This is a genomic window from Nocardia sp. NPDC004573, assembly GCF_053602135.1.
This window is the reverse complement of record NZ_JBSGDA010000001.1, coordinates 170,298-398,354: the sequence shown is the minus strand read 5'-3', so window position 1 is coordinate 398,354 and position 228,057 is coordinate 170,298. Positions and strand designations below refer to the sequence as shown.

222 protein-coding genes, 1 tRNA gene and 1 riboswitch (1 of these 224 cut by a window edge) are annotated in these 228,057 nt (G+C 68.9%); of the genes, 84 read left to right on the top strand and 139 right to left on the bottom strand.

Annotated elements, in window-relative coordinates:
* Positions 1-57: 57 nt before the first annotated feature.
* The gene (locus ACWEKR_RS01920; RefSeq protein ID WP_452352842.1) at positions 58-1,161 is read left to right on the top strand and encodes a glycosyltransferase family 9 protein; all 1,104 of its coding nucleotides are present in this window, start codon (positions 58-60) and stop codon (positions 1,159-1,161) included.
* A 114-nt stretch (positions 1,162-1,275) separates the two neighbouring features.
* Here ACWEKR_RS01920 and ACWEKR_RS01915 read toward each other — a convergent pair whose 3' ends face one another.
* The 6 genes from ACWEKR_RS01915 to ACWEKR_RS01890 all read right to left on the bottom strand — a co-directional run bounded on the left by ACWEKR_RS01915 (position 1,276) and on the right by ACWEKR_RS01890 (position 4,426).
* Complete coding sequence (locus ACWEKR_RS01915; RefSeq protein ID WP_452352841.1) at positions 1,276-1,593, bottom strand: cold-shock protein; 318 nt, start codon at positions 1,591-1,593, stop codon at positions 1,276-1,278.
* A gap of 25 nt (positions 1,594-1,618) precedes the next feature.
* Entirely contained in the window at positions 1,619-1,834 is a 216-nt protein-coding gene (locus tag ACWEKR_RS01910) for a hypothetical protein (RefSeq protein ID WP_452352840.1), read from the bottom strand.
* A gap of 165 nt (positions 1,835-1,999) precedes the next feature.
* Positions 2,000-2,254, bottom strand: coding sequence for a hypothetical protein (locus tag ACWEKR_RS01905; protein WP_452352839.1), 255 nt, complete (start codon positions 2,252-2,254; stop codon positions 2,000-2,002).
* Between the two features lie 43 nt (positions 2,255-2,297).
* Positions 2,298-2,717 (bottom strand): Hsp20/alpha crystallin family protein, encoded by a 420-nt coding sequence (locus ACWEKR_RS01900; protein WP_452352838.1) that lies wholly within the window; start codon positions 2,715-2,717, stop codon positions 2,298-2,300.
* Between the two features lie 347 nt (positions 2,718-3,064).
* A tRNA-Gly gene (locus tag ACWEKR_RS01895) sits at positions 3,065-3,140 on the bottom strand.
* A gap of 71 nt (positions 3,141-3,211) precedes the next feature.
* Positions 3,212-4,426, bottom strand: a complete 1,215-nt coding sequence (locus ACWEKR_RS01890; protein ID WP_452352837.1) for an MFS transporter — start codon at positions 4,424-4,426, stop codon at positions 3,212-3,214.
* A 93-nt stretch (positions 4,427-4,519) separates the two neighbouring features.
* Between ACWEKR_RS01890 and ACWEKR_RS01885 the strand changes: the two genes are divergently transcribed.
* On the top strand, positions 4,520-4,849 hold the full coding sequence (locus ACWEKR_RS01885) for an ArsR/SmtB family transcription factor (RefSeq protein WP_195083803.1): 330 nt from the start codon (positions 4,520-4,522) through the stop codon (positions 4,847-4,849).
* 17 nt (positions 4,850-4,866) lie between these two features.
* Here the strand turns inward: ACWEKR_RS01885 and ACWEKR_RS01880 are convergent, their stop codons facing one another.
* The 4 genes from ACWEKR_RS01880 to rpsO form a co-directional block, all read right to left on the bottom strand.
* Positions 4,867-5,289, bottom strand: coding sequence for a hypothetical protein (locus ACWEKR_RS01880; RefSeq protein ID WP_452352836.1), 423 nt, complete (start codon positions 5,287-5,289; stop codon positions 4,867-4,869).
* Between the two features lie 145 nt (positions 5,290-5,434).
* The gene (locus ACWEKR_RS01875) at positions 5,435-6,733 is read right to left on the bottom strand and encodes a M16 family metallopeptidase (RefSeq protein ID WP_452353084.1); all 1,299 of its coding nucleotides are present in this window, start codon (positions 6,731-6,733) and stop codon (positions 5,435-5,437) included.
* Between the two features lie 80 nt (positions 6,734-6,813).
* The gene (locus ACWEKR_RS01870) at positions 6,814-9,102 is read right to left on the bottom strand and encodes a polyribonucleotide nucleotidyltransferase (protein ID WP_452352835.1); all 2,289 of its coding nucleotides are present in this window, start codon (positions 9,100-9,102) and stop codon (positions 6,814-6,816) included.
* 702 nt (positions 9,103-9,804) lie between these two features.
* Positions 9,805-10,074: a 30S ribosomal protein S15 gene (gene rpsO / locus ACWEKR_RS01865; RefSeq protein ID WP_159839097.1), complete on the bottom strand. Its 270-nt coding sequence runs from the start codon at positions 10,072-10,074 to the stop codon at positions 9,805-9,807.
* Positions 10,075-10,333: 259 nt separating this feature from the next.
* Between rpsO and ACWEKR_RS01860 the strand changes: the two genes are divergently transcribed.
* On the top strand, positions 10,334-11,152 hold the full coding sequence (locus tag ACWEKR_RS01860) for an alpha/beta fold hydrolase (protein ID WP_452352834.1): 819 nt from the start codon (positions 10,334-10,336) through the stop codon (positions 11,150-11,152).
* Positions 11,153-11,155: 3 nt separating this feature from the next.
* Here the strand turns inward: ACWEKR_RS01860 and ACWEKR_RS01855 are convergent, their stop codons facing one another.
* The gene (locus tag ACWEKR_RS01855) at positions 11,156-12,127 is read right to left on the bottom strand and encodes a bifunctional riboflavin kinase/FAD synthetase (RefSeq protein ID WP_159839093.1); all 972 of its coding nucleotides are present in this window, start codon (positions 12,125-12,127) and stop codon (positions 11,156-11,158) included.
* Between the two features lie 459 nt (positions 12,128-12,586).
* Between ACWEKR_RS01855 and ACWEKR_RS01850 the strand changes: the two genes are divergently transcribed.
* The 4 genes from ACWEKR_RS01850 to ACWEKR_RS01835 all read left to right on the top strand — a co-directional run bounded on the left by ACWEKR_RS01850 (position 12,587) and on the right by ACWEKR_RS01835 (position 15,702).
* A complete protein-coding gene (locus ACWEKR_RS01850; protein ID WP_195083808.1) occupies positions 12,587-13,042 on the top strand; it encodes a cupin domain-containing protein in 456 nt (151 codons plus the stop codon).
* The gene (locus ACWEKR_RS01845; RefSeq protein WP_452352833.1) at positions 13,035-14,255 is read left to right on the top strand and encodes an aminotransferase-like domain-containing protein; all 1,221 of its coding nucleotides are present in this window, start codon (positions 13,035-13,037) and stop codon (positions 14,253-14,255) included. The genes ACWEKR_RS01850 and ACWEKR_RS01845 overlap by 8 nt, the downstream gene beginning before the upstream one ends.
* A gap of 144 nt (positions 14,256-14,399) precedes the next feature.
* On the top strand, positions 14,400-14,819 hold the full coding sequence (locus ACWEKR_RS01840) for a hypothetical protein (protein ID WP_452352832.1): 420 nt from the start codon (positions 14,400-14,402) through the stop codon (positions 14,817-14,819).
* A gap of 214 nt (positions 14,820-15,033) precedes the next feature.
* On the top strand, positions 15,034-15,702 hold the full coding sequence (locus tag ACWEKR_RS01835) for a metal-dependent transcriptional regulator (RefSeq protein ID WP_452353083.1): 669 nt from the start codon (positions 15,034-15,036) through the stop codon (positions 15,700-15,702).
* A 186-nt stretch (positions 15,703-15,888) separates the two neighbouring features.
* Here ACWEKR_RS01835 and ACWEKR_RS01830 read toward each other — a convergent pair whose 3' ends face one another.
* Together ACWEKR_RS01830 and ACWEKR_RS01825 are read right to left on the bottom strand one after the other, a co-directional pair.
* Entirely contained in the window at positions 15,889-16,971 is a 1,083-nt protein-coding gene (locus ACWEKR_RS01830) for a tartrate dehydrogenase (protein WP_452352831.1), read from the bottom strand.
* A 10-nt stretch (positions 16,972-16,981) separates the two neighbouring features.
* Complete coding sequence (locus ACWEKR_RS01825) at positions 16,982-18,454, bottom strand: NAD-dependent succinate-semialdehyde dehydrogenase (protein WP_452352830.1); 1,473 nt, start codon at positions 18,452-18,454, stop codon at positions 16,982-16,984.
* A gap of 133 nt (positions 18,455-18,587) precedes the next feature.
* Here ACWEKR_RS01825 and ACWEKR_RS01820 point away from each other — a divergent pair, with 133 nt between their 5' ends.
* Positions 18,588-19,829 (top strand): aspartate aminotransferase family protein, encoded by a 1,242-nt coding sequence (locus ACWEKR_RS01820; protein ID WP_452352829.1) that lies wholly within the window; start codon positions 18,588-18,590, stop codon positions 19,827-19,829.
* A gap of 61 nt (positions 19,830-19,890) precedes the next feature.
* Complete coding sequence (locus ACWEKR_RS01815) at positions 19,891-20,385, top strand: DUF3830 family protein (RefSeq protein WP_452352828.1); 495 nt, start codon at positions 19,891-19,893, stop codon at positions 20,383-20,385.
* A gap of 343 nt (positions 20,386-20,728) precedes the next feature.
* On the opposite strand, the gene ACWEKR_RS01810 is transcribed toward ACWEKR_RS01815, so the two are convergent.
* Both ACWEKR_RS01810 and ACWEKR_RS01805 read right to left on the bottom strand, forming a co-directional pair.
* Positions 20,729-22,129 carry an amidase gene (locus ACWEKR_RS01810; protein ID WP_452352827.1) on the bottom strand — a complete coding sequence of 467 codons (1,401 nt, stop codon included), beginning with the start codon at positions 22,127-22,129 and terminating at the stop codon, positions 20,729-20,731.
* A 12-nt stretch (positions 22,130-22,141) separates the two neighbouring features.
* Positions 22,142-23,107, bottom strand: coding sequence for a D-2-hydroxyacid dehydrogenase (locus tag ACWEKR_RS01805; RefSeq protein WP_195083814.1), 966 nt, complete (start codon positions 23,105-23,107; stop codon positions 22,142-22,144).
* 86 nt (positions 23,108-23,193) lie between these two features.
* On the opposite strand from ACWEKR_RS01805, the gene ACWEKR_RS01800 reads away from it, so the two are divergent.
* The 5 genes from ACWEKR_RS01800 (at position 23,194) to ACWEKR_RS01780 (ending at position 27,124) form a co-directional block, all read left to right on the top strand.
* On the top strand, positions 23,194-23,934 hold the full coding sequence (locus ACWEKR_RS01800) for a maleate cis-trans isomerase family protein (protein ID WP_452352826.1): 741 nt from the start codon (positions 23,194-23,196) through the stop codon (positions 23,932-23,934).
* A gap of 14 nt (positions 23,935-23,948) precedes the next feature.
* The gene (locus tag ACWEKR_RS01795; RefSeq protein ID WP_452352825.1) at positions 23,949-24,683 is read left to right on the top strand and encodes a maleate cis-trans isomerase family protein; all 735 of its coding nucleotides are present in this window, start codon (positions 23,949-23,951) and stop codon (positions 24,681-24,683) included.
* Positions 24,670-25,335, top strand: coding sequence for a GntR family transcriptional regulator (locus ACWEKR_RS01790; RefSeq protein ID WP_452352824.1), 666 nt, complete (start codon positions 24,670-24,672; stop codon positions 25,333-25,335). The genes ACWEKR_RS01795 and ACWEKR_RS01790 overlap by 14 nt, the downstream gene beginning before the upstream one ends.
* Positions 25,336-25,623: 288 nt before the next feature.
* The gene (locus ACWEKR_RS01785) at positions 25,624-26,205 is read left to right on the top strand and encodes a hypothetical protein (protein WP_452352823.1); all 582 of its coding nucleotides are present in this window, start codon (positions 25,624-25,626) and stop codon (positions 26,203-26,205) included.
* Between the two features lie 58 nt (positions 26,206-26,263).
* On the top strand, positions 26,264-27,124 hold the full coding sequence (locus ACWEKR_RS01780; protein ID WP_452352822.1) for a hypothetical protein: 861 nt from the start codon (positions 26,264-26,266) through the stop codon (positions 27,122-27,124).
* 220 nt (positions 27,125-27,344) lie between these two features.
* Here ACWEKR_RS01780 and ACWEKR_RS01775 read toward each other — a convergent pair whose 3' ends face one another.
* On the bottom strand, positions 27,345-27,755 hold the full coding sequence (locus ACWEKR_RS01775) for a DUF4345 domain-containing protein (RefSeq protein WP_452352821.1): 411 nt from the start codon (positions 27,753-27,755) through the stop codon (positions 27,345-27,347).
* Between the two features lie 134 nt (positions 27,756-27,889).
* Between ACWEKR_RS01775 and ACWEKR_RS01770 the strand changes: the two genes are divergently transcribed.
* Positions 27,890-28,501, top strand: coding sequence for a TetR/AcrR family transcriptional regulator (locus ACWEKR_RS01770; protein ID WP_452352820.1), 612 nt, complete (start codon positions 27,890-27,892; stop codon positions 28,499-28,501).
* A 107-nt stretch (positions 28,502-28,608) separates the two neighbouring features.
* Here ACWEKR_RS01770 and truB read toward each other — a convergent pair whose 3' ends face one another.
* The 11 genes from truB to rimP all read right to left on the bottom strand — a co-directional run bounded on the left by truB (position 28,609) and on the right by rimP (position 40,265).
* Positions 28,609-29,508 carry a tRNA pseudouridine(55) synthase TruB gene (gene truB / locus ACWEKR_RS01765; RefSeq protein ID WP_452352819.1) on the bottom strand — a complete coding sequence of 300 codons (900 nt, stop codon included), beginning with the start codon at positions 29,506-29,508 and terminating at the stop codon, positions 28,609-28,611.
* Positions 29,508-30,176: a 4'-phosphopantetheinyl transferase Npt gene (gene npt / locus ACWEKR_RS01760; RefSeq protein ID WP_452352818.1), complete on the bottom strand. Its 669-nt coding sequence runs from the start codon at positions 30,174-30,176 to the stop codon at positions 29,508-29,510. Before npt ends, truB begins: the two co-directional genes overlap by 1 nt.
* A 136-nt stretch (positions 30,177-30,312) precedes the next feature.
* Positions 30,313-31,272 (bottom strand): metallophosphoesterase family protein, encoded by a 960-nt coding sequence (locus ACWEKR_RS01755; protein WP_159839057.1) that lies wholly within the window; start codon positions 31,270-31,272, stop codon positions 30,313-30,315.
* A 58-nt stretch (positions 31,273-31,330) separates the two neighbouring features.
* Positions 31,331-32,623, bottom strand: a complete 1,293-nt coding sequence (locus tag ACWEKR_RS01750) for an MATE family efflux transporter (protein ID WP_452353082.1) — start codon at positions 32,621-32,623, stop codon at positions 31,331-31,333.
* Between the two features lie 448 nt (positions 32,624-33,071).
* Entirely contained in the window at positions 33,072-34,073 is a 1,002-nt protein-coding gene (locus tag ACWEKR_RS01745; RefSeq protein WP_452352817.1) for a DHH family phosphoesterase, read from the bottom strand.
* A 13-nt stretch (positions 34,074-34,086) separates the two neighbouring features.
* Positions 34,087-34,530, bottom strand: a complete 444-nt coding sequence (gene rbfA, locus ACWEKR_RS01740) for a 30S ribosome-binding factor RbfA (RefSeq protein WP_452352816.1) — start codon at positions 34,528-34,530, stop codon at positions 34,087-34,089.
* Between the two features lie 88 nt (positions 34,531-34,618).
* Positions 34,619-34,909, bottom strand: a complete 291-nt coding sequence (locus ACWEKR_RS01735; protein WP_039799368.1) for a DUF503 domain-containing protein — start codon at positions 34,907-34,909, stop codon at positions 34,619-34,621.
* A gap of 75 nt (positions 34,910-34,984) precedes the next feature.
* Positions 34,985-38,008, bottom strand: a complete 3,024-nt coding sequence (gene infB, locus ACWEKR_RS01730) for a translation initiation factor IF-2 (RefSeq protein WP_452352815.1) — start codon at positions 38,006-38,008, stop codon at positions 34,985-34,987.
* Between the two features lie 108 nt (positions 38,009-38,116).
* Entirely contained in the window at positions 38,117-38,395 is a 279-nt protein-coding gene (locus ACWEKR_RS01725) for a YlxR family protein (protein ID WP_236566615.1), read from the bottom strand.
* A 176-nt stretch (positions 38,396-38,571) separates the two neighbouring features.
* Complete coding sequence (nusA, locus tag ACWEKR_RS01720; RefSeq protein ID WP_195083829.1) at positions 38,572-39,603, bottom strand: transcription termination factor NusA; 1,032 nt, start codon at positions 39,601-39,603, stop codon at positions 38,572-38,574.
* On the bottom strand, positions 39,600-40,265 hold the full coding sequence (gene rimP, locus ACWEKR_RS01715) for a ribosome maturation factor RimP (RefSeq protein ID WP_452352814.1): 666 nt from the start codon (positions 40,263-40,265) through the stop codon (positions 39,600-39,602). Before rimP ends, nusA begins: the two co-directional genes overlap by 4 nt.
* 245 nt (positions 40,266-40,510) lie before the next feature.
* Here rimP and ACWEKR_RS01710 point away from each other — a divergent pair, with 245 nt between their 5' ends.
* The gene (locus ACWEKR_RS01710) at positions 40,511-41,023 is read left to right on the top strand and encodes a hypothetical protein (RefSeq protein ID WP_452353081.1); all 513 of its coding nucleotides are present in this window, start codon (positions 40,511-40,513) and stop codon (positions 41,021-41,023) included.
* A complete protein-coding gene (locus ACWEKR_RS01705) occupies positions 41,020-41,454 on the top strand; it encodes a ferritin-like domain-containing protein (RefSeq protein ID WP_452352813.1) in 435 nt (144 codons plus the stop codon). The genes ACWEKR_RS01710 and ACWEKR_RS01705 overlap by 4 nt, the downstream gene beginning before the upstream one ends.
* A 96-nt stretch (positions 41,455-41,550) precedes the next feature.
* On the opposite strand, the gene ACWEKR_RS01700 is transcribed toward ACWEKR_RS01705, so the two are convergent.
* Both ACWEKR_RS01700 and ACWEKR_RS01695 read right to left on the bottom strand, forming a co-directional pair.
* A complete protein-coding gene (locus ACWEKR_RS01700) occupies positions 41,551-43,302 on the bottom strand; it encodes an acyl-CoA dehydrogenase family protein (RefSeq protein ID WP_452352812.1) in 1,752 nt (583 codons plus the stop codon).
* 167 nt (positions 43,303-43,469) lie between these two features.
* Positions 43,470-45,227: a proline--tRNA ligase gene (locus ACWEKR_RS01695; protein ID WP_452352811.1), complete on the bottom strand. Its 1,758-nt coding sequence runs from the start codon at positions 45,225-45,227 to the stop codon at positions 43,470-43,472.
* A gap of 58 nt (positions 45,228-45,285) precedes the next feature.
* On the opposite strand from ACWEKR_RS01695, the gene yaaA reads away from it, so the two are divergent.
* Complete coding sequence (gene yaaA, locus ACWEKR_RS01690) at positions 45,286-46,029, top strand: peroxide stress protein YaaA (RefSeq protein ID WP_452353080.1); 744 nt, start codon at positions 45,286-45,288, stop codon at positions 46,027-46,029.
* A 105-nt stretch (positions 46,030-46,134) separates the two neighbouring features.
* Here the strand turns inward: yaaA and ACWEKR_RS01685 are convergent, their stop codons facing one another.
* Complete coding sequence (locus ACWEKR_RS01685; RefSeq protein WP_452352810.1) at positions 46,135-46,320, bottom strand: hypothetical protein; 186 nt, start codon at positions 46,318-46,320, stop codon at positions 46,135-46,137.
* Between the two features lie 169 nt (positions 46,321-46,489).
* On the opposite strand from ACWEKR_RS01685, the gene ACWEKR_RS01680 reads away from it, so the two are divergent.
* On the top strand, positions 46,490-47,980 hold the full coding sequence (locus tag ACWEKR_RS01680) for a CoA-acylating methylmalonate-semialdehyde dehydrogenase (RefSeq protein ID WP_452352809.1): 1,491 nt from the start codon (positions 46,490-46,492) through the stop codon (positions 47,978-47,980).
* Positions 47,981-48,243: 263 nt separating this feature from the next.
* Positions 48,244-48,657 (top strand): PPOX class F420-dependent oxidoreductase, encoded by a 414-nt coding sequence (locus tag ACWEKR_RS01675; RefSeq protein WP_452352808.1) that lies wholly within the window; start codon positions 48,244-48,246, stop codon positions 48,655-48,657.
* Between the two features lie 25 nt (positions 48,658-48,682).
* Here ACWEKR_RS01675 and ACWEKR_RS01670 read toward each other — a convergent pair whose 3' ends face one another.
* Positions 48,683-50,143, bottom strand: coding sequence for an MFS transporter (locus ACWEKR_RS01670; RefSeq protein WP_452352807.1), 1,461 nt, complete (start codon positions 50,141-50,143; stop codon positions 48,683-48,685).
* A 343-nt stretch (positions 50,144-50,486) separates the two neighbouring features.
* The gene (gene cobA, locus ACWEKR_RS01665) at positions 50,487-51,761 is read right to left on the bottom strand and encodes a uroporphyrinogen-III C-methyltransferase (RefSeq protein ID WP_452352806.1); all 1,275 of its coding nucleotides are present in this window, start codon (positions 51,759-51,761) and stop codon (positions 50,487-50,489) included.
* A 241-nt stretch (positions 51,762-52,002) separates the two neighbouring features.
* On the opposite strand from cobA, the gene ACWEKR_RS01660 reads away from it, so the two are divergent.
* Positions 52,003-52,470, top strand: coding sequence for a nucleoside deaminase (locus tag ACWEKR_RS01660; protein WP_195083838.1), 468 nt, complete (start codon positions 52,003-52,005; stop codon positions 52,468-52,470).
* An 8-nt stretch (positions 52,471-52,478) separates the two neighbouring features.
* Here the strand turns inward: ACWEKR_RS01660 and ACWEKR_RS01655 are convergent, their stop codons facing one another.
* From ACWEKR_RS01655 to ACWEKR_RS01645, 3 genes are all read right to left on the bottom strand, one after another.
* Complete coding sequence (locus ACWEKR_RS01655; protein WP_452352805.1) at positions 52,479-53,834, bottom strand: DoxX family protein; 1,356 nt, start codon at positions 53,832-53,834, stop codon at positions 52,479-52,481.
* Between the two features lie 100 nt (positions 53,835-53,934).
* Complete coding sequence (locus ACWEKR_RS01650) at positions 53,935-55,089, bottom strand: DoxX family protein (RefSeq protein WP_452352804.1); 1,155 nt, start codon at positions 55,087-55,089, stop codon at positions 53,935-53,937.
* Positions 55,090-55,116: 27 nt separating this feature from the next.
* On the bottom strand, positions 55,117-55,296 hold the full coding sequence (locus ACWEKR_RS01645; protein ID WP_452352803.1) for a hypothetical protein: 180 nt from the start codon (positions 55,294-55,296) through the stop codon (positions 55,117-55,119).
* A gap of 238 nt (positions 55,297-55,534) precedes the next feature.
* Between ACWEKR_RS01645 and ACWEKR_RS01640 the strand changes: the two genes are divergently transcribed.
* A complete protein-coding gene (locus ACWEKR_RS01640; RefSeq protein ID WP_452352802.1) occupies positions 55,535-56,665 on the top strand; it encodes a phosphotransferase family protein in 1,131 nt (376 codons plus the stop codon).
* A 2-nt stretch (positions 56,666-56,667) separates the two neighbouring features.
* Positions 56,668-57,765, top strand: coding sequence for a hypothetical protein (locus ACWEKR_RS01635; RefSeq protein ID WP_452352801.1), 1,098 nt, complete (start codon positions 56,668-56,670; stop codon positions 57,763-57,765).
* 83 nt (positions 57,766-57,848) lie between these two features.
* Here ACWEKR_RS01635 and ACWEKR_RS01630 read toward each other — a convergent pair whose 3' ends face one another.
* The 6 genes from ACWEKR_RS01630 to mqo all read right to left on the bottom strand — a co-directional run bounded on the left by ACWEKR_RS01630 (position 57,849) and on the right by mqo (position 64,561).
* The gene (locus tag ACWEKR_RS01630) at positions 57,849-58,229 is read right to left on the bottom strand and encodes a cobalamin biosynthesis protein (RefSeq protein WP_452352800.1); all 381 of its coding nucleotides are present in this window, start codon (positions 58,227-58,229) and stop codon (positions 57,849-57,851) included.
* Positions 58,216-59,616 carry a cobyrinate a,c-diamide synthase gene (locus tag ACWEKR_RS01625; protein WP_452352799.1) on the bottom strand — a complete coding sequence of 467 codons (1,401 nt, stop codon included), beginning with the start codon at positions 59,614-59,616 and terminating at the stop codon, positions 58,216-58,218. The genes ACWEKR_RS01630 and ACWEKR_RS01625 overlap by 14 nt, the downstream gene beginning before the upstream one ends.
* Positions 59,617-59,695: 79 nt before the next feature.
* Complete coding sequence (cobO, locus tag ACWEKR_RS01620; RefSeq protein WP_195083843.1) at positions 59,696-60,310, bottom strand: cob(I)yrinic acid a,c-diamide adenosyltransferase; 615 nt, start codon at positions 60,308-60,310, stop codon at positions 59,696-59,698.
* A 22-nt stretch (positions 60,311-60,332) separates the two neighbouring features.
* Positions 60,333-62,246 (bottom strand): VWA domain-containing protein, encoded by a 1,914-nt coding sequence (locus ACWEKR_RS01615; protein ID WP_452353079.1) that lies wholly within the window; start codon positions 62,244-62,246, stop codon positions 60,333-60,335.
* 331 nt (positions 62,247-62,577) lie between these two features.
* A complete protein-coding gene (locus ACWEKR_RS01610) occupies positions 62,578-63,027 on the bottom strand; it encodes a GNAT family N-acetyltransferase (protein WP_159839016.1) in 450 nt (149 codons plus the stop codon).
* 19 nt (positions 63,028-63,046) lie between these two features.
* Positions 63,047-64,561: a malate dehydrogenase (quinone) gene (mqo, locus tag ACWEKR_RS01605; RefSeq protein ID WP_452352798.1), complete on the bottom strand. Its 1,515-nt coding sequence runs from the start codon at positions 64,559-64,561 to the stop codon at positions 63,047-63,049.
* A 299-nt stretch (positions 64,562-64,860) separates the two neighbouring features.
* On the opposite strand from mqo, the gene ACWEKR_RS01600 reads away from it, so the two are divergent.
* The gene (locus ACWEKR_RS01600) at positions 64,861-65,922 is read left to right on the top strand and encodes an alpha/beta hydrolase (protein WP_452352797.1); all 1,062 of its coding nucleotides are present in this window, start codon (positions 64,861-64,863) and stop codon (positions 65,920-65,922) included.
* Here ACWEKR_RS01600 and ACWEKR_RS01595 read toward each other — a convergent pair.
* The 5 genes from ACWEKR_RS01595 to map form a co-directional block, all read right to left on the bottom strand.
* Complete coding sequence (locus ACWEKR_RS01595) at positions 65,902-66,465, bottom strand: alpha/beta hydrolase (RefSeq protein ID WP_452352796.1); 564 nt, start codon at positions 66,463-66,465, stop codon at positions 65,902-65,904. The two genes, ACWEKR_RS01600 and ACWEKR_RS01595, sit on opposite strands and share 21 nt — an antisense overlap.
* A gap of 55 nt (positions 66,466-66,520) precedes the next feature.
* Positions 66,521-66,913 (bottom strand): PIN domain-containing protein, encoded by a 393-nt coding sequence (locus ACWEKR_RS01590; RefSeq protein WP_452352795.1) that lies wholly within the window; start codon positions 66,911-66,913, stop codon positions 66,521-66,523.
* Positions 66,913-67,194 carry an AbrB/MazE/SpoVT family DNA-binding domain-containing protein gene (locus tag ACWEKR_RS01585; RefSeq protein ID WP_452352794.1) on the bottom strand — a complete coding sequence of 94 codons (282 nt, stop codon included), beginning with the start codon at positions 67,192-67,194 and terminating at the stop codon, positions 66,913-66,915. The genes ACWEKR_RS01590 and ACWEKR_RS01585 overlap by 1 nt, the downstream gene beginning before the upstream one ends.
* An 89-nt stretch (positions 67,195-67,283) precedes the next feature.
* Positions 67,284-68,822: a cobyric acid synthase gene (locus ACWEKR_RS01580; RefSeq protein ID WP_452352793.1), complete on the bottom strand. Its 1,539-nt coding sequence runs from the start codon at positions 68,820-68,822 to the stop codon at positions 67,284-67,286.
* A gap of 64 nt (positions 68,823-68,886) precedes the next feature.
* Positions 68,887-69,750 (bottom strand): type I methionyl aminopeptidase, encoded by an 864-nt coding sequence (gene map / locus ACWEKR_RS01575; RefSeq protein ID WP_159839004.1) that lies wholly within the window; start codon positions 69,748-69,750, stop codon positions 68,887-68,889.
* 351 nt (positions 69,751-70,101) lie between these two features.
* Here map and ACWEKR_RS01570 point away from each other — a divergent pair, with 351 nt between their 5' ends.
* Both ACWEKR_RS01570 and ACWEKR_RS01565 read left to right on the top strand, forming a co-directional pair.
* Positions 70,102-70,803 carry a hypothetical protein gene (locus ACWEKR_RS01570; RefSeq protein WP_452352792.1) on the top strand — a complete coding sequence of 234 codons (702 nt, stop codon included), beginning with the start codon at positions 70,102-70,104 and terminating at the stop codon, positions 70,801-70,803.
* 98 nt (positions 70,804-70,901) lie between these two features.
* Complete coding sequence (locus tag ACWEKR_RS01565) at positions 70,902-71,510, top strand: DUF4126 domain-containing protein (protein WP_452352791.1); 609 nt, start codon at positions 70,902-70,904, stop codon at positions 71,508-71,510.
* A gap of 218 nt (positions 71,511-71,728) precedes the next feature.
* Here ACWEKR_RS01565 and ACWEKR_RS01560 read toward each other — a convergent pair whose 3' ends face one another.
* The 3 genes from ACWEKR_RS01560 to ACWEKR_RS01550 form a co-directional block, all read right to left on the bottom strand.
* Positions 71,729-72,088: a DUF4254 domain-containing protein gene (locus ACWEKR_RS01560; RefSeq protein ID WP_195084031.1), complete on the bottom strand. Its 360-nt coding sequence runs from the start codon at positions 72,086-72,088 to the stop codon at positions 71,729-71,731.
* 532 nt (positions 72,089-72,620) lie between these two features.
* Positions 72,621-73,001, bottom strand: coding sequence for a DUF1304 domain-containing protein (locus ACWEKR_RS01555; RefSeq protein ID WP_452352790.1), 381 nt, complete (start codon positions 72,999-73,001; stop codon positions 72,621-72,623).
* Between the two features lie 160 nt (positions 73,002-73,161).
* Entirely contained in the window at positions 73,162-73,977 is an 816-nt protein-coding gene (locus ACWEKR_RS01550; protein WP_452352789.1) for an amidohydrolase family protein, read from the bottom strand.
* Positions 73,978-74,228: 251 nt separating this feature from the next.
* Here ACWEKR_RS01550 and ACWEKR_RS01545 point away from each other — a divergent pair, with 251 nt between their 5' ends.
* Positions 74,229-77,651, top strand: a complete 3,423-nt coding sequence (locus tag ACWEKR_RS01545) for a protein kinase domain-containing protein (RefSeq protein ID WP_452352788.1) — start codon at positions 74,229-74,231, stop codon at positions 77,649-77,651.
* A gap of 25 nt (positions 77,652-77,676) precedes the next feature.
* Here ACWEKR_RS01545 and ACWEKR_RS01540 read toward each other — a convergent pair whose 3' ends face one another.
* From ACWEKR_RS01540 to ACWEKR_RS01530, 3 genes are all read right to left on the bottom strand, one after another.
* A complete protein-coding gene (locus tag ACWEKR_RS01540) occupies positions 77,677-78,957 on the bottom strand; it encodes a diguanylate cyclase domain-containing protein (RefSeq protein WP_324198026.1) in 1,281 nt (426 codons plus the stop codon).
* Positions 78,958-79,075: 118 nt separating this feature from the next.
* Positions 79,076-80,188, bottom strand: a complete 1,113-nt coding sequence (locus tag ACWEKR_RS01535) for a terpene synthase family protein (RefSeq protein ID WP_452352787.1) — start codon at positions 80,186-80,188, stop codon at positions 79,076-79,078.
* A 305-nt stretch (positions 80,189-80,493) separates the two neighbouring features.
* Entirely contained in the window at positions 80,494-81,165 is a 672-nt protein-coding gene (locus tag ACWEKR_RS01530) for a PAS and ANTAR domain-containing protein (protein WP_452353078.1), read from the bottom strand.
* 564 nt (positions 81,166-81,729) lie between these two features.
* Between ACWEKR_RS01530 and ACWEKR_RS01525 the strand changes: the two genes are divergently transcribed.
* From ACWEKR_RS01525 to ACWEKR_RS01515, 3 genes are all read left to right on the top strand, one after another.
* Entirely contained in the window at positions 81,730-82,599 is an 870-nt protein-coding gene (locus tag ACWEKR_RS01525) for a helix-turn-helix domain-containing protein (protein WP_452352786.1), read from the top strand.
* Positions 82,600-82,684: 85 nt separating this feature from the next.
* Positions 82,685-84,073: an APC family permease gene (locus tag ACWEKR_RS01520; protein ID WP_452352785.1), complete on the top strand. Its 1,389-nt coding sequence runs from the start codon at positions 82,685-82,687 to the stop codon at positions 84,071-84,073.
* A 92-nt stretch (positions 84,074-84,165) separates the two neighbouring features.
* Positions 84,166-84,663, top strand: coding sequence for a hypothetical protein (locus ACWEKR_RS01515; RefSeq protein WP_159838988.1), 498 nt, complete (start codon positions 84,166-84,168; stop codon positions 84,661-84,663).
* Here the strand turns inward: ACWEKR_RS01515 and ACWEKR_RS01510 are convergent, their stop codons facing one another.
* Together ACWEKR_RS01510 and ACWEKR_RS01505 are read right to left on the bottom strand one after the other, a co-directional pair.
* Positions 84,664-85,131 carry a DUF4254 domain-containing protein gene (locus ACWEKR_RS01510; RefSeq protein WP_195083856.1) on the bottom strand — a complete coding sequence of 156 codons (468 nt, stop codon included), beginning with the start codon at positions 85,129-85,131 and terminating at the stop codon, positions 84,664-84,666.
* Positions 85,132-85,752: 621 nt separating this feature from the next.
* Positions 85,753-86,511 carry an SDR family oxidoreductase gene (locus ACWEKR_RS01505; RefSeq protein ID WP_452352784.1) on the bottom strand — a complete coding sequence of 253 codons (759 nt, stop codon included), beginning with the start codon at positions 86,509-86,511 and terminating at the stop codon, positions 85,753-85,755.
* A 70-nt stretch (positions 86,512-86,581) separates the two neighbouring features.
* Between ACWEKR_RS01505 and ACWEKR_RS01500 the strand changes: the two genes are divergently transcribed.
* The 3 genes from ACWEKR_RS01500 to ACWEKR_RS01490 all read left to right on the top strand — a co-directional run bounded on the left by ACWEKR_RS01500 (position 86,582) and on the right by ACWEKR_RS01490 (position 88,697).
* Positions 86,582-86,938 carry a winged helix-turn-helix transcriptional regulator gene (locus ACWEKR_RS01500; protein WP_452352783.1) on the top strand — a complete coding sequence of 119 codons (357 nt, stop codon included), beginning with the start codon at positions 86,582-86,584 and terminating at the stop codon, positions 86,936-86,938.
* 17 nt (positions 86,939-86,955) lie between these two features.
* On the top strand, positions 86,956-88,014 hold the full coding sequence (locus ACWEKR_RS01495; protein ID WP_452352782.1) for a DNA polymerase III subunit beta family protein: 1,059 nt from the start codon (positions 86,956-86,958) through the stop codon (positions 88,012-88,014).
* Between the two features lie 182 nt (positions 88,015-88,196).
* Positions 88,197-88,697 (top strand): hypothetical protein, encoded by a 501-nt coding sequence (locus ACWEKR_RS01490; RefSeq protein WP_452352781.1) that lies wholly within the window; start codon positions 88,197-88,199, stop codon positions 88,695-88,697.
* Positions 88,698-88,745: 48 nt separating this feature from the next.
* On the opposite strand, the gene ACWEKR_RS01485 is transcribed toward ACWEKR_RS01490, so the two are convergent.
* Positions 88,746-90,101: a TIGR03118 family protein gene (locus tag ACWEKR_RS01485; RefSeq protein WP_452352780.1), complete on the bottom strand. Its 1,356-nt coding sequence runs from the start codon at positions 90,099-90,101 to the stop codon at positions 88,746-88,748.
* 116 nt (positions 90,102-90,217) lie between these two features.
* Here ACWEKR_RS01485 and ACWEKR_RS01480 point away from each other — a divergent pair, with 116 nt between their 5' ends.
* Positions 90,218-90,715 (top strand): peroxynitrite isomerase, encoded by a 498-nt coding sequence (locus tag ACWEKR_RS01480; RefSeq protein ID WP_452352779.1) that lies wholly within the window; start codon positions 90,218-90,220, stop codon positions 90,713-90,715.
* A gap of 6 nt (positions 90,716-90,721) precedes the next feature.
* Here ACWEKR_RS01480 and ACWEKR_RS01475 read toward each other — a convergent pair whose 3' ends face one another.
* Entirely contained in the window at positions 90,722-91,150 is a 429-nt protein-coding gene (locus ACWEKR_RS01475) for a DUF4254 domain-containing protein (RefSeq protein ID WP_452352778.1), read from the bottom strand.
* On the bottom strand, positions 91,147-91,608 hold the full coding sequence (locus ACWEKR_RS01470; protein ID WP_452352777.1) for a DNA-directed RNA polymerase subunit beta: 462 nt from the start codon (positions 91,606-91,608) through the stop codon (positions 91,147-91,149). Before ACWEKR_RS01470 ends, ACWEKR_RS01475 begins: the two co-directional genes overlap by 4 nt.
* A gap of 284 nt (positions 91,609-91,892) precedes the next feature.
* Between ACWEKR_RS01470 and ACWEKR_RS01465 the strand changes: the two genes are divergently transcribed.
* From ACWEKR_RS01465 to ACWEKR_RS01425, 9 genes are all read left to right on the top strand, one after another.
* Positions 91,893-92,741, top strand: coding sequence for a helix-turn-helix domain-containing protein (locus ACWEKR_RS01465; protein WP_452353077.1), 849 nt, complete (start codon positions 91,893-91,895; stop codon positions 92,739-92,741).
* Positions 92,738-92,962: a DUF397 domain-containing protein gene (locus ACWEKR_RS01460; RefSeq protein ID WP_452352776.1), complete on the top strand. Its 225-nt coding sequence runs from the start codon at positions 92,738-92,740 to the stop codon at positions 92,960-92,962. Before ACWEKR_RS01465 ends, ACWEKR_RS01460 begins: the two co-directional genes overlap by 4 nt.
* A gap of 167 nt (positions 92,963-93,129) precedes the next feature.
* On the top strand, positions 93,130-93,711 hold the full coding sequence (locus ACWEKR_RS01455) for a DUF3558 domain-containing protein (RefSeq protein WP_452352775.1): 582 nt from the start codon (positions 93,130-93,132) through the stop codon (positions 93,709-93,711).
* Positions 93,712-93,752: 41 nt separating this feature from the next.
* Positions 93,753-94,232, top strand: coding sequence for a hypothetical protein (locus ACWEKR_RS01450; RefSeq protein ID WP_452352774.1), 480 nt, complete (start codon positions 93,753-93,755; stop codon positions 94,230-94,232).
* Positions 94,229-95,389, top strand: a complete 1,161-nt coding sequence (locus ACWEKR_RS01445) for a WXG100 family type VII secretion target (RefSeq protein ID WP_452352773.1) — start codon at positions 94,229-94,231, stop codon at positions 95,387-95,389. Before ACWEKR_RS01450 ends, ACWEKR_RS01445 begins: the two co-directional genes overlap by 4 nt.
* Before the next feature lie 109 nt (positions 95,390-95,498).
* Positions 95,499-96,266, top strand: coding sequence for an ESX secretion-associated protein EspG (locus ACWEKR_RS01440; RefSeq protein WP_452352772.1), 768 nt, complete (start codon positions 95,499-95,501; stop codon positions 96,264-96,266).
* A gap of 253 nt (positions 96,267-96,519) precedes the next feature.
* Positions 96,520-97,182 (top strand): hypothetical protein, encoded by a 663-nt coding sequence (locus tag ACWEKR_RS01435; RefSeq protein WP_452352771.1) that lies wholly within the window; start codon positions 96,520-96,522, stop codon positions 97,180-97,182.
* Positions 97,182-97,502, top strand: coding sequence for a hypothetical protein (locus tag ACWEKR_RS01430; protein ID WP_452352770.1), 321 nt, complete (start codon positions 97,182-97,184; stop codon positions 97,500-97,502). The genes ACWEKR_RS01435 and ACWEKR_RS01430 overlap by 1 nt, the downstream gene beginning before the upstream one ends.
* A complete protein-coding gene (locus ACWEKR_RS01425; RefSeq protein ID WP_195083870.1) occupies positions 97,499-98,269 on the top strand; it encodes a hypothetical protein in 771 nt (256 codons plus the stop codon). The genes ACWEKR_RS01430 and ACWEKR_RS01425 overlap by 4 nt, the downstream gene beginning before the upstream one ends.
* Before the next feature lie 10 nt (positions 98,270-98,279).
* On the opposite strand, the gene ACWEKR_RS01420 is transcribed toward ACWEKR_RS01425, so the two are convergent.
* The gene (locus tag ACWEKR_RS01420; RefSeq protein WP_195083871.1) at positions 98,280-98,459 is read right to left on the bottom strand and encodes a hypothetical protein; all 180 of its coding nucleotides are present in this window, start codon (positions 98,457-98,459) and stop codon (positions 98,280-98,282) included.
* Here ACWEKR_RS01420 and ACWEKR_RS01415 point away from each other — a divergent pair.
* Positions 98,446-98,820: a hypothetical protein gene (locus tag ACWEKR_RS01415; RefSeq protein ID WP_195083872.1), complete on the top strand. Its 375-nt coding sequence runs from the start codon at positions 98,446-98,448 to the stop codon at positions 98,818-98,820. The two genes, ACWEKR_RS01420 and ACWEKR_RS01415, sit on opposite strands and share 14 nt — an antisense overlap.
* A gap of 77 nt (positions 98,821-98,897) precedes the next feature.
* On the opposite strand, the gene ACWEKR_RS01410 is transcribed toward ACWEKR_RS01415, so the two are convergent.
* Positions 98,898-99,200, bottom strand: coding sequence for a hypothetical protein (locus ACWEKR_RS01410; RefSeq protein WP_452352769.1), 303 nt, complete (start codon positions 99,198-99,200; stop codon positions 98,898-98,900).
* An 835-nt stretch (positions 99,201-100,035) separates the two neighbouring features.
* On the opposite strand from ACWEKR_RS01410, the gene ACWEKR_RS01405 reads away from it, so the two are divergent.
* The 6 genes from ACWEKR_RS01405 to ACWEKR_RS01380 all read left to right on the top strand — a co-directional run bounded on the left by ACWEKR_RS01405 (position 100,036) and on the right by ACWEKR_RS01380 (position 106,909).
* A complete protein-coding gene (locus tag ACWEKR_RS01405) occupies positions 100,036-100,773 on the top strand; it encodes an IPT/TIG domain-containing protein (RefSeq protein WP_452352768.1) in 738 nt (245 codons plus the stop codon).
* A gap of 770 nt (positions 100,774-101,543) precedes the next feature.
* The gene (locus ACWEKR_RS01400) at positions 101,544-101,765 is read left to right on the top strand and encodes a hypothetical protein (protein WP_452352767.1); all 222 of its coding nucleotides are present in this window, start codon (positions 101,544-101,546) and stop codon (positions 101,763-101,765) included.
* Entirely contained in the window at positions 101,762-102,199 is a 438-nt protein-coding gene (locus tag ACWEKR_RS01395; RefSeq protein ID WP_452352766.1) for a hypothetical protein, read from the top strand. Before ACWEKR_RS01400 ends, ACWEKR_RS01395 begins: the two co-directional genes overlap by 4 nt.
* Positions 102,196-102,501, top strand: a complete 306-nt coding sequence (locus tag ACWEKR_RS01390) for a hypothetical protein (RefSeq protein ID WP_159838936.1) — start codon at positions 102,196-102,198, stop codon at positions 102,499-102,501. Before ACWEKR_RS01395 ends, ACWEKR_RS01390 begins: the two co-directional genes overlap by 4 nt.
* Positions 102,502-102,833: 332 nt before the next feature.
* The gene (locus ACWEKR_RS01385) at positions 102,834-105,782 is read left to right on the top strand and encodes a beta strand repeat-containing protein (protein WP_452352765.1); all 2,949 of its coding nucleotides are present in this window, start codon (positions 102,834-102,836) and stop codon (positions 105,780-105,782) included.
* 122 nt (positions 105,783-105,904) lie between these two features.
* A complete protein-coding gene (locus tag ACWEKR_RS01380; RefSeq protein WP_452352764.1) occupies positions 105,905-106,909 on the top strand; it encodes a hypothetical protein in 1,005 nt (334 codons plus the stop codon).
* Positions 106,910-107,011: 102 nt separating this feature from the next.
* On the opposite strand, the gene ACWEKR_RS01375 is transcribed toward ACWEKR_RS01380, so the two are convergent.
* The 6 genes from ACWEKR_RS01375 to dxr all read right to left on the bottom strand — a co-directional run bounded on the left by ACWEKR_RS01375 (position 107,012) and on the right by dxr (position 114,713).
* Positions 107,012-108,799 (bottom strand): penicillin-binding transpeptidase domain-containing protein, encoded by a 1,788-nt coding sequence (locus tag ACWEKR_RS01375; RefSeq protein ID WP_452352763.1) that lies wholly within the window; start codon positions 108,797-108,799, stop codon positions 107,012-107,014.
* A gap of 73 nt (positions 108,800-108,872) precedes the next feature.
* Complete coding sequence (locus tag ACWEKR_RS01370; RefSeq protein ID WP_452352762.1) at positions 108,873-109,736, bottom strand: GNAT family N-acetyltransferase; 864 nt, start codon at positions 109,734-109,736, stop codon at positions 108,873-108,875.
* A 67-nt stretch (positions 109,737-109,803) separates the two neighbouring features.
* Complete coding sequence (ispG, locus tag ACWEKR_RS01365; RefSeq protein ID WP_452352761.1) at positions 109,804-110,961, bottom strand: flavodoxin-dependent (E)-4-hydroxy-3-methylbut-2-enyl-diphosphate synthase; 1,158 nt, start codon at positions 110,959-110,961, stop codon at positions 109,804-109,806.
* 356 nt (positions 110,962-111,317) lie between these two features.
* Positions 111,318-111,914, bottom strand: coding sequence for a hypothetical protein (locus ACWEKR_RS01360; RefSeq protein WP_452352760.1), 597 nt, complete (start codon positions 111,912-111,914; stop codon positions 111,318-111,320).
* 290 nt (positions 111,915-112,204) lie between these two features.
* Complete coding sequence (locus ACWEKR_RS01355) at positions 112,205-113,407, bottom strand: M50 family metallopeptidase (RefSeq protein ID WP_159838814.1); 1,203 nt, start codon at positions 113,405-113,407, stop codon at positions 112,205-112,207.
* 166 nt (positions 113,408-113,573) lie between these two features.
* On the bottom strand, positions 113,574-114,713 hold the full coding sequence (gene dxr / locus ACWEKR_RS01350) for a 1-deoxy-D-xylulose-5-phosphate reductoisomerase (protein WP_195083883.1): 1,140 nt from the start codon (positions 114,711-114,713) through the stop codon (positions 113,574-113,576).
* Between the two features lie 144 nt (positions 114,714-114,857).
* Here dxr and ACWEKR_RS01345 point away from each other — a divergent pair, with 144 nt between their 5' ends.
* Together ACWEKR_RS01345 and ACWEKR_RS01340 are read left to right on the top strand one after the other, a co-directional pair.
* Complete coding sequence (locus ACWEKR_RS01345) at positions 114,858-115,124, top strand: DUF2631 domain-containing protein (RefSeq protein WP_159838810.1); 267 nt, start codon at positions 114,858-114,860, stop codon at positions 115,122-115,124.
* Positions 115,125-115,255: 131 nt separating this feature from the next.
* Positions 115,256-115,570, top strand: a complete 315-nt coding sequence (locus tag ACWEKR_RS01340; protein WP_452352759.1) for a hypothetical protein — start codon at positions 115,256-115,258, stop codon at positions 115,568-115,570.
* A gap of 51 nt (positions 115,571-115,621) precedes the next feature.
* Here ACWEKR_RS01340 and ACWEKR_RS01335 read toward each other — a convergent pair whose 3' ends face one another.
* Positions 115,622-116,545: a LysR family transcriptional regulator gene (locus ACWEKR_RS01335; RefSeq protein ID WP_452352758.1), complete on the bottom strand. Its 924-nt coding sequence runs from the start codon at positions 116,543-116,545 to the stop codon at positions 115,622-115,624.
* Positions 116,546-116,712: 167 nt separating this feature from the next.
* Here ACWEKR_RS01335 and ACWEKR_RS01330 point away from each other — a divergent pair, with 167 nt between their 5' ends.
* A complete protein-coding gene (locus tag ACWEKR_RS01330; protein WP_452352757.1) occupies positions 116,713-117,126 on the top strand; it encodes a DUF5997 family protein in 414 nt (137 codons plus the stop codon).
* Between the two features lie 105 nt (positions 117,127-117,231).
* Here the strand turns inward: ACWEKR_RS01330 and rlmN are convergent, their stop codons facing one another.
* Entirely contained in the window at positions 117,232-118,341 is a 1,110-nt protein-coding gene (rlmN, locus tag ACWEKR_RS01325; RefSeq protein ID WP_452352756.1) for a 23S rRNA (adenine(2503)-C(2))-methyltransferase RlmN, read from the bottom strand.
* Between the two features lie 125 nt (positions 118,342-118,466).
* Between rlmN and ACWEKR_RS01320 the strand changes: the two genes are divergently transcribed.
* A complete protein-coding gene (locus tag ACWEKR_RS01320) occupies positions 118,467-118,814 on the top strand; it encodes a LapA family protein (protein ID WP_159838802.1) in 348 nt (115 codons plus the stop codon).
* Positions 118,815-118,823: 9 nt separating this feature from the next.
* On the opposite strand, the gene ACWEKR_RS01315 is transcribed toward ACWEKR_RS01320, so the two are convergent.
* The 5 genes from ACWEKR_RS01315 to rpsB all read right to left on the bottom strand — a co-directional run bounded on the left by ACWEKR_RS01315 (position 118,824) and on the right by rpsB (position 123,279).
* Positions 118,824-119,750, bottom strand: coding sequence for a phosphatidate cytidylyltransferase (locus ACWEKR_RS01315; RefSeq protein WP_452353076.1), 927 nt, complete (start codon positions 119,748-119,750; stop codon positions 118,824-118,826).
* A 195-nt stretch (positions 119,751-119,945) separates the two neighbouring features.
* Positions 119,946-120,503, bottom strand: a complete 558-nt coding sequence (gene frr / locus ACWEKR_RS01310; protein WP_159838800.1) for a ribosome recycling factor — start codon at positions 120,501-120,503, stop codon at positions 119,946-119,948.
* A gap of 50 nt (positions 120,504-120,553) precedes the next feature.
* A complete protein-coding gene (gene pyrH / locus ACWEKR_RS01305; protein ID WP_040780648.1) occupies positions 120,554-121,282 on the bottom strand; it encodes a UMP kinase in 729 nt (242 codons plus the stop codon).
* 195 nt (positions 121,283-121,477) lie between these two features.
* Positions 121,478-122,302 carry a translation elongation factor Ts gene (gene tsf, locus ACWEKR_RS01300; protein ID WP_159838798.1) on the bottom strand — a complete coding sequence of 275 codons (825 nt, stop codon included), beginning with the start codon at positions 122,300-122,302 and terminating at the stop codon, positions 121,478-121,480.
* 164 nt (positions 122,303-122,466) lie between these two features.
* Positions 122,467-123,279, bottom strand: coding sequence for a 30S ribosomal protein S2 (gene rpsB, locus ACWEKR_RS01295; protein ID WP_195083889.1), 813 nt, complete (start codon positions 123,277-123,279; stop codon positions 122,467-122,469).
* A gap of 675 nt (positions 123,280-123,954) precedes the next feature.
* Between rpsB and ACWEKR_RS01290 the strand changes: the two genes are divergently transcribed.
* From ACWEKR_RS01290 to ACWEKR_RS01280, 3 genes are all read left to right on the top strand, one after another.
* Positions 123,955-124,491: a M23 family metallopeptidase gene (locus tag ACWEKR_RS01290; protein WP_452352755.1), complete on the top strand. Its 537-nt coding sequence runs from the start codon at positions 123,955-123,957 to the stop codon at positions 124,489-124,491.
* A gap of 123 nt (positions 124,492-124,614) precedes the next feature.
* Complete coding sequence (locus tag ACWEKR_RS01285; RefSeq protein WP_452352754.1) at positions 124,615-125,127, top strand: DUF1990 family protein; 513 nt, start codon at positions 124,615-124,617, stop codon at positions 125,125-125,127.
* 79 nt (positions 125,128-125,206) lie between these two features.
* The gene (locus ACWEKR_RS01280) at positions 125,207-125,698 is read left to right on the top strand and encodes a hypothetical protein (protein ID WP_452352753.1); all 492 of its coding nucleotides are present in this window, start codon (positions 125,207-125,209) and stop codon (positions 125,696-125,698) included.
* Between the two features lie 12 nt (positions 125,699-125,710).
* Here ACWEKR_RS01280 and ACWEKR_RS01275 read toward each other — a convergent pair whose 3' ends face one another.
* The 5 genes from ACWEKR_RS01275 to ACWEKR_RS01255 form a co-directional block, all read right to left on the bottom strand.
* Positions 125,711-127,612, bottom strand: a complete 1,902-nt coding sequence (locus ACWEKR_RS01275) for an alkyl/aryl-sulfatase (RefSeq protein WP_452352752.1) — start codon at positions 127,610-127,612, stop codon at positions 125,711-125,713.
* A 48-nt stretch (positions 127,613-127,660) separates the two neighbouring features.
* Positions 127,661-127,969: a DUF202 domain-containing protein gene (locus ACWEKR_RS01270; RefSeq protein WP_452352751.1), complete on the bottom strand. Its 309-nt coding sequence runs from the start codon at positions 127,967-127,969 to the stop codon at positions 127,661-127,663.
* Positions 127,966-128,331 carry a YidH family protein gene (locus tag ACWEKR_RS01265; RefSeq protein WP_452352750.1) on the bottom strand — a complete coding sequence of 122 codons (366 nt, stop codon included), beginning with the start codon at positions 128,329-128,331 and terminating at the stop codon, positions 127,966-127,968. Before ACWEKR_RS01265 ends, ACWEKR_RS01270 begins: the two co-directional genes overlap by 4 nt.
* A gap of 553 nt (positions 128,332-128,884) precedes the next feature.
* The gene (locus ACWEKR_RS01260) at positions 128,885-129,607 is read right to left on the bottom strand and encodes an acetoacetate decarboxylase family protein (protein ID WP_452353075.1); all 723 of its coding nucleotides are present in this window, start codon (positions 129,605-129,607) and stop codon (positions 128,885-128,887) included.
* A 128-nt stretch (positions 129,608-129,735) separates the two neighbouring features.
* Positions 129,736-130,482: a TetR/AcrR family transcriptional regulator gene (locus ACWEKR_RS01255; protein ID WP_452352749.1), complete on the bottom strand. Its 747-nt coding sequence runs from the start codon at positions 130,480-130,482 to the stop codon at positions 129,736-129,738.
* Between the two features lie 54 nt (positions 130,483-130,536).
* On the opposite strand from ACWEKR_RS01255, the gene ACWEKR_RS01250 reads away from it, so the two are divergent.
* The 3 genes from ACWEKR_RS01250 (at position 130,537) to ACWEKR_RS01240 (ending at position 133,261) form a co-directional block, all read left to right on the top strand.
* Positions 130,537-132,000, top strand: coding sequence for an MFS transporter (locus tag ACWEKR_RS01250; protein WP_452352748.1), 1,464 nt, complete (start codon positions 130,537-130,539; stop codon positions 131,998-132,000).
* A gap of 108 nt (positions 132,001-132,108) precedes the next feature.
* Positions 132,109-132,423 carry a hypothetical protein gene (locus tag ACWEKR_RS01245; protein WP_452352747.1) on the top strand — a complete coding sequence of 105 codons (315 nt, stop codon included), beginning with the start codon at positions 132,109-132,111 and terminating at the stop codon, positions 132,421-132,423.
* A 172-nt stretch (positions 132,424-132,595) separates the two neighbouring features.
* Complete coding sequence (locus tag ACWEKR_RS01240; protein ID WP_452352746.1) at positions 132,596-133,261, top strand: serine protease; 666 nt, start codon at positions 132,596-132,598, stop codon at positions 133,259-133,261.
* A 35-nt stretch (positions 133,262-133,296) separates the two neighbouring features.
* Here the strand turns inward: ACWEKR_RS01240 and ACWEKR_RS01235 are convergent, their stop codons facing one another.
* Positions 133,297-133,866 carry an FHA domain-containing protein gene (locus tag ACWEKR_RS01235; protein WP_452352745.1) on the bottom strand — a complete coding sequence of 190 codons (570 nt, stop codon included), beginning with the start codon at positions 133,864-133,866 and terminating at the stop codon, positions 133,297-133,299.
* Positions 133,867-134,191: 325 nt separating this feature from the next.
* Between ACWEKR_RS01235 and ACWEKR_RS01230 the strand changes: the two genes are divergently transcribed.
* A complete protein-coding gene (locus ACWEKR_RS01230; RefSeq protein WP_452352744.1) occupies positions 134,192-134,689 on the top strand; it encodes an N-acetyltransferase family protein in 498 nt (165 codons plus the stop codon).
* 78 nt (positions 134,690-134,767) lie between these two features.
* On the opposite strand, the gene ACWEKR_RS01225 is transcribed toward ACWEKR_RS01230, so the two are convergent.
* From ACWEKR_RS01225 to ACWEKR_RS01165, 13 genes are all read right to left on the bottom strand, one after another.
* A complete protein-coding gene (locus ACWEKR_RS01225) occupies positions 134,768-135,691 on the bottom strand; it encodes a tyrosine-type recombinase/integrase (protein WP_452352743.1) in 924 nt (307 codons plus the stop codon).
* Between the two features lie 54 nt (positions 135,692-135,745).
* Complete coding sequence (dprA, locus tag ACWEKR_RS01220; RefSeq protein ID WP_452353074.1) at positions 135,746-136,927, bottom strand: DNA-processing protein DprA; 1,182 nt, start codon at positions 136,925-136,927, stop codon at positions 135,746-135,748.
* Positions 136,928-137,175: 248 nt separating this feature from the next.
* The gene (locus tag ACWEKR_RS01215; protein ID WP_452352742.1) at positions 137,176-138,684 is read right to left on the bottom strand and encodes a YifB family Mg chelatase-like AAA ATPase; all 1,509 of its coding nucleotides are present in this window, start codon (positions 138,682-138,684) and stop codon (positions 137,176-137,178) included.
* Positions 138,685-139,041 carry a YraN family protein gene (locus ACWEKR_RS01210; protein ID WP_452352741.1) on the bottom strand — a complete coding sequence of 119 codons (357 nt, stop codon included), beginning with the start codon at positions 139,039-139,041 and terminating at the stop codon, positions 138,685-138,687.
* Between the two features lie 102 nt (positions 139,042-139,143).
* Positions 139,144-139,449 (bottom strand): DUF2469 domain-containing protein, encoded by a 306-nt coding sequence (locus ACWEKR_RS01205; RefSeq protein WP_011210678.1) that lies wholly within the window; start codon positions 139,447-139,449, stop codon positions 139,144-139,146.
* A 46-nt stretch (positions 139,450-139,495) separates the two neighbouring features.
* Positions 139,496-140,302: a ribonuclease HII gene (locus ACWEKR_RS01200; RefSeq protein ID WP_452352740.1), complete on the bottom strand. Its 807-nt coding sequence runs from the start codon at positions 140,300-140,302 to the stop codon at positions 139,496-139,498.
* A 25-nt stretch (positions 140,303-140,327) separates the two neighbouring features.
* Positions 140,328-141,110 carry a signal peptidase I gene (gene lepB / locus ACWEKR_RS01195; protein WP_416382514.1) on the bottom strand — a complete coding sequence of 261 codons (783 nt, stop codon included), beginning with the start codon at positions 141,108-141,110 and terminating at the stop codon, positions 140,328-140,330.
* 77 nt (positions 141,111-141,187) lie between these two features.
* Positions 141,188-141,529 carry a 50S ribosomal protein L19 gene (rplS, locus tag ACWEKR_RS01190; protein ID WP_014352079.1) on the bottom strand — a complete coding sequence of 114 codons (342 nt, stop codon included), beginning with the start codon at positions 141,527-141,529 and terminating at the stop codon, positions 141,188-141,190.
* A 318-nt stretch (positions 141,530-141,847) separates the two neighbouring features.
* Positions 141,848-142,138, bottom strand: coding sequence for a hypothetical protein (locus ACWEKR_RS01185; RefSeq protein WP_236566591.1), 291 nt, complete (start codon positions 142,136-142,138; stop codon positions 141,848-141,850).
* A 62-nt stretch (positions 142,139-142,200) separates the two neighbouring features.
* The gene (locus ACWEKR_RS01180) at positions 142,201-143,118 is read right to left on the bottom strand and encodes a hypothetical protein (RefSeq protein WP_452352739.1); all 918 of its coding nucleotides are present in this window, start codon (positions 143,116-143,118) and stop codon (positions 142,201-142,203) included.
* A gap of 27 nt (positions 143,119-143,145) precedes the next feature.
* Positions 143,146-145,539 (bottom strand): Tex family protein, encoded by a 2,394-nt coding sequence (locus tag ACWEKR_RS01175; protein WP_452353073.1) that lies wholly within the window; start codon positions 145,537-145,539, stop codon positions 143,146-143,148.
* A gap of 105 nt (positions 145,540-145,644) precedes the next feature.
* Complete coding sequence (locus ACWEKR_RS01170; RefSeq protein ID WP_452352738.1) at positions 145,645-147,285, bottom strand: AMP-binding protein; 1,641 nt, start codon at positions 147,283-147,285, stop codon at positions 145,645-145,647.
* The gene (locus ACWEKR_RS01165) at positions 147,282-148,916 is read right to left on the bottom strand and encodes an AMP-binding protein (protein ID WP_452352737.1); all 1,635 of its coding nucleotides are present in this window, start codon (positions 148,914-148,916) and stop codon (positions 147,282-147,284) included. The genes ACWEKR_RS01170 and ACWEKR_RS01165 overlap by 4 nt, the downstream gene beginning before the upstream one ends.
* A 99-nt stretch (positions 148,917-149,015) precedes the next feature.
* On the opposite strand from ACWEKR_RS01165, the gene ACWEKR_RS01160 reads away from it, so the two are divergent.
* A complete protein-coding gene (locus ACWEKR_RS01160) occupies positions 149,016-149,867 on the top strand; it encodes a LuxR C-terminal-related transcriptional regulator (RefSeq protein ID WP_452352736.1) in 852 nt (283 codons plus the stop codon).
* A 153-nt stretch (positions 149,868-150,020) separates the two neighbouring features.
* Here ACWEKR_RS01160 and trmD read toward each other — a convergent pair whose 3' ends face one another.
* From trmD to ftsY, 13 genes are all read right to left on the bottom strand, one after another.
* A complete protein-coding gene (gene trmD, locus ACWEKR_RS01155; protein WP_452352735.1) occupies positions 150,021-150,725 on the bottom strand; it encodes a tRNA (guanosine(37)-N1)-methyltransferase TrmD in 705 nt (234 codons plus the stop codon).
* Between the two features lie 63 nt (positions 150,726-150,788).
* Positions 150,789-151,313, bottom strand: coding sequence for a ribosome maturation factor RimM (gene rimM, locus ACWEKR_RS01150; protein WP_281878509.1), 525 nt, complete (start codon positions 151,311-151,313; stop codon positions 150,789-150,791).
* Entirely contained in the window at positions 151,314-151,556 is a 243-nt protein-coding gene (locus tag ACWEKR_RS01145) for an RNA-binding protein (protein WP_011210690.1), read from the bottom strand.
* 64 nt (positions 151,557-151,620) lie between these two features.
* Entirely contained in the window at positions 151,621-152,052 is a 432-nt protein-coding gene (gene rpsP / locus ACWEKR_RS01140; RefSeq protein WP_159838917.1) for a 30S ribosomal protein S16, read from the bottom strand.
* A 229-nt stretch (positions 152,053-152,281) separates the two neighbouring features.
* The gene (locus ACWEKR_RS01135) at positions 152,282-153,019 is read right to left on the bottom strand and encodes a class I SAM-dependent methyltransferase (protein WP_452352734.1); all 738 of its coding nucleotides are present in this window, start codon (positions 153,017-153,019) and stop codon (positions 152,282-152,284) included.
* Positions 153,020-153,068: 49 nt separating this feature from the next.
* The gene (locus tag ACWEKR_RS01130) at positions 153,069-154,052 is read right to left on the bottom strand and encodes an LLM class F420-dependent oxidoreductase (protein WP_452352733.1); all 984 of its coding nucleotides are present in this window, start codon (positions 154,050-154,052) and stop codon (positions 153,069-153,071) included.
* A gap of 54 nt (positions 154,053-154,106) precedes the next feature.
* Positions 154,107-155,201: an amidohydrolase family protein gene (locus ACWEKR_RS01125; RefSeq protein WP_452353072.1), complete on the bottom strand. Its 1,095-nt coding sequence runs from the start codon at positions 155,199-155,201 to the stop codon at positions 154,107-154,109.
* A 153-nt stretch (positions 155,202-155,354) separates the two neighbouring features.
* Positions 155,355-156,908 carry a signal recognition particle protein gene (gene ffh / locus ACWEKR_RS01120; RefSeq protein ID WP_452352732.1) on the bottom strand — a complete coding sequence of 518 codons (1,554 nt, stop codon included), beginning with the start codon at positions 156,906-156,908 and terminating at the stop codon, positions 155,355-155,357.
* A gap of 104 nt (positions 156,909-157,012) precedes the next feature.
* Positions 157,013-157,327, bottom strand: coding sequence for a hypothetical protein (locus tag ACWEKR_RS01115; RefSeq protein WP_236566590.1), 315 nt, complete (start codon positions 157,325-157,327; stop codon positions 157,013-157,015).
* Between the two features lie 121 nt (positions 157,328-157,448).
* A complete protein-coding gene (locus tag ACWEKR_RS01110) occupies positions 157,449-159,863 on the bottom strand; it encodes a [protein-PII] uridylyltransferase (protein ID WP_452353071.1) in 2,415 nt (804 codons plus the stop codon).
* 144 nt (positions 159,864-160,007) lie between these two features.
* Entirely contained in the window at positions 160,008-160,346 is a 339-nt protein-coding gene (locus ACWEKR_RS01105; protein ID WP_159838907.1) for a P-II family nitrogen regulator, read from the bottom strand.
* A 5-nt stretch (positions 160,347-160,351) separates the two neighbouring features.
* Positions 160,352-161,731, bottom strand: a complete 1,380-nt coding sequence (locus tag ACWEKR_RS01100) for an ammonium transporter (protein WP_236566589.1) — start codon at positions 161,729-161,731, stop codon at positions 160,352-160,354.
* A gap of 339 nt (positions 161,732-162,070) precedes the next feature.
* Complete coding sequence (gene ftsY / locus ACWEKR_RS01095; protein WP_452352731.1) at positions 162,071-163,564, bottom strand: signal recognition particle-docking protein FtsY; 1,494 nt, start codon at positions 163,562-163,564, stop codon at positions 162,071-162,073.
* Between the two features lie 193 nt (positions 163,565-163,757).
* Here ftsY and ACWEKR_RS01090 point away from each other — a divergent pair, with 193 nt between their 5' ends.
* Positions 163,758-164,147: a DUF2237 family protein gene (locus ACWEKR_RS01090; RefSeq protein WP_019048221.1), complete on the top strand. Its 390-nt coding sequence runs from the start codon at positions 163,758-163,760 to the stop codon at positions 164,145-164,147.
* Between the two features lie 118 nt (positions 164,148-164,265).
* Here ACWEKR_RS01090 and ACWEKR_RS01085 read toward each other — a convergent pair whose 3' ends face one another.
* Positions 164,266-165,039 (bottom strand): TetR/AcrR family transcriptional regulator, encoded by a 774-nt coding sequence (locus ACWEKR_RS01085; RefSeq protein ID WP_452352730.1) that lies wholly within the window; start codon positions 165,037-165,039, stop codon positions 164,266-164,268.
* 105 nt (positions 165,040-165,144) lie between these two features.
* Here ACWEKR_RS01085 and ACWEKR_RS01080 point away from each other — a divergent pair, with 105 nt between their 5' ends.
* Together ACWEKR_RS01080 and ACWEKR_RS01075 are read left to right on the top strand one after the other, a co-directional pair.
* Positions 165,145-166,062 (top strand): NmrA family NAD(P)-binding protein, encoded by a 918-nt coding sequence (locus ACWEKR_RS01080; protein WP_452352729.1) that lies wholly within the window; start codon positions 165,145-165,147, stop codon positions 166,060-166,062.
* 260 nt (positions 166,063-166,322) lie between these two features.
* Positions 166,323-166,520, top strand: a complete 198-nt coding sequence (locus tag ACWEKR_RS01075) for a hypothetical protein (protein ID WP_452352728.1) — start codon at positions 166,323-166,325, stop codon at positions 166,518-166,520.
* Between the two features lie 12 nt (positions 166,521-166,532).
* On the opposite strand, the gene smc is transcribed toward ACWEKR_RS01075, so the two are convergent.
* The gene (gene smc, locus ACWEKR_RS01070) at positions 166,533-170,144 is read right to left on the bottom strand and encodes a chromosome segregation protein SMC (RefSeq protein ID WP_452352727.1); all 3,612 of its coding nucleotides are present in this window, start codon (positions 170,142-170,144) and stop codon (positions 166,533-166,535) included.
* Between the two features lie 432 nt (positions 170,145-170,576).
* On the opposite strand from smc, the gene ACWEKR_RS01065 reads away from it, so the two are divergent.
* Positions 170,577-172,193 carry a hypothetical protein gene (locus ACWEKR_RS01065; RefSeq protein WP_452352726.1) on the top strand — a complete coding sequence of 539 codons (1,617 nt, stop codon included), beginning with the start codon at positions 170,577-170,579 and terminating at the stop codon, positions 172,191-172,193.
* Between the two features lie 57 nt (positions 172,194-172,250).
* Here ACWEKR_RS01065 and ACWEKR_RS01060 read toward each other — a convergent pair whose 3' ends face one another.
* Positions 172,251-172,676, bottom strand: coding sequence for a DUF1707 SHOCT-like domain-containing protein (locus ACWEKR_RS01060; RefSeq protein WP_452352725.1), 426 nt, complete (start codon positions 172,674-172,676; stop codon positions 172,251-172,253).
* 224 nt (positions 172,677-172,900) lie between these two features.
* Here ACWEKR_RS01060 and ACWEKR_RS01055 point away from each other — a divergent pair, with 224 nt between their 5' ends.
* Together ACWEKR_RS01055 and ACWEKR_RS01050 are read left to right on the top strand one after the other, a co-directional pair.
* Positions 172,901-173,986 carry an S-(hydroxymethyl)mycothiol dehydrogenase gene (locus ACWEKR_RS01055; protein WP_452352724.1) on the top strand — a complete coding sequence of 362 codons (1,086 nt, stop codon included), beginning with the start codon at positions 172,901-172,903 and terminating at the stop codon, positions 173,984-173,986.
* Positions 173,980-174,609 (top strand): MBL fold metallo-hydrolase, encoded by a 630-nt coding sequence (locus ACWEKR_RS01050; protein WP_452353070.1) that lies wholly within the window; start codon positions 173,980-173,982, stop codon positions 174,607-174,609. The genes ACWEKR_RS01055 and ACWEKR_RS01050 overlap by 7 nt, the downstream gene beginning before the upstream one ends.
* A gap of 34 nt (positions 174,610-174,643) precedes the next feature.
* Here ACWEKR_RS01050 and ACWEKR_RS01045 read toward each other — a convergent pair whose 3' ends face one another.
* The 5 genes from ACWEKR_RS01045 to ACWEKR_RS01025 are packed head-to-tail and all read right to left on the bottom strand — an operon-like array spanning position 174,644 to position 179,525.
* Positions 174,644-175,513: a potassium-transporting ATPase subunit C gene (locus tag ACWEKR_RS01045; protein WP_452352723.1), complete on the bottom strand. Its 870-nt coding sequence runs from the start codon at positions 175,511-175,513 to the stop codon at positions 174,644-174,646.
* A 1-nt stretch (position 175,514) separates the two neighbouring features.
* On the bottom strand, positions 175,515-177,668 hold the full coding sequence (kdpB, locus tag ACWEKR_RS01040; RefSeq protein WP_452352722.1) for a potassium-transporting ATPase subunit KdpB: 2,154 nt from the start codon (positions 177,666-177,668) through the stop codon (positions 175,515-175,517).
* Between the two features lies 1 nt (position 177,669).
* Positions 177,670-179,340, bottom strand: coding sequence for a potassium-transporting ATPase subunit KdpA (kdpA, locus tag ACWEKR_RS01035; protein ID WP_452352721.1), 1,671 nt, complete (start codon positions 179,338-179,340; stop codon positions 177,670-177,672).
* Positions 179,341-179,427 carry a K(+)-transporting ATPase subunit F gene (kdpF, locus tag ACWEKR_RS01030; RefSeq protein WP_195084048.1) on the bottom strand — a complete coding sequence of 29 codons (87 nt, stop codon included), beginning with the start codon at positions 179,425-179,427 and terminating at the stop codon, positions 179,341-179,343.
* Positions 179,424-179,525 (bottom strand): potassium-transporting ATPase, encoded by a 102-nt coding sequence (locus ACWEKR_RS01025; RefSeq protein WP_195083923.1) that lies wholly within the window; start codon positions 179,523-179,525, stop codon positions 179,424-179,426. The genes kdpF and ACWEKR_RS01025 overlap by 4 nt, the downstream gene beginning before the upstream one ends.
* Before the next feature lie 467 nt (positions 179,526-179,992).
* Here ACWEKR_RS01025 and ACWEKR_RS01020 point away from each other — a divergent pair, with 467 nt between their 5' ends.
* The 7 genes from ACWEKR_RS01020 to ACWEKR_RS00990 all read left to right on the top strand — a co-directional run bounded on the left by ACWEKR_RS01020 (position 179,993) and on the right by ACWEKR_RS00990 (position 186,647).
* Positions 179,993-182,533, top strand: coding sequence for an ATP-binding protein (locus ACWEKR_RS01020; RefSeq protein ID WP_452352720.1), 2,541 nt, complete (start codon positions 179,993-179,995; stop codon positions 182,531-182,533).
* 52 nt (positions 182,534-182,585) lie between these two features.
* Positions 182,586-183,269 (top strand): response regulator, encoded by a 684-nt coding sequence (locus tag ACWEKR_RS01015; RefSeq protein ID WP_452353069.1) that lies wholly within the window; start codon positions 182,586-182,588, stop codon positions 183,267-183,269.
* Between the two features lie 101 nt (positions 183,270-183,370).
* Complete coding sequence (locus tag ACWEKR_RS01010; RefSeq protein WP_452352719.1) at positions 183,371-183,838, top strand: OsmC family protein; 468 nt, start codon at positions 183,371-183,373, stop codon at positions 183,836-183,838.
* The gene (locus ACWEKR_RS01005; RefSeq protein ID WP_159838716.1) at positions 183,838-184,116 is read left to right on the top strand and encodes an acylphosphatase; all 279 of its coding nucleotides are present in this window, start codon (positions 183,838-183,840) and stop codon (positions 184,114-184,116) included. Before ACWEKR_RS01010 ends, ACWEKR_RS01005 begins: the two co-directional genes overlap by 1 nt.
* 31 nt (positions 184,117-184,147) lie before the next feature.
* Positions 184,148-184,963 carry a hypothetical protein gene (locus ACWEKR_RS01000; protein WP_452352718.1) on the top strand — a complete coding sequence of 272 codons (816 nt, stop codon included), beginning with the start codon at positions 184,148-184,150 and terminating at the stop codon, positions 184,961-184,963.
* On the top strand, positions 184,964-186,127 hold the full coding sequence (locus tag ACWEKR_RS00995) for a glutathionylspermidine synthase family protein (RefSeq protein ID WP_281878478.1): 1,164 nt from the start codon (positions 184,964-184,966) through the stop codon (positions 186,125-186,127).
* 64 nt (positions 186,128-186,191) lie between these two features.
* Positions 186,192-186,647: a DUF350 domain-containing protein gene (locus ACWEKR_RS00990; protein ID WP_195083926.1), complete on the top strand. Its 456-nt coding sequence runs from the start codon at positions 186,192-186,194 to the stop codon at positions 186,645-186,647.
* Positions 186,648-186,714: 67 nt separating this feature from the next.
* Here ACWEKR_RS00990 and ACWEKR_RS00985 read toward each other — a convergent pair whose 3' ends face one another.
* The 12 genes from ACWEKR_RS00985 to ACWEKR_RS00930 form a co-directional block, all read right to left on the bottom strand.
* Positions 186,715-186,903 (bottom strand): hypothetical protein, encoded by a 189-nt coding sequence (locus ACWEKR_RS00985; RefSeq protein ID WP_195083927.1) that lies wholly within the window; start codon positions 186,901-186,903, stop codon positions 186,715-186,717.
* Positions 186,904-187,000: 97 nt separating this feature from the next.
* Positions 187,001-189,130, bottom strand: a complete 2,130-nt coding sequence (locus ACWEKR_RS00980) for an amylo-alpha-1,6-glucosidase (protein WP_416382515.1) — start codon at positions 189,128-189,130, stop codon at positions 187,001-187,003.
* Positions 189,131-189,132: 2 nt separating this feature from the next.
* Positions 189,133-190,323 (bottom strand): glycosyltransferase family 4 protein, encoded by a 1,191-nt coding sequence (locus tag ACWEKR_RS00975; protein ID WP_452353068.1) that lies wholly within the window; start codon positions 190,321-190,323, stop codon positions 189,133-189,135.
* A 365-nt stretch (positions 190,324-190,688) separates the two neighbouring features.
* Positions 190,689-191,795: a winged helix DNA-binding domain-containing protein gene (locus tag ACWEKR_RS00970; RefSeq protein WP_452352717.1), complete on the bottom strand. Its 1,107-nt coding sequence runs from the start codon at positions 191,793-191,795 to the stop codon at positions 190,689-190,691.
* 54 nt (positions 191,796-191,849) lie between these two features.
* Positions 191,850-193,376, bottom strand: a complete 1,527-nt coding sequence (locus ACWEKR_RS00965) for a PstS family phosphate ABC transporter substrate-binding protein (RefSeq protein WP_452352716.1) — start codon at positions 193,374-193,376, stop codon at positions 191,850-191,852.
* A 103-nt stretch (positions 193,377-193,479) separates the two neighbouring features.
* Complete coding sequence (locus ACWEKR_RS00960; protein WP_452352715.1) at positions 193,480-194,541, bottom strand: PHP domain-containing protein; 1,062 nt, start codon at positions 194,539-194,541, stop codon at positions 193,480-193,482.
* Positions 194,542-194,544: 3 nt separating this feature from the next.
* Complete coding sequence (locus tag ACWEKR_RS00955; protein ID WP_159838704.1) at positions 194,545-195,126, bottom strand: dihydrofolate reductase family protein; 582 nt, start codon at positions 195,124-195,126, stop codon at positions 194,545-194,547.
* A gap of 64 nt (positions 195,127-195,190) precedes the next feature.
* The gene (gene mutM / locus ACWEKR_RS00950) at positions 195,191-196,051 is read right to left on the bottom strand and encodes a bifunctional DNA-formamidopyrimidine glycosylase/DNA-(apurinic or apyrimidinic site) lyase (RefSeq protein WP_452352714.1); all 861 of its coding nucleotides are present in this window, start codon (positions 196,049-196,051) and stop codon (positions 195,191-195,193) included.
* Position 196,052: 1 nt separating this feature from the next.
* Positions 196,053-196,766, bottom strand: a complete 714-nt coding sequence (gene rnc / locus ACWEKR_RS00945; protein WP_452352713.1) for a ribonuclease III — start codon at positions 196,764-196,766, stop codon at positions 196,053-196,055.
* A 22-nt stretch (positions 196,767-196,788) separates the two neighbouring features.
* A complete protein-coding gene (gene rpmF, locus ACWEKR_RS00940; protein WP_014987105.1) occupies positions 196,789-196,971 on the bottom strand; it encodes a 50S ribosomal protein L32 in 183 nt (60 codons plus the stop codon).
* Between the two features lie 52 nt (positions 196,972-197,023).
* A complete protein-coding gene (locus ACWEKR_RS00935) occupies positions 197,024-197,653 on the bottom strand; it encodes a YceD family protein (RefSeq protein WP_452353067.1) in 630 nt (209 codons plus the stop codon).
* A 96-nt stretch (positions 197,654-197,749) separates the two neighbouring features.
* A complete protein-coding gene (locus ACWEKR_RS00930) occupies positions 197,750-198,496 on the bottom strand; it encodes a DivIVA domain-containing protein (RefSeq protein ID WP_452352712.1) in 747 nt (248 codons plus the stop codon).
* Positions 198,497-198,876: 380 nt separating this feature from the next.
* Between ACWEKR_RS00930 and ACWEKR_RS00925 the strand changes: the two genes are divergently transcribed.
* Positions 198,877-199,395 (top strand): GtrA family protein, encoded by a 519-nt coding sequence (locus ACWEKR_RS00925; RefSeq protein WP_452352711.1) that lies wholly within the window; start codon positions 198,877-198,879, stop codon positions 199,393-199,395.
* Between the two features lie 303 nt (positions 199,396-199,698).
* Here the strand turns inward: ACWEKR_RS00925 and coaD are convergent, their stop codons facing one another.
* The 3 genes from coaD to ACWEKR_RS00910 are packed head-to-tail and all read right to left on the bottom strand — an operon-like array spanning position 199,699 to position 204,201.
* Positions 199,699-200,184, bottom strand: coding sequence for a pantetheine-phosphate adenylyltransferase (gene coaD / locus ACWEKR_RS00920; protein ID WP_159838696.1), 486 nt, complete (start codon positions 200,182-200,184; stop codon positions 199,699-199,701).
* Between the two features lie 52 nt (positions 200,185-200,236).
* Positions 200,237-200,800: a 16S rRNA (guanine(966)-N(2))-methyltransferase RsmD gene (rsmD, locus tag ACWEKR_RS00915; RefSeq protein ID WP_452352710.1), complete on the bottom strand. Its 564-nt coding sequence runs from the start codon at positions 200,798-200,800 to the stop codon at positions 200,237-200,239.
* The gene (locus ACWEKR_RS00910; RefSeq protein ID WP_452352709.1) at positions 200,797-204,201 is read right to left on the bottom strand and encodes a pyruvate carboxylase; all 3,405 of its coding nucleotides are present in this window, start codon (positions 204,199-204,201) and stop codon (positions 200,797-200,799) included. Before ACWEKR_RS00910 ends, rsmD begins: the two co-directional genes overlap by 4 nt.
* A 265-nt stretch (positions 204,202-204,466) precedes the next feature.
* A riboswitch (cobalamin riboswitch) is annotated at positions 204,467-204,696 on the top strand.
* 148 nt (positions 204,697-204,844) lie between these two features.
* On the opposite strand from ACWEKR_RS00910, the gene metE reads away from it, so the two are divergent.
* Positions 204,845-207,115 carry a 5-methyltetrahydropteroyltriglutamate--homocysteine S-methyltransferase gene (metE, locus tag ACWEKR_RS00905; protein ID WP_452353066.1) on the top strand — a complete coding sequence of 757 codons (2,271 nt, stop codon included), beginning with the start codon at positions 204,845-204,847 and terminating at the stop codon, positions 207,113-207,115.
* Positions 207,116-207,444: 329 nt separating this feature from the next.
* On the opposite strand, the gene ACWEKR_RS00900 is transcribed toward metE, so the two are convergent.
* The 4 genes from ACWEKR_RS00900 to ACWEKR_RS00885 all read right to left on the bottom strand — a co-directional run bounded on the left by ACWEKR_RS00900 (position 207,445) and on the right by ACWEKR_RS00885 (position 211,674).
* A complete protein-coding gene (locus ACWEKR_RS00900; protein ID WP_452352708.1) occupies positions 207,445-207,816 on the bottom strand; it encodes a nuclear transport factor 2 family protein in 372 nt (123 codons plus the stop codon).
* A 95-nt stretch (positions 207,817-207,911) separates the two neighbouring features.
* Positions 207,912-209,036 (bottom strand): bifunctional 2-methylcitrate synthase/citrate synthase, encoded by a 1,125-nt coding sequence (locus ACWEKR_RS00895; RefSeq protein WP_452352707.1) that lies wholly within the window; start codon positions 209,034-209,036, stop codon positions 207,912-207,914.
* A gap of 6 nt (positions 209,037-209,042) precedes the next feature.
* Positions 209,043-209,951: a methylisocitrate lyase gene (gene prpB / locus ACWEKR_RS00890; RefSeq protein WP_452352706.1), complete on the bottom strand. Its 909-nt coding sequence runs from the start codon at positions 209,949-209,951 to the stop codon at positions 209,043-209,045.
* A 199-nt stretch (positions 209,952-210,150) separates the two neighbouring features.
* Positions 210,151-211,674, bottom strand: coding sequence for an MmgE/PrpD family protein (locus ACWEKR_RS00885; RefSeq protein ID WP_452352705.1), 1,524 nt, complete (start codon positions 211,672-211,674; stop codon positions 210,151-210,153).
* A 123-nt stretch (positions 211,675-211,797) separates the two neighbouring features.
* Here ACWEKR_RS00885 and ACWEKR_RS00880 point away from each other — a divergent pair, with 123 nt between their 5' ends.
* Complete coding sequence (locus tag ACWEKR_RS00880) at positions 211,798-213,243, top strand: short-chain fatty acyl-CoA regulator family protein (RefSeq protein ID WP_452352704.1); 1,446 nt, start codon at positions 211,798-211,800, stop codon at positions 213,241-213,243.
* A gap of 70 nt (positions 213,244-213,313) precedes the next feature.
* Here ACWEKR_RS00880 and recG read toward each other — a convergent pair whose 3' ends face one another.
* Together recG and ACWEKR_RS00870 are read right to left on the bottom strand one after the other, a co-directional pair.
* Positions 213,314-215,596 (bottom strand): ATP-dependent DNA helicase RecG, encoded by a 2,283-nt coding sequence (gene recG, locus ACWEKR_RS00875; RefSeq protein WP_452352703.1) that lies wholly within the window; start codon positions 215,594-215,596, stop codon positions 213,314-213,316.
* 3 nt (positions 215,597-215,599) lie between these two features.
* Positions 215,600-217,372 (bottom strand): DAK2 domain-containing protein, encoded by a 1,773-nt coding sequence (locus tag ACWEKR_RS00870; protein ID WP_452353065.1) that lies wholly within the window; start codon positions 217,370-217,372, stop codon positions 215,600-215,602.
* Positions 217,373-217,706: 334 nt separating this feature from the next.
* On the opposite strand from ACWEKR_RS00870, the gene rpmB reads away from it, so the two are divergent.
* From rpmB to ACWEKR_RS00855, 3 genes are all read left to right on the top strand, one after another.
* The gene (rpmB, locus tag ACWEKR_RS00865; protein ID WP_039799620.1) at positions 217,707-217,898 is read left to right on the top strand and encodes a 50S ribosomal protein L28; all 192 of its coding nucleotides are present in this window, start codon (positions 217,707-217,709) and stop codon (positions 217,896-217,898) included.
* Positions 217,899-218,000: 102 nt separating this feature from the next.
* Positions 218,001-218,531, top strand: coding sequence for an N-acetyltransferase family protein (locus ACWEKR_RS00860; RefSeq protein WP_452352702.1), 531 nt, complete (start codon positions 218,001-218,003; stop codon positions 218,529-218,531).
* A gap of 59 nt (positions 218,532-218,590) precedes the next feature.
* The gene (locus ACWEKR_RS00855) at positions 218,591-219,379 is read left to right on the top strand and encodes an enoyl-CoA hydratase-related protein (RefSeq protein WP_452352701.1); all 789 of its coding nucleotides are present in this window, start codon (positions 218,591-218,593) and stop codon (positions 219,377-219,379) included.
* A gap of 7 nt (positions 219,380-219,386) precedes the next feature.
* On the opposite strand, the gene ACWEKR_RS00850 is transcribed toward ACWEKR_RS00855, so the two are convergent.
* Genes ACWEKR_RS00850 through thiL form a run of 4 tightly spaced genes read right to left on the bottom strand, consistent with a single transcriptional unit; the run spans position 219,387 to position 222,483 of the window.
* Positions 219,387-220,250, bottom strand: coding sequence for an alpha/beta fold hydrolase (locus ACWEKR_RS00850; RefSeq protein ID WP_452352700.1), 864 nt, complete (start codon positions 220,248-220,250; stop codon positions 219,387-219,389).
* A 58-nt stretch (positions 220,251-220,308) separates the two neighbouring features.
* Positions 220,309-220,548: a hypothetical protein gene (locus ACWEKR_RS00845; protein ID WP_195083944.1), complete on the bottom strand. Its 240-nt coding sequence runs from the start codon at positions 220,546-220,548 to the stop codon at positions 220,309-220,311.
* A 49-nt stretch (positions 220,549-220,597) separates the two neighbouring features.
* The gene (locus ACWEKR_RS00840) at positions 220,598-221,281 is read right to left on the bottom strand and encodes a uracil-DNA glycosylase (protein WP_452352699.1); all 684 of its coding nucleotides are present in this window, start codon (positions 221,279-221,281) and stop codon (positions 220,598-220,600) included.
* Positions 221,282-221,292: 11 nt separating this feature from the next.
* A complete protein-coding gene (thiL, locus tag ACWEKR_RS00835) occupies positions 221,293-222,483 on the bottom strand; it encodes a thiamine-phosphate kinase (protein ID WP_452352698.1) in 1,191 nt (396 codons plus the stop codon).
* 165 nt (positions 222,484-222,648) lie between these two features.
* Here thiL and ACWEKR_RS00830 point away from each other — a divergent pair, with 165 nt between their 5' ends.
* The gene (locus tag ACWEKR_RS00830) at positions 222,649-223,395 is read left to right on the top strand and encodes a DUF3515 domain-containing protein (protein WP_452352697.1); all 747 of its coding nucleotides are present in this window, start codon (positions 222,649-222,651) and stop codon (positions 223,393-223,395) included.
* A gap of 100 nt (positions 223,396-223,495) precedes the next feature.
* On the opposite strand, the gene ACWEKR_RS00825 is transcribed toward ACWEKR_RS00830, so the two are convergent.
* A complete protein-coding gene (locus ACWEKR_RS00825; RefSeq protein ID WP_452352696.1) occupies positions 223,496-224,599 on the bottom strand; it encodes a D-alanine--D-alanine ligase family protein in 1,104 nt (367 codons plus the stop codon).
* 86 nt (positions 224,600-224,685) lie between these two features.
* Positions 224,686-225,681, bottom strand: a complete 996-nt coding sequence (locus ACWEKR_RS00820; protein ID WP_452352695.1) for an NAD(P)H-dependent glycerol-3-phosphate dehydrogenase — start codon at positions 225,679-225,681, stop codon at positions 224,686-224,688.
* A gap of 31 nt (positions 225,682-225,712) precedes the next feature.
* Between ACWEKR_RS00820 and cofC the strand changes: the two genes are divergently transcribed.
* Positions 225,713-226,396: a 2-phospho-L-lactate guanylyltransferase gene (cofC, locus tag ACWEKR_RS00815; protein ID WP_452352694.1), complete on the top strand. Its 684-nt coding sequence runs from the start codon at positions 225,713-225,715 to the stop codon at positions 226,394-226,396.
* Positions 226,397-226,467: 71 nt separating this feature from the next.
* On the top strand, positions 226,468-228,057 hold the 5' portion of the coding sequence (locus ACWEKR_RS00810; RefSeq protein ID WP_452352693.1) for an RNA degradosome polyphosphate kinase. 582 nt of this gene lie beyond the right edge of the window; 1,590 of the gene's 2,172 nt are visible here — the first part of the coding sequence; the start codon lies at positions 226,468-226,470; its stop codon lies off the right edge, out of view.

Below are 228,057 nucleotides of genomic sequence, written 5' to 3'. Positions count from 1 at the left end.
CGGACCCCGGGTAGAACGACGACATTCGTACGGCTCGTCGGACACGCAGGAGGTCGCATGGGACACGCCGGCGGCGCGATCACCCGCACGGGACCCATTCCATCGTGCCCGGCGCTCGGCCCGCTCGGCGAGGTCTTCCCCGAGGTGCGGCGCATCGCGGTACTGCGCGGCGGCGGTCTCGGCGATCTGCTGTTCGCCTTCCCCGCGATCCACGCGCTGGCGGCGACGTATCCCGAAGCTCGCATCGTTCTGCTCGGTACGGCCGAGCACGCCGAACTGCTCTACGACCGCGCGGGGCCCATCGACCGAGTGGTGGTCATCGATGAACAGGGCAACGTCGACAAGGACGTCTGCGACGAACTGGGGCCGATCGATCTCGGTGTGCAACTACACGGCGGTGGCGCCTGGTCGAACCCGTTCCTGGCCGATCTGCGCCCACGCTGGACGGTGGGTTCGCGTGCCGCCGGCGCGGCCGCCCTGACCCGCACACTGCCGTTCCGCTACTACCAGCACGAGACCTTGCGAGCCCTCGAGGTCGTCGGCCTGGCCGGTGCGGCGCCCGTGATGCTGGAAGCGCACCTCGAGCCGACAGCGGCGGACCGGTCCGCCGCCGACTCGGTCCTCCGCGACCTGGGCGGCCCGATCGCGGCCATCCATCCCGGCGCCAGGGACCCCCGCCGACGCTGGCCCACCGAACGCTTCGCGGACGTCGCCGTCCACTGTCTCGACCGGGGCGTCGCGGTCGTCCTGCTGGGCTCCGAGCCCGATCGTGACCTCGTCGACGGCCTCCGCTTGCGAATCGGTGCACGCGCACTGGACCACCGGATCCGTACGCTGATCGGCGCGCCGCTGCCCGCCCTGTGCGGCGTCCTCGCCCGCAGTAGCGTCTTCGTCGGGAACGACAGCGGCCCGCGTCATCTGGCCAGGGCGTTCGGTACTCCGACCGTGGGCATCTTCTGGATCGGCAACGTGATCAACGCGGGGCCGCTGGGCCGCGCCCGTGACCGGGTGCTGATGTCCTGGACCACCATTTGCCCGGTCTGCCACCGCGACTGCACCGACGAGGAACGTCCCCGCTGCCCGCACGACGTGTCGTTCGTCGCCGACGTACGGACCGATGACGTCTGCCGGGATATCGATGAGCTGCTCGAACACACTTGACCGATACGCACGCGCTCGCGCGGCCACGGTTGTTCGGTTCGTCCTCGCCCAGTCGCGATTCCGCTCCGGATACCGTGCCCTGGTTCCGCCGATGTCCCGCTCACCACCGAGAAATCAGCACCGACCGGCCGTGTAGGGGCGCGGAATGTACGGGCGCACGTTCGCCGCTTCCGGCCCCCGATCGGTGATGGTGGTGGTGAAGACGACGGTCTGGCCGGGAGCGAGTGTCTTGTATCCGCGCATGTCGATGGCGCGGAAGTCGACGAACACGGGGCTGGTGCGGTCGTCGGGTTCGAGATAGCCGAAGCCTTTCTCGGTGTTGAACCAGGCGACGGTGCCATGGCGCCATTCGGTGGCGGTGGCGGGGACGAGGGTGTCGCGACGCGGGCGGTGCGGCCGGAATCGGCTGGGGGCATGCGTGGTAGTCGTCATGACAAGGCGTAACAGCGGGGTCGGGTCAGTAGGCGAGCGGGTATTCGTCGTCGGGCAACGGTGTGACGAAGGCTTGTTCGAACCGGTCGACTTCGTCGGCGTGGTCGAAGGCGTCCCGGATGCGTTCGGCCAGCGGGCTCATGCCCGTCGTATCGATTCCGGTGTGCTCGTGCCGGTCGGCAGGCGCTTGCTGTTCGAGGTGGTCGGCGGCGCTACCGGTGGGAAATGTCGGGGTGTGCACGGTGGTCCTTCCTCCTGGCTTCGGGCCTGTCGCGGATACGGGAGCCGCGGGCCCGGACACCGGGTGCCGGGCCCGCGTCGGAAGAGAGTGACGTGACGGTTCGATCGGTCCGTGCATCACCTGCCTTTCATCTCGCCTGTCTTTCGGGTGGATCTGCCGAAACCGTCATCCGCGCGGAGGTCCGCGCTCGCGCGGATGCGGCCGGTGCGCCGGTATGCGGCCGCGTAAGGTGGCCACCGCTGCGTACGGTCGCGGCCCCGTCGCCCCGTCGGGGGCCGCCGTCAGGCACGGCAGCGCCGGTGGGCACTGCGCGACAGCCATTGCCGCACAGAGGATCTCGTCCACCTCGGCGAACAACCCGTCGAGGTCGGCGTCCAACAGCGGCAAACCGGCGACGTCGCGGCTGTCGAGGGTGCGCACAACCCTTCACCTCCTGTCGGAACGTGCTGGGTCCGGTGGGCGATCAGGCGTCGATCACCTGGTGGCCGTCGCCGCGAGCGACCTCGATCTTGCGCGGTTTCGCCCGCTCCGCGACGGGGATTCGCACTCGCAGCACCCCATCGGCGTAGTCGGCGCTGATGCGATCGCTGTCGAGCCCCTCACCGAGGAATATCTGGCGGCTGAACACGCCACGGGTCCGCTCCGCGGCCACCATCTCGCGCCCCGGTTCCAGCTCTGGGCGCTGGGCGCGCACCGTGAGCACGTTGCGTTCGAGATCCAGATCCAGCGAGCCGGTATCGATGCCGGGTAGGTCGAGCTCGACCAGGAATTCCTCGCCCTCCCGCCAGGCGTCGATCGGCATGACGGCCGGGTGCGCTGCCGTGCCGAGCACCTGGTGCGTCAACCGCTCCAGATCGTGGAACGGGTCGGTCCGCATCAACATGGTCGCCACCTCCAACTCACTCCATCTGCGGGGCTCTACCGAGATAACCTGTGTCGATTTAGACAGATTTTTTGTAGCACTATCCAGACATCTACGCAAGAGCACGAGCGACAACAATTCGGCAGACGGGCGAATGCGGGCTATGACCAGCCGCGTGCAAGCTGGCTACGTGCTAAACACCCTGGGCAGCACCGGAATTGTCGGCCTGGCACCGCTCTCATCCGGGCGAGACGAAACCGGCGAACACGTCCGACGACGTTGCGCGCTCGAACTCACCACGGACATGAACGCCAAGGGTGATATGGATGGCCGGAAGGACACTCGGCCTTGCGAGCCAGATGATTTCGTGGAGCGGATGACGGGATTCGAACCCGCGACCCTCACCTTGGCAAGGTGATGCGCTACCAGCTGCGCTACATCCGCATGCGCATCGCGGAGTCCGTGATGCGACACAGAACATTAGCGGACACGCGTGGCAAAAAGCCAATCGCCGCTCATGCCCGCCGCTCCCCCGCGCGGTCGCGACGCAGGCCGAGAGCGGCCGCGATCAGGCAGGCGAGGGCCACGACGCCGACGAACCACGGAAACACCGTGCTCAGCCCCCAGGTGGTGGCCGCCCAACCGGCCAGGATGGTCGGCAGGGCCATCGCCGAATAGGCGAGCAGGTAGTACGCCGACATCGTCTCGCCGCGCTTGTGCTGCGGAACGACCTCGGACAGGTGCCGCAGCGAACCGCCGAACCCGAGGCCGAAGGTGGCGCCGAGGGCGATGCCCGCGGCGAGCACCGCGACCCAGTTGTGCGTGGCCAGCGCGGGCACCGTCAGCAGCAGCGACAGCGCCATTCCGGTGTCGCCGAGGATCGCGGCCCATCGGGCGGGCACGCCGGTCGCGAACAACTGCGCGGTGGCGCCGGAGAGCGCGGTCGAGGCGACGACAGCGCCGCCGAAGACCAGATTGTGGATACCGGTCTGCTGCGTGGCCAGCGACGGGTACAGCGACAGCAGCACGCCCAGCACCGACCAGGCCGCCATCACGCCGATGGCCGAGAACCAGAAGTCCCCTCGAATCTCCTGCGGCACAGCTGGTTTCGCGATCCGGATGCGCCCCTGGGCCCGCGTCGTGTGCGGTTCGCGCAACGCGACCACGCCGGCGCCGATCGCCAGGCAGACGACGGTGATGACGACATAAGGCGTGCGCAGCGGATGCGGCGCGTACTGCGCCAGCAGCGCCGAGCCGAGGATCGCCACCGCCATGCCCACGTTGAACGCGACGCCGCTGAGCTGCCCCGACCGGGCACCGCGGTGCGGACGCAGATCCAGCAGCGCGGCGGCGCCCGCGACCACCGTCGAACCCACCGCGACGCCGTGCAACGCACGCGCCAGCAGCAGCATCGGCACGCTGTCGGCGAGCACGAACACCAGCAACCCGGCGACCATCGTGGCGAACGCACCGAGCAGCACCGGCTTGCGGCCGACCACGTCGGAGATCCGCCCGGACACCAGCACGGCGCCCAAGGCGGCCACCGCGTACACCGCGAACACGATCGTCGTCGTGAGCGGGGAGAGATGCCATTGCTTCTGATAGATGCCGTAGAGCGGTGCGGGAACGCCCGAAACCCCCAGGGCCACGCCGCTGGCCGACAGCACCAGGGCGTAGGCCCAGCGCTGCGTGGTCTGCTCCTCGACGGCCACCGCCATCGTCGCTGCCATCGGATCTCCGATCAGGTAAGTTTGATGATGATCGAACCGCAATCGACCATACATCCGGTACGACGATCATCAAACCTGAGAGTGAGCCAGATCATGCCCGAGGCCCGAGACGCGGAGCAACAGCCACCCCCGGTGGCCGCGCTGCCCGTAGTGCTCAGCGCGCTGCAGGACCCGGTGCGCCTGGAGATGGTGCGCAGGCTCGGCAACGCGGGAACGGCGGTGCGCTGCGGCGCGCTCTACGAGGTGATCAACAAATCGACCGCCACCCACCATTTCAAGATCCTGCGCGACGCGGGCGTGATCGAGCGGCTGGTCATCGACGGTCACACCTGTCAGCGCCTGCGCATCGACGACCTCGAGTCCGCCTTGCCGGGGCTGGTGCCGACGATCGTCGCGGCCGCCAACCGCGCCCACCAGGCGTGACCCGGCCCCGGGCGCGTTCAGCAGTTGTCGAAGCGCCACTGCCCGTCGACGAACGTCCACGTCTTCGGCTCGGCGTCGTCCTCGGCCGCGCGAGCGTCGAAATTCTTGACCGTGACCGTACCCGTCGACCCGGACGTGGTCACCGTGATCTCGGCCGGCTTGGATTCGAGGTCCCGGCCGTCATAGAGCTGCGCCATGGACGCGACGTAGTCGTCTTCGTTGAGGGTCAGCCGACACCGCGCGGAGCGGAATCGGTACGCGGCGGCGTAGTCGTGGCTCGCCAGTGCCTCGGTCATCTCGGTGGCTTCGGCGCGCAGCGCGGCCGCGGTCGGCTCCCCCGGCTTGCCCGCAGCCGCGTCCGTGCCGCCACACCCGGCCAGCACGAGGACGGGCATCGACACCGCGCCCAGCACGCGCAGGGCACGACTCGTTCGGTTCATCTCGACTCCTTGCCAGAGATCGCCGGATCCGACACCCGGACAATCGAGTTCAGCGCCCTCCGGCGGGGAATCGACGGCCGGGCGGCCGAACAGTATCGCGGCAGTGGATACTCCGCCAAGCCGCGGTCCCTCGCCCACGCGAAGCTCAGCTCGGCACCAGCCGCCGGACGGCGGCGGGCAGATCCCGGGTGCGCTTGTACGGTCCTGCGACCGACGCGGCGAACGGCCGCGCCAGCAGCGTGCGTGCGACGGCGGACACTTCCTCGGTGGTGACGGCGTCGATGCGCGCCAAGGTCTCCGACACGCTGCGGTGGTTGCCGTAGCTGAGCTCGCTGCGCCCCAGACGGTTCATGCGCGAGGCGGAGTCCTCCAGACCGAGCACCAGCCCCCCGCGCAACGAGCCCTTGGCGCGTGCACACTCGGCATCGGTGATGCCGTCGGCGGCCACCTCCTCCAAGACGCCGCGCGCCAGCGCCGCCACCTGGCCGAGGTTCTCCGGCTGACATCCGATGTAGACCGAGAACGCCCCGGTGTCGGCGAAGGTGTCGACACTGGAGTACACCGAGTACGCCAGCCCCCGCTCTTCTCGGATGCGCTGGAACAGACGTGAACTCAGTCCGCCGCCGACCACGGTGTTCAGTACCGACAGCGGCCAGCGCCGCTCTCCTTCATGCCGCCCGAAGGCGCGCACACCGAAGACCAGGTGCGCCTGCTCGCTGTCGCGATGGCTCCAGTGCAGCTGCGGAGTGCCGTGTGGCCGGAACCGGCCCTCGCGCCTGCGCGCGGGCGTCGCCGCTGGATCCAGCCGGTTCTCGAACGCCCGATGCACCAATTCCACGGTGTGGTCGTGCTCCACGTTGCCCGCGACCGCCACCACCATCCGGTCCGGCCGATACCGCCGCAGATGGAACGATCGCAGCTGCGCGGCCCGCATGCCCTCGATGGATTCCACGGATCCGATCACCGGGCGCCCGATGGGATGATCGCCGAACAGCGCGGTCAGGAAGGAGTCACCGACCAGGTCCTCGGGGTCGTCGTCGCGCATGGCGATCTCCTCGAGCACCACCTGTCGCTCCACGTCCACGTCCGAAGCCCGGCACAGGCCGTTGAGCACGACGTCGGAGACCATGTCGACGGCCAGGGGCAGGTCGTCGTCCAGCACGTGCGCGTAGTAGCAGGTCTGCTCCTTCGCGGTGAACGCGTTGAGTTCGCCGCCGACCGCGTCCATCGCCTCGGCGATGTCCAGGGCCGAGCGCGTCGGCGTGGCCTTGAACAGCAGGTGCTCCAGGAAGTGCGCGGCGCCCGCGACAGTCGGGCCTTCGTCACGCGATCCGACCCCGACCCAGACGCCGATGGACGCCGAGCGCACCCCGGGCAGATGCTCGGTGACCACGCGTAATCCGCCGGGTAGCACGGTGCGGCGCACTCCGCTGTCCGCGTCCATCCGCAGCTCGAGTGACGAACCCCCCTGCCCGGTGCTGAGCAGAGGGGTTGTCGTCTTCTTCTTCGTCACAGGGACAAGTACTACTCGGTCCCGGGCGCGCCCGCATCGGCCGTGTCGTCGCCGGGCTCGTCGGCGTTCTCCTCGACCGGCACGAGCGAGATCTTGCCGCGGTTGTCGATGTCGGCGATCTCCACCCGGAGCTTGTCGCCGACGTTCACCACGTCCTCGACCTTGGCCACGCGCTTGCCGTTGCCCAGCTTGGAGATGTGCACCAGACCGTCGCGGCCCGGCAGCAGCGAGACGAACGCGCCGAAGGCGGTGGTCTTGACGACCGTGCCCAGGAAGCGCTCGCCGACCTTCGGCAGCTGCGGGTTGGCGATGGCGTTGATCGCATCGATCGCGGCCTGCGCCGACGGACCGTCGGTCGCGCCGACGAACACGGTGCCGTCGTCCTCGATGGAGATGTTGGCGCCGGTGTCCTCGGTGATCTGGTTGATCACCTTGCCCTTCGGGCCGATCACCTCGCCGATCTTGTCGACCGGGATCTTGATCGCGGTGACGCGCGGCGCGTACGGGCTCATCTCGTCCGGGGTGGCGATGGCCTCGGCCATCACGTCCAGGATCGTGGTGCGCGCGTCGTGGGCCTGGCTCAGCGCGCCGGCCAGCACCTGCGACGGGATGCCGTCCAGCTTGGTGTCCAGCTGCAACGCGGTGACGAACTCGCGGGTGCCCGCGACCTTGAAGTCCATGTCGCCGAAGGCGTCCTCGGCGCCGAGGATGTCGGTCAGCGCGACGTAGCGGACTTCGTCCTCACCCTGGTCGTTGGTGATGGTGTCCGACACGAGGCCCATCGCGATACCGGCGACCGGCGCCTTCAGCGGCACACCCGCGTTCAGCAGCGACAGGGTCGAGGCGCACACCGAACCCATCGAGGTGGAGCCGTTGGAACCCAGCGCCTCCGAGACCTGACGGATGGCGTAAGGGAATTCCTCCTGGCTGGGCAGCACGGGGATCAGCGCCCGCTCGGCCAGCGCGCCGTGACCGATCTCGCGGCGCTTGGGCGAGCCGACGCGGCCGGTCTCGCCGGTGGAGAACGGCGGGAAGTTGTAGTGGTGCATGTAGCGCTTGCTGGTCTCCGGGCCGAGCGAGTCGACCTGCTGGGCCATCTTCACCATGTCCAAGGTGGTGACGCCGAGGATCTGGGTCTCGCCGCGCTCGAACAGCGCCGAGCCGTGCGCCCGGGGCACCACGGCGACCTCCGCGGACAGCGCGCGGATGTCGGCCAGGCCGCGGCCGTCGATGCGGAAGCCGTCGGACAGGATGCGCTGACGCACCAGTTTCTTGGTCACCGAGCGGAACGCCGCGCCCAGTTCCTTCTCACGCCCGGTGAAGTCATCGGCCAAGCGCTCCAGGACGGCGAGCTTGATCTCGTCGATCTTCTCCTCGCGCTCCTGCTTGCCGGAGATGCTCAGCGCCTCGCCCAGTTCCCGCTTGGCGGTGCCCTCGACGGCCTCGTACACGTCCTGGCCGTAGGGCGGGAAGAGCGGGAACTCCTCGGTGGGCTTGGCGGCCAGCTCGGCCAGGTCCTGCTGCGCGCGGCACAGGCGGGCGATGAACGGCTTGGCGGCCTCGAGCCCCTCGGCGACGACCGCCTCGGTCGGCGCCTGGGCGCCACCGTCGACCAGGCTGATGACGTTCTCCGTGGCCTCCGCCTCGACCATCATGATCGCGACATCACCGGAGTCGACCACGCGGCCCGCGACGACCATGTCGAAGACGGCGCCCTCGAGCTGCTCGGTGGTCGGGAAGGCGACCCATTGGGACGCCGCCCCGTCGTGGATCAGCGCGACGCGCACGCCGCCGACCGGGCCGGAGAACGGCAGGCCCGCGATCTGGGTGGACGCGGACGCGGCGTTGATCGCCACCACGTCGTAGAGGTCCTTCGGGTCCAGGCTCAGTACGGTGACCACGACCTGGATCTCGTTGCGCAGGCCGTCGACGAACGACGGGCGCAGCGGCCGGTCGATCAGGCGGCAGGTCAGGATCGCGTCGGTGGAGGGACGGCCCTCCCGGCGGAAGAACGATCCGGGGATGCGGCCCGCGGCGTACATCCGCTCCTCGACGTCGACCGTCAGCGGGAAGAAGTCGAACTGGTCCTTGGGCTGCTTGCCCGCGGTGGTGGCCGACAGCAGCATGGTCTCGTCGTCCAGGTAGGCGACGATCGAACCGGCGGCCTGTCGGGCGAGGCGTCCGGTCTCGAACCGGATGGTGCGGGTGCCGTAGCTGCCGTTGTCGATCAGCGCGACGGATTCGAACACGCCCGGCTCGACCTCGACGGCCGTGCTCTTGCGTTCAGTTGTCTCGGTCATTCTTCTCTCTCAACCTCTCGTCTTCGCCGGCTCGAGCGCTCGCTGGCGCGATCCGGCTGTCGTCAGCCGTACCGGGTACGGACGCGCGGCAACCCTCCTGGCTGCGGCGCGCACACCCGGCCGAATCCCCTTGGACGCGGCGACGCGGAGGCGGTCATCGATCGAAGCCCGACGGCGCCAACTCGCTGCCGATAGGCCACTACCGAAGACCGACGCCACGCGGGCGGGTGCATACGGCTGTGCAATGTTGTCGTGCGACGGGGCCGCGATCCACCCCTCTACACATATGCCAACGGTGCGATTGTACGTCGCACACTCAGTTGAACCAGCGACCGCCTCGAACACCCCCGTGTCGGACCGCCGCCCCTCACTCCCACCGCACCGCGGCGGATCTGCGAATATACGCACCGACGTCGGAACAAGCCCCAGCCCGCCGCGCATCGAGTCTGCTGCGGCGAGGTCCCCACAAGATCATTTTGCGAGTGTCGACGACGGGTAGAACGGAAAAATATGTGTCCGCGCCTCGCGGATCCAGCGAACCCGCGGCTCCCCCGGATGGCATGCGTCAGACCACGCGGTCACATCCCGACGGACCGATTCAAGCGAGCGAGACCGAGCGGCGCCGGTGGCGGGTGCGGCTCGCGTCCGTGCGATCGCTCGGACGCGAGCCATCGATGGCCGCGAACACGCGGCCTCGAAAAATTACCGCCGCAGCCCGAGCCGCTCGATCAGGGCACGGTAGCGGTTGATGTCGTTGTCCTGCAGGTACTTCGACAGCCGCTTGCGACGACCGATCAGCGCCATCAGGCCGTGGCGGGTGTGGTGGTCGTGCTTGTGCTTCTTCAGGTGCTCGGTGATGTCGGCGATCCGCTTGGACAGCAGCGCGATCTGCGCCTCCGGCGAACCGGTGTCCTTCTCGTGCAGGCCGTACTCGGCGAGAATCGCCGACTTCTGCTCGGTGGTCAGCGCCATGGGGCATCCACTCCTGTTTCTCAGTTCCGCGCTCGTATGTCCGGTTACCCGGCTGCGGGCGCCACCGCGGACCGCAGCAAACCCGATCGACCACCCTACCGGACCGGGAGCTTCCCGCCGAAATCGCGGGCCCGCCGACCTGGGACAAGACTGCGGTCGCACCGCGCAGTGCGGCAGGGCCATTACCTTCCGGGTAATCGACTCGCCTCGTTCCGGCTGCGAATCTTCTTCTCGTACCGCCGAATACGAGGAGACGACGATGCCCTACTTGGAGACGACCGACGGCACCCGCCTGGCCTACGAGGACTACGGAACCGGCACACCGATCGTGTTCCTGGCCGGGTGGGCGCTGAACGCGGAGATGTGGGAGTACCAAGTTCCGTTCTTCGTCGAGCGGGGTTACCGCTGCGTGTTGCTGGACCGGCGCGGGCACGGCCGCTCGGACCGGCCGTCGACCGGATACGACTTGGATACCCGCGCCGACGACGTGGCCGAGCTGATCGAACAGCTGGATCTGCGCGAGCTCACCCTGGTCGCCCACTCCGCGGGCGGCGCGGAGGTCGCCCGCTATCTGGGCAGGCACGGCACCACACGGGTGGCGCGCATCGCGCTGTTCGCCACGACGCTGCCTTTCCTGCGGCAGACCGAGGACAACCCCGAGGGCCTCCCGGAAGAATTGAGCCTGGCGTCGATCGCGCAATGGCGCGCCGACCGGCCGAAGTGGTTCGCCGACCGTGCGCAGGGATACTTCGCCACGCATCTGGGCAACGACGTCTCCCCCGCGCTGATCGAACACGAGACGCGCCGTTGCCTGTCCGCATCGCCGTGGGCCACCATCGCGGTCTGGGAGTCCACCTTCCCCTCCGACCACCGCGAGATTCTGCGGAATCTGCCCATTCCCGCCTTGGTCGTGCACGGCGTGCCGGACCAGTCCATTCCGATCGACGCCAGCAGCAGGCGCACGGCGAAACTCGTTCCGGACTGCGTCTACAAGGAGTACCCGACCGCCGGGCACGGCTTGTACGTCACGCATGCCGAGCAGCTCAACAACGACCTGCTCGAGTTCATGAAGTCCTGAAACTCACCCGGCGTCGACGGCGGTGAGGATCTTGCGGGCGGTCTCCACGTCGCGGCCCATGGACTCGACGAGCTCGTCCACCGACTCGAATTTGCGCTGGCCCCGGATGTGCTCGACGAAGTCCACCGCGACGTGCTGACCGTAGAGATCGGCCTCGCCGTCGAGCACGTACGCCTCGACGGTGCGGGCGCGGCCGGAGAAGGTGGGATTGGTGCCCACCGAGATGGCGGCCATGGCCCGCTCGCCCGGGGTGACGGTGCCGATGGTGGGACCGGGGCCGAGCACGGTGAACCAACCGGCGTACACGCCGTCGGCCGGAATCGCGGCGTGCATCGGCGGCGCGACGTTCGCGGTCGGGAACCCGAGTTGCTTGCCGCGCCCGTCACCGTGCACGACGACGCCTTCCACCCGGTGCGGGCGCCCGAGCGCCTCGGCCGCGGCCGCCATGTCCCCGGCGTCGACGCACGAGCGGATATAGGTCGAGGAGAAGGTCACGGCGTGCTCGCCGAGCAACGTCACGCCGTCGACCTCGAAGCCGAAGCGCTTGCCGAGTTCGCGCATCGTCTCCACCGTGCCCGTGGCCTTCTTGCCGAAAGTGAAGTTGTCGCCGACCACCACCTCGACCACGTGCAACCGCTCCACCAGCAGGTCGTGGACATAGCTCGCGGGAGTCAGCTTCATGAACTCGTGGGTGAACGGCATCACGCAGAACACGTCCACGCCCAGTTCCTCGGCCAGTTCGGCGCGGCGGGTGAGGGTGGTCAACTGGGCTGGGTGGGAGCCGGGGCGGACCACCTCCATCGGGTGCGGATCGAATGTCATCAGCACCGCGGGCACGCCGCGCGCGGCGGCGGACTTCACGGCCCGGCTGATCAGCTGCGCGTGGCCGCGGTGCACACCGTCGAACACACCGATCGTGAGAACACAGCGCCCCCAGTCCGCGGGCACCTCGTCGAGACTTCGCCATCTCTGCACAGTGCGCAGCCTACGCAAATCAGGTAGCGAACAGTATTCGGGCGTGCTGATCTCACACAACACTTCCGGTGCCGCGCACCGGTGCCAAGACTCGACCCGCTGGGGCCGGTAGGCCACACGCCACCAGGCCGGATACGACGCGGACGCCGTCAGACTGCTCGAGCCGCACGCAGCGACCGAGCATGATCCGCGCGCCGGAGCCGCATGCCGCTCTGCTGGCGGTGCCCCCGGCATAGCCGGGAGGTGGCCCGGCTCGCCGCACGCTTGTGCGCCACCTTGCCGGGACGTCGGGTTCGGCGACACCTCCCGGGAAACTTCGCCCGCCGGAAACGAAACGGACGATTTCGCGAAAGAGCCGGTACATCCGCGGTTTTTCGGGGCCTTCCGAGCTCGTCTCACCATCAGCGGGAATGGTCTAGCGTCCAATTCGTCGGCGACAGAAGTGCCCCGGAGTAGCCCATGAAAAGTGCAGTCAAGCACGTGCGCGTGATCAAGCCGTCCGATGCGGCCGAAACAATCGGGCGGCAACGACAACGCCTCATCCCCTGCGTCACCACCGAAACGTGTGGCGCTACCGGCATCTCGGCGGGCATGGTCAACATGACCCCCGGCGCCATGTCCAAAGCGCATTATCACGCGCACAGCGAGATCGTCGTCGTCTGCCTGCGCGGGCGGGCGGCGACCTTGATCGGCCCGGAACTGACTCCGTATTTCCACGGTCCGGGCGAGTTCATCTACATCCCGGACGGCGTCGTGCACGTGGCGGTGAACCTGGACGAAACCGAGGACCTGGTCGCGGTGGAAATGCGGACCGATCCTCTGTTCAACGACGACGTGGTGCTGACGCCGGAATACGACGCCCTGGTGCCCGAAGTCGTCGCGCGCCTCCGGCGCCGCGATCCGATCGGTGCCTGACGTGGTGCGCCTCCAGCACAGCCGCCGCGCGGCCGGAGTCGGCAGCGGACCCATCGATGACATGTTCGCGACGCTGGCACGCCGCCCCGACGTCGTCTCGTTCGCCGTCGGAGCGCCCGACCCCGCCCTGCTCCCGGGCGAACTCGTCGCGACGCTCTCGCAGAGCGTCATCGACAGGTACGGCAGCGCCGTCCTTCAATACGGGATGACCCAGGGATTCGCGCCACTTCTGGACGAAGCGCGAAACCTGCTGCGCGACCGCCATATTCGATGCACACACGATCGCCTGCATATCTCCACCGGCGGATCCGGCGCTTTGCACAATGTGTGTTTGGCGGTGCTCGATCCGCATGACGTGGTGCTCGTCGAAACACCGACCTACGGCCCGGCCGTCAAAGAATTCCGTAGCCACGGAGCGACTGTCGTCGCGGTGCCGTCCGACGAATTCGGCATCGTGCCGGAAGCACTCGAGGAGGCTCTGGCCGGATACGACGTGACATTCGTCTACCTACTGCCCACGTTCCAGAATCCGACCGGGCGGACGATGCCCGCCGGGCGGCGGGAACGAATCGCGGAGATCGCCGTCCGCCACGGCACGCTGATCGTCGAGGACGACGTCTACACCGACCTGCGCTATCGCGGCGTGGCACCGCCCGCGCTGTGGTCTTTCGCGCCGGACAACTCGGTCTACATCACGTCCCTGTCGAAAACTCTCGCCCCGGCGATTCGTGTCGGAATCACCGTCATGCCCCCGGATCTGCTGAAAACCGTGCTCGCATTGAAGCAGGGCATCGATATGCAGACATCGACGTACTGTCAGGCGATTGCCGCCGAATTCCTGGGCAGTTCGGCAGGCGCCGCGCACCTGGCCTACGTCGTCGAGGCCTACTCGGCCAAGTTGGACGCCTTGACCACCGCGGCCGAGCGGCATCTCCCGGCCGGGTTCCGGTGGACCGAACCCGACGGTGGGATGTTCCTGTGGATCGAGGGCCCGGCGGGTTTCGATGCCGACGCGGCACTGACCGAAGCGCTGCGACAGGGGGTCGCGTTCCTGCCCGGAAGCGCCTTCTACGCCGACGACGTCACCGGCCACCGCAACGCGATGCGGCTGAGCTTCGCGAACGTGCCGCACGACGACATCGACCGGGGCATCGCGCTGCTGGGCGCCGTCTTGCGGGAGGACCCCACGCACGCGACGGCAGGCACCGCATGAGTGGTCAGGCCCGGAGGCGGCAGCGCAGCGTCACCACGCAGGGCCCCACTCATGCCGAAATGGACACCGCATGAGTGGTCAGGCCCGGAGGCGGCAGCGCAGCGTCACCACGCAGGGCCCCACTCATGCCGAAATGGACACCGCATGAATGATCGGCATCCGGTGCTGGGCACATGGGAGGTGGTCGCGGACGGCGCTCCGTTCGGCTACCACGTGATGCAGTTCCACCCGGGCGGCACGATGCTGCAGTCGAACCCCGATCACGGCAATCGCGCCACCAGCGACAGCAACGGCATGGGCAGCTGGCGAGCCGACGGTTCCCGGGTCACCGGCGCGTTCCTGGAGTTCACCGTGGATCGTGCCGACCCCTCCGTCGTGCGCAAGGGGATCGTCGCCTTCGAATTCGACGTGGCCGGTGACCGGTTCTCCGGATCCGCCTCGGCGACGTTCTACGACCTCTCCGGCGCACCGGTCGGCGCACCGGCCACCGCACGGCTCACCGGTGCGCGATTCGACGGCGTGGCCGCGCATCGCGATGCGCTGGACCTTTCGAGAACCGTGTGACTCGCCCGCCGCGGACGACGCTCTCGGCGAGCGCACCCGGGAATGAACGGCGAATCGCGTTTCGTTCGCGATCGGGCGACGACGGGGTCGACGATGTGTGGATCGGCACGCCAGTGCCTAAGCTCGGGGTGTGCCAGGTAAACGAGATATCGCCACGCGACGCGAGTTGGCCGACGCCCCGGCGCCGGGCGACGCGCAGGGCGGTACCGCGACGATCGCGCCGGTGCTCTCGTCGGTCGCCCAGGACTACCTCAAGGTCATCTGGACCGCGCAGGAGTGGTCGCAGGAGAAAGTGACCACCAAGTTGCTCGCCGAGCGGATCGGCGTGTCGGCCTCCACCGTGTCCGAAGCGGTCCGCAAACTCGCCGACCAGGGACTGGTCGAGCACGCCCGCTACGGTGCGATAGCCCTCACCCACGAGGGGCGCCGCGCCGCCGTCGCTATGGTGCGCAGGCACCGGCTCCTCGAGACATTCCTGGTCAACGAGCTCGGTTACGGCTGGGACGAGGTGCACGATGAGGCCGAGGTGCTCGAGCACGCGGTCTCCGAGCTGCTGATGGCCCGGATCGACGCCAAACTCGGATATCCCGATCGCGATCCGCACGGCGATCCGATCCCCTCGGTGGACGGCGCGGTTCCCACTCCGCCCGCGCGCCAGCTCAGCGACTTCCATGCGGGCGAATCCGGCCGGGTCGCGCGCATCTCCGACGCCGATCCGGACATGCTGCGCTATTTCGACTCCGTCGGCATCGCCCTGGACACCACCATCGCGGTCGTGGAACGCCGCGACTTCGCGGGCACCATCGCCATCCGCATCGGCGCCACCGAGTCCGCCACCGACCTCGGGCGCCCCGCGGCCGAGGCCATCTGGCTCACCGCCTGACCGGTCACTTCCGCCGCGAGCCTCCGAGTTCACCAGCCGAGCGGGTCGAAAGGCGGCGCCCCGCCTGCGCGCACAGCCGGTCGAGGATGTTGACGCCGAAACCGGCGAGTGGCGCCGATGATCACTTCCGGCACGACCGCAGGTGAGTGCTCGGTGAAGGCCGAAGCCGATGGCGAGTGAAACGGGTCAGCCGAGGTCGGCCGTGGTGGCGTGACGAGCCAGCTCGGCCGCGCGGATCGCGACGGCGTCGGCGAGGTCGGTGGTGGTCGCGGTGCCGCCGAGATCCGGGGTGCGGATTTCCCCGGTGGCGAGGACGTCGCAGACCGCTCGATCGATCGCGGCGGCCGCGGTGGACTCGCCGAGATGCTCGAGCAACATCGCCCCCGCGAGAATCTGCGCCACCGGGTTCGCGATGCCCTGGCCCGCGATGTCGGGGGCGCTGCCGTGCACGGCCTCGAACATGGAGGGGCCGGTGCGCTCGGGATTGATGTTGCCCGACGGCGCCAGGCCGAGACCGCCGGTCACGGCGGCGGCCAGATCGGAGAGGATATCGCCGAAGAGGTTCGAACCCACGATCACGTCCAGCCGGTCCGGGTGGAGCACTAGTTCGGCGGCCAGCGCGTCGACGTGCATCTGCCGCGTCCGCACCTGAGGGTATTCGGTCGCGATACGTTCGAAGACGCTGTCCCAGTAAGGCATCGAATGGATGATCCCGTTCGACTTCGTCGCCGAGCACAACCGCCCGGACCGTTCGGCTGCCCGCTCGAACGCGTAGCGGATGATCCGCTCGCAGCCGGTGCGGGTGAACACCGACTCCTGCAGCACGAATTCGTCGGAACGGCCCTCGTTGTGGATGCCGCCGATCCGCGAGTACTCGCCTTCGGAGTTCTCCCGCACGATGAGGATGTCCAGGTCGGCGGCGTTCCGGTCACGCAGCGCCGACTCCGTGCCGGGCAGCAGGCGCACCGGGCGCAGGTTGACATACTGACCGAAGGCGCGGCGCAGCGGGATCAGCAGTCCCCACAGCGAGACGTGGTCGGGGACACCGGGAAAGCCGACGGCGCCGAGCAGGATGGCGTCGAAGCCGGCCAGCCGCTGCGGGCCGTCGGGAGGCATCATCGCCCCCGTACGCAGAAAGTTCTCACACGACCAGTCGAATTCGGTCCATTCCAGTCCCGGCAGCACGGCATCGAGCACGCGCACCGCCGCCGCGGTGACGTCGACTCCGATTCCGTCACCCGGGATGGTGGCGATGCGATACCCGCTCACTGACGCTCCTTCACAGTCGCACTCCGATGTACTTGGTCTCCAGGAACTCATCGATCCCGGTCAGCCCGCCCTCGCGGCCGAGCCCGGACTCCTTCACACCGCCGAACGGCGCGGCCGGATTCGACACCACGCCCTGGTTGAGACCCACCATGCCGGTCTCCAGCGCCTCGCACACGCGCAGGCCGCGCCGGAGGTTCTCGGTGAACACGTAACTCACCAGCCCGTAGGGGGTGTCGTTGGCCCTGGTCACCGCTTCGTCCTCGGTGTCGAAGACGCCGATCGCGGCGACCGGGCCGAAGATCTCGGTGTGGCACAGCTCGGCGTCGTCGGGGACATCGATCAGGACGGTCGCGGGATAGAAGGTGCCCGGTCCGGGCAGCGCTGTCCCGCCGGTGAGCACCGTGGCACCGCGAGCCCGAGCGTCGTCCACCAAGCGCTGCACCTTGTCGACGGCCTCGGCGTCGATCAGCGGGCCCACCACGACGTCCGGGTCGGTGCCCCGCCCGCTCGGCAGAGCCGCCATCCGGTCGGCGAGTCGGCGTGCGAAGACGTCGGCGATGCCGCGCTGCACGAGGATGCGATTGGCGGCGGTGCACGCCTGACCGATATTGCGCATCTTCGCCGCGAGCGCGCCCTCGACCGCCTCGTCCAGGTCGGCGTCGTCGAACACCAGCAGCGGGGCGTTGCCGCCGAGTTCCATCGACGTGCGCATCACCGTCCGCGCGCACTGCGCGAGCAGCTGCTTGCCGACCGCCGTCGAGCCGGTGAACGACAACTTGCGCGAGCGGGCGTCGAGGATCAGCGGCGTCATCACCGCGGCCGGGTCGGCCGTCGTCACCACGTTCACCACCCCGGCGGGCAGCCCGGCCTCGGCCAGCACCTCGGCCAGCGCGAGCATCGAAAGAGGCGTCTGCTCAGCGGGTTTCACCACACACGTGCAGCCCGCGGCGAGCGCGGGCGCGATCTTGCGGGCGCCCATGGCCACCGGGAAGTTCCACGGCGTGATGAGCAGGCTGGGCCCGACCGGCTGCCGGGCCACGAGAAAACGCGAACCGCCGGTCGGCGCGGGCAGGTACCCGCCGTCCAGCCGTACGGCCTCCTCGGCGAACCACCGGAAGAACTCGGCGGCGTAGGCGATCTCGCCGCGCGCCTCGGCCAGCGGTTTGCCCATCTCCAGCGTCGCGATCAGCCCGAGCCGGTCGGTCTCGGTCAGCAACGCGCGATGCACGCGCATCAGCAGATCGCTGCGCTCGCGCGGTGGCGTGGCCGCCCAGTCCCGCTGCGCCGCGCACGCCGCGTCCAGCGCGGCGAGACCGTCGGCCGGATCCGCGTCGGCCACCGCGCACAGCACCTCACCGGTCGCCGGATCGAAGACGGGCAGCGTCCTGGCCGTCGCCCGCCACCGCCCCTGGATGAACAAGCCGCGTGGCACCGTGTCGATCGCCGCCCGTTCGGCTGCGCTCAGTGCGCTTTCGGTGAGCATGGTCGGTGGCTCCTTCCGGCACCGCGCAGCATCCGGCCATTGCTGCGACCCGTGCGGCCATGTTATGCATATTGTCGACAATCCGACAATAGACAAGCTTTTCCCTTCCACCCGCTCCGGGAGGCGAATCACCATGACCGAGCTCTCGCCCATCCTGAAACAGGCCACTCCGGTGACCGTCGACCACGGCGCGGGGTGCTATCTGTACGGCACCGACGGACGCCGCTACCTGGACTTCACCGCCGGCATCGGCGTGACGAGCACGGGCCACTGCCACCCGAAGGTGGTCGCCGCCGCACAGGCACAGGTGGCTTCGCTGATCCACGGCCAGTACACGACCGTGCTGCATCGTCCGCTGCTGGAGCTGACCGAGCGGCTCGGCGCGGTGCTGCCCGAAGGGTTGGACGCGCTGTTCTTCGCCAACTCCGGCAGCGAGGCGGTCGAGGCCGCGCTGCGACTGGTGCGCCAGGCCACCGGACGGCCGAACGTCGTCGTCTTCCACGGCGGCTTCCACGGCCGTACCGTGGCCGCCGCCACCATGACGACCTCCGGCACCCGTTTCTCGGCCGGATTCAGCCCGCTCATGCCAGGGGTGCACGTCGCGCCGTTCCCCACCGCCTATCGCTACGGCTGGAGCGAGCGGGAAGCCACCGCCTTCGCGCTGCGGGAACTGGACTATCTGTTCGCCACGCTCACCTCGCCGGCCGAGACCGCCGCGTTCCTCGTGGAGCCGGTGCTCGGTGAAGGCGGGTATGTCCCGGGCAACACCGAGTTCTTCCGTGGGCTGCGCGAACGCGCCGACCGGCACGGCATCCTGCTGGTCTTCGACGAGATCCAGACCGGCTTCGGCCGCACCGGTAAGTTCTTCGGCCATCAGCACTTCGACGTCCGGCCCGACGTGATCACCATCGCGAAGGGCCTGGCGAGCGGCTTCCCGCTGTCCGGGATCGCGGCCCCACGCGAGCTGATGGCGCGGGCGTGGCCGGGCTCGCAGGGCGGCACCTACGGCGGCAACGCGGTGGCGTGCGCGGCGGCGATCGCCACGCTCGATGTCATCGAATCCGAAGGGCTGGTGGCCAACGCGGCCGCGCGGGGGGCACAACTGCTGGGCGGTCTGCGCGACAGCGCCACCAAGGCGATCGGTGACGTGCGCGGCCTCGGGCTGCTCGCGGGCGCCGAGTTCACCACGGCCACCGGCGAACCGGACACCGCCACCGCCGCGGCTGCCCAGCGTGCCGCGGTGGACAAGGGTCTGCTGCTGCTGACCTGCGGCGCGCACATGAACGTGGTGCGGATGATCCCGCCGCTGATCGTGACCGAATCGCAGATCGAGGACGCCCTGGCGGTCTGGTCCGAGGTGCTCGCCGAGCTGTAGTTCGCGACCAGCACCGTCCGCTGTGCCCGCCCGGCGGGCACCGATCAGGAAGCAGCACCGCATGACCCGCTACATCACCATCACACTCACCAAAGCCGCGGTCACCTGCCGCGCTCGTCTGCTGGACGAGGAAGCGCCGCAGACTTGCGCCGCGGTGTGGAACGCCCTGCCACTGGAAGGCGACGCCTTCCACGCCAAGTACGCCCGCAACGAGGTGTACACCTTGCTCCCGCGGATCGGCGCGGCCCCGCATCGGGAGAATCCGACGGTCACGCCGATCCCCGGCGACGTGTGCCTGTTCGACTTCGAGCCGTGGGAGATCGGCAATCCGGCGTACGGCTACGAGCCCGGCTCCGCGGCCGAGCACGAGCGCGGCGCCACCGATCTCGCGCTGTTCTACGGCCGCAACAATCTGCTGATCAACGGCGATCTCGGCTGGGTGCCGGGCAATGTTTTCGCCACCATCGAGGAAGGGCTCGCCGAGATCGCCGCGGCGTGCAACACGCTGTGGTTGCACGGCGTCCAAGGCGAAACGCTCGCCTTCGCCCGCGCTTGAAGCTCGAGGGCCTGAGCGCGGTGTGATACCGGAACTCAGGCCCTCGCCGCGCGATCTCCTACCCGGCCGGTCCGTTCGGATACGCCACGCTTCCGACGTCATTCGGCGAGGTCGGACCGGCCTGCGGGAACAGCACAGGCGCGGCGATGGTCAAGGCGACCGCGACCACACCTGCGGACCGGCTTCGCACGCCGCCTCCCGCCCACGGCTGCTTCGGAATCCACTGTGCGCAGCTGCGATCCTGCACCCCGGCGCGACACCGGCCCGGACCCATGCCACGCGGACCGCTCCCTGCCCCGACGTCGTGGGGCCCGGTGGCAGCACGTCACCGGGCCGCGCACAGTCAGGAAGCCAGCACGAATTCGGCGTAGCGGGCCACCGCGAGCACCAGATCGTCCGAGTGGCGGGGACCGACGATCTGCAGCCCGACCGGCAGACCCGCGCTCGTGGTACCCGCCGGGATGCTGATCGCGGGCTGCTGGGTGAGATTGAACGGGTAGGTGAAGGGCGTCCATTCGGGCCAGCTGCGCAGGCCGCTGCCCGGTGGCACATCGTGTCCCGCTTCGAACGCGGGGATCGGCACCGTCGGGGTGATCAGCACGTCGTAGTCGGTGTGGAACCGCCCCATCGTGATGCCGATCTGCGCCGCCACGTTGCGCGCGGCGAGATAGTCGACAGCGGTGACGGTTTCACCGCGCTCCCAGACCTCGCGCAGCCCGGGGTCCATCCGGTCGCGCGTGCCTTCCGGGAAGCCGGACAACATGGTGGCCGCGCCGGCGGCCCAGAGCAGTTCGAATGCCTCGCGCGGATCCTCGAAGCCGGGATCGGCGGCGGTGACCCGCAGTTCGGCGTCGGCCAGGCGGGCCACCGCCGCGTCCACGATGGTGGCGACCTCGGCGTCGAGCGTGGCGTAGCCGAGCGTCGGCGAGTACGCCACGCGCAATCCCCGCACGTCGCGCTGCATTTCGGCGCGAAACACGGTGAGCGTGGGAGCCAGCGCCGTGGGATCGCGCGGATCGGGGAGCGACAAGATGTCCATCAGCAGCGCCGCGTCCTCGACGGTGCGCGTCATCGGGCCCGCGTGCGCCAGCGGACCGAACGGGCTGGCCGGGAACAACGGAATCCGGCCGTAGGTGGGCTTGAATCCGACGATGCCGCAGAAGGCCGCCGGGATGCGCACGCTGCCACCGCCGTCGGTGCCCACCGACACCGGGCCGAGGCCCGCCGCGACGGCCGCGGCGCTTCCGCCGGAGGAGCCGCCCGCGGTGGTGGACGGGTCCGCCGGATTGCGGGTGACACCGGCCAGCGGGCTGTCGGTGACCGCCTTCCATGCGATCTCCGGGGTGGTGGTCTTGCCGAGGAAGACCATGCCGTCCTCGCGCAGCCGCGCCGCCACCGGGCTGTCCACCGGCCACGGCCCGGCCGGGTCGATCGACGTGGACCCGCGCCGGGTGGGCCAGCCCTCGGTCAGGAAGACGTCCTTGATCGAGACGGGCACGCCGTCCAGCAGCCCCCTGGCATGGCCGGACTGCCAGCGCGCCTCGGAGTCCTTAGCCTGCACCAAGGCGCGATCGTGGTCGACGAGACAGAAGGCGTTGAGCGCGGGGTCGCGGTCGGCGATCGCGCGCAGGATCGCCTCGGTCGCCTCGACGGGCGACAACGCGCCCGCCGCGTAGGCCGAGACCAGCTCGACCGCGGTCATGGCGGTCGGGTCGGTGGGATGGTTCTTGTCGGGGTAGCTCATGGATGGGCTCCTTCAGCCGGGCACGTACCCCAGCCTTTTGTCGACCACGTTGTCCAGCGGACGTCCGGCGATCCAGTTGTCGAAGTTCTCGGTGAACGCGTCGACGATCTCGGTGCGCCATCCGATGAAGTCACCGGAGTTGTGCGGGGTGATCCGGACGTTCGGCAGTTCCCACAGGGGGTGATCGGCGGGGAGCGGCTCGGGGTCCACCACATCGAGCGCCGCCGCGGCGATCGATCCGGTGCGCAGCGCGGCGACGAGATCGTCGGTCACAACGAGTTCCCCGCGGCCGACGTTGACAAACCTGGCGTGCGGTTTCATCGCGGCGAAGGCGGCGGCGTCGAACATGTTCCTGGTCTGCTCGGTGAGGGGCGCGATCGCGACGACGTAGTCGGCACGGGCCAGTTCGGCGTGCAGGTCGGTGGCGACCTCACCGAAATCCGGATCCGACGCGCGTGCTCGACGGCCCACGGCGCGCACGGACATCCCGACCGCGCGCAGCAACCGGGCGATGTGGCGCCCGATCGAGCCGGTGCCGACGATCAGCGCCGTCGCTCCCGCGACCCGTTCGGATTCCCGGTGCCGCCACTCGTGCCGCTGCTGCAGCAGAAGCGAGCCGGACAGGTCCTTGGCGAAGCCGAGAATCTGTCCGAGCACGTATTCGGCGATCGCCGCGTCGAAGACGCCTCGGGTGTTGGTCACCACCACGTCACTGGCTCGCAGCTCGGGAAACATCGCCGGGTCGACGCCGGTCGACCCCATGTGCACCCAGCGCAGACACTCGGCGGCATGCCAGGCGCCGGGCAGCGCCCGCGTCCGGAAATCGTAGACGAACAAGACCTCCGCTCCGGGCAGGGCGTCGGCCAATCCGGGTGCCTCGGTGTACCGGAGGGTGGCGCGGCCTGCTACTCGGTCCATTCGTTCGGCGTCGGGCACACTGTCACTGTGCAGGACGACGACAATAGGGCCCTGTTCCACATTGACACACTAAGAGGACATCGTATGATTGTCAACAATCCGATCGTGTTCGGAGGTCGTCCCGGCTGAGCGCGAGAGGGGCCGTAGTGGATCTGAGCTTTCCCGACCTCGAGGGGCCCGTTGCACAACGGGGTATCGGGATCATCGCACCGTTCGATCTCGCCCTCGAACGAGAGCTCTGGCGCTGGGCGCCGCTGGAGGTGAGCCTGCACCTGGCCCGTACCCCCTACGAACCGGTCCCGGTGTCGCTGGAGATGGCCGAATTGGTGTCCGACGCGGCGCATCTCACCGCGGCCACCCGGAACGTCATGCACGTGGAGCCCGAAGTCGTCGCCTATCTGTGCACGTCGGGCAGCTTCATCAAGGGCCTCGCCTATGAGAAGTCGTTGCGCGACACCATCTGCCGGGCCGGGGCGCAGGACGCGGTCACGACCTCCGGCGCATTGCTGGAAGCGATTCGCCATCTGGACCTCACCCGGATCTCGGTGCTCACCCCCTACGACGAGATCCTGACCCACCGGCTGCACGAATTCCTCGCCGAAGCCGGATGCTCGGTGGTGCGCTCCGATCACCTCGGGCTCGGCGGCGGCATCTGGAAGGTCAGCTACCGCACGATCGCCGAACGCATCGTCGGCGCCGACGATGCCGCCGCGCAGGCCGTCTTCGTCAGCTGTACCAACCTGCCGACCTACGACGTGATCGAGCCGCTGGAGCAGGCCCTCGGCAAGCCCGTGCTCACCGCCAACCAGCTGACCATGTGGGCATGCCTCGGCCGGATGAAGCTCCCGATGATGGGCCCCGGCAAGTGGCTGCTCAACGTTTTCTGAAGGAAGAACATCGCATGCACGCACCCCCCACCGTCGGTTTCATCTACCCCGACCACGCGGCCGAGGACGACTACCCGCTCGCGGCGGCGGCGCTGGGCGCGCACCTCCCCGTAGCCCACATCTACGGCACCGATCTGCACGCCATCCCCGAACTACTGGAACTGGGCAGTCCGGAGAAATTGCGCCTCGGCGCCGCGCTGCTCGACCGGCACCGCCCGGACGCGATCGTCTGGGCCTGCACGTCCGGCAGCTTCGTCTACGGTCCCGCGGGCGCCCGCGACCAGGCGCGCGCGCTGGCCGAGGTCGCGGGCGTACCCGCGACCAGCACCAGCATCGCGTTCGCCGACGCCGCGCACGCGCTCGGACTGCGCACCGTCGCCGTCGCCGCCAGCTATCCCGACGAGGTCGCCCGGCTGTTCGTGGAGTTCCTCGCCGACGCGGACATCGACGTCGTCTCGATGTCCAGCGCCGGGATCGACACCGCGGCCGAAGTCGGCACCCTCACCCCGGCCCAGGTCCTGCGGCTGGCAGTGGACAACGACCACCCCGGCGCGGAGGCGCTGCTCATCCCGGACACCGCGATGCACACCCTCGCGGTGCTGCCGGACCTGGAGGCTACGCTGGGCAAACCGGTGCTGACGGCTAATCAGGTCACGATCTGGGCGGGTCTGCGGCTGGCCGGCGCCGAGCCGGTCGTCGCCGGACTCGGCACCTTGTTCGCGGAAAGGCAGATCGATGTCCGTCGTTGATTTCGAGCCGGTGAACCGGCAGTCGACCGCGGAGATGATCGCCGATCGGCTCCGCGAGGCGATCATGCGCGGCAGTCTCGCGCCCGGGTCGCAGCTCGGGGAAGCCGACCTCGCCGCGCGATTCGCGGTCTCGCGGGGGCCGGTGCGCGAGGCGATGCAGCGCTTGGTGTCCGAGGGCCTGCTGCGCAGCATCCGGCACCGCGGCATCTTCGTCATCGAACTGAGCCTCGACGACGTCGTGGACATCTACCGCGCCAGAACCGCGTTGGAAGGCGGCGCGCTGGAACTGATCCTGAACGGTCGCCGCCCGATCGCCTACGAGGCGCTCGGCCCCAGCGTCGAGGAGATGGTCGCGTGCGCCGAACGCGGTGACGCGGTGGGAGTGTCGGAGGCCGACCAGGCCTTCCACGAGGCGCTGGTGGAGAGCGCGGCCAGCCCGCGGCTGGTGCGCGCGGCCCGCACCCTGCTGATCGAGACGCGGATGTGCCTGGGCGCGTTGCAGACCACCTACCCGGACCTGCGGGACCAGGCCCAGGAGCACGTCGGTCTGCGCGAAGCGATCGCCACCGCCGAGCCCGCCCGCGCCCGCGCGCTGCTCGTCGAGCACATGGACGACGCCGTGCAACGTCTGCGTCACCAGATCGGCGGCTGAGCCCGAACTCCCGCCTTCACTCGGTCCGGCGCGGGCCGGCGCGACGGCCTGAGCCCGGCCGCGCCGTTCGCCGTTTCCGACCGGCTACGGCACAACTCCTGCCGCCCACGAGCTTCCACGCCGCGGCCGCCCATTCACTCGACCGACAGTCTCCGCATTGAGCTGCGTGAGCGGCTCCGGCGTTGGACAATGGGCCGGTACGCCGGCCTGGCCGGATATCGCACCAGTGGATCGGCACATCTCATGGGCGTCGAACGGGAAAAACGCGTCGCAACACGGATATTCGTGATGCTCATGGCGATCGCCGCCGTCCTCGCCGGCTGCGGTGACGGTGACGGTGACACGCCACCTGGCGAGGGAAAGCCGGGCATCCCCGGGGCCGCGGCGACGGAGGGCGCCTCCGGCAACCCCGGCGGCTCCGACAACGGCGGTCGTGGCGCGAAGGGCATCCCGGTCGACCTCGCCCAATTCAATTTCAGCCAAGGCGATCCGGCCGACGCGGTCGTGACCGACATACGGGCCCAAATGGCCAGGAACTGCGACGAGAAGAAATTGCCTGTCGACTGCGTGACCGTCACGAAGAAGGCGAAGAATTCGGCACCGACGCCGACCTGCTCACTGACAGAGGACGGGACGCCGGTGGCCAAAGGTTACGAGTCCTTCGTGGGAGTCGACCCGCCATTGCCCTCGGCTGGAATACCACCCGACGCCACCATCGACTCCGGCGGAGTGATCACCGTCTACACGAAGACCTGCGTGCCGGAGGACACCTCGGGAAGCGGTACCGGACAACCGACCACGACGACCACCACGACGAAGCCCGCGGCCACCACTGCGCCACCGACGACTTCGACGCGCAATGGCGGCTGACCCGCCGCCCCCTGACCGGCCTCGCGAAGGTTCGTCCACCTTCGCCGACCTCTCCCAGATGGCGCAGGTTCTCGGCCAGTTCGTCGCTCCGGCTACGCTGCTGGCGGGTTTGCTGTTCTACTGGGGGTTCTTCCACGCTCGCGGATTCTGCGGATATTTCGGAATCGACTCTCAAGTGCTGGGATTCAGCACGACCGATTACGTCATGCGCAGCGCCGATGGGTTGTTCATCCCGTTGGCGGTGTGCGCGGTCGTCACACTGGCCTGCACGTGGGGCAGGGTGGCGATCGCGCCCATGGTTCCGCACGGAGCCCTGCCCAAATGGGTCTTGATCGCCGGGGTGATCGCCGGCGCGCTGCTGTTGCTCAACGGACTATCGCAACTCTGGTTCGACAACCCGCTGAACTGGACGATCGGAGTGGCGCCGTCCTGCTCGATCATCGGCTTGCTGCTGCTGTGGGGCGTCGTGCGCACCCGTCGCCGCCAACTCGCCGCCGGATCGATGACGGCACCGTCGACGACCACACCGCTGGAATGGGGACTGGTCTTCCTGCTCGTGGCGGGCAGCTTCTTCTGGGGCGCGACCGACTACTCCCTGGCCGTGGGGATAGGCCGCGCGCAGCGATTCGAAACGGAGACTTTGCGCACAGCTCCCGGACTGACCATCTACGCCGAGAAAGCTCTGGATCTGCGCGCTCCCGGCGTCACGGCGACGGCCTGCACCACTCCCGATTCCGTCTACCGCTACCGCTACGACGGATTGGTCCTGGTGATGATGGCCGGGGACAATCTCGTCACGGTCCCCCGGACCTGGTCCCGCGCACAAGGCTCCGCGATGGTGCTGTCGCGCGGTGCATCGGGTGCCATGCGACTGGAGTTCACCAGGCCGGCCACCGCGAAACCGCCGGCGACGTGCTGAGCAGCGCACCCGTCGTCCCGCGGCACGGTGGCGCACAGGACCGAACTCCTCACATCTTCGCCGGGCGCACCACCAGCACCGATGCCGCCCGTTTACCGCTCTCCTTTCCGGCGGAACGTCCCCCTCCGAGCGCGCCACGGTTCACCCCGGAGGGGGACGAATCGCGTTGCCGCCGTGGCTGCCACCGGCCGCGGCCGGTGAAATCACGGGCAGTGCGGGCTCAATCCGCGGCGAGCACGCGAGGCGCCGAGCCGAGCCGCTTCTCGTCGGCGTCGGCGAGCCAGAAGTAGACCGGGGGAAGCACGAGTTCGATGACGGTCAGAACGATCTGGAACCAGTGTGGCCAGCCGTACACGGCGACCGACACTAAGCGGGCCACCCCGCCGAGCAGGAAGATCCCGGCCAGCAGGCGCACCGCCGCCGCCGGTATCGGCGACTGCCACGCGGCCCAGATCCACGCGAGGCCGTACCCGGCGAAGATAGCGCCGAAGAACCGGCTCTGGCTGTCGGCGGTCACTCCGGCCGAACCCATGTCGGGCACCGAGTCGACACCGAGTGCTATGTGCAGGATTCCGATCGCCACGCAGGCGACGCCCATCATCATGGACAGCCATTTGAGTGCGCTGGACATACATGCCTCCCGGATGCACGCGAAGTGTTCGGCATGCGGGGCGAACAGCGCCCTTTGCCGACCACCGCTAAGTAGACGTTCGTCTACTAAGATCCTACGGCTTGTAGTAGACACGCGTCAACTAAGCTCACGAGGTGACCCGCCGCCGACTGTCCCCCGACGAACGCCGCCGCGTGCTCGTCGACGCAGGCGCGAAGCTGTTCGCGGACCGGCCCTACGACGCGGTGCTCATGGAGGATGTCGCCGCCGAGGCCGGCGTGTCCCGCGCCTTGCTCTACCGCCACTTCCCCGGCAAGCGAGACCTGTTCGCGGCCGTCTACCAGCTCGCCTCCGAGCAACTGCTGGTCGCGACCACATTCGACGCCGAAGCACCCTTGGCCGACCAGCTCGCCGCCGGCCTGGACACCCACTTCGACTACTTCGAGGCCAACGCCAACAGCGTGCTCGCGGCCAATCGCGTGCTGGCCGCGGATCCCACCGTCCAGGCGATCATCGCGGGCGAACTCGGCGAACTGCGCGAGCGCGTGCTCGACGCACTGCGATTGGCGGGGCCGCCGCGCGCCACCGTCTCGGCGATCCTGACGAGCTGGCTGACCTTCGTGCGGGTGCTCACCGTCGACTGGCTGGAGCACGGCACACCGACCCGAGCCCAGATGCGGGAGATCTCACTCGGCGCGTTGCTCGGCGCTTTGCGGCCGGTCATCGACATCACCGGCGCCGACACCTCGGGACAACCTTCGGGCTGATCGGCCGGCGACGCGACGGCACTGGCGCGGCGACGGGATTGCTCCCGTTCCCGAACCGATCTCGCCGTGTTGCGTCTGCCGAGACGGGATCGAACCGCCGAGATGCCTCAGAGGTTGGACGGGCGCACCACCATGACCGACGCGGCTCGCTTGCCGCTTTCCCGCAGCAGCGCGATCGCACGGCCTTCCGGGTCGATGGCGGCGTAGACACCGGCTATCCCGACGGGATCCAGCCAGCGGCCGTTGCGCAGGTCGTCGGCCTGCTTTTCGTCGATGTCCCGGAGCGGGAACGCGGTTCGGACCGCCGCGTCCATGTCGAGACTCAGCGGCGGCACGCCCGACTCCGCGGCGGCGGCCAACTCCTCCAGGGTGCGGGCGTGCTCCAGCGTGAAAGGACCGACCCTGGTACGGCGCAACGCGGTCAAGTGGCCGCCGACGCCGAGCGCGGCGCCGAGGTCCCTGGCCAGTGCCCGCACATAGGTGCCCGAGGAGCACTCGACCACCACGTCCAGGTCGACGAAATCGCCGACGTCGCGCCGGGCGAGCACGTCGAACCGCGACACCGTGACCGGCCGGGGGGCCAACTGCACGTCTTCGCCCGCACGGTGGCGGGCGTACGCGCGCTCGCCGTCGACCTTGATCGCGCTCACGGTGGCAGGCACTTGGTCGATGTCGCCGGTCGATTCCGCGATACGCGCGGCGATGTCGTCGTCGGCGAGGTGACCGGACGGGATCGTCGTGAGCACCTCGCCCTCGGCGTCGTCGGTGTTGGTGGCCTGGCCGAGCCGGATGGTCGCGGTGTACGCCTTGGTCGTCAATGTGAGCAGGCCGAGCAGTTTGGTCGCGCGCTCCACGCCGAGCACCAGCACGCCGGTCGCCATCGGGTCGAGGGTGCCCGCATGGCCGATCTTCTTGGTGTGCAGCAGCTTGCGGCATTTCGCGACGACGTCGTGGCTGGTCCAGCCGCCGGACTTGTCGATGACGAGCAGCCCGCCGAGTCCGTCCATCAGACGTGCGCGATCGCGGTCAGGATGTATCCGTCGGTGATCAGCCAACGGCCCTCGAACGACAGCAGCGGCGTCCCGCCGTCCGTGGTCTGCCCGGGCACCAGCAGTTCGGTATGGAAGCTGCCGCGCCCGGAATCGGCGGTGCTGTCCTCGATCTCGAACGTGATCTGCGCGTCCTCGAAGCCCAGCCAGCGCACCGTGAGCGGAAACCACGCCTTGTAGGTGGCCTCTTTCGCGCAGAACAGCAACCGGTCGAGATGCAGCTGGGAATCGGTGGTCTTCAGCCACTCCCGCTCCGGCGGCAGGCTGACCGAGTCCAGCACGCCGTCGGGCAGTGTGGCGTGCGGCTCGGCATCGATGCCGATGGAACGGAACCGCAGCTTGTGTCCCAGCGCGGCGGCCTGATAGCCGTCGCAGTGGGTCAGGCTGCCGACGACCCCGCGCGGCCATACCGGAGCGCCGCGCTCACCCTTGCCGATGGCCACCGGCGGCTCGCCGAGCTGGGCCAGCGCCAGCCGGGCGCAATGCCGCGCGCCGATGAAGTCGCGGCGCCGCTTCTCCACCGACTTGGCGATGAGATGCTCCTCGGCGGGATGCGGCCGCAGATCCTCGGGGTACGCCAGCAGCTCGGCCGAGGCCACACCCGCGGGCAGAATGTTCTCGATCATCACCGACGAGCGTAGTCGAGCCGCACCAGATGGGATCGCAGCGCCATCGGCCGCCCGAGGTCACGGCCGCACCTGCGACCTAGCCATGGACGCGTGCGATGGAGCGCCGGTGTCGACTGCACTCTCCGTGAGCGGACTATGCCAGCCCGCGCCGCTGCTGCGCTTTACTGCGCATCTCCGCGGCGGCGGCTTCCATCTCCGGCGTTACCTGGAAGTGCCCGCCCCACTTGTTCAGGGTGCCCGGCGGGTACTGCGGGGTCGGCAGAATCTGACGCAGCAGTCGGTCGGGAAGGCCACGGCGCTGCCACTCGCGCGGGTAGCCGAGCGAGACCTCTTCGAACCGGACGCCGTCGTAATGCGAGGTGCGCGGGATGTGCAGGTGACCGTAGACCGAGCAGACCACGTTGTAGCGGGTGTGCCAGTCGGCGGTCAGCTCGGTGCCGCACCACAGCGCGAACTCCGGGTAGAACAACACGTCGGTCGGCTGCCGCACCAGCGGGAAGTGGTTGATCAGCACCAGCGGGGTGCCGGGCGCGAGCGCGTCGAGCTTGCGCTTGGTCACCTGCACCCGCGCGTGGCACCACGCGTCCCTGGTCAGGTACGGCTCCGGCGAGAGCAGGAACTCGTCGGTGGCCACCACGTTGCGCTCACGCGCGATCGCCAGGCCCTCCGCCTTGGTGGTGGCTCCCTCCGGCAGGAACGAGTAGTCGTACAGCAGGAACATCGGCGCCAGCGTCACCGCTCCGCCGTGCTCCTCTGCACCCGCGCCCTGCCACACCGGAAAGGGGTCCTCCGGTGTCAGCACGTCCAGGTCACGGCAGATCGACACCAGGTAGTCGTAGCGCGCCACCCCGGCCATCTGCACCGGGTCCTTCGCCGTCGTCCACAACTCGTGGTTGCCCGGCACCCAGATCACCTTGGCGAACCGGCCGCGCAGCAGCTCCAGCGCCCACCGGATGTCCTCGGTCTTCTCCCCCACGTCGCCCGCCACGATGAGCCAGTCCTCCGGCGAGTCCGCCGTGATCTGCTCGACGACCGGCCGATTCCCCTGGTGCCCGACGTGAATGTCGCTCACCGCCATCAACTTGGGTATCACCACACCTACCTTGGCACATCCGTCCGGATTCGCACGCACCGGCCGAGCCGGGTGTCGGTCACCTCGGCATCTCGACGCCGACCAGGGCCCAGCGGCCCGACAGCGCCCGCCACGCGACCGCGATCAGCCGCAACAGCATGAACGCGGCGAGGCCGGACCAGATTCCGGCCACGCCCCAGTCGAAGGCCAGCGACAACCAGATGGCGGGCAGGAACCCGAGCAACGCGGCGCCGAGCGTGGTGGTGCGCAGATACGCCGCGTCGCCCGCGCCGAGCAGCACGCCGTCGAGGGCGAAGACGATGCCGGCTACCGGAATGAGCGCGACGAAGAACCACCACACCACGTGCGCGCGCTCGAGCACATCGGGATCGTCGGTGAACAGCGCCGGGATCGCCACCGCCCCCGCCGCGAAGCAGGCGGCGAGCCCGAGGCTGAAGATCTCCGACCAGCGGGTCACGCGCCGCGCGATCCCGCGGGCGCCGGTGGGGTCGCCCGCGCCCAGAGCGGCGCCGGTGAGCGTCTGGGCTGCGATGGCCAGCGCGTCCAAGGCCAGCGCCAGGAAGTTCCACAGTTGCAGCACCAGCTGGTGGGCCGCCACCGAGGCGGCGCCGAACCGCGCGGCGACCGCCGCTGCCGAGACGAAGCACGCCTGGAAGGCGAAGCTGCGGACGATCAGGTCGCGACCGAGCACGAGCTGCGCCCGCACGACCGACCAGTGCGGTGCCAGGGGAACGCCCTCGCGAATCAGCGCGTTCAGGAACAGGACCGCGGTGACTATCTGACCCGCCACGTTCGCCACCGCCGAACCGGGCAGGCCGAGGTGCGGCGCACCGAGGAGTCCGTGCACCAGCACCGGGCACAGCAGGCCCGATACCGCCAGGCCCGCGACCACGTAGACCAGCGGTCTGCGCGTCTGCTGAATGCCGCGCATCCACCCGTTACCCGCCATGGAGATCAGGATCAGCGGCACGCCGAACAGCGCGATCCGCACCCAGCCCAGCGCTTCCGCGGCGATCTCGCCGCCGCCGGCGATGGCGCTGGTCACCGGAACCGCGAGCGCTTGAACGAGCAGCAGGATCGCGGCGCCGACGACGATCGCGATCCAGGTGGCCTGCACGCCTTCGGCGACGGCCCCCGGGTGGTCGCCCGCGCCGTGGCGACGCGCGGAGCGCGCGGTGGTGCCATAGGACAGGAAGGTCAGCTGCGAACTCGTCTGCGCCAGAATCAATCCGCCGACGGCCAGCCCGGCCAGCGCGAGCGCGCCGAGCCTGCCGACCACGGCCAGGTCGAACAGCAGGTAGATCGGTTCGGCGACCAGCACGCCGAGGGTCGGCAACGCGAGCCCCAGGATGCGCTTGGGCCCCGCTGCGGCGGCTCGGTCGACGCCGACCGGGCGCGCGACCGGACCGCTGACCTCCTCGCCACTGGGACTCTCGGCCTTCACCAGCACCTCCGCTGCTCGGGCCGAGCCGAGCCCGCCGTCGTCCCGCGTTCGCACGACTCACCGACGAACTGTGCCGCGTAGGCCCGAGCCCTACCATCACCGGCCGCGCCGACTTCGCAGCGACATCTCCCGAACAGCGCGCGGCGGCCGAAGCATCCGGGCGCGGCGAGCGGACCGCCGGTGCGGGCAGGTCGGCAGGCCTCGGCGCTGATCACCCCACCGGCCCGGCGGTCGAGCGCGACGGCACAGCCATGCCCGAATGCCACCGAAGCCGAGCTGTCCGTGGACCGCCCCGGCCACGGAACGATCCGGCGATGGGAACATGCTCCGGCCATGCGGAATTCGAGACCCACGGTCACCCGAGCGCGGCCAGCAGCGCACCGACCAGATCGTCGGGCGAGCCATAAGCGGTGTATCCGGCGGCGAAACGGTGGCCGCCGCCGCCCAATCCCGTCGCCACCTCCGCGACGTCGACTCCGTCACCCGCGCACGATCCGCTGTCGCGCGAGCGCAGCGAAACCGTCCACCGATCCGGCACGACCCGAGATTGCTTGAATACCGCCGCGATTCCGGCCTCGGCGGTCGTGCGCACGATATCGATCACGCTTTCGATCTCCTCCGACCGCACGTCATCGATGTCGTCGCGACGCACGAACGCGTACACCAACCCCACACCGCCGCGGACCTCGGGAACGAGTTGGGCCGTCCCGAGCACCCGAGACAGCATGGGCAGCCACCCGAACGGGTGGGTGTCCATCAGTGTGCGCGCGATCTCCGCGCCATCGATCCCGGTGGCCAGCAGCCGCTCCGCCAATTCGTGGGTACCCGGCCGCACCCACCGGAAGGAACCGGTGTCGGTGACCAGACCGGCATACAGGCAGTGCGCCACCTCCGCATCGATCGGCTCGCCCCACGCGTCGAGCAACCGCGCGATGACGCTCGTGGTGGATTCCGCGCCGGGGTCGACGAGGTTGATCGCTCCGAAACGTGTGTTCGAGCGATGGTGATCGATCACCATTGTGGTTGCGGCGCCGGGCAATCGGTCGGCCAGCGCACCGAGCCTGCCCGCGCTGCCGCAGTCGACCGCGACCAGCAGGTCGACCTCGGCATGCACGTCGGCCGGCGCCGCCAGATGCCGGACGCCGGGCAGCGACCGCATCGATACGGGCAACTCCGCCGGCTCGGCGAACGACACCTGCACCGGGATCCCGCGCCGATGCAGGACCAACGCCAGCGCGAGACCACTTCCAATGGTGTCCGCATCGGGCTGCACATGGCAGACGATGGTCACCGAGCCCGCGGCATCCAGCGCCGCGACGGCCGCATCCAAACCGGCCGTTTCCCGCATCGTCGTCATCGACTACCGCATGTCACTCGTCGGCGTCGCGTTCGACCTTGTAGGGGTCGGCGTCGCCCGCGTGCCTGGCGTTGGCGGCCACCTTGGCGACCGCGTCGTCCGCGGCCCGCGCCCTGGCGAGCAGTTCCTCCATCTGCCGTGCCGCGTCGGGCACGGTGTCCAGTACGAATGCCAGCGTCGGGGTGAACTTCACCCCGGTTCCCGCGCCCACCTTGGAACGCAGGACACCCTTGGCCTTCTCCAGTCCGGCCGCCGCGCCGTCGTAATCCGGTTCGGCGTCGAGGGTTTCGCCCATCACGGTGTAGTACACCGTCGCCTCCCGGAGATCGCCGGTGACCTTGGCGTCGGTGACTGTCACGAAACGCAGCCGCGGGTCCTTCACCTCGTATTCGATCGCGGTCGCGACGATCGAGGAGATCCGCTTGGCGAGTCGGCGTGCCCTGGCTTGGTCCACCATGGCCGTTTCCTCCTCACTGTCAACTCTGTTCGGTGGCGGTCGTCGCGTGGCTCGGTGCCGCCACCCGAGCTCCGTCGCTGCGCCGCGGTCAGTCCTCGGGACCGAAGATTCGGCGGCGCACCGCCAGCAACTGTAACTCCGGACGAGCCGCGACGTGCCGTTCACATCTGTCCAGCACCTCGGTCAGGTGGTCCATGCCCGCGCTGACCATGGCCACGCCCAGCAGCGAACGACGGTATAGATCGTGTTCCCCACCTTCGGCGGCACTCACACCGAAACGCTGCAATTCGGCCAGAATCGGCCGGATCACCGAGCGCTTCTGTTTCAGCGAATGCACGTCGCCGAGCAGCAGGTCGAACTCCAGCGCACCCAGGTACACCCTTACCCTCCCCAGTTCAGGAAGACCGGCCGGACGCCGCGCTCTTCGCGCGGCGTCCGGTCTCGTCTCGGTCTATCAGTCGCGCGGCTTCTCGCGCAGCTCGTAGGCCTCGATGATGTCGCCTTCCTTGATGTCGGAGTAGGTGACCGTCATACCGCACTCGAAGCCCTCGCGGACCTCGGTGACGTCGTCCTTCTCCCGGCGCAGCGACGAGATCGTCATCGTCTCGGCGATCACCACGTTATCCCGGAGCAGGCGCGCCTTGGCGTTGCGCTTGACCGATCCCGACGTGACCATGCAACCGGCGATGTTGCCGATCTTCGATGAACGGAAGATCGCCCTGATCTCGGCGCGACCCAGCTCGACCTCTTCGTAGATCGGCTTGAGCATGCCCTTGAGGGCCTTCTCGATCTCGTCGATGGCCTGGTAGATCACCGAGTAGTACCGGATGTCGACGCCCTCGCGGTTGGCCAGCTCGGTGGCCTTGCCCTCGGCGCGGACGTTGAATCCGATGATGATCGCGTTCGACGCCGAAGCCAGGTTGACGTTGGTCTCGGTGACGCCACCGACGCCGCGGTCGATCACCCGCAGCCGCACCTCGTCGCCCACCTGGATGCCGAGCAGCGCCTCTTCGAGGGCCTCGACCGTACCGGAGTTGTCGCCCTTGAGGATCAGGTTCAGCTCGCTGGTTTCCTTCAGCGCGGCATCCAGATCTTCCAGGCTGATCCGCTTGCGGCTGCGTGCGGCCAGCGCGTTGCGCTTGCGCGCGTTGCGCCGGTCGGCGATCTGCCGCGCGATCCGGTCTTCGTCGACCACAAGCAGGTTGTCACCGGCACCCGGCACCGACGTGAAGCCGATGACCTGGACCGGCCGCGACGGCAATGCCGCCTCGACGTCCTCGCCGTGCTCGTCCACCATCCGGCGCACGCGGCCGTAGGCGTCTCCCGCCACGATCGAGTCGCCGACCCGCAGGGTGCCGCGCTGGATGAGCACGGTGGCCACCGGGCCGCGGCCGCGGTCGAGGTGCGCCTCGATGGCCACACCCTGCGCGTCCATGTCCGGGTTGGCCCGCAGGTCCAGCGCCGCGTCCGCGGTCAGCAGGACCGCCTCGAGCAGCGCGTCGATGTTGAGGTTCTGCCTGGCGGAGATGTCGACGAACATGGTCTCGCCGCCGTATTCCTCGGCGACCAGGCCGTACTCGGTGAGCTGCTGACGAACCTTCTGCGGGTTCGCGCCTTCCTTGTCGATCTTGTTGACCGCCACGACGATCGGCACGTCGGCCGCCTGCGCATGGTTGATCGCCTCCACCGTCTGCGGCATGACGCCGTCGTCGGCGGCGACCACCAGGATCGCGATGTCGGTGGCCTTCGCACCGCGGGCACGCATGGCGGTGAACGCCTCGTGACCGGGGGTGTCGATGAAGGTGATCAGCCGGTCCTCGTCGCCGAGGTGGGTGAGCACCTGGTAGGCGCCGATGTGCTGGGTGATGCCGCCTGCCTCGCCCTCGCGGACGTTGGCCTTGCGGATGGTGTCCAGCAGTCGGGTCTTACCGTGGTCGACGTGGCCCATCACGGTGACCACCGGCGGCCGCTGTTCGAGGTCCTCCTCGCCGCCCTCGTCCTCGCCGTAGGTGAGGTCGAACGACTCCAGCAGCTCGCGGTCCTCGTCCTCGGGGCTGACCACGTGGACGACGTAGTTCATCTCGCTGCCGAGCAGCTCGAGGGTCTCGTCGTTCACCGACTGGGTCGCGGTGACCATCTCACCGAGGTTGAACAGGGCCTGCACCAGCGCGGCCGGGTTCGCGTCGATCTTCTCCGCGAAGTCCGACAGCGACGCGCCGCGGGCGAGCCGGATGATCTCGCCGTTGCCGCGCGGCAGCCGCACGCCGCCGACGGCGGGCGCCTGCATCGAGTCGTACTCTTGCCGCTTCTGCCGCTTCGACTTGCGACCACGCCGGGGCGCGCCACCGGGACGGCCGAACGCGCCGGCCGCACCACCGCGGCCACCGGGACCACCCGGACGACCGCCGCCACCGCCGCCGCCACCGGGACGACCGCGGAAACCGCCGGCCGCGCCACCACCGGCACCGGGCGCACCGGCACCCGCGCCGGGGGCACCGCCACCACCGCGGTAGCCACCGCCGCCGCCACCACCGGGACGGCCCGCGCCGGCGCCACCGGGGCGGCCGGGACGACCGGCGCCGGGGCCTCCGGCGCCACCGGGACGCGCCGCGCGCGACGGCATCGCGCCGGGATTAGGACGGGGCGGCATCGAGCCGGGGCTCGGCCGCGGGCCGCCGGGACGCGGACCACCCGGACCGGGCGTCGGCCGCGGGCCACCCTGAGCCGGACCCGGACGCGGGCCACCCTGAGCGGGACCCGGACGGGGACCGCCCTGAGCCGGACCGGGACGCGGGCCACCTTGAGCCGGACCCGGACGCGGGCCACCCTGACCGGGGGCTGGACGCGGCGCGGGACGTTCGGGAGCGGACGAGTAGGGGTTGTTACCGACGCGCGGAGTCTTCGGCCCCGGGCGCGGGCCGGAACCCGCACCGCCGGGGCGTTGGCCGCCGGGGGCGGGGGCGCCGGGTCGCTGCTGCTGGCCAGGGCGCGCGCCACCCGGCGTCGGCCGCGGACCGGCCGGCGCGGGCGCGGAGCTCGCGGTCGCGCCCGAAGCCGCGGCGGCCTGCGGGGTGATCGATTCCCGGACGGCGGGCTTGGGCGCCGGGGCCGGTCCCGGACGCGCGGCGGGGCCCGGCTTCACGGCCGGGGATTCGCCGGTGCGCGCGGCGGGGGCGGCGGTCTCCTGCGCGGCGGGCGCCGGAGTGGGCGCCGACGGACGGGGACCGGGACGCGGGCCACCGCCCGCGGGTTTGGGGGCCGGACGGCCGGACGGTCCGGGGCGTGCACCCGACTTGTTGCCGTTGGACGGGGCGGATTTCGCCGCGAACGACTCACGCAGCCGACGCGCGACGGGAGCTTCCACCGTCGAGGACGCCGACTTCACGAACTCGCCCTGCTCCTTGAGCGTTGCGAGTAGTTCCTTGCTCGTGACACCGAGTTCTTTGGCCAACTCGTGCACGCGGGCCTTGCCTGCCACTGCTCTCCTCACTGAGAGGTCGAGCAGCCCCACCGTTCTGGGGACGGCGGCCCGCACGACCTCGGGTTATCTCCGATGGACGTTCATCGTTGGTACTTCACGGTGTGCTCATGAGTGCTCGTGCCTGTTCTCGAGGTAATGCTCCAGGGCTGAGATATCCAGATGTCCGGACACTCGTAGTGCTCTGCCGATCGCTCGGCGCCGCTCTGCCGCGAGCAGACAAGCCGAAAGGGGGTGCAACCAGGCACCCCGTCCGGGAAGTCTGCGCCGCGGATCGGGAACGATTTCGAGGACGTGGGAGCCGTCTCCGGTCTCACGGTCCCGAGCCACGATCCGCAACAGATCGACGGCCAGCTCGCGCTTCCGGCATCCGATACACGTCCGCACGGGAGCGGCTCGGCGCTGGTGCGCCGGGTGCTGCTCGGTGGTGCGATCGGGCGTCGAAGCCGAAGGCTCGGACTGAACCTTGGACCACTCTACCGCTGCCACGCTCGGAACGCCGAACCCCTCCCCCGCGGAAGTTACGAACCTGTCATCCCGAGCACTCCGCGGGCGGGCTCCGGTCAACTCCGATGCGCCTCCGTCCGCACGGATCCGCCCATGTCACCGGGAGCGGCGTCGCTGCGGATATCGATGCGCCAGCCGGTCAGCCGGGCGGCCAGACGAGCGTTCTGCCCCTCCTTGCCGATGGCCAGCGAGAGCTGGAAATCGGGCACCACGACGCGGGCCGCCCTGGCCTCGGCGTCGACGATGGTGACCGATACCACTTTCGACGGCGAGAGCGCATTACCGACGAAGGTCGCCGGATCCTCGGCGTAATCGATGATGTCGATCTTCTCGCCGGCCAGTTCGCTCATCACGTTGCGCACGCGCTGCCCCATGGGCCCGATACAGGCGCCCTTGGCGTTGACACCGGGCACCGTGCTGCGCACCGCGATCTTGGATCGGTGTCCCGCCTCCCTGGCCACGGCGACGATCTCCACCGACCCGTCGGCGATCTCCGGCACCTCCAGCGCGAACAGCCGCCGCACCAGGTTCGGGTGGGTGCGCGAGAGCGTGATCTGCGGGCCGCGCGGACCACGGGAGACGCCGACGACGTAACACTTGATCCGGTCGCCGTGCTCGTAGGTCTCGCCGGGCACCTGTTCGGCGGGCGGGATCAATCCCTCCGTGCCGTGCAGCTCGCTGCCGATGCGGACCACGACGGTGCCGCGGGCGTTGGCGCGCGCGTCACGCTGCACGACGCCGCCGACGATGTCCCCCTCGTGCGTGGAGAACTCGCCGAAGGACTTCTCGTTCTCCGCGTCGCGCAACCGCTGCAGCACGACCTGCCTGGCGGTGGTCGCCGCGATCCGGCCGAATCCCTCCGGGGTGTCGTCCCATTCGGAGATCACGTTGCCGTCGGCGTCCACCTCGCGCGCCATCACCCGGACCACGCCGGTCTTCTGGTTGATGTCGATGCGCGCGTTCGGCTGGTGGCCCTCGGTGTGGCGGTACGCGGTGAGCAGCGCCGACTCGATCGCGGAGATCACGGTCTCGATCGAGATCCCCTTGTCGGCGACGATCGCGCGCAGGGCTTCGATTTCGATGTTCATTCCACGATCCCTTCGGTCGGCGAATCGGACGCTGTTACGGATTCGGATGGTGCATTCGGTGTTCCTCGAAGCTGCGCGGCGTCGTCGACCGCCACCGCGTCTTCCTGACCCGGAGCGGGCCGCCCCGGAACGACTCCGCCCGCGAGTTCGAGTTCCCGCGCGCCCGGTGGCGAGAACTCGACTTGGACGACGGCCGTGGCGATGTCGGCCAGCGGAACGGTCACCCGGTGCGGGTTCCGTTTGCCGCCGAGCACCAGCGCCACGGAATCTCCGGTCAGCGCGCCGACCCTGGCCTCGAAGGTCTCCGACCCTTCCGGCGGCTGCGCGCCTGCACGCAGCCGGACGCGGACCTTCCGCCCTCGCGCCCGCCGCCAGTGCCGGGCGGCGGTCAACGGGCGGTCGATCCCGGGGGTCGTGACCTCCAGCAGGTAGGGCGTCTCACCGAACTCCCCCGCGTCGTCCAGCAGCGCCGACAACTCGGTGCTCAGATTCGCCAGGGAGTCCAGATCGGAGGTGTCGCGGTCCACGGTCACCTGCACCCGAGCCTGCGCGTCCACGCGCGCACCCGCCGTCGAGATCTCGACGCCCTCGAGGTCGAATCCTCGGCGCTCGACGAGACCAGCTACGAGCTGGCTCACCCTTTCCTCGGTCGGCTTCGGCATGTGGGGCGGCTCCTGGTTCAGTTGTGACGCGGCGGGAGAATTCTCTACCGAAGGTCTAGCGTAACGCGCCACGAGAGTGTAAAGGACCAGTGGTCGAGGACTGCGCACGCCACGACCGACGCTGGTCCGGCGCAGCCTCGCGAGTCTGGCACGATAGTGCCGTGCCCATCCGCCTTCCCGCCCCGCCGCGTGCCGGGCGCACCACCGGCATGCCATCCGACCGGCACGAGCCCCACCGCACCGCCATGGGTCGCCGCACCGCGTTGCGTCTCGCGGGCGGCGGAACGGCCGGGGTGCTCGCCCTCGGCGCGCTGGCCGGTTGCACCGGTGACGACGTGGTTCACGAGCCGGATCCGCTTGCCGCACAGGAGATCGCCGCGCGCGCCGACGCCGCGGCAGCGACCGCGGCCATCGCCATCGCACCCGACCGGCACGCCGCGTTGTCGGCGATCGCGGCCGAGCGCACCGCCCACGCCGACGCCTTGCGCACCGAGATCGACCGCGCGATCGGCGTCTACGCCGACGGCACCAAACCGGCGCACCGCACGCGCGCCGGTGCGTCCGGCCCGTCGGCCGTGGCTTCGGGCAGCGCCGTGCCGCCCACCACGCCGCCGAGCGTGGATTCGCTGCGTACGCAGCTCACCGCCGCCCAGAAATCGTCGGCCGAGCTCGCTCGCGCTCTGACCGGCTACCGAGCCGGTCTGCTCGCGTCGATCAGCGCGGCCTGCGCGGTGCAGGCGGGGGTGTTGCTGGCATGACCGAGGACGAACGCCGAGCGCTCATCGACGCGCTGAACGCCGAATACGGCGCGGTGTACGCCTACGGGGTGATCGCCGCCTACGCCTCGCCCGAGCGCACCAGAGTGGTCGCCGAGCACACCGCCGCTCACCGGGCTCGCCGCGACGCCACCGTGGACACCCTCGCACTGGGTGGCGCGACGGTGCCACCGCCGGACGCGGCCTACACGGCGCCGTTCGCCGTGACCGATCCGATCTCGGCCGCCCGGCTGGCCGTGACGGTCGAGTCCGACACCGCGGTCGCCTGGCGGTCGGTGGTCGAGCGCGCCGACTCCATGGCCATCCGGCGCACCGGTGTCGAAGCGCTCACCGAGGCCGCCGTCCGGCTGGCCGCGTGGCAGTCGATCCTCGGCGCGAATCCGCCCACGGTCGCGTTTCCCGGCAAGGTCTGACCCGGCGGCCGGGCACGAGATCTGCTACGCGGCAAAGGAACGACGCGAACGGCGGCCGCGGACAGCTCGGGCCGCCGTTCGCTCGGCACGCGACTGTTACGGCCGCATCTCGTAGGCGCCGTCGTAGGACGCCACCTCGGCCCACACCCGGTCGAAGCGCGGACGGTCCGCAACCGGCGGCCGCAGCGCGGACGCGGCCCAGCCCTGCTGGTCGGGGGTGGCGGACGGCTTGCCGTACAGGGCGGTGGCGTAGGCGTTGAAATCGCGGATCTGGAAGTCGAAGATCTGGTCGATCAGGTCCCGATCCAGGCCGGTGATCGCGGCCTGCTCCAGGATCAACTGGCCGTAGACCACCAGGGAGAACAGGTGGCCGATGGTCAGCATGAAGTCCAGGTCCTTCTGCTGGTCCGCGTCCGGCGCCGCCGTGGTCAGCAGCGTGCGCAGCGCCTGCGCCTGCTGGTAGAACCGGCCCACGTTGGGGATGTCGGCGTGCTTGTCGTAGATGGGGGTCCAGTCGGCGAAGCGCACCTTGCCTGCCCCACGCGCGGGACCCTGGCGCCAGAAGAACGCGTCGTCGGCCGCGTCCTGACGGGTCCCGATCTCCGGGTAGTCCTGCGGGTCGAACAGGTAGTTGGGCATGAACTTCAGGATCTGCCCGACGTTCACGTGTACCGTGCCCTCCAGCCGGGGCAGCGTGCTGATCAGCCGTTGGACCTCGGCGAAGTAGGTGTTCTTCTCGAATCCCTTGGCGGCCAGCACATCCAGCAGCAACGTCATGACGGTCTCGCCCTCGGAGGTCACCTTGGACTTCGTCATCGGGTTGAACAGCAGGTACCGGCGGTCCTCCAGGCTCGCGCTGCGGAAGTAGTCGATCGCGCGGTCGCTGAACAGCTTCATCGCAACGATGCGCGCGTAGGCGTCGACGAAATTCGACCGCACGTGCGGGAAGTCGGTGACCGGATTGCCGTAGAGGATCCGGTTGTTCGCGTGGGTGATCGCCTCGTAGAAGGAGTGCTCGACCATACCGATGCCGCCGTGGCAGAGGTTGAACTTGCCCACGTTCACGGTGTTCAGCGCCGCGGAGAAGGCTTCGGGCCCGGTGTGCAGGATGTCCTCGGCGCGCACCGGGTAGTTCTCCAGCCGGAAGGTGCTCACGTACATCTGCTGATGCACGACGTTGCCGAGCAGACGGTAGTTCTCGTGGCGGGAGTCGGCGGCGAACCAGACATAGGCGTCGGCGCCCTCGAGGTCGGCGCGGCGGGAAAACACCGATACCATGCTGGCCACGTTGCCGTTGCCGATGTAGTACTTCTCCCCGTTGGCGCGAAACAGGATGCCCGCCTCGGCGTCCGCGCTACCCGGCTCGCTCGGGGTCAGCACCAGGTCGGTGTTGTAGATGTCCGCGCCGTGGGTCTGCTCGGACAGACCGAACGCCATCACCTCGCCGTCGGCCAGATCGGCGGCCGCGCGCTTCTTGGCCGCCTCGTTGTCGCTCTGCCAGATCGGGCCGAGACCGAGGATGGTCACCTGCTCGGCGTACCAGTACGCCAGACCGTAGAAGCCGAAGATCTCCGACAGCGCGGCGTTGCGCGCGGCGTCCCAGCGACGGTCGGGATCGCCGTCGGCGTAGGCGGCGGGCGTCAGGAAGGTGGCGAACAGCTTCTCCTTCTTCACGAAGTCGAGGAAGTCGGCCGTCCACACCGCGTTCGCGTCGTCGGCGAGCAGACGCTGTTTGCCCCGGCCCTCGAACCACTCGATCGTGGCGCGCAACAGGCGCCGCGTCTCGGCGTCGAACTGCTGCGGGTCATAGGTGGCGGGGTTGAACAACCGCGCGTCGGTGTTTGTCATGCCGGTTAACTTACCAGCGCGTAACAGCAGCGTGGACGAGGTCCGCGGATCTATGACCAGCGAATACAGGCTACGGTGGCGTAGGTAGCCGCGCGGCGCTCCAGCGGTTCGGCGCGAAAGCGAACGGCCCCCGGCACGGTCACGCCGAGGGCCGTTTCGACATCGGATCAGCCCCGCACTCTGGCCACGACCGCGTCCACCGCGGACGCGGCGGGGAGTTCCTCGGTCTCGCCGGTGAAACGGTCGCGCAGCTCCACCTTGCCCTCGGCCCAGCCGCGGCCGATCACCAGCACCAGCGGCATGCCGAGCAGTTCGGCGTCCTTGAACTTCACCCCCGGCGAGGCGGTGCGGTCGTCGAAGAGCACGTCCAGGCCCTGGGCATGCAGGCCGGACACCACCTCTTCCGCGCCGGCGCGAGCTGCGTCGTCCTTGTTCGCGATGACGACGTGCACGTCGTACGGCGCGACCGCCGCCGGCCAGCGCAATCCCTTGTCGTCGTGCTGTTGCTCGGCGATCACCGCGACCATGCGCGACACACCGATGCCGTAGGAGCCCATGGTCAGTCGCACCGGCTTGCCGTTCTCGCCGAGCACGTCCACCTCGAACGCGTCGGTGTACTTGTTGCCGAGCTGGAAGATGTGGCCGATCTCGATGCCGCGCGCCGCCACCAGCGTGCCCCGGCCGTCCGGCGAGGGATCGCCGTCGCGGACCTCGGCGGCCTCGATGGTCCCGTCCGGAGTGAAGTCGCGGCCGGCGACCAGGCCGACGACGTGCTTGCCCGGTTCGTCGGCGCCGGTGATCCAGCTGGTTCCGGCGCCGACGCGGGGATCGACCAGGTAGCGAACACCGTTGGCCTGTAGCGCCTTCGGACCGATGTACCCCTTGACCAGGAACGGGTTCTCGGCGAAATCCGCTTCGCTGAGCAGTTCCACCTCGGCCGGTTCGACCGACGCGCCGAGGCGCTTGTCGTCGACCTCGCGGTCACCGGGGATGCCGATGCCGACGATCTCGCTCTTCCCGTCCGGGTGGCGCAGCTTGACCATGACGTTCTTCAAGGTGTCGGCCGCGGTGACCGGGCGGCCGTAGCGCTCGGCGATACCGGCGCCGTTGGCCCAGTCCACCAGCGTCGCGATGGTGGGGGTGTCCGGGGTGTCGTGCACCACGGCCTCGGGCTGCCCTTCGATCGGCAGCGGTTCGGGCGCGGGCGTGACCACCGCCTCCACATTGGCCGCGTAGCCGGATTCCGGGCAGCGCACATAGGTGTCCTCGCCGACCGGGCTGTCGGCGAGGAATTCCTCCGACGCGCTGCCGCCCATCGCGCCCGAGGTGGCGGCGACGATGACGTACTTGACCCGCAGCCGGTCGAAGATGCGCTGGTAGGCCTGGCGATGCGCGTGGTAACTCGCCTTTAGGCCGTCCTCGTCCAGGTCGAAGGAATAGGAGTCCTTCATGACGAACTCGCGCCCGCGCAGGATGCCCGCGCGGGGGCGCTCCTCGTCGCGGTACTTGGTCTGGATCTGGTACAGCGTGACCGGCAGGTCCTTGTAGGAGCTGTACTCGCCCTTCACGGTGAGCGCGAAGAGCTCCTCGTGGGTGGGGCCGAGCAGGTAGTCCGCGCCCTTGCGGTCGCGCAGCCGGAACAGGCCGTCGCCGTACTCGGTCCACCGGTTGGTGGTCTCGTACGGTTCGCGCGGCAGCAGCGCGGGTAGGGAGATCTCCTGGGCGCCGATCGCGTCCATCTCCGCGCGCACCACGTCCTCCACCTTGCGCAGCACGCGCAGGCCCAGCGGCAGCCACGAGTAGACACCCGGGGCGATGCGGCGCACGTAGCCGGCACGGACCAAGAGTTTGTGGCTGGGCACCTCGGCGTCGGCAGGATCGTCGCGGAGGGTTCGCAGGAACAGGCGGGAGAGGCGGGTGATCACGGAAGCACAGGGTAGTCGCTGGCCGGACGCCGGTCCCAGCGCATTACCGTATTCGTTCGTGCTGGTGCTGCTGCCTCCTTCCGAAACCAAGTCCGATGGCGGCGCGGGGGCGCCACTGGCGCTGGACTCACTGGCGATGCCGCAGCTCACGGCGGTGCGCGCCCGGCTGGTCGAGGAAGTGGTGCGGTTGGCGGCCGACCCGGAAGGCTCCCGGGCCGCGCTCGGTCTCGGCAAGGGAGCCGACAGCGAGATCGCGCGCAACGCGGCACTGCGCACCTCGCCGACCCGTCCCGCGCTGGAGCGCTACACCGGCGTCCTCTACGACGCGCTGGACGCGCGCTCGTTCACCAAGGTGCAGCGAGCCAAGGCGTACGCGCGGCTCGGCATCGGCTCCGCCCTCTTCGGCGCGGTCCGCGCCGGTGACCCGATTCCCGCCTATCGCCTGTCCGGCGGCTCGAAACTGCCCGGGCTGCCGACCCTTTCGGCGGTGTGGCGCGATGAGCTGAGCGCCGCCCTGCTCGCCGAGGCCTGCGGTGAACTCGTGGTCGACCTGCGCTCGGGCACCTATCAGCAGCTGGGGCGGGTGCCCGGCGCGGTCACCGCCAACGTGCTCACCGAGCATCCGGACGGCTCACGCACGGTGGTGAGTCATTTCAACAAGCACCACAAGGGCCTGCTGGCGCGGGCCCTCGTGCTCACCAGAGCGGAACCAGCCGACGTGCGGGCTGTCGCGCGGGTGGCGGCGAAGGCGGGGCTACGGACCGAGATCGCCTCTCCCACCGAGCTTTTGATCATCACCTGAGTGCGTCCGGCGGTCGCCGGTGAGCGCGGCGAGTTCGGCTTCGAGGTTGGCACGTGCCTGCGATTCGTACCGGCGGCGCGCGATGGGTGTCCGGAACAGGTACGGCTACTCGGCCAGTTCCCGCAGCACCGCCGCGCGGCCCGCGCGGAACACATCGTCCGGGACGTGCCGGTACTCCGCCCGCACGGCTCGCGTGTAGGCGGCGTAGCCGGTCGGGCCATTTCGCCCACGTGCACCCTGCGCACCGGCTGGAGCGGCCATCACGACCGATGACTCCGGCACATCGGCCACGCAGAGCAGCGTCGACCGAAATCGAGAGTCATCGCTGATCTCGCACCGATCGCCGGCACATCGGGAAGGGTGTATGCCGGACAGTGGTAGTGGGCCGCGCCTCGAGGACCGGGCGGGAGCGGCGCGAACCCGCGGCACCGCCGATGCTCACCGAGCGAATCGAGGAGACATGCAGACCATCGCGCACTGGCTCGACGGCAAGGCCTACGCAGGCACCGGCGAGACGACCGCCCAGGTGACCAATCCGGCGACCGGCGTGGTGACCGGGGAGGTCGCGCTGGCGACCGTCGCCGACACCCGCGCGGCGATCGATTCCGCCGCGAAGGCCTTCCCGGCGTGGCGGGACACCTCGCTGACCCGGCGCACGCAGATCCTGTTCCGTTTCCGTGAGCTGCTGAACGAGCGCAAGGAGGAGCTGGCCCGGCTGATCACCGCCGAACACGGCAAGGTGCTCGCGGACGCGATCGGCGAGGTGAGCCGCGGCCTGGAAGTCGTCGAGTTCGCTTGCGGTATACCGCATCTGCTCCAGGGCGGCTACACCGAGAACGCCTCGACCAAGGTCGACATCTTCGCCATCCGCCAGCCGCTCGGCCCGGTCGCGATCATCTCGCCGTTCAACTTCCCCGCGATGGTGCCGATGTGGTTCTTCCCGATCGCCATCGCCGCGGGCAACACGGTGGTGCTCAAACCGAGCGAGAAGGACCCGTCCCCGTCGCTGTGGCTCGCGCGGCTGTGGGCCGAAGCGGAATTGCCCGCGGGCGTGTTCACGGTGGTGCAGGGCGACAAGGTCGCGGTCGACGAACTACTGGACAACCCGGGCGTCAAGGCCGTCTCGTTCGTCGGCTCGACGCCGATCGCCCGGTACGTCTATCAGCGCGGCACCGCCGCGGGCAAGCGGGTGCAGGCGCTCGGCGGCGCGAAGAACCACATGGTGGTGCTACCGGACGCGGACCTGGACCTGGCCGCCGACGCCGCGGTGAACGCCGGATTCGGCTCGGCGGGCGAGCGCTGCATGGCGATCAGCGTGGTGGTCGCCGTAGGCGGGACGGCCGACGAACTGGTCGGCAAGATCGCCGAACGGGCTGCGACCATCAAGACCGGCGACGGCACCCGCGGCGCGGACATGGGGCCGCTGGTCACCCGCGCGCACCGCGACCGCGTCGCGGAGTACATCGCGGCGGGCGAGTCCGCCGGAGCGACCGTCGTTCTCGACGGGCGGGGCGTTCGAGCCGACGGCGCGACCGACGGGTTCTGGCTCGGGCCGACGATTCTCGACAACGTCGGCACGGACATGAGCGTCTACACCGACGAGATCTTCGGCCCCGTGCTGTCGGTGGTGCGCGTCGATACCTACGACGACGCGCTGGCCCTGGTCAACACCAATCCCTACGGCAACGGCACCGCGCTCTTCACCAACGACGGCGGCGCCGCTCGCCGCTTCCACAACGAGGTCGAAGTCGGGATGGTCGGCATCAACGTGCCGATCCCGGTTCCGATGTCCTATTACAGCTTCGGCGGCTGGAAGAACTCGCTGTTCGGTGACGCGCACGCGCACGGCTCCGACGGCGTGCGGTTCTTCACCCGCACCAAAGCGGTCACCACCCGCTGGCTCGATCCCAGCCACGGCGGACTCAACCTCGGCTTCCCGCAGAACCGATAGCAACCGAGAGCGCTCCGGGTCGAGGACGTCAGGACCGCCGACGGCTGGGCGAGCGAGATTGACCGCATCGACCCCAGTGCCCAGGCGGCCTTCCACCGGGTTCGCGAGCGCCTGCGATACGGTGGCCCCGGCGATGATGGCGGCGGCGACCCTTCGACTACACGTCGGCGAATCGGCACCTCGTTCGGCCCACCGTGTTTTCGGCGGCCGTGTACGCCGAGTCGACGGGAATTCCCTGCGGCGCGCCGCTGTTCGCTCAGAACGTGACCAGCACCGCAGAACTCTCCGACGGCCTCAAGAAGTACCTGGACGAAGAGAAGGTCTTCGCCACCGCGGCCACGATCGGACCCAACGGGCAACCGCATCTGACCGTGATCTGGCTGAAGCGCGACGGCGACGACCTGCTCTTCTCCACCACCACCGATCGTCAGCAAGGCAAGAACCTCGCGCGTGACCCGCGCATCACCGTGCTGATCAACCCGCCGGACAACCCGTATGTCTACGCGGAGATCCGGGGCAACGCGACCGTCACGCCCGACCCGGAGAAGACCCTGCCCAACGAATTGTCGGTGAAGTACACCGGACAGAAGTACGCGGACTTCAACCCCGCCTCCGTCGACGACGGCCCGCGCATCATCGTGCGCGTCACACCCCGCCGTGTCGCGGGGCGGTTCTGATCTCCAGCGGATCCGATTCAGCCACTCACGCTTGCTGTGCTTCTTCCTGCGCGTGCTGGGCCATGGCCAGTTGTTGCGGGGTGAAGCGCAGTGTCAAGGCGACCAGTCCGGCCGCGAACGCGATGAGGGCGCAGACGAACAGCACCAGGGTGTAGCCGTCGCCCAGTGCGGCGATCTCCGCGGATGTCATCCCGGCCACCTTCTCGGTGCGGCCACCGAGCGACAGGGTGCGGGAGGCGGCGATCGGGGTGAGCAGGCCGATGGCCACCGGGGTGGCCAGGTTCATGAACATCTGCCCGACCGCCGCCAGCGGGCCGATATTGGCCGGCGGCACACCGACCAGCACACACAGCGGCGCGAGCACCATCGCGATGCCGACGCCGAAACCGATCACCACCAGCAGCGGCAGCAGCGTCGCGAAGTACAGCACCTCGCCGTCGAGGGTCGAACCCAACAGCAGTCCCACGCCGAGCACCACGGCCGCGCCCGCGAGCAGCCAGCGCGGCGCGACGTACAGCGCGGCCTTGGACGCCACCGCGCCGCCGACGCCGATGCCGACGGTGAACGGGATCGCCGCGACGCCCGCCTTCAGCGGACCGTATCCGATGACGTTCTGCATGAACTGGGCGACGAAGAAGGTCATCGCGCCGAGCACTCCGCCGGCCAGGAAGATCAGCAGGAACGTGGCGACACGGTCGCGGCTGTCGAACAGCGACCACGGCAGCAGCGGGTCGTCCACCCGCCTTTCCAACGCCACGAAGACGATCAGCAGCACAACGCCGGCGATCAGCGAGCCGATGATCGCCGGATGTCCCCACCCGAGCTCCGGGCCCTCGGTGGCGCCGAACACGATCGACGCGCAGGCGATGGTGCCGAGCACCGCGCCCGGGATGTCGAGGGCCGAGCGGTGGTGTTCGGTGTCGGCGAGCTTGTAGGCCGCGCCGAGGATGATCAGCGCGCCGATCGGGACGTTGATCAGGAAGATCCATCGCCACGACAGCTGGGTCAGCGCGCCGCCGACCACGAGTCCGCCGACGGAGCCGATGCCGACCATCGAGCCGACGATCGCGATCGCCTGATTGCGCGCCTTGCCCGGCGCGAAGGTCGTCGCCACCAGCGCGAACGCGGTGGGCGCCGCGACCGCCGCGCCCGCGCCCTGGAGGGCCCGCGCCGCCAGCAGCATGGCTTGGTTCTGCGCGAGCCCGCACAACAGCGAGGCCAGCGTGAACAAAGCGACGCCGACGACCAGCATGCGCTTGCGGCCGAAAGCGTCGCCGAGCCGACCGCCGAGCAGCATCAGGCCCGCGAAGGTCAGCCCGTAGGAGGTCACCGTCCACGCGCTGCCCGCGCTGGACAACCCCATCTCCTCTTGCAGCCGCGGCAGCGCGAAGATCACGACCGTGCCGTCGAGCACGACCATGAGCTGCAATCCGCTCAGCACTAGGATCGCGAGCCCGAAGGCCCGCTGCGTCACTGGATACTGCATCGTCGCAGCGGGGTTCCGAAGCACAGTGAGTCACTGTAATTGATGCCGCTGCCGTCTTTGTCCACCCACCGATCCGGCCGGACGCGCGATGGGGAGCGATCCCGCCGATCCGGCCGGTCGCGGTCGGCGCGGACCATCGGCTGGTCCGGCTCGACGCGATCAGGCATAGTCCCTGGTCCTTCCGGCTGACGACGAGCAGTCCAGCGAACCGGCCGGTCGACATCCCGGCCGAATCACCCGTGCCCCTTCCCCTGTATCGGCCCCCACCGCGGTGGCCGTGCCGAGAGAGGGGCGGCGGTCGATGCGAAGAGGTCTCTTCTGATCCCCGTTACGACTGCGAACGCTAGCCCGCCGCGGAGTCGGCGTGCGGGACGATCGCGTCGGCGGAGAAACCGGCGGTCGGGCCGATCACCACGATCGCGGGCGGGCGGATGCCTTCGGCGCGCACCCGGGCGGCCACCGTGCCGAGATCGGCGCGCAGCACGCGCTGGGTGCGCAACGTGCCTTCCTGGATGACGGTGGCGGGTGTGCCCGCCGGACGGCCGCCCTCCAGCAGCGCGGTGGCGAACTGCTCGATCCGCTCCACCGCCATCATCAGCACCAGGGTGCCGCGCAGGCGGGCCAGCGCGGGCCAGTCCACCAGCGAATCCGGATGATCCGGCGCGACGTGCCCGCTCACCACCACGAACTCGTGGGTGACGCCGCGGTGGGTCACCGGGATGCCGGCGGCGGCGGGCACCGAGATCGGACTGGTGACGCCGGGCACCACCGTGACCGGGACCCCGGCGGCCGCACAGGCCTCGAGTTCCTCGTAACCGCGCCCGAATACGTACGGGTCACCGCCCTTGAGCCGGACCACGAACTTGCCCGCCTTCGCGCCTTCGATCAGCGCGTTGTTGATCGCCTCCTGCGCCATCGCCCGCCCGTACGGGATCTTGGCGGCGTCGACCACCTCGACCTCCGGTCCGAGTTCGGCCAGCAGTTCCGGCGGCGCGAGCCGGTCGGCGACCACCAGGTCCGCCCTGGCCAGCAGCCGCCGCCCGCGCACGGTGATCAGGTCGGGATCGCCCGGACCACCGCCGACCAGGGCGACGCCGGGCGCGATCGGCGTCGAGTCGTCGCTCACCACACCGGATTGCAGAGCTTCCAGCAACGCGTTGCGCACGGCCGCCGAGCGCCGGTGCTGCCCGCTCGCCAGCACGCCGAGCGTCAGCCCGTCGTAGCGGGCGGTGGCCGGGGTGACCGCGGTGCCCAGCCGCGCCGTGTCGGCACGCACGCAGAAGATCCGCCGCCGGGTCGCCTCGGCGACCACCGCCGCGTTGGTCTCGGGCTCGTCGGTGCACGCGATCGCGTACCAGGCGCCGTCGAGGTCGCCGTCGGCGTAAGCGCGCAGCGTGACGGTGATCTGTCCGGAGGTCGCCATCCCCTCGACCGCGGGCGTGACCGCACGGCTCACCACGTGGACGTCCGCGCCGGAGGCGATCAGCAGTCCCAGTCGGCGCTGCGCGACCGACCCACCGCCGACCACGACGACACGCCGTCCGCGCAGATCGAGCCCGACCAGGTAGTTCGGGTCGCCGGTCGGCTGGTCTTGCGTTGCGTCTGACGTGTTCGGCACAAGTTTCGAGCCTACGGCGTAGCCGTCCGGCACCGGCAATCGACCGGCACGCCTCTCATCTCGAGCAGCGGCGACGAGCGAAGTCGCGGGTAGTCGAAGCCGGTTCGCAGCATGAGAGGGCGCGGCCGCAGACGGCCGAGGCGTCGACCACCGCTCCGTCCGACAACTGTGACCAGCGGTAACGAGCGATCCGGCGGTCTGCGGCGGTAGGTTGCGGTGGAGTCGCTGGGAAAGGCGGACGATGAAGCAGCTCACACCGGAACGACTACTCGACGTGGCCTACGACGAGGCGCTGCGCGGACTCGCCGAAGGCGGGATCCCGATCGGCGCCGCCCTCTTCGACGCGGATGGCACGCTGCTCGGGCGCGGGCACAACCGCCGGGTCCAGTCGGGCGACCCCAGCATGCACGCCGAGACCGACGCGTTCCGCGCGGCGGGACGGCGGCGCGACTACCGCGGCACCGTCATGGTCACCACCCTTTCGCCGTGCTGGTATTGCAGCGGCCTGGTCCGCCAGTTCGGCATCGGCGCGGTGGTGGTCGGAGAGTCGCAGACCTTCTCCGGCGGGCACAAGTGGCTCGCCGGGCACGGCGTCGCGGTCACCGTCCTGGAGGACCGGCGCTGCATCGATCTGATGAGCCGGTTCATCGCCGAACATCCCGCGCTGTGGCACGAGGACATCGGGTCCGCCGACGATCTCGAGGCCTGAGCAGCCGCTCAGCGGAAATACGGATATTCCTGCACCCAGTGGAATCCGCGGCTGCGCAGCGGGAAGTCGTCGAGGGCCACCGAGGTCAGCGCCATCGAGACCGGCTGTCCGGCCAGGGTGCCCGTCAGAGTCAGCCGCTGGGGGCCGGGCCGGTCGAATCCGAAACTCGCCAAGGGTTGTGGTCGGTCGCCGACGGCTGCCGGTGGCGCGACCATGACCAGCGTGCGCGCGCCGGTATCCACCAGGGCGAGCACCGGAACCAACTGCCCGTCCATCCGCTGCACGGAAGCCCCGTCGCGGTCGAAGACGACGCGCTGCCAACGCAATTGGTCGGTGGTCAGCGGTGGGAGCGGTTTTCCGTCCACGCTGAACTCGGTGACCGCCCAGATGCCGTACAACGGCGGTTCCGGTCGCCCGGCCCCCTGTTCGGTCCACCTTTCCCAGCCGGTGTACGCGTTCGAGCACACCAACCACACCCCGAGTGCGATCTGCACCGCGGCCGCGATCCGATTCGCCCGCGGCGTGCGCAGCAGAGGCGGCGTGGTGGACGGTCCGGTCGGCCGATCCAGCACGAGCACGTTCACCAGACGCCCGGCCTCCGGCGCCAGCAGCACCAGGCACAACAGCATCAGGTGGAACGACAGGATCTTCGCGGGCACGTCGTAGGTCATGTCGAGCACGAACACCTGTGTCGTGCAGACCAGGCTCAGCATCGCGCCCACCAGCGCGGTGCGCGGCACGAACAACAGCACGCCGCCGAGCAATTCCGCGCAGCCGAGCAGGATTTCGTACTGCGGCGACGCTCCGATGTGATTCCACAGCACCGCCATCGGACTGAAATTCCCGTAGGGCTCGAGCAGCCGGCTCAGCGGCGTCGGCGGCATCTGAGTGGGAACGGCCTTCGCCATGCCGTAGGCGATCAGCTGCCCGGCCAGGCACATCCGCACGAACAGCAGGAACCACGGCTGCACGGCCCGGTAGTGCCGCCGGTCCCGATCCAGCGCGCTCCAGACCAGCGTTGCGAGCACCGCGACGACGAGCAGGACGAACACCAGCACCCAGAAGTAGGCCTGGTCGCCGCTGATCGACGCCGTGTTCGCCGCGACGGATGTGCCGAACACCTGGGTACCGGTCCACTCGACCAGTGGGCGCAGCGCGCGGGCGACGCCGGAGTTCACCCAGTCCGGCAGCCATTCGCGCGCCAATCCGAGGAACTCCGGAGCGATCGACGGGTACACCAGGCAGAACAGCCCGAAGTACAGGAAACCGAAGCGGAACGCCACCCGGGTCGTCGCGCGCCAGGGACGGATACCGGAACGCTCCGCGTCCGCGGCTTCCGTCCGGTCGAGGATCGCTTCGGTCACGGCGGTCCCTCCAGTCCGAGTCGGTGCAGACCGAAGGTATCGAAAAGTGCGGTGGCCGTAGCGCGTTTCGGCGGGATCGTGAGCCGCCGCCGGACTCCGCTCAGCGGAAGTACGGGTATTCCTGCACGAAATGGAAGCCCCGGCTGCGCAGCGGGAACGAGTTCAGGTCCATCCGGTCGAGCGACAGCGTCACCGGGGTGCCGTTCAGCTCACCGGTCAGGCGCACTGTGTCGGTGGCGGGCTGGGTGAAGGTGAAGGCGCCCAGACGCGTGGGCTGGGCGTCGGGCGACCGCGGCGCCTCCGACAGCACGAGGGTGTGCGCGACTTCGTCGACGACGGCCACGACGGGCAGGAACGAGTCGTCCATCTTCTGCACCGTCGTGTGCTCGCGGTCGAAGATCAACCGGCGCCAGCGGCCGTCGTCGGTGATCAGCGGCGGCGTGGGATGTCCGTCCCTGGTGAACTCGCCGACGGTCCAGATGCCGTACAGCGCAGGCTTCGGCGCGCCGTCGCCCGACTCGCGCCAGGCTTGCCAGCCGATGTGCGCACCACCGATCAGAACCCACAGCCCCAGCGCCACCTGCACCGCCGCGGCGATCCGGTTCGCACGGCGGGAACCGAACAGCGGGGGCTGGGTGGCCGGTTCGGACGGGCGTTCCAGCACGAGCAGATTCGCCAACCGCCCGGCTTGCGGCGCCAGCACGACCAGGGCGAGCAGCAGCAGGTGGAACGAGAGGATCTTCACCGGCACGTCGTAGGTCATGTTCAGCACGAAGACCTGCGCCATGCTCACCAGGCTGAGCAACGCGCCCGCCGTCGCGGTGCGGGGCAGGAACAGCAGCAGACCGCCGAGCACTTCGGCGGTGCCGAGCAGGATTTCGTACGCGGGCGCGGCGCCGACCTGGTTCCACAGCACCGACGCCGGGCTCATCGTCCCGTACGGTTGCAGGAGCGCGGTGAGCGACGGCGCGGGCATCTGCGTCGGAATCGCCTTGGCCAGACCGTAGAAGAGCATCTGGCCGCCCAAGCACAGCCGCACGAACGCCAGGAACCAGTTGCGCAGTGTCGCGTACTCCCGGCGGCGTCGATCGAGGATCGACCAGACCAGCGTGATCAGCACCGCCGCGACGAATTCGCAGAAGATCAGCAGCCAGATGGCGGCTTGGTCGCCGCTGCCGGAGTCCTCGTGCAAGACGGCATCGACGCCGAAGACGTGGTCGCCGATCCAGCCCACCAGCGGGCTCGTCGCGCGCATCTGCCACAGGATCGCGCTCTCCGGCAGTCACCTGCTCAGGATGCCGGTGAACACGAAGAGGATCTGCGCGAACAGCACACAGAACAGGCCGAAGTAGGCGAAGACGAAGCGGAACGCGATTCGGGCGGGTAGGCTCCATGGCCGCTCGGCACCGGTCGCGGTCTCGCCGATATCGGGCGCCACCGCCTCCGTCTCGACGGTACGCACATCGCCCTCCTCGTCGACCGACACTTTCGCGAGCCGAAGGTATCCGACCAGGTCATGGGATGACCTCCGGGAAAACCCTGGATTTCCGGGTCCTTCTTTCGGCCTACGTGCCAGCCCCACCGTGCCGGCCGGAATTCGTTCGCGGTTCCCGCCCACCGGGAACTAGAACGCGTTACAGTCGCGTATCCCGGCGCACCCCGCGCGGCGCACCCCGGGCAGCACGTGTCAGGAGGACAAGATGGCCGACGATCCGGACCCGGCACAGCGGCAACAGCTGACCGTCAGCGAACGCGACCTGGAGACGCTCGCCGGGGACCTGGCGCGCTGGCTACGGACGAAAGTCGAGTCGGACGACCTGCCGCGGATCTCCGATCTGTCCCGTCCACAGTCCGGGGGCATGTCCAGCACGTCGATCCTGTTCGATGCCGAGTGGAGCGCCGGGGGGCACACCGAACGCGGGTCGTTCGTCGCGCGGATGGCGCCCGAAGCCGGGTCGTTCCCGGTCTTCGAGACCTACGACCTGGCCACCCAGTACCACGTGATGGCGGGCGTGGCCGCGGCGACCGACGTGCCCGTGCCGGGCTTGTGCTGGCTGGAGAACGACGAGAAGCCGCTGGGCGCGCCGTTCTTCGTGATGCGCCGGGTCGAGGGACGGATACCGACCGACAACCCGCCGTACGTGTTCGTGGGCTGGCTGTTCGACGCCGATCCCGCCGAACGTCTGCGGCTCACGCACAACACCGTCGAGGTGATCGCCGAGATCCACGGCATCCCCGACCCCGCGGCCCGGTTCCCGATGCTGAACGGACCCGGCGAATCGCTGCGCAGGCACGTCGAGGCGCAACGCTCGTGGTACCGCTGGGCGCTCGCCGACGACGGCTTCGAGATCCCGCTGATCGAGCGGAGTTTCGCGTGGCTGGACGAGCACTGGCCCGCCGATCCGGGTCCGGACGTGCTGAGCTGGGGCGACGCCCGCCCGGGCAACATCATCTACCGCGACTTCGACCCGGTGGCGGTGCTGGACTGGGAGATGGCCGCGCTCGCGCCGCGTGAACTCGATCTCGGCTGGGTGATCTTCATCCACCGGTTCTTCCAGGACCTGGCCACCCGATTCGGTCAGCCCGGGCTCCCGGACTTCCTGCGCCGCGACGACGTGGTGTCGAAATACGAAGCGCTGACCGGTCATACGGTGCGCGATCTAGACTTCTACATCGTCTACGCCGCGTTGCGGCACGCGATCGTGATGGCACGGATCAAGCGCAGGATGATCCACTTCGGCGAGGACACCGACACGCCGGATCGCGACGACTACGTCATGCACCGGGCAAGCCTGGAAGCGCTGCTCGACGGAACCTACGAATGGGACTGACCATGCCTGTGCCTTTGGACGAGTACCCCATCCATCAGACCCCGCTTTCGCTGGCCCGTGTGGCGTCCAGTGACCGCAACTTCTACGACCGCAGCTACTTCAACGCCCACGACCGTGACGGCGGCACCTTCCTCATCACCGGCCTCGGCGTGTACCCCAACCTCGGGGTGACCGACGCCTACGCCGCCGTGCGCCGCGGCGACACGGTGCGCGCGGTGCGCTTCTCCGACGCGCTCGGCGACCGGAGCCTCGACCAGCGCGTCGGCGGCTACCGGGTCGAGGTGCTGGAGCCGCTGCGGCGCATCCGGGTGGTCTGCGACCACGACGACCTCGGCTTCGACCTCACCTGGACCGGCGCCTTCCCCGCCGTACAGGAGCAACCGCATCTCATCCTCGCGGGCAACCGGCCGATCATCGATGCTTCCCGGTTCGCGCAGGTCGGCTCGTGGGCGGGCACGCTGCACGTCGACGGCGACGACATCGCGGTCGACCCGGCGGTGTGGACCGGGACCAGGGACCGCTCGTGGGGCATCCGCCCGGTCGGCGAGACCGAGCCGCCCGGCCGCGCGGCCGCCGAGCCCTCGGGCGGATTCTGGTGGCTGTACGTGCCGCTGCGTTTCGAGGAATTCGCCGTCGTCGTCATCGTGCAGGAGGAGCCGGACGGCAGGCGCACACTCAACGACGCGACCCGGATCTGGCCCGACGGACGCACCGAGCAACTCGGCTGGCCTCGGATCTCGATCGACTACCGGTCCGGCACACGGCTGCCGATCGGTGCGCGCCTGGAGCTGACCACGCCGGACGGCAAGCCCTTGGAGATCGAGATCACGCCGGGCATCGGCGTCCCGCTGCACGTCGGCTGCGGCTATGGCGGCGATCCCGACTGGCAGCACGGCCAGTGGAAGGGCCGCGACTGGTCGTCCTCCGGCCGCTACGACCTCACCGACCCGGCCATCGTCGCCCGCACCCCATACGGCGTGATCGACCATGTCGCCCGGGCCCGCTGCGGCGACGCCGAGGGCTGGGGCCTGTTCGAACACGCCAGCATCGGCCGCCACGATCCCACCGGATTCGCCGACTGGGGATCAGTCGCACCCTGACACAACCTCGCCATCGACGATCGAGTGCGCGGCCGTTTCGGCCCCTCCCGCGCGTTGGTTCGTAGATGGCAGGTGATCGCCCCTCACGCGAACGGGTGCGGCCCGGACAGCGCGGCCGCGAGCACCACGCCGTGCACGACGCGCTTGGGCAGCGCCAGCGGCCCGCCTCCGGTGGCAAGCAGCGCCGCGGCCTCCGCGACGCTCGCCGTGCCGACGGCCGCCCGTGTCCGGTCTCCCGGGTTGGGCACCGCGACGGCCGACAGTTCGTCGGCGGAATAGGACCGCAGCGGGACCTGAAGGTCCGCGGCGACAGCGAGCAGCCCGGGTTCGGCCCGGCGCTGCGCGATGGTGGCCAGGCCCGCGATCCGGTGATCTGCGACGGCCTCGCGCAGTGCGGCGCGGATCGTGCCGGCCGACGTGCCCCGTCGCAGGCCGATGCCGACGACGACCTCAGCCGAGGGCACGAGAGCTCGCGAACCGCGCTGCCGCCGTGACGAATCGCAGCACCGCCTCGGGATTCCCGGCCGGGTGGGTGTGCAGGTACGAGGCGTGCACGTTGCCGCTCAGCGCGCCCTCGCGCACGCGCTCTCCCGCGCTGCCGAGCCAGCCCCACGCCGGACCTCGTGGCGGCGCGGACACCAGGCACGTGCGATGGAATTCGTGACCGCGGACTCGTTCCCCGGCCCGCCACAACGGCGAGTCGGCCAGCGCGACGGCGTCCCGGTAACCGAGCGTCAGGCGCGGTCCGAACGCGGCGTCGGCCTCCACCACCCCGGCCATCGGATGCCCGTCCAGCGAGCGGGTCAGATACAACAGCCCGGCGCATTCGGCGTGCACCGGCATCCCGTGCCGTGCGGCTTCGGCCACTGCCCGCAACAAGCCGGAATTGGCGGCCAACTCCGCGGCATGTTCCTCGGGAAAGCCACCCGGTAGCACCAAGCCCGCTGCCCCGGTAGGCAATTCGTCGTGCAGCGGATCGAACACGACCACACGTGCCCCCGCCGCCACCAAAAGCTCCCGATGCTCGGCATAGCCGAACGTGAACGCGGGGCCACCGGCGACGGCGATCAACGGCTCCTCCCTGGTGGATATCTCCCCGGCACCTTCGAGACCACGCACGGCTTCGGCCGGATCCCACGCCGGTCCGGTGACCGACGAGCGCGCGAGTGCCGCGATGGCGGGCAGGTCCACGTGCGCGGCGACGAGATCGGTCATCGCCGCCACCGCCGCCGTCGCGGCCGCACCGTGTTCCACGGCGGGGATCAGGCCGAGATGCCGGGACGGCACCTCGAGGTCGGCCATCCGCGGCAACGATCCGAGCACCGGCAGGCCGACGCGATCGCAGGCGGCGCGCAATACCTGGTCGTGCCGTTCGCTGCCGACCCGGTTGAGGATCACACCCCCGAGCCGGACGCCGCTGTCGAAGGTGGCGAATCCGTGCAGCAGCGCCGCCAGGCTCTGGCTGTGGCCCCGCGCGTCCACCACCAGCACGACCGGCGCCCCCAGCAGGGCCGCCACCTGCGCCGTCGATCCCTCCGCCACCGGACCGGAGTGGTCTTGGGAGATCCGGCCGTCGAACAGCCCCATCACGCCCTCGACCACAGCGAGGTCGCACCCTTGCGCACCGTGCCGGTACAACGGCACCACCCGCTGCGCCCCCACCAGCACCGGATCCAGATTTCTCCCCGGCCGCCCCGCCGCCAGCCCGTGATACCCCGGATCGATGTAATCGGGCCCCACCTTGAACGGCGCCACCCGATACCCGACCCGCCGCAACGCCCCCACCAACCCCGTGGCCACCGTCGTCTTCCCACTCCCCGACGCCGGCGCCGCCACCACCACGGCCCTCATCCCCGCCCCCGCGGCGCGAGCGGCACACCATCGTGTGGGCCTCTCGCGATTCGCCGCAAGGATGTGCCACTCACGGGAGTCACCATTCGATGCCTCGTTGGCCTTTGCGGCCCGCGTCCATGGGGTGCTTGAGTTTCGTCATTTCGGTGACGAGGTCGGCGGCGTCCAGGAGGGCTGCAGGCGCGTCGCGGCCGGTGATGACGACGTGCTGGTTGCCGGGGCGGTCGCGGAGCGTGTCGACGACCTCCGCCACGTCCACCCAGCCCCATTTGAGGGGGTAGGTGAATTCGTCGAGGACGTAGAAGCGGTGCTGTTCGGCCCGCAGGCGGCGGGCGATCTCCTGCCAGCCGGCCAGTGCGGCCGCGGCGTGGTCCTGCTCGGTGCCCTGCTTGCGGGTCCACGACCAGCCCTCGCCCATTTTGTGCCATTCGACCGGGCCGCCCGCGCCGGTCTGCTCGTGCAGCGCGCCGAGGGCGCGGAACGCGGCTTCCTCCCCGACCTTCCACTTGGCGCTCTTCACGAATTGGAACACCGCCACGTCGAAACCTTGGTTCCAGGCCCGCAGCGCCATCCCGAACGCGGCCGTCGACTTGCCCTTGCCCGGCCCGGTGTGCACGGCTAGCACCGGCTGATTGCGCCGCTGCCGCGTGGTCAACCCGTCGTCGGGAACAGTTTCCGGAACGCCCTTGGGCATCGAATCTCCTTACCCTGGAAAGTCAGGCCGCCCGCACCGACGCGCCGCCCGGGCCTCCCGAACTCGCGCGAACGACGTCGGCCACCGAATCGCCGGTCAACTCGGCCAATCGCAGGTATCCCCCGCGCAGTTCACGCGCCAGATCCGCGGCCAGCCCGAGCCGGATCATGCCGCGTTCGCAGTCGACCACGATCGCGGTCACGGCGTCTCGGGCGAGCAGACGGGCAGCGGCACGGGCGCGGGGAACCGGGTCGATGCCGCCTGTCGCGCGACCGTCGGTGAGCAGCACCAGCATCGGCCTGCGGCGCGGATCGCGCACGCGCTCCCGCAGCACCACCTCGCGCGCCTTCAGCAGGCCCGCGGCCAGCGGCGTCTTCCCGCCCGTGCGCATTCCGGACAGTCGGCGCACCGCGATGTCGACCGACGAGGTGGGCGGTAGCGCCAGTTCGGCGTCCGCGCCCCGCACGGTGACCACGGCGACCTTGTCCCGGCGCTGATAGGCGTCGCGCAGCAGCGCGACCACCGCTCCGGTGACGGCGGACAACCGGTCGCGGGCGGCCATCGATCCGGACGCGTCGACAACGAAGACGATCAGATTGCCCTCCCGCCCTTCGCGATACGCGCCACGAAGGTCGTCGGCGGACAGCAGCAACGGCCCGTCGCCGCGTCCGCGGTAACGCTGATGCGGCGCGGCCGCGAACACGGTGCCGAGCAGGTGCAGCCCCGAGGAGGTGTCCGTGCTGGAACGCACCACGCGACCGTGCCGTGATTCCGCGCGGGAGCGGCGTCCCGGAGCGCCTTCACCGACGCCGGGCACCTCCCAGCGCGGTGTCCGCGCACCAGCGGAAACCGGTGCGCCACTGCGTCCTTCCCGCGAATGCCCGCCACCCGGACCGTCGGGCGGCGACGGGTCGTCGGGGCCGTCCGGGTCGTCGCCGGAAGCACCGTCGGGTTCCCCGGCGTCCTGGGACGCGCCGTCCGGCTCGGACGTACCGCTCGGCGTGGACGTCTCCTCGCGTCGTGCCTGGTCGGCGGCATCGCGCATGGCGTCGTCGAGCTGTTCTTCGCTGATGCCGGGTTCGTCGAACGGATCCCGCCTGCGCCGGTGCGGCAGCGCCAGCTCGGCGGCCACCCGCACGTCGGCCTCGGTCACCGCGTCGCGACCGCGCCAGGCGGCATGGGCGGTCGCGGTGCGCGCCACGACCAGGTCCGCGCGCATCCCGTCGACGTCGAACGAGGCGCACAGCGCCGCGATCCGGCGCAATTCCACGTCGTCGAGCAGCACCCGGCCCAGCCGGTCGCGGGCGGCGAGGATTTGCTCGGCCACAGCGTGGTCCGCCGCGGCGTACCGCGCGGCGAACCCGGCCGGGTCGGCCTCGTAGTCCAGCCTGCGGCGCACCACCGCCATGCGGACGTCCACGTCCCGCGAGGCGGCCACGTCCACGGTCAGCCCGAACCGGTCCAGCAGCTGCGGACGCAACTCGCCCTCTTCCGGATTCATCGTGCCCACCAGCACGAAGCGCGCCGGGTGCGAGTGCGACACACCATCGCGCTCGATGTGCACCCGGCCCATCGCCGCGGCGTCCAGCAGCACGTCCACCAGATGGTCGTGCAACAGGTTGACCTCGTCGACGTACAGCACGCCGTGATGCGCGGCGGCCAGCAAGCCCGGACGGAACGCCTGCTCCCCGTCCCGCAGCACACGCTCCAGGTCCAGCGAGCCGACCACACGATCCTCGGTGGCGCCGACCGGCAGCTCCACCAAGCGGGCGGGCCGCGCGCCGGTCTCGTCGACCACCGGTGGCAGTAGTTGCGCCAGCGCGCGCACCACGGTCGACTTCGCGGTGCCCTTCTCACCGCGCACCAGCACGCCGCCGATGCCGGGATGCACCGCGCAGAGGATCAGCGCCAGCTGCAGCCGTTCTTGCCCGACCACCGCCGAGAAGGGGAATCCCGCCTCACCGTCCGCACCGGAAAGCGTTCGGCTGTGCTGGTCGGACGTCGGCGCTGTTTCGGCATGGGACACGGACACGCCCCAACTCTAAGCGCGCGGCCGCATCGGCCCGACAGTGCCCTTCGATTCAGAACCGATGCGTACGCACGCGAACCGGCACGGCAGCCGGGGTTGCGCCGGTCCGGTCACGGATTCGGTGCACCGTTCGAAGCGGTGCATTCACGGACCCGACGTGCCCGGCTCACCTCGCTCGTGTCTTTCGAGCGAAGCGAGACCGAGCATCCGCCGTTCCCAGCGCCGCAGGCGCTGCGAATCAACCCCGGCGCATCGGCACGTGTGCGATGCCGTCCTCGTCGAATTCTTCGCCGTCGACCTTGAAGCCGTGCTTGGTGTACAGGTCGATCAGGTAGCTCTGGGCGCTCAGCCGCACCGTCGCCGAGCCGACCTCGGCCAGCGCCGCCTGCAGCAGTCGCGTGGTGTAGCCGTGCCCGCGGGCGGGCACCGCGGTGCAGAGCCTGCCGATGCGGAAGCTCTTCACACCGTCCTGGTGCTCCTCGCACAGCCGCAACGTGGCGATGACCTCGCCCTCGTCATCGAGCCAGAAGTGCCGCGTCTCGGGAAGCAGGTCCTTCCCGTCCAGCTCGGGATACGCGCACTTCTGCTCGACGACGAAGACTTCGACGCGAAGTTTCAACAGCTGGTAGAGCGTCGCGGTATCGAGATCCTGCGCCCATGAACGTTTGAGAACAACCGTTGACATCATCGCGCCTTGCTATCACACCCTAGGCGTTCGCCGCGACCCCGGCGTGTTTCGGCGTGTTGTCGCCGCCGTCGACCAGGTTCAGCGCCTTGGAGGTCCAGTCCCACACTTCGTGGAACAGCGCCGGGTCTTCGGAGAGCTTCACGCCCAGCGAGGGCACCATCTCCTTGAGCTTCGGCGTCCACTCGGCGTACTCCTGCGGGAAGCACCGCTGCAGCACGTCCAGCATGGCGGTCACGCAGGTGGACGCGCCCGGGGAGGCGCCGAGCAGACCGGCGATCGTGCCGTCCTGAGCGGCGATCACGGCGGTGCCGAACTCGAGCACGCCGCCCACGCCCTTGCGCCGGATGACCTGCACGCGCTGGCCCGCGGTGATCAGCTCCCAATCCCTGGCCTCGGCGCGCGGAATGAACTCCGACAGCGTGACGACCTTGCCCGCCTCGGACTTCAGCAGCTCGCTGACCAGGTACTTGGTCAGACCGAGTTCGGTGACGCCGACGCCGAGCAGCGAGAAGATGTTGTTCGGCCGCACCGACTTGAACAGGTCGGTGTTCTTGCCGTCCTTGAGGAACTTCGGCGTCCAGCCCGCGTACGGGCCGAACAGCAGACCCGGCTTGCCCTTGATCACGCGGGTGTCCAGGTGCGGAACCGACATCGGCGGGGCGCCGACCGCGGCCTTGCCGTACACCTTGGCCTCGTGCTGCTGGATCAGCGCCGGGTTGACGCAGCGGAAGAACTGACCGCTGACCGGGAACCCGCCGAATCCCCTCGCCTCCTTGATGCCGGCCTTCTGCAGCAGCGGCAGCGCGCCGCCGCCCGCGCCGACGAAGACGAACTTGCTGATCAGCCTGCGCGTCTCGCGAGTGCGCACGTTGCGCACGGTGACCAGCCACGAGCCGTCGGACTGCTTGGACAGATCGCGCACCTCGTGCCCGAAGGCCAAGTCCGCGCCGGAGGCGCCGAGGTAGGCCAGCAGCTCCTGGGTGAGGGAGCCGAAATCGATATCGGTGCCGCCGTCGGTCCAGTTCAGCGCGATCGGGTCGGCGAAGTCACGCCCGCGCGCCATCAGCGGCAACCTCCGGGTGAACTCCTCGGGGCTGTCGATGAACTGCATGCCCTCGAACAGCGGGTGCGGCGCCAGCGCCTCATACCGCTTGCGCAGGTACTCCACGTCGTCGGCGCCGTGCACGAAGCTGACGTGCGGGATCGGGTTGATGAAGGCGGACGGATCGCGGAGGATGCCGTTCTCCACGCCGTAGGACCAGAACTGACGGGAGACCTGGAACCGCTCGTTGATGTCGACGGCCTTGGTGATGTCCACCGAGCCGTCCGGTAGCTGCGGGCTGTAGTTCAGCTCGCAGAGCGCGGAATGCCCGGTGCCCGCGTTGTTCCACGGATCGCTGCTCTCCGCGGCAGCGGCGTCGAGCCGCTCGAACAGGGAGATCGACCACTCCGGCTGCAGCTGCCGCAGCAGCGCGCCGAGAGTGGCACTCATGATGCCGGCACCGATGAGTACTACATCGGTCTTTTCAGTCATGGCAGCGTTCGGCACGGGTAGATCGACTTCCTTGTCCTTCTGCGCGGGCCCACCGGGCGGGTGGACCTGCCTGGGCACGGTGTGGTTGTGGCTCGGTTCCGGCGTCCGCCGATCCCGAACGGCATGGCGGGATTTAGGTTACCCGCCGTTCACCTAAGCCCAATTGTGCACCTCACCACGCCGCCACCCCGCAACGAACCTGCTGAATGTGCGGAATGCGACAGAGATCGTCGTCACTTCGGCGGCGAGCGCACGGCTGTGGTCTGTTGGTGGTTGACACTGTCCAATACATTGGTCGCGTGACGAACGAACAGTCGCTTGCCGAACCGGTCAGCACTTCGCCGGATGGCGAAGGCTGGCGCCCCGACGTCCTCGGTCCGCAGTACCAGCAGCGCACGCTGCCCCTCGGTCCCGATCCCGATGGCGAAGGCGAGGTGGTCGCGACGCTGGTGCGCTACGTCCCCTCCGGCGCCGTCGAGCAGACCGCGGGCGCGGTGCTCTACGTCCACGGATTCACCGACTATTTCTTCCAGGAGCACCTCGCCGAGCACTTCGCCGCGCGCGGGTTCCAATTCTATGCGCTCGACCTGCGCAAATGCGGCCGGTCGCTGCGCGACGGGCAGACCCCGCACTATGTGACGGATCTCGCTTTCTACGACCGGGAGCTGGCGGAGGCGCTGCGGATCGCGCGGGCCGAGACCGGCGCCGCGGTGGTGCTGAACGCTCACTCCACCGGCGGTCTGGTCGTGTCGCTGTGGCTGGATCGGCTCAACCGAGCCGAGGGCACGGCCGCGGCGGGCATCACCGGCGTGGTGCTCAACAGCCCGTGGTTCGACCTGCAGGGTCCGGCGTACTACCGCAGCATCGGGACGCCGATCATCAAGGCGGTGGGGCGGTTCCGCAAGATGGTGCAGCTGCCCGGTGGCAAGATCAGCACCTACGGCGACAGCCTGCACCACTCGGTGTCCGGCGAATGGAACTACAACCTGGACTGGAAACCTCTGCACGGCTTCCCGGTCCGGCTCGGCTGGCTGCGGGCGATCCGCAACGGCCACGCGCGGCTGCACCAGGGCCTCGACATCGGCGTCCCCTCGCTGATCCTGCGTTCCCGGATGACGAAGTTCGCCAAGGAATACGGTCCCGCCGTGGACGTCGCCGACGCGGTGCTCGACGTCAGGCAGATCCAGCGCTGGTCGGGCTGCCTGGGCGATCGCACGAACATGGTGCCGATCGACGGCGCCAAGCACGACGTGTTCCTCTCCGCCCCCGAACCGCTGGCCCAGGCGTTCCGCGAACTCGACAGCTGGCTCGACTGGCTGGCCGGCTACCAGCCCGCGAACTCACCAGAGGCTGGTGCGTAGCACGATCTCGGTGGCCAGCTCGTGGTCGGCTTCGGTGGCCACATCGGTCACGTCGACCTCCACCACCCGGAACTCGCCGTAGACGAACCGTCCAGAGGTGTCGGCCACCGAGCGCGGCAGATTCTTCGTGACCAGCAGTGTGGTCGGCACCTCCACCGGGCCGGTCGACGCGTCCGCCACCGCTCCATCGGCGCCGGGCGTGGCCGGATGACCGCGATCGGCCACGACCAGGCTCTGGAAACGGCCGAATCCGCGCGCGCACGCCTGCCAGGCCAGCACGGCGCCCGCGCCGCACCCGGCCACGTTCACCCACGGCAGCCCCAGGGCGTCGAGGATCGCGGTGACGGCGGCCGGGTCGAGACCTTCGATCGACTCCACCACGAAGGTGCGCAGATCCGAATTGTGCAGCCGGGCGCACACCTGGTCGAAGACATCCACCGGATCGCCCGCGTCGGGCAGCAGCAGCACGCTGTGCCGGGATTCCGGCCCGTCGATCCGCACGGTCCACGCCCGGTCACCCACCGTGATCTGCCGAGATTCCATGCCGAATCACGCTACACGGATCACGGCACCGCGGCGGTGGGTCGGGGGGCCGGATTCACGTGAGCAGGCGCATCCCGGCTCGCTCACCTGCGTTGTGGTCGAAGGTGACGGTCAGCTCACAGCCGGCCTCCTGACCGAGCTGCTGGATCAGCGCGTCGGCGAAGTCCGCGCCGTCGGCGGCCCGGCGCAACGCCTGACGCACGGTGTCGGCGCGCTCGACCACGATCTCGCTCGAATCGAGCAGTCCCAGCAGCACGTCGGTGACGGCCTCGGGGTCCTGTTTGTAGCCGCGACGCAGCACCCAGTGGATCTCCGCGAGCACGATCATCGTGACGTAACCCGGTGTGCTCTCGGTGAGCCCGTCGATCACCTGATTGGCGCGCGCGGACTGCTCCGGGTCGTCCTGGGTGAGGTAGCGGATCAGCACGTTCGCGTCCAGACCGATCATCACCGCTTACCTTCCACGACGTTGCCCGCGATCGCCTCGTTCATCTCGGCGAGGCCGATCGGAGATCCGGACCAGCCCACGATGCCTTTCAGCGCCTTGATCGTGCGCGTTTCGGGCACCAGTTCGTAGGTGCCCGTCGGCGTGGGCACGAAGGCGACGCGCACGCCGGTGCGCAAGCCCATCGCCACCCGCACATCGATCGGGATCGTGATCTGCCCCTTGCTCGTGACCGTCGCCGACACCACATTCGCCCCTCGGCTGCTGGGCCTCTTCTCCGCCACCATCATCCTCACCCGATCGTGCCGATCGGCCCCGAGCCTTACCTGGAGCCGAATTCCTTACTGCAAGGTAAGGCGCTGGGTGGTCCGCGTCAACCGATGCGGCCGTTCGGAAGCACCATGGCGGTGGCCAGAGAGGGCAGGTCGGCGGGCGCGCCGTCGGTCAGCAGGCGCTCGAACGCGGCGAGGTCGAGATGGTCTTCGATCAGATCGGCCAGCAGATCGAGCTGGGCGGCACGCACCGTCGAGACCGAGACGTCGCCGGCCGCGACGAAACCCGCCCGCCCCGCCGCCTCCGCCACCGTGCGGAGCCACCCGCGCCGGAACTCGTCGGACTCCAGCAAACCGTGCAGGTGGGTACCCCACACCGCGCCGCGGACGCTGCCCTCCGGCTCGCCGGCGACGGTCAGCCACCCCGGATCCCCACGGTGCGTGACGCGGCCGTGATGAATCTCGTAGCCGTGCACGCGGACCCCCGCGGCGTGTCCCGCGCTGCGGCGCAACACCTTCGGCTCGGCGAACTCGACGGTGAGGTCGAGCAGTCCGAGACCGTCGACCTCGCCCGCACCGGACTCGACGCGATCCAGGATGCGGGTGCCGAGCATCTGGTACCCGCCGCAGACGCCCAGGATCGGCCTGCCCGCGGCGGCTCGGGCCCGCAAGGCGTCGGCGATGCCGGTGCGCCGCAACCACCACAGGTCCGAGACGGTCGCCTTGCTCCCGGGCAGCACCACCAGATCGGCGTCCGCCAACCGAGACGGTTCGGCCACCCAGCGCACCGCGACACCGGGTTCGCAAGCCAAGGCCTCGACGTCGGTGGAATTGGAGATGCGCGGCAGCCGGATCGCGGCGACGCTCAGCCATTCGGCGCCCAGCGGTGGGCGCGGACGGCCGACCGGCGCGTCGGCGAGGGTGCTCAGCGAGTCCTCCGCATCGATCCACAGGTCCTCGGCATACGGCAGCACGCCGAGGGTGGGGCGACCGGTGAGTTCGGTGAGACGCTCCAGCCCGGGCCGCAGCAGCTCGACCGCGCCGCGGAACTTGTTGACGATGAACCCGCAGATCAATCGCTGGTCTTCGGGCTCGAGAATGGCGACGGTGCCGAACAGATGGGCGAGCACGCCACCGCGATCGATGTCCCCGACCAGCAGCACCGGCAGCCCCGCGGCACGCGCCAGACCCATGTTCGCCAGATCCGTCGCACGCAAGTTGATCTCGGCGGGCGACCCGGCGCCCTCGCAGACGACCACGTCGAATTCGTTGCGCAAGGCGGCGAGTTCGGCGGCCACCACCTCGCGCAGATCCCGGCGATGCCGGAAGTAGTCCTCCGCGCCGACGGTGCCGATCGCCTTGCCCCGCACCACCAGCTGGGAGCGGCGATCACTGCCCGGCTTGAGCAGGACGGGATTGAACCGCACGCTCGGCTCCAGTCCGCAGGCGTGGGCCTGCAATGCCTGCGCCCGGCCGATTTCCCCGCCGTCGAGGGTGACCACGGAGTTGTTGGACATGTTCTGGGCTTTGAACGGGGCCACGCGCACGCCGCGCCGCGCCAGCATCCGGCAGATCCCGGCCACGACGACGCTCTTGCCCGCGTCCGAGGTGGTGCCCGCGACCAGCAGCGCGCCCTTCATCGCGGTCCGGTCGCGCGGGGCGCGGTCATCCGAGCCGCCGGACCGCGACCGGTCAGGCCGCCGGTCACGGGAGGGTCAGGATCTCGGCCCCCGACTCGGTGACGACCAAGGTGTGCTCGAACTGCGCGGTCCACTTGCGATCCTTGGTCACGACGGTCCAGCCGTCGTCCCAGATCTCGTAGTCGATGCCGCCGAGGTTGATCATCGGCTCGATGGTGAACGTCATGCCCGGTTCGATGATGGTCTCCACCGCCGGCTGGTCGTAGTGCAGCACGACCAGCCCGCTGTGGAAGGTCGGGCCGACGCCGTGGCCGGTGAAGTCGCGCACCACGCCGTAGCCGAACCGGTTGGCGTAGGACTCGATGACGCGGCCGATCACGTTCAGCGCCCGGCCGGGCCGGACCGCTTTGATCGCCCGCATGGTGGCCTCTTCGGTCCGCTCGACCAGCAGGCGCACCTCCTCGTCGACGTCACCGGCCAAAAACGTCTTGTTGGTGTCACCGTGCACGCCGTCGATGTAGGCGGTGACATCGATGTTGACGATGTCACCGTCCTCGATCACGGTCGAGTCCGGGATGCCGTGGCAGATGACCTCGTTCAACGAGGTGCAGCACGACTTCGGGAAGCCCTTGTAGCCAAGGGTGGACGGGTAGGCGCCGTGGTCGCACATGTACTCGTGCGCGATGCGGTCCAGTTCGTCGGTGGTCACGCCGGGTGCGACCGCCTTGCCCGCCTCCTCCAGCGCCTGGGCGGCGATCTTGCCCGCGATCCGCATCTTCTCGATCGTCTCGGCGGTCTGCACCCAGGGCTCACGCCCCTCGTCGGCGGTCTTCTTCCACGCGTATTCCGGGCGCTCGATGGTGCGCGGCACTTCACGGGTCGGCGACAGCGTTCCGGGGACGAGGGGCTTGCGAGTGCGGACAGACATAGCGAACAGCGTAATCGGACGACCGCGCCGATGCCGAGGGCCAGCCGGAACAGCCTCGGACCACGGTCCGGTTCTGCCGGAGGCGGGCGGGCCGGGCCATCTCCGGTCACGGCATCGACAGGACGGTCCGCAGGCCATCCGAGAACGCATCACATCGCGGTCGAGACAGTACGCACGGCATCCAATCCGCTCAGCATCGACCGACGGGCCCGGACGGTCGCGGTCCGGCCCGAACCGAATCCTCTGAATAGTCGGCGTAGGCGACACCGGATCGGTCAATTCTGCCGACGACGTCCGCGCGCACATAAAATGATCCGTCGACCGGAAGCCCTTCGTCGGGTGGGAGTGGAAATGGCTACTGATGCAGCAGCTCAACCGCACGGAGACAAAAGCGAAACGGCTTCGCCGCTCGAAAACTCCGCCGATGGAGACGAGGAAGACGCCCCGGCCGAGTCGGCGGCAGACGACGAGCACCCGCGCGCGGCGGACGCGACCACCCGAAGTGGGCGCTACGCGCTCATAGCAGCCCTGTGCGCCGCGCTGATCTCCAGCATCGTGTCGGCGTCGGCCGCCGTGTACGTCACGGTAAACAAGGCCGATCGCGACGAGCGACTGGCATTGGTCCAGGCGACGTCGAAGAATCGGAAAGAGGCTTACCACGACTTCCTCGCCAGTGCGTACGACTTCGTGACGCAGGCGGGACTCATGGCCGGATACCTCCGCGCGACAAACCTCGACGGCTTCCGTACCGGAATGGGGAATTTCGCCGATCGCTTGATCGCCTTCATGGCCGCCGCCGATCTGGCGGGCATGACTTCCAGCGAGGACATGTACACCTTGCTTCGAGAATTCCCAGAGATGACCAAAGAATTCATCGATCGGCGTTACGAGCCATTCATCATGAAGCACATGGCAACCACCGGAAGCGCTTCCGACGATGATGAACGCAAGCGTGACAGCGCAGCTCTCGACACCGCGCTCATCGACCTTGGAAACAGAATCAGCGAGGTACTGGGCCGATTCATAGAGCAGGGCCGCAAAGAGCTCACATAGCCGTCCTGCCGCCGGATTCGGGAACACCGCTCCCGACGCGGCTCAGGCAGCAGGGCCACGCGCCGACGCCTGTCGCCCGGTCGCCCTACCATGGGCTCGTGTCCGCTCTACCGTTGATCTTCACCGCAGGCTGGGCCAGCGGCGTGAACGCCTACGCCGTGGTCCTGCTGCTCGGCCTCTTCGGCCGGTTCGGCTTCGCCGATTCGGTACCGGAAACCTTGCAGCGCACCGACGTCCTGATCGCGGCGGCAGTATTGTTCGTGGTCGAGGCCGTGGCCGACAAGATCCCGTATCTCGACTCGTTCTGGGACGCGGTGCACACCGTGGTGCGGCCGATCGCGGGCGCGGTGGTCGCGGCCCTGCTGGCCGGACAGGACGGCTCGTTGCCGGAACTCGCCGCGGGCGCGGTCGGCGGAACGGCCGCCCTGGTCAGCCATCTGGTGAAGGCCGGGACACGGATGGCGGTCAACACCTCCCCCGAACCCGCCAGCAACATCGTGGTGAGCACCGCCGAGGACGTGACCGTGGCCGGTGTGGTCACCCTCGCCGTATTCCATCCACTGGCCGCGGCGGTGATCGCGGCGGTTCTGCTCGTCGTCGGTGTCGCCCTGGTGTACTTCTGCGCGAGCCGGATCCGTCGCTATCTCCGGCGCCGACGCGCCCGTCGGGCCGAGCGCACAGGCGACCGCGCATTGGTTGCGAAATGATTGCCAGGCAGTGGAACCCGTCACGGGCGTGCCGCGCCAGTCGACCACGCGGCACGCCGGGCGGGGCGCCCCATTGCGCCCGCCGTCACTGTGCCGGCGACAGAACCACCCGGATCAAGCCACTGGTCGGGTAGCTCGGCGCCGGGACGTCGCCATTCGGACGAGTGACGCTGCGGGGCAGTGTCACTACCGCGGACGAGACCACCGTCGCGACGAACTCATTGCTCGGGCAAACGGCGGCGGCCACCGGCCACGTCGGTTACCAGATCAGTGTACCCGTCGACGAGTTCGGCCAGTTGGTACCAATGCTTATGGGTATTGTCGCTGCGCGCGCCCTCGGTGTGGATGACCTGATTGGCGTCCACCCAGCTACGTGCCATGCGGTCCACCACGGCACCCAGGCTCTCGGTGTGCAGCGAGGACCCGTTGCGGTGCTGCGGGATCTCCTGCGCGACCCAGTCGTTGATCTCGTCGACGAGCTCGCGGCGGCGGCAGTCTATTTCGGCGATGAGTGCGGCGTCCACCGCGCGCACGCGGTGCTGGTGCAGCTCGGCGAGTGCGTGTGCGGACCGCAGCAGCTCCCGGTCTTGGAAACGCCGCCCTTGGAAAGCACACAACAATTGCGGTGCGGTCGGTAAGACGCCGACTGTCGGCGCGCTCACCGTCGTACTCCGAGTTCGCCCGACACCAACGCTCTTTGTACCAACATAATTGGCTCTCGATTCGGTTATCCCGGCCATCGGATCGGTTGTCACAACTAGGCTAGCTGGATCATGCACGTACAGATGCAAGAACGCAAGATTGCGTCTGCATTTCTGCGGTCAAGACCTCCTGACGGCGCCTCAGCGCCGAGAGCACACTCGCCGCAACCCTTTTCATCCCACGGGGCCGAACGATCCGCGTCCGGTCGCCGATCCTGGAGACGTCCTTCGTTCCCGACTTCCGGTCGCTGTTCAGGGCCATGCGCCCGTCCACGAGTACGAATGCGACCAGCGCTGTGGACCTTTAGTTGCCACCAGTGCGCTGAAGGCGTTCGCCTGACCCGGTGACCGGAACCAATTCCGAAGCGCCACACCGGTCTTCAGCGGCTTGCCGACCGCCTGGACACGTTCAGAGCTGAGTAGCGGCGGCGAGCAGCGTCAGCGCGGGCAGCACGCCCTGCACCACCGCGCCTCTGGCGAACCGGCGGTCGTGCGCCACCAGGACCACCGCCGCGGCCAGCATCGACCCGCATCCGGCGAGCAGCAGCGCCCATCCCGCCTCCGGCGCCGACCGCAGGATCGCCACGCCCACGAGTGTCACCACCGCCAGAAACAGGTTGTAGAAGCCCTGATTGAACGCCCATGGCCGCGCCGCGGTCAGTTCCGCTTCGGAAAGCCGGAAGACCCCCCGGTACACCTTGGGGTCGCCGAACCGCACGGACTCCATGACGAAGATGCCGACATGGAGCACAGCGGCCGCGGCGGCGAACACCTGTACCACCCAGAGCATTCGACCTCCTCACGATGCGCGCCGATCGGGGGTGCCGGCATCCGACCCTCCGGCGATCCGCGCGACGGCCCGGCCGACTCCGGCGCGCCGAGGCATCCTATGACCGAAGCGGGGGCAAGCGCGGGCAACGGCCTGCCGACACGCCGCCGCGCCGAATCGGTCAACCGGCCAGTCCGAAAACGCGCCGGGCGTTGCCGTCCAGGTACAGCCGGCGGGTCTCGTCGTCCAGTCCGAGGGCCGCGAAGCCGTCGAGCGCGTGCTGCGGGAAGATCATCGGATAGTTCGTGCCGAACAGCACCTTCCTGCGCCCGCTCCGGGATTTCAGATAGGAGACCAGTTCCGCGGGAAGGCGTTCGGTCGTGTACGCGGAGGTATCGATCACGACGTTCTCGTGCTTGCGCGCGACCGCGATCATCTCTTCGGTCCACGGGTAACCGATGTGCCCGCAGACGATCGTCAACTCCGGGAAGTCGAGGGCGACCTGGTCGATGTAGGGAATGGGACGACCGGTCTCCGACGGCCGCAACGGACCCGTGTGCCCCACCTGCGTGCAGAACGGGATGCCCAGATCGACGCAGGCCGCGAACAGCGGATAGAAGCGCCGATCGGTCGGCGGTAGCTCCCATAGCCACGGGAGCACGCGCAACCCTTTGAATCCCGCATCGACGCGGCGGCGCAACTCCCGTACCGCCTCCATCGGACTGCGCAGGTCCACCGACGCGATGGGGAGCAGGCGCTCGGGCGCCTCGGCCACCCAGGCCGCGACCTCGTCGTTGGAGATGAGGACGCCTTCCGGCCCGTGCCACGCCGAGATGAGCGCTCGGTCGACGCCCGCGGCGTCCATCGCGTCGAGGGTGACCGACAGGGGAATCTCGTCGGTCGGTATCACCGCTCCGGTCCACCGCCGTAGTGAGGCGAACATGTCGTGGGCGAGGAAGCGCCGGGTCGGGTGTTGCGCCCAGACGTCGATGGTCATGCGCGGATTCTGACACAGGTCACAGCGGCCGGCGCCGCTGCGACGACATCCGCTGGAGCGTCCTGCTCGGTAGCACGCGCCTCTTGTTTGCCGAGGTCCGGCAGCGGCCGCGCGATGACGACGGCACAACGCCACCAGGCCCACCCGTACCTCGCTTTCTCTCTCGAACGTAATCACCGAGCGTCGGGTTCGCTGGGCATAAACTGGGTATCTACCCGCAGGACCACCCACATCCGACGCAGAGCAGGGCCATGGCCGGTTCGGACCCGTTCGCCACACAGCATGATCGGCCTCCAGGGATCGAGCGGGAACTGGAGGGCGCGGGTCTCGACGACCCCGAAGTGATCGGCAAGGGTGGGTTCGGCGTCGTCTATCGCTGCAGGCAGCGGGCGTTGAATCGCAACGTCGCGGTCAAGGTGCTCACCGCGCGACCGGATCTCGAACCGGAGAACGTCGAACGATTCCTGCGTGAACAGCAGGCCATGGGCGCGCTGTCCGGGCATCCGAACATCGTGCCGATCCTGCAAGTGGGAACCACCCGCAGCGGACGGCCCTACCTGGTGATGCCGTATCACGCGCGCGGTTCGCTGGAAGACCGCATACGCCGGGAGGGTCTGCTGCCGTTGCCGGAGGCGATCGGGATCACCGTGAAGCTGGCCGGCGCCTTGGAGACCGCGCACCGCGCCGGCATTCTGCATCGCGACATCAAGCCGGGAAATGTCCTGCTCACCGACTACGGCGAGCCGCAGCTCACGGATTTCGGGATCGCCCGTATGGAAGGCGGTTTCGAGACCACCACGGGCGTGGTGACCGGGTCGCCCGCGTTCACCGCGCCGGAGGTGCTGCGCTCCGGCGTTCCGTCGGTCGCCTCGGACGTCTACGGGCTCGGCGCGACACTGTTCGCCATGATCACCGGTCATGCGGCGTACGAGCGTCGTTCCGGCGAGCAGGTCGTCGCGCAGTTCCTGCGCATCGCCGCCGACCCGCTGCCGGATCTGCGGCTCGACGGCATCCCCGACGAGGTGGCCGCCGCCATCGAGGCCAGCATGGCGCACAATCCCGCGGACCGTCCGCCCTCGGCCGCCGCGTTCGGCGAGCGGCTGCGCGATATCCAGCGCGGTAACGACATGCAGGTCGAGCACATGACCCTGCCCGCGGGCGCTCGGCCCGAGCCCGAAGACCTCAGCACGCGGCCTTTGACGGCCACCGCGCGGTTCCCCACCCCGCACCCGAAGACTCCGCCGACGCCGGAGACCAAGTTCCGCCCGGCGTTGCCCACTCGGCCGCTGGTCCAGCGGGAGCGCCTGATCGACGCGTTGCAGACCGTGCCGCCGCCGCGCCTGGCGGTTATCCATGCCCCGGCCGGGTTCGGCAAGAGCACCTTGGCGGCCCAGTGGGCCAAGCGTCTCGCCGAGACCGAGAAGGTGGCGGTGGCCTGGTTGAACGTCGACCGGGACGACAACAACGTCGTGTGGTTGCTGACGCATCTGATCGAGGCCTTCAACCGCGTCAGCCCGGCGTTGGCGCCCGACCTGACGCCGGTGCTCGAGGAGGGCGACGCCGCCGCCGCGCGCTACGTGCTCACCACGCTGATCGATGCCATCCACGCGCGCGACGAGCGGTTCGCCCTGGTGATCGACGACTGGGATCGCATCACCGATCCCACCGCCGTCGAGGCACTGCACTACCTGATCGAGGAAGGCCCGCAGCACCTGCAGCTCATCTTGACCAGCCGGTCGCTGGAAGGTCTGCCGCTCGGCACCATGCGCGTGCACCACCAGCTCGTCGAAATCGACGCCGCCGCGTTGCGTTTCGACCCCGACGAGGCGCGTACGTTCCTCGCCGAACAGACCGGACTCACGCTGGCCGACGCCGAGAACGCCGAACTGCACGACTACACCGAAGGCTGGGCGGCGGCCTTGCAACTGGCCTCGCTGTCGCTGCGCGAGCACCCAGACCCGGCCTCGCTGATCGCCCACCTGTCCGGTCGCAACCATGCCATCGCCGAGTACCTGGCCGAGAACGTGCTCGACACCGTCGAGCCCGAGCTGCTCGACGTCCTGCTCAAAACCGCACTGCCGGACCGGGTTTCCGGCAGTTTGGCCACGGCGCTGACCGGAAGGCCGCACGGGCAGGACCTGCTGGAGAATCTCGAACGCCGCAATCTGTTCCTGCGCCGGGTCGACGACAGCGGCGACTGGTTCCGCTACCACCATCTGTTCGCGAAATTCCTGCGCAGGCGACTCGAACGTGATTTCCCCGACGAGGTCGCCGTACTCCACCGCACGGCGGCGAAATGGTTCGGCGACCACGGCATGCTCAGCGACGCCATCGACCACGCGCTGGCCGGCGACGGCGGCGAAATGGCGGTCGACATCGTCGAGGCCAAAGCCCGCGATCTGGTCCAAGACGCGCAGCTGGCGACATTCCTCGGCCTGGTCGCCAAACTTCCGCCCGCGGCGGCCGCCGCGCGCCCGCGGCTGCAGATCGCGATCGCCTGGACCCACGTGGTGCTGCGGCAGCCCACGGAGCTGCACGCCGCGTTACGGCTGGTGCGCGCGTCGCTGGAGAAGGCAGCGGTCGACGACCCGGATCTGGCGATCGAAGCCGACCTCATCGAATGCGTGGAACGCGCGTTCGGCGACCATCCCGAAGGCGTGGACGACGTGGTCGCGAAATGCCTGGGCCGGGCCGACACGCTGGGTCCGTGGGTGCTGTGTGAGGCGGCGAACCTCGCCGCGTTCTCCGCGTTCAGCCGATTCGACTACGACCGGGCGCGCGAATGGCACGACTGGGCCACCCCCTTCTACCGGCAGACCCGCAGCACGTTCATCCTGATGTACAGCCACAGCCTGGTCGGCGTCGCGGCCCGCGAGCAGCTCGATATGGCCACGGCCGAGCACAGCTTCCGCACCGCGCTCGAGATCGCCACCAACTCCGCGGGCCCGCGGTCCTACGCCGCCCGTCTGGCGGGCGCCCTGCTCGGCGAGTTGCTCTACGAACGCGACCAGCTCGCCGCGGCCGAGCGCCTGCTGGACGAAGCGGGCCGGCTCGGCACAGAGGGCGGCCCGGTGGACTTCCTGATGGCGAACTACGCCACCGGCGCCCGGATCAAGGCCCTCCGGGGTGACCTGGCCTCCGCCGCGCGACGGCTGGACGAAGGCGCCGAGGTGGCGCAGGCCCTCAAACTGCCACGACTGGCCACCCGCATCGCCAATGAGCAGGTCCGGCTCGGCCTGACGGCCACCTATGTCACCGAACCGCCGACCGGGGAAAGCGGCATAGCCACGATGGCCGCGGAGATGCGCGAGGATTCCGCGATCCGCATGCTGCTGCGTTCCGGAGCCGCCAAGAGGGTCGCCGCCGCATCCGCGCGCGCCCGCCAGCTACGGGATTCCATCGACGCCGAGCGACGCCCCCGAGCCGCGGCACAGGCGTCACTGCTGCTCGCTTCCTGCCTCGCGGCGGCGGGCCGGACCGAAGCGGCGAAGGACGAGTTGGTCCCGGTGGTCATCCGGTACGCCGAGGCCGGGCTCATCCGGCCGTTGCTCGACGAGGGGCACCTGGTCATGTCGCTGTTGCACAGCTTGGACTACGACCTGCGCGAGGGACGTTGGCCCGAGGAACGGCCGATGGTCTCGCCGAGGTTCCTGCACAGGTTGCTCGCCCGCTGAACCGTCGCGCGGACGACTCCGCCGCTCACAACACCGGTTGCGGACCGCGTGCGGCGTCGGTGTCCAGAATGTGCAGTACCCACCGGCCTTTGCCGTCGGCTTTCGCCCGGTAGAGGCCGGTATCGGCCGCATCGAGCAACGATTCGGCGTCCGCGCCCGCCACCGCCGTGACGACCGCGCCTATGCTGATCGACATGCGTAGTCGCCGGTCGCCGGCGGTGATCGGGTCGACCAGCGCCTCGAGCAGGCTGTTGGCCACGGTGGCGACCCGGTGGTCATTGGCAGGCGGTGGGACCAGCGCGACGAACTCGTCGCCGCCGATGCGGGCGACCAGGCATCCCGATCCGCGCACACTGTCCTGCAGGCGCTCCGCGACCGCAGTCAAGATCTGGTCGCCGGTGCCGTGGCCGTAGCGATCGTTGATGTGTTTGAAGCGATCGATGTCGACGAAACACAAGCCCGCGCGGTCCCCGTTGCGGGCGTCGGCGATCATAGCGTCGATCCGTTCGATGAGATGCCGCCGGTTCGGTAGTCCGGTGAGCGGGTCGTGCCGGGCCTGCCGATGTAGCTCCTCGCGCATCCGGTGCTGCTCGGTGACGTCCTCGCCGACCGCGAGCAGATAGTCGCTCTGACCGTCCACGCCCTTGACGAAGGTGATGGCGAACGACGCCCATCCGTAGCTGTCGTCGGCGCGACGGATCCGCTGCTCCAGTTTCACCGTGCCCGCCCCCGCCGGCACGAGCTTCTCGTACACCAGCGTGCGGATGCCCTCGCGATCGTTGGGGTGCGCGAAGTCGTACACCGATACCCCGCGCAGCGTCTCCGCCGGGACTCCGATCATCTCGGCCAAGCCCCGGTTGACGTCCAGCAGCGTGCCGTCGGTGTCACCGATGGCGATCGCGATCGCCGCGTTGTCGAACACCACGCGGAACCGTTCGTCGTACAAGCGGCGCGCGTGGCTGGCGGCGTCCCGCGACTGCGCTTCGTAGCCCTGACCGACGGCCGCGAGCAGCGCCGCGAGCCGCCGACCGGAATCCGGCGCCGTCTCGTGTTCGGCCAGCCCGTACAGGACCTGGGCGGACGTACTCGGCACCGCCGGGCCGACCAGGCCGACGGAGGCCAGCCCCGCGCCGACGCGGAGCCCGACGCTCGCGTCGAAAGGTTCGGCTTCGAGGCCGGAAACCAGTTCCTCGACCATCCCGAGCAGCACAGCTTCAGGGTCCGGTACGGACACCGACCCATCGGCGACGGCCTGCAGAGCGCGCCACCACACGTTCGCCATCCTGGCGAGTTCGATCTGTTCCACCGCAACCCCCTCACCATTCAGGCCGGAGATAGCCCCCGACGCATCGTATCCACACTTGTTCGAGACCGTCGAGTACTGCCGCCCGGAAGCATTCCCAGGCATGGCGAGCCGGGCCGGACTACGGCAACCCGTTCTCCCGGAAAATCGACGCACCTTTGTACCGCAGCGTCTCGACCTGCCAGACCCAGGTCGCCTGCACGCACGCGACCAGGTCGGCGACGTGGGTCGAGACCGTGGCCGCCAGCTCGGCGTCCGCCGCGGCCAGGCGGTCGCATCGCTCGGCGACCACCGCGCCCACCTCCCGGAACTCGGCCAGCCGTGCCCGCACGATCTCGGTGGCGCCCTGCACGGCGTCCTCCAGCGACCATCCGGGGTGGTTCAGCAGTACCGCCGGGATCAGGTTGAAGTCCGCGAGATCGACGATGCACTCCTTCTCGAAGGAGAACACATCGTTCATCAGCGCGCCGATCTCCACGGTCAGCACCCGCAGGCGGTGCAGATCGCCGGCCAGCCCGCTGTGGTGGATCCGTTCCCACGGCAGATAGTCGTCCCGGCCGAACTCGCACAGCGCGATCGCCGGATACATGCCCGACACCTGGGAGCGCAGGTCGATGTACTCCTCGACACCGAGTAACCCACCACGCGCGCGGGCGTTCTGGTCCTGGATCGCGGGCCGCAGGTGCTCGATGGTCGATTCGATGAACCGGTCGAGCCAGGCCGGGTCGGCGAGGGCGGACAGCATTGTGAGAAACGCCGTGGCCGACGTCTCCAACGCAGTGGCGTTCTCCGGCGCCGAGCGTGTGCGCAAGAGCACGCACAGCCGGTCGATCGCCACCCGCGCCTCGCGCTGTTCATCGTCCCCGAGGTGCCCGAACTTCTCCCGGCCGACGGTGTCGTTGAGCCAGAACAGGATGGCGTTGTACAAGCCGATGATCGTCATCCGCTCCGCGCTGACGGCGCCCGGATGCAGGTAGGGCGTCATGCTGTTGTAGTGCGGGCCCGCGGGCTCGAGCCAGATGCCGTGCTCGCGGCAGAAACGCTCCACCTCCGCGCACGCGCGGTCACCGAACCGGTTGGGCCGGAAGTCGCGGCAGTAATCGACGATGTCCCAGTCGGATGTACCGAACATCGCGCGCAACGACCACTGCCGCCCGGTCCGCAGCAACGCCTCGTGTTGCTCGCGCATGGTGACGATTTCCCGCTCGAGTGCCGATGTGTACTCACTGACCACAACGACTTCCTCCCACTATGGTGACTTCTGATGAATTGTCTCCGACTTATCGGTAGTGGGGTCGGTCGAAGGGCGAAGATCACGCAACCCCCGTGTCCTCGATGACGTTGGCGCGCTGCTGATTCGACGGTGACACAGCGGCAAACGGCGAGTTCGCCGCACCGGGCGGCGTCGCGGCGCGCGGGTCGCCATGGCCCAACTAGGCAAGCGACCGATTCGGGACGCGGCAGGCGAATGCGGCGCCGCTGTCGCCGCGCGCCCTACTCGAAAGTGGTGCGCCGCGGTCTCCGGCCCCGGCGCGGCGCCTACTTCGACGCCGGCAGATCGTGCATCGTCAGCAGCAGGTGATCGAAGCGGGCCCGTTGCGCGGCTGGACCGCCACCCATCGCGGGAACCTCGCCGACCAGTAGCCGCGCGAGCGTCCGCAGCTTGATGTTGGTCTCCTGAGAGCGCCACTGCAACACCCGGAACGCCTGTTCGGCGTTGATGCCGTAGACGACCATGAGCACGCCCTTGGCCTGCTCGATCACCGAGCGTGACTCGACCAGTTCGGGCAGAGTGTCGTCGAGGATTTCCTGCCGGTTCTCCTCGAGGATGTCGGAGACGTCGATGAAATAGCCCGCGGTGCCGACCACGGCGCCCCGGTCGTCGCGCATCCGATCGGCGACCACGATGATGTGCCGGGTGCGCCCCGCGGCATCGATGACGCGGTGGCGGCCGCAGAACGGCTCACCGCCGCGCACCGCGATGGCGATGGACTGGGCGGCGGGCGCCCGATCGTCCGGGTGCTTGTGCGCCAGCAGCAGCTCCGTGCTGGGTCGCGCGCTTCCCGCGGCGTAGCCGTATATCGCGGCCGCCTCGTCCGACCATTCCCATCGCTGATCCTCGAACCAGAAGCGGAAGGTTCCCACGCTCTGCGGCGTGCCCGCGATGACGCTCTCTACCGCGGAGGCGCTTCTCAGCGCGAGGTGATCCATCCTCGTCACGCGGCCATTATCCATCGGCGCTCACGACGCGAGGCCGAGAACACGAGATGAAATCAAATTGTGGCAAACTCTCCGCATCCATCAAGAACCACGGTTCATCTGGCCGTATTAGTTATTTTGGATGGATATGAATTTTATAGCAATCGAGCCGCAATACGCGCGGTCACGCAGTCGGCGCGCCCATCGCGACGGCGATGGCCGCCGCCGGCGAGCATGCGAAGGCGCCGCCGGCTACGCCCAGCCGGACCATGGGCACAGGGTGACGTCCCGCGGTCGCATTCCGGCGGCGCGGCGTGCCGGTCGTCCGCGCGACGAGGGCGGGGCGGTCGGCGAGTATCCGGACGCCGCCCAGACCGAGCGCTCGGTCGGGTTTGCCCCGCAGAGTCGGCCGCCGAACGCAGACTCCCACGAAAACACCGACCATAACGTGCATCACGGGAGGTAGTCTCTGTTGCTGTGCCCACACTCGGCACAGATCCGCTGCACGCAGGGCGCATCCGAGGGCGCACGTGATAACGCGTTCCACCAAGTGCGCAGACCGAAGGGGTAGTACTGATGGCAGGCAAGCGCACCGTCCTGACCGTCCGGTTGCGGCGGCTGGCGGCGATGCTGCACGAGATGCGCGAGAACGCCCAGCTCAGTAAGGAAGAGGTGAGCGCGAAGACCGGCATCAACGTCACCACGCTGTACCGGATCGAAACCGCGCAGGCGCGTCCGCAGCGTCGCACCCTCATGGCGATGCTCGATCTCTACCGCATCGGCGAGGAACAGCGCGAAGACGCCTTGGAGCTGCTGTCCGACGCGCTGAAGCCGGGCATGTCACGCGCGTACGAGGGCAGCGTGTCGGAGGTCTACGCCGCCTACATCAACTTCGAGTCCGAGGCGTTGTCCGCCCGGCACTACCAAACCTCCTTCATACCAGGGCTTTTGCAGACCTACGAATACGCGACGGCGGTGATCGACACCTCGATGCCGAAACTCGAGGCGTCGGTCATGGAGAGCAGGGCGAAGGCGAGGATGGACCGCGCGGTCAACCTGACCAAGGAGGACCCGCTCGAGCTGTGGGTGGTCCTGGACGAGGCCGCCATCCGTCGCACCGTGGGCGGGCCCGCGGTGATGCGGGGGCAACTCGACCGGCTGCTACAGGAGATCAAGCGAAAGAACGTGATCCTGCAGATCCTGCCGTTCGACGCGGGCGCGCATCCCGGCATGGCGGGCTCGTTCACTTTGCTCGATTTCCCCGATCCCGCCGACCCCGAATTGGTCTACGTCGAGGGCATGGCGGGCGACGAGCTGATCGAGGGCCACTCCGAGATCCGCCGATTCGGCGTCATCTTCGATCAGCTGCGCGCCATGGCGCTGAGCCCGCGCGACTCCGCGGCCATGATCGTGGAGGCCACGCGCCGAATGGACCGGGAGGACTAGACGGCGCCACTGGCATCCGGCGCGGGTGAACGACTATTCCGCGCCGGAATGGGTACCCTCGCGCTTACTGCCGAGGGGAGGACCTATGTCCGAAGTCACCGAGAATCCACCAGCCGAATCCGGGCCCGAACTCAAACGGGTGATGGGGCCGGGACTGCTTCTGCTGTTCGTCGTCGGCGACATCCTCGGTACCGGCATCTACGCGCTCACCGGCAAGGTGGCCAACGAGGTCGGGGGCGCGGTGTGGGTGCCGTTCCTCGTGGCTTTCCTGGTCGCGCTGATCACCGGCTTCAGCTACCTGGAACTGGTCACCAAGTACCCGCACGCCGCGGGCGCCGCGCTCTACACGCACAAGGCGTTCGGCATCCACTTCCTCACGTTCATGGTCGCCTTCGCGGTGATGAGTTCCGGCATCACCTCCGCCTCCACGGCGTCGCGGGCCTTCGCGGCCAACTTCGCCGAAGCCTTCGGCCTGGATCTCGGCGGCGGCACCGCGGTGACGGCGATCGCGCTGGTGTTCATGGCGGTGGTCGCGGCGGTCAACCTGCGCGGCGTGAGCGAGGGCGTGAAGCTGAACGTGGTGCTCACCTGCGTGGAGCTGACCGGCCTGCTGATCGTGATCGGGATCGGCTGGTGGGCGCTGGGCTTCGGCGACGGCGACTTCTCGCGCATCGTCGAATTCGACACCGGCGAGCGCAACGCGGTCGGCGGCGTCATCGTGGCCACCACGCTCGCGTTCTACGCGATGGTCGGTTTCGAGGACTCGGTGAACATGGCCGAGGAGTGCAAGGAGCCCACCCGCATCTTCCCGAAGGTGCTGCTCGCCGGGTTGATCATCACCGGCCTGATCTACGTGCTGGTGTCGATCAGCGCGGTCGCGCTCGTCCCCGCCGACCAACTCGGCCAAGGCGACACCCCCCTGCTGAAGGTCGTCGAGGCAGGCGCGCCGAGCTTCCCGACGCACATCTTCGCCTACATCACCATGTTCGCCGTCGCCAATTCGGCGTTGATCAACATGTTGATGGCCAGTCGCCTGATCTACGGTATGGCTCGGCAAGGGGTGTTGCCCCGGCCGTTCGGCCGCGTTCACGAACGGCGCCACACGCCCTACAACGCGATCATCTTCACCACGCTGCTCGCACTCGGGCTGATCCTGTTCGTCGGCGAAGTGCCCGAACTCGGCGGCACCACAGCGCTGCTGCTGCTCGCGGTGTTCACCGTGGTCAACGTCGCCGTGCTGGTGCTGCGCCGAGACCCGGTGCCGCACAATCACTTCACGACGCCGACGCCACTGCCCGTACTGGGCGCGCTCACCTGCGGCTTTCTCGTCACGCCGCTCACCGATCGCAATCCGGCGCAATATGCCATCGCCGGCGTGCTGCTGGCCATCGGAATCGCGCTGTGGGGCCTGAACTACCTGGCCATCCGCGCCATCCGGGCCCAGCCGTTGGACAGCAAGCCGCCCGCCGAGTGACCGATCAGCTTGTCGCCCTGCGGATCACCGTCACCGGCATGCCCGGATTCCGCAGATGACTAGTCGCCGACCGGTAGGTAAGGTGGGCGCCGATGACCAGCATGGAAGCCCGTTTCGGGGATGCCACCCGGACCGTGCCCCTCCCCAATCCGTGGAACCTGACCGCTTACCTGGCCGCCGTGGCCGCCCATCGCGGACGCTCGATCAGCCTGCACCCGGTGCCCAAGGCGATGTTGGCCGACACGGGCTGTGGCGGGGGCGGCCTGTGGGTGGCACGTAAGCACGACGACATCATCGTGTACGACGCCGCGGCGACCGGCCGCAACGCCGATCACGTCATCCTGCACGAGGTCGGCCACATGCTGCTGGGTCACCACAAGGACCAGGAGCGCGGCGATCCCTTGCCGCCCGCCTTGTCCGTCATCCTGCCCTCGATCTCCCCGCAGTCGATCGAACACGTGCTCGGCCGTGCGGAGTTCGGCGCCGATCGCGAGCGGGAAGCGGAGGTCTTCGCGGACATGACCATGGTGTACGCGACGCTGCCGCGCCGTCGCAGGCGCTCGTTCCGGCTGTTCGGGCGGGGCAGGTAGCTACCAGCGGTCGTAACCGCCCTCGGGTAGTCGTCGCGCGCCGGTGCGCAGGTCGTCGACGAGATCCTGGTAGCCGTCGGCCAATTCGTCGATCCTGATCCACGCGTCGTAGAAGACCGAATCGGGCGCGTGGGTCAGCGTCGCGAACGCCTGGGCGGCCAGCATGGCCAGCCGGTCCACCATCCGGCCGACGGTCTCGGCGTGCTCGGGCGCGGCGGGCGGCGGAATCGGCGTCGCGAGCGTGACCCAGCGGTCGATGCCGCGCACCAGTTGCGCTCGGCGCCGATCGAGTTTGTCGCACCGGCTCGCCGGGGTGCGCTCGCGCGTCTGATGCAATTGCGCCAGTTCTCCCGCCGCCTCCAGCATCGGATGATCCATGTGCGGCAAGCCTCGGAAGGCGGCCAGCAGGAGTTCTTTGCCAGGGATCACCCGGGCCTCGGATATCTGATCCACTTCACGGACCCCCATTCCGACCAGGGTGGACGCGTTTCGTGAGCGTCCTCGATGCCTTGCCTCGCCGGTGTTCCGGCACTGCCCGAACATCCACATGTGCCCAGCGTGACCGAGAACGGCGGCGGCCGCGCCGGATTCGGTCACTTCCGCCTCCGCGACACGCCCACCGGCCTGATTCTCGGCGCCGCCCCGATGCCACCCCAATGGCAAACATCCAGTGATCGCAGGTTTTTCGACGATAGAGCCGTCTCCGCTGCGATTATTGCCAACCCGTGCGACACGCCAGCCAATCCCTGGAGAGCCGAGCAAACGCCGACTGATGATCGCGCAAATACGGCGAACGCGGCGGTCCGGGCTTCCGGCAGGCCGCGGCCCGATATCCGGCCGGCGCGCACACGAAGGCATCGATGGCCGCGGGGTCGATGTCACGGGTCACCGGGTGGGCGGCGATCGGATCCGCCACACCGGCGGTCGCGATGGACGGAGCTGAGGAGACGGCTTCGCGCATACCCGAACTACCAGCGCCCACAGACCCGGCCATGCCTGGGGAAGTCACATGATCGATCGGCACTCGAAAGTCCCTCTGGCGGGCCGCGACTCTCAACCGTCGCAGACCGACCGCCCGCGACCGGGCGTTCAGGAAACCGTTTCGCGCGCGTCCAGGTAGTCCCGACCGCCGATGTAGGTGGTGTGGCCCGGGTCGGCGGGGGCGGTGGTGGCCGCGGCGACGGCGGTGGCGAAGTCCGTGACGGTGGGCAAGTCGCCCTGCGTGCGGCGCGCGGCGACGGCGTCGGGGTTCCGGCGCTCCAGCAGCTGGACGATGATCGTGCCGTCGATCATGTCGCCGGAGACGACGTGCAGCGCGATGCCTCCGGCGGCGAGTTCGGGGATCATGGCGCGGAGCGCGTCCTCGCCCGCACGCTTGCTGGCCGCGATGGGTTCGTAGTCCGCGGGGACCGGCTTGCGGCCGTGGAAATGCGCCTGATGACTGGTCACGAACACGATCCGCGCGCCGGACGGCATGTGCGGCACGGCGAGCCGCACCAGCCGTTCCTGCGCGTCACGGTTGAGGGCCATCGCGTATCCTGGCGCGGCGTTGCGCTCCAGCCCACCGGAAGCGTTGAGCACCAGCACGTCCAGCCGTCCGAACTCCTCGACGACCGCGGCGATCAGCGCACGGGCCGAGTCCGCGTCGGCGATGTCGGCGCCCACGGTGGAGGCGCTGCCGCCCGCCTGCCGGATCGACTCGGCCAGCGCATCGGCCCGCTTGGCTTTCTCCCGGTAGTTGATCACCACGTGGTCGCCCCGCGCTGCCAGCACCCGAGCGGTCTCCGCGCCGATACCGCGGGAGGCGCCCGTGATCAGAACGATTCGCCGTCCGGTCGTGTCGTCCACCGTCACCCTCTCGGTCCACCCGGCGACCCGGGCCGATGCTTCTGATTCAGAACTACTATGCTGCTTCTAAATGAGAAGCGCAAACGAACCGAAGCCGCCGCGCGGCCGGGAGGACCCGGCGAACGCGCCGCTGCTGGCCACGATGGATCTGCTCGGCCAACGCTGGATCCTGCGCATCCTGTGGGAACTGGAACCCGACCGCCTGGGCTTCCTCGAACTGCGCAGGCGCATGGGCAACTGCTCTTCCAGCATGCTGTCGGTGCGCTTGCAGCACTTGCAGTCCGCGGGCTTGATCGCGAAGAACCCGGACAAGTCCTACGAACTGACCACCGCGGGCGTCGAACTCGGCACGGCACTCGAATCGGTCTGGGACTGGTCGCGCCGCTGGCGCGTGACCACCCCCGCGTTTGACCTTCGAGTTGGTTGAGACTCCATGATGGCCCCGTGGTGAGTACGGAGTCGACAGGGTTGATCACGATCGGTGTGCTCGCACGGGCCAGCGGGCTCACGGCAAGCGCGCTGCGGTTCTACGACGACTGCGGCCTGCTCGTTCCCGCCCGGGTCGACCCACTGACCGGATACCGCTACTACACCGAGGCGCAGCGGGAGCGGGCGACGCTCATCCGGCAGCTGCGCGCAATGGATCTGCCGCTGGAGGCGATCGCGGAGATTCTCACCGGCGACGCCGAGCACGCAGGGTTGCTGCTCGACCGTCACGTGGCGGCACTGGCACGGCGAGCGCACGAGGCCGCTCGCGTCGCCGCCGTGGTCAAGCGGTCACTCGGCGCGCACGTGGCAATGGACGCGGCGGTGCTGGCCGAGGCGCTCGAGCAGGTCCGCGCCGCCGCGGCTCGTACCCGCGAGATTCCCGTACTGGCGGGCGTTCTCCTGGAAGCGAGCGCGAACGCCGTGACTCTCACGGCCACCGACCGATACCGCCTGTCCACCCGCACCGTGGTGGCGAACCGGCAGCACGGCGGCAATTGGTCCGTGGTGCTCGATCCGGACGGGCTCGAGTCGATCGCCGAGACGCTGCGCGGCATGGACGAGGTCGTCGCCGCACCGGCCGACGGCGGACTGATTCTCGCCGGAGACGGCGGAGAACACCGCTCGGCCGTCATCGACGGCGAATTCCCCGACCATCGCGCCCTACTGGCTGGGCTGGGACCGGTCCGCACGAGGGTGCTCGTCACCCGGCACCTGATGCTGAACGTTCTCGAAAAGATCGCTGTGACAGTTCGATTCGATATCCGGGCATCCGAGGTCGTGGCCCTCGAACCCGGCGCGGCGCATCACATGCCCGCTCAGGTCACCGGCTCCGCCGTCGCGCTGTCGTTCGATCCCGCGACGCTGCTGCCCGCCGTCCACACCGCGCTCGGCCCCGATCTCATGCTCGACATCATCGCCGCCGATCAACCGGTGATCCTGCGTTCGGCCACCGACGGAGATCTCACCACCCTGGCCATGCCGGTCCGACCGCTCGACGAGAACGCTTCGGCATAGTCACCCCGTCGCCCACGGCCGGTATCGGTGCCTTCGCTGCGCCGCCCGTTCGTCGTGCCCGTCGGCGGCGCGACCCGATCGCGCGTCCCGCCTGCCTCCGGAGACATCCGATGTCGGCCCGCCACCGGACACTCGAACTCGCCTACGACACGCGACCTCATCCCACACCGAAGGAGACCCGGATGAACCCGACCCACGACCCCACCATGGACGCCATCACCAGCGCTGTCGCCCTCGGTCATGACGGCCGACCGAACGACGCGCGCGACGCTCTGCTCGCCGTATGGGCCTCACTCGGGCCGCAGGGCGACCCGCTGCACCGTTGCACGCTCGCCCACTATCTGGCCGACCTGTACGACGACGCCGCCGAAGCGCTCACCTGGAACATCCGGGCACTGGACGCCGCCGACAGCCTCTCAGACACCCGCGCACAGGACTATGACCGATCGCTGCGAGTGGCCGCGTTCTACCCGTCACTGCATCTCAACCTCGCCGACGACTACCGCAGGCTCGGTTCGTTCGACGCCGCACAACGCGAAATCGACGCCGCTCGCACACGACTGCACACCCTCGCCGACGACGGCTACGGGGCGATGATCCGGACGGCGATCGAAGAAGTCGAATCGGCCGTCCGCGAACGGCGCACCGAACCCCGGGCCTCGGCGCCGAAGGGTGGACGATAAGCCCGAGCGGCCCGCACCGGATCGGTGCGGGCCGCTCGGGAAATGGTCCTACTTCAACCGAAGCTTGCCGAACAGACCGTCTTTCTCGTCGTCGGGTCCGGCCGTGAAGTAGAGCGAGTCGGCGTCACCGAGGCTCTCGCCGTTGCCGAACATCAGCGCCCACAGCCCTTCGATCGCGACCGGCTTGCCGTCGGCATCGCGCAGGTAGTCGGCGAACTTGCCGGTGGTGTCGTCGTAGGCCAGCACGTGCCCGGCGCCGCCGAAGTTGCCGACCAGCAGTTTGCCGCTGAGCGGACCGAACCCGTCCGGCGCGATCGTCACCGCCCAGGGCGCGTTCAGGCGCTTGCCGTCATCGATGATGCGCACCAGCTTGCCGCCTGCGTCGAACTCGGCCAATTTGCCCTTGTCCGGTTTGCCGCCCGCTTCCCGCTCTTCGTCCTTGTCGAGTGAATCCTCCTCGCCGGCGTCGAACGTGGTCGCGTCCTTCTCGTCCGGCTGCGTGGTGGCGTAGGCGACGAACACCCGGTTGCCGATGGTCGAGACGTTGAACGGCGCGGGATCGCCGGGCTTGGCCTTCTTACCCTTCTCCGGCGCGGCCGGGTCGATCGCGTCGCCGGTGGCGAACGGGTTGGCGAAGCCGATGGTCGGTATCGGCTGCCAGTTCTTGTCGAAGGTCCGCACCTGTGGGTCGGCGCCGAAGTCGGCGGCCAGCAGCTTGTCGCCGGAGGGGGCGAGCGCGATCCCGAAGAACTGCATCCCCTGCGCCTGGCCGTCGAAGACCAGGTTGGCGGGCCCGTCGTGGCGCACGATCCGGCCCTCGAAGCCCAGTTCGGTCCAGGCGGAGATCTTGCCGGAGTCGGTGGCGAAGATGAACCGCGCCGAACCGTTGAGCGGCCCGCCTTCCGCCTCGACCGGCTGGTCGCGTACGACGAACAGGTCGGAGGTGATCGGCGCCGGGTTGAACACCACGCCGGTGGTCTTGCCCGCGCTCTTGTCCGAGGTGTCGGCGTCGGCGCCGGGGATGGTGACGATCTTCAGATCGTCCTGGAAGAGCTTGTGCAGCTTCTCGTCCGAGGACTTGGTCACGTCACCGACGAATTGGAACGACTTACCGCCCGCGCCGACCCAGAAGTGCCCGCCCGCACCCTTGGGGCGGTTGGCCAGCCCCCAGGCGTTCACCAGGTCGGGGAAAACGAACTGCGCCTTGTACTCCGCGTTGTTGGCCGCGAGATTGGTCTGGACGTATTTGTTGCCGTCGAGCGCGGGCACCTCGTCCGACTTCGAGTCCGAGCAGCCCGCCGCGACGATCAGCGCGACACCAAGCGCCGACGCGCGCAGCAGACCACTTCGGGTCCGCGACCGAGGCGTACCGCCACGACGCGACTCATTCCAGCGTCCGTTCAACTTACTGTTTCCTTTCCGACCACACCACATTGGTGATAAGGCGAAGCTAACCTTAGCGTGCGGCAAATTCGGGAGTACCCGAACGGTTGGCCGGGCACGGGTTTAGGCTGTTCGCCGTGGTCGAACCCCAGCCTGCTATTGCCCTGCACCCCGATATCGCTCCGCTCGCTCCACTGCTCGGCACGTGGCGCGGCAATGGGCAGGGTGAATACCCGACCATTCAGCCGTTCGGCTATGTCGAGGAAATCCGGTTCGGCCATCTCGGCCGACCGTTCCTCACCTACCGGCAGAAGACCCGCGCCACCGACGACGGCCGGCCGCTGCACGCCGAGACCGGCTATCTGCGTCGCCCGCGCCCCGACCGCGTCGAATTGATCCTCGCCCATCCCACCGGCATCACCGAAATCTGTGAGGGCTCGCTCACGATCGAGGACGGCACGCTGCGCATGGAATTGGACTCCACCGCCATCGGGCGCAGCAGCACCGCGAAACTCGTCACCGCTCTCGGCCGGTCGCTGCACGTGTCCGGCGACACCATCGACTACACGCTCCGGATGGCGGCGGTCGGCGAACCGCTGCAGCATCATCTCGCCGCCACCCTGCGGCGGAACTGATCCACGCTAGAAAGCGCTCGGCAACCGGCGGCGCCCGATGCTCAGCTCGCCGACCAGATCCTCGTAGGCGACCGCCGATTCGGCCAGCCGCTCCCACGCGAACCACAGATCCCACTCCTGATCGTCGGCCATGGCCGCGTACGCGCATGCGCTGAGCCGCGCCAAGCGGTCGACCACCGAGCCGAACGATTCGGTGTGCAGATAGGCTCCGCCGCGCGCCCTGGGCAGACGAACTTCGATCCAACGGTCGATGTCCCTGATCAACCGGTCCCGCTGCCCATCGGCGCCGCAGCGACATCCCCGATCCGTGCTGATGCGGTGGAAATGCAGGTCGGCCAGGGTACGCGCCCGCAGTAGCACCGGATGTCCCGGTGGCGGCACGCCCTCCCGGCAGGCGTGCAGCAGTTGACTTCGCGTCGGCAGTCCGTCACTCATACCGCGCCTTTCCTACCCGCGCGCGCCAGCACGCAGTCCACGATCACCATCCCGGACGGACGGAACGTATCCCGCGGCGGCACCACCCATCGACGAAATCCTCCGTTCGCGTCTGCGGGTGACGGCAACCCGATTTCGCTGCCGAAAGGCACGATCGAAACGTCGATCCGGAACAACGCGGCGAACAGGCGCACGTCGTCGGGTACATCCGGCCGGCACAGGAAAGTCCATCGGCGAGAACGAATATGCGCGACCACCGGGCCGACCGCCTGTCCACGGAACAGCATGTCGTCGCGCACGCACTGCCCCAGCCCGTCGGGCATCGTGATCCCGCCCACCACACCCGCCTTTACGACGATGCGGCCGATCTCCGGATGTATCCCGGCGGGCAGCCCACAGGTGCGGCGGTAAAACGCACAGCGAGACGCGGGTGTGTCCGCGAATGCCGCATGATTCATGCACCAGCCTCGATTCACATAGTTCGGTACGCGAGAAATCCCGGACGCTGGACCTGGAACCGTTGGCGCGGTTAAGGTTTCAGCACTTCTTCGATTGGGTCCGGGCGCGTTCAGTGAAGCACCGGATATCGCTGGGCGGGAATGTTCTCAGTGGTGGAATCGGGCGGAAATCGCCCAGGTTCCAAGGTCCCCCGCCATTCGGTTCCAGTTAGGTACCCGGCCAATACTTAGGCTACGAAAGGGAATTCGTCGTGAGTTCAACCGGTTCCACACTCCCCCGCCGGATGCTGGGGCGGCAGCTGCGTGAGCTGCGGATCAGCTCGGGCGTGAGCGCGGAGTACGCACGGGATGCGATCGGCGTCGGGAAACAGACCCTGTGGCGGATGGAGACCGGGCAACCGGTCCGGCTGAACCCGTTGTTCGTCGAACGGCTGTGCAAGGTGTACGGAGCGTCGGACGAGCTGACCAGCGTGTTGCTCGGGCTCACCGCAGAAGCGAGCCGGAGCGGGTGGTGGCACGCGTACGGAGACACTATTCCAGCGCATTTCGACCTGTTCGTCGGCCTGGAGGCGGCGGCCAACCGAATATTCTCCTATCAAACGACGCTTCTGCCAGGGCTGTTGCAGACTGCTGAGTATCGGCGTGCTATGACCTGGGTAGGAGCGCCCTCGATGCCCACAGCAGAAGTCGAACGGAGAATCGAAGTGTTCCTGCTCCGGCAGGCGCGTCTGACTGCGACCGAGAACCCGCTTCGCTTCGATGCCGTCATCGACGAGGCCATGCTGCACCGAGCCATAGGTGGCGCAGCGGTAATGGCCGATCAACTCGGGCACCTCGCCGAGGTCGGCCAGCTGCCGAACATCTCGGTGCGCGTCGTTCCGCTCGGTGCCGAAGCGTATTTCGGGCTGGCCGTCGGCGCATTCGTCTTGCTCGACTTCCCTCGTCATCCGACTGCACATCTGACGGAACCATCGGTTGTCTACGTACAGGGCCACACCGGTGCCCTGTACCTTGAGAAGTCCGACGAGGTACGGCAGTACGAACGGGCCCGAGCCGACCTGCAACGGTCAGCGCTGGATGAGTCCCGTAGCCGCGACCTCATCCGCGAGATCGCGAAGGAGTACGCGACATGAGCGCAGAGCTGGCGGCGGCTACTTGGTTCAAGAGCACCCGCAGCAGTCCCAGTCAAGACTGTGTCGAGGTCGCGTTCCTCAGCGGCGGGTCCGTCGGCGTACGCGACTCGAAGAACCCCGACGGACCGACCCTCGTGTTCACACCGAACGTGTGGGATTCGTTCACCGGCCTCATGGCCAGATGTGATCTCGACGCGGCACAGGCCCTGACCGACCTCTGACAGCACCCCGAACTCTCCTCTCGGAGGTTCGGGGCACTCACCCGATTCGACGAGTTCTGGACCGTTGAGGCCGCTTGCACCCAGGCAAAGCCCCCGGTAGCGTCGACATTCGCTGCGGGGGGCGGAGAAGCCGGTCCGGCCTCGATGAGCCAGGGACACTAACCGGTGTGCAAGGGGAAGCAATGACATCAGGGCGGAATGCGCGGCGACTGACCATCCTCGCCCTCGGCACCGTACTTGTTCTGGCCGGTTGCGACTCCTCGGCCGACACCGCCACGCCGACCGGAGGTGTCTCAGCCAGCCCGAGTATCGCCCCTGACGTGCCCACCGGCTATGACCCGTGCACCGACATTCCACAGAGTGTGCTCGATTCGGAGAGCCTGCGCCACAAGACCAACGAAGACCACAACGCATCGGGGGGAGTCAAATGGCGTGGTTGCGGTTGGGTTCAGCCCGACGGGTACGCACCCGCCATCACCAGGACAAATATCACCGTGGAGATGGTGCGGGACAAGAAGTTCGCAGATACCCACGAATACACCATCAATGGTCGCCGCGCCATCTCCACACGGCAGGTCGAAGAACACCCCGACGCGGTGTGCACGATCAATGTGGAGATGAAGGGCGGAAGCCTCGAATTCTTCTTGAGCAATCCGCCGTCGAATCGTAAGACGGGCCAGCTCGACACGTGCGCGCTCGCGAAGACGCTTGCGGAGAAGGTAGTGCCGACCATGCCTGCCTCAGTCTGAAGTACGCGGAGGCGACCGAACTCACCGGGAGGGAGCAGCACATGGGTGACGACAGCACACAGCCGCTTCGGCCTATGGCCAACGTCTTGAACGCGGCGCGGGAGGGACAGCTGGGTATCCAAATGTCCGCAGAGGATTTTATCTATATAGACCGAGACTGCGAGTACTTCAAGATCGCCATTCGATCGATCCAGCGGTCCATGGATTTTGTTTCACGGCAGCCTCACTGGGGCCTGGGCGAGGGCAACGGTGACCTGATCTCGGCAGGAACGCTGGTCGATAGATTCAAGGAGAAGGCTCGCGGTGCCAAAGACCTCAACAGCGTCCACCAGATCATGGAAGACCACTATCGCATCGTCGAGGACATCCAAGAAGTGCACCGGCTCGCCCGGGATCGAATCATGCAGGCAGACAGCGACTTCGCCGCAGAGTTCAACAGACTGAACGCCACCCTGCCCGAGCGCCCTCCGGTCGGAGTCCAATTCTCACCGCCCAAGCTTCCGACGGGGACAGACAAATGAGCGGCTACGAGAACAAGCGCATCCCGAACGGTGGCGAGCACGCCGACAGCTGGGAACACTCGCGGATCAACGACACGTTCAAGCCGCTCAACCCCACGGATGCGTTCACTCAAGCCGACACATACTGGCAGGCTCGCAACGAGTGGGAGCGAGGTGTCGAAACCTTCGCGCGCTCGATCCAGACTTCCATCGCTCAAGCCTGGTCCGGCCCCGCCGCGGAGCAGTCCAAGAGCGCCATCGCGAAGTACACCAGCGAAGCGCAGAATCTGACGACGTCCCTCGAGGAGCTGTACTACCGGGTCCGCGACGCCGCCACCGCGATCGCCGATACGAAAAAGGCGCTCCCCGATCTCATCGATTTCACTTTCGGTGAGCGCATCTTCCACCCGACGCGCTGGAGCCTCAACGGCGAACGATCCGAGGCCGAGCAGTCGGCGCGGGTCGCGATGAAGGAGTTCTACGTACAGCCGTTCAGCGAAATGGACGGCAAGATCCCGGTGCTCCCCACGCCGGTCGGCCCCACCGCATCGGTGGACATCCCAGCGCCTCCGCCGGGCGGCTACAAGAACGACGACAGTAGCGGACCCACTTCGAACGACGCAGGCAACGGTCCCACGACCGATTCCGGCACTCCCGGCGACAAAGATGGCAACGGCAAGCCCGACGAGACGAGCACCGAAGAGCAGCAGTCCACTGACGAGTCGAATCAAAACGAGCAATCCGCCGAAACGACAACGGACGACACTTCGACTACACCCGCAGGTGTGAACCCCACGTCCACCACTCCCGCCTCCACCACGGACCCGACCAAGACTGCGCCGGCGGGCACCCCGACTCCGCACAGCCCCGGCACACCGGGTACCCCTGGCACGCCCAGCACGACGAACCAGCCGCAACAGCCACGCAGCGTCCCCGGCACACCCGGAACGCCGAGCACGTCGGTACATCCTGCGGCTGCGGCGAGGGCCACCTCCGGACTGCGCGGTGCGAGCGGCATGCCGGGCATGATGGCGCCCGGCGCTCGCGGCGGCGGCAAGGACGACGAGTCCGAGCACAAGACGCCGGACTACCTGATCACCCAGGAGAACACCGACGAACTGCTCGGTGAACCTCCGCGAACGCTGCCCGGCGGCGTCATCGGCGGCACGCCCGACTGATCGGGCCGCACAACTTCTCGACTCCACGCACGCCCGCCTGCCGTATCGGTGAGCGGGCGTGCGCGCGTGAACAGTGGCCGCTTCGACGCGGCCGGATTGGACCTCTCACATGGCTGAATGGACCTGGGAACCGGACGACTTCGCCGCTCTCTGGTACGGCGACGCACACGATCGCATCCCCAGCCCCTTGCGCTACACCAGCCGTTTCGCCTTCCGCGACGACTTCGCCGCCCACCGCGCCGCCGTGTGGGACCGCTACTCCGCGGACGAACTCGACGAGATCGGCGCGGCCTTCCGCACCTTGGGCGACTCCCATCTCCGGATCGAGATCCTCGGCGGCACCTGCAAGCACAAGAACAGCACCGGCCCCCACGACATCCGCGAGTACCGAATCCTCGGCGCACGCGACAGCTACCGCGCCGTCGTCCTCAGCCAAGCGGGCAATCAACACGAACACGGCCCGATCCGCGCGCGCCTGTTCCCCGCCGAACAACTCCCGGCACGCCTCGTCAACGCCATCCCCGCCTGCACGCCCGGAACGGAGAAACCCGCCACCTTCCACCCCGACGACCTGGCCCCCCGCCGCGACACCTACCTCCAGGACAACGCCCGCAACACCCCCCGCGAGCAATACCAACGCCTCCTCGGCCGCCCCGTCGACGGCGGCGGCACCGCAGTCCTCATCACCGCCCCCCTGCACACCCACACCAAACCCACCAAAGTCCTCCAATGGCACGACATCTCCACCGACGGCCGCTACACCGAACACCGCACCGACCACATCACCATCCGCCCCACCACCCCCACCGACCTGACCACCCACTTCACCACCTGGATCACCCAAGCCCTCGAAGCCGCCCGCCCCGAAAGTTGGTAGGCGCGTAACCAACTCATTGCGCAGCCGCTTGCCGATGGCCCGTACCGCCGGTAGTGTCGGGAACCCAATGGGGAGTTGATCGGCCTGCTCGAATTGTCGACAGGTCGCCGAGAGGGGAGGTTTCGCCAGTATGAGTATCCCACCCGCAGAGTGCGGTAAACGGCGGCTTGCCGGGCATCGGGCGCTGTCGAGTTCGAAAGCGGACAAGTGACGGCACACACGCCACCTCCATGGGACGACCGGGATTATTGGGATGACCCACCCCGATGACGGGGGCCGACGGCACACTAATTCGGCGGATGCCGAGCAAGATAGCGTCGCGACCGGTATCGACAGCGACACATTCGCGCTGCCACAGAAATCCGCGCTGATATCGGTGAGAGTAGGTGAAGACTGCCTGCCCACCGAAGTGAAACTCAGTCGCAGCTGGAAGGACAGCTGGGAGCCGTCGCAATATGCGGAGAGCATCATGACCGCATACAAATACGCCCTCTATGAACGGCAGATTCGCTATGCCGAGTCCGGGTCGATTCCGAAATCGACGATGCCATCCTTGCACGATGTCGCCCCTGCGCTTCTGCAAACGCGAGACACTCACGAATACCAGGAGACCTTCGCACGCCTGATAGGTCCCGTCACGTACGAGGCACACGGCCCCGGATTGACCGAATCCGACGAGCCTGCGCTCACCGTGACGGCGAATGAAAGAAGGATCACAGCCATCCGACTCGATCCGCGATGGGCGCAGGCTGCCGAACCTTTCACGATCGCCCACGACATCGTGGCATGCGCCGATCAAATTCGCGCAATGAAGCCGGTTTTAGCCAGAGATCCTTATCTCGATCGAGAATCAGAGGCCGAGGTCTCCAAGCGCCTTGCCGAGCACATTCGAAAACTGACCGAAAACGAGATCTGATGGCCGACAATCTATCCGTAGAACTGGACCTTCTCGAACAAGCTTCGAAAGCTTGGACCGACACCGTGGATCAGGCGCTCTATAATGCCGCGGATCAAATAGAGCCGCTGAAGTTCTCCAGGATTCAATTCGGAATCTTCCAGATAACCTGGGTTCAGTACACCCAGACCGCCGCCTATATCCAGGATCGCCTCCGAGAAGGCGGCACCGAGGCCACCGAAATGGGTGTCGCATTGCACCGAGCGGCGGCCACTTACAGAAGTCAGGACGAGGCGATCGAAGGCGACCTCAACAAATTAGATGTGGACTTCAGCATATGACCGAAACGCTCAAAAAGGAAGACCTGGACAAATCAATCGGCGACTTCAAGAAGGCGTGGGATGATTGGAACAATCTTCCGAGCAAGCTGAACGACGCAGTAGACGGCTTGAAGTGGAAGGCGCCGCCGCTCTATGCGCTGGTGACTTCTAAGCGCGACGACGCACAGGTAGAACTCAAGAAGGTGATGGACAAGTTCGTCGAGATCGGCGAGGGAATTGCCGCGCCCTACCTGTTTATCCAGTACGCGGCCGACTGGCAAGCGGTAGCCTCAACGGTACGTGGCGCAGAGAACGCACAATCGAATCCTGTCATCAGCCTGGACGGGCATTGGACAGGAGCCGCGAAGGATCGTTACAGCGCGTCCCGGACGAGCCAACAGCAGGCGATGGCCACCACCGCAGATTTATGTGACAAGGTACACGATCAGTTGATTTCCTTGGCCAGAAGCGGACATGCGCTCTACACCGAGATCGTCAAAGGCATCGTTGGATATTACGCCAAGATTGTCGAGTTGATCGTCGATATCGCCGAGATAGTCGGGGCGTTGGAGGCTGCCGGCGTTGTCGGACAACTAGCTGGCCAGGCACTCACCACGATGGCGGATCTGTTCACCGCAGCACTCGGGAATCTGCAAGAGCAGGGAATCGCGGCGAACGAACTCAAGAATCTCAGGAACAACCCGCGCGGGCTGCCGAACAACACGTGGCCGAGTTCGGTCTCCAACACGTTCGAGGACCCGAAGCTATGGGAGCTGGTAGTCAAATGATCTCGCCACATCACACCGCCCGGCGATTGATTCGGTGTACTTCGACCATTGCGGCGATAGCCATCGCCTGCACCCCGCTCGGCTGCGGGTCGACACCGGACACCGACATCAGTCCGATCACGACAAGTACGGTGGCAGCGTCAACTACACCCAGGAAAATCGACAGTTGCCTGCCGATGCTGAAGATCAAAGACCCAGAGCTGGCGAAATTCGCGGATGCACTGCGGCTCCCGCCCGAGGTCAACCTCTTCGATGTGAACTTCGGAATTGCCGCCGACAAACATGGTAGCGCTATAGTCTTGGTTCATCTCTGTGTACCAGCGTCGAAGAATCCCGATGGACTTCGGCCGATAGCAACCACTGTTGCCCACGCTTTGAAGAAGAGTGAATTGGGGGCTCGCACAGGAACCCTGTACGTCACCGACACCGGCTCCGCGAAAGTAAAGTACCGAGCATATCTGGTGGACCACGACTTCCAAGCGCATCCATGGGACGGCACTCCATCTCCGGAGGCAGAACTCGCGAGGTGGGAGATCTACGACGTGCCGTGACACCACGCGGACCATGCGCGTCACCCAGCTGCGATGCGTTTGAGGGATCGCTGCTCAAAACATCCGGCTGCTGTTCGCTATTGACGCCGGAGCATCGCGTGATGGATGTAGTACTTGTCCACCTGGCGGGTGAAGACGCTCACCAGTTCCCAGCCGAAGTGGATGTCCAGCCATTCGACGCAGGAGGTCAGCGTCGACAAACTCGCCTGGTGGTTGGCTTTCAGCAGGCCCGCATCCCAGGCGAGACCTCGCCGGGGTTGCGCGCAGACGACCAGATACTTGCGCCGGTAGGTGCGCATGTCGACGATTCCGTTCAGCACTGCCCTGGCGTCGAGCACCGGACCTGGGCCCGCCGGAAGCGATGGCGGCTGACCGTTCACGCTTGCTCTCCTACCCGCGCGGGTCGACTGGTCCGACCGAGCCGTGCATCCGTGGCAGTTCAACGGAGGCCGACCAGCCCCGCACATCGAATTCCGCACCGATTGTCGCGGTCAATGAATCCCCCTCGGACGCAACGTGCTCCGACAGCACGACTGGGCCCACTTTACCGCCCCCAGCAGGTGCCGACGGATTTCGCGGGACCGTCGCCCTCCCCTTTGGCCGGACTGCCGCCGCCGCGTCGCCTCCCGCTGCGGCACTGGCGGTACGGACCGCGGCTGTCGGGAAGAGCGCCGGGCGCGGAGTATCCCTCCGTCTGGACGAGATCATCGCCGCGACATCTGCTCGCGGCCGGGGGTGGCCTACGGCTCCATGCTGGTGCGCATAGCGACCAGCATCGACCCTCGCGCCCTCACCCGTGCCAGCACTGGTGATCGCCGACCGCATCACCCCGGCGCACCGTTCGCGCCTGCTCGCTGAGCTCTCCCGAATCGCGGCCAGCGCCTCGGCGCCTCGGCGACGGGACGGCCCGGCCGCGGCCGCCAACTCCCACGGTTGGTGGAGTTGATGGAACTCGAGACGGGACATTGCGGACCGCTCGAAGCGCCGGACGAGGTGGCGGCGTTGCTGCGGTGCATCCTTCCGGCGGCCGAGGCAGTATGAGCCCAGCGATGATTCACAAGGGCACCGCTGGAGAAAACGGACAAAAACGGAGTGGGTGGATTATTGCCGAGGTAGCGGCGCGGGGCCCTAATGGAAAGTGCCGGGTCACTGAGTGAGTCGGGGCGCCCTCCCCGGTGCAGAGGAACAATCTCTACGGAACCAGGAGGCATCGCCGTGCCCACCATCACTTCTCTCACCCCGACCTCGGGCCCGACCACGGGAGGCACCAGCGTCACGATCACCGGTACCGGATTCACCGGCCCGCTGACCGTGCGTTTCGGGTCCACGGCAACGACTTTCACCATCGATTCCGCGATTCAGCTCACGGCCATCGCTCCGGCGGGGTCGGCGGGCCCGGTGCAGGTGACGGTCTCGGACTCGAGCGGGACCAGCAACGGAGCCACCTACACCTATCTCGCCGTTCCGTCCTTGAGTTCCATCGCGCCCGGCCAGGGGTCCACCGCCGGCGGGACCACGGTCACGCTCACCGGGTCGGGGCTGACGGGCGCCACCGCGGTCACTTTCGGCACCACACCGGCGACGTCGTTCACCGTCGACTCGGACACGCAGATCACGGCTGTCGCTCCGGCGGGCACGGGCATCGTCTCGGTCACCGTCACCGCTCCGGGTGGCACGAGCAATGGGGTCACCTACACCTACGTCGTGGTGCCCACCATCTCGGCGCTCACGCCGACTTCGGGGCCCACGTCGGGCGGAAACAACGTCACGATCTCCGGCACCGGGTTCACCGGTCCGCTCACCGTGCGGTTCGGCAGCACCGCGACGACTTTCACCGTCGACTCCGCTCTCCAGATCACCGCCGTCGCGCCGGCCCACGCGGCGGGCGATGTGCAGGTGACCGTCACCGGGTCCGGCGGTACCAGTAACGGCGTCACGTACTCCTACGTCTGATCGAGACAGCGATCGGGCCGCTGCCGGAGCTTCCGGCGGCGGCCTGATCGCGTCGTGTGCGAGGTTACTGCGCAAGGCCCGTCGCCCGAAGGTGCCGACTAAACCGCGCATAGGTGGCAGCCGGCGGACTCGGGCACCGAAACCGGCTGCCCGTACTCGAACCGGCACGATCTCGACAGACTTTGCGCACGTGTGGTTTCCGTACCGAAGGCCAACTCCGAGACGGAGCGGATGAATTCGGCTCGCCGCACCGGCGAGAACCACACTGCGGCAGGGCCGGACGATGCGGCCGGACCGGATCTCACCTCCGCCTGGTCAATACGTGGCAACAATCTGGAAAACGGACAAAAACGGATCATCCGTCGCGTTGCCGACCCGCTGATCCTGGGGCATAACGGAGTTAACCGGTTCGCCACCAGCGTCGCGCACCCCGGTACAGAGGAACCAGCAAACAGAGAGGCAGTGTCATGCCTACCTTCCTCTACCCCTCGGCGGGACACCACTCGCGGACTCGACGCGTCACGGCGGCAATCGACATTCCGGTAATCGGCGCCGCTCCGGCGCAGGCCGCGGCAACGCGCCACGAAGCTTCCACGGACGCATACGGGTTCGCCTAGATTCCACGGCCCGGGAGGCACTTCAACGACACGACACCGTCCGAACACCAGGCCGGATCGTGTTCTAAACAAACCCAACGGTGGGTTTTCAGACGGCGGGCTCCGGCATCGGCCGACAGCACCGTCGATACCGAAGAAGAAAGGGAAGAACCGATGAACAAGGTGATCACCATCCTGCACAGCGAGCCCGTTCGCGCATTGCTGTACCCACTGCTGGTAGCGCTGATCGGCTACGGCGTCACCAAGGGCGTCGTCTCCGCCGACCTCTCGGGGTTCGTCCTCGCGATCGTCGCGGCGGCACTGGGCTTGCCCGCAGTCGAATCGGCGCGCCGCCGGGTGAGCCCGGCGCCACCGGATAGCGGTGAACCCGCATGAGGGCCCAGAAGAACAAAACACGCCACGATCCCTTCGAGGTGGTGCTGTGCGCCGTATTCGGTGTCTCGATGCTTTTGCACTGCGTCTACGGCCCACCGCCGGCTTCGGCGACCGCGGCCATGCCCGCGGGATTTCGCACGCTGTGGCTCGTTCTGATGCTCATCGGCTGCCTGGCGACGCTGGTCGGCCTGTTAGCCCGGCGTGTCTGGGGTTATCTGGTCGAGCAAGTCGGCTTAGGAGCGCTCGGCTGGTCCCTGGTGGCCTTCGGCGCGCAACTGCTGCTGCTGCAGATCCAGCACCGAACCCTCGGTCCGGCCACGGTTCTCGGCGGTCCGCTGCCGATCGCCCTGGGTGTCGCGTTCCTCTGGAAGCGCCGACAGGTGCTGCAGGACGTCCGGACGCTGCACGCGGTGAAGATTCGGGAGGCGTCATGAACCTCATCCAGCAGTCACCGGTCTTCGCGGCGCTGGTGCTCATCGCCAGTTCGTCGGTGCTGTCGGCGGCCGTGACGGCGTGGTTCAAGCGCGGCGACGTCGACGCCCATATGACGAAGACGAAGGCCGACGCCGCGAAAGTATTGAGCGACTTGGCCATTTCGCAGACACAGCAGATGTCCGAGCAGATGGGCGAGTTCCGCATGGCGCTGCGGGTGCATCGGGAGTGGGATCGGAAAATGGTGACGCGCGCACGACAGGCGGGCATCGAATTCGACGACCCGCCCGAACTGTTCTTGTGAACCGAACCGGACGTCTGCCGAGCGGGACAGCAGGGCGTTCCCCGATGGTCGCCGAACATTCGCGGCCAACCGCGCCTTCGGTGACCCTCTTCGGACCGCAAATCTTCGGCGGCGCCTCGACGCCGCCGAAAAGGCTGCTGGCGCAACGGCTGCCAGGGCGTTTTCCGGGCAAGTGCCCACACCGCCACCGGTCCGAAAACGGACCAAAACGGATTGCGAGACACATTGCCAGGCCCCCGATCGCGGGGTGTGATGGAAACAGCCGGGCCACTGGAAGATCGGGCGCCCCCCGGTACAGAGGAACAATAACCACGGCAAAAGGAGGCAGCGTCATGCCTACCATCACCTCTCTGTCCCCGACTTCGGGACCGAGCACCGGGGGAACGAGTGTCACGATCACGGGCACCGGATTCGGCGGTCCCACGACCGTACGGTTCGGCGGCACCGCGACCACTTTCACTCTCGACTCCGCCACCCAGATCACGGCCATCGCTCCCGCCGGTTCGGTCGGTACCGTGCAGGTCACCGTCAGCGACTCCAGCGGGACCAGCAACGGAGTCGCCTACACCTATCTCGCTGTTCCCGCGTTGAACAGCATCACTCCGAACCAGGGGTCCACCGCGGGCGGAACTTCCGTCACGCTCACCGGATCCGGCTTCACCGGCGCCACCGCGGTCACGTTCGGCAGTACACCGGCGACTTCGTTCACGGTGGTCTCCGACACGCAGATCACGGCCGTCACCCCGGCCGGAACCGGAATCGTGCCGGTCACCGTCACCGGTCCGGGCGGCACCAGCGGCGCCGTGCCCTACATCTACGTCGTGGTCCCCACGATCACGTCCATCTCGCCGACCTCGGGTCCGACCGCGGGCGGGAACAGCGTCACCATCACCGGCACCGGATTCACCGGCCCGCTGACCGTGCGATTCGGCAGCACCGCGACGATTTTCACGATCAACTCGCCGACCCAGATCACGGCCATCGCGCCACCCGGGACAGGCACCGTGCAGGTCACCGTCACCGGCTCGGGCGGCACCAGCAACGGCGTCGCCTACACCTATGCGGCGGTCCCCGCACTGACCAGCATCGCTCCCAGCTCGGGACCGGTGACCGGCGGGACGACGGTGATCCTGACCGGAACGAACCTGACCGGCGCCACGGCGGTCACTTTCGGTGGCACACCGGCGACCTCGTTCACCGTCAACTCCGCCACCCAGATCACCGCGGTCGCACCCGCCGGAACAGGGACCGTGCAGGTCACGGTCACCACTCCCGGTGGTACCAGCAACGGCGTCGCCTACACCTACGTCGCGGTTCCCACGCTCACCACGGTGGTTCCGAGTTCGGGGCCGGCTGCGGGCGGGACGACGGTGATCCTGACCGGAACGAACCTGACCGGCGCCACAGCGGTCACTTTCGGTGGCACACCGGCGACCTCGTTCACCGTCAACTCCGCCACCCAGATCACCGCCGTCGCACCCGCCGGAACCGGCACCGTGCAAGTCACGGTCACGACCGCGGGCGGAACCAGCAACGGCGTCGCCTACACCTACATCCCGGTTCCGACCGTCACCGCGGTGGTTCCGAACGTAGGCCCGGTATCGGGCGGCACAACCGTCGTGATCACGGGAACCGGATTGACCGGAGCCACAGCGGTCACTTTCGGTGGCACACCGGCGACCTCGTTCACGGTCAACTCCGCCACCCAGATCACCGCGGTCGCACCCGCCGGAACCGGCACCGTTCAGGTCACCGTGGCCACTCCCGGTGGTACCAGCAACGGCGTCGCCTACACGTATGTCGCGGTCCCCGCGATCACCGCGGTGGTCCCGAACGTGGGCCCGGTGTCGGGCGGCACAACGGTCGTGATCACCGGCACGAATCTGACCGGAGCCACAGCGGTCGATTTCGGTGGCACACCGGCGACCTCGTTCACGGTCAACTCCGCCACCCAGATCACCGCCGTCGCACCCGCCGGAACCGGCACCGTGCAAGTCACGGTCACGACCGCGGGCGGAACCAGCAACGGCATCGCCTACACCTACATCGCGGTCCCCGCGATCACCGCGGTGGTCCCGAACGTCGGATTGGCGGCCGGTGGGACGACCGTCGTCATCACCGGCACGGGCCTGTCCACCGCCACGGCAGTGAATTTCGGCGGCACACCGGCGACCTCGTTCACGGTGAATTCCGATACCCAGATCACCGCCGTCGCACCCGCAGGAACCGGCACGGTGCAACTCACCGTGACCACCGCGGGCGGAACCAGCAACGGTGTGGCTTACACCTACATCCCGGTTCCCGCCCTCACCACGGTGCTTCCGAATGTCGGACCGGCGTCGGGTGGTACGACAGTGATCCTCACCGGGACCGGGCTGACCGGAGCCACAGCGATCGATTTCGGCGGCACGCCGGCGACCTCGTTCACGGTGAACTCGGATACGCAGATCACCGCCGTCGCACCCGCAGGGACAGGTACAGTGCAGGTCACCGCCACCACCTCCGGCGGAACCAGCAACGGCCTCGCTTACACCTACATCGCGGTTCCCACGCTGACGGCGGCGGTGCCGAATGTGGGCTTGGCATCGGGCGGCACGATCGTCGTCCTCACCGGGACGGGGCTGACCGGAGCCACAGCGGTCGATTTCGGTGGCACACCGGCGACCTCGTTCACCGTCGACTCCGCCACCCAGATCACCGCCGTCGCACCCGCCGGAACCGGCACGGTGCAACTCACCGTGACCACCGCGGGCGGAACCAGCAACGGCGTGGCCTACACCTACATTCCGGTTCCCACTCTCACCACGGTGCTTCCGAATGTGGGATTGGAAGCCGGCGGGACGATCGTCGTCCTCACCGGGACGGGGCTGTCCACCGCCACCGCGGTCGATTTCGGCGGCACACCGGCGACCTCGTTCACCGTGAACTCCGATACACAGATCACCGCCGTCGCACCCGCCGGTACCGGCACCGTCCAAGTCACCGCGACTACGGCAGGAGGAACCAGTAACGGCGTCGCCTTCACCTATCTGGGCGTTCCCACACTCGTCACGGCGCTGCCGAATGTGGGGCCTGCCGCAGGCGGGACAACGGTCGTCATCGCGGGCACGAACCTGCTCGGAGCCACCTCGGTCGATTTCGGCGGTACACCGGCGGCGTCGTTCACCGTCGACTCCGCGCTCCAGATCACGGCGGTCACACCCGCCGGGACGGGAACCGTACAACTCACCGTCACCACTTCGGGAGGCACCAGTAATGGTCTTGCTTTCACCTACATCTGACGGCTGAAGCGGCCGGGCCGTCGGCAGGCATTTCGCCGACGGCCCGGTTTCGTCGCGGTTGAGCGAATACGACATGAGTCTCCGTCACCGTGGACGGAGGCTGCAGGGGTAAGGGGGTTTCGTTGGCGACCGTACTGAAGATGCTGCTGGCGGAGCGGCATCTCAAGAGTCATCACGATTTTCTGGCCGCGTACGACAGGTGCGCGGCGCGCCTGGATCCGCCCATCCCGCCCGGGCATGGGCCTGCGAAGGCGCAGTACTACCAGTGGTTGTCCGGACGCATGATCGGACTTCCGCGCGACTATCACTGCCGGGTGCTGGAACGCATGTTTCCGGGCTGGACCGTGGAGGGATTGTTTCAGATGGCCAACTCCACACCCGCCGAGCTCCGTTCGCACGAGACGGTTTTCTCCGGCGCCGATGCCTCGCTCGAGGCGTTCCTCGGCGCCGAGATGACCACCAACGGAACGACGCTGGTGTATCCGGTGTTCGAGCTGGCACGGCCTTCGGTGGAAGCGCTTCGGGCGGCCGGCATCGGCGGGCACCGGGTGTTCGACAAGCAGGGCAGCGTGTTCCCGGCGCGATACGACGTTCCATCCGTAGTGGGTGAGAACGAGCTTCGTGGATTGCTGTACGTGCTGTCGTTCCTGCAACGCCACACCAGCATCCCGGTCGACGTCCGCAGCGACCGCGATCACGTCGTCCACCGCGACCGCCCGTACATCAGCTTCGGGCTCAGCGGCAACGACTGCCTTCGCCGGTACCTGGACACCGCCGAGCGTCCGCTGTTCACCCTGTGGGACAGCACTGCGGAAGACCGTGCCCATACCGTGTACCTGCGGCTGGCCGACGGAAGTAGCTACAACTCCGGCGATGACCGCAACATCGGCATAGTCGCCCGGGTACGCCCCGACGCCGATCGGCATCCCGGCCGATATCGGATGTACTGCGGCGGTCTGGGTGCACGCGGCACCGCCGGAGCCGGTTGGTATCTCGCCAACTCATGGGGGTCGCTGCAGCAACGGGCCGGTGATCGGGATTTCGTCGCGGTCATCGGTGTCGACGAGTACGCCGACCACACGATCAGCTTGGAGCATCTGCTGATCGAGTCGGCCGCCGGTGAATGACCGGCCGCTCCGCCGGACTCGGATCGGTGTGCGTGCACCGTTCCGAGTTCGGTCCCGCGACGTTCCGTACCAGGGCACGCGCTGTTCCGAGTCGGCAGCGCATCAGTATCCGGGAGGCAGTGCCGCCAGCATGTCGCGTGTCACCGCGACGGCATTGTCCGAGCTGCCACCTTCGACGAGCAGCGTGGCGAACGCGAGATCGCCACGGAAGCCGACGAACCAGGAGTGCGACCCGCCGTCCACTTCGGCTTCACCGGTCTTGCCGTAGACCGGGCCTTGATCGGCGATCCGCTCGGCCGTGCCGCCGACGACCACCTGGCGCATCATCGTGCGCAGCCCTTCGATGACATCGGGAGCCAGCGCCGGGCGGTCACCCTCGATCTGCGTGGGCCGCCCCGCGATCAGGTACGGCACCGGGGCCGAGCCGTGCGCGATGGTCGCCGCCATCAGCGCCATGCCGAACGGGCTGACCACCACTCTGCCCTGACCGATGCCGTCCTCGGTGCGCTGGATCAGGTCGTCGGCGGACGGCACCGCGCCGGAGGTCGTCGGCAGCCCCACCACCGAATAGGTGGGTCCGACACCGAGCTTCGCCGCGGTGTCGTGCAACGCGGGACCAGGCAGCTCGCTGGCGAGTTTGGCGAAGGAAGTGTTGCAGGATCGCTCGTAGGCCGTGGACATCGGCACGTTCCCGACGGTGAACAAGTTGTAGTTGGGAATGGTCCGCTCGCCGATGACGATGCGGCTCGGGCACGGCAGCACCGTATCGGGTGTCGCGAGGCCATTCGCCATGGCCGCGGCCGCGGTGACCGTCTTGAACACCGAGCCGGGCGGGTACTGGCCGATCGTCGCGAGCGGACCGTCCCGGTCGGCGGCCTTGTTCTGGGCCACCGCCAGAATCGCGCCGGTGGACGGGCGCAGCACCACCATCATGGTCTGCTCGGTCCGAGGTTGCACGGCGCGCTGGGCGGCGTTCTGCACGTTGCGGTCGACGCTGAGCGAGAACGACGGCGCGGGTTGCGAGGGCACGTCCAGCAGCACGTCGGTGTCGGCGCCGTTGGCGTTCACGGTGACCACGCTCCACCCCGCCTTGCCGTCCACCTCCGCGATCACCGTTTTGCGCACCTGGGTCAGCAGATCGGGCGCGAAATCCCGATCGGTGGCGACCAGGTCCCACTGCTGGGTCACCGTGACGCCGGGCAGCCCGATGAGATCGGTGGTCACCTGGCCGGATTCGACCTCGTTGAGCAGCGCGACCGTATAGGCGCCCCGGGCCGCCTTCGCCTCATCGAGAATCGACTCCGGCGTCAGCGACTTGTCGAAACGGTGTAGTGCCGCGGCCAACGCCGTGGCCACGCTTCCCGGATCGGCGGCGTCGGCCGCGACGAACGCGACCCGCGACACCTTGCCTGGCACCATGACGTCGCTGCCGGACTGCTCGTTGACTCGCGCGCGCGGCGGCGGATTGGAGCGCAACACCATGGTCTGGGTGTCGCCGAGTTTGGGGTGGATATCGGACGAGGTCCAGCGGACCATCCAGCGTCCGTTGCTGCGCCCCATCTGCAACTGGCCCGAATACTTCCACGTCCGGTTCTTCGGCAGCCGCCATTCGTAGGTGTAGTCGACGGTCGCGGTGTCACCGGTGACGCGGGCCGCGCCGGTGCGCGCGGTGAGCTGTTCGGCTTGCAGCTGGTCCCATGCGGAACGCAATGCGGCGCTTGCCTTCTCCGGCAGATTGGTGAGCCCGGCGGCGGCGCTCACGCGGTGCTCGGCGAACGCTTTGACGAATGCGTCCGCGGCGGGAACAGGCCCTTGCGGCTCGCTCGCACAACCGGCGGCGGCCACCGTGAAGGCCGCGACGGCGAGCGAGAGAAGCATCCGAGTCCACATCGGGACCGATCGTAATAGTGACTGCCGGGCAAACGCCTGCGGCACTCCGGGATTCGCCGTGCCCTGGGCGCGCTCAGTCGACCAGTACGGTGGCGAACGTCGCGATCTGCCGGAACCCGACGCGGCTGTAGGCGCGGCGGGCGATCGCGTTGTAGTCGTTCACGTACAAGCTCGCGGTGCGACCCGAAGCGACCACGGCGTTCGCGACCGCCGCGGTGCCCGAGGTGCCGCACCCCTTTCCCCGGTAATCCGGATGCACCCAGACCCCTTGGATCTGACCCGTGCGCCGGGACAGCGAGCCGACCTCCGCTTTGTAGACCACTTCCCCGTCCTCGAAACGGGCCCACGCGCGGCCGGATTCGATCAAGCTCTGGATGCGGCGGCGATAGCCGCGGCCACCGTCACCCGCGCGCGGATCGACGCCGACCTCCTCGATGAACATGGCGATCGCGGCCGAGAGATAGCGGTCGAGCTCGTCGCGGCGCACCCGGCGGACCTCCGGGTCGGGCGTGGCCATCGGCGGCTGAGCCAGCGCCAGCAGCGGCTGTTCGCCGCGTAGCTCCCGCTCCGGACCCCAGTGATCGGCCAGCATCTCCCACAGCGGCAACGCCAGTTCCCGGCGCCCCACCACCGAGGAACAAATGCGGGGCCAGCGGATCGCCCGGTCGGCGAAGGCACGCAAGGCGTCCCGATTCCCGAGCAATGGCACCAGGTTCGCACCCGAGAAGCACAGCGACTCCGCGGGGCCACCCCTGCTCCAGAGCTCGCCCTGGCCGCACCGGTTGTCCAGGCCGAACTCCTGCAAGCGGGCGGCGACCATACACGAGGCCACCGGATCGGCATCGAGCACACGCAACACCTGAGCAAGATCCCGATTAGCGAGCTGCCGCGCAGGGGCGTATTTGGCCCGTCGCGCCGGCTCCAGCAGACTCCGCACGGTGACAGCCTGCCACGAACCGGCGCGATGCGGTATGGCTATGTCGAAAGCGCTGGTGAGCGGCGGCTCAGCTGACGGTGACGACCGGTTCGCCGGTGCCCGCGTCCTCGCCCATCTCCTCGGCGATGCGCATCGCCTCTTCGATGAGCGTCTCGACGATCTGCGCCTCCGGGACGGTCTTGATGACCTCACCCTTGACGAAGATCTGGCCCTTGCCGTTGCCGGAGGCCACCCCCAGGTCGGCTTCGCGCGCCTCGCCGGGACCGTTCACGACGCAGCCCATCACGGCCACCCGCAGCGGCACCGCCATGCCCTCCAGGCCCGCGGTCACCTCGTTGGCCAGGGTGTACACGTCGACCTGAGCGCGCCCGCACGAGGGACACGACACGATCTCCAGCTTGCGCGGGCGCAGGTTCAGCGACTGCAGGATCTGCCCGCCGACCTTGACCTCCTCGGCAGGCGGCGCGGACAGCGAAACACGGATCGTGTCGCCGATGCCGTCGGCCAATAGCGCGCCGAAGGCGACCGCCGACTTGATCGTGCCCTGGAACGCCGGGCCCGCCTCGGTGACGCCGAGATGCAGCGGGTAGTCGCACTGTGCGGCCAGCTGCCGGTAGGCCTCCACCATGACCACCGGGTCGTTGTGCTTGACCGAGATCTTGATGTCGCCGAACCCGTGCTCTTCGAACAGGCTCGCCTCCCACAGCGCCGACTCCACCAGCGCCTCCGGCGTGGCCTTGCCGTACTTCTCCAGCATCCGCTTGTCCAGCGAACCCGCGTTCACGCCGATGCGGATCGGGATGCCCGCCGCGCCCGCGGCCTTGGCGACCTCCTTGACGCGGCCGTCGAACTCCTTGATGTTGCCGGGGTTGACCCGCACCGCGGCGCATCCGGCGTCGATCGCGGCGAAGATGTAGCGCGGCTGGAAGTGGATGTCGGCGATCACCGGAATCTGGGATTTCGTCGCGATCGTGGCCAGCGCGTCCGCGTCTTCCTGACGCGGGCAGGCCACCCGCACGATGTCACACCCCGACGCGGTCAACTCCGCGATCTGCTGCAGGGTGGCGTTCACGTCGTGCGTCTTGGTCGTGGTCATGGACTGCACCGAGATCGGGTGGTCGCTGCCCACCCCGACATTGCCCACCATCAACTGGCGGGTCCTACGCCGTGGAGCGAGCACTGCCGCGGGAGCGGTCGGCATCCCCAATCCGATTGTGCTGGTCACCTTCGGCTGCCTACTTTCGTTCGTCGCTGCGACCTGTACGCCCACCGAGCTTAGTCGCGCCCGAGACCGGCCGCCCGTGACGCTCCTGACAACGCCGGGGCCCCTGCGCTGTCGATGCCGGGCCACAACAGTATCGCAGGTGAGCGACGGTCCTCATATCGGCGTCGAAGCGCCAAGGGTTACTCGGACGCGGCCGGAAACGAGCGCCGATGCGGAACCACTCTTGTACGAGAAAGAGGGCGCTCGCTGTTCCGGCGGATATGAAAAGGAAGCAATCAGGCAGTGCGAAACCGATGGAAAGCCCGTGCGGTCACGTGACCGCACGGGCGGGAACGACGGGCTCCAACGGAGGAGAATCAGGCGGCCAGCAACGGCTCGCATTTCTTGACGGCGTCACGGGATATACCGAAGCCGAGCGCGCACCCGACGGCGGTCCCCGTGGGCATGAGCGTGCCGTTGAAGCACTTCTGCAAAACTTTCTTGGCGATCTTCCCGTCGACACCCTGCTTCTCGAGGCAGGCCACGAAATAGTCGTCGGTCGCGGCTTCGAAGACTGCCACAGGAGACCCGTTCTTCCAGGTCGACACGAGCAGTGCGGACGAATCACCGATCGGACTGACGCGCTTTTCGGAATAACCAAGGATCGCGGCGTCGTCGCCGACCGCCACCTTCACCACCGACCTACTTTGTCCTGCGCCCGAGGATGGGATGGTCACGAGGTGGAATCCCGACTCGGATGCCACATTCATCTCTCGCAGATCGAGGGCGCCGACATCGCCGTGCAGCGCGAGAGAACCGGATGCGATCGCGTGCGTGACCGCCAGCTTCGCGTCCGACACGCGTGCCGCAGATTCGACAGAGCCTGCGTACGCGGCCCCCGCGCCGACCGATCCGAAGCAGACGACCAACGCGGCGAATCCACTCACCGCTGTACAAAACTTCCGGAGCAGCACTTCGAACCCCTTCACTCGAAGGGGGGCAGATTTCGATCGGAAGCGACGCAAGATGGAAATTGTCGCCGACACGGAATCGACGAGACACATCCCTGATCACTAGTCCGAGTTCGGAAGAATCCCCCGCCCCCACCAATTTTCAAGATCATCATAGAGGACCGCTGCCAAATCGTCAATCACGGCAGTAATACCGATCGCGAACCTTCGAGGCGAAAACCTCTGTCACACAGTCGCCCATCTCCGCTGCTGAGCCCCGCTATTCCGACCTGGCTGAAGCAGCGGGCGCGCACTTACGGGAAGAGTTTGATCGGGTTCACGATATCGGCCGCCAATGTCAGCAGCATGTACGCACCGCCCATCACCACGAACACATATGTGATCGGCAGCAACTTCAGGTAATCGACCGGAGCTCCTGGTGGAAGCCTGCGGGCGCCCCGCACGGCATTGCGGATCCGTTCGTAGAGCACCACCGCGATGTGGCCGCCGTCGAGCGGCAGCAGCGGCAACACGTTGAAAGCGCCGAGGAAGAAGTTCAGGCTGGCCAGCATCATCACGAACACTTGCCACAGACCCGCGCGGGCGCTCTCGCCGCCGATACGGCTGGCTCCATAGACACTGACCGGAGTATTCGGGTCACGGTCCCCCCCGGTGACCGCCTCCCACAGGTCCGCAACCTTCGCCGGCATCTGGATCAGGGATCTGAAGACCTCTACCCCGAGATCTCCGGTGAACGCGGCAGAGGCGGGTATCGCCGACAGAAGGTTGTACTTCACGGGCCCATAAGAATCCTGGCCCACCCCGATCGCGCTGACTTCGCGTCCAGGACCACCATCGTCCGGGTAACGCATCACGCGTTGCGGCGTCACCGGAATCACCAGCGTGCGGCCACCGCGTTCGACGGTGTACGTGATGGTACCCACCGCCTTCTGCGTCTCGACCACGAACTGCTGCCACGTCTTGACCGGAACATCATTGACTTTGGTGACCACGTCGCCGCGCTGCAGACCGGCTTGCTGCGCCGGGCCCGAGCCGGCGCAGTCCTGCTCGATTCCACCGGGAAGCTCGCTCTGAACGCAGTCCATGGCGCCCAGCGCGGTAGGCGCCGGCTGTTCGAGACTCGGCAAGCCCCAACCGACGGCGAGCACTACGACCAGGACGAAGCCGAGCACGAAATTCATCGCGATGCCACCGGACATGACGAGCAGACGCTTCCAGGTGGCCTGGCGGTACATGGCGCGGTCGAGCTCCTCCGGACGCAGATCATCGAGCGCCGTCATACCCGCGATGTCGCAGAAGCCGCCGAGTGGAAGCGCCTTGAGCCCGTACTCCGTCTCGCCTCGGCGAAATGAGAAGACCTTCGGTCCGAAGCCGATGAAGTACCGGCGCACTTTCATTCCGGTCGCCTGGGCGGCCCACATGTGTCCACATTCGTGCAGCGCCACCGACAGTGTGATGCCGAGAGCGAACAGCACAAATCCCAACGCGAACACCATCTGCTCTACGACCCTCCTGCGTTGACGCAGCTCGAATATCCCGCACGCACGCGTCCGCTCCTGGCCGCGAGCACTCTGTTCACCCTAACCGGACAAAGTCCTGTCCTGTGTGTTCAGTGTGCCAGCACGCCGTCGATGCGCGCGTCCGATCCGGCGCCGAAGGGTTTCAGCCGCGAATACGGGCGGCCGCGAACTCCCGCGCCCAGGTGTCCGCGGCGAGGACCTCGTCGAGCGTCTCCGGCTCCGCGCGCCACTGCTGCGCCGCCTCCACCGCGGCGGCCACCGTGCCGACGATCTGCGGGAAACGGAGGGCGCCGTCCAGGAAAGCCTGCACCGCGACCTCGTTGGCGGCGTTGTAGACGGCGGTGACGCTGCCACCGGCCTGGCCCGCCGCGCGCGCCAGCTCTACCGCGGGGAAGACATCGTTGTCGACCGGCTCGAACGTCCAAGTGGACGCGGTGCCGAAATCGCAGGCCGCGGCCGCGCCAGGCACCCGGTCCGGCCAGCCGAGCGCCAGCGCGATGGGCAGCTTCATATCCGGCGGGCTGGCCTGCGCGAGCGTGGACCCGTCGGTGAAGGTGACCATCGAGTGCACGATCGATTGGGGGTGCACGGTGACGTCGATGCGGTCGTAGGGAATCCCGAACAGCAGGTGCGTCTCGATCAGCTCGAGCCCCTTGTTCACCAGCGAGGCCGAGTTCAGGGTGTTCATCAAGCCCATCGACCAGGTGGGATGCGCCTTGGCCTCAGCGGGCTCGACCGAATCGAGCATCTCGGTGGTCCAACCGCGGAACGGCCCGCCGGAAGCGGTCAGCACCAGCCGGTCCACCTCGTCGGCACGACCTCCGCGTAGGCACTGCGCCAGCGCGGAGTGCTCCGAGTCGACCGGGACGATTTGGCCGGGAGCGGCGGCGCTGGTCACCAGCGAACCGCCCGCGACCAGCGATTCCTTGTTGGCCAGGGCGAGTCGGGTGCCCGACTGGAGGGTGGCCAGGGTCGGCTCCAGTCCGAGCGAACCGACCAGCGCGTTCAGCACGACGTCCGCCTCGGTACGGCGCACCAGCTCGGTCACGGCGCCCGGGCCGCCCAGCGGCAGGTCCAGCCGCTGGGCCGCGGCCGGATCGGCGACGGCCACATTGCGTGTGCCCGTGGCGGCCATCTGGGCGGCGAGCAACTCGGTGTTGCCGCCGCGCGCGGCGAGTCCGACCACCTCGAAGCGGTCGGGATTGGCGGCGATCACCTCGAGCGCCTGAGTGCCAATGGATCCGGTGCTGCCCAGCAGCAGGACTCTCACGATGTCGGACACGACTTCATTGTGTCCTACCGCCGCAGCGCGTTCGACCGGCGCGGGCCGACTTACAACGACGCACCGTCGTATGTCACGATATGCGGCAGTAGCTCATCGAATGCGTACCGGAATCACGGTGCGAGTAACAGCTAAGGAGCGATCGTGGCCGCCACGGAACTCGAACACGTCGACACCGAGCGCGTCGTCACTCGCGTGGATCCAGCCGAAGTTCCCTCCGCTGCCTGGGGCTGGAGCGGCGAGTCGCGTCGCACTTTCCGGATCGCGGGCTGGATCGTCGCGCTGATCCTGCTGGCCATGCTGGTCGGCAACCACAGCGGCAAGATCGAGGACATCTTCCTGGTGGGCTTCGCCGTCCTGATCGCGGGCATCCTGATCCGCGACTCGCTGCTGCAGCGCAAGCCGCGCTGACCGAAACGCTTTCTCGCACAATTCCATTCGTCCTGTACCGCAGGCCACGGCCCGGTACCGTGTGCGTCCGAGGTCCGCGTCCCAGCCGGGTCGCGGACCTCGGTTCCTGTCCGCACGACTATTAGGACGCAATGATCAAGACCTTCTCGGCTGCCCTGCTCGCCGCGAGCGCGTTCGGCTCGCTGCTGTTGTTGCCCGCCGCGCCCGCGCACGCCCAGTCACCGGCGTGCGGCGCGGCCATCGACGCGATCAACGCCGCTATCGACGAGTCGGGCGGGAATCTGGACCCGACCGTGCAGCAGTCCCTCGCCGCCAAGCTCTCGGCCATCCAGGCCGACGGCCCGGAGAAGGACGCCATCGCCGCCTATGCCCACGCCCTCACCGACGAGAAGGTGACGAGCATGGACGCCGCGACCGACGAACTGAACCGAGTTTGCAAGAACTGATCGACGGGCGGCGCGGACCCGGCCGGGTACGCGCCGCCGCCGGATGGACGGCTAGCGTCCGCGACGCCGGGAGGGCTTCTTCTTGACCGGAGCCGGTCGACCACCCTTCTTCTCGGCCGGAGACTTCTTCCGCGACTCGTCCTTGCCGGTTCGGACCGGGCTGCGGGAGCTGCGCTCGGAACGGCCACGGACGACGCCGATGAACTCCTCGACCAGATCGGTGGTGCGGCCGGCGGGCCAGGCCAGCGCGATTTCCGTATCGGCGACGCCGAGCATCGGACGGTAGACGAGGTCGCGGCGATGATGCAGGCGAGCCAGCGAGTGCGGCACGATCGCCGCGCCACCGGCCGCGGCGACGAGTTCCAGTGCGCCGCCGACCGCGTCGACGTCCGAGGTGTCCTGGAGGCGCTCGTCGGCCAGGTCGGTCATGCGCACCTCGTCGAATACCGACAGCGGGTGTTCCTTCTGCACCACCACGACCGGCACCTCCCGGTACAGCGGGATCGCGCTCATTCCTTCGCGGTCGATCGGGAGCCGGACGAAGCACATGTCCACGCTCCCCCCGCGCACAGCCGCTTCCTGCTCCGCCTGCGCCAGCGCGCTCACCTCGAGCGGGATGTCCGGGAACCGCTCCCCCCAGATCCGCGTCCATTTGGACACCGTGACGCCCGGCACGAAACCTACCCGCAGGACGGCCGCAGCATCCGGTTCGGGCCGCTGCGCAGCCGACTCGGCCCGCGCGATGATCTCGCGCGCCTGCTCCAGTACCTGCCGCCCGTCGTCGGTGAGCTGGGTCGGTTGCGCACCGGGCACGAAGAGCTTCGTCCCGAGTTCGTTTTCCAAATCGATGACGGTATGGCTCAGCTTCTGCCGCGAGATGTGCAGTGATTTCGCCGCGCGCGCGAAGTGCAACTCCTGCGCGACCGCGACGAACCAGCGCAGGCGCACCACATCGATCGACTCCAACCGGCTCATTCGTGGAAGCGTATGCCACCAGCAGAAGTGAGCCCTTCGCGCCGCCGGATAGATGGCTGCCCAGCTCGTGTCCCGCGCACACGGCGAACGCCCGTCGAGCGGTCGCCGCGTGGTCCGAGGCGGGGCTGCGGACGGGTCCCTCCTGCCGTGCCCGCTAGGCTGTGCCGGTGAGCCCGGACAAGAAACCGCAGACGATGAAGCCGCTGACCGCGGCCGACAAACTCGGCATCTATCTTCCGGCCGCGCCCGAGGAGTTCCGCAACGCGCCGATCTCTCGCGCTCAGCTGGACGCGCTGCGCAACGATCCCCCCGACTGGCTCACCGAATTGCGCCGCACCGGCCCCTTCCCCCGCGACGTGGTGGCCCGCAAACTCGGCGTCTCCAACACCGGCTTGACCCGGGCCGGGGTCTCCGACCACCTCACCGCCGAGGAGATCGACGCCCTGCTCGCCGACCCGCCGGAGTGGCTCGTACACGAGCGCGAGAACTACGCGGCGGTCCGGGCGGAGAACGCGCGCATCAAGGCGAAAGAAGCCGAACGCCGCGCCGCCACCAACCGCCCGGCGAAGAACCGCGGCTAGCGCGCCGGCCGTCGGGGGAAGTTCCCGTCCGGACAACGCGGGATTCGCAGCGGATTCCGCGACACGACATCCGGGACGGTCATTTGCCCGGCGGATCGGGGTGTCTCAGTTCTCCGCCGCCAATTGCCCGCACGCCGCGGCGATCTCCTGGCCGCGGGTATCGCGGACCGTGCAGGGCACGCCCTGTGCGTTGACGCGGCGGACGAACTCCTGCTCGACCGGCTTCGGGCTGGCGTCCCACTTGCTGCCCGGTGTCGGGTTGAGCGGAATGACGTTGACGTGCACGCGGGACCCGAGCGCCTTGTGCAGTTTCTCGCCAAGCAGGTCCGCACGCCACGGGTGATCGTTGATATCGCGGATGAGCGCGTATTCGACCGAGACCCGGCGGCCCGTCTTGTCGGCGTAGTAGCGGGCTGCCTCGAGCACCTCGGCGACCGGCCAGCGATTGTTGACCGGTACCAGAGTGTCGCGCAGTTCGTCGTCGGGCGTGTGCAGGGAGACCGCGAGCGTGACCGACAATCCCTCGTCGGCCAATTTGCGAATGGCCGGAGCCAATCCCACAGTCGACACCACGACGTTGCGCTGGGAGATACCCAGACCGTCCGGTGCGGGCGAGGTGATCCGGCGCACCGCGGCGACCACCCGCTTGTAGTTGGCCAGCGGCTCCCCCATGCCCATGAAGACGATGTTGGACAGCCTGCCCGGCCCGCCCGCCACCTCTCCGTCCCGCAGCGCCGCGGCGGCGGCACGCACCTGGTCGACGATTTCGGCGGTCGACAGATTGCGGTTCAGCCCGCCCTGACCGGTCGCGCAGAACGGGCACGCCATGCCGCAACCGGCTTGGCTGGAGATGCACAGGGTCGCGCGGTCGGGATAGCGCATCAAGACGCTCTCCAGCAGTGTGCCGTCGCCCGCGCGCCACAAGGTCTTGCGGGTCTCCCCGTCGTCGCACGCGACGTGCTTGACCACACTCAGCAGCGGCGGGAACAGCGCCTCGCCGATCTTCTCCCGGACCGCGGCGGGCAGATCGGTCATCTGTGCCGGATCGGCCTGCAAACGCGCGTAGTACTGGCGGGCGATCTGATCGGCGCGGAACTTCGGCAGGCCCAGTTCCTCGACGGCCGCGCGCCTGGCCTCGGCATCGAGGTCGGCGAGATGGCGCGGTGGCATGCCACGGCGCGGTGCGTCGAAAACCAAGGGCAAGGAGACGGTCATAGTTGGTCCATTCTCCCATCCGCCGGAAATTCCTTGGCACCCGACCACACGCGGGCGGCCCGACATGCCCGGTTCGTCGCTTGGAAATACCTGCGGCCGTCATAGCCGTCGGCCATGATCGAGAGATGTCCACGCATCCCCCCGAACACCCGCCGGAGCCGGACCCGGACCTGTCGCAGCGCAAGCGCACAACGCCCCCTAGCGCCCCACCCCTCCTACCGGCCAAGAAGTCGCTGGCCTCGCGTACCGGTTACGCCTGGACCGGGCTCGTCGCCGGTGTCTTGATCCTGGTCCTGTTGCTGATCTTCATCGTGCAGAACCTCGAACAGGTCCAAGTGCATTTCTTCTTCTGGGACTTCTCGCTGCCGCTCGGCGTCACGGTGCTGCTGTCGGTGATCGGCGGCGCGCTCGTCATGGCCTCGGTGGGCGGCGTGCGCATCCTGCAGCTGCGTCGCGCGGCCAAGAAGGGCTGACGCGCCGGATCACAGCAGCGTGGACAGCACCAACCAGGAGACGAACGCCGAGGGAAGCATGGAGTCGAGACGGTCCATGATGCCCCCGTGACCCGGCAGCAGCGTACCCATGTCCTTGATGCCGAGTTCGCGCTTGATCTGCGATTCGATCAGATCGCCGCAGGTGGCCACCAGCACCAGGCCGACGCCGAGCACGACGCCGATCATCGAGTTGGCCTCCAGCAGCAGCGTCACCGTGAGCAGGCCGCCGATCACGCTGAACACCAGCGAGCCTGCGAAACCCTCCCACGACTTCTTCGGGCTGATCGAGGGCACCATCGGATGCTTGCCGAACAGCACACCTGCCACGTATCCGCCGACGTCGGAGCAGACGACCAGGATCATGAAGGTCAGCACCCGCAGGTTGCCGTCCGGCTCCAGCAGCAGCAGCGTCGCGAACGAGGCGAGCAGGGGAATCCAGGCCAGCACGAACACTGTGATGGCGGTGTCGCGCAGGAAGTTTCGCGGCGCGGTCTGTAAACCGTGGTCGAACAGCCGCCACACCATGCAGATCAGCGTGGTGGCGGCGAACGCGCCCGCGACGCCGCTGGCGCCGTACGGCCAGCCGAGCCAGAACACCGCTTGGCCGCCCGCGATCAGCGGAACGCGCGGGACCAGCACGTCGGCTTCGCGCAGCCGCTTGGCGACTTCCCAGGTGGCCACGCCGACCCCGGCCGCCGCGACGCCGATGAACACCTTCGGCACGAACAGCAGGATCGCGATCAGCGAAAGGCCCAGACCGAAGCCGACGGTGAGCGCGGCGGGCAGGTTGCGACCCGCGCGCGAACCGCTCGACGCGGGCGCGGTGTGGCCCGCCGCGGGATCGGGAGCCGACGCCGCGGGGGCGCCTAACGGTTCATGACCGGACCCAGGAGCATCGTGCGCGCGCTGCTGCATCGCATCGGCTGTCCCGTTCACCGGCGGCTCCTCTGCCGCACCGGTCGCGGCGGCGTTCTCGGCCACGATTGTCCCGTCGCTCAACTCGTCGTTCCGTTCGTCCCCCGCCCGGGCGGGCCTTGCGCTGACTCGGCGGCACTCACGGTGACGCGGGGCCTCCTCCGTGCCCCCGCCACGCCTACCGGCCGATCCGCGTCAGACCTCGAGCAGTTCGGCTTCCTTGTGCTTGACCAGTTCATCGATCTGGCCGACATACTTGGCGGTGGTCTTGTCGAGCTCCTTCTCGGCGCGCCCGACCTCGTCCTCGCCCGCCTCGCCATCTTTCTGGATGCGCGACAGTTCGTCCATCGCCTTGCGACGGACATTGCGGATGGCGACCTTGGCGTCCTCGCCTTTGCCCCGCGCCTGCTTGGCGAGTTCGCGGCGGCGCTCCTCGGTCAGCTGCGGCACGCTGATCCGGATGATGTCGCCGTTGTTCGTGGGATTGACACCGAGATCCGAGTTACGGATCGCGGTCTCGATCGCCCCGAGCTGGCCTGCCTCGTAGGGCTTGATCACGACCATGCGCGGCTCCGGCACCGTGATGCTGGACATCTGGGTGATCGGGGTCGGCGACCCGTAATAGTCGACTACGACCCGGGAGAACATGCCCGGGTTCGCGCGACCGGTACGAATGGTTCCGAGATCGTCCTTCGCTACCGAGACGGCCTTCTCCATCTTCTCCTCGGCGTCGAAGAGCGCTTCTTCTATCACGACCGTTTCCTCCACAGCGTCGTCATGTCATGATCCGCGGTCCGCGGGTATCAGGACCGAACCAGTGTGCCGATCTTCTCACCGGCGACCGCGCGGGCGATATTGCCCTTGGTCAACAAATTGAACACCAGAATCGGCATCTGGTTGTCCATGCACAAGCTGAAGGCGGTCGCGTCCGCGACCTTGAGGTCGCGCTCGATGACCTCTTTGTGCGTGATCTCGGAGTACATGGTCGCGGTCTCGTCGACGCGCGGGTCGGCGGTGAAGACCCCGTCGACCGCCTTGGCCATCAACACCACGTCCGCGCCGATCTCCAGCGCGCGCTGGGCGGCGGTGGTGTCGGTGGAGAAGTACGGCATGCCCATGCCCGCTCCGAAGATGACCACACGGCCCTTCTCCAGGTGCCGCTTGGCACGCAGCGGCAGGTAGGGCTCGGCGACCTGGCCCATGGTGATCGCGGTCTGCACCCGGGTGTCGACACCCTGCTGCTGCAGGAAGTCTTGCAGCGCAAGGCTGTTCATGACGGTGCCGAGCATGCCCATGTAGTCCGAACGGGCGCGTTCCATGCCGCGCTCCTCGAGTTCGGCGCCGCGGAAGAAATTCCCGCCGCCGATCACCACGGCCACCTGGACGCCGGTGGCGACCACCTCGGCGATCTGCTCGGCCACCGTCTGCACCACGTCCGGGTCCAACCCGACCTTCCCGCCGCCGAACATCTCCCCGCCGAGTTTCAGCAGTACCCGGCGATATCCTGGGCGATCGGTCCCCGGGTCCGTCATGGGTCTCCAGTCTCCTTCGGCGAGGGATTGTCGTTCTTCCGGCGATTCGTTGCTCATGGCGAGCGCCTGTGACGTAGAGCAAGGCAGAGCGAGATCCATCCTGCCTTATTCGGTTGGAGCGGCAGCAGAAGGCCCCCCGTCAACCGGTGTTCGTTCGGTCGGCGGGGGGCCTACACGCTGGGGGTGCGGCGAGACTCAGTTCGCGCCGACCTCGAAGCGGGCGAAGCGGGTGACGGTGACACCGGCCTCGTCCAGCAGCGCCTTGACGGTCTTCTTCGAATCGGTGACCGACGGCTGCTCGAGCAGCACGACGTCCTTGAAGAAGCCGTTGACCCGGCCCTCGGTGATCTTCGGCAGCGCGGCTTCGGGCTTGCCCTCCTCGCGAGCGGTCTGCTCGGCGATGCGGCGCTCGTTCTCCACGATGTCGGCCGGAACCTCGTCGCGGGTGACATACTTCGCCTTGAGCGCGGCGACCTGCATGGCGGCGGCGCGAGCGGCCTCGGCCGCGGCGTCGCCCTCACCGGTGTACTCGACCAGCACGCCGACGGCGGGCGGCAGGTCCGAAGCACGCTTGTGCAGGTAGGTGGCGACCGGGCCGTTCAGCGAGATGACGCGGCGCAGCTCGAGCTTCTCGCCGATCTTCGCGGCGAGCGCCTGCACCGCCTCGTCGACGGTCTTGCCGCCCAGGTCCAGTGCCTTCAGCGTCTCCAGGTCGCCCGGCTTCGCGGCCGCCGCCGCGGCGACGACCTGCTCGGCCAGCTGCTGGAACTCCGCGTTCTTCGCGACGAAGTCGGTCTCGGAGTTGATCTCGACCATGACGCCGTCCTTGGCGGCGACCAGGCCTTCGGCGGTGGTCCGCTCGGCACGCTTGCCGACGTCCTTGGCGCCCTTGATGCGCAGCAGTTCGACGGCCTTGTCGAAGTCACCGTCGGTCTCGGCCAGCGCGTTCTTGCAGTCCATCATCCCGGAGCCGGTCAGCTCCCGGAGCCGCTTCACATCGGCAGCGGTGTAGTTCGCCATTCTCGGCGAGCCTCCTTCGGAGAAGTGTGGGTGTTGGCAGCGGCGCTCACGATGGCACTCGGCCGTGAACGCCGGCGAAACTGTGCCCATCCGCGGCGTTCGCGGGCCCCCTACGCGGGCTGGTGCCTCCGGGAGCGTCGCTCACGCCGCGGTGGTGGCGGGTCTCAGGCCTCGGCCGAGGTCTCGGCAGTCTCGGCGCCGGGGGCGGCCTGCGCGAGCAGCTCCTGCTCCCACTCGGCCAGCGGCTCGCCCGCGCCCGCCTCCGGCTTCTCGTCGCCCGAGGCCACGCCCGCGCGCGCCTGCACACCCTCGGCCACCGCGGAGGCGACGACCTTGGTCAGCAGGGCGGCGGAGCGGATCGCGTCGTCGTTGCCCGGGATCGGGTAGTCGACCAGGTCGGGGTCGCAGTTGGTGTCCAGGATCGCGATGACCGGGATGTTCAACTTGCGCGCCTCGCCGACGGCGATGTGCTCCTTGTTGGTGTCGACGACCCAGATGGCCGAAGGCACCTTCTGCATGTCGCGGATACCGCCGAGGGTGCGCTCCAGCTTGTTCATCTCACGCGTCAGCATGAGGATTTCCTTCTTGGTGCGACCCTCGAAGCCACCGGTCTGCTCCATGGCCTCGAGCTCCTTGAGGCGCTGCAGACGCTTGTGCACGGTGGAGAAGTTGGTGAGCATGCCACCCAGCCAGCGCTGGTTGACGTAGGGCATCCCGACGCGAGTCGCCTCGGCCGCGATCGATTCCTGGGCCTGCTTCTTGGTACCGACGAAGAGGACGGTGCCACCGTGGGCGACGGTCTCCTTGACGAACTCGTAGGCCTTGTCGATGTAGGTCAGCGTCTGCTGCAGGTCGATGATGTAGATGCCGTTGCGGTCGGTGAAGATGAACCGCTTCATCTTCGGGTTCCAGCGCCGGGTCTGGTGTCCGAAGTGCGCGCCGCTGTCGAGCAGCTGCTTCATGGTTACGACAGCCATAGCTCCCGTATCTCTCTTTCGTTTGCCGGTTGACGCAGCGAATCGGTGATCCGCTGCCCTGGCGCCGCCGAATCGTCGGACCCGACCACGAAGGTGGGGACCAGCCGGCGATTCCCTGTTCCGAACACGCTGCCGCGAACCCAGATGTATCGAGTTCGATTCGAACAGCGCCGCTATGAACAAGCACGGGTGGCGCGCGAAGTCGGTCCATGCAGGCACGGACCGCTCGATCAGTTTACGGCCTTCCGGCACGCAGATCTAAATCGGTCCGAGCCGAAAGCTGTGACCAGGGAAAACAGCGGCTTTTCACAGGCGCGGGAGTTATCCCCATTCCGTAAATGGAGCCCTCGGCGACGCCGGAACCCCGGAAGGCTGGAGCCATGAAACCGATCTCCACCGCAACCACTTTCCTGGTACCGCTCTTCTTCGTGCTCGGCGTCGTGACCGCACCGCCGAGCGGAGCCCGTACGCCTGCCGAGCGACCCGTGCCGGGGGCGTGCACGGGATCGGTCTGCCTGCCGTCTCTGTCCGGCTTGCTGCGCCGCACGCCGCTTCCGTTCCGGCAATCCGGCCTGGATACGGGCGGCGAGCGGAGGTCTTCCGCCTCCACTGATGACCTGTGCGCACCGCCCGCCCCTCTCTGTGGGTCGTAATCGGCCTGCCGACGAGGCCCGAATGGCCAGTCCGAACGCCATGCGACGTGGTCGGCGTCTTTCCTCGGCGCTGGCTCTGGGTATCACCGCGATCGTCGCGACGACACCGGCCGCGACAGCCGGATCCGACGGTCGGTTCGGCTGGCCGCTGCAGCCGCGCCCGGCGGTACTACGGCACTTCGACAAACCAGCGCAGAACTGGCTGCCGGGACATCGCGGGGTCGATCTGGCCGGAGCGGAGGGGCAGACGGTCCTCGCGGCCGGGGACGGGATCATCGTGTACGCCGGAACGGTGGCCGACAAGCCGGTCGTGTCCATCGAGCACCCGGGCGGGCTGCGTACGACCTATGAGCCCGTACGCGCCGAGATTCCCGTGGGAAGGCGGGTCGAACGCGGCACCCGGATCGGCACGCTGGAGTCCGGGCACCCGGGATGCGCGACGACATGTCTGCACTGGGGTGCCCGCGTAGACGGCGGTCGCCGCCGCAACCGTGAGTATCTGGACCCGCTCGGGCTGCTGCGCCTCACTCCCCTGCGGCTCAAACCGGTGCGCTCCTGAATGTGGCGATCCGCGGCTTCGTCGCGGGTCGGCTCAGGTCTTCGGAGCAGCCGGGACAGTAAGGACCGGCGTGTCGGCGATCCACGGTGGCGGGACCGGGCTCGGTGGGGTGAAGATCAGGGCATGGCGGATGGGTTGTCGTCGTTCACGTATTCCGAGGTCGGTGCGACCCGGGATGGACTGCCGGAGGGCTACCACGGGTTGCGGGTGCGGCGGCGTCTCGGCCGGGGACGCGCGCTGTTCGAGCGCGCGGGTGCGGAGATCCTGAGTTACCGCGTGCAAAAGGGCACCGGAATCTTCCGGTCCGCCGATACCCCGACGGCCGAACCCGGCACCGCGATCACCGTGCGGCTCGGATTCGGTCCGTTCGGGATCACCGCCCCGTGTCGCGTGGTGTACGTGCTCGATGAAGCCGACCGGCGGGGTTTCGCCTACGGAACCTTGCCCGGCCACCCGGCGTCCGGCGAGGAATTGTTCGCCGTGGAGTACGACCGCGCCGACGACACGGTGTACGGGCTGATCGTCGCGTTCTCCCGCCCCGCCACCTGGTACACCCGGCTCGGCGGACCTGCGGTGCGGCTGATCCAGCGGTTCGTCGCGGGCCGATACCTCGCGACGTTGCCGACGTCCGATTGAGCACAGCGCCGACGAATCGGTTCACAGCCGAAACTTCTGACCACCGGCAGTGGGCCGGGACGCGGGCGATACTGTTACCGTGACCGGCGAACCCGAGATGGCCGAAAGTCTCCCGGATCTTCCTGTGGAAAGTGACCCGCCCTCGCCCATTTACAGCGAGGCGCTCGACAACCGCGCCGAAATCGAGGAGATCATCGATTCTTCCCGACTGATGGGCGTCGAAGCCCTGTCATTCGATCAAATGATGGCCTACATCACGGCGAAACGCGAATACCAGGCATCAGCCTATGCCGACACAGAAGCCGTCGATCGGGCGCGGCGGGACCACGAGCTACAGGCGGAGTCGCGACGCACCGAGCTGATCAAGGAAGAAGCGGAGGCGAAGAACAAGATCCTGGAGGCTCGCTACCGCGCAGGACTCGCCGCCGCGCTCGTGGCGGGCACGGTCGCCGGTGTCATCTTCGGCATCATCAAAGGCCTGCCCGCCCAAGAACTTACGCAATACCTGGCGCCCGTGTCGGGCCTCGCCGGGATCGTTGTCGGCTACTTCTTCGGCCGGGAGGCCCGATGATCGAGGCGCGAACTAGGGTGTGACGATCGCGAAATCGGGGTCGGGGGCGTCGAAGATGTCCACCAATTCGGCGAGCTTGGTGACATCTCCCTCGATGACGATGTCGCCCGCGGCCGCCGCGACGCCGAAGTCCTCGCCGGCCAGCAACACCCGGATCAGGGTGTTCTTGGCCAGCGTGAAGGTGGTGTCCGGCTCCGGCAGTTTCATGCCCGGCGCGACGTCGAAGTGGGTCAGGCGGCCGTTGCGAAGCTCCAGCCGGTGCGTGCGGTCCTGGTCGGTGAGAATCCAGTCCGTTACGAGCCGGTGGTTCCACGCCTTGGGACCGTCGACGCGCAACGCCAAGGCATCGAAGATCTGGTCGACGGAAAGAGCGGCGACCATGGTGGGCGATTCGGTCTTGGTCGGCGTGCCGAACGAGCCGTAGCGCAACTCGTAGGCTCCGCTGAGATAGAAATTGCGCCAGGTCGCGTTCTCCGCGCCGTAGCCGAGTTGTTCGAAGGTGCTGGCCTGCAACTCCTTCGCGGCGTCGTTGTCGGGGTCGGCGAAAATGACGTAGTCGAGCACCTGCGCCACCCAGCGGTAGTCCCCCGCGTCGTAGGAAGTCCGCGCTTTACGCAGCACTTCCTCCGCGCCGCCCATGAATTCGACATGCCGCCGGGCGGATTCGACCGGCGGATGTTGCCAAAGGTGCGCGGGATTGCCGTCGAACCAGCCCATATACCGCTGGTAGATGGCCTTCACGTTGTGGCTGACCGAACCGTAGTAGCCGCGCGCGTGCCAGGCTTCCTCGATGGCGGGCGGGAGGGTGACCAGTTCGGCGATCTCCGCGCCCACGTACCCCTGGTTCAACAGGCGGACGGTCTGGTCGTGCAGATACCCGTACAGATCCCGTTGCAGCGAGAGGAATTCCACCAGCCGGGCGGTGCCCCAGGTGGGCCAATGGTGCGAGGCGAAGACGACGTCGGAGTCCCGGGCGAACAGGTTGATCGCCTCGGTCAGGTATCTCGCCCAGATGTGGGCGTCGCGCACCAGCGCGCCGCGCAACGTGAGCACGTTGTGCAGGGTGTGGGTCGCGTTCTCCGCCATGCAGAGGGCCCGGCGGTCGGGGAAGTAGAAGTTCATCTCCGCGGGGGCTTCGGTGCCGGGTGTCAGCTGGAAGACCATCCGGATGCCGTCGATCGTCTCCTCTCGACCGGTGGCGGTGATGTCGACGGTCGGCGGGATCAAGGTGACCGTGCCGACCGACGTGGTCTGCCCGAGTCCGGAACCCACCGCGCCCAGCGGTCCGCGCGGCAGCACCGCGCCGTACATGTACCCTGCGCGGCGTGCCATCGCCGTGCCCGCGTAGACGTTCTCGGCCACCGCGTGTTCGAGGAATCCGGCAGGCGCCAGCACCGGACAGCGCCCGTCCTCCACCGCCTCGACGGTGGTGACTCCGGCGGCACCGCCGAAATGGTCTGCGTGCGAATGGGTGTAGATCAGCCCGGTCACCGGGCGGTCGCCGCGATGGGCGCGGTAGAGCGCGAGACCGGCCGCCGCGGTCTCGGCCGAGATGAGCGGATCGATCACGAGGACGCCGGTTTCACCCTCGACCAGCGTCATATTGGAGATGTCGAGACCGCGGATCTGATAGATGCCTTCGGTCACCTCGAACAGCCCTTGCCGCACCGCGAGGCCGGACTGCCGCCAGAGGCTCGGATGGACCGAGACCGGGCAGGATTCCCGCAGGAACGAATAGGAGTCGTTGTCCCACACGACCGTTCCGTCGTCGGAGGTGACCACGCCGGGCTTCAGCGCGGCGATGAAACCGCGCTCGGCGTCGGCCGCATCGGCCGTGTCGGCGAAGGGCAGTGTGGCGGCGGCCCGCCGATGCTCCGCGACGATGAAGTCACTCGGCTCGCTCGCTGTGCTCATTGTCGTCCTCCTGTCGTCTCGACCAACGTTGCTGGACCGCTCCCCCGGTCAGGGAAGCGGATCGAGGGACCCGCCTGCGGCGGCGGCCACCGCGACCACGACCACCGCTGAGGCCGTGGCGGCGATGACGCGACCGCCATGGGCGTAGCGGCCTCCACGCAGGCTCCGGTTGCGCAGATAGCAGGCCCCGGCCAGCGCCGCCATCGCGATCGCGGCGCCGACGGGCGCGACCGCGGCCGCGCGCCAGCCGCTGCCGAGCGCCTGATGCATGAACAGCGTGCCGACAACCATCGCCGACACGGCCGTGCGCCGCCACGCCAGCGCGGTGCGTTCGGCGGACAGATGTGGCGCGCTCATCGCAGCAGCACCGCCACGGCCGCCAGCACGGAGACGATCGCGATGCCCGCCGACAGGATCGGCACCAGCACCGTCTCCGGCAGCGGATCGCCGCGCCGCATGGCCATCCCGACGCGCCGCCAGTGCCCGTACGCACCGACCGCGACGACCGCAGCCAGGACCAGGCAACTCAGCGCGATAGCGCGCCGCAATCCGCCGATCCGGAACGACTGCGCCAGCGTGTGCACGGCGACGCCACCGGCCAGCAGCCCCAGCGCGGTACGCATCCAGGCCAGGAACGTGCGCTCGTTCGCGAGCGTGAAGCGGTAGTCGAGTTCCTCTTCGCCCTCTTCCGATTCGGCTTCCGGGTTCGGCAGCGTCACGCCGCCTCGGTTCGGCTCGGCAGATGCCGCGTCCTCGCGCACGTGCGTCCGGCGGCGCCGGTTCGCCCACTCCGAATGGCGTGGACTCTTCTTGCGCGAAGCGGCGTCCCGGTGCACAGGGTGATGCCGGACTGCACGGTGCTCACGACCAACCACGCTAGTGCGGACCGCCGGAACGCGCGCCGGGCGATCACCAGCCACGGTAACGCGCTGCAGATCGGTTCGCGCGCCGGACGCGGGCTCTCCGAGGACACGCACATCGCCGCAGTATTCGAACGGCAGAGCGCGAGTCGGCACCTTCCGGATTCGGCTGGCAACCTTAATTCGAAGACTGGCGCAGCAGCGCGCGATTCTTCCGACGATCGGCAGGTGCCGCACGATCTGGCCATTTCGCAGCCTTGTTCGGCGACGCGGTTCCGGGCGGCGACGGTCACGGGCACACTCCATACTGAGCGTTCGGCAAACAATCGGCTACGTCAGGCTAACCGCAGCCGCGCCGGACCGTCCACGCTCCTCGCCCGCCGTGACCGGGTGGTTATGCGGCCGAGCGGGGTCAGATCGCGGTCGCGTCTTCGAAGGTCATGGCCAGTCGCGACACCGACGAAGACATCAACGCCCGCCGGGGCAGTCCCAGCGACCGTAGTTCCGCGGCGATCTCGTGGTCGCCCAGGGTCAGCCTCGCCCCGCCGAGGCGCGCTCGCATACCGGAGGGACGCATCTGCCAGCGCGTGCAGCGAGTGACGCCATCGATGTGCGAGTAGGCGTCGAACGAGGACGCGGCGCCGCGGTTCGGGGTCGCGAACCCCGGCCGTACCGTGAGATCCACGATGAGCCGCCCGTCCTGGTGCAGCGCGCCGCTGCGCGTCCGACTGCCGTGGTCGACGACGAAGTCGGCGAGTTCCTTGGGGAAGCCCCAGATACCGCGCCCCGCGGCCAGGGTGAAATCGCCGTCCACGGGCAGCCGGTGAATCAACACCCCTGCACGCCCGGTGACCAGCGCCTTCAGAGTGCCCGGTCCCGATGCCGCGGTGTGGTGGCGCACCATGAAGGAGACGCCGAACTCGTTGTAGGGCCCCAGATCGCCGTCGACGTAGTCGACGAAGACCAGCGTGCACATCGCACGTCCGCCCGGGAGCCGAAGAATCCGCAGACCGGAGTAGTCGATGAGGCGCTGCGCGGGCCCCGCGGACACCAGATAGGTCGCCATGAACGCGCGCGCGAGCCGGATGCGCACCGGCATGCGAACCTCTCGGCCGAGAACGGTGTGCGTGCTCATATCGAAGCCCTTCTGCGCAGCAGCGTCCCGCGTCGTCATGCGACCCCTTCGGACACACGCATAGAACGCGTTTCAACTTATCGGCACAGTACTGCCCTTCGGCTGCTTTTCACTATGCAGAACACGTTTCACGCCCGACCAGCGTCACTCGCGGGAGACTCCCGCCGGGCTTCCGGCATGTTGCGCAGACGGGCTTCGAGGCCGTCGAGGACGCAGAGCAAGCCGAAGTCGAACGCCATCGCCCGTGCGGCCTCCTGACCGGTCGGCACGGTCGCCCGATAGTCCGCGAGCATCTCGGGATAGTCGCCGGCCACTTCCCCCATTACGCGCAGCATGCCGTCGGCATCGATCTCCATACCTTCGGACACTTTGTCCCAGGCGATCTCCGGGATGACCTGGCCGAGGACGAAACACATCACCGTTCCGCCGGCCAGGTAGATGTCCACACCGCGAAAACCGGCTCGCACGAACGCGCGGCGCAGCCGATCGCTCAACCGCAGCGAGTTCGGGCCGATACTGGGCAGTTGCCCGACCAGCGAAGCCATCCAGGGATGCTCCTTGATGGTCGCGCGCAGGCTGTAGGCGAAGGTGTTCAGCAGCTCACGCCAGGAGGTCTGCTCGGGCTCCGGCGTGCGCACCAGACCCCAGAACTCGTCGAGCACCAGCTCGAGCAGTTCGTCCTTGCTGGACACGTGCCAGTAGAGACTGGTCGCACCCGCGCCCAGTTTCGCGCCGAGCTTGCGCATACTCAGCGATTCCAGCCCTTCGGCATCGAGAATCTCGACGGCCGCCGCGATGATCTGCTCGCGGCGCAGCCCGGACGACTTGGGCTGGCGCGGCTGCTTGGTCCATACCGACGCGAACTGCTTGGTCACAACACGATCTTATAATCGCTCGCACACTGTTCGAGTTTCTCGTACGCTGTGCGAGTGGAATCGAACGTTGTACGAGACCCCCGCCGCTGGTGGGTCCTGGGGGTCCTCTGTCTGTCCTTGCTCGTGCTGATGCTCGACAGCACCGTGCTCAATCTCGCGATCCCGTCGCTGATCCGGGAACTCGGCGCCACCCCGTCGGACGTGCAGTGGATTCTGGACGCCTACGTTCTGGTGTTCGCCGGGCTCCTGCTCACCGCGGGCAGTCTGTCCGACCGGTTCGGCAGGCGGCGAGCGCTGATCACCGGACTGGCCGTGTTCGGGGTGGCGTCGCTGGCCGCCGTGCTGGCGACCGAACCGTGGCAGGTCGTGGCGGCCCGCGTCGCGATGGGCGTCGGCGGGTCGCTGCTGATGCCGTCGACCCTGTCGATTCTGATGACCACCTTCGCCGAGGACGAACGACGCACGGCGATGGCGGCGTGGTCGACGGTCTCCATGGTCGGCATCGTCGCCGGACCGACGCTCGGAGGCTTCCTGCTCCAGCACTACTGGTGGGGTTCGGTGTTCCTGCTCAACATCCCGGTGGCGCTGCTGGCGATCGTCGCGGCTGTCGTCCTGATGCCGGAGACCACCGGCGAGCAGCGGCCGATCGACCTGGTCGGCGTCGTCCTGTCCGTCGTGGCGCTGAGCGCGACGGTTTACGTGATCATCGAGCGGGAGTGGAACATCGGCATGATCGTCGCTGCGGTCGGCGCGGCGATCGCCTTCGTCGTCTGGGAGAGCCGGTCGGAGCATCCGATGCTGCCGTTGGCGGTGTTTCGCAGCCGCGATTTCACCGGCACCTGCTTCACCCTGCTGCTGATGGTCTTCGGCATGGGTGCGGTCATGCTGATGCTCACCCAGTACCTCCAGTTCGTCCTCGGCTACGGCCCGATGAAGGCCGGGCTGGCGTTGCTGCCGTACGCCGTGGCCGCGGCGGTCTGCAACGGCCTCGGTGCGACGCTCGGCAAGACGCTGAGCAACAAGACGCTCATCGTGTCGGGCCTGCTCGTCATGGGTGTGGCCTTCGGCATCCTCGCGGCAGGCAGCGGGTATCTGTGGGTGTTGGTCAGCATGCTGGTGATGGGCGTCGGCGGCGGTCTGGCGGGTCCTGCGGCCTATGCGGCCATCATGAGCGCGATCCCGCTGCAGCACGCGGGTGTCGGCTCCGCGATGAACGACACGATCCAGCAGGTGGGCATGGCGATCAGCATCGCCGTCCTCGGCAGTGTGCTGGCCGGCGTGTTCACCTCGCACATGCCCGCCGACGCCCCGGATGCGGCGCGGGAATCCATCGGCGCGGCCTTCCAACTCGGCTACATCGAGCCCGCCAAGGATGCCTTCACCGCCGCCATGTCCACCGGCGCGTGGATCAGCGCCGGCTTCACCATCGCCGCAGCCCTGCTCGGCGCGGTGCTGCTGCGCGCACGGCGGCCGCAAGCTGCCGGGCAACCGGAACCCGCTCCGGTCGCGCAGGGCTGATCGGGCCCGCACAATAGCGATTCCGACGCCTCCGCGGCTCCCCCGGTATGAATGATTCCGACCCCCGGGCTCATGGTCTAGCGCGCGCCCGCCGAGAAGAGTTGATGTGTGTTCACAATGACGGCCTTCAACAAACGAGGGCTGGTGAAGCAATCAATCGCTGGAGACATCATGATCACGAACAAAATGCGCGTAACGGCGGCGGCGGTAGCGCTCGCACCGATCATCGCCCTCGGTTCAGGTTTCGCTTCCGCTGCGCCGGACGTAGCACCGGGACCTGTGCAAGTGGCGGATAATGCGGTACCGGCTCAGGTCGAGCCCGCGACACTGGGCCTGATTTGGCCGCTCGGCATTTTCTGCGCTCCTCTGCTGCTCCTTCCGCCGGTGGTCAACGCGGTTACCGTGTTCGTCTGCGCCGCTTGACCGCATTCGTCAGGAGTGCCTCGAATACGGGTGCGCCTCGGGCTGTGACCAGCCCGAGGCGTTCGTCTTTCTCAGCGCTCCGCTGATTTCGTTTCGGCCTTGCGGAAGCACCGATCCGGTGAACATCCGGGAATCAATCGTGACGCCTGGATAAGTGCGGTTGAATTACCGGATGACCAAGTTCAGGAAACTCGTGGGCGCTGCGGCGGCATCAGCCGCTGTCACGGCGCTGTTCGGGGCACCCGGGACCGCGCAGGCCGAGCCGTCCGCCGTGCTGGGTGGCGGCTCCGGCATCGTCGTGGGCGGTCAGAACATCTGCACGCTCACCACCATCGGGCGCGACAACGGCGGTCGACTGGTCGGGTTCACCGCGGCCCACTGCGGTGACGCGAATGCCGCCATCGTCCCCGAAAGCGATCGCGGCGGCGGCACTGTCGGCACGGTCGTCTCCGCCAACCGCGAATTGGATTATTCCGTGATCGAATTCGATGCGGGCAAGGTCGCGCCGGTCAACCAGGTGGGCGGCACAACCATCACCGGTCTGGGCGGGCCGGCGCGACCCCCGGACACGGTATGCAAGGAAGGCCGGACGACCGGCCGGACCTGCGGACCGGCCTACGGCGACATGCTCACCGGTGGCAATTCGACCTGGACGCAGACCTGTGTCGTCGAGGGCGATTCGGGCGCTCCGCTCGTCGTCGGGACCACACTCGTCGGCATGGTCAGTGGCTACTTGGCCGTGCCGTGCATCGGCCCGCAACTCGGCACCGACATCACCGCCGTCGTCGCCGACGTCAATGCGCGCGGCGGCGCGGGCGCGGGTTTCCAACCGATCTGACCGAACCGGAATATTGCGACGAGCCGGCCGGAGCCTTACCTTTCCTGATCGGTGACGACGCCGAATTCGATAGCGCGTTCGACCAGGAACAGTCGTTTCTGGTTCGGCGGTAAGGCTTCGACCTGGAATATCCGGAACAGCGCGCGCATGTGCGTCTTGACTGTCGAAAGGCTCAGGCACAAATCGTCCGCGATCTGCCGGTTGGAGGCCGGGTAGGAATAGGCGTCGCGCGCGTCGTACGGACGGCACAGCGCCGAGAGAACCAGATACTGGGCCGGCGTCAGTGAATTACGGGTCGGCAGGGGTGAATGCGCGAGCGTCATTTCTTCGTGGAAGGCTTCGGCGATTCGGAAGACGAATGCCGACCGACCGACGCGAATCGTATCCCCCGAACCGAGTTTCCGCCGTCCGCCGACGCGTTCGCCATTGACGAATGTCCCGTTCTTGGACAAGCCGTCGTCCACGATGGTCCAGCATCCGCCGATACGCTCCAGAATCGCGTGCAGCCGGGACACGGTCGGGTCGGAAGGCACGATGATATCGGCCGCGCCGGACCGCCCGATCGTCATTCTGGACGCGCCGCCGTCGAGCGAGATTTCCCGCACGCCTTCGTGCGCGACGGGCTGTGGCGAAATGGAAGCAGGACGCTCCCACGCGGACTGTCCCGCCAGTGGGTACAGTTCGCGACGCAGGGCCTGTGGTCCGCTGGACGTAGACATCGTTCGTCTTCCCACTCGAAGTACGCCGGGAACTGCGGGCACCGATTCGCTACTCTCAGGGTGCCCTTTCTCGATGGCGGAAACATGCGGATTCGACTACTTCGTCCCACGAGTGAGCCGGTACCGGACTTGAGGCACGGGAACAGCAATGAAACCAACCGATCAGTCGGATAATCCTCGTCCGGACGGGCAGACGGCCCAGAACGGCCGGATGAGCGTCCTCATCCGACCGCGCACCGAAGCCGACCTCGACGCCTGCGCCGCGGCGCTGCGGCACGTCCACGACGTCGACCGATATCCGGAGTTCTGGCCTGCCGACCCCGCCGGCTGGCTGGCACCGCCCAAACTCCTCGCAGCGGTCGTCGCCGACCGCGACGGCACCGTAGTCGGGCACATAGGCCTGGGCACGAGTGACAACACCCCGGAGGCCGTGCGTGCATCGACGGGCGCGGAAGCGGTCGTGTCGGTGACCCGGTTGTATGTCCGCCCGGACGCCCGCCGAGCGGGAGTGGGCTCACGATTGCTGGCCGAAGCCGCACGCATCGCCGCGAGCTGGGGGCAGCGCGCCGTCCTCACGGTGGCGTCCGACAGCACGGCGGCGATCACCCTCTACGAGCGGAACGGTTGGCGGCACGTGCACAGCGGGCCCGGCGGCTGGCATACCGCGGACGGCCGGGAGGCTCGAGTGCATTACTACGTCGGTCCCTGACACGCGGGACCGCAGTCGGCGCCGGTTCCGCCGCGACCTCGAGTGCATTACCACGTCGGTCCCTGACCCGTGCGCCGGTCAAGCCCGCGGATGGGCCTGGTCGTGCACCTTCTTGAGCCGATCGATGGAGACGTGGGTGTACAGCTGCGTGGTGGCCAGACTGGCGTGCCCGAGAAGTTCCTGCACCACCCGAAGATCGGCCCCGCCTTCGAGGAGGTGGGTCGCGGCAGTGTGCCGCAGACCGTGCGGACCCAGGTCCGGCGCACCCGGGATGGCCGAGACCACCTCGTGCACAACGGTTCTGGCCTGGCGTTGATCGAGACGCCTGCCACGGCGGCCGAGCAGCAGCGCTCGACCGGACTCGGCGGTGGCGAAGGCCGGGCGTCCGTAGCGCAGCCAGTTGCCGACCGCCTTGTCGGCGGGCGCGCCGAACGGCGCCGATCGCTCCTTGTTGCCCTTCCCGAGGACGCGCACCACGCGCCGTTCGCGGTCCACGTCCTCGACGTCCAGGCCGCACAGCTCACTGACCCGGATGCCGGTGGCGTACAGCAACTCCACTATCGCCCGGTCTCGCAGCGCCATCGGATCGCGCTGCGCCGCACCGGATTCCGCGGCGTCCATGGCGCCCAGCGCCTGTTGCCGCCCGAGTACGGCCGGAAGGACGCGGTGCGCCTTCGGGGAACCCAGCCGCAGCCCCGGATCGGCGGGCAATCGGCCGGTCCGGCTGAGCCAGGCCGTGAACGTGCGCGCCGACGACGCGCGCCGTGCCACAGTCGTGCGCGCCGCGCCCGCCGCCGCTTGCTGGGCCAGCCACGAACGCAGCAACAGCAGGTCCAATTCGCGGATCGCCGAATCCGCCGACCGCGTGTACAGGTGCGCCAGTAGGGATCGCGCATCCCCCAGGTAGGCGCGCACGGTGTGCTCGGAGCGGTTGCGTCCGAGCCGCAGATGCCTGCCGTACTCCATCAGCAGCGCTTCCAGGTCTTCGGGCAATTCCTCCATGCTTCCACCGTCCCGATCCGCGGCGCGGATCGCAAGCGGCCGCGCCGAACGCGCTCATCCGCGCCGCGCCGTTCGATGCCAACCGTTTTCGTCACTGGCCACCAGACCTGCCAATTCGAGCGCGGCCAAGGTCGCACGAACCGCCGGAAGGTGCAGGCCGCACTGCCGCGATACTTCCAATGGCAGCCGGGAGCCGATCCTCGGCAGCGCGGCGAAGACCAGCGCCTCCTCTCCGGCCAACCGGTCCTCCGGGTTGCCGTCCGCGGCCGCCGCTGCGGGAAACGACAGCCGCAACGGCCCCGCTTCGTCGACGACTTCCTCCGCTCTGGTCACCAGGAGGGCTTCGCCGTCGCGGATCATGCGGTGACAGCCCACCGAAGCGGCCGAGGTGACCGGGCCCGGCACGGCCAGGGCCGGACGCCCCAGGCGACGTGCCCATTTGACGGTATTCCGGGCACCGCTGCGCAGCCCGGCCTCGATGACGAGCACGCCGTCGGCGAGGGCGGCGATCAATCGGTTCCGCGCGAGGAACTGGTGCTTCTGCGCGGAGACGCCAGGCGGGTATTCGCTGACCACCAAACCGGACTCGGCTATGTCGGCCAGCAAGCGCTCGTGCTGCGCCGGGTAGGGCCGGTCGATACCGCAAGCCAGCACGGCGATCGTAGGGCCCTCTACCGCCAGCGCCGCCCGGTGCGCCATGGCGTCTATCCCGAAGGCCGCCCCGGAAACAATGGTCCACCCCTGCGCGGCGAGATCGCCCGCGATTTCTCCCGTGACCCGGTTGCCGTACCCAGTGCTGCACCGCGCGCCGACCACCGCCACAGCACGCTCGCTGGACTCCAGCAGCGAGCGCGGGCCGCGCACCCACAACACGAGCGGTACGGCGCCGTCACGATCCCGGCCCGGCTCGAGCTGTGCGAGACCGAGCATGCGCCAAGCGGGCCACTCCGGGTCGTCCGGCGTCACCACCCGACCGCCGATCCGCTCGATCATCTCCAGATCCCGCGCCGCCACGTCGACCTCGCGGCGCTGCGCCGTCGGCGCGCGAAGCGGTTCGGGCAGGGCGCACTCGCGCACCGCACGCGCCGCCTCCACCACCCCGACCGACTCGACCAGCGCCGACAGCGGCGCACACGGCCCCTGCACCACCCGCGAGAGGTACACCCATGCGAGCCGCCGGGCATCCGGTTCGCCGCACGGCGCTCCGGAACCGCACGAGGGCACCTCGGCGACCACCGACACGGGAGCAGCTACACCCGCGCTTCTGCCCCCGGGCACCTCTCCCGCCGTAGGCAGGTCAGCAGCCCGGGGCGCCTCCGCGCCGGCAGACACATCCCCGTCCTCAGAGGGTTCATACGGATTCGCGGTCGCGGACACATCCGTGGGAACACGTGTCGCCGCCATGCCGGAAACGTCCGCAGCGCCGCGTACGGTCACCGCCGCAGGCGGGTTTCCCGTCGCATCTTCGGCGGGCGTCATCGCGCTCATTGGACACCCCGCTGACGAAAGTTCAGCGCCGCCAGCACGTCCTGCGCCGAGGGCAGCTCACCGCCGCGCAAGTCGGAAATCGTCCAGGCGACGCGAATGGCCCGGTCCGCACCACGCGCGGACATGCGACCGAGACGTAGTGCGGCCTCGACGGGCGCGAGCGATTCGCGCGGCAATCGGAAGCGTTGGCGCAAGATGTGGCCGGGAACCTCGGCGTTGGTCAGCCAGCCGTATTCGCGCCAGCGCTCGGCGGCGGCGCGCCGAGCGACGGCGACCCGGCCGCGGACCACCTCGCTGCTCTCCGCGGCGTCGGTGCTCAACGCCGCGCCGGACTGCCCGTGCATCCGCACCCAGATGTCGATCCGGTCCATCAGTGGCCCGGACAGCTTGCCGAGATAGCGGCGGCGCGCCAACGGAGCGCAGATGCAGTCGACATCGCGCGCCGGGGCACACGGGCACGGATTGGCAGCCAGAACCAGCTGGAAACGAGCCGGATAACGCGCGACGCCGTCGCGCCGGGCGATACGCACCTCCCCTTCCTCCAATGGCGTTCGCATCGCTTCCAGCACCTTCGTGCCGATCTCGGCGCACTCGTCCAAGAACAGCACGCCGCGGTGGGCCCGGCTGACCGCGCCCGGCCGGGCGGTCCCCGATCCACCGCCGATCATCGCGGTCACCGAAGTGGAGTGATGCGGGGCGACGAAGGGGGGCGCGGTGACCAGTGGATGGTCTCCCGCCAGCGTGCCCGCCATGGAGTGGATCGCGGTCACCTCCAGCGCCTCGGCCTCGGTGAGAGGTGGCAGCAGACTCGGAAGACGTTGCGCCAGCATCGTTTTACCGATGCCGGGCGGCCCCGTGAGGAGGAGATGGTGCCCGCCCGCCGCGGCCACCTCCAATGCCCAGCGGGCCTCGTCCTGCCCCACCACCTCGCTGAGATCGCCGCCATGGCGCACCGTGTCCGGCAGGTCGCCGTCCGGCTCGTCGAGCGCGCCTTCCCCGCGCAGCCAGGCCACGACCGCACGCAGGCTGCGCGCCCCGAGAACCTCGATGCCCTCGACCAGGCCCGCTTCGGCCATGGTCACCGCCGGGACCACGACCGTGGACCAGCCGGCCTTGCGTGCCGCGAGCACGGCGGGCAAGATGCCGCGCACCCGGCGCACCCGGCCGTCCAGCGCGAGTTCGCCGAGCAGCACGGTCTTCGCGAGCCGGTCGGAGGGAACCGAGCCGGATGCGTCCAGTACCGCGACCGCGAGTGCGAGGTCGTAGACACTGCCCAACTTGGGCAATGTCGCGGGCGACAGCGCGAGGACCACCCGGCCGTCGGGCCACTTCTCCCCCGAATTCGCCACCGCGGAGCGCACCCGGTCGCGCGACTCCTGCAACGCGGTGTCGGGGAGGCCGACCAAGTGGACCGACGGCAGGCCTTGCCCGATATCGGCCTCGATCTCCACGAGCAGACCGTCCACGCCGGTGACCGCGACCGAGTGCGCCCGGCCGAGGGCCATTCAGAACACCGCCCGGAGATGATCGATGACCGGTGTGCGACCACGCGCCACCAGCACCGACACCACGTCGAACCGGATGCGCCGCCACGGTCCGTCCTGCTCGGCCAGCCACAGGAGGGCAAGCCGTCGAATCCGCTGCTGCTTGGCGAAGGTGACCGACTCGGCCGGAGTTCCGTAGCCCACGCCGGAACGGGTCTTGACCTCCACGAACGCGGTCACGTCCCCGTCTGTGACGATCAAGTCGAGTTCGCCGTATCGGCAACGCCAGTTCCTGGCGACGATCTGCATTCCGGCGGCGCGCAGAAATGCCGCGGCCAGTTCCTCCCCGTGCGCGCCGAGCGCCTGTCTGTCTGTCACCCGGCCAGCGTGCGCCGGACCCGGAATCAGGTCAGCGCCGTCGACCTGGGGAAAGGGAAAGCCTGTTGATAACCGAGTCGCTGTGCAGAACTGACGGCAGGCTCACTCGGGCAGCCGCAGGTCCGGCTTCTCCAGCTCCTCGATGTTGACGTCTTTGAAGGTGATGACCCGGACGTGCTTGACGAAGCGGGCCGGGCGGTACATGTCCCACACCCACGCGTCGCTCATCCGCACCTCGAAGTACACCTCGCCGTCCGCGTTCTGCGGGCGCAGCTCCACGGAATTGGCCAGGTAGAAGCGGCGCTCGGTCTCCACCACGTACGAGAATTGACCGACGATGTCCTTGTACTCGCGATACAGCGAGAGCTCCATCTCGGTTTCGTACTTCTCGAGGTCCTCGGCACTCATCGGGTGGGACGTCCTCCTTCTCGCCGCATCGCGTCGTGTGGTGACATCATCGCGCATGCGCTGCGTCGGTAGCTACTCGGCCAGCCGTACGCCCGTCCGGAAACTGCTCCGACAGCGCCTCCTCGACGCCCTCGGCCAGCAGTGCGTCCGCCTCGTCGGCGGCTGCCGCGACCGGCCGCAACCCGGCGGCTTCGCGCACGTTGCGCCACGAGCGGCGGTGTTCGCTGCTGGGTCCGAGACGGTGCAGCGCGGCGGTGTGCTCGGGCGTGTTGTATCCCTTGTGGGCGGCGAAGCCGTAACCGGGCAACCGCTGGTCCAGCTGGACCATGATGCGGTCCCTGGTGACCTTCGCGAGGATGCTGGCCGCCGCGATGCAGGCCGCCGCGCCGTCGCCCCCGATCACGGGCAGCGAGGGCACCGGGATGCCGGGCACCCGGAATCCGTCGGTCAGCACGTATCCGGGAGTGCGCCCGAGCCCGGCCACGGCGCGGCGCATCCCCTCGATATTGGCGACGTGGATGCCGATCGAGTCGATCTCCCAGGCCGGGATGACGACGACCTGGTAGGCGAGCGCCAGACGAACGATCACCGGATACAGCTCTTCGCGGGTGGCCTCGGTCAGCTTCTTGGAGTCGTCGAGGCCGGCCAGCTTGTCATACGCCTTCGGAGCGAGCAGGCACGCGGCCACCACGAGCGGTCCCGCACAAGGTCCGCGCCCTGCTTCGTCCACACCGGCGACCGGCCCGAGACCGCTGCGGATCAATGCCGCCTCGAGCGTGCGCAATCCTCCGGCCCTGCGCATCACCACGCGCGGCGGCCAACCGATACCCACCGGCACTCGCCCTTGCCCCACCGTCCAATTATCCTGCGCCGCGCGCTCAGTTCTCCTGGGGATTCTCCGAACGGACCGGGCCGATCCGCCCGGGCGGCCAGATCTTGAACACCGCCTTGCCGCGGACGTTCTCCACGGGGATGGTGCCCTGCAATTCGTCGGTGATATGGGCGCGGGAGTCGGCCGACTGGTTGCGGTTGTCGCCCATCACCCACAGATGACCCTCGGGCACCTTCACGGGCTTGAACTCGCGTCCACCGCTCGCGTTGTACGGCTGGCCCGGGACGTAGGGGGCGAGATAGCGGGCGTACGGCTCGTCCAGCGGTTTGCCGTCCACGATCACCCGGCCCTGCGGATCGCAGCACTCCACGGTTTGGCCGCCGACCGCGATCACCCGCTTCACCAGATCGTTCTCGTCCGGCGGCACCAGCCCGAAGAAGGAGAAGAAGTTCTGCACACCGCGGACCGCGGGGTTGTCCGAACGGATCGACTGGTAGTGGGTGTTCCACGAGGGCGGCCCGACGAACACGACCACGTCGCCCGGTTGCGGATCGCCCCAGTAGTAGCTGAGCTTCTGCACGTAGATGCGGTCACCGGTGCATCCGGCGCATCCGTGCAACGTGGTTTCCATCGATTCCGACGGGATCACGTACGGCCGACCGACGAAGGTGACCATCAGCGCGGCGATCACCGCGGCGATCACGATGAGAATCGGCAATTCCTGCCAGAACGGCCGCTGCTTCTTCTTCGGGCGCCGCTTGGCGCGACCTGCCCGCGTACCCTCGTCGCCCGATTCGGACACCGACACCGACCCACTTTCGTCTGCCACGCCGAACAGATTAGCCCGGCAGCGAAACCATGGTCCGATGCCGGGCTGGGGAAAATCTGTTGTACCGAAAAGCTAACTCAGCGCTTTTCCTTGATCTTGGCGGCCTTGCCGCGCAGATCGCGCAGGTAGTACAGCTTGGCCCGGCGGACGTCACCGCGGGTCACGACATCGATGTGGTCGATGTTCGGGCTGTGCACCGGGAAGGTGCGCTCCACGCCGACACCGAACGACACCTTGCGGACCGTGAAGGTCTCGCGGATGCCACCACCCTGGCGGCGGATCACGACGCCCTTGAAGACCTGGATGCGCTCCTTCGAGCCTTCGATGACCTTCACGTGCACGTTGAGCGTGTCGCCCGGCCGGAACTCGGGGACGTCGCTGCGCAGCGACTTCTCGTCGACGAAGTCAAGGGTGTTCATTTCCATCCTTCTGGTTTCGCGCGAACAGAGGACCCTGGCGGCACTGGACGTGCTCGGCCGGTTCATGCTCCGAATAAGGGGGTGCGCCGGGTCGACAACCACCCAGGGCAACCTGAGCATTGTGCCAGATCGGCGCGCCGCGGAAGAAATCGGGCGGTGCGGCGGTGCCCTTTCACGCTACCCCCGGCGCGCCACGGTGCACGACCGCCGTCTGCTACCGACTGCGGGTTGACCCCGTTTCGAGGACCTCGAGTGCGGGACGGCACGGCGGTTGCGAACTCGGCGCGGCGGTCTCAGGGCTGCCCCTCGTCTTGCGGCTCAGGACTCCGGCGGGAGTATCGGCGACGCGAACACCTCTTCCAGCGGAGTCGGTCCGGTGTAGCGGCGGCATTGGCAGCCGACCCATTCCCGCAGGCCATGCGTTCCCTTACGGGAGATCTCGGCGTGGCAATTGCCGGTGGCGCGGTCGTGCAACGCCAGGTCGTGCCCGCAACCGCAGCGCGCCGGAACTCGCTCTCGCGAAAAGGTTCGGCGATGTCCGAACCGGCCACAGGCCCAGCCGATACCGACAAGGCCGGCGCCGACCGCGAGACTCAGGGGATCCACCACAGTCACAGTATACGTATACGCATATCGCGGAGTCTGCCGAATCTCCACCGAATACGCCGTACTCAGTGTTTGTGCTCGCCGGAGATCGCGTCCTGCGCGGGAGGGCCGGATGTGTGCGGCGAAACATGGTCGGTGTGCCAGAGCGGGTGGTGCCGGTGCGGGGCAGGCGGAGCGGGCACGACCGTGCGGGTGAGCTCCGCTTCCGCCGCCGTGCGGACGTGCTCGACGTCGGGTTTCCCCGCGACCAGGTCCTGCACGAAGATCTTCGCGCGGATGACCGGGCGGCGATAGCGCCGTTCGCGGACGATGGCCCGGTACCTCAGGCGCCTGCGGTCGGCGTAACGCCAGCGCGCCCACGGCGCACCCGGACGGCTCAACCGCAACGCGCCGACGACCAGCAGGGGCAGGAAGAACATGCCGAACAGGCCGGTCCAGATCTTCCCTTTGGCGATCACGATCGCCGCCAGAGCGAGATTGACGACCGCGAACGCGACGACGAAGGCGCGCACCTCGGTACTGGGATCGTGCCGGAAATCGTTGATGTCCAGCATCCACAGCGGGTGGAAGCCCAGCAGCAGCAGTCCCGTCACGGCGAGCGCGACGAAGACCGCGTCCACCGACGTGCGTCCCTGCTCCTCCCAGTACACGTCGCGCAGATAGAAGATCAGCGCGAACTCGTCGAGCACCAGCGCCGCCCCCACACCGAAGGAGGCGGCGAGGATGCTCGCCGTGGCCGGGTCGGCGCTCTGGTATTGGGCGACCATGCCGACGCCGGAGGCGAGCACCAGGACGACCCCGAACACCATGTGGTGGATGTGCGTGTCACCGGCCCGCAGATTGCCCGGCCACCACCGCACCCGCGCCCGGATGAGCCGGACGCTGACGCGGATGAACAGGAATCCGACGATGAATCCGAGGAGGAAGCACAGCAACGGCAGCCGCCCTTGGGCGATCACGTCCTCGTGGAGCCACCGTCGCATGGCCGCTACTCCCTCCCGCGCACCGGACTACTGGCCGAACCCCGCCCTGCGCAGCGCGTCCGCCATCGCGCCGCTCGGTGCGGGCGCGTTCCGGCGCTGGTTGCCGCCGCCACGCCCCTGGCCTTGGTTGCGGTTCTGACCTTGTTGCCTGTTCTGACCATTCTGCCGCTGCCGCTGCTCGCCGCCTCCGGATCGCCCGCCCTGATCGGATCGGCCGCCTTGACCGCGCTGCCGGTTGTCGCCGCCCTTGGCGGGTGCGCCCGGCTCGTCGTCCAGGCGCAGCGACAGGCCGATGCGCTGGCGCGCCACGTCCACCTCGAGCACCTTGACCTTGACCACGTCGCCGGACTTGACCACCTCGCGCGGGTCCTTCACGAAGTTGTGCGACATGGCCGAGACGTGCACCAGACCGTCCTGGTGCACGCCCACGTCGACGAACGCGCCGAACGCGGCCACGTTGGTCACCACGCCCTCGAGCACCATGCCCGGTTTCAGGTCGGCGACCTTCTCCACGCCCGCGGCGAACTCGGCGGTCTTGAACTCCGGACGCGGGTCGCGGCCCGGCTTCTCCAGCTCGGCGATGATGTCGGTGACGGTCGGGACACCGAAGCGCTCGTCGGTGAAATCGCCGGCGCGCAGCGAGCGCAGGACCGTGGTGTTGCCGATGACCTCGGCGATGCCGCGCCCGGTGGATTCGAGGATGCGCCGCACCACCGGATACGCCTCCGGGTGCACCGCGGAGGTATCCAGCGGATCGTCGCCGCCGCGGATACGCAGGAAGCCCGCGCACTGCTCGAACGCCTTCGGGCCGAGGCGCGGGACGTCGAGCAGCGCGGTCCTGCTGCGGAAGGGGCCGTTCTGGTCCCGATGCGCCACAATGCTCTCGGCCACCGACCCGGCGATGCCGGACACCCGCGACAGCAGCGGCACCGAGGCCGTGTTCACGTCGACGCCGACCGCGTTCACCGCGTCCTCGACCACCGCGCCCAGCGAGCGGGCCAGCAGCGATTCGGACACGTCGTGCTGGTACTGGCCGACGCCGATGGATTTCGGATCGATCTTCACCAGTTCGGCCAGCGGGTCCTGCAGCCGCCGCGCGATCGACACCGCGCCGCGCAGCGAGACGTCCAGGTCGGGCAGTTCCTGCGAGGCGTAGGCCGAGGCGGAGTACACCGAGGCGCCCGCCTCGGAGACCACGATCTTGGTGGGCTTGTTCTCCGGGATGCGCGAGATCAGTTCGGCGGCAAGGGCGTCGGTCTCGCGCGAGGCGGTGCCGTTGCCGATGGCGATGAGCTCCACGCCGAATCGGGCGACCAGCGCGCCGAGCACCGCCAGCGACTTCTCGGTCTGGCCCTGCGGCTTGTGCGGATAGATCACCTCGGTGGCGACCACCTTGCCGGTAGCGTCGACCACCGCGACCTTCACGCCGGTGCGGTACCCCGGGTCCAGACCCATCGTCGTGCGGGTGCCCGCGGGGGCGGCGAGCAGCAGGTCGCGCAGGTTCGCGGCGAACACGTCCACCGCGTCCTTCTCCGCGGCCTGCCGCAGGCGCATCCTGGTGTCGATGCCGAGGCTGACCTGCAACTTGGTGCGCCAAGCCCAGCGCACGGTGTCCAGCAGCCAGGAGTCGGCGGGGCGGCCCCGGTCGGCGATGCCGAAGCGCGTGGCGATACGGCCCTCGTAGACGGTGCGCTCGCCCGGCTGCGGCTCCTCGGTGTCCGGTTCGAGATGCAGTGTGAGCACCTCTTCCTTCTCTCCGCGCAGCAGCGCGAGGATGCGATGCGAGGGCAGCTTGTCGAACGGCTCGCTGAACTCGAAGTAGTCGGCGAACTTCGCGCCCGCTTCCTCCCTGCCCGCCCGCACGGTCGAGGTGATCTGTCCGCGGTTCCACATCAATTCGCGCAATTCGCCGACCAGGTCGGCGTCCTCGGCGAAGCGTTCGACCAAGATGGCGCGCGCGCCGTCGAGCTGCTCGGCGGTGTACTGCGCCGGATCGGTGTTCGGATCCTCGATCAGAGCATCGGCCACCGGCTCGTGCCCGGCCTCCCGCGCGATCTGAGCCTTCGTACGCCGCTTCGGCTTGTACGGCAGGTAGATGTCCTCGAGCCGGGCCTTGGTCTCGGCGAGCATGATCTGCCGGTGCAGGGCGTCGTCGAGTTTTCCTTGGCCGCGGATCGATTCGATGATCGAGGCGCGGCGCTCGTCGAGTTCACGCAGGTAGTGCAGACGTTCCTCGAGCACGCGCAGCTGCGCGTCGTCCAGTCCGCCGGTGACCTCCTTGCGGTACCGGGCGATGAACGGCACCGTCGAGCCCGCGTCGAGGAGCTCGACGGCGGCGCGCACCTGGGGCTCACGCACCGCGAGTTCCTCCGCGATACGACGGTTCACGCTGGCTGGGCCCGCGGTGTCGGAGCGTGGCACGGCGGGTGTGGACTCTGCACTGGCAGTCTCGGGCGCTGTCGTCACGTCGGAGACACTACAGTCGCCGCCTGACACGCGGTCCACGCCCAGGTGAACCTCCCCACATCAACCCTCGCCCAGTCCGAGCAACCGCCGCGACAGCTCCCGCATCTGGGCCTTGCGGATCTTGCCCGTCACCGTCATCGGGAATTCCTCGACCACGTGCACGTAGCGGGGAATCTTGAAATGCGCCAGCTTGCCCGCGGCGAACTCCCGCACGGCTGCGGCGTCCAACGGCGTTGCGCCCTCGCGCATCCGGATCCAGGCCATCAGCTCCTCGCCGTACTTCGGATCCGGTACGCCGATCACCTGCGCGTCCAGGATGTCGGGATGGGTGTAGAGGAATTCCTCGATCTCCCGGGGGTAGATGTTCTCGCCGCCACGGATGACCATGTCCTTGATCCGGCCGGTGACGGCCACGTAGCCCTCGGCGTCCATCACGCCGATGTCGCCGGTGTGCATCCAGCGGGCGGCATCGATGGCCTCGGCGGTCTTCTCCGGATCGTCCCAGTACCCGAGCATCACCGAGTAACCACGCGTGCACAGCTCACCAGGCTCGCCGCGCGGCACCGTGAGACCCGTTGCGGGATCGATGATCTTGACCTCCAGGTGCGGCCCGACCCGGCCGACCGTCGCGGTGCGCCGGTCGATGCCGTCGTCGCGCCGGGTCTGGGTGCTGACCGGCGAGGTCTCGGTCATGCCGTAACAGATGCTCACCTCGCGCATGCCCATCCGGCCGATGACCCGCTTCATCACCTCGACCGGGCAGGGCGAGCCTGCCATGATCCCGGTGCGCAGGGTGGACAGATCCACAGCGGCCGTGTCCAGTTCGGCGAGCATGTCGATGAACATCGTCGGCACGCCGTAGAGCGAGGTGCAGCGCTCCGCCGCGACCGCGGCCAGCGTCGCCTTCGGATCGAACGAGGGCGCCGGGATGACGATGGCCGCACCGTGGCTGGTGCTCGCGAGATTGCCCATGACCATCCCGAAGCAGTGGTAGAAGGGCGTCGGGACGCAGATCCGGTCCTGCTCGGTGTATCCGCACAACTCGCCGACGAAATACCCGTTGTTCAGGATGTTGTGATGGCTGAGCGTCGCGCCCTTCGGGAAACCCGTTGTACCCGAGGTGTACTGGATGTTGATCGGGTCGTCGGCCGACAGCCGCGCGGCCAGCGTGGCGAGCCGATCGGCGTCGATCGCGGTGCGCGTCAGCGCGTCCCATGCGGGCGTGCCCAGCACGAGCACCTCGGTCAGCGCCGGGCAATCCGGCCGGACCTGCTCGATCATCGCGACGTAGTCCGACGACTTGAACCGCTCGGCCGCGACGAGCATCCGCACGCCCGCCTGCCGCAGCACGTATCGCAGTTCGCTGGTGCGGTAGGCCGGGTTGATGTTGACCAGGATCGCGCCGATCTTCGCCGTGGCGTATTGCACGATGAACCATTCCGCGCAGTTCGGCGCCCAGACGCCGACCCGGTCCCCCTTACCGATGCCCTGGTCGGCGAGTCCGCAGGCCAGCGCGTCGACGGCGGCGCCGAGCGCACGGTAGGTCCAGCGCCGTCCGCTCGGCCGGTCCACCAGCGCTTCCCGATCCGGGAACGCCGCCACCGTGCGATCGAGATTGCCGCCGATGGTGTCGCCGAGCAGGGGGACGTCCGAGACACCTGAGGCGTAACTGGGGAGGGGCAGCGCGGCGGCCGAGGTCATCGAGCACCGCCCTGCCGCAGCACGAACCGCTGCACCTTGCCGCTGGGCGTCTTCGGCAGGCTGTCCACGAAGTGGACCGTGCGCGGATAGGCGTGCGCGGCGAACTTCCTCTTCACCAGGCTCTGCAACTCGGCTTCCAGCTCCGGACCGCGTTGCGCGCCGTCGCGCAGCACGACGAACGCCTCGAGCACCTCTCCGCGCAATTCGTCCGGCATGCCGACCACCGCCGCCTCGGCGACCTGGTCGTGCAGCACCAGCACACTCTCCACTTCGAACGGGCCGATGCGGTAGCCCGCCATGATGATCACGTCGTCGTCGCGGGAGGAGAAACGGAAGAATCCGTCGCCGTCCTGCGAGCCCGCGTCGCCGGTCAGGTACCAGCGGCCGTCGGCGGTGTAACGCTGCGCGGTGCGTTCCGGAGCGTCGAGGTAACCGAGGAACCACAGCAGCGGACTGCGCTCGGTGTCGATCGCGACGCGACCCAACTGCCCTGGCGGTGCGATGGTGTCGGCATCGTCGGCGAGCACGGCGCAGGTCCAGCCCGGCAACGAGCGGCCCATCGATCCCGCTGGGGTCTCGATGTCGAGGTCTTCGTGCCAGGCGTTGCAGATGACCATGCCGTGCTCGGTCTGGCCGTAGTGGTCGCGCACCGCGACACCCAGGTATTCGACGGACCAGGCGACGACCTCCGGGGTCAGCGGCTCCCCCGCCGAGGAGGCGCGGCGCAGCCGGGAATGCACGGGCGGCGTGGCGCCGTCGGCGCGCAACGCGCGATAGACCGTGGGGGCGGCGGCGAAGTTCGTGACGCCGAAGGTGTCCAGCACCTGCCAGGTGAGCGGGGCGGAGAAACCGGCGTGCAGCAGGATGCTGCGGATACCGGTGGCCAGCGGGCCGAGGATGGCGTAGTAGAGGCCGTAGGCCCAACCCGGGTCGGCGGCGTTCCAGAAGACGTCGTCGGGCCGGACGTCCAGCGCGAATTCCTGATAGGCGTGGAACGAGGCGAGCGCCCGCAGGGGTATCGGGACGCCTTTGGGCGTGCCCGTGGTTCCGCTGGTGAACAGCTGCACCAGCAGCCCGTCGCCGCCCACCGTGACCGGGCGGGCGTGCGGGTGGGTGGCCGAGTGGGCGTCGAGCAGATCGTCGAACCGGAGTACGCCCTCGGGGGCCTCGGCGCCCGCGACGATCAGCCGCCAGGGCGGGTCGGTGGGCAGATCCGGTCCGGGCGCCAGCTTGGGCGCCTGGTCGGCGTCCGCGATGACGACCGACGTGCGGCTCGCGTCCAACCGCAGGGCGATGGCGGGCGGCGCGAAGGCGGTGAACAGCGGCACATGCACCGCGCCGCGACGCCAGATGCCGAGCAACGCCACCACCAGGTCCGCCGACTTCGCCATCAGCGTGGCGACCCGGTCGCCGGGCTCGACGCCGAGCCCGGCCAGCGCGGCGGCAAACCGGGCGGAGCGTTCGCGCAGCTCACCATAGGTGAGGTCGGTCGAGGACAGGTCGGCCTCGACGATCGTGAAGGCGACCCGGTCGGCCGGGTGCCGGTCGCACAGCAGGTCCGCCGCCGACGCGTCGGCACGGTCGTAACAGTCCAGCAGTTCGCGCACCCGCTGATTCGGATCGGTGCCCATCTTCGGTTCTCCTCGTTCTGTGATCCAGCGCAACCCGGGTGTGCAATAGGATGTGGGTCACATCCCGCCACCCACTACCCCCGAAAAGGGGTGAGTCCCGTGACCCACATCGCTCTGCTGCGTCCGCGCGACAGCGACGCTCTGCGCGCCGAGATCCGCTGGGTGGCGAGCACGGCGGGCGTGCCGGTGGCATTCGGCGGCGAGGTGCACGGCGACGCGCTGTTGCTCTCGGAATTCGTCGGCACGCTGACCAACGGCCTGCGTGGCCTGGCCGTCGTGCGGACCTCGGGGCTGGGCGGCCGCGTGATGGATTCCGGGCGGCCCGCCGCGGTCTCGGACTATCGCCGCGCCTCCTCGATCACCCACGACTACGACGGGCCGGTCGTCGGCGAGGGCATCCGCTCCGTACTGGCCGTGCCCGTAGTGGTGGACCGGCAGCCCCGCGCGGTGCTCTACGCCGCGACGCGTGGCGCGAGCCCGCTGGGCGACCGCACCGCGGATCTCGTCGTCCAGGCCGGTCGCCGCCTTGCCACCGAGATCGCCGTGCGCGATGAGGTCGACCGCAGGCTGCGGATGCTGGAGGCGGCCGCGCCGTCACCGGTGGCGGCCCCGGCGATCACCGAGGAGCTGCGCGACATCCACGCCGAGCTGCGCGGCATGGCGCGTTCGGCCGATGACGACCGGTTGCGCGGACGTCTGCACGCGGTGTGCGAGCGACTCACCCGGGTCCTCACCGGCGAGCCGCAGGCCGACCGCCCGAAACTGTCCCGCCGCGAACTCGACGTGCTCTCCCAGATCGCCCTCGGCTGCACCAATCAGGAAGCGGCGCAGCGGCTTTCACTCGGAGCGGAAACCGTGAAAAGCTATCTGCGCAACGCGATGGTCAAACTCGACGCCCATTCCCGGCACGAGGCGGTGGTGGCCGCCCGCCGCCACGGCCTGCTGCCGTGAGACGTGCGGGTTCCGTCACGACGCCGGGACGGAGCTAGGCGCAGGTCGCCGGCATCGGCATGGCCTTCGCCCTCGCGGCGAGGTGGCCCGCGGCGGCCGGATCGGCGGCGCCATGCGCCGGTGCGCGCAGGAGAGCCGCGAGCGGAATCCGCTCTATCGCCCCGATCCGGCTTCGTCCTGCTCCGCGAGCAGGTCGGGGCGGCGCTCGCGGGTGCGGGCGAGTGATTGCTCGCGCCGCCAGGCCGCGACTTTCGCGTGGTCACCGGACAGCAGGATCGGCGGGACATCGAGGCCGCGCCAGGAAACCGGGCGGGTGTAGCTGGGGCCTTCGAGCAGCCCGTCGGAGAACGAATCCTCTTGGTGGGATTGCTGATTGCCGAGCACGCCCGGCAGCAGCCGGACCACCGCCTCGGTCATCACCAGCACGGCCGCCTCGCCGCCGATCAGCACGTAGTCGCCGATGCTGACCTCCTCCACCCGCACGCGGCGGGCGGCGTCATCGAAGACGCGCTGGTCGATGCCCTCATAGCGGCCACAGGCGAAGACCAGATGCCGCTCGGCGGCCCAGCGGTGGGCGGTCGACTGCGTGAACGGCACGCCGGCCGGGGTGGGGACCACGAGCAGTGCGTCGTCGGGGCAGACCTCGTCGAGCGCGGCGCCCCACACGGCCGGCTTCATGACCATGCCGGGCCCACCCCCGTAGGGGGCGTCGTCGACGGATTTGTGCACGTCATGCGTCCAGCGGCGCAGGTCGTGCACGGTGAGCGAGATCAGTCCCTTGTCGATCGCCTTACCGAGCAGCGCCGTGCGCAGCGGCTCCAGGTATTCCGGGAAGATCGTCACGACGTCGAGTTTCATGCCTGTCTCCTCTCGCCCACGGGCCGCGTCCCACCGGCCGGGCGAGCGACGCGTGCGTGGATCTCATTCCGGGTCGAGCAGGCCCTCGGGCGGGTCGATCACGATCACACCCTCGGCGAGGGACACCGTCGGCACGATGGCGGTGACAAACGGGATCAGGATCTCCCGCCCGTCGTCGGCGGCACGCACCTCGAGCAGCTCACCGGCCGCGGAGTGCAGCACTTCGCGCACGGACCCGACCACCGTGCCGTCGGCGAGCCGGACCTCCAGCCCCTCCAACTCGTGGTCGTAGAACTCGTCCGGATCCTCGGACGGCGGGAGTTCGGCACTGTCGACCACGAACAGCATGCCGCGCAGCGCGTCGGATGCGGTGCGGTCGGTCACGCCGGCCAGGAACACCAGAAGCCGGCCCGAGTGCTCCCGGGCCGACTCCACGGTGAATTCGCGGACCTCCGCCGCTCGCGGCAACCTGCCGCGCAACCTGGTGCCCGGCGCGAAACGCGCCTCGGGCTCGTCGGTGCGCACCTCGACGACGAGTTCGCCGCGCACGCCGTGCGACTTGGCGACCCGTCCGACGACGAGTTCCATCTACTGGTCGGTGTCGACCACGTCGACCCGGATGCCCCGGCCGCCGATACCGGCGACGAGGGTGCGCAGCGCGGTCGCGGTGCGTCCGCCGCGGCCGATCACTTTGCCCAGGTCATCGGGATGAACGTGCACTTCGACGGTGCGCCCGCGGCGGCCGGTGATCAGCTCGACGCGGACGTCATCGGGATTGGCGACGATGCCGCGCACCAAGTGCTCGACGGCATCGGCGACGACGGCGCTCACTGCTCCATCACCTCGAGACGTGACTCACCCGTCGTCCGGGCCGGTCCATGGGCGGCGGGGGACATTACTCGGCGGCCTCGGCGGACTCGGCGCCCTCTTCGGCGTCCTTCTTGCCCTTCTTCTTGGGCGTGACGGCCTCGGCGACCGGCTCGTTGTCGGCGGCGGCCAGCGCGGCGTTGAACAGGTCCAGCTTCGACGGCTTGGCCGGCTTGACCTTCAGGGTGCCCTCGGCGCCGTCGATGCCCTTGAACTTCTGCCAGTCACCGGTGATCTTCAGCAGCTGCAGGACCGGCTCGGTCGGCTGCGCGCCCACGCCCAGCCAGTACTGCACGCGCTCGGAGTCGATCTGGATCAGCGACGGCTCTTCCTTCGGGTGGTACTTGCCGATGGACTCGATGGCCCGGCCGTCGCGGCGGGTGCGGGCGTCGGCGACGACGACGCGGTACTGCGGGTTACGGATCTTGCCCAGGCGGGTGAGCTTGATGCGGACAGCCACTGCTGATCTGCCTTTCGTTTGGTTGGTCACGACGCAATTCGGCGACCCGCATGGTCTGCGAGCCCGGTTTTGCGCTTTCGAGTGTGTGACCGCCGCGCGGTACGGAACCGGAGACGGGCTGACACTTGTCCGGAAGGACGGTGGTCCATTGTGCCAGACCGGGCGATCACGCCAGAAATCGCGTCCCGCGTTCACGAAGCGGCGGCCGCCCGCCATATCACCTCCAGCACTACCCCGGAGCGACGGCGGTGAGGGCTCGCGTGGGCACCCAAGGACCGCCCCACCACATCCGCCACCCCACCGGGCGCAGGGTGAGGGCGGTCGCGCCGTCGGCCGCCAGGACGGCGCGATATTCCCGGGTCTTGCCGATGTCGACGATGACCAGTTTGCCGCCGGGACGCAGCACACGGCACGCCTCGCGGACCGCCGCCGCGCGGCCCTCTGCGGTCCGGATGTTGTGGATGGCCAGGCTGGAGACGACGACGTCGAAGACGTCGTCCGGGAACGGCATGCGGGTCATGTCGCCGGTGCGCAGCTCGATCCGGTCGGCGACGTTCTCCGCGAGCGCGTTCTGCTCGGCGGTGGCCGGGGTGTTGCCGCAGTTGTCGGCCGAGCACCACAGATCCAGGCCAACGGCACGGCCGGCGGGCAGGCGGCGCGCCGCCGCCAGCAACACCGCTCCGCGGCCGCACCCCATGTCGAGTAGTCGTTCGTCGCCGCGCAGGTCCAGATCGTCGAGCAGGCCCGCCCAGACCTGGAACTTGCCCCGGCGGGTCGCGTGCAGGAACAACCCGAACTGCGCGGCCAGCACGACGCCGATCAACAGCAGCAGCAGACTCGGACGCAGTTGCTGGAACAGCGCCACCACCAGGGCGGCGGCGAGATACCCGACCGCGAGAACTCCCAGCAACAGCAGCACCGACGGCGCGTCGATACCGTACGACGCGCGCCACGGAGGGGCTATCATCAGCCGATTGTATCCAGCGCCAATGCTATTCGCGCCCGGTTCGCGCTCGTCAGCGCACCAGCGGAGCAAGGGTGCGCCCGGCGAGCTCGACCGCTCCCGGTTCGTGCCCGTTGAACACCATATTGATGATCAGGCCGTCGACGCCGTGGTCGAGAACGCGGGTCCGCAGCTGTTCGGCAACATCGTCCGGGGTGCCGACGAACTGGCGGTCGGCCGGGCTCTGCGCGCGCTCGGCGTCCGACAGCGCCGACAGGTCGATACCCATGCGGCTCAGGTAATCCCGCTGCTGCTTGCGCACCAGATCACCGTCCTCGTCCATCATCACGAAGCACAGGTAACTGGTCTCCAGAGTCTGCGGATCCCGGCCGACCTCGGCGCAGCGCGCTCGCAGCGCCTCGATCTTGCGCGGCAGTTCGGAGGCGTTGCAGATGATATTGAGATGGTCGGCGAAGCGGGCGGCCAGGCCGAAGGTCTTCCTCTCGCCGCTGCCGCCGAGCAGGATCGGCAGGTCGTCGCGCACGCGCGGCTCGTTCATGGCGTTCTCGACCCGGTACCACTTGCCCTCGAAGGTGGGCCGCTCGCCGCGCAGCATCGGCTGGATGATGTGCAGCGCCTCGTCGAGCCGCTCGAAGCGGTCGGTGAACGTGCCGAATTCGTACCCGAGGGAGCGGTGCTCGAGTTCGAACCAGCCCGCGCCGATGCCGAGCACCGCGCGGCCGCCGCTGACCACGTCGAGCGTGGTGACGGTCTTGGCGAGCATGGCCGGATTGCGATAGGTGTTGCCGGTGACCAACGCGGACAACTGGATTCGCTCCGTCGCCGTGGCCAGGCCGCCGAGCGCGGTGTACGCCTCGAGCATCGGCTCGTCGGGCGTGCCGATGCCGGGCAGTTGATAGAAGTGGTCCATGACGAAGGCCGTGTCGAAACCGGCGGCTTCGGCCTCCCTGGCCTGCGCGACAACCGTGGGGAACAGCTCGCGCACCGACTTGCCGTAGCTGAAGTTGGGCATCTGATATCCGAGGCGAATCGTCACGGAATCCGACCTTACGCCGCGTTCGCGAACGCGCGGGTGAGCCGCGGCGACGAGTTATCGATGCCCGGTGACCGGACCGCGTCCGCCGTACACCCGCCCGCGCAGGACGACGGCGTACGGGGTAGTGAGCGTTTCCGGGTGGATGCGCGGATCCTGCTCGTAGACAACGAAATCCGCGGGCCCGCCGGATTCGATGCCGGGCCGCCCGAGCCAGTCGCGCGCATTCCAGGAGGCCGCGCCGAGCGCGTCGTGCCGGGACATGCCTGCGGCGCCGAGCGCCGCGATCTCGTCGGCGATGCGCCCGTGGCGGATGGAGCCGCCCGCGTCGGTGCCCGCGAAGATCGGCACGCCCGCCTCGTGTGCGGCGGCGACGGTGCCGCGCACCCGCCGGTGCAGGTCGCGCATGTGCGCGGCGTAGACCGGGAACTTGCCCGCGCTGTCGGCGATGCCAGGGAAGGTGTCGATGTTCACCAGGGTGGGGACCAAGGCGGTGCCGTGCTCGACCATCATCTCGATGGTCTCGTCGGTGAGGCCGGTGCCGTGCTCCAGGCAATCGATACCGGCGTTGATCAGGCCGGGTAGCGCGTCCTCCCCGAAGACGTGCGCGGTGACCCGCGCGCCGTTGGCATGCGCGGCGTCGATGGCCTCTTTCAGGATCGTGTCGCTCCACAACGGGCGCAGGTCGCCGACGGAGCGGTCGATCCAATCGCCGACGATCTTCACCCAGCCGTCGCCGAGGCGAGCCTGCTCGGCAACGATCTCCGGCAGGTCGCGTTCGTCGTCGAGTTCGATGCCCAGTTCGCGAATGTAGCGCTTCGGGCGGGCGATGTGGCGGCCCGCGCGGATGATGCGCGGCAGCTCGTCGTGGTCGTCGATGAAGCGGGTATCGATCGGCGAGCCCGCGTCGCGCAGCAGCAGCGCCCCGGCGTCGCGCTCGGTCCCGGCCTGTGCGATCGCGCCCGCACGGTCCTCGTGACCCCCGCCGTACCGGATCCCGACGTGACAGTGCGCGTCGACGAGGCCGGGCACGATCCATCCCGTGCCGCAGAGCGTTTCGGCTCCGGGCACGGGCTCGAACGACACCAGGCCGTCGCGCACCCAGAGGTCGCGCACCTCGTCTTCGGGCAGAACCACACCGCGCAGATGCACAGCAACCTCCAGGACGTCGTCGGTTGCTTCCAACCTAGTGTCCGATTCCGGATGCGGTCATTCGCGCGAACCACGGTGCGGACAGCGACGCCCGTCGAGCGAGGCCGCTGCCCGCGGTGCCGTCGTGGGTCGAGCCGCGAACCGGTGCGTGTCCTACTTCTTGGGGAACTTCAGCTTGCTCAGATCGAAGCCTTCCAAGCCGGGCGGCAACTGGTCGAGACCGGCGGGCATGTCGGACAGGTCGGGCATCCCGGCGGGCATGCCGCCCATCCCAGGGAAGCCGCCACGCACCTTCGGCGGCGTCGGGCCGCGCCCGCCTTTCTTCCCCTTCTTGCCCTTCTTCGCGTTGCCGCGGCGGGAGCCGGGCAGGCCCATCTGGCGGCCCATCATCGCCATCATCTTCTTGGCCTCGAAGAAGCGGTCGACGAGCTGGTTGACCTCGGAGACCTGAACTCCGGAACCGTTGGCGATGCGCAGGCGGCGCGAAGCGTTGATGATCTTCGGGTTGGCCCGTTCGGCCGGGGTCATGCCGCGGATGATCGCCTGCACGCGGTCGAGCTGCTTGTCGTCGACCTGGGCGAGCACGTCCTTCATCTGGCCCGCGCCCGGCAGCATGCCGAGCAGGTTGCCGATCGGGCCCATCTTGCGGATGGCCAGCATCTGGTCGAGGAAGTCCTCGAGCGTGAGTTCGCCGCTGCCGATCTTGCGGGCGGCCTCCTCGGCCTGCTTGGCGTCGTAGACCTGTTCGGCCTGCTCGATCAGGGTGAGCACGTCACCCATGCCGAGGATGCGGCTGGCCATGCGGTCCGGGTGGAAGACGTCGAAGTCCTCGAGCTTCTCACCGGTCGAGGCGAACAGGATCGGCACACCGGTGACCTCGCGGACGCTCAGTGCCGCACCGCCGCGGGCGTCGCCGTCGAGCTTGGTCAGCACGACACCGGTGAAGCCGACACCGTCGCGGAACGCCTCGGCGGTGTTGACCGCGTCCTGGCCGATCATCGCGTCGAGGACGAACAGGGTCTCGTCCGGTTGCACGGCGTCGCGGATGCCCGCGGCCTGGCGCATGAGCTCTTCGTCGATGCCGAGACGGCCCGCGGTGTCGACGATGACGACGTCGTACTGCCGCTGCCGCGCCTCCTCGACACCGCCGCGCGCCACGTTGACCGGATCGGCGGCCGAGATGCCCAGCGGATTCTCTCCACCACCGACGGACGTGCCCGGGTGCGGCGCGTAGACGGGTACGCCCGCGCGCTCGCCGACCACTTGCAACTGGGTGACGGCGCCGGGGCGCTGCAGGTCACATGCCACCAGCAGCGGCTGGTGGCCTTGACCCTTCAGCAGTCGCGCCAGCTTGCCCGCGAGCGTGGTCTTGCCGGAACCCTGCAGACCGGCCAGCATGACCACGGTCGGCGGGTTCTTGGCCAGGTTCAGCCGCCTGGTCTCGCCGCCGAGGATGCCGACGAGCTCCTCGTTGACGATCTTCACGACCTGCTGCGCCGGGTTCAGCGCCGCGCTGACCTCGGCGCCCTTTGCGCGCTCCTTGATCCGCCCGATGAATCCGCGGACCACGGGCAGCGCGACGTCGGCCTCCAGCAGGGCCAGGCGGATCTCGCGGCAGGTGGCGTCGATGTCGGCCGGTGACAGACGCCCCTTACCGCGCAGATCCTTGAGGGCACCGGTAAGCCGGTCGGACAGGGATTCGAACACCGATCGCGCTCCTGATCTCGGGGGACGTCACATTCTCTCCCAGGGTAATGGGATCGCCCACGTGTTCGCGCAGGCGGTGCGTCCTTCCCCGCGGAGCGGGCCCGCTAGTCGAGCACGCGACGGCGCGGCTTGGCCGTTTTGCGGTAGTCGTGGTTCTCCTCCGCCACCATGAAGACCGCCTCGTTGGCGGTCAGGCCCAGCTGCAGGGCCAGGCCGTCGAGGACGGCCCACTCCGCCGTGCTCGGGATGGGCGAGGTGGCGACGGTCGAGGCGATCGTCATCGCGGTCACCGCCTGTCGCCCGGTCAGGGTGCGACCCGGAAGCCAGGAGACCACCCAGCGGTCACCGCCGACGCAGCGTGCCATGTGCGTGGTCTCGTCACTCGTCATCGTGGACGCCGAAACGACTTCAATTGCCACCGACTTGCTCCCCTCGTGCTCGCGATAGCCAGACGCTCTAGATCGTAGGGGCGGCTCACGAGGCGGGAGTTCGGATGCAGCAAATATCTCGCAACGGATTGATCACCGCATAGATCTGCTGCTAAATACCTTTTTCGGCATCCGCGACACCTTCCGGAGGAGGCTTCGGCGCAGTTCTGGGAACCACCGCGAGCAGCGCTTTTTCGATCGTTTCCCGGCGCGCGGGACCGTCCTCGGACCCCAGATCCAAGCAGAAGCTGTCGACCACCGCCGATCCCATCGTGACCACCTTGGCCCAGCGGACATCGGCTCCGCAATCGGCCAGCTCCGCGGCGAGGCGGCTGAGCAAGCCGACCCGGTCCTCGGCGCGCAATTCCAGGATCACCTGACCGGGCACCGAGGTATCCGACCAGATCAACCGGGGCTGCGCCTGCGCGTAGCGGCTGCGGCCGATGGTGCTCGCCTCGCGCTCGCGTTTGGCCAGCGCCGCCGATACGTCCAGGTCCCCGGCAGTGGCACGGATCAGTTCCTGGCGCAACAGTCCCGGATCCGGCGGATCGCCGAATTTGGGCGCGACGACGAAAGTGTCCACCGCGGACGAGCCTTCGATGCCGAGCGCGGCCGACAGCACGCGCAGCGAATGCAGCGCCAGCACGCCCGCGGCGTCGGAGAGCAGGCCTGAGCTGTCGGGCGCGATCACGGTGACCACGTATGTGTGCTTGCTCTCCCCCGGCTTCAGATCGACGTGCACCCCGCCCGCCCGGGCCCGCTCGATCAATTCCGGTGCGATCGGCTCCGGCGTCGGCAACTGGTCGCCCGCCATGACCAACCGGCAGCGCCGGACCAGTTCGCCGATCAGCGACGCCTTCCAGTCACCCCACACGCCGGGCCCGGTCGCCTGCGAATCCGCCTCCGCCAAAGTATGCAGCAGCTCCAGCAATTGCGGATCGCCGTCGAGCGCGTCGACGACGTAGCGCACCGTCTCCGGATCGGACAGATCGCGCCGGGTCGCGGTTTCCGGCAGCAGCAGGTGATGGCGCACGACCGCGCTGAGGGTGCGGACGTCCGACGGCCACAGACCGAGGCGGCGGCCGATGTGGGTGGCCAGTTCCGCGCCGACCACGCTGTGATCACCCGCCCGGCCCTTGCCGATGTCGTGCAGCAACGCGCCCAGGGCGAGCAGGTCCGGGCGCGCCACCCGCGTGCTCAGCCCGCCCGCGTAGGCGACGGTCTCCATGAGATGGCGGTCGACGGTCCAGATGTGCTGGACGTCGCGCGGCGGCAGGTCGCGCACGGCCCCCCACTCCGGCAGCAGCCTGCCCCATAATCCCGTGCGATCCAGCGCCTCGATCGCGTCGATGGTGCCGCGGCCCGCGCCCAACAGCACCAGCAGGTCGTTGAGGGCGTCTTTGGGCCACGGCTCGCGTAGCTCGGGGGCGTCCTCCGAGAGCCGGTTCAAGGTGGTGGCCGACATGGGCAGACCGGTCTGCGCCGACGCGGCCGCCACGCGCAGGATCAGTCCTGGGTCGCGCTGCGGGCGGGCGTCCCTGGCCAGCACGACTTCGCCCGCGTGCTCGACGACTCCCTCGTCCAGCGGCCTGCGTACCGGCATCCGGCGCAGGCGCGCCAATCCCCGGCGGGGCAGCGCGTTGGCCGCGGTGCGCAGCCCGACGTCGACGGAGTAACTGACCGTCCGGGCCGAATCGCTCAGGGTGCGCGCCAGATCGAACCGATCGCCGATGCGCAGGGCCGCGCCGATCTCGTCGGCGTCCTGCGCCCGCAGCTGGTCGCGGGCCCGGCCCGCCACGCGGTGCAGTTCGGTGCGCACGTCGAGCAGGCGCCGATGCGCCTGCTTCAATCCGCCGCCCGGCACGTCCGGGCCCAGTCCCGGCATGGCGTCGGTGAGCTGGGCGATGGCCAGCGCGTCGAGCAGCTGGATGTCGCGCAGCCCGCCGCGCCCGTTCTTCAGATCGGGCTCGGCGCGGTGCGCGATCTCGCCGTTGCGCTCCCATCTGGCTTGGGCCTGGGCGATGAGCTCGTCGAACCTGGAACGGATGCCGGTGCGCCATTCCCTCCGCACCCCGCCGATCAGCAGACTGCTCAATTCCTGGTCGCCGACGATGTGCCTGGCCTCGAGCATGCCCAGCGCGGCGATGAGATCGTCCGAAGCCACCCGCAGCGCCTGCGGAACGGTCCGCACGCTGTGGTCGAGTTTGATGTGGGCGTCCCACAGCGGGTACCACAGCTGGTCGGCGACCTCGGCCACCCGGGCCGGGTCGACGTCGTCGTGCAGCAGCACAAGATCCAGATCGGAGAACGGCAGCATCTCGCCGCGACCGAGACCGCCGACGGCCACCACGGCCAAGCCGCTGTCGGAAGCGATGCCGAGTTCGGCGCCCTTGCTGGTGAGCCACAGTTCGTAGAGGTCGACCAGGGCATGGCGCAACGACTCGGCGTCGAGCCGGGGATTGCGCGGCTGGCCGCCGTCGAGCAATTGGCTGCGCGCGCGGACCAGGTCGGCCGCGCCGTTGGACACCTTGCCGTTGCCTTCTCCGGTGACCTTGGGATCACCGTCGTGCTGGTACTGACTACCCACAACCCACCGCCCATTTCATGCGCGCGGCCCCGCCCCGACCGGGAGGTCCGGCGGGAGCGGGGCCGCCGCTCGACTCGTTTTCCGCTACAGCGCGTCGGTGCCGCGTTCGCCCGTCCGCACCCGGATGATGGACTCCACCGGAGTGACCCAGACCTTGCCGTCGCCGATCTTGCCGGTACGGGAGGCCTCCACGATCACCTCCACGACCTTCTCGACGGAGGCGTCGTCAACGACGACCTCGACGCGCACTTTCGGCACGAAATCCACGGAGTACTCCGCGCCGCGGTACACCTCGGTGTGGCCCTTCTGCCGGCCGTACCCTTGGACCTCGCTGACGGTCATGCCCAACACACCCGCCTGCTCGAGCCCCGACTTGACGTCCTCGAGCGTGAACGGTTTGACGATTGCGGTGATCAGTTTCATGTTCGTCATGCCTCCTTGACGGCCGAACGTGCCGTGCTACCCAGAGCGGCGAAGTCGTAGGCGGTTTCCGCGTGCTCGGACTCGTCCAAGCCCACCGACTCTGCTTCCTCGCTCACGCGCAGCCCAATGGTGAACTTCACGATATAGGCAATGATCAGCGTCGCGATGAAGGAGAAGGCAAGTACCACACCGGCGCCCACCGCCTGCCGCCACAGCTGATCGACTCCGCCGCCGTAGAACAGACCGGTCTTGGCCGCACCCGCCTCGGGCGCCGCGACGAAACCGACCATCAGGGTGCCGACGATACCGCCGACCAAGTGCACGCCGACCACATCGAGCGAGTCGTCGAAGCCGAACTTGAACTTCAGGCCGACCGCGAGGGCGCACAGCGCGCCGGCGACGACGCCGATGGCGAGCGCGCCGAGCACGTTCACCGAGGAACACGACGGGGTGATGGCGACCAGGCCGGCCACGATGCCCGACGCGGCGCCCAGCGAGGTGGGCTTGCCGTCGCGGATCTTCTCCACCAGCAGCCAGGCCAGCATCGCGGCGCAGGTCGCGATGGTGGTGGTGACGAAGGTGGAACCGGCGAGGCCGCCGGAGGTCACCGCGGAACCGGCGTTGAAGCCGAACCAGCCGAACCACAGCAGGCCGGCCCCGAGCATGACGAACGGCAGGTTGTGCGGGCGGAACGGCGTCGTCGGCCAGCCCTTGCGCTTGCCGAGCACCAGCACCAGGGCCAGACCGGCCGCACCGGCGTTGATATGCACCGCCGTGCCGCCGGCGAAGTCGACGGCGAGCAGCTTGTTGGCGATCCAGCCGCCCTCGTGCACGACGTTGCCGTCGGCGTCCTTCACGTCGAAGTCGAACACCCAGTGCGCGACCGGGAAGTAGACCACCGTGGACCAGATGCCCGCGAAGAGCAGCCACGCGCCGAACTTCAAGCGGTCGGCGACCGCGCCCGAGATGAGGGCAACCGTGATGATGGCGAACATCAGCTGGAAGGCGACGAAGACGGTCGCCGGAATCGTGCCGGCGAGCGGGATGTTCACCGCTTCCGTGGTGACCGCGCCCGCCGCGTCCTTGACCTCGGCGACAGAGTTGCCGCCGATCAGGCCCTTCAGGCCGAAGAACTGCGTCGGGTCACCGATCACACCGAACTTGTTGTCACCGAAGGCCGTCGAGTATCCGTACAGCGACCACAACACGCCGACCAGGCCCATGGCGCTGATGCTCATCATGATCATGTTCAGCACGTTCTTCGACCGGACCATGCCGCCGTAGAAGAATGCCAGGCCCGGCGTCATCAGCAACACCAGCGCCGAGCTCGCCAGCATCCATGCGGTGTCACCGGTATCCGGTGCACCGGTAAGTGGAAAAGCCACTTTAATGTCCTCCTCATCTCGGGCCCCGCCGATTCCGGCAAATGGACCTGAACAGAAGGGTCCTTACTCGGTGTTTCATCCGTAGAGCTGAAGTGTTTCACCTACGTGAACGGATGGCGCAGCTGTGTTGCCACTACGTTTCGTCACGCACACCGGGCGTTTTGCGGCGCTGTGAGGTCACCGTCCGGGAATCGGACGTTCGTTATGACGGAGGAGGACTCGGCAAACATCCGGGGTGTGATCGCCCTCGCATTCCCGCGGCGCGGGACGGACCGCGGCCCGCCGACCGGAACAGAGCGGGCCGCAGTCCCTTTCGCAGGAGCCTGCGAGCGGGACGACTCAGCCCAGCAGCGCGTCCACGAACGCGGCGGGCTCGAACGGAGCGAGGTCGTCGGCCCCTTCGCCGAGCCCGACCAGCTTCACCGGCACGCCCAGTTCGTGCTGGACCTGGAAGACGATACCGCCCTTGGCCGTGCCGTCCAGCTTGGTCAGCACCACGCCGGTGATGTCGACCACTTCGGCGAACACCCTGGCCTGGGTCAGCCCGTTCTGCCCGACGGTCGCGTCCAGTACGAGCAGGACCTCGTCGACGGCGGCCTTCTTCTCCACCACGCGCTTGACCTTGCCCAGCTCGTCCATCAAGCCCGTCTTGGTGTGCAGTCGCCCGGCCGTGTCGATGAGCACCGCGTCCACGCCGCGCTCGATACCCACCGCCACCGCGTCGAACGCGACCGCAGCGGGATCGGCGCCCTCGCGGCCGCGGACGGTGTCGGCGCCGACCCGCTCGCCCCAGGTCTGCAACTGGTCGGCGGCCGCGGCGCGGAAGGTGTCGGCCGCGCCGAGCAGCACGCGGCGGCCATCGGCGACGAGCACGCGCGCGAGCTTGCCGGTGGTGGTGGTCTTGCCGGTGCCGTTCACGCCGACCACCAGCAGGATCGAGGGGTGATCCGGGTGCGGCAGCGCGCGCACCGAGCGGTCCAGCTCCGGTCGCAACTGCTCGATCAGCACGTCGCGCAGCACGGCACGGGCCTGGTCGGTGGTGCGCACGCTGCGCGCAGCCATCTCCGAACGCAGCCGTGCGACGACGGCCGTGGTACTGGCGGTGCCGAGGTCGGCCAGCACGAGGGTGTCCTCGACCTCCTCCCAGGAGTCCTCGTCGAGGTCACCGCCGCCGAGCAGGCCGAGCAGGCTCTTGCCGACCGCGTTCTGTGAGCGGGACAGGCGTCCCCGCAGCCGGACCAGGCGCCCGGCCGTGGGTTCGATCTCCTCCAGCGCGGCCGGCGCCTCGACGCCCGCGGGCGTGTCGGGAGCGACCAGGTCGGTAGCCGCTCCGGTGTCCGGGCCGGCGGTGACCGGCTCGGCGGTCGTCTCCGCGGCCTCGGTCTCGTCCGCCGTGACGGGGGCGCTGTCGGCGGCCGGACGCTCTGGCGGCGCCACCGCATCGGTGGCGGGTGGTGTCGTCTCGGGTTCGGCCGGCGCGGGCCCGGCGGCGGGCGGCGCCTCGGCGACGTCCGCGTCCGGCAACGGAACGTTGGTGATGCCGCGTCTGGGCGCGTCGCGCGGGATCGCCGCGTCGTCGCCGACGTGTGGCTGTCCTTCGGTATCGGTGCGCTCGACCGGTTGCGGTTCGGTCGCCGTGCCACCCCGGCTGAAGGCGAATCCGCCGGACGCAGTGTAACCACCGGACCGATCGGTCACCTCCTTGTCCCGCGTGGGCGGAGTCAGCGACACGCGGCCGCGCTTGTACCGGACGAAACCGGCGACGAGCACGACGAGCAGCAGTGCGGCGACCGCGGCGATCAGGATCCAGACTTCGGGACTCACGCGAACCATCCTTGCAGACCGATCGTCACGTACCCGGCCCCGAGCCGCACCGGGCGCGCGAGTCGCCGCACCGGGCAAACCGCACGAGTTCGGCGAACACCGCAGGTACCGGGCCGTGGACGCGCCCGGGTGGGCACCGACACAGCCGTCCAGATTTCTTGTCCTGCGGAACTTCTCGCGAAGGGACAATAGGATCGGCGACGTGACCGATCGAAACGTGCTTGGGGGGCCGCTGGAAGAGTGCGGCACCGATCCTCTCACCGGCTTCTACCGGGACGGCTGCTGCAGTACCGGGCCGGAGGATCTGGGCAGCCACACCGTGTGCACCGTCGTCACGGCAGAATTCCTGGAACATCAAGCGTCCATCGGAAACGATTTGAGCACGCCGCGCCCGGAGAACAATTTTCCCGGCCTGCAACCGGGCGACCGGTGGTGCGTGGTGGCCGTGCGATGGCTGCACGCGCACGAGGACGGCGTCGCCGCGCCCGTGGTGCTGGCCGCCACGCACGAGAACGCCCTGGAAGTGATCTCGATGGACATCCTGCGCAAGTACGCCGTCGACGTGCCCGACGACGTCAGCGATCTGCTCTGAGTCGCCGCTAGCAACCCGGATCGGCCACCAGGGGCTGTCGGCGCAGGCGACCGCCTCCACTCCGCGAGCGGCCTGGTGTCTCAGCAGAGCACCGAATGGCACAAATGCGCCAGTGCGCCTACCGCGCCGCGGCGACGCGTCGACGGTGTGCTTTCTGGCGGCATGCCGCCGAGCAGTATCTGGCTCTGCGCCCGATCCCGGTGCGGGGCACCGGCGCGTGACACACCGGACAACCCTCGCCGCCAGTTTCGTTACGTTCCATTGTTTCGTTACGGCTCTCCTCCCCGGACGGGCGTTCCGTTACGACGGCCGCGCCCGGCCGCACCCGCAGCGCGTCGAGCACGATCGCGGCGGTACGGTCGATCCCGCCCCGGGTGTTCCGAAGCTGTTGGATCGCAACGCATCCGGTGAAGATCGCGAGCACGTCGTCGATCCCGATGTCGGCGCGGACCGCGCCCTGCCGCTGAGCGGCTACCAGCAGTACGTCCAGCGCGCGGTGAAACCGCACACCCGCGCTCTGCAAGAGCGCCCGGGGCCAGCCGTCGTCGGACTGAACCAGGTCGCACAACGCCTGGTTGCCCGGCGTGGTGGCGATCACGGTGGTGCAGAAGTCGAAGAAGGCGGCCCCGGCGTCCGATGCGCCGACATGCTCGGCGGCAAGCCGCGCCAGACCGTCGATGCGCTGCTGCATAACAGCTTCCAGCAGATCTGCCTTGGTCGGGAAGTGCCGATAGACCGTGCCCGCCCCGACACCTGCTCTGCGGGCGACTTCGGCCAGTGACACCGAGGCGCCCCGCTCGGCGAAGGCGCGCTGTGCGGCCGCGAGCACGCGGGCCCGATTGCGCCGGGCGTCCGCGCGCGACCTCGCGGCCGGGGCGAGCGATGCGGTCATTTCGTTACGCCTTCCGACAAGTTCCCTAGTGGATCGGGTGGCGGCACCCGTATCGTCCGAATCCGGGTTGCCCAACCCGATTCTATCGAGCAGAGAAGGCGAAGCATGTCCTTTCAGCACACCCTCATCCTGGTCACCGGCGCCACCGGCAAGCAGGGCGGCGTAACCGCCCGCAAGCTGCTGGCGGACGGCAAGGCGGTGCGCGCACTGGTCCGCGACGCGCATGCGCCGGCCGCGCGCGAGTTGGCGGCGGCGGGTGCCGAACTCGTCGTCGGCGATTTCGATGCGCCGGAAACCTTGCCCGCGGCGCTGGCCGGTGTCACCGGGCTGTTCCTGGTCCCGCCCGCGGCCTACAGCGCACAGGGCTGGGACGTCGATCTGGAAGCCGCGCGCGGGCAGGCGATCGTGCGCGCGGCGGTCGACGCCGGTGTGCAGCAGATCGTGTTCACCGGCATCGCCTCGATGGGCGACAACACATCGTGGGGCGCGACCGGAAAGCAGCGCATCGAAGAGGCGATCGTCGCCGCGGGCGTCCGCTACACCCTGCTGCGCCCGGTGCGCTTCATGGAGAACTATCTGCTGCGCACGTCGCCCGTCGACGGCATCTTCGACGGCGTGCACCGGCACCTGTTTCCCGCCGAGGGCCCGATGAAGGTCATCGCGCTCGCGGATATCGGCGACATCGCCGCTCTGGCGTTCGCCGATCCGGATGAATTCCACGGCCGCGTCCTGGAACTCGCGGGCGATGTACTGGCTCCGCCCGCGGCCGCCGCGGCGATCGGTGCGGCGACCGGCCATCCCGTTCGCTATCACGAGGTGTCCGAAGCCGAAGCGGACGCCATCGGCGCGGAGATCGGCAACACTTGGCGTTTGATGCGGCACACCGGCGGATGGAGCGCCGACGTGGACGAGATCCGCCGAATCCATCCCGGATTGCGTACCTTCGACACCTGGCTGGCGGAAACCGGTGCGGCGCAGATCAAAGCGCTGCTGGACCAGGAGAAGGCGGGCGCCGGACGGTGACCGGGGTCGGACGGTCGCGGGCGCACGCGCCGGGCCCCGTCGACGGTGGCGGACCGCTGCCGCCCGTGCATCGGCCGGGATGAGCGGAACGCCCCTTCGGCCGACCGCCGGGCTTCGCGACGGAGACCGTCGGCCGGCCCCGGCCGGGTGGGGAGCCGGTCGGCCCCCCGGCGTGTGCGGGCTGGTGCGCGCGACGTCCACTCGACCGCATCAGCCCTGCTCATCGAGCTGATCGAGCTGCGGGGCGTACCCTCGGCGCGGTGGTACGCCTGCGCAGACGATCCCGCCGTGATCCGGTGGGCGCCGAAGTCGACGAGATATTCGGGCCGTCGCGCAAGCACGTCCACGAGCGCAAGGAATGGGTCGCGATCGCGAAGGTCGACGATCGCCGCTGCGGCGACGATCCGCTGGTCGATCTGGACTCCGGCACCGTCACCCTCCCCGGACCCCGCGGGTGACCGTGTGGCGGCTCAGCCCACCGGGGCCAGGTTCTCCCCGCGCAGCCGCTGGGAGATCACCTGGGTGATGCCGTCGCCGCGCATGCTGACGCCGTAGAGCGCGTCGGCGATCTCCATCGTCGGCTTCTGGTGGGTGATGACGATCAGCTGACTCTTCTCCCGCAACTGCTCGAACAGGCCGATCAGGCGGCGCAGGTTGGTGTCGTCCAGCGCCGCCTCGACCTCGTCCATCACATAGAACGGCGAGGGCCGGGCGCGGAAGATGGCCACCAGCAACGCGACCGCGGTAAGCGACTTCTCGCCGCCGGACAGCAGGGACAGCCGCTTGACCTTCTTGCCCGGCGGCCGGGCCTCCACCTCGATGCCGGTGGTGAGCATGTCCGAGGGGTCGGTGAGCAGCAGCCTGCCCTCGCCGCCGGGGAACAGTTTCGCGAAGACCTCGACGAACTCGCGCTCCACGTCGGCGTATGCCTCGGTGAACACCTGAAGGATGCGGGCATCGACCTCGGCGACGACGTCCAGGAGATCCTTGCGCGCGCTCTTGACGTCCTCCAGTTGGGTGGCCAGAAAGTTGTAGCGCTCCTCCAGCGCCGCGAACTCCTCCAGGGCCAAGGGATTCACCTTGCCCAGGGTGGCGAGGTCCTTCTCGGCGCGTTTGGCACGCCGCTCCTGGGTCTGCCGGTCGTACGGCATCGGGGCGGGCTCGCTGACCTGCTCGCCCCGCTCCTTGGCCTGCTCGTACTCCTGCATCTCCAGCGCCGAGGGCGGCAGCGGCACGTCCGGACCGTATTCGGCGATCAAGTCGTCCAGGGCGATGCCGAACTGCTCGGCGATGGTCGCCTCCAGTTGCTCGATGCGCAGCGCGGCCTGGGCTTTCGCCACCTCGTCCCGGTGCACCGCGTCGGTGAGCTGGGACAGCTGCGCGGTGAGCGCACGCACCCGCTCCTTGACCTGCTCGACCTGTGCGGCGCACTCCGAGCGCCTGCGCACCAGTTCGTCGCGCCGAGCCCCCGCCTCCCCGACGACGCGCTCCAGCTCGGCGGCGATCTTCGCACCGGATTCGGCGACCGCGGCGGCCACCTCCGCCGCCTGCTTGCGCGCGGCCTGGGCGCGTTCGGCCCGTGCCCGGTTCTCCCGTTCGGCGCGCGCGGCGCGGCGTAGCGAATCCGCCTTGCCGCGTACGGATTCCGCTCGTTCCTCGGCGGTGCGCACGGCAAGCCTGGCCTCGACCTCCATGGCGCGCGCCTCGGCCAGCGCGGCCGCCGCCTCCTCCCGTGCGCGCCCGGCGGATTCGGTGCCCGCCGCGCCCGCACCGTCGGCGTCCACCTCGGATTGTTCGAGCTCGGCGTGGCGCAGGCGATCCTCCAGCTCGGCCAGCGAGGCCAAGGCCTCTTCCCGGCTCGCCTCCGCGTCGTCGCGCTGGCCGAGCAGCCGTTCGCTCTCCGCGTGCGCGGTGCGGGCGGTCTGGCCGAGCCTGCCCAGGCGTTCGTAGATCGCGACCAGCGCCTGATCGGATTCGTGCAGGGCGAGCAGCGCCTGGTCGACGGCGTCCTTGCGGTCGGACTGCTCCTCGAGCGCGCCGGACAGCGCGGCCTCGAGTTCCTCGGCGCGCCGCTGCGCGGCGACCAGTTCGGTCCGGGCGGCATCGATGTCGGCCTGGATCTCCAGCTGGCTGGGCGCGCGATCCGAACCACCCAGCAGCCAGCCGTTGCCTGCGAGATCGCCGTCGCGGGTGACCACACGCAGCTCGGGCCGCGCCGCGACGAGCGCGCGGGCCGACGGTAGATCGTCGGCCACGGCGATTCCCGCGGTCAGCGCCGCGATCGCGCCGCGCATCCGGTCGGGGCACGCCACCACATCGAGCAGCCAGCGGGCGCCGTCGGGCAAAGCGCCCGGCTTCGGCGGCGCACCGCTGTCGGTGCCGAAGACGACGGCCGCGCGGCCACCGTCGGCGTCCTTGAGCGCTTGGATCGCGGCGTGCGCGGACTCGGCGGTGTCGGCGGCGACGGCATCGGCCAGCGGGCCCAGCGCGGCCGCGACCGCCGCCTCGAAGCCCGCGTGCACGCGCAGCAGGCCCGACAGCGGTCCGAGCAATCCCTGCTCGCGGTGCTCCACCAGCCACGCCACACCGTCGCGGCGGGCCAGGTTCATCCCCAGCGCCTCGATGCGGGCGCTCAGCGACGCGACCCTTTTGCTCGCCTCGCGGTCCTGCTCACGCAGTTCGGTGACGCGCTGATCGGCCAGTTCGAGGGCCTGCACGGCGTGCTCGTGCTGGGCGTCGAGCCCCGCCTCGCCCGCGTCGAGTTCGGCGAGTTCGTCCTGCACCGTGTCGAATTCGGTCTGTGCCGCGTCGCCGCGGTGGCGGGCGTCGGCGATGGCGACCGACAGGCGCGCGATCTCCGCGTCCACCGACTGCGCCCTGGCCCGCAGCGTGTCGACTTTGCCGGACAACCGGGCCACCCCTTCGCGGCGGTCGGCGATCGCCCGCACGGCCGCCAGATGCGCCTGCTCGGCGGCCTTGGCGGCGTGTTCGCGTTCGGCCAGCTGGTCCCTGGCCGCTTCCAGGGTCTCGGCGGCCATCTCGACCGCCTCGCGCAGCTCGGCCTCCTCGGCTTCGACACGGTCGGCCTCGGCCTCGAGCTGCTCGGGATCGCGGCCGGTGCTGACCGGAGCGGCGGCGTCCAGGTGGCGAGCCCGGTCGCCCGCGATCCGGATCGTCGCGTTGACCCGCTCGGCCAGCGCGGACAGCTGGAACCAGATCTGGGCGGCGGCCTCGGCGCTCGGCGTCAGGCGGGACAGCTGGAACTCGTGCTGCGCCAGCGCCGCGTTGGCCGCGTCCAGCTCGGTCTGCACGGTGATCTGCTGCTCGCGCGCGTACGCCTCCTTGCTCTGCTGACTCGCGAGCTCCGCGCGACGGGTGACCAGGTCGTCGGCGGCCAGGCGCAGCCGGGCGTCGCGCAGATCGGCCTGTACGGTCTGCGCCCTGCGGGCCACCTCGGCCTGCCTGCCCAGCGGTTTGAGCTGGCGGCGCAATTCGGTGGTGAGGTCGGTCAGCCTGGCCAGGTTGGCCTGCATGGCCTCCAGCTTGCGGACCGCCTTCTCCTTGCGTTTGCGGTGCTTGAGCACACCGGCGGCCTCTTCCACGAACGCGCGCCGGTCCTCCGGGCGCGACTCGAGGATGGCCGACAACTGCCCCTGCCCGACGATGACGTGCATCTCCCGGCCGATGCCCGAGTCGCTGAGCAGTTCCTGCACGTCCATCAAGCGGCAGGAGTTGCCGTTGATCTCGTATTCGCCCGCCCCGTCGCGGAACATGCGCCGGGTGATGGACACCTCGGCGTAGTCGATCGGCAGCGCGCCGTCGGAATTGTCGATGGTCAGCGTGACTTCGGCGCGGCCGAGCGGTGCCCGCCCGGCCGTGCCCGCGAAGATCACGTCCTGCATCTTGCCGCCCCGCAGCGCCTTCGCGCCCTGCTCACCCATCACCCAGGTGAGCGCGTCGACGACGTTCGATTTGCCCGATCCGTTCGGACCGACCACACACGTGATGCCGGGCTCCAACCGCAACGTCGTCGCGGACGCGAAGGATTTGAAGCCCTTCAACGTCAGGCTCTTCAGGTGCAAGTTCGACGACCTTTCCGTGTTCTGCGCGGTCGGCCGTTCTGCGTGGTCGAGGCGGCGCATCCGGCGACCAGTCATGGTATCCGTCGCGTGCCGGACGCTTCGCGGCCCCGACGGCGCACGCGGCCGAGTGGCGGTTCGGCGACATCCGTAGGTTATCGACTCGCCGCCGGTTCGCGCGCATTTCGATGTGCCCCAGGTTGGCCGGCACGGCTGCCTGCCGCGTGGGCCGCGCCCGGTCAGGCCGGTTGCGCCAGCCCGGCGCAGGACGTGCCGCGGTGCGCGAAAGCGCCCAGCCGCTCGGCCGATCCGCTACCCGCTCCGCGCCCGCGGGTCCGCCGATTCCGGGCGGTCTCGAACTGGCACTGACGTCGCGCGCTCCGGCCACATACGATCCCTCTGATTCGCCAGCGGAACGTTCGGGAGCGCACCACGATGTCGGCCCCTTCGCCAGGGACAAGCACGCGGTTCCGCCTTGCCCGCATCACGGGGCTGGTTCTCGGCAGCCTGGTATTCCTGCACGCCTGTGAGCGCAGTAAGAGCGCTCTGCTCAGCGATGTGCGGGTGGAGGTGGCGGTCGCGGTCGCCCTCGCGGCGGCCGCGCTGGCCGCGGCGTGGTTCGAGATCAAGTTGCGAGCGCTGGAGGAGGACGCCCGCCCGTCCTGGGACGACCCCGACGAGGACGAAACTCCCAGTTCTGGGAATTTTCGCGGCCGAGCCGGGCACTCGGCCGACCCGGCGTACGGCACCGGCCGACGAGCCGCGCGCAGCGGCGTCGGCGCGCGGCCTGCGCTCGCACCCGACCCCGAGGACGACGACCAACCCGAACCGGGGCGCGGCGATCTCGTCGCCGGGATAGCGCGGACATTGCGGATCACCCGAAGCGATACCTCGGACGACCGGCAGCCACTGCTCCCGCTGGGCGCGATGACGAAATGGCTGCGCCGCATCGACCCGGACGACGAGGGCGACCCCGGCGAACTCGACGACCACGACGAGACGGAACAGGTCACCCGCACCGAGACGGGCGAACTCGTCATCGAATCGAGCAGGCGAACGGTGCGGGCGAGGATCTCCCGTTCCGGCGACCTCGTCGTGCACGGCCGCGGGCACAGTGGCGCGCCGCCGCGCTCCGAATGGAAGTGGACGTTCCAGCCCGACACATTCCCCGCCATCCGCGCCGCGCTCGGCGACGGGCACGGCGACCTGCTCGACCTGCTCGAGGAGACCGTCCCCTGGCTCGACGCCGGAGCCCGCCACGACCCCGGCGCATGGCTGCGCGCGCACGACATTCCCGCGACCTATCGGGAGAAGGGCGTCAGCGCCGCCCAGGAAACCCGCGAACTGCCCGTACTCCAGCCGGGGCGTCCTACGGGCAGGTCGCCCCGGAAGCCGCCGCGCGACACGTCCGGCGCCTCGCGCACGCCCCACCGAGCCGTGGACGCCCGATCCCGCCGCGAAGAATCCGCCGCGCGATCCCCCGAACCACCGCCCACGCGAGCCGAAAGGCGCTCCACCCAGCGCAGCAGCGACGATTCGCGGTCCTCGTCCCGGCGGCACGATGCCGATCGAGTGCGCGGGGACGCTCCCCGGTCCCCCGGACGACACCCGTCCGCCGACGACGCTTCGCCCCCGCGCCGCTATCGCGAGGACCCCGAACCCGCCCGGCAGGGCCGACGATCCCCGCGGAGCGGAGGCGCGGATCCGCTCGGCCGCCCTACGCCGGGCCGTCCCGATCTGCCGCGACGTCGGCATCAAGCGCCCGCCGACAACCCGCGCCATGCCGGCGCACAGCCGGAGGAATACGACGACGCGGATGCCCGGCGGCCGCGAACAGGTCGGCAGGCCGGGCGCAGGGATAACCCGCAGACGCCCGCGGACCTCGAGGCCAGGACCAGACGGCGAGAGCGACCCGAGCCTCCCTACCGCGACGGCCCGCCCGACCCAGGTCCGGAACGGACCTACGATCAACCGCCGCCCGGCCGCCGCCATCGCGGCGATCAGCGATCACGGCAGGAAACCTCGCACGAGTCCTCCCGGCGCGGCTGGTAGGGAACGAAAACGGCGCTGCCACCCGATGGATCGGGTGGCAGCGCCGTGAAGCGAAGCTCAGCTCATCCGATGGGTGAAACGGCCGTTCTCGAAACCGGCCACCATGCGGAACGCGAGGACCGCGCCCCACGGGCCGATCACCCAGATCGGCCAGAAGTAGGTGAAGGCGCCGACGCTCAGCGAGATCGCGCCCCAGATGACGAGCACCAGCAGGCTCACGCCGAGCCAGGTGCTGCCTTCGATGCGCTGCCAGATCGGAATGCGCGGGCGCGCGGCAGCCGGTGCGGCGGCGTCCTTGCCGAGGTCCGGCAGATCGGACAACACCGCGCGCAGGTCCTCGCGATCGGTGGTGGCGTACACCTGGGCGACGCGCTGGTCGTATTCGGGCAGATCGAGCCGCCCGTCTGCCATATGCCTGCCGAGCAGGCGCACCACGGCGTCGCGTTCGGCATTCGAGGCGCGGGTGCCGGTGGAGATGTCCATGCCTGGTCCTATCGACGGTTCCACCCTCCATAGTGGAATATGACTCCATCATAACCCTCCAAAGTGGAATGTCAACCTGCGGGCTGATTCCCGCCGGAAACGCGCGCCTCGACGCCATCCGGCGGTAGGGTTCCATCAGGAACAGCTGTATGGACAGGTGTTCAGCTCGCGGGTCCGCCGAGCGGCCGGATCCGCGTCCCGACGAACTCGCTCAGGAGGCACAGGTGTCGGAGACCGTCCGCGGGGTCGTGGCCCGCAGCAAGGGCGCACCCGTGGAGATCACCGAGGTCGTGATCCCCGATCCGGGCCCGCACGACGTGGTGGTGCGGGTGCGGGCGTGCGGCGTCTGCCACACCGATCTGCACTATCGCGAAGGCGGGATCACCGACGACTTCCCGTTCCTGCTCGGCCACGAGGCCGCCGGGGTGGTGGAGACCGTCGGCGCCGCGGTCACCCACGTGGCGGAGGGCGACTACGTGATCCTCAACTGGCGCGCGGTCTGCGGTGAGTGCCGGGCGTGCAAACGGGGCCGTCCCTGGTACTGCTTCGACAGTCGCAACGCGAGCGCGAAGATGACGCTCGCCGACGGAACCGAGCTGGCAGCGGCTCTCGGCATCGGCGCGTTCGTCGACAAGACCCTCGTGCACGAGGGCCAGTGCACCAAGGTGGATCCCGCCGCCGACCCCGCGGTGGCGGGCCTGCTCGGCTGCGGCGTGATGGCGGGCATCGGCGCGGCGCTGCACACGGGCAACGTCTCGATCGGCGACAGCGTCGCGGTGATCGGCTGCGGCGGCGTCGGGGACGCGGCCATCGCCGGGGCCGGACTGGCCGGTGCGAAGACCATCGTCGCGGTCGACCGCGACGCCCGGAAACTGCGCTGGGCCACCGACTTCGGCGCCACCCACACGGTCGACGCCACCACCGAGGACGTGGCCGAGAAGATTCGGGAGTACACCGACGGGTGGGGCGCCGACGTCGTCATCGACGCCGTCGGGCGGCCGGAGACCTGGAAGCAGGCGTTCTACGGCCGCGATCTGGCCGGCACGGTGGTTCTGGTCGGCGTGCCGACCCCGGAGATGACCATCGAGATGCCCCTGCTGGACCTGTTCTCCCGCGGCGGCGCGCTGAAGTCCTCGTGGTACGGCGACTGTCTGCCGGAACGCGACTTCCCCACCCTGATCGATCTGCACCGCCAGGGACGGCTGCCGCTGGACCGCTTCGTCACCGAACGCATCGGCCTCGATCAGGTGGAGCAGGCCTTCGCCGAGATGCACACCGGCGAGGTGCTGCGCTCGGTGGTGGTCTGGTGACCGCCCGGATCGACCGCGTCGTCACTTCCGGCGACTTCTGTCTCGACGGCGGCACCTGGGCGGTGGACAACAACATCTGGCTGGTCGGTGGTGACGACGAGGTGGTCGTCATCGACGCCGCCCACGACGCGGACCCGATCGTCGCGGCGGTCGCCGGGCGCACAGTCCGCGCGATAGTCTGCACCCACGGGCACAACGATCACGTGACGGTCGCCCCCGAACTGGCCGAGCGGCTGAACGCCCCGATCCTGCTGCATCCCGGAGACGAGCCGCTATGGCGCATGACCCATCCGGAAGCCGAATACCGGCCACTGGCAGACGGTGATCGGATCACCGTGGCCGACAGCGAGATCCAGGTGCTGCACACACCCGGCCACTCCCCCGGGTCGGTCGCGCTGCATCTGCCCGACGCGAAGGTGGTGTTCACCGGCGACACGTTGTTCGCCGGTGGGCCCGGCGCGACCGGCCGCTCGTTCTCCGATTTCGGCACGATCATCGAGTCGATTCGCGAACGCCTGCTGACGCTTCCGGACGAGACCACGGTCCATACCGGACACGGCGATTCCACGACCATCGGCGCGGAGAAACCTTTCCTCACCGACTGGATAGCCCGCGGCCACTGAGCGCTTCGGGCGGCACACGGCTGCACCGCGCGGGTCATCCGCGGTAGGGATACCGGCGATCCAGATCCAGATTCACCTGGAGGACGTCCACCCGCGGCTCACCGAGGAACCCCAGCGTCCGGCCGCTGGTGTGCTGGTCCACCAGGGCACGCACCTGGTCTTCCGAGATTCCGCGCGCCTTCGCGACACGGGACACCTGGATGGCCGCGTACTCCGGAGAGATGTTCGGGTCCAGTCCGCTACCGCTCGCGGTGACGGCATCGGCCGGCACCGCCGGATCGGCGGGCGCGTCGCCCCGGATCGGGACGACGCGCCCGGCCGAGTAGTCCTGCCCCGGTTCGGCGCAGTCGACCCGGACGCCGTGGTAGGCAGCGACGAATGGCCGCGCCGGGCACGCCTCGTTGACGCTGACGACCCGCACGGGTTGTGAAACGTCCCCATCGCGGTCACGCGGTCCGAGCACCGCGAGGACCGCGCCCACACCATCTTTCGTGCAGAACGGACGGCTGCCGTCGACCCCCTCACGGTCGCCGACCTCCTTGCTGCGGGCGCACACCGTGGTGAGCAGACTCACCCGTGCCGGCGTGTCGACGATGTCCTCCGGTCCGAGATTGCTCGCGGCGGTGGACATCGGGTCGTAGCCGGCACCGGCGGCCGACGGACGGCTCTGGAAGTACTGCAGCAGAGCCGCTCCGCCGGAGTCGGTGAACGATTGCCCGATCAGGCCGGAGCCCACGGTCGTTCCGTTCACCTCGACCAGCGACCCGTCCGCTTTCTCGTGCAGGCCGGGAAGCTGGGCTACTGCGAAAACGGCCAGGGGGTACACGATTCCGGTGATCGCCGTGAGCGCCAGCAATGCGCGCACAGCGGCCAGATGCTGCCGGATCCAGGTTGAAAAGCGCATGTCAGGACATCCCGGGGAGGAACTGGACCACGAGGTCGATGAGTTTGATGCCGAGGAACGGCGCGACGATGCCCCCGAGCCCGTAGACGGTCAGGTTGCGGCTGAGCAACTTCGACGCGTTCGACGGCCGGTAGCGCACGCCGCGTAAAGCCAGCGGGATCAACGCCACGATGACTGCAGCGTTGAAGATCACCGCGGACAGGATCGCCGACTGCGGGCTGGACAGCCGCATGACGTTGAGCAGGTCGAGACCGGGGAACAGCGGCACGAACAGCGCGGGAATGATCGCGAAGTACTTGGCGATGTCGTTGGCGATGGAGAACGTCGTCAGCGCCCCGCGCGTGATGAGCAGTTGCTTGCCGATCTCCACGATCTCGATCAACTTGGTGGGGTCGGAATCCAGATCGACCATGTTGCCCGCCTCTTTGGCGGCCGACGTACCGGTGTTCATCGCGACGCCCACGTCGGCCTGCGCCAGCGCGGGCGCGTCGTTGGTGCCGTCACCGGTCATCGCGACCAGCCGTCCGCCCTCCTGTTCCCGTTTGATCAGGGCCAGCTTGTCCTCCGGCGTCGCCTCGGCGAGGAAGTCGTCGACGCCCGCTTCGTCCGCGATCGCCTTGGCGGTCAACGGGTTGTCGCCGGTGATCATCACCGTGCGGATGCCCATGCTGCGCATCTCGTCGAACCGCTCGCGCATGCCCTGCTTCACCATGTCCTTGAGGTGGATCACACCGAGCACCCGGGCAATACCCCCGTCGACCTGGCCGACGACCAGCGGCGTGCCGCCCGCGGCGGAGATTCCGTCGACGGTCGCGCCGAGCTCGGCGGGCACCGAGCCACCCTGAGAGCGCACCCACTCGGTGACCGCGCTTGCCGCGCCCTTGCGCAGCAGGCGGCCTTCGACGTCGACGCCGGACATCCGGGTCTGCGCGGTGAACTCCACCCAGTGGGCGTGGCTGAGTTCGCCGGGCGTGCGCTCCCGCAGACCGTAGGCCTGCTTGGCGTAGACCACGATGGAGCGGCCCTCGGGCGTCTCGTCGGCCAGGCTGGAGAGCTGTGCGGCGTCGGCCAACTCCTCCTTGCTCACGCCGGGCACCGGGGCGAAGGCCGCCGCCTGGCGGTTGCCCAGGGTGATGGTGCCGGTCTTGTCCAGCAGCAGGGTATTCACGTCTCCGGCGGCTTCGACCGCCCGGCCGGACATGGCAAGCACATTGCGCTGCACCAAGCGGTCCATGCCCGCGATGCCGATCGCCGACAGCAACGCGCCGATGGTCGTGGGGATCAGGCACACCAGTAACGAGACCAGCACGATGCCGGTGACGCCGTGCGCGTCCAGCGCCGAGGTGTCCGGCACACCCGGATTGTTCGACTTGCTGAAGATCGCCATCGGCTGCAGCGTGACGACCGCGAAGACGAAGATGATCGTCAGAGCCGCCAGCAGGATGTTCAGCGCGATCTCGTTCGGCGTCTTCTGTCTGCTCGCACCCTCCACCAGCGCGATCATCTTGTCGATGAAGCTCTGCCCCGGCTCCTGGGTGATCCGCACGACGATCCGGTCCGACAACACGGTGGTGCCGCCGGTCACCGCCGAGCGATCACCACCGGATTCCCGGATCACCGGAGCGGATTCGCCGGTGATCGCCGACTCGTCGACCGAGGCGATGCCTTCCACGACGTCGCCGTCACCCGGGATCACCTGCCCGGCCTCGACCACGACGTGATCGCCGCGGCGCAATTCTGGTGCGGCGACCCGTTCCTCGACCACCCGCGCCCCCGGCGACCACTCGACCAGTCGCCGGGCGACGGTGTCGGTCTTCGCCTTGCGCAGGGTGTCGGCCTGTGCTTTGCCGCGCCCTTCCGCGACGGCCTCGGCCAGGTTCGCGAAGATCACCGTCAGCCACAGCCACACGACGATCGCCCAAGCGAAGAAGGTCGGTTCCACCACTGCGAGAACGGTGGACCACACCGCGCCCAGTTCGACGATCAGCATCACCGGGTTGTGCCAGAGAGTGCGCGGGTCGAGCTTGCGTACCGCGTCCGGCAACGAGGTCAGCAGCATCTTGGGGTCGAGCACCCCGCTGCGGACGCTCTTGTCCCGCCGCGGCCGCTCGGAGGCGGCCTGGGCCGAGGCTTTTTCGATAGCGGGACTGGACATGTCAGTGGATCCCTTCGGCGAGGGGCCCGAGCGCCAGCGCGGGCAGGAAGGTGAGCGCGACCAGGATCACCGTCACACCGACGACCATGCCGACGAACTGCGGCCGGTGCGTCGGCAGCGTGCCGATCGATGCGGGAGTGGTGCCCTGCCGCGCCAGCGAACCGGCCAGCGCGAGCACGAAGATGATCGGAAGGAAGCGGCCGAAGAGCATGGCCAGCCCCAGCGCGGTGTTATACCACTCGGTGTTGCCGGTCAGGCCCGCGAACGCCGAGCCGTTGTTGTTGGCGGCCGAGGTGAACGCGTACAACACTTCCGACAGGCCGTGCGGCCCCGAGTTCAGCATGCTCTCGCGCTGGCCCGGCATCGCCATCGCGCAGGCGGTGCCGACCAGCACGATCAGCGGACTGATCAGGAAGTACGACGCGGCCAGCTTGATCTCGCGCGGCGTGATCTTCTTGCCCAGGTACTCCGGTGTGCGACCGACCATGAGACCCGCGATGAACACCGTGATCACCGCCAGGATCAACATGCCGTACAAACCCGAACCCACCCCGCCCGGCGCGACCTCACCGAGTTGCATGTTGAACAACAACATCAGACCCCCGAGACTGGTGTAGGAGTCGTGGAACGAGTCGACTGCGCCGGTCGAAGTCAGCGTGGTGGAGGCGGCGAACGTAGCCGAGTTCGCCACGCCGAAGCGCTGCTCCACGCCTTCCATGGACATGCCGATCGCAGTCGGTACCGTCCCATGGTGTTGCAGCTGGAGCAGATTGGTCAGTGTCACGCTGATCAATGCGATCGTCCCCATCACCGCGACGATCGCGTAGCCCTGTTTACGGCTGCCCACCATCCGGCCGAAGGTGCGCGGCAGCGAGAAGCTGATCATCAGCAGCAAGAAGATTTCCACCCAGTTGGTCCAGGTGGCCGGGTTCTCGAACGGGTGCGAGGAGTTGGCGTTGTAGAAGCCGCCGCCGTTGGTGCCGAGTTCCTTGATCACCTCTTGGCTGGCGACCGGGCCGCCGGTGATGGTCTGCCGCGTCCCGCTCAGCGTCTGCGCCGCTTGGTCGTGCAAGTGGAAATTCTGGATCACACCGCCCGCCACCAGCACGAGCGCGAAGACGAAGGCGATCGGCAGCAGGATGCGCAGCGTGCCGCGCACCAGATCCACCCAGAAGTTGCCGAGATCGCCGGTGTGCCTGCGAGCGAACCCGCGTACCAGCGCCACGGCCACCGCCATGCCCACCGCCGCCGAGACGAAGTTCTGCACCGCCAGCCCGGCCATCTGCACCAGGTGTCCCTGGGTGGATTCACCGGAGTAGTTCTGCCAGTTGGTGTTGGTGACGAAACTGACCGCGGTGTTCCAGGCCAGCGCGGGCGTCATCTCGGTGCCCGGATCGTTCAGGTGCAGCGGCAACTTGCCCTGGACGAGCTGGAAGAAGAAGAGGAACAGAATGCTGACCGCCGAGAAGGCCAGCACACTGCGCGCGTACACCGGCCAGGGCTGCTCGACTTCGGGGTGCGCTCCGATCGCGCGGTAGACGAGACGTTCGACGCGCGAATGCTCGCGTCCGTCGTAGACCCGGTACATGTAGTCGCCCAGCGGCACGTGCACCAGCGCGAGCGCCAGGATCAGGGAGGCCACGAAGACGATCCCCGCGGTTGTCGTGCTCACTCAGAACCTCTCGGGAAACAGCAGTGCCGCGACCAGGTAGATCGCTGTGCCGACGGCGAGAACCAGACCGACCAGATTCGCGGTCACAACTTCTCCACCCCGCGCTGGATCAACCCCAGCAGCGCGAACGCCGCCACGGTGAGCGCGGTGAACACCACGACCGACATAACTCGTCCAACCTCCATCCGCGCGCCGGGCTTCGGCGCGACAGAGCGAGTCAAGCGCGCCCATGGCGCGTCCCGCCGGTTCCTGACAACTTCTTGACGCCCCGATACTCGGCATTTGCGGTTCGTTGACGGTTACGCGACGCCCGCAAGGATGGCGTCAAGGAACGCGGACGGACCGTCAACACCCCGTAAATATCGAGGTCCGGCCCGCTGGCGACGGTAGAAGTGGAGAGCACGCCCGGCGGGACGATTCCAGCGCGACCGGTGTCGTGACCAGGAGGGAAGAGAGGATCGCAATGTCGGCAATGCTCGTCGTCTTCGCATTCGTCTGCTGCGCGCTGGTCATCCGTGCGCTCGGGACTCGCGAACGGGCGCCGCGGCCCCTACCGGTCGTGATCGAGGCGGATGATGCGCGGCGATGACACACCATCGGTGACGATCGAGGGGTGCTCGGCCCGAGCAGCGCGACGCGCGATGATGAAGGCGTGAAACGCGGGCAGCTGCGTATCTACCTCGGCGCCGCGCCGGGAGTCGGCAAGACCTTCGCCATGCTCGGCGAGGCGCACCGGCGGCTGGAGCGCGGTCGCGACGTGGTGGCCGCGGTGGTCGAAACGCACGGCAGGGAGAAGACCGCGAAACTGCTCGAGGGCATCGAGCGCGTCCCGCCGAAACTGATCGAGTATCGCGGCAGCACGTTCACCGAACTCGACGTCGAGGCGGTGCTGCGGCGCGCTCCGGCGGTGGTGCTGGTGGACGAACTGGCGCACACCAACACGCCCGGCAGCAAACACGAGAAGCGCTGGCAGGATGTGGCGGAACTGCTGGACGCGGGGATCGACGTGATCTCAACGGTCAACGTGCAGCATCTGGAAAGCCTCAACGACGTCGTCGAGCAGATCACCGGCATCCAGCAGCGCGAGACGGTGCCGGACGCCGTCGTGCGCGGGGCGGACCAGGTGGAACTGGTCGACATCACACCGGAAGCGTTGCGGCGCAGACTTTCCCACGGCAACGTGTACGCCGCCGAGAAGATCGACGCAGCGTTGCGCAACTACTTCCGCGCGGGGAACCTCACGGCCTTGCGCGAGCTGGCGCTACTGTGGCTGGCCGACCAGGTCGACGCCGCGCTGGCCAAGTACCGGGCCGACCACAAGATCACCGAATTGTGGGAAGCGCGCGAACGCGTCGTGGTCGCGGTGACCGGCGGCCCGGAATCGGAGACGATCGTGCGCCGGGCCGGCCGGATCGCCACCAAATCCAGCGCAGACCTGGTGGTCGTGCACGTGGTGCGCGGCGACGGCCTGGCCGGGGTCTCCACCGAGCGGCTGGCCCGGCTGCGCGAGCTGGCGGCGAGCCTGGACGCCTCGCTGCACACCGTCACCGGCGACGACGTGCCCACCGCGCTGCTCGAGTTCGCGCGCGAGGCGAATGCCACCCAACTCGTCCTGGGCACCTCCCGGCGCTCGCGCTGGGCGCGGATCTTCGACGAGGGCATCGGCTCCACGGTGGTGCAGCGCTCCGGCAAGATCGACGTGCACATGGTGACCCACGAGGAGGCCCACCGCGGATTCCGGTACGCGGCTCTGCATCCGCGCCGCCCCGTGGCGGCCTGGCTCGCGGCCGTTCTCGTACCGGCCCTGGTCTGCGCTGTCAGTGCCGCCTACCTCGACGACGTGCTCGATCTCGGCGGGATCAGCGCCGTGTTCGTGGTCGGCGTAGTGGCGGTGGCGCTGCTCGGCGGCGTCGTGCCCGCGTCGTTCTCGGCGCTGCTGTCGGGCCTGTTGCTGAACTGGTTCTTCGCGCCGCCGCGCTACAGCCTCACCATCGCCGAGCCGAACAGCTTCATCACCGTGGTGGTGCTGCTCATCGTCGCCGTCGCGGTGGCGGCGCTGGTCGATCTGGCCGCGAAGCGAACCGCTCAGGCGCGCAAGGCGTCCCGGCAGGCTGAACTGCTCACCATGTTCTCCGGCGCGATCCTGCACGGCGCGGATCTGCCCCGGCTGCTCGAACAGATCAGGGAGGTCTTCGCGCAGCGCGCCGTCGGCTTGGTGGCGGGCGACCGGGTGCTCGCCGAGGTGGGCGTCGACCCGCCACGGCAGCCTTCCGAAGCGGACACCGTGGTGGAAGCGGGCGATGCCCGCCACTGGCTACTGCTGTCCGGCCGCCCACTGGCGGCCGCCGACCGTCCGGTGCTCAACGCGGTGACCAACCAGGCCGTCGCGCTGGTGCGCCAGGCGCGCCTGGCCGAGGAGGCCAGCGCCGCCGCGGCGCTGCTCGAGGCCGATCGCCTGCGGCGTGCTCTGCTCTCGGCGGTCAGCCACGACCTGCGCACCCCGCTGGCAGGCGCCAAAGCGGCGGTGTCCAGCCTGCGCAGCGACGACATCGAATTCTCCCCCGAGGACACCGCCGAACTGCTGGAGACGATCGAGGAATCGGTGGATCAGCTCACCGCGCTGGTCGGCAATCTGCTCGACTCCTCCCGGCTCGCGGTCGGCGTGGTCACGCCGCAGTTGCGGCGGGTCTACCTGGACGAGGCGGTGCACCGCGCATTGGTGAGCGTCGGGATGGGCGCGCGGGGGCTGCGGCGCGCGGCGGTGGACCGGGTCCGGGTGGAGGTCGGCGACGTCTCGGTGCGCGCGGACAGCGGCCTGATGGAACGGGTGCTGGCGAACCTGATCGATAACGCGTTGCGGCACGCGCCGCGCGCGGGCACGGTCCGGATCACCGCGGAACGGGCGGGCGACCGGGTCGCGATCGCGGTCGTCGACACCGGCCCCGGTGTGCCGCACGGCACAGAGGAGCAGCTGTTCGAACCCTTCCAGCGTCTCGGCGACCGCGACAACACCACCGGCGTCGGCCTTGGTCTGTCGGTGGTGCGCGGGTTCGTCGAAGCGATGGGCGGCACGGTGCATGCCGAGCCCACCCCGGGGGGAGGATTGACCATGCTGGTCGACTTGCCCGGCGGCGAGCCGCAGGATGCCGGCGGCACGGCCGTGGCGCACGAGACGACGAACGCGGGTGAGTGAGGTGTCCCCGACGACACAGGAGGCGGCGGTGGTGGCGAAGACGTCCGAGGCGGTGGCGACGAAGGTGCTCGTGGTCGACGACGAACCGCAGATCGTCCGCGCGCTGCGGATCAATCTGTCGGTGCGCGGCTACGAGGTGATCACCGCCGCGACCGGCGGGGCGGCCCTGCGCGCGGCCGCCGACCGGCACCCGGACGTCGTGGTTCTCGACCTCGGCCTGCCCGACATGGACGGCATCGAGGTGCTCGCCGGATTGCGCGGTTGGACCTCGGCGCCGGTGATCGTGCTGTCGGCGCGGACGGATTCCGCCGACAAGGTCGAAGCGCTGGACGCGGGCGCCGACGACTACGTCACCAAGCCCTTCGGCATGGACGAGCTGCTGGCCCGGCTGCGCGCCGCGGTCCGGCGCGGCGCCACCGATGTCGACGCTTCGGCGCCCGTCGTGACCACCGACTCGTTCACCGTCGATCTGGCCGCCAAGAAGGTCACCAAACGCGGCGAGGCCGTGCACCTGACACCTACCGAGTGGGGCATGCTCGAGATGCTGGTGCGCAACCGCGGCAAATTGGTCGGAAGGCGTGAGCTGCTCCGCGAGGTGTGGGGCCCCTCCTACGCCACCGAGACCCACTACCTGCGGGTCTATTTGGCGCAATTACGCCGCAAATTGGAGGACGATCCGTCGCGCCCCAAGCACCTGCTCACCGAGGCGGGCATGGGTTACCGGTTCCAGGAGTAGTAATCCCGGCCACGGGCCGCCGCCAGCGCGGAATGGCGCGACCTGGCACGGCGTTGCCAGGCGCGCGAGTTGATTGCGACGACAATGGCAGGATCGAACCCATGGCTGAACAGACCGCTACACCCGTCACCGCCACCGCGGCGCCGAGCGCGCCGGAACCGACCACCTTGTGGGTCGAGCGCACCGGTACCAGGGCCTACACCGGCCGCAGCTCTCGCGGCGCCGAGGTCCTGATCGGTTCGCAGGGCGTTCCCGGTGTGTTCACCCCCGGCGAGCTGCTGAAGATCGCGCTCGCCGCCTGTTCCGGGCTGAGCGCGGACTTCCCGCTGTCGCGCAAACTCGGCGACAACTTCGACGCGACCATCCGTGTCTCCGGCGATGCCGACCGGGAGAACGAGGTGTACCCGCACCTGGCGGAAGTGTTCGAACTCGACCTCAGCGAGCTCGACGACGAGGCCCGCGAACGGTTGCTGGTCACCGTGCAGCGTGCGATCGACAAGGTCTGCACGGTGGGACGGACGCTGAAGGCGGGATCGAAGGTGACGCTGTCGTTCGACATCGAGGCATGATGGACGAGGCCGTTCGGTTGAGCGCCTGGGTGCACGGCCTGGTCCAGGGTGTGGGTTTCCGCTGGTGGACTCGGTCGCGGGCGCTGGAACTCGGTCTGGTCGGGCACGCCACCAATGCCAGGGACGGCCGCGTGCACGTGGTCGCCGAGGGGCCGCGAGCGGCGTGCGAGCGGTTGCTCGCCCACTTGCGATCCGGCGATACACCTGGTCAGGTGAGGTTGGTTGTGGAAAGCTGGGAGCCCGCGCGGGGTGATTTGACCGGTTTCGAGGAGCGGTAGTGGTGGTTCGGGCGACGAGGGGGGCGCAGCGGTGAGCACGCGGAATCCCGGTGAGGGCGAGCGCCGGGACGAGCCCGAGCGGCCGTCCGGGCCGCAGCGCCCGAGCGAGGACGAACAGCCCGCCACTGCGGCTACGCCCGCGTCCGGCGACGAGCAGGATTGGTCGACCCCCGTCTCCCGCGGCACGGACCGGCCGGATGCCGGTGACGCCGAGCAGCCCGATATCGACTGGTCGACGCCGGCTTCGGTGCCGCCCGGCGAGCAGAGCGGTCCGGGCGGCGAACCTCCCGCAGCCTCCGTCCCGCCGCGGCCCGGCCGTATCCAGCGCCAGGAAGCAGGCGTCACCCAGCCTCGTCCGCCCACCGTGGCCGAGGCGCGGGCGAGGGAGAAGGCTCGCAAGCGCGCCGAGGAGGAACAGCGCGCGGCCGCCTTGGCCGAGGAGGCCAAGAAGCGCACCCGCAAGCGAGTCATGATCGGCGGTGTCGCCATCGTCGGCGTCGCCGCCCTGGTCGGCGGCGGCTACCTGGCCTATCGCGCGCTGGCCGCGCCGGACCGGGTGACGGCGCAGTGCGTGAAGACCGAGAACGGCCAGGAGATCGTGGTCGACGACTCGTACTGCGGCGACGGCCGTCCCGGCTTCATCGGCGATACCGGCGTCAATCCGGGCTTGATCATCCTGGGCGGGGGGCCGCAGTACCGCTACTACTACGGCGGCACGGGCACCGTCGGCAAACCGCCGACGGGCGGCACCACGATCAAGCCGAAAGGCGCCGAGATCAAGACCAAGAGCGGCACCACGATCCAGCGTGGCGGCCTGGGCAGCAAGAGCACCGGCGGAGGGTCGTAGATGCGACGTGTGCGGGATACGCCCCGGGCGGGCTGGCAGCAGACCATCGAAAGCCAGGGCCTGGTCTACGGGTCCCCGGGCCGGGATGCGAGCGGTCAGCCGCGCCCGTACTGGGACGAGTCGGTGCACTACGAGTTCGAGATGTCGGAGATCCTCGCGTTGGAGGCCGACGTCGAACTCCTGCACTCGATGTGCCTGAACGCGGTGGAGCACATCGTGCTCACCGAGCGGTACGCCGATTTCGGCCTGCCCGAGTGGAGCTGGGGTCCGATCGCGGAATCCTGGCGGCGCTCCGATCCGTACGTGTACGGGCGCTTCGACCTGCGCTACGACGCGCGGCGGCCGGCGAAACTGCTGGAGTACAACGCGGACACGCCGACATCGCTGCTGGAGGCGGCGATCGTGCAGTGGCACTGGCTGACCGACCGCTACCCGGGCGGTGACCAATGGAACTCGTTGCACGAGAAGCTGGTCGAACGATGGGGCGAGCTGCGCGACGTGCTGCCCACCGCGCAACTGCACTTCAGCTGGTCGGGCGCGGACGCCACCGGCGAGGACAACGTCACCACCGCCTATATGCAGGAGACCGCGGCCGAGGCCGGGTTCGACACCGTCGCGCTGCCGATCGAGGAAATCGGATTCGACTCGGAGCTGGAACGTTTCGTGGATCTGGCGGAGGCCCCGATCGAGGCGATCTTCAAGCTCTACCCATGGGAGTGGGTGCTCGACGACGAGTTCGGCAAGCGCGTCGTGGACAGCCTGCCCGAGACCATGTGGATAGAACCGCTGTGGAAGACGCTGTTGAGCAACAAGGCGATCCTGGCGGTGCTGTGGGAGATGTACCCCGGCCACCCGAATCTGCTGCCCGCCTACCTCGACTCGCCGCACGAACTCACCGAGTACATCCGCAAACCGAAGCTGGGACGCGAAGGCGCCAATATGACGATCGTCGGCGCCGGTCTGGAAACCGCGACCGGCGGGGTCTACGGCGAGGAAGGCTACGTGTACCAATTACTCGACCCGCTACCGGAATTCGACGACATGCGCCCGGTGCTCGGCGCGTGGATCGTCGGCGACGCCGCGGCGGGCCTCGGCATCCGCGAGACCGCGGGTCTGATCACCGACGACGGCTCGGCCTTCGTCCCGCACCGCATCACCGATTGAGCCTCGTCACCGTCGAACACGTATCCGTCTCGGCTGTACGCCAACCCGTCTCGGAAGGATCAAGATGACCGCAGTCGCCCTGGAATCGGGGTACTGGAGTTCGCTGGGCGAGGGTGTGGGAGCGATCGTCCTCTACGCCCTCGTCGGCTTGGTGCTCATGCTCGTCGGCTTCTACGCCATCGACCTGACCACGCCGGGCAAGTTGCGCAAGCTGGTGGTGACGGGCAAGCCGAACGCCATCATCGTCACCGCTGCGGGCATGATCAGCATGGCGTTCATCGTCGTGCTCGCCATCTTCGCCGTCGGCGGCGGTGGCAAACTGTCCGAGGGCCTGATCGCCGCGCTGGTGTTCGGCCTGGTCGGCATCGTCGCCCAGGTCATCTCGGTGCGCGTCATCGAGCGTGCGATCGGCATCGACATCGGCGCCGCGCTGCACGCCGACACCTACACCACCGAGGTGCTCGTGGTGGCGGCCGCGCATTTCGCGCTCGGGCTGGTCGTCGCTTTCGCGATTCTGTAGGCGGCCGCGCGCATCCCCGCCCCTCGACGGCGGGAAGTGCGCTACCAGTCGGCGCGGTGCCGCCGGGTCAGTGCTCGTCCCCGTGGTCGAGGCAATAGGCGGCCGCCGCGAGGTACTGGCGGCACTCGGGGCCGTGACCGGCGTGCACGCTGCGGATGAACAACGCGCGATCCATGTCGAGATCTGTCGACGGCTCCGCGGAACAGTCCCGGTATCGGGCCCGCCACAGGTCTTGCGTATCCAGCGATGTCTGCATCGTGCACCTCCCGTGTTGCGGATCAGTGCGAGAAGGGCTTGCCGATATCCTTACGGCGGAGACATACCCGCTCGTGCCGCACGGCAACCGGTGCGCCTCATCTGGTCACCAGCCGCCAGTCGTCGGGCAGGCGCGCCGCGGTGATCTGCGCGCCCTCGGCCTCCAGGTCGACGGTGGTCGCGCCGAGCCGCAACGCGCGCAGCGAGACCTTCCCCCACCGCGCGGGCAGCTGCGGCCGGACGGTGAGCGTCCGGCTCGGCGCGTCGGGGTCGAGTCCGAGGAAGGCGCGCACCAGCAGCAGCGGCGCCGCGCTCGCCCACGCCTGCGGCGAACAGGAGGTCGGGTACGGCACCGGCGTGGCGAATCGCGACCGGGGAAAGCCGCAGAACAACTCCGGCAAGCGCCCGTCGAACACCGCCGCCGCGTCCAGCAGACCGGTGGCCAGCCGCGTCGCCAACTCGACCGCGCCGGGCACGTGCCGGTAACGCAGCAGGCCCGCCACCGCGACCGCCGTGTCGTGCGGCCATACCGAGCCGCAGTGATAGCTCATCGGGTTGTAGGCGCCCATGTTCGACGCCAGGGTGCGCAATCCGAAGCCGGAGTCCATCTCCGGACCCGCCAGGCGCGCCACCACTTCCGCCGCGTGCTCGTCGGTGGCGATGCCCGACCAGAGGCAGTGCGCCACATTGCTGGTCAACGCGTCGACCTGACGCTTACCGCCGTCCAGCGCCACGGCGTACCAGCCGCGGTCGGGCAGCCAGAACTGCTCGGCGAACTTGACGCGCAACTCCGCCGCGCGTTCGCGCAGCAGGCCGGCCAGTCGCGGATCGTCGAACGCCTCGGCCAGCTCGGCCCTGGCCAGCATCGCGGCGTGCACGTAACCCTGCACCTCGCACAGCGCGATGGGCGCCTCGGCGATATGGCCGGTGGCGTCGTTGATTCCGTCGAAGCTGTCCTTCCAGCCCTGGTTGATCAGGCCGCGGTCGGTGGCGCGGCGGTATTCGACGAAGCCGTCCCCGTCCCGGTCGCCGTAGTCGGTGATCCAGTGCAGCGCGGCGTCGGCGGCGGGCAGCATCTGCCGGATCGCCTCCGGGTCGGCGCCCCAGCGATGGCATTCGGCGAGCAGCATCACGAACAGCGGTGTGGCGTCGGCGGTCCCGTAGTAGATGTTGCCGCCGAAAACCTGTCCGCCCGCCGGGCCGCGGCGCATCTCGTGCATGATGCGTCCGGGTTCCTCCTCGGTGAGCGGGTTGACGTCCTGGCCTTGCAGTTCCGCCAGCTGCTGCAACGTGCCCAGCGCCAGATCGACCTCCAGCGGCAGCGCCATCCACGCGGTGAGCAGGCTGTCGCGCCCGAACAGGGTCATGAACCACGGCGCGCCCGCGGCGACGAACGGCCGGGCGTCACCGGATTCGTCGTGCATCTGCAGCGCGCCCAGGTCGCTTTCGGTGCGGCGCAGCACCCGGGTGAGCGCCGGGTCGGACGCGGCGATGTCGGTGGCGGTGTCGCGCCACGCCTCGATCTTGCGGCCCGGCGCGCTGACCCCGTAGTGCTCGCCCGGCGAGATCGCCTGAAATCGCTGGTTGCCCACCGTCGGCTGCGCGATGATCTCGGTCTGCCAGCATTCGCCGACCGGCACGATCACCCGCCACAGCAGCGAACCCGGGAGAACTTCCGGTTCGACGGTCGCCGAGATCGAGATCCCCCGGCTGCGGTCGGCGTGATCATGCAGCACGAGTTCGCCGTCGGCGACCGTCACGTCGGCTCGCGCGTGCCCCGCGCGGCCCTCCTTCACCGCGAAGAGATCGACGAAGTCGGCGTCCACATGCAGCTCCAGCAGCACCGCGGTGGGCTCGCGGCCCATGTTCTCCAGCGTGATCAGCTCGTGCATGCCGTCGGCCACGATCCGTTCGCGCACCACCAGCAGCGTGCTGTCGGCCAGGCCCGCCCGCGGGGGCCTGCGCAACACGAACCTGGCGGCGAACGCCTCCGGACTGAGCACCGAAAGCGACTCGGCGGGCTTGCCGTTCACCAGCAATTCCCAGCGGGACAGCACGCGCGCGTCCCGGAAGAACAATCCGTGCGGTTTGCCCGGTTCGACGTCGCCGAGCCGATTGGACAGGCAGAATGTGCCGCCTTCGACCAGGGTGACCGAACCGCACCCCCCGAACCCGGTGGGCTCACCGGAGTTCAGGGGGGCGGGGCTCAACGGTGCGGTATCGGTCACGCCTATCCGCTCGCCGCGACCCGGATCGGCGCGGCGCCGGGCGCCGGGGCGTCGAGCGGCGCGGCAGCAGGCGCCGCGAGGTCCACCGGCGCGGCGCCGAACCGCTTCTTGGAACGCAACACGCGGCGATACACCTGTTCGTAGCCGAATCCGAGCGTGTCGGAGCCGAAATGCGCCTGCACGTGGGCCCGGCACGCATACGGGTCGATGCCCCTGACCTCCTCGATGGCCGCGGGCAATTCGGCGGGATCCTCGCAGATGCGGCCGGTCACGCCGTCGACGATCACCTCGGACACCGCCCCGCCGCGCAGCGCGACCACCGGCGTGCCACAGACCATGGATTCGATCATCACCATGCCGAACGGTTCCTCCCAGCGGATCGGGAACAACAGGCAACGCGCATTCGCAAGCAGCTTACGCTTGGCCGCCGCGTCGGCGAGACCGAACACGTGATCGTTTTCCGTCAACAGTGGCCGCACCTTGGCCTCGAAGTACGCCTGCTCCGGACGCTCGCTGCACTTACCCGCCAGCACGAGCGGGATCCCCGCGGCATGCGCGGCCTCCAGCGCCAGGTGCGGCGCCTTGCACTCGTTGAACCGGCCGAGGAACAGCGCGTAGTCGTCCTTCTCCACCCGGAACGGCCAGTCGTCGACGTGCAGCGCGTTGTGCACGCGCCCGGACCAATTCAGACCCGGCGCCAGTTCGCGCTGGCGGTCGCTGATCGCCACCAGCGCCACTTCGTCGCCCAGATCCTGGTAGTAGCGGTAGATGTCGTCCTCGACCGGGCCGTGCACGGTGAGCACCGTCGGCAAGCCCATGTTCTGGAAGACGGTCGCGTTGAGCGGACCGGCGAAGGTGTGGTCGTGCACCAGGTCGATACCCGATGTGGCCACGAGCTTCTCGATGGCGCGGCGCACCCGCAGCGCGTGCACGACCTCGGGAAACGGCTCTCCGAGACGCTCGGGCAGCGCTCGCTCCCACACCGGCACGAACTTCGCCTTCGTCCCCGGCTCCCCCGCGCCCAGCAGCGTGACGTCATGGCCACGGGCCACCAATGCGTCGACCAGATCGGCCACCACGGCCTCGACGCCGCCGTATGCCTTGGGCGGCACGTCGAAGTACGGCGGCACGACCATCGCGATACGAAACGGGCCGCTGGAACGGTCTGTCGACAAGTAGTCGCACGACGGCATCTCCAGATCGGACGACGCCTGCGCGGAAATCGGCACGGAAAGCGCGCTCATGACCCTCCTTCCAGGGACAACCAAATAGCACTCACTCGCATTCACCCAGCACTCGGAGTACCGGGCGCCGAACTGAACTAAGTGGCCGCCGCGGCGGGGTGAAGACTTGAGCTGCACCGCCGTCCATGGGGCTTGGTTGGCCTGGTCACGCCGCTGGCGTGAGCAGGGGGGCCGAGTGGGAGGTACCTCGGACGGGGAGGTTCAAACCAAACAGTTCGGGAAAAATCACGCCGCCCAGCGTTCGTTCGGCAACCGATGGGTAAGCCGGTGGCCCCGCCTTGTCGGCCGCAGCGCGCATCACCCGTCGGCGCGCATCACCCGTCGAAAACAACCTGCGGGTCGTGGCCGGCCGGGGTGGCGTCGCCACCCGCCAGGACGAACCGCAGCAGGTCTTCGGCTTCCGCCCGCACCGCCGCCTCGTCGGCGGCGGACAGCGGGTGCCAAGGAACGATGCGCAGCGTGGCGCCGTCCAGCGACCAGCGGCCGTGCGCGAAACCGTCGACCAGGTATACCGGAACGCCCGCGGAAGCTTCCTCGGCGGTGCGCTTGCGGTCGTCCTCACTGATGATCCTGCGGCGGTCCTTGTGGCCGAGCAGCACATTGTCGAAGGCGGGCAGGAAACGCACGGGCACCGGAAGTTCCGGCTCGGCCAACGGCGCCTCCGGCAGATCGAACAGCACGCGATGCTCGTCGTCGGTGAACACGCGCAGCCGGGAGCGTATATCGTCGACGACTTCGGCCAGCCGGGTGACGCCCGCCCACGCCTGCATGTCGGCCACCGTGGCCGGACCGAAGGCGGCCAGGTAACGCAGCACCAGCGTCGCGGGCTGCGGCGCCGCCATCGGCGCGCCCGTCCATTCCTCGGCCGACCCCACCGTGACGTGCCGATTGCGCCACCGCCCCCACGCGCCGGTCTCGGGGCCATGCGTCAACGGCACCAGCAACTCGACGGTTTCGGCGAGTCTGCGCGGGTGCCTGCCCGGGAAACGCCGGGCGAGCAGTTCGCCGAGTTCGCGGCGGCGCAGTTGCCGCCCGGCCAGCAGCTCACGGCCCGCCGCCGCGAGTGCGGGCAAGTCGACGCCGTCGATCTCGGCACGGAAGTACGGCGCTTTCAGCGCGGCGTCGACCACGGGCTGCACCGTCGGCCGCAGCCAGCGGTAGTCCGCGGCGTCGGCCAGGTGCACGGTCCGGCGAATCATGGCGGAGCGCACCAGCGAGCGATCGCGCAGCAGCGCGGCCAAGTCGTCGTGCCGGAAGTTCGCCAGGCGCGACCACAGGCCCACATAGGGCCAGTTCGGTTCCTGGCCCTGTACCGCGACCAGCTGCCGGACCAGTTCCAGCGGCGGCATGCCCACCCGCTCCACCAACTTCTGCCGGACCAGCAGGGTTCGATTCAGCTCGCGCAGTGACAGTTTCGTCATGCGACCATCGTCGCCCAGCCCACCGACACCTCGGCGCTCCGACGACCGCGGAGTTCACTGATCCGGGAGGCAGCGGCCGGGGTCGGGCAGGTCGGCACACGGTGCGTTGCCGTGCGCACGCAGCACCTCTTTACCGGTCCGATCGGTCAGGAAGTGCAGGAAACTCGCGGCCAGCGAGTCCCCGGGCAACTCGCCATTGCTGTAGGCGTACTCGACTCCCCAGAACGGATAGGTGCGCCGCACCGCGGCGTCGCGGCCCGGGCCGACACCGTCGATCACGAGAGTCGGCAGACCCGCGTCGAGAGCCTCGGAGAACTCGGCGTAGCCGATGGCGCCGGGGATCTCGGCCACCGCCTTGCGCATGTCGGCGGTCACCTGCACCTCGCAGTGCGCGGGCTCGGTGACGACCGTGCCCTTCAGCGCCGTGCAGCTCAGGTGCGGGCGATCCGGTTGGGAGCCATCGATCAGCCTGCGCTCGAGCGTGTTCCGCGAACCCGAGCCCGGGGTGCGGTTGACCAGTACCACCGGCAGGTCCGGACCACCCACCGCCCGCCAATTGCCGATCTTGCCGCGGTACAGATCCTGGACCTGGGCGACGGTGAGACCGCGGACCCCGACGCCGGGATGCACAACCAGGGCGAACAGTGACAACGCGAGCGGTCGGTGCACCAACGCCGGATATCCACTGCCCTTCGCGCCGTCGGTGATGGCGAGCAACCCTGCGTTGCCCGCGCCCTCTTCGGCCAGCCGGTCCAGTCCGCGCTCGGTGCCTTCGAATCCGAACGTGAAATCCGCTTCGCTGCAACGCTTCCGGTACTGCTGGGCGGCCTCCTCGAGCACCGGTCCGAACGCCGAGGAGCCGACGAGGGTCAGTTTTCCCGAGGCGCAGTCCAACGGCATCGGCGACGGCTCCAGCGCGGCCACCACCAGTTGGACGACGATCACCAGCACCAGGAAGAGCGTGAGCGCGACCATCATCAGCGGAATGCCGGTGCGGCTGCGGGTCTCGGTGATCCGGCCGCCTTTGATGCCGCCCCGCACCACCGGTTGCGGGTATTCGCCGACACCTTCGGAACGCTGCAGGATCGCCAGGATCTTGTAGTGATCGCCGGGGCCGAGCGGCACCTTCGGCAGATCGATGACGCCGATGTGCCCGCCGGTGTCCTCGCGCACCGCGATGCCGGAGTCGGCGTCGAGATTGTCGGCCAGCGCGGGATCGCTGAGTTCGTTGACCGCCATCCCGATCACCCGGCGCTGGGGAAAGCGCAGGTGCAGACCGATCCGCGCGGCCTCAGGCGCCTTGTAGTCATGGGTATCGATCGTCGTGACACCGCTGTTCTCGATGCGCACCAAGACAACCGAGATGTCCTTCAGGTCCGGACTGGACCCGTCGGAGGCGGGGCGCAGCTGCGGCAGCACTCCCGGGAACACCGACTCGATCTCGCCGGTGACCGGGGTGTCCATCTGCACCCGATAGCCGAGTCGCCTACGACCCGCGAAGACGAACTCCCACAGGAACGCCCCGATGGGCACGGCGATACCGATGAGCGCCAGTACGATTTCGAGCGGAAAGTCGCCCACCAGTTGATCCCACCCCCAGCAATCCGTGTGGCCCTCATTCTCGGCGGCAATCCCGTTCCGACACAGGCAATGTCGGAGTATTCGACAATAGTTAACCCCGCGGTCACCCTTGCGCGCGAGTCCAGGCGAGGAGATCCGCCAGCGGCCAGGTGTTGATCACCCGTTCCGCCGCGACACCGTTCGCGACCGCGCGCTCACAGCCGTAACCCTGCCAGTCGAGCTGGCCTGGTGCGTGCGCGTCGGTGTCGATCGAGAAGTGACAGCCCATCTCGGCCGCCAGTCGCAGCAAGCGCGAAGGAGGATCGAGGCGTTCGGGCCTGCTGTTGATCTCCACGGCGGTGCCGTAGGTGCGGCAGGCCTCGAACACCACCTCCGCGTCGAATGCCGACTCCGGCCTGGTGCCGCGTCCGCCCGTGACCAGCCGCCCCGTGCAATGGCCGAGCACGTCGACATTGGGGTCGGCGACCGCGTACGCCATCCGTTTGGTCATGGTCGCGCTGTCGTCGCGCAGGTGCGAATGCACGCTCGCGACGACGATGTCCAGCCGAGCCAGCAGATCCGCCTGCTGGTCGAGGGTGCCGTCGTCGAGAATGTCCACTTCGATGCCGGTGAGGATACGAAACGGCGCCATCCGCTCGTTGAGCTCGGCGACCACGTCCAGTTGCCTGCGCAGCCGGTCGGCGGACAATCCGTTGGCCACGGTCAGACGCGGCGAATGATCGGTCAGAGCGCAGTATTCGTGCCCGAGCGCGGCCGCCACCCGCATCATCTCGTCGATCGGGCTGCCGCCGTCGGACCAATTCGAGTGCGTGTGCAGATCGCCGCGCAGCCGCTGCCGCAACGGCTTGCCCGTGGCTCCGATCGGCTGCGCGGCCGCGCGCAACTCGGCCAGATAGCGCGGCACCTCACCCGCGTACGCCTGTTCGATGACGGCGGCGGTCTTGGGTCCGATGCCCGCGAGCTCGGTCCAGTTGCGGGCCGCCCGGCGCGCCTCGCGCTCGTCGTCGGGCAATCCCGCCACGACGTCGGCGGCGCGCCGGTACGCCTTCACCCGATGGGTTTCCGCCCGCGAGCGCTCCAGCCAGAAGCCGATCTCCCGCAACGCCGCCTCCGGACCGGGCGCCGCGGCCCGGTCCGGTATGCCACTCGGTTGCTGATCCGGCACGTGCTACGGCACCCGGCTGTACTTGACGAACGCCACCCCGTCCTCGAACACCGTGCTGGTGATCACCCGGAACTTGGCCGGCTCCGGCAGCCGCGACCCGGCGCCGAACAGCGCACGGCCGCGCCCGAGCACGATCGGGTAGAGCTTCAGGAAGATCTGGTCGATCTCCGGCAGCAGCACCTGCGCCAGCTCGCCACCGCCGCACAGCCAGATGCCCAGTCCGCTCTCTCGCTTGAGTGCGCGGACCTTCTCGACCGGGTCCGCCGAGATCAGCTCGATGGCCGGATCCGGGCTCTCGGGCAGGGTGGTCGAGACCACGAACTGCCGCAAGTGCGCGTACGGCGCCGAAGTGCCGGTGCGGACACCGAAGTCGTGCGTCTTGCGTCCCATCAGCACCGTGTCGAAGTAGCGATTGCGTTCCTCCACCCCGATCGCCTCACGCACCTTGGTCGGCAGTGTCTCGGGGTATTGCGCAGTGATCGACGGACCGTGATCGCCGCCGACAGGAAAGAAATCGACCGAGCCGTCCTCGGTGGCGATGAATCCGTCAATGGTCGACGCGACGTAATAGGTGAGCTTGCGCATGCTTCCCTTCCTCACGGTCGGCTGACATTCCGAACCGCCCTGAGGAAACGGTAGCTCGCCCGCGCTAACGACGACGAGGCTTCGGCTGGCAGCGCGGGCAGGAGTAGGACGAGCGGTTCATGAACCGCTCCCGGATGATCGGCGCGCCACACCGGCGACACGGTTCGTGCTCCCGACCGTATACGGCGAGCGCGCGTTCGAAGTAGCCCGACTGGCCGTTGACGTTCACATAGAGCGCATCGAACGACGTACCGCCCGCGGCGAGCGCTTCGCCCATCACCGCGCCGACGTCGGCCAGCAGCCCACGCACCGTGGGTCGCGACAGCCCCGAGGCGAGCCGGCCACCGTGGAGCTTCGCACGCCACAGCGCCTCGTCGGCGTAGATGTTGCCGATCCCGGAGACGACGCCTTGATCGAGCAGGACGCGCTTGATCTCACTCTGCTTGCCCCGGATGACGGCGACCACGGACTCGACATCGAAACGCGGGTCCAGCGGGTCGCGGGCGATGTGCGCCACCGGCTGCGGCAGCAGCGTGCCGTCCACCTCCACCAGTGGGGCGAGTGCCCAGCCGCCGAAGGTCCGCTGGTCGACGAAGCGCAGCTGGGTGCCGTCGCCGAAGGTGGCGCGGATGTGCGCGTGCTTCTCCAACGGCGCGTCGGCGGGCTGGACCAGCATCTGACCGCTCATGCCGAGATGCACGACCAGGGCCGCCTCCGGGTCGTCGAAGGTGAGCCAGAGGAATTTGCCGCGCCGCTCGGCCGACTCGACCTTCAGGCCGGTCAGCCGGGCGGCGAGATCGGCGGCGCCTTCGAGATGGCGGCGCACCGAGCGGGGATGGGTGATCGCCACCGATTCGACGACCCGGCCGACCACATGTTCGGCGAGCCCGCGGCGCACGACCTCGACCTCGGGTAGTTCGGGCACGTCAGGTTTCGGCGGTCAGCGCCTCGTAGGCGGCCCCCGCGGCCTTCTGCTCGGCTTCCTTCTTGGACCGGCCGACGCCCTGCCCGTAGGCCCGTCCGCCGATCACCGTGGTGGCGGTGAATTCCTTGTCGTGGTCCGGCCCTGTCGAGGTGATCTCGTAGCTGGGCACGCCCAGACCACGCTCGGCGGTGAGTTCCTGCAGGCTGGTCTTCCAGTCCAGGCCCGCGCCCATGCGCGGGCCGCGCTCGAGCAGTTCCGCGAACAGCCGCAACACCACGGAGCGGGCCACGTCGATGCCGTGCTGCAGATGCACGGCGCCGAGCAGCGACTCCATGCCGTCGGCGAGGATGCTCTCCTTGTCTCGGCCGCCGGTGAGTTCCTCACCTTTGCCGAGCAGCAGGTGCGAACCGAGGCCGCCCTCGCCGAGCCCGCGGGCCACTTCCGCGAGGGCGCGCATGTTCACCACGCTCGCGCGCAGTTTGGCCAGCTCACCCTCGCTCTTGGAGGGATGTTCGTGATACAGCCGTTCGGTGATGCTCAGCCCGAGCACGGAGTCGCCGAGGAACTCGAGACGCTCGTTCGTCGGCAGACCGCCGTTCTCGTACGCGTACGACCGATGAGTCAGCGCGAGACGCAGCAGGTCCGGCTGGACATCGACGCCCAACGCGGCGAGCAGGCTCGCGTGTTCACCGGACGAGTCGGGTTCGTCGGTCACGTTGCTACGACAGGTCGAACGATCAGACCGCGGCGGTGACCTGGCGGCCCTTGTAGGTGCCGCAGGACGGGCAGGCGATGTGCGGGAGAGTCTTCTCGCCGCAGGCGCGGTTCGGGCAGGTGATCAGGGTCGGCGCGGTGGCCTTCCACTGGCTGCGCCGCGACCTGGTGTTGGAACGGGACATCCGGCGCTTGGGAACGGCCACGACTACTTCTCCTCTGTCTGATTGCTCTGCCGGTTCGGCTGATCGGTCTTGCTCAGTGGTCTCGGTCGGCCGCACCCTCGTCGGGGCTGCCGGTGCCGGGCGATCCGGAGGCGAATTCAGCCAGTCCGGCCCAGCGAGGGTCAAGTATCTCATGCCGGTGGTCGGATCCCGCAATCGCCATCCGTACGCCGCATTCCGGGCACAATCCCGCGCAATCGGGCGTGCACAGCGGCTGCAGCGGCAGCTCGAGGCCGACGGCGTCGACCACCACGGGCTCCAGGTCGATGAGGTCGTCGACCATGCGGTAGACCTCGTCGTCCTCGGTGGTCTGCTCGGTGGTGCTGTCCGGGTAGGCGAACAGCTCGGTCAGCCGCAAGGTGATCTCGTCACCGAACGGCTCGAGGCAACGCGAGCACTCGCCTTCGACCGGCGCGGACACCGTGCCGGTGACCAGCACACCCTCGGACACCGCCTGCAACTGCAGGTCGAGTTCCACCTGCGCACCCACGGGAACGGCGATCAGATCCAGTCCGATCCGCTGCTCGGTGGTGACGGTGCGGTGCAGCTCGCGCATGGTCCCCGGCCTGCGACCGATGCTGCGGGTGTCCAGCACGAAACCACCGTCCGGCGGCCGGCGCTTGGCCGACTGCGGACGCGACGCGGAACCGGAACCGGCGGACATCACGAACTCACTCACGATCGAGGGATACGGGCAACCACTCAACAATACGCGATCATGCGGTACGGGCCCAAACCCGGCCCACCCCGTCCGACGCCGCTACCTGCGGAATTCGCCGGCGTAGTCGGGTGCGCCCGCCCCGCTGCGCAACTGATGCCGACCCCGTCCGACCGTGCGCAGCGTGCTGGTCAGCGTCTCCTCGAAATCGGCCAGCCGGGAGTCGACGTAGTGGTCGCATTCCTCACGCAGGCGATCGGCTTCGGCGTGCGCGGCGTCGATCACCCTGGCCGATTCGGCGTGCGCGGCGCGGACCACCTCGGTCTGCGTGACCAGCCGCTCCTGCTCGGCGAGCCCCTCGGCCACGGAACGGTCATAGGCGGCCTTACCCGCCTCGATCATCCGCTCGGACTCGACGCGCGCCCGGCCGGTCACCGCCTCGTATTCGGCATTGCCGTCGGCCACCACGCGGTCGGCTTCCTCCTGACCGGAGGCGACGAGACGATCGGCGTGCGCGCTCGCCTCGGCGACCATGCGGTCGGCATGCGCCTTGGCGTCGGCCAGGATGCGGTCGGCTTCCTCGCGCGCGGACCCGATGGTGCGCTCGGCCTGCTCGTTCGCGCCGGTCACGGCGGTCTCGGCCGCGGTCCTGGCATCGGAGACGATCTTGTCGCGATGGTCGAGCACGTCCTGGGCGTCGTCGAGTTCACCGGGCAGCGCGTCGCGCACGTCGTCGAGTAGCTCGAGCACGTCGCCGCGCGGCACGATGCAGCTGCGGGTCGGCGGGATGCCGCGGGCCTCTTCGACAATGGCGACCAGTTCGTCGAGCGCTTCGAATACGCGATACATGCTCACTACCCTCCTGCGGACTCACGGCGAAACTTTCCGCCGAGCCCCAGTGTGCCCGTCGTCACCGCTCGTGCCGAGTCACTTTCCGGTGTGTCGGCCCAGTGTCTCGCACGCCACAGAAATCAAGTGGAGACTGCCTCTCCGCTTCGTGTTACATTTTTCTGGAAGGTCGACCAAGATCTTCACCACCTACCGCGGTCCCCGGATCGCGGACCAGGAAGCCGGAGGTACGGGCACCCTGCCGTCGAATGTCGACAGGCTCCGACGCGTCAGCGATCGCTGATCACGCGCGAGGAACGGAGCCTGCCAAGAGTCGACGGGGGCGGGCGATCACCATCGCCGTTGTCTCTGCCGATGGCCTGTGTTCGATCGGAAAGACGATGACTGTTCTGGAACTACCCCGACCGGGCGGAGGGAGCGCCACCAGCTTCTTCGTGCCGTGGGTGGGCCCATACCCGGTGTTGCCGACGCGCTCGGTCGCGACCAGGTTCGGACAGCTCACCCGCTATCTGCGCGGCGATCGCGCCTTCGCGCAGCTGATCCGTTTCGCGCTGGTCGGCGGGTCCAGCAACATCGCCTACGTCCTGCTGTTCTTCGCCATGCACGGCGTCGGACCACTGGTCGCCAACGTCGTCGGCTCCATCGTCAGCACCATGATCGCCAACGAGCTGCACCGTCAGCTCACCTTCCACGCCGCGGCACGGGTCGGCTGGTTCACCGCCCAGTGGGAAGGCGGCGGACTCGCGCTGGCCGGCCTCGGCGTCACGACCGCGGCGCTGGCCGCGATCGGCCTGTGGGCTCCCGGCCTCGCAGACACCGCGCAGGCCGCCGCCATCCTGGCCATCACCGCAGCGGTCGGCGGCATGCGCTTCCTCGCCCTGCGCGGCCTGGTCTTCTAGGGCGGGACCACCCCTCCGCGTCTTCAGGCCGCTCCAGGTGGGTGAGGCGGGAGTCGCGTTCAGGTTTTGCATCGACGGCCGGTGGGGTTGTGGGCGTTCCCGGTGAGTTACCGATGTTCTCGAGTGATCAGTGGTGGCGTGCGGCCGATCGGAGTCCGGGCGACTGTCTGTCGACGCCGACCGACTTGTGGCGACTCGGTCGGCAATCGATCACAAGGTCCGCGACCGCTTCGAGTAAGTGCTACTCCGCCGCCGCATCCATGTCCGGAGAATTTACCGGTACGGACGGGGGCGGGTTGTCCGTCAGTTCTTGCGCTCGGCCAGACGGTCGACGAGGCGCTTGTGCACCGAAGGGGGCAGCATGTCGGTGACGTCGCCGCCGTACGCGGCGACCTCCTTGACCAGTGAGCTGGACAGGAAGCTGAAGGACGGGTTGGTGGCGATGAAGAACGTGTCCACCCCGGAGAGCTTCTTGTTCATCTGCGCCATCTGCAGTTCGTAGCCGAAGTCGCCCGCGTCGCGCAGACCCTTCACGATCGCGGTGATGCCCTGTTCGCGGGCGAAATCCACCGTCAGGCCCTGCCACGACTCCACCCGTACGTTGCCCAGGTGCGCGGTCGACTCGCGCAGCATCTCCATGCGCTCCTCGACGGTGAACATGCCCTGCTTCTTCGGATTGATCATGACGGTGATGACGACCTCGTCGAACTGGGCCGCGGCCCGGGTGAAGACGTCGAGATGTCCGTAGGTCACGGGGTCGAACGATCCGGGGCACAGTGCTCCTGCCATGAGGCGACGCTAGCAGGACACACCCGTTCGGGCGCGAGTGGCCGGTCCGCGTCTAGGCGTCCGGCTCGTACTCCGCCAGATCGATGCGGGTTTCGCCGTATCGGCGCGACTTGGCCGGGACGAAGCCTGCGGGCCAAGCCGTTTCAGGCGACCGGGCCGAACGCTCCAGCACGACGAACGCGCCGGGACGCAGCCAGCCGTGCTCGGTCAGCGACCGCAGGTCGGCGAGCACCGCCGCGTTGTCCACCGCGTAAGGCGGGTCGGAGAACACCACATCGAAAACGCCCGCCCCGGCCAGTTGCAGCACACTGGCCACGGTCCCGACGCGCAATTCCGCGCCGGGCAACCCCAGGTCGGCGATATTGCCGCGGACCACCGCCGCCGCCTTGCGGTCGCACTCGACCAGCAGCGCGTGCCGCGCGCCGCGCGACAGCGCTTCCAGCCCGAGCGCGCCGGAACCCGCGTACAGGTCCAGCACGCGCGTGCCCGCGAAGTCCAGCCTGGCGTCCAAGGCGCTGAACAGCGCCTCCCGTACCCGATCGGAGGTCGGACGGGTGCCTGCGGGCGGCACCCGGAGGCGCCGCCCGCCCGCCGTCCCCGCGACGATCCGCGTCATCCGGCGGACGACTCCCGGACCGTCAACTCGATGAGCAGGTCGCCGCCTTCGACCTGCTGCACGGCGCCGATGGCGACGCGGCCCACGGTGCCCGCCCGGGGCGCGGTGATCGCGGCTTCCATCTTCATCGCCTCGATGGTGCCGATGGTGTCGCCCGCCGCGACCGAATCGCCTTCGGACACCGCGAGAGTGACGACACCGGCGAACGGCGCCGCGACATGGCCGGGGTTGGCCTTGTCGGCTTTCTCCGCGGCCGGGATCTCGCTGGCGATCGAGCGGTCGCGCACCGACACCGGCCGCAGCTGTCCGTTGAGGATGCACATCACCGTGCGCATGCCGCGCTCGTCGGGTTCGGAGATGGCTTCCAGGCCGATGAGCAGCGTGACGCCCTTCTCCAGCTGCACCCGGTGTTCCTCGCCGCGGCGCAAACCGTAGAAGAACTGGTTGGCCGACAGCCCGGAGGTGTCGCCGTACTTCTCGCGGTGGGCGAGGAATTCGGCGGTGGGACCGGGGAACAGCAGCCGGTTCAACGTCGCCCGCCGCTCCTCGGAGCTGCCCGCCAGGCCTTTCTCGTCCGCGGGCGTCAACGGCGTCTCCGGCTTGGCCGCGCTGCGCCCGGCCAGCGCTTTGCTGCGGAACGGTTCGGGCCAGCCGCCCGCGGGTGTGCCGAGTTCGCCGCGCAGGAACCCGATCACCGAATCCGGGATGTCGTAGCGGCCGGGATCGGCGGCGAAGTCCTCCACCTCGACACCGGTGCCGACCAGCGCCAGCGCCAGGTCACCGACGACCTTCGAGGACGGCGTGACCTTCACCAGACGCCCGAGCAGCCGGTCGGCGGCGGCGTATTTCGCCTCCACCTCCTCGAATCGGTCGCCCAACCCGAGCGCGATCGCCTGCTGGCGCAGGTTCGACAACTGACCGCCGGGGATCTCGTGGGTGTAGACGCGTCCGGTGGGCGCGGGCAACCCGGACTCGAAGGGCGCGTAAACCTTCCGCAACGCCTCCCAGTACGGCTCCAGGTCGCACACCGCCTGCAGGTTCAACCCGGTGTCGTATTCACTGTGGGCGGTCGCGGCGACGATCGCCGAGAGCGCGGGCTGGCTGGTGGTGCCGGCCATCGCGGCACTGGCGCCGTCGACGGCGTCGGCGCCGGCCTGCCACGCGGCCAGATAGGTGGCCAGCTGCCCGCCCGGGGTGTCGTGGGTGTGCACGTGCACCGGCAGATCGAAATTGCTGCGCAACGCCGTGACCAGCGTGGTCGCGGCCGGGGCGCGCAGCAGGCCTGCCATGTCCTTGATCGCCAGCACGTGCGCGCCCGCGTCGACGATCTGCTCGGCCAGCTTCAGGTAGTAGTCCAGGGTGTAGAGGGACTCGTCCGGATTCGACAGATCCCCGGTGTAACTGATCGCGACCTCCGCGATCGCGGTCCCGGTCTCGCGAACCGCGTCGATGGCCGGGCGCATCTGATCGACGTTGTTGAGCGCGTCGAAGATCCGGAAGATATCGATGCCCGTCGCGGTCGCCTCGGAGACGAACGCGCGGGTCACCGCCTCCGGATACGGGGTGTAACCGACGGTGTTGCGGCCGCGCAGCAGCATCTGCAGGCAGATGTTCGGGATCGCCTCCCGCAACGCCGCCAGCCGCTCCCACGGGTCCTCGTAGAGGAACCGCAAGCCCACGTCATAGGTCGCGCCGCCCCAGCACTCCACCGACAGCAGCTCCGGCGTCAACCGCGCCACATGCCCAGCCACCCCGAGCAGGCCGTTGGTGCGCACGCGGGTGGCCAGCAGCGACTGGTGCGCGTCACGGAAGGTGGTGTCGGTGACGCCGACCGCCTTCTGCTCGCGCAACGCCCGCGCGAAGCCTTCCGGCCCCAGCCGCAGCAGCCGCTGCCGAGAGCCGTCCGGCGGCGGCACGCTCGGATCGATCGCGGGCAGTTTGTCGTGCGGGTACACCGTGGTCGGCCGCTCGCCGTGCGGCTTGTTCACGGTGACGTCGGCCAGATAGTCGAGGATCTTGCTGCCGCGGTCGGCGGACTGCCGCAACGTCAGCAGCTGCGGGCGCTCGTCGATGAACGAGGTGGTGACCCGGCCCGCCTTGAAGTCGGGATCGTCCAGCACCGCCAGCAGGAACGGAATGTTGGTGGCCACGCCACGGATCCGGAACTCCGCCAGCGCCCGGCTCGCCCGCGCCACCGCCGCACCGAAGTCGCGGCCCCGGCAGGTGAGCTTGACCAGCATGGAGTCGAAGTAGGCCCCGATCTCGGCGCCCAGGTTGGCCCCACCGTCCAGGCGGATGCCCGCGCCGCCGGGTGTGCGGTAGGCGGTGATCCGGCCGGTGTCCGGACGGAACCCGTTCGCCGGGTCCTCGGTGGTGATCCGGCACTGCAATGCCGCACCCCGGATGGTCACGGCGTCCTGGCTCAGACCCAGCTGCTCGAGCGTCTCCCCCGCGGCGATGCGCAGCTGCGACTGCACCAGGTCGACGTCGGTGATTTCCTCGGTCACCGTGTGTTCCACCTGGATGCGCGGGTTCATCTCGATGAAGACGTGGTTGCCGCGCTCGTCCAGCAGAAACTCCACGGTGCCCGCGCACGAGTAACCGATCTGCCGGGCGAAGGCCACCGCGTCGGCGCAGATCCGCTCGCGCAGTGCGGGGTCCAGATTCGGCGCGGGCGCCAGCTCGATCACCTTCTGGTGCCTGCGCTGCACCGAGCAGTCCCGCTCGAACAGGTGCATCACATTCCCGTGCTGGTCGGCCAGGATCTGCACCTCGATGTGACGGGGATTCACCACCGCCTGCTCCAGGAACACCGTCGGGTCGCCGAACGCCGACTCCGCCTCCCGGGAAGCCGCCTCGATCGACTCGCGCAGCTGCTCGGGCGCGGCGACCCGGCGCATCCCGCGCCCGCCGCCGCCGGCGACGGCCTTGACGAAGATCGGGTATTCCAGCTCGTTCGCCGCGGCCAGCAGCTCCTCCACGTCCGACGACGGTGCGCTCGAACGCAACACCGGCAGACCTGCCGCCCTGGCCGCCTCGATGGCACGCGCCTTGTTACCCGCCAGTTCGAGCACCTCGGCCGACGGGCCGATGAAGGTGATGCCCTCCCGGGCGCATGCCGCCGCCAGATCCGGGTTCTCCGACAGGAATCCGTACCCGGGGTAGATGGCGTCGGCGCCCGCGGACTTGGCCGCCTCGATGATCGCCTCGATCGACAGGTAGGCCCGCACCGGATGGCCGGGCTCGCCGATCTGATACGACTCCGCCGCCTTCAACCGATGGACCGAATTGCGGTCCTCGTACGGGAACACGGCGACCGTCCCGATGCCGAGTTCGTAAGCCGCGCGGAAGGCTCGGATGGCGATCTCGCCACGGTTGGCAACCAAGACTTTCGAGAACATTGACCTAAGGTACCCGGCTGCGTGAACCGCACCGACACGGAATCCCCCATCGCGAACTTTTTCACAAAGTCGACTAGCACCGTTGCGAAGTTGCGTTCACCGTGCCGACACAAATGCGGCGCGCCGGCAACCCGGTGCGCCGCCGCGTGACCGGGTCCGGTTGGACGCGCTCGTCCCCTCGCGTCCTATGCTGAGGAGGCAGCTGGTTCACCGCAGCGCGACGAGATGGAGCCCCGACGTCGCGCCACGGAGTCGAGCCCGCCCGTGCGGCGACGTCACGGCGGGTGAGAGGGAACCCGGTGGGAATCCGGGACTGTCCCGCAGCGGTATGCAGGAACGACCGCCGTCACCAGGCACTGAGTTCACCGGGCCGGAAGGCTCCGCGACTCGGGAAGCGACGGCCAGTAGGTCGGCCATCGGGAGCACTCCGGCGTACGCCGGCCCGCACGGCCGGTGCCCGCGAGTCCGAAGACCTGCCAGCCGTGCCGAGTACGCCGTACCCGGCGGCCACCGCCTCGTGGATTGGGCGCGCGGATCACCAGCTGACGTGTCGGGCTCCTCGGCCGGGAACATTCACCGGCATGTCATAAGGTTCTCCGCCTGCCCGTAAGGCGATGGCTTTCGTCCTCAGCAATGGAGAAACATCGTGACTGTTGCACAGCAGAAGCCGTTCACCGCGACGGTTCTCGGGCTTCCACGAGTGGGGCCACGACGCGAACTGAAGCGGGCTACCGAAGCCTATTGGGCGGGCAAGATCGACGCGGGCCGGTTGCACGGCGTGGCGCGCGACCTGCGGCAGACCCAGTTCGCCGAACTGCGCGCCGCGGGCTTGGACTCGATCCCCGTCGGCACGTTTTCCTACTACGACCACATGCTCGACACCGCCGAGTTGCTGGGCGCGCTGCCGCCCCGGGTCGCCGGGATCACGGATCCGCTGGACCGGTATTTCGCCGCCGCCCGCGGCACCGACACGGTCGAGCCCTTGGAGATGACCAAGTGGTTCGACACCAACTACCACTACCTGGTGCCGGAAATCGGCCCGGAGACCGCGTTCTCGCTGCATCCGGAGAAGCTGCTGACGGAACTGCAGGAGGCGCTCGAGCTGGGTGTGCCCGCGCGGCCGGTCGTGATCGGCCCGCTCACCTTCCTGAAGCTGGCGAAGGCGACCGGCGGCCCGGCACTCGCCCGGCTGATCGAACTGCTGCCGCTCTACCGGGAACTGCTGCGCAGGCTCGCCGTCACCGGCGCCGAGTGGGTCCAGATCGATGAGCCGGTGCTGGTCACCGACCTCACCGCGGAGGAAATCGACCTGCTGCAGGTCACCTACGAGGAACTCGCCGACGCCACCGAGCGCCCGGCGATCCTCGTCGCGACCTACTTCGGGAAGCCGGACGCCGCTCTCGGGGCGCTGGCCCGCACCGGGATAGAAGGAGTCGCCCTCGACTTCACCTCCGGCGTCGACATCGCCGCGGTGGCGGCCGTGCCCGCGCTGACCGGCAAGCTGGTCGTCGCCGGTGTGGTGGACGGGCGCAACGTCTGGCGCACCGATCTCGACCGAGCCGTGGCCACGCTCGGTTCGTTGCCGGGATCCGCCGGGCAGGTGGCGGTTTCGAGCTCGTGCTCGTTGCTGCACGTGCCGTACACGCTGGCCGGGGAGACCAGGTTGGACGAGCGCCTGCGGTCCTGGCTGGCGTTCGGCGCCGAGAAAGTGACCGAGATCCGGCTGCTCGCGACCGGCCTGAGCGAGGGCGCGGAGGCGATCGCCGCCGAATTGGCCGCGGTCCGCGAGGCGCTCGCGTCGCGGAGGTCGGATCCGCGGCTGAACGATCCGGGAGTACGCGCGCGGCTGGCGGCGCTCGGGCCGGACGCCGCCCGCCGCGCGCCCGCCGAACAACGGCGGGAACTGCAACAGGACCGTTTGCGGCTGCCCGCCCTGCCGACCACGACGATCGGTTCCTACCCGCAGACCTCGGCCATCCGGCTGGCGCGCGCCGCGCTGCGCAAGGGCGAGATCGACCAGGCGGAGTACGTGCGCCGGATGCGCGCCGAGATCGCGGAGGTCATCGCGCTGCAGGAAGAACTGGAGCTCGATGTGCTGGTGCACGGCGAGCCGGAACGCAACGACATGGTGCAGTACTTCGCCGAGCATCTCGACGGGTTCGCGGCGACCGAGCACGGGTGGGTGCAGTCCTACGGGACACGCTGCGTGCGGCCGCCGATCCTGTTCGGAGACGTCGCGCGGCGGGAGCCGATGACCGTCGACTGGATCGGGTACGCGCAGTCGCTCACCGACAAGCCGGTGAAAGGCATGCTGACCGGGCCGGTGACCATCCTGGCGTGGTCGTTCGTGCGCGACGACCAGCCGTTGGGCGAGTCCGCCCGCCAGGTGGCGCTTGCCATCCGGGACGAGACCGTGGACCTGGAGTCGGCGGGCATCCGGATCATCCAGGTCGATGAGCCGGCCTTGCGCGAACTGCTCCCACTGCGCGCGGCCGACCAGCCCGGGTATCTGGAGTGGTCGGTGCAGTCGTTCCGGCTCGCGACCTCCGGGGTGTCCGATGCGACGCAGATCCACACGCACCTGTGCTACTCGGAATTCGGCGAGGTGATCGAAGCGATCGCCGGGCTGGACGCCGATGTCACGTCCATCGAGGCGGCGCGGTCCCGTATGGAGGTGCTCGACGACCTGAACGCCGCGGGGTTCGACCTGGGGGTGGGCCCCGGTGTGTACGACATCCACTCGCCGCGGGTGCCCAGCGTGGAGGAGATCACCACATCGTTGCGGGCGGCACTGAAAGCCGTTCCGGCCGAACGGCTCTGGGTGAATCCCGACTGCGGGCTGAAGACCAGGGGACGCACCGAGGTGGAAGCCTCCCTGCGCAACATGGTCGCCGCCGCGGCGGCGGTACGGTGAGCTCGACCGCCGATCGATGATCGGTGCCCCCTTCGCCTGGCGGAGGGGGCACCGAATCGACCACGCGGTCAATCGGACTCCGGCTCCGGTCGCGGGGGCTGCCGCCGCCGTAGGGTGTACCGATCACACGGTTCCTCCCGCCGCGTCACCGGCAACTCCCGCGCCCGCGCCCGCATCCCCCGCCGCCACGCCGTATGACACCCGGAACAACGCTCCATCGGCTACCCCTCCTCACAAGTCGACCACGACACCGTCTTTCCCCTCTTGCCTACTTTCGACGCACCCACCACTGATTCGGTTCCAAGCAGGGGAAGAATTTTCCGACGTCGCTACAGGCCGAAGGCCCGGTTGATGGCGGCCATGTCGAAATAATCGCGCCATACGGTGATCTCGCCGTCGGCGACTTCGAAGAAGCCCATGACCGGGAGCGGGGTCTCGCGACCTGCGGAGCGGAGGGTGTCGGTGCGCTCGTTCATCACCACCGTGCCGGAGGCGACCTGGTGGTGGATGTCGAAGTCGATGGCGTCGAAGGTGGTCAGAAAACCCGCGATGAAGTCGCGGATGGCGGTGCGGCCGACGATGGGTTCCATTGGGATGTTGTGGTAGACGGCATCCTCGGCGAAGTACGCGCTGATCCGATCCGGATCGGGGTCGGACCAGCTTCGGCACATCGCGCGCACGAGTTCGTCGGGATCGGGCATTCGTTCCGCTCACTTCCTGCTGCCGGGCGCCGGACCGCATAATTCAACCAAGCAATTGCTCGGTACGGAAGGGGGTGTACCCGTCGGCCGCTCCGTCAGCGGCTGACCGCCAGGTCGCGCTGCGGGACGCCGATATACTCCGACAACGGCCGGATCAGCGCGTTCGATGCCGCTTGCTCGATGATGTGCGCGGTCCACCCGGTGATCCTGCTCATCACGAAGATCGGCGTGAACATCGCGATGTCGAAGCCCATCAGGTAGTAGGCGGGACCGGTCGGGAAATCCAGATTCGGCTTGATGCCGGTGGCCTCGTCCATCGCGCGCTCCAGCGCGACGCACACCCGCAGCCACCGCTCGCCGCCGGTCACCGCCGCGACCTGCGCCAACTGTGCCCGCATGGCCGGCACCCTGGAGTCGCCGTGCTGGTAGACCCGGTGCCCGAACCCCATCACCTTCTGCTTGTCCGCGAGCTTCGCGCGCAGCCATTCGCGGGCTCGTTCCGGTTCGCCGATCTCCAGCAGCGCGCGCATGACGGCCTCGTTGGCACCGCCGTGCAGCGGGCCTTTCAGCGCGCCGATCGCGGCCGTGACCGCGCTGTAGATGTCCGATCGGGTCGAGGTGACCACCCGGGCGGCGAAGGTCGAGGCATTGAAACCGTGTTCGGCGTAGAGGATCAAGGAGGCCTCGAACGCCTCGACGATCCGTGGATCGGGCACGGCGCCGAAGCACATGTTCAGGAAGTTCTCCGCGAAACCCAGGTGAGAACGCGGCGCGACGAAATCCAGTCCGCGCCGCCTGCGCATGTCGGCCGCGATGACGGTGGGCAGCAGCGCGGTCAAGCGCAGCGCCTTGGCCTGCAGCGTCCGCACGCCGGGAGCGCCGGTGAGATCCTCGTCCGGGTCCTCGGCTCCCAGATAACTCACCACCGTCCGCACCACGTCCATCGGATGACAGGACTCGGGCATCTTCTCGATGAGCGACAGCACGGATCGATCGATCCGGCGCTGGGCGCGCTCGCGTCTGCACAGCAGTTCCAGTTGGGCGGCGTCCGGTAGTTCGCCGTACCAGAGCAGGTAGGCGACCTCCTCGAAGCCGCAGTGCCGGGCCAGATCCGGCACCGCGTAGCCGCGATAGGTCAGGGAGTTGGTCTCCGGTACCACCTTCGAGACGGCGGTGGTGTCGGCCACCACGCCCGCCAGGCCCTTCTTGATCTCGGTCATGTCGTTTCACTCGCTCACGGTGAAGGTGAATATTCCTGCGTCGAATTCGCTGTAGCGCTCATAGCGCAGCAGTTCGTAGAGGCGGGATCGGTGCTGCATCCGGTCGAGCAGTGCGGCCTGGGTGCCGCTGCGGTGGATGTCGCGCAGCCCGTACTCCACGGCGTGCATGGCCAGTCGCAAGGTGGTCACCGGATAGATGACGGCGTTGTAGCCGAGCTCTTCGAGTACAGGCGCGGGCAGCAGTTCCGACTTGCCGAACTCGGTCATGTTCGCCAGCAACGGAACCTGCACGGCAGCACGGAAACTCGCGAACTCCCCGGCGTCGGCCAGCGCTTCGGTGAAGATCAGGTCCGCACCGGCGTCGGCGTAGGCCTTGGCCCGATCGATCGCCGCGGCCAATCCTTCGGTCGCGCGGGCGTCGGTGCGGGCGCAGACGACGAAGTTCGGGTCGCGCCGAGCCGACACGGCGGCGCGCAACCGCCGCACCATCTGCTCGACCGGCACCACGGACTTGCCGTCGAGGTGCCCGCAACGCTTCGGGGCGACCTGGTCCTCGATGTGGCAGCCCGCCAGCCCCGCGTCCTCCAGGACAGTCACGGTGCGCGCGGCGTTCATCGGCTCCCCGAAGCCGGTGTCGGCGTCGATGAGCACCGGAAGCTCCGTCGTGCGGGCGATCTGCTGCCCGCGGGCGGCCACTTCGCCGAGGGTGGTCAGCCCGATGTCGGGCAGGGCCAGCTCGGCCGCCAGCGCCGCGCCCGAGACGTACACGCCTTCGAACCCGATCTCCTGGATCATCCGGGCCACCAACGGGTCGAAGGCGCCCTGCAGTCGCTGGATGCGCCCGGAGGACAGACCGGCCCGCAACGCCGTGCGCTTCTGTTCCGCGCTCGCCGCCGACGACAGCAGGCCGGTCACCGGACCCACCGCCCGGCGCCCAGCACAGCACGGCTTCGCGCGGCAGGCAGATCACGGGCGTCGCCGTCGCTCGCTGCGGTGCCCGCGCAGGCGGCTCGCGCGTGCCGGATTCTCGACGCGGGCAAGGCGCGACCACCTACCACAGCGAGAACGTCGCCACCGCCCGGCCGGTGATCCCGGAAGAGCATCGGCGCGCGCATCAGAAGACTCCTTCCGGAATCCGCGGCGCCCGGCTCAGCACCTGGTCGGACACGGTGAAACTCAGCTGGTCCAGCTCCCCGGGCGCCAGTTCCGCCGCCCGCTGCGCCACGTCGAGGAAACGCTCCCGCTCGTCCTCGTCGAGCACACCCTCGGCCAAGGCCCGGAACTTGGCGATGTACTGCGCCCGGCCGAAGGGACGCGCCCCGAGCGGATGCGCGTCGGCGACCGCCAGTTCGTCGACGATCGTCTCCCCGGTCCGCAGCGTCACGACAGCTCGCGCGCCGAACGCCTTCTCGCGAGGATCGGTGGCGTGATAGCGGCGGGTCCATTCCGGATCCTCGGTCGTCCTGATCTTGCGCCACAGCGCGACGGTGTCCGGCCGTCGCGCCCGCTCCGGCGCGTACGACCGCTCGTGATGCCAGGTCCCGTCCTGCAGCGCGACCGCGAAGATATAAGGCACCGAATGGTCCAGGGTTTCGCGACTGGCGTGCGGATCGAACTTCTGCGGGTCACCGGAACCGGTGCCGATCACCACGTGCGTGTGGTGACTGGTATGCAGCACGATCGAGGCGATCTGCTCCGGGTCGCCGATCCGCGCGCGCATCCGGCGGGCCAGATCGATCGGTGCCTGGCTCTGGTATTCGGCCGAGTGCTCCTTGGTATAGCTGTCCAGGACGGCCCGCTTGGCCTCGCCCGGACCGGGCAGCGGCACCCGGTATTCGGCGTCCGGCCCGCCGAGCAGCCGGGCGATCACGCCGTCGGCGCCCTCCCAGATCGGCGCGGGCGCACTCTCGCCCCGCAGCGCGCGATCCACCGCCTCCACCGCTGTCTTCCCCGCGAACGCCGGAGCGAACGCCTTCCAGCTGGAGATCTCGCCTTTGCGGGATTGCCGCGTCGCCGTGGTGGTGTGCAGCGCTTGACCGAGTGCCTGGTAGATGGTTTCGGTATCGAGCCGCAGCAGCGTTCCGATGCCGGCCGCGACGGAGGGGCCGAGGTGGGCGACATGATCGATCTTGTGCTCGTGCAGGCAGATGCCGCGAGCCAGATCGATCTGGATCTCGTAGCCGGTGGCCAGCCCGCGGATCAGGTCGGCGCCGCTGCGGTCGAGATGCTGGGCGACGGCGAGAATCGGTGGGATGTTGTCACCGGGATGCGAATACTCCGCGGCGAGGAACGTGTCGTGGAAGTCCAGCTCCCGCACCGCGACGCCATTGGCCCAAGCAGCCCATTCGGGCGAAACTCGCTGCCCGACAGGCAAACCGAACACCGTCGCGCCTCGGCGGCCTGCGCGCGGCGAGTGGGGCTGCGCGGTGGCCTGGGCGCGCGCCGCGGCCACCGGGCGGCGCGTGAGCGACGCGGCGGCTACCGCGGCGTTGTCGATGATCCGGTTGACGATCATCGCGGCGACTTCGGTGGTGACTTCGACCGGGTCCGCGGCCACTTCGGCGATCTTCGTCGCCAGATGCTCCGCGCGCGGGAACTCCTCGGCGGCGGAACGTGCCCGTACGGTGTGTATTTCCATGCATCCTCCACGACAGCGCGGCAAAACATCTCTTCGCACGCTACGCAGATCGCACACGTTGCTGAACACCTTGCAAAAGCATATTTTCGTGGGTAATAAGGCGTGTTTTTGCAATGATTGCGAATGATCGCAGCTACCATCGTGCACGTGCGCAAGATGTATGCGGGCGCCCGGCTTCGGCGATTGCGCGAAGAGCGGAGGATGACTCAGGCGGCTCTGGCGAAATCGCTGGACTTGTCGCCGAGCTACCTCAATCAGCTCGAGCGCGACCAGCGCCCACTCACCATTCCCGTACTGCTGAAACTCAATTCCACCTTCGACCTGGACGTCCAGTTCTTCGCCGCTGATTCCGACGCGCGTCTCGTGTCGGACCTGCACGAAGTACTCATCGACGCCGCGGGCGGGCACACCGCCCCGCTCACCGAAGTGGAGGAGCTGGCCACCCGCCAGCCGGAGGTCGCACGGATCGTCGTGGCGATGCATCGCCGACTGCGCGCCGCCACCGATCAGCTCGATCTGCTCTCGGCGCGGGTCTCCGCGCCCGCGGGCGCGCCCGGAGTGCCCATGCCCTACGAGGACGTGCGCGACTTCTTCTACGACCATCACAACCACATTCCGCAGCTCGACATCGCCGCGGAGCAACTGTTCGAGAACTCCGGGCTCACCATCGGCTCGCTGGATCGCCAGCTCGCCCGCATCGCCGAGGAGCGCGCCGGGGTCACCGTCCTGGTGCGCGGCGACGGCGCCGACCCCACCGTCCCCAAACGGCACTACGAACCGGAGACCCGGACGCTCACGCTCGCTCGCCGGTTGCGGCCCGGCCAGCGCGCCTTCCAGATCGCCACCACGCTCGGCTTCCTGTTGTACGGGGCCGAACTGGATGCCGTGCTGGCCGAAAGCCCGTCGCTCAGCGGCGAGTCCCGCACACTCGCACGGATCGGGCTGGCCAATTACTTCGCGGGCGCGCTGGTGCTGCCGTACGGGCGATTCCTGCGCTCCGCCGAGGAACTGCACTACGACATCGACCTGCTCGGTCTGCGTTTCGAAGTCGGCTTCGAGACCATCTGCCATCGGCTCAGCACGCTGCAGCGGCAGGGCCAGCGCGGCGTCCCGTTCTTCTTCGTGCGCACCGACCGAGCGGGCAACATCTCCAAGCGTCAGTCCGCGACCGCGTTCCATTTCTCCCGGGTCGGCGGCAGCTGCCCGCTGTGGGTGGTGCACGAGGCGTTCTCCAACCCCGGCCGCATCCTGACCCAGGTGGCCGAGATGCCCGACGGCCGCCGCTACCTGTGGGTTGCCCGCACCGCGGCGATCGCCCCGCACGGGTTCGGCACCGCCGCGAAGAACTTCGCGATCGGCCTCGGCTGCGATGTCGAATACGCCGACCGCTTGGTGTACTCGGCCGGATTGCAGTTGGACGACCCGGCGGCCTCGGTCCCGATCGGGGCCGGCTGCAAGGTGTGCGAGCGTCCCGCGTGCCCGCAGCGCGCCTTCCCGCACATCGGCAGTCCGCTGGCGGTCGCCGAACACACCAGCACCGACCTGCCCTATCCGCGGCTCGGGCGGTGATCGTGGCGATGTGGCCGGGGTCGTCCACCGCTTAGCTCGCCCCGATCGGCCGCGTCGACGTCGAGCGGCGTCAGGACTTGGCCAGGTACTCCAGCCGCTCGGAGTCCACCGCCGCGTGCATCATCCCGGCCAGACCGGGGTGCTTGCGCAGGCCCGGGTCGGACGCCACCACGGCCCTGGCGAACTCCTGGGCGGCGGTGATCACCTCCAGATCGTCCAGCAGCGACAGCAGCCGCAGCGAACGGGCTGTGCCGGACTGGGCGGCGCCGAGCACGTCACCCTCACGGCGGGTCCGCAGGTCGAGCACCGACAACTCGAAGCCGTCGGTGGTGGCGGCGACCGCGTCCAGGCGCGCCATGGCCGACCCGCCCGGCGCGGCATCCGTGACCAGCAGGCACAATCCGGGGTGCTCGCCCCGGCCGATGCGGCCGCGCAACTGATGCAACTGACTGACGCCGAACCGGTCGGCGTCCACGATCACCATCACCGTCGCGTTGGGCACATCCACGCCGACCTCGACCACGGTGGTGCACACCAGCACGTCCACCGATCCGTCGTTGAAGGCCCGCATCACCTGGTCTTTCTCGTCGGCGGGGAGTCTGCCGTGCAGCAGCCCGACGCGTACGCCCGACAGCGGTCCGCCGCGCAGCATCTCGAACACGTCGAGCACCGCCTGGGTGGTCGGGCCCTCCTTCCCGCTGTCGCCGGACTTCGAGCGTCCGTTGCGCGACTTGCCCGCCGTCTCCTCGTCGTCGCCGATGCGCGAACACACCACATATGCCTGGCGACCGGCGGCGACCTCCTCCACGATCCGCTCCCAGGCCCGATCCACCCAGTTCGGGTGCAGCCGGCGCGGCACCACCTTGGAGACGATCGGCGAGCGGCCTTTCGGCAATTCGGTCAGCGTGGAGGTCTCCAGATCGCCGAGCGTGGTCATGGCGATGGTGCGCGGAATCGGGGTCGCGGTCATCACCAGCAGGTGCGGGCTGGTGCCCGCTTTCGCCTTGGCGCGCAGCGCGTCTCGCTGTTCCACCCCGAAACGATGCTGCTCGTCGACCACCACCATGCCGAGATCGAAGAACTCGACGTTGTCCTGGATCAGCGCGTGCGTGCCGATCACGATGCCCGCCGCACCGGTCACCGCCTCCAGCAGCGCGGCCTTCTTGGCGGCGGCCGACATCGACCCGGTCACCAGCACCACGCGGGTGGCGTGGTCGGCCGCGCCCAGCTCGTCCGCGGCGCCCAGCTCGCCGAGCATGCCGCGCAGCGACCGATAGTGCTGCGCGGCGAGCACTTCCGTCGGGGCGAGCAGCGCGCACTGCAATCCCGCGTCCACCACTTGCAGCATGGCGTGCAGGGCGACGATCGTCTTGCCGGAGCCCACCTCGCCTTGCAGCAACCGGTGCATCGGCTGCTCACGAGCCAGATCGGCCGAGATCTCGGCCACGACCTGCTGCTGCCCCGCGGTCAGATCGAAGGGCAGGCGCTGGTCGAACGCGGCGGCGATGCCGTCGGCGCGCGGAACGCAGGCACGCGCCCGCCGTCCGGCCACCTCGTGCCTGCGCTCGGCCAGCACCAACTGCAGAGCCAAGGCCTCGTCGAAACGCAACCGGTCCTTGGCCTGGTCGATATCGGACTTGCGCTCGGGCAGGTGGATCAGGCGTAGCGCGTCGGACAGATTCGGCAGCGCGCGCTCGGCGCGCACGTCCTCCGGCAGTGGATCGTCGAGCGGGTCGAGCTGGTCGAGCACCTGCCGAACGCAAGCCAGCACGTCCCAACTCTGCACCTTCGCGGTCGCCGGGTAGACCGGGATGAACTCGCGTTCCATGAACGATGTGTCCACCCCGCCCGCACCTCGCGCGCTCTGCGCGAGGCCGCGCAGATCTCCGCCGCCGCGCACCTTGGTCAGCGCACCGACCGAGTCGGTGTCGTCCTCGGTCTCCGGCAGGATCAGGTAGCCGGGGTGGCTCAAATTCCACTGACCGGGGCGCCAGTAGGTCACCGTGCCCGACATCATCGCCCGCAAACCCGCGCGGACCACGTGTTTCACCTTGTCGCCATGGAAGAAGGTGACGTCGACGCCGCGTCCGGAGCCGGTGTCGAGGACCACCTTCAGCAACGACCCGCGGCGGTTGCGCATCGGCCGCAGTTCGGCCTTGGTGATCCGGCCGATGACGGTGATGTGCGAGCCGTCCTCGGGCGCCTCCTCGGTGAGCGGCTGCCCCTGCGTCGCGTACCGCAGGGGATAGTGCCGCAGCAGATCCTCGACGGTCTGCATGTCGAACGCGTCCGCCAGCGAGGCCGCCGCCTTCGCCCCGAGGATGTGGTCGAGCCGATCGCTCAGTGTCGCCATGCCCTATTCCACTCCGATCTGCACCGAATCACCGTGCTGCCCACCGGAATACACGATCACCTCGACCCCGGGAAAGTTCTGTTCGACGTACGCGGCGAGTTCGTCGCCGAGACCTTGCGGCGCGGCCGCGCCCACCAGCAGCGTGACCAGCTCGCCGCCGAAGGCGAGCAGCCGGTCCAGCAACGTCCGCCCGGCCGCGCGCACGTCACGCTCGATCACGACGACGTCGTGCCCGGCCAGTCCGAGCCCGTCGCCCGGTTCGCAGGTGCCGACCATGGTGAGCGCGCGCCCGGTCGCGGCACGCAGCGATCCCCACCGCGTCGTGGCCGCCGCCTCCGACATGGCGAACGCGTCGTCCACCGCCATCCGTCCGCGGTCGTGCACGGCCAAGGCGGCCAATCCCTGCACCATCGACGCGCTCGGCAGCAGCAGCACGTCGCGATGGGCGTCGCGCGCGGCGACGCCGACGGCGACCAATTCGTGCGCGGGCAGCGCGCCGTTGGGCAGCACGAGCACTTCGCGGTTCGGCATCCGCCGGATCGCGGCCAACAGCGCCGCCGCCGTGACCGGCTCGTCGCCCGCCAGCACCACGGCGCCCGCGTCCTCGAACAACGCCGCGGCACCCGCGCCCGCGACCACGGCCAAGATCCCGCGATCCGCCGCAACCCCCGGCGTCGCCGCCGCGCCCGGGCCGAGCACCCCGACCACCACATGATTCGTATCGGCAGCCGGCGCGGACCCGGCGAAGCCGCCTTCCCGGGCGAATCGGGTCGACGAGCCGGAATTCGCGCCAGGAGCGAGATCGGCCCGGTTCGCGCGTTCGCCGACCTCGGCGGTGACGGAGTCGCCGAACCCGGCGTGCGTGTCCGGATGCGACGTGCGCAGGACGTTCTCGATGCGGATCCGGCTGAGCACGCCCGCCGCGATGCCCGCCTCCACCGCCGCACCCGCGTCGGCACAATGCACATGCGCCGACCAGGAGCCGAGCCCGTCGCCGACCACCACGACCGAGTCGCCGAGTTCAGCCAGACGGGCTCGCAGCGCGGCCACTCGCCGCTCATCGGAATCGGCCAGGAGATACATCACCTCGTACCGCGGCTCGGCGTCGCCGACCGGAGCGCTGCGCGCCGCCGCAGGCCGGGGGTACTCCGGGCGCGTGGGCGCCTCGCCTCGGGTGATGGTGACCAAGCTGTCCAGCAGCACGACCAAGCCGCGGGCTCCCGCGTCGACGACACCGGCCTGACGCAGCACACCCAATTGGAACGGGGTATCGCCGAGCGCTTCGGCAGCGCCGTCCGCGGCCGCCAGCGCCACGTTCGCCAGCTCCTCGTCCGGGCACCGCGCCGCCGCCGCGGTCGCGCAGTCCAGCACGGTGAGGATGGTCCCTTCGATCGGCACGCTCAGCGCCTCCCGGACCAGCCCGGATGCCCTGGCCAGCGCGGCGCGCAGGCTGTCTCCCGTGAACGGGCCGCCGTCCACCACGTCCGCGACGCCGCGCAGCACCTGGGACAGGATGATCCCGGAATTGCCGCGAGCCCCGACCGTCGCGCCGTGCGCCATCGCGACGGCGACGGCACGGGCCGCGCTCCCGTCCGCGTTCGCCCGCGCCCCGGCCGCCTCGCCGGCCTCGACCGCGGCACGCATGGTGGCCAGCAGGTTCGTACCCGTGTCCGCGTCGGGGACGGGGAAGACGTTGAGCGCGTTGATCTCCTCGCGCCGGTGCGCCAAGCCGGCGAGACAGGTACGGCCCCAGCGCAGCAATGCCGTGCCGTCCATCACATCTCGCACTCCGGACACCGTCACCTCACTCCCTGTCCGCCACCCACGCACCACCGCCGCCCGCCAGGTTAGCGGGCGGTCCCGACAGGCGACCGGCAAGATCGCGTCCCTAGAATGGAGGTGCCCGGCGAACGATCCGGCACCCCTCCGCGGGGACCGGTTTGGTGGATCGGTGGCAGCGCAGCTACCCTTGCAGGGTTGCCTCGCGCGGCCGTCGCCGGTCAGCGCTGGCCGGCTCTCCGCCGACAGGGCACATACTCGACATTGCACGAGGACGCGCCGCACCGCGAAAGCGGCGGTCCCCACCATTGACATGAAGGAGTTCGCGACTATGGCTGCCGTCTGCGACGTCTGCGCCAAGGGCCCCGGCTTCGGGAAGTCGGTCTCGCACTCGCACCGGCGCACCAACCGTCGTTGGAACCCGAACATCCAGACCGTGCGCGCGCAGGTCGCCCCGGGCAACACCCGCCGCATGAACGTGTGCACTTCCTGCCTGAAGGCGGGCAAGGTCGCCCGCGGCTGATCAGCCTCTGGCTGACCAGCACTGTCGGCACGCGCCCCGGCACCCGTATCGGGTGGTCCGGGGCGTCGTCATGACTACCCGTATCCGGCTGACGCAGCCGTGGTGACCGCCCACCCGTGGCGGGTCCGGCCACTGACCGCCGAGTACGTCCACAGCCTCGCCGAATGCCACATCGACTGCTGGCGCGAGGCGTATCGGGGGCTCGTGCCCGCCCACGTGCTCGACGCGTTCGACCTCGGGCGACGGGCCGAACAGTGGGAGCGCGACCGGGTGCGCTTTCCTGGCCGCACGCACGTCGCGATCGTCGACGACATCGTGATCGGATTCTCCAGCGCGGGCCCGCCCGGCGACCCGGACGCGGTGACCCCGCTCGAACTGCACGCCCTCTATGTGCGCTCCGCTTGGCACGGCAGCGGGGTCGCCGACGACCTGATTCGCGCCGCGCTCGATCCGGCCGCTCCGTGCTCGCTGTGGGTGTTCGAGCAGAACGCGCGCGCCCAGGCGTTCTATCGCAAGCATGGTTTCGTGCTCGACGGCACGCGCAAAGTCGAGGTGTTCACCGCCGCGATGCAGGTGCGCATGGTGCGCACGCCGACGGTGCACGCGGATCGCGCGGCGGAGGCAATTCACTAGGCGCAGCCTCCGCGCCAGGCACGGACCGCGTTCGGCTGCGCCCGCTAGGGTAAGAGATCATGACCACCAGCGAGCAAGCCGAGTACGTGACCACCGTCGACGGCGTCCTCCGGATCACCATCGCCACGTCCGCCAACGGCACGTCCATGGACTTCGCGGGCATCAACGCGGGCACCGCGGCTCTGCACGCACTCGGCGCCGACGTGGGCGCGGTGCTGCTGCGTGGTATCGGCGCCAACTTCTGCGCGGGTGGCGACGTGCGCGGTTTCGCCGCGGCGCAGGACCGCTCGGCGCACATTCACGATTTGGCCACCGACCTGCACGAGTTCGTCCGCGCGCTGGACGCGATCACGGTCCCGGTGGTGGCCGCGGTCCAAGGCTGGGCGGCCGGCGCGGGCATGAGCCTGGTCTGCCTGGCCGATATCGCGCTCGGCGGACCCGGCACCAAGCTGCGCCCGGCCTATCCCGGCATCGGCCTGAGCCCTGATGGGGGCATGTCGTGGACGCTGCCGCGCATCGTCGGACGGGCACGGGCGCGGGAAATCCTGCTCACCGACGCCGTCCTGGACGCCGAGGAAGCAGTGCGCTTGGGCGTGCTGAGCAGGCTGGTCCCCGACGGGGAGATCGCCGCGGAGGCGCAGCGGCTGGCGCGCACCCTCGCCGCCGGACCGCGTTCGACCTACGCGAGCATCAAGTCGCTGCTGCGGCAGTCGGAGAGCACGACGCTGAGCGACCAGCTCGACAGCGAACGCGACGGCATCGCCGCGGCCGCGAGCTCCGCCGCCGGACGCGAGGGCGTGGACGCGTTCGCCGCGAAGCGCAAGCCCGATTACGCCGCGCTCGCCTGAGCCGACGTCATTCCAGCGTCGCGAGTACGAATTTCGCCACCGCGTCGGTGAACGAGTCGTTGTCGTCACCGGCCGCGGTGTGCGCGGCGCCGCCGATCTCCACCAGTTGGGCGTGCGGCACCAGCCGCTGGAACGCTTCGGCTCCTTCGGCGCTCACGACGTCCGAGCGCATACCGCGCACCAGCAGCACCGGGATGCGCAGCGCACGCGCCGCGTCCTCCATCGGCTCGATCATGGCGGACGGGTCCTCGACCCGGTCGCTCAGCATGTCCGGATCCCAGTGCCAGTACCAGCGGCCGTCGCGCTCGCGCAGATTGCGCAGCAAGCCCTCGGTGCTCTTCGGCCGCGGGCGGTGCGGCAGGTACGCGGCGACCGCCTCGGCCGCCTCCTCGATGCTGTCGAAGCCGTCGCGATGCCTGCCGAGGAAGTCGATCACCCGGGCGACCCCTTCCGGTTCGGGCCGGGTGACGATGTCGACGAGAACCAACGCGGAGATCGCCTGCCCGCCGGGCTGCGCGGTCGCGAGCAGCCCGGTGATGCCCCCCATGCTGGCGCCGACGACCACCGCCGGCGCGCCGAGCTGTGCCAGCACCAGCAGGAGGTCCTCGACCATGGTCTGGCGCCGATAGTCGCGATCCGGCGCCCACTCGCTGTCACCGTGACCGCGGGCGTCCACCGTGACCACCCGCATTCCCGACGCGCCCAGCCGAGCGCCGGTCTTCTTCCACGAGTGCCGGGTCTGCCCGCCACCGTGCAGGAAGACGACGAGCGGGCCGTCGACGGGGCCGAACTGATCGGCGGCCAGCTCGAGTCCACCCGAACCGCGCAACCGGAGCCGAGACGGTTCGAGAAGATTGTTCGCATTACTCACGATCTGTAGGATCGCACAATGCCGTTCCGCGCCGGGGGGAACCCGGCGATTCGCGGATTCAGCAGCCGAGATTGCCCACGAAGAACAGGCACGCGATCTTGGCGTTCACCGAGGCGGAGATGGTGGAGGAGCCGCTGGAGGTGTACTCCTCGGCGACCGGAGCCGTCGCGGTCTCCGTGGTCGGCTCGAGCCGCAGCGGCGCCGCACTCGCGACGGCGGCGCCGCTGGTGAGAGCGGCGCAGAAGGCCAAGGTCGCGGTGGTGCCGCGCAGCGCGCCGCGGACGGTGGTGTTGTGCATGGAACAGCTCCTCACTCGTTACTTCGGTCGATCACACACAGACGCCCGATCAGGGCAGGCGCCAGTCAACCGGTTCGGCCCCCAGTTCGTCGAGTAGTTCGTTCACTCGCGAGAAGGGGCGGGAACCGAAGAACCCACGAGACGCCGACAGCGGCGACGGATGCGCGGACTCGATGTAGGGGACCTCGGATTCGGCCAGCTGCGGCTTCAGCGTCGCCGCGTCGCGACCCCACAGGATCGCGACCAACGGCTCGTCCCGGGCGACCAGGGCGCGGATCGCCTGATCGGTGACCGCCTCCCACCCCTTGCCCCGGTGCGAGGCGGGCTTGCCGGGCGACACGGTGAGCACTCGGTTGAGCATCAGCACACCTTGATCCGACCACGGGCTCAAATCCCCGCAGGACGGCGTCGGGTGACCGAGATCCTTGCTGTATTCGGCGAAGATGTTCGCCAGGCTGCGCGGGATCGGCGAAACGTCCGGCGCCACGGAGAAACTGAGGCCCATGGGATGGCCCGGCGTCGGGTAGGGATCCTGGCCGACGACCAGGACGCGCACCGCCTCGAAGGGGCGCTGGAAGGCGCGCAGGACATTCTCACCGGACGGTAGGTAACCACGGCCCGCGGCGTTCTCGGCGCGAAGGAATTCGCCCATGGCGGAAATCCGATCCGCCACCGGCTCGAGTGCCTTCGCCCATCCCGGATCCATGATTTCCGACAGCGGTTTCGTGCCCATGACCGCACAACTTAGCGTGGCCGACCGCCGGATGACGAGTCCGCCCCACGGAACGATTCCCACCCACCGTCACCCTTCTGGGCGACGCCGTCGACGGTAAGCCCGCGACCGGCCACAACGCGCCCGATCGCGACCCATCCGGCGGGTAGCGCACGGTCGGGCGACCATGCGCCCGCGAAGGCATGGTCCTCGCCCCCGGTCAGAATCCATTGGGCCGCATCGGCGTCCAGCCGAGCGGCGACGAGTTCCAGCGCGGGGTCGCGCAGGCTCGCCGAAGCCAGGTCGATGCCCACGCCCGAGGCCGCGGCGATGTGTCCGAGGTCGGCGAGCAATCCGTCGGACACGTCGGTCAGCGCATGCAGCCCGGGGTCGGTGCCGCCACCGGCGACCGTACTTTCCGAGGTGGGTTGCGCTTCCCGGTCCGCGCCGAGCGGCGCTGATCCGGACGACTCGGCCGTCGCCAGGGGTGAACTCGACGCTCCGGCACGGCAGGAGACCGTCGCCGAACCGCTGGCGTCGGTACCGGATGGGATGTCGGTCTGCGAGGGAATCCCGTGCGGCTGCGAAACATTCGAGCCCGCACGCGCGCCTCGGCGCAAAGCGTCCAAGACGACGGCGTACGGCGGCTGCGGGACGCGATGCGCGGCAAGCACTTCCGCGACCTCGGGTCCGGTCGCTCCGGCGGTGAAGGCGGCCAGCCCCGCGGCCGACCAGCCGAGCCGGCCCGCCACCGCGACGACATCGCCCACGCGCGCGCCCGCTCTGGTGATCGGCGCGCCGACCGGATCGCCGAAGGCGGTGACGGAGACGACCAGGTCGCGGCTGCGGACCAGATCGCCGCCCGCGATGGACGCGCCCGCCCTGGCCGCCTCGGCCCACATGCCGTCCGCGAGTCCGTCGATCACCACGACCGGGGTGTCGGCCGGGCAGCCGAGCGCGACGACGAACGCGGTCGGCGTCGCGCCCATGGCCACCACGTCGGCGGCGTTCTGCGCGATCGCCTTGCGACCGATGTCCTCGGGGCTGGACCAGTCCAGCCGGAAATGCCGGTCTTGCACGAGCATGTCGGTGGTCACCACGAACCGGCCGTCCGGCGCCGCGACGAGCGCGGCGTCGTCGCCGGGGCCGAGCAGCACACCCGGCGACTGCACCCGTCCCGCGTTGATGCGGTCGATCAGCGCGAACTCCCCCAGTTCACGCACTGTCTTCGGGGCCCTGCTGGCGCTGATGACCGATCCTTTCCGGCGCGCTGCTTGCTGGAACGAGCCCGACGGTACCCTTTCGGAGACACTCGAGTGCCACCGGCCCGGTCCACCGCTGCGCGGCTGCCGACCGGGGGCGACGCGCATCAGAAAGGATCGGTGACCATGGCGGCGGACCGCGATTCGGCGGAGCGGGACGAACACCCCGATGCCGCGACCGGATCCCCGAAGCCCGAGGGCACGAAGGACGCGGACAGCGCCGACGCCGCTCCGTCGGACGCCGCCGCACCGGACGACGCCGCGGCAGCCGGCCGGAGCGACGCCGAAGACTCCGCCCCAGCAGACGAGCCGGACGGTCCGCCCGCATCGGCATCGGCACACCAGTACTCGCCCGCTCTCATCGCCACGGCCGTGGCTCTTCCCGTCGTGCTGGTCGTCGCGGTGCTGGTGGCCGCCGTGCTCGCGCGCCGCGCGCCGGTCGAACGCGAACCGCTGGTGCTCGGTCCCGTCCCGGCCCCGGCGGCGGAGGGTCCGGCCTGCGCCGCCCTGCTGCCCGCGCTGCCGGCGAACCTGGGTGAGTTCACCAAGTCGACACTGGTGGAGCCCGCTCCGCCCGCCACGCGCGCGTGGCAGCGCCCCGATGGCGGCACCGCGATCGTCCTGCGCTGCGGGTTGGATCGCCCGCTGGAATTCAACCGCGCCTCACCGCTGCAGATCGTGAACGGCGTGCAGTGGTTCGAGGTCCGTGACCAGGCCGCCGCCGCGAGCACCTGGTTCGCGGTCGACCGGGGCGCCTACGTCGCCCTCACCGTCCCCGACGGCTCCGGTCCGACGCCGCTGCAAGAAGTCTCCGACACCATCACCGCCCAGCTCCCGGCCCAGCCGATCGACCCGGGGCCGCTGCCCAACTGACGCCACGAGGCGCAGCGGCTGGGTGACCGGCTCGCCTGGGTTGTGCACGGCCGGACCGTGTCCGCCAGCGCGAAGTTCGAACCTTTCGCGCGCCTGCGCCCTACCGCAGGCCGGTGCCGCGGACGAGCGCGGTTTCGATGAGCGTCGAGATCAGTGCGGCGTAATCGACGCCGGTGGCCTCCCACATGCGCGGATACATCGAGATGGCGGTGAATCCCGGCATCGTGTTGATCTCGTTGATCACCGGTCCCTGCTCGGTGACGAAGAAGTCGACCCTCGCCAATCCCTGGCAGTCGAGGGCCTGGAAGGCACGCACGGCCAGTTCCCTGATCTGCTCGGAGACCTCGTCGTCCAGCTTGGCGGGCACGTCGAATTCGCAAACGTCGTCGAGGTACTTGGTGTCGAAGTCGTAGAACGCGGGACTCTCGGCGGTGGCGCCGGCCTCCGGCATGCGGATCTCCGCGACCACGCTCGCCGCGACCCGGCCGTCCGGGAATTCCAGGACCCCGCATTCCACTTCGCGTCCGACGATGCCCGCTTCGACGATCACCTTCGGATCGTGCGCGCGCGCCGCCGCGATGGCGGCGTCCAACTCTTCCCAGTCCGTGACGCGGGTGATGCCGATCGACGAACCGCCGCGGGCGGGTTTGACGAACACCGGCAAGCCGAGGCGCAGCCGGTCCTCCTCGGTGACCGTCGCGGCGCCGGGCCGCAGCACCACCTGGATACCGATCGGCAATCCTTCCGCCGCCAGCAGTTTCTTGGTGAATTCCTTGTCCATGCCCGCCGCGCTGGCCAGCACGCCGGGGCCGACGTAGGGAATTCCGGCGAGTTCCAGCATTCCTTGCAGCGTGCCGTCCTCGCCGAACGGTCCGTGCAGGATCGGGAAGACCACGTCGACCGTGCCGAGCGTGGCGGTCGGATCGTCGAGCGCGATCAGCGCCCCCGAGCGGCTCGGGTCCGCGGCGAGGGTCAGGGCCGTGCCGGTGGCGTCGACCGACGGCAAGGCGCGGTCGTGGATGCCGAGCGCCGCCACCTCCGAACCGCCGAGCACCCAGCGGCCCTCGGCGGTGATGCCGATCGGCACGACCTCGTACTTCTCCGGATCCAGGTGACGCAGCACGCTGCCGGCCGATACGCAGGACACGGCGTGCTCGTTGCTGCGCCCGCCGAACACCACAGCCACCCTGATCCGGTTCGTCATGCCCCGAACCGTACCCGTTTCGGTGCGCGCTCCCACCGCTGACCGTCCCGGACACTCCGGCCTCCGCCCTGGTGGAGCGGCCCGGATCACTCCGGCTTCATCCGCCGCCCGAGCAGGTTGCCGACGGCTTCGCGCACGGAGAGGCCTTCGTGACAGACCTGGTGCACGGCGGTGGTCAGCGGCATCTCGACGCCGTGCCGTTCGGCCAGCGCGCGCACCGATGTGCAGGACTTCACACCCTCCGCGACTTGGCCATGAGTCGCCGACTGGGCGGCCTCCATGGATCCGCCCGCGCCGAGGACGTGACCGAACGACCGGTTGCGCGACAGCGGTGACGCGCAGGTGGCGACCAGGTCCCCGACTCCGGCCAGGCCGGCCAGCGTCACCGGTTCCGCCCCGAGGGCCACCCCGAGCCGGATGATCTCGGCCAGGCCGCGGGTGATCAGACTGGCGATCGAATTGTCGCCGAGACCCATTCCCGACGCGATGCCGCAGGCCAGCGCGATGACGTTCTTGCAAGCGCCGCCGATCTCGCAGCCCACCACGTCGGTATTGGTGTAGGGCCGGAAGTATCCGGTCGCGCAAGCGTGCTGCACCGCGACCGCGCGGTCCTCGTCCGAGCAGGCGACCACGGTCGCGGCCGGCTGACACAACGCGATCTCGCGCGCCAGGTTCGGTCCGGACAGCACCGCGACCCGGCTCGGGTCGGCTCCGGTGACCTCCGCGATCACCTGGCTCATCCGCAGCAGCGTGCCGTTCTCGATGCCCTTCGCCAGGCTCAGCAAGGTGGCGTCGTCCGAGATCAGCCCCTTCCACTCCGCGAGGTTCGCGCGCAGCGACTGCGACGGCACCGCCAGCACGACGAGGTCCGCTCCGTCCAGCGCCACCGCCGGGTCGGAGGTCGCCGCGATCGGCGGCAGCGGAATATCCGACAGGTAATCGGGATTGCGATGTTCGGAGGCCAGCGTCGCGGCGACCTCTGGCCGCCGGGCCCAGATCGTGACCTCGGTTCCCGCGTCCGCCAACACCTTCGCGAACGCGGTGCCCCACGATCCCGCGCCCAGCACTGCCGCCCTCGTCATCAGCCCAATATGCCATGGAAGGATTGCTCGCATGCGCCCGCACGCCGTGCATGCCGTGATCGCGGTCAAGAGCCTCGATCGGGCCAAGAGCCGACTGGCCGACCGGCTGCGCCCGGAGCACCGGGCCCGGCTGGTGCTGGCCATGCTCGCCGACACCGTGACCGCCACCGCGGCGGTCGCCGAAGTCGTGTCGGTCACCGTGGTCACGCCCGACCCCGCCGTCGCGGACATGGCCCGCGCACTCGGCGCCGACGTTCATCCGGAACCGCGCCAATCGCAGGCCGAGGGGCTGAACACCGCGCTGGCCGCCACCGCCGCCGCGTTGCGCGGCGCGCACGGCCCGGTCGATCTGCTCGCACTCCAAGCCGATCTGCCCGCCCTGCGCCCGGAAGAACTGTCCGGCATGCTCGCCGCCGCCCCGCGCGGACTGCGCTCGATCGTGATCGATCACGAGGGCAACGGCACCGCGGCGCTCGTCGTCCGCGACCCGATCGCCGCGCTCGATCCCCGCTTCGGACCCGGGTCGGCGCGCAGTCATATCGACGCGGGCGCGGTAGACCTCACCGGGGACTGGCCGGGCCTGCGCCTGGACGTCGACACCCCCGCCGACTTGGACCGCGCGGTGGCCCTCGGAGCCGGAAACGCGACGCGTGCTGTCCTGCGCGACATCGGGTGGCCGAGCGGCGTTCACGAACACGTTCCACACGTGTGCTAGCAGGTCGCCATGGTGGCGTGAGGCACAGGGCGATCACGCTCGCGGGATGCGCGCGACCTGTCCGGTAAGGGATGATCGTTGGCGTGAGCGATACGGAAACCGTCAAGCAGCAGCCGTTGCTTCCCACGCCACCCCCGGCGGCGACACCCCTGTCCGCCGACTCGTCGGCGGTGCGGTTGCCACGCGATCGCTACCTCAATCGTGAATTGAGCTGGCTGGACTTCAACGCCCGCGTGCTCGCCCTCGCCGAGGACGCGTCGCTGCCGTTGCTGGAGCGCGCGAAATTCCTCGCGATCTTCGCCTCGAACCTCGACGAGTTCTACATGGTGCGGGTGGCGGGGCTGAAACGCCGCGCCGAGACCGGGTTGCTGGTCCGCTCGGCCGACGGCCGCTCTCCCAGCGAGCAGCTGGAACTGATCGCCGCGCGTACGCAGGAGATCGCGGTGCGGCATGCCCGCGTCTTCCTCGACAGCGTGCTGCCCGCGCTGACGGCCGAGGGCATCGCGATCATCGACTGGACCGATCTGGACGAGGGCGAACGCGAGCGTCTTTCGGGCTACTTCCAGGATCAGGTCTTCCCGGTCCTCACCCCGCTCGCGGTGGATCCCGCGCATCCCTTCCCCTACATCAGCGGACTGAGTCTCAACCTCGCGGTGACGGTCAAGGATTCCGCTACCGGCGGTGAGCACTTCGCTCGCGTCAAGGTGCCCGACAACGTCGACCGGTTCGTCCGCGTGCGCCGCACCGAACCCGGCTCCCCGATCGCCGCTTTCCTGCCGATGGAAGCGCTCATCGCCGCGCACCTGGATCTGCTGTTCCCCGGCATGGACGTGGTCGAGCACCACTCGTTCCGGATCACCCGCAACGCGGATTTCGAGGTCGACGAGGATCGCGACGAGGATTTGCTCCAGGCCCTGGAACGGGAGCTGGCCCGGCGGCGGTTCGGTTCGCCGGTGCGCCTGGAGGTGTCCGACGACATGACCGAGCACATGCTCGATCTGCTCTTGCGGGAGCTGGACGTCGACCCGGGCGACGTCATCCAGGTGCCCGGCCTGCTCGATCTGTCCTGCCTCTGGCAGGTGTACGGGGTGGACCGGCCGAATCTCAAGGACACTCCCTACGTCCCCGCGACACCGCCCGCCTTCGGCGAACGGGAGACGCCGCGCAACGTCTTCGCCGCGCTGCGCGAGGGCGACGTGCTCGTGCACCATCCCTACGACTCCTTCTCCACCAGCGTGCAGCGATTCATCGAACAGGCCGCCGCCGATCCGCAGGTGCTGGCCATCAAGCAGACGCTCTACCGCACCTCCGGCGATTCCCCCATCGTCAACGCGCTCATCGATGCCGCCGAAGCCGGCAAGCAGGTGGTCGCCCTGGTGGAGATCAAGGCGCGCTTCGACGAGCAGGCCAACATCAAGTGGGCCCGCGCGCTCGAACAGGCCGGAGTGCACGTGGTGTACGGCCTCATCGGCCTGAAAACCCACTGCAAGACCTGCCTGGTGGTGCGTCGCGAGGGCGCCACCATCCGGCGCTATTGCCACATCGGGACCGGCAACTACAACCCGAAGACCGCGCGTCTCTACGAGGACGTCGGGTTGCTCACCGCGGCACCGGAAATTGGCGCCGACCTGACCGACCTGTTCAATTCGCTGACCGGTTAC

Excerpts from the sequence above, each read along its gene's own strand:
- ACWEKR_RS01920 (WP_452352842.1), top strand. The coding sequence starts at position 58 with ATGGGACACGCCGGCGGCGCGATCACCCGCACGGGACCCATTCCATCG.
- ACWEKR_RS01915 (WP_452352841.1), bottom strand. The coding sequence starts at position 1,593 with ATGACGACTACCACGCATGCCCCCAGCCGATTCCGGCCGCACCGCCCG.
- ACWEKR_RS01900 (WP_452352838.1), bottom strand. The coding sequence starts at position 2,717 with ATGTTGATGCGGACCGACCCGTTCCACGATCTGGAGCGGTTGACGCAC.
- ACWEKR_RS01890 (WP_452352837.1), bottom strand. The coding sequence starts at position 4,426 with ATGGCAGCGACGATGGCGGTGGCCGTCGAGGAGCAGACCACGCAGCGC.
- ACWEKR_RS01885 (WP_195083803.1), top strand. The coding sequence starts at position 4,520 with ATGCCCGAGGCCCGAGACGCGGAGCAACAGCCACCCCCGGTGGCCGCG.
- ACWEKR_RS01880 (WP_452352836.1), bottom strand. The coding sequence starts at position 5,289 with ATGAACCGAACGAGTCGTGCCCTGCGCGTGCTGGGCGCGGTGTCGATG.
- ACWEKR_RS01875 (WP_452353084.1), bottom strand. The coding sequence starts at position 6,733 with ATGGACGCGGACAGCGGAGTGCGCCGCACCGTGCTACCCGGCGGATTA.
- ACWEKR_RS01870 (WP_452352835.1), bottom strand. The coding sequence starts at position 9,102 with ATGACCGAGACAACTGAACGCAAGAGCACGGCCGTCGAGGTCGAGCCG.
- rpsO (WP_159839097.1), bottom strand. The coding sequence starts at position 10,074 with ATGGCGCTGACCACCGAGCAGAAGTCGGCGATTCTCGCCGAGTACGGC.
- ACWEKR_RS01860 (WP_452352834.1), top strand. The coding sequence starts at position 10,334 with ATGCCCTACTTGGAGACGACCGACGGCACCCGCCTGGCCTACGAGGAC.
- ACWEKR_RS01850 (WP_195083808.1), top strand. The coding sequence starts at position 12,587 with ATGAAAAGTGCAGTCAAGCACGTGCGCGTGATCAAGCCGTCCGATGCG.
- ACWEKR_RS01840 (WP_452352832.1), top strand. The coding sequence starts at position 14,400 with ATGAATGATCGGCATCCGGTGCTGGGCACATGGGAGGTGGTCGCGGAC.
- ACWEKR_RS01825 (WP_452352830.1), bottom strand. The coding sequence starts at position 18,454 with ATGCTCACCGAAAGCGCACTGAGCGCAGCCGAACGGGCGGCGATCGAC.
- ACWEKR_RS01820 (WP_452352829.1), top strand. The coding sequence starts at position 18,588 with ATGACCGAGCTCTCGCCCATCCTGAAACAGGCCACTCCGGTGACCGTC.
- ACWEKR_RS01815 (WP_452352828.1), top strand. The coding sequence starts at position 19,891 with ATGACCCGCTACATCACCATCACACTCACCAAAGCCGCGGTCACCTGC.
- ACWEKR_RS01810 (WP_452352827.1), bottom strand. The coding sequence starts at position 22,129 with ATGAGCTACCCCGACAAGAACCATCCCACCGACCCGACCGCCATGACC.
- ACWEKR_RS01795 (WP_452352825.1), top strand. The coding sequence starts at position 23,949 with ATGCACGCACCCCCCACCGTCGGTTTCATCTACCCCGACCACGCGGCC.
- ACWEKR_RS01790 (WP_452352824.1), top strand. The coding sequence starts at position 24,670 with ATGTCCGTCGTTGATTTCGAGCCGGTGAACCGGCAGTCGACCGCGGAG.
- ACWEKR_RS01785 (WP_452352823.1), top strand. The coding sequence starts at position 25,624 with ATGCTCATGGCGATCGCCGCCGTCCTCGCCGGCTGCGGTGACGGTGAC.
- ACWEKR_RS01780 (WP_452352822.1), top strand. The coding sequence starts at position 26,264 with ATGGCGCAGGTTCTCGGCCAGTTCGTCGCTCCGGCTACGCTGCTGGCG.
- ACWEKR_RS01775 (WP_452352821.1), bottom strand. The coding sequence starts at position 27,755 with ATGTCCAGCGCACTCAAATGGCTGTCCATGATGATGGGCGTCGCCTGC.
- truB (WP_452352819.1), bottom strand. The coding sequence starts at position 29,508 with ATGGACGGACTCGGCGGGCTGCTCGTCATCGACAAGTCCGGCGGCTGG.
- npt (WP_452352818.1), bottom strand. The coding sequence starts at position 30,176 with ATGATCGAGAACATTCTGCCCGCGGGTGTGGCCTCGGCCGAGCTGCTG.
- ACWEKR_RS01745 (WP_452352817.1), bottom strand. The coding sequence starts at position 34,073 with ATGACGACGATGCGGGAAACGGCCGGTTTGGATGCGGCCGTCGCGGCG.
- rbfA (WP_452352816.1), bottom strand. The coding sequence starts at position 34,530 with ATGGTGGACCAAGCCAGGGCACGCCGACTCGCCAAGCGGATCTCCTCG.
- nusA (WP_195083829.1), bottom strand. The coding sequence starts at position 39,603 with ATGAACATCGAAATCGAAGCCCTGCGCGCGATCGTCGCCGACAAGGGG.
- rimP (WP_452352814.1), bottom strand. The coding sequence starts at position 40,265 with ATGCCGAAGCCGACCGAGGAAAGGGTGAGCCAGCTCGTAGCTGGTCTC.
- ACWEKR_RS01710 (WP_452353081.1), top strand. The coding sequence starts at position 40,511 with ATGGGTCGCCGCACCGCGTTGCGTCTCGCGGGCGGCGGAACGGCCGGG.
- ACWEKR_RS01705 (WP_452352813.1), top strand. The coding sequence starts at position 41,020 with ATGACCGAGGACGAACGCCGAGCGCTCATCGACGCGCTGAACGCCGAA.
- ACWEKR_RS01700 (WP_452352812.1), bottom strand. The coding sequence starts at position 43,302 with ATGACAAACACCGACGCGCGGTTGTTCAACCCCGCCACCTATGACCCG.
- ACWEKR_RS01680 (WP_452352809.1), top strand. The coding sequence starts at position 46,490 with ATGCAGACCATCGCGCACTGGCTCGACGGCAAGGCCTACGCAGGCACC.
- ACWEKR_RS01670 (WP_452352807.1), bottom strand. The coding sequence starts at position 50,143 with ATGCAGTATCCAGTGACGCAGCGGGCCTTCGGGCTCGCGATCCTAGTG.
- ACWEKR_RS01660 (WP_195083838.1), top strand. The coding sequence starts at position 52,003 with ATGAAGCAGCTCACACCGGAACGACTACTCGACGTGGCCTACGACGAG.
- ACWEKR_RS01650 (WP_452352804.1), bottom strand. The coding sequence starts at position 55,089 with ATGCGCGCGACGAGCCCGCTGGTGGGCTGGATCGGCGACCACGTCTTC.
- ACWEKR_RS01640 (WP_452352802.1), top strand. The coding sequence starts at position 55,535 with ATGGCCGACGATCCGGACCCGGCACAGCGGCAACAGCTGACCGTCAGC.
- ACWEKR_RS01635 (WP_452352801.1), top strand. The coding sequence starts at position 56,668 with ATGCCTGTGCCTTTGGACGAGTACCCCATCCATCAGACCCCGCTTTCG.
- ACWEKR_RS01625 (WP_452352799.1), bottom strand. The coding sequence starts at position 59,616 with ATGAGGGCCGTGGTGGTGGCGGCGCCGGCGTCGGGGAGTGGGAAGACG.
- cobO (WP_195083843.1), bottom strand. The coding sequence starts at position 60,310 with ATGCCCAAGGGCGTTCCGGAAACTGTTCCCGACGACGGGTTGACCACG.
- ACWEKR_RS01610 (WP_159839016.1), bottom strand. The coding sequence starts at position 63,027 with ATGATGTCAACGGTTGTTCTCAAACGTTCATGGGCGCAGGATCTCGAT.
- mqo (WP_452352798.1), bottom strand. The coding sequence starts at position 64,561 with ATGACTGAAAAGACCGATGTAGTACTCATCGGTGCCGGCATCATGAGT.
- ACWEKR_RS01595 (WP_452352796.1), bottom strand. The coding sequence starts at position 66,465 with ATGGAATCTCGGCAGATCACGGTGGGTGACCGGGCGTGGACCGTGCGG.
- ACWEKR_RS01590 (WP_452352795.1), bottom strand. The coding sequence starts at position 66,913 with ATGATCGGTCTGGACGCGAACGTGCTGATCCGCTACCTCACCCAGGAC.
- ACWEKR_RS01580 (WP_452352793.1), bottom strand. The coding sequence starts at position 68,822 with ATGAAGGGCGCGCTGCTGGTCGCGGGCACCACCTCGGACGCGGGCAAG.
- map (WP_159839004.1), bottom strand. The coding sequence starts at position 69,750 with ATGTCTGTCCGCACTCGCAAGCCCCTCGTCCCCGGAACGCTGTCGCCG.
- ACWEKR_RS01570 (WP_452352792.1), top strand. The coding sequence starts at position 70,102 with ATGGCTACTGATGCAGCAGCTCAACCGCACGGAGACAAAAGCGAAACG.
- ACWEKR_RS01555 (WP_452352790.1), bottom strand. The coding sequence starts at position 73,001 with ATGCTCTGGGTGGTACAGGTGTTCGCCGCCGCGGCCGCTGTGCTCCAT.
- ACWEKR_RS01550 (WP_452352789.1), bottom strand. The coding sequence starts at position 73,977 with ATGACCATCGACGTCTGGGCGCAACACCCGACCCGGCGCTTCCTCGCC.
- ACWEKR_RS01545 (WP_452352788.1), top strand. The coding sequence starts at position 74,229 with ATGGCCGGTTCGGACCCGTTCGCCACACAGCATGATCGGCCTCCAGGG.
- ACWEKR_RS01530 (WP_452353078.1), bottom strand. The coding sequence starts at position 81,165 with ATGGATCACCTCGCGCTGAGAAGCGCCTCCGCGGTAGAGAGCGTCATC.
- ACWEKR_RS01525 (WP_452352786.1), top strand. The coding sequence starts at position 81,730 with ATGGCAGGCAAGCGCACCGTCCTGACCGTCCGGTTGCGGCGGCTGGCG.
- ACWEKR_RS01520 (WP_452352785.1), top strand. The coding sequence starts at position 82,685 with ATGTCCGAAGTCACCGAGAATCCACCAGCCGAATCCGGGCCCGAACTC.
- ACWEKR_RS01515 (WP_159838988.1), top strand. The coding sequence starts at position 84,166 with ATGACCAGCATGGAAGCCCGTTTCGGGGATGCCACCCGGACCGTGCCC.
- ACWEKR_RS01510 (WP_195083856.1), bottom strand. The coding sequence starts at position 85,131 with ATGGGGGTCCGTGAAGTGGATCAGATATCCGAGGCCCGGGTGATCCCT.
- ACWEKR_RS01500 (WP_452352783.1), top strand. The coding sequence starts at position 86,582 with ATGAGAAGCGCAAACGAACCGAAGCCGCCGCGCGGCCGGGAGGACCCG.
- ACWEKR_RS01490 (WP_452352781.1), top strand. The coding sequence starts at position 88,197 with ATGAACCCGACCCACGACCCCACCATGGACGCCATCACCAGCGCTGTC.
- ACWEKR_RS01475 (WP_452352778.1), bottom strand. The coding sequence starts at position 91,150 with ATGAGTGACGGACTGCCGACGCGAAGTCAACTGCTGCACGCCTGCCGG.
- ACWEKR_RS01470 (WP_452352777.1), bottom strand. The coding sequence starts at position 91,608 with ATGAATCATGCGGCATTCGCGGACACACCCGCGTCTCGCTGTGCGTTT.
- ACWEKR_RS01465 (WP_452353077.1), top strand. The coding sequence starts at position 91,893 with ATGCTGGGGCGGCAGCTGCGTGAGCTGCGGATCAGCTCGGGCGTGAGC.
- ACWEKR_RS01460 (WP_452352776.1), top strand. The coding sequence starts at position 92,738 with ATGAGCGCAGAGCTGGCGGCGGCTACTTGGTTCAAGAGCACCCGCAGC.
- ACWEKR_RS01450 (WP_452352774.1), top strand. The coding sequence starts at position 93,753 with ATGGGTGACGACAGCACACAGCCGCTTCGGCCTATGGCCAACGTCTTG.
- ACWEKR_RS01445 (WP_452352773.1), top strand. The coding sequence starts at position 94,229 with ATGAGCGGCTACGAGAACAAGCGCATCCCGAACGGTGGCGAGCACGCC.
- ACWEKR_RS01440 (WP_452352772.1), top strand. The coding sequence starts at position 95,499 with ATGGCTGAATGGACCTGGGAACCGGACGACTTCGCCGCTCTCTGGTAC.
- ACWEKR_RS01435 (WP_452352771.1), top strand. The coding sequence starts at position 96,520 with ATGACCCACCCCGATGACGGGGGCCGACGGCACACTAATTCGGCGGAT.
- ACWEKR_RS01430 (WP_452352770.1), top strand. The coding sequence starts at position 97,182 with ATGGCCGACAATCTATCCGTAGAACTGGACCTTCTCGAACAAGCTTCG.
- ACWEKR_RS01425 (WP_195083870.1), top strand. The coding sequence starts at position 97,499 with ATGACCGAAACGCTCAAAAAGGAAGACCTGGACAAATCAATCGGCGAC.
- ACWEKR_RS01415 (WP_195083872.1), top strand. The coding sequence starts at position 98,446 with ATGCTGAAGATCAAAGACCCAGAGCTGGCGAAATTCGCGGATGCACTG.
- ACWEKR_RS01400 (WP_452352767.1), top strand. The coding sequence starts at position 101,544 with ATGAACAAGGTGATCACCATCCTGCACAGCGAGCCCGTTCGCGCATTG.
- ACWEKR_RS01395 (WP_452352766.1), top strand. The coding sequence starts at position 101,762 with ATGAGGGCCCAGAAGAACAAAACACGCCACGATCCCTTCGAGGTGGTG.
- ACWEKR_RS01390 (WP_159838936.1), top strand. The coding sequence starts at position 102,196 with ATGAACCTCATCCAGCAGTCACCGGTCTTCGCGGCGCTGGTGCTCATC.
- ACWEKR_RS01385 (WP_452352765.1), top strand. The coding sequence starts at position 102,834 with ATGCCTACCATCACCTCTCTGTCCCCGACTTCGGGACCGAGCACCGGG.
- ACWEKR_RS01375 (WP_452352763.1), bottom strand. The coding sequence starts at position 108,799 with ATGTGGACTCGGATGCTTCTCTCGCTCGCCGTCGCGGCCTTCACGGTG.
- ACWEKR_RS01355 (WP_159838814.1), bottom strand. The coding sequence starts at position 113,407 with ATGGTGTTCGCGTTGGGATTTGTGCTGTTCGCTCTCGGCATCACACTG.
- ACWEKR_RS01340 (WP_452352759.1), top strand. The coding sequence starts at position 115,256 with ATGATCAAGACCTTCTCGGCTGCCCTGCTCGCCGCGAGCGCGTTCGGC.
- ACWEKR_RS01335 (WP_452352758.1), bottom strand. The coding sequence starts at position 116,545 with ATGAGCCGGTTGGAGTCGATCGATGTGGTGCGCCTGCGCTGGTTCGTC.
- rlmN (WP_452352756.1), bottom strand. The coding sequence starts at position 118,341 with ATGACCGTCTCCTTGCCCTTGGTTTTCGACGCACCGCGCCGTGGCATG.
- ACWEKR_RS01320 (WP_159838802.1), top strand. The coding sequence starts at position 118,467 with ATGTCCACGCATCCCCCCGAACACCCGCCGGAGCCGGACCCGGACCTG.
- ACWEKR_RS01315 (WP_452353076.1), bottom strand. The coding sequence starts at position 119,750 with ATGCAGCAGCGCGCGCACGATGCTCCTGGGTCCGGTCATGAACCGTTA.
- pyrH (WP_040780648.1), bottom strand. The coding sequence starts at position 121,282 with ATGACGGACCCGGGGACCGATCGCCCAGGATATCGCCGGGTACTGCTG.
- tsf (WP_159838798.1), bottom strand. The coding sequence starts at position 122,302 with ATGGCGAACTACACCGCTGCCGATGTGAAGCGGCTCCGGGAGCTGACC.
- rpsB (WP_195083889.1), bottom strand. The coding sequence starts at position 123,279 with ATGGCTGTCGTAACCATGAAGCAGCTGCTCGACAGCGGCGCGCACTTC.
- ACWEKR_RS01290 (WP_452352755.1), top strand. The coding sequence starts at position 123,955 with ATGGCCAGTCCGAACGCCATGCGACGTGGTCGGCGTCTTTCCTCGGCG.
- ACWEKR_RS01285 (WP_452352754.1), top strand. The coding sequence starts at position 124,615 with ATGGCGGATGGGTTGTCGTCGTTCACGTATTCCGAGGTCGGTGCGACC.
- ACWEKR_RS01275 (WP_452352752.1), bottom strand. The coding sequence starts at position 127,612 with ATGAGCACAGCGAGCGAGCCGAGTGACTTCATCGTCGCGGAGCATCGG.
- ACWEKR_RS01270 (WP_452352751.1), bottom strand. The coding sequence starts at position 127,969 with ATGAGCGCGCCACATCTGTCCGCCGAACGCACCGCGCTGGCGTGGCGG.
- ACWEKR_RS01260 (WP_452353075.1), bottom strand. The coding sequence starts at position 129,607 with ATGAGCACGCACACCGTTCTCGGCCGAGAGGTTCGCATGCCGGTGCGC.
- ACWEKR_RS01240 (WP_452352746.1), top strand. The coding sequence starts at position 132,596 with ATGACCAAGTTCAGGAAACTCGTGGGCGCTGCGGCGGCATCAGCCGCT.
- ACWEKR_RS01230 (WP_452352744.1), top strand. The coding sequence starts at position 134,192 with ATGAGCGTCCTCATCCGACCGCGCACCGAAGCCGACCTCGACGCCTGC.
- ACWEKR_RS01225 (WP_452352743.1), bottom strand. The coding sequence starts at position 135,691 with ATGGAGGAATTGCCCGAAGACCTGGAAGCGCTGCTGATGGAGTACGGC.
- ACWEKR_RS01215 (WP_452352742.1), bottom strand. The coding sequence starts at position 138,684 with ATGGCCCTCGGCCGGGCGCACTCGGTCGCGGTCACCGGCGTGGACGGT.
- ACWEKR_RS01205 (WP_011210678.1), bottom strand. The coding sequence starts at position 139,449 with ATGAGTGCCGAGGACCTCGAGAAGTACGAAACCGAGATGGAGCTCTCG.
- rplS (WP_014352079.1), bottom strand. The coding sequence starts at position 141,529 with ATGAACACCCTTGACTTCGTCGACGAGAAGTCGCTGCGCAGCGACGTC.
- ACWEKR_RS01180 (WP_452352739.1), bottom strand. The coding sequence starts at position 143,118 with ATGCGACGGTGGCTCCACGAGGACGTGATCGCCCAAGGGCGGCTGCCG.
- ACWEKR_RS01170 (WP_452352738.1), bottom strand. The coding sequence starts at position 147,285 with ATGACCTCGGCCGCCGCGCTGCCCCTCCCCAGTTACGCCTCAGGTGTC.
- ACWEKR_RS01165 (WP_452352737.1), bottom strand. The coding sequence starts at position 148,916 with ATGGGCACCGATCCGAATCAGCGGGTGCGCGAACTGCTGGACTGTTAC.
- trmD (WP_452352735.1), bottom strand. The coding sequence starts at position 150,725 with ATGAAACTCGACGTCGTGACGATCTTCCCGGAATACCTGGAGCCGCTG.
- rimM (WP_281878509.1), bottom strand. The coding sequence starts at position 151,313 with ATGGAACTCGTCGTCGGACGGGTCGCCAAGTCGCACGGCGTGCGCGGC.
- ACWEKR_RS01135 (WP_452352734.1), bottom strand. The coding sequence starts at position 153,019 with ATGATAGCCCCTCCGTGGCGCGCGTCGTACGGTATCGACGCGCCGTCG.
- ACWEKR_RS01105 (WP_159838907.1), bottom strand. The coding sequence starts at position 160,346 with ATGAAACTGATCACCGCAATCGTCAAACCGTTCACGCTCGAGGACGTC.
- ftsY (WP_452352731.1), bottom strand. The coding sequence starts at position 163,564 with ATGGTTCGCGTGAGTCCCGAAGTCTGGATCCTGATCGCCGCGGTCGCC.
- ACWEKR_RS01085 (WP_452352730.1), bottom strand. The coding sequence starts at position 165,039 with ATGACCGCATCGCTCGCCCCGGCCGCGAGGTCGCGCGCGGACGCCCGG.
- ACWEKR_RS01080 (WP_452352729.1), top strand. The coding sequence starts at position 165,145 with ATGTCCTTTCAGCACACCCTCATCCTGGTCACCGGCGCCACCGGCAAG.
- ACWEKR_RS01065 (WP_452352726.1), top strand. The coding sequence starts at position 170,577 with ATGTCGGCCCCTTCGCCAGGGACAAGCACGCGGTTCCGCCTTGCCCGC.
- ACWEKR_RS01060 (WP_452352725.1), bottom strand. The coding sequence starts at position 172,676 with ATGGACATCTCCACCGGCACCCGCGCCTCGAATGCCGAACGCGACGCC.
- ACWEKR_RS01045 (WP_452352723.1), bottom strand. The coding sequence starts at position 175,513 with ATGCGCTTTTCAACCTGGATCCGGCAGCATCTGGCCGCTGTGCGCGCA.
- kdpB (WP_452352722.1), bottom strand. The coding sequence starts at position 177,668 with ATGTCCAGTCCCGCTATCGAAAAAGCCTCGGCCCAGGCCGCCTCCGAG.
- ACWEKR_RS01025 (WP_195083923.1), bottom strand. The coding sequence starts at position 179,525 with ATGGAGGTTGGACGAGTTATGTCGGTCGTGGTGTTCACCGCGCTCACC.
- ACWEKR_RS01010 (WP_452352719.1), top strand. The coding sequence starts at position 183,371 with ATGGCTGAACAGACCGCTACACCCGTCACCGCCACCGCGGCGCCGAGC.
- ACWEKR_RS01005 (WP_159838716.1), top strand. The coding sequence starts at position 183,838 with ATGGACGAGGCCGTTCGGTTGAGCGCCTGGGTGCACGGCCTGGTCCAG.
- ACWEKR_RS00995 (WP_281878478.1), top strand. The coding sequence starts at position 184,964 with ATGCGACGTGTGCGGGATACGCCCCGGGCGGGCTGGCAGCAGACCATC.
- ACWEKR_RS00990 (WP_195083926.1), top strand. The coding sequence starts at position 186,192 with ATGACCGCAGTCGCCCTGGAATCGGGGTACTGGAGTTCGCTGGGCGAG.
- ACWEKR_RS00985 (WP_195083927.1), bottom strand. The coding sequence starts at position 186,903 with ATGCAGACATCGCTGGATACGCAAGACCTGTGGCGGGCCCGATACCGG.
- ACWEKR_RS00975 (WP_452353068.1), bottom strand. The coding sequence starts at position 190,323 with ATGCCGTCGTGCGACTACTTGTCGACAGACCGTTCCAGCGGCCCGTTT.
- ACWEKR_RS00970 (WP_452352717.1), bottom strand. The coding sequence starts at position 191,795 with ATGACGAAACTGTCACTGCGCGAGCTGAATCGAACCCTGCTGGTCCGG.
- ACWEKR_RS00955 (WP_159838704.1), bottom strand. The coding sequence starts at position 195,126 with ATGCGCAAGCTCACCTATTACGTCGCGTCGACCATTGACGGATTCATC.
- ACWEKR_RS00935 (WP_452353067.1), bottom strand. The coding sequence starts at position 197,653 with ATGTCCGCCGGTTCCGGTTCCGCGTCGCGTCCGCAGTCGGCCAAGCGC.
- ACWEKR_RS00930 (WP_452352712.1), bottom strand. The coding sequence starts at position 198,496 with ATGTATCGCGTATTCGAAGCGCTCGACGAACTGGTCGCCATTGTCGAA.
- ACWEKR_RS00925 (WP_452352711.1), top strand. The coding sequence starts at position 198,877 with ATGACTGTTCTGGAACTACCCCGACCGGGCGGAGGGAGCGCCACCAGC.
- coaD (WP_159838696.1), bottom strand. The coding sequence starts at position 200,184 with ATGGCAGGAGCACTGTGCCCCGGATCGTTCGACCCCGTGACCTACGGA.
- rsmD (WP_452352710.1), bottom strand. The coding sequence starts at position 200,800 with ATGACGCGGATCGTCGCGGGGACGGCGGGCGGGCGGCGCCTCCGGGTG.
- ACWEKR_RS00910 (WP_452352709.1), bottom strand. The coding sequence starts at position 204,201 with ATGTTCTCGAAAGTCTTGGTTGCCAACCGTGGCGAGATCGCCATCCGA.
- ACWEKR_RS00900 (WP_452352708.1), bottom strand. The coding sequence starts at position 207,816 with ATGCCCGATCCCGACGAACTCGTGCGCGCGATGTGCCGAAGCTGGTCC.
- ACWEKR_RS00895 (WP_452352707.1), bottom strand. The coding sequence starts at position 209,036 with ATGACCGAGATCAAGAAGGGCCTGGCGGGCGTGGTGGCCGACACCACC.
- ACWEKR_RS00885 (WP_452352705.1), bottom strand. The coding sequence starts at position 211,674 with ATGGAAATACACACCGTACGGGCACGTTCCGCCGCCGAGGAGTTCCCG.
- ACWEKR_RS00880 (WP_452352704.1), top strand. The coding sequence starts at position 211,798 with ATGATCGCAGCTACCATCGTGCACGTGCGCAAGATGTATGCGGGCGCC.
- recG (WP_452352703.1), bottom strand. The coding sequence starts at position 215,596 with ATGGCGACACTGAGCGATCGGCTCGACCACATCCTCGGGGCGAAGGCG.
- ACWEKR_RS00870 (WP_452353065.1), bottom strand. The coding sequence starts at position 217,372 with ATGGACGGCACGGCATTGCTGCGCTGGGGCCGTACCTGTCTCGCCGGC.
- rpmB (WP_039799620.1), top strand. The coding sequence starts at position 217,707 with ATGGCTGCCGTCTGCGACGTCTGCGCCAAGGGCCCCGGCTTCGGGAAG.
- ACWEKR_RS00855 (WP_452352701.1), top strand. The coding sequence starts at position 218,591 with ATGACCACCAGCGAGCAAGCCGAGTACGTGACCACCGTCGACGGCGTC.
- ACWEKR_RS00845 (WP_195083944.1), bottom strand. The coding sequence starts at position 220,548 with ATGCACAACACCACCGTCCGCGGCGCGCTGCGCGGCACCACCGCGACC.
- ACWEKR_RS00840 (WP_452352699.1), bottom strand. The coding sequence starts at position 221,281 with ATGGGCACGAAACCGCTGTCGGAAATCATGGATCCGGGATGGGCGAAG.
- ACWEKR_RS00830 (WP_452352697.1), top strand. The coding sequence starts at position 222,649 with ATGGCGGCGGACCGCGATTCGGCGGAGCGGGACGAACACCCCGATGCC.
- ACWEKR_RS00825 (WP_452352696.1), bottom strand. The coding sequence starts at position 224,599 with ATGACGAACCGGATCAGGGTGGCTGTGGTGTTCGGCGGGCGCAGCAAC.
- ACWEKR_RS00820 (WP_452352695.1), bottom strand. The coding sequence starts at position 225,681 with ATGACGAGGGCGGCAGTGCTGGGCGCGGGATCGTGGGGCACCGCGTTC.
- cofC (WP_452352694.1), top strand. The coding sequence starts at position 225,713 with ATGCGCCCGCACGCCGTGCATGCCGTGATCGCGGTCAAGAGCCTCGAT.